Source organism: Billgrantia hypersalina (assembly GCF_052584175.1).
This window is the reverse complement of the sequence record NZ_JBMIQI010000003.1, coordinates 1-223,934: the sequence shown is the minus strand read 5'-3', so window position 1 is coordinate 223,934 and position 223,934 is coordinate 1. Positions and strand designations below refer to the sequence as shown.

The window sequence follows — 223,934 nt, the reverse complement described above, 5'->3', positions numbered from 1 at the left end:
CGGTAGGTAGGGCCGCGACCATCAAGGCAGGGTAGGGAGGTGCCAGGTCAGGATGGTGCACCTCCTCCACCTGCCCGCCCCAGAGCGTCAGCAGGTGTTTCAGCGCATGTCGGGTCGGAGCATGCGGTTCGTAGAGCGCGACCCTGTCGCCGTCGAGGATGGTGTCGGGGGCGGTTTCGCCGTTACCGACGACGTCCAACGGCAGCGTGAAGGAGAAGTTAGAGCCGCGTGAGGGTTCGCTCTCCACGGTGATTTGCCCGCCCATCTGTTCGACAAGCTGGCGGCTGATGGCCAGGCCCAGCCCGGACCCCCCATACTGGCGAGAGTGGCTGGCCGCAGCCTGGCGGAAGGCTTGGAACAGGGTGTGTTGTTCCTGGGGCGTGAGGCCGATGCCGGTATCGCTGATACTGACGCGCAACAGCACGTGGCCCGGGTCGCGCTGTTCCTCGACCATCACGCGCACGATGACTTCGCCCTGCTCGGTGAACTTGAGGGCATTGTGGATCAGGTTGGTCAACACCTGCCGTATGCGCAGCGGATCGCCGCGCAGCGGTGAGGGCACATCGTCGTAAACGAGGCCCAGCAGCTCCAGCCCCTTCTGGTGGGCCAGTGGTGCCTGCAGGCCCAGCGCCTCGTCGACCAACGACACCATGTCCAGCTCGGCGCGGTCCAGCTCGAGCCGGCCGGCCTCCATCCGCGAGAAGTCGAGTACGTCGTTGACCAGGGCGAGCAGGTTATCGCAGGCGACGTGAACCTGGTCGAGCCACTCGCGTTGGCGGGGTTCCAGGCGGGAGCGCCCCAGCAGCCGGCAAAAGCCGACGATGCCGTTAAGCGGAGTACGGATCTCGTGGCTCATGCTGGCCAGGAATTCGGACTTGATGCGGTTGGCTTCCAGCGCCCTGCGGTGTGCCAGGTCGAGCTCGATGTTCTTGATCTCGATGGTTTCCATCGTCTCTTCCAGCTCGGCGGTCGTCTGCTCGATCTGGCGCTGCATGTTGTCGCGGGATTGCTGCAGCTCGTCGCCGAGGGCATTTACCTGCCGGGCCAGGCGGCGCAGTTCCGGCGCGCCTTCTTCCACCATTGGGGTGTCGAACTCACCGCTGCGTAGCCGCCGTAGCGCTTCGGCAGCACTGTTCAGGCTGGTATCCACTCGGCGGCCTAGCGCCGAGGCGATCACGAACAGCAGCAGGCCAAGGATCAGCAGGCCGAGTCCTGCGATGGCGAGGCGTCGATAGTAGTCAAGGGTAAGCGCGCGGCTGTCGATATCGAGCTCGAGCCAGGCTTGGGTGGTCATCGTGCCTTCGGCGTCGGCCGGCTCCAGGGGCATCAAAAGGCGCCACAGGTCGCCGTTGGTGTCCAGATACGCCTCTTGAGGCGGTGAAGTGGCCACTTGGGCACGGTTGCGGCCGAGCTCCAGCTGGATCATGCCCTGGTCGGTGTAGACGCCGACGCCACGTGCCTCCTCGATGTCGAGCAGGCGCCTGGCCATGCCATCCAATCGTGGCTGGGCGCCTTCGTACATCGCTTGGGCCATCTCCGGCGCCTGCTGTTCGGCGGCAGTGACCACGCGGTCCCGCAGGGCCGACTTGCGCCATTCGGTATCCTGGTGCAAGGTCACGACCGCCACGAGCAATAACACCAGCAGGGGCAGACACAATATCCAGAGTGTCAGGCGATTTCCGAGCGACATCGGCATTCCTTGGTCACGAGCCATCCTGTCAGTATGCCACATTGGCGGAGCATGCCTGTCCAGTGAATGGCGCCGCGGATATACTAAGTAAAAGACGTTACCCTAAGGACGGTTACATGCAGTTTCCCACCATCGAGGACGTCGTCGGGCATACGCCGCTGGTGCGGCTGAAGCGTATCGCGGCGGGCCGCAACAATACCTTGCTGGCCAAGTTGGAGGGCCACAACCCGGCCGGTTCGGTCAAGGATCGCCCGGCACTGTCGATGCTGGAGCAGGCCGAGGCCCGCGGCGATATTACCCCGGGGGATTCTCTGATCGAGGCCACTTCGGGCAATACCGGTATTGCATTGGCCATGGCCGCCGCCATCAAGGGCTACCGCATGGTCCTGATCATGCCGGAAAACGCCTCCAGCGAGCGCAAGCAGGCGATGGCCGCCTACGGGGCCAGGCTGGTGACGGTAAGCAAGGAGGGCGGCATGGAAGAAGCCCGCGACCTGGCTGACACGATGATCGCCCGTGGCGAGGGCAAGCGGCTCGACCAGTTTGCCAACCCCGACAATCCGCTGGCGCATTATCGCGGTACCGGCCCGGAGATCTGGGAGCAGACCGGTGGCACGGTCACGCACTTCATCAGCTCCATGGGTACCACGGGCACCATCATGGGGGTGTCGGCGTACCTCAAGGAGCGAAACCCGAAAGTCCAGATCGTGGGCCTGCAGCCGGAAGACGGCGCCAGCATTGCCGGCATACGCCGCTGGCCGAAAGAGTATTTGCCCAGCATCTTCGATGCCACACGCGTCGATCGCGTCATCGATATCGGCCAGCACGAAGCCGAGGAGCACATGCGTCGCCTGGCGCGCGAAGAAGGCATCCTCGCCGGCGTGTCGTCCGGGGGGGCCCTGGCCGGCGCACTGCGCGTTGCCGAGGAGGTCGAGAACGCGGTGATCGTGTTCATCGTCTGCGACCGGGGCGATCGCTATCTCTCGACTGGGCTGTTCGCCCCGGAGGCCTGAGGTGGCAATGCTTGGCAAGCGACGCCCGGCGCGCCAGCGCTCCGGCGGCTCAGGGCTGCACAAGCGTCCCGTCGAATCCCCCACTGCGCTGCCTCAGGCCGAAGACACGACCATCGTCGTCGAGCGCCTGGCTCACGACGGCAGGGGCGTGGCCCGCACTGGCAGCGGAAAGGCCCTGTTCATTGACGGAGCGCTGCCGGGGGAACGGGCCGAAGTGGCCGTGCACCGTACCCGCAAACGCTTCGACGAAGCCCATGTTCGAGAACTGCTCGAGCCGTCGGCCGAGCGGGTCGAGCCGCCCTGCATTCACTATGGCCAATGCGGCGGTTGCGATCTGCAGCATTTCTCCATTCAGGCCCAGCGCGAACACAAGCGCACGGTGCTTGCCGACCTGCTGGCGAGAGAGGGCATCGAGCTGGACGAGCCGCCTGGGCTGCTGGCGGGAGAGCCGCTCGGCTATCGTCGCCGTGCACGACTGGGCGTCAAGGTGGACGCGCAAGGGGGCGTTCATCTCGGCTTTCGCGCACGCCATGCGAACCGGCTGGTGGACCTGCAGGCCTGTGTCGTGCTCGTTCCCGAGCTATCGGCACTGATCGGGCCGCTCGAGGCGCTGCTGGCCGAGCTGGAGGCGCCGCGCCTGGTGGGCCATCTGGAACTGATCGCCTCCGATGAGGCCCCCGCGGTGGTGGTGCGCCAACTGCGCGAGAACCGCGCCGACCTGCAGCGCTGGCAAAGGTTCGGCCAAGCCAGCGGTGTGGCCGTGGCGCGCCTGCTGGGACGCGAGGAACCGATCCTCGAATGGCTGGGAGAGGCACCGACGCTCAGCTATCGGCTGCCGGTGAGGGGCCGTGCGATCGCGCTCGGCTTCGTGCCGGGCGACTTCGTGCAGGTCAACGAAGAGATCAATCGGTTGCTGGTGGCAACGGTACGGGAGTGGCTGTCGCCGGTCGAGGGGTGGCGCGTTCTGGACCTATTCGCCGGTATCGGCAATTTCAGCCTGCCGCTGGCAGCCGACGGGGCACGGGTCACGGCGGTGGAAGGCAACCCCGCCATGGTGGCGCGTCTCGAGGACAATGCCAGGGCCAATGCGCTCGACATCGAGGCGCAGCAGGCCGACCTCAGCGATCGTGAGGCCGTGGTGCAGTTGCTGGCGAGCCGGACGCCCGATGCGGTGGTGCTCGATCCGCCCCGCGACGGTGCCGATGCCGCCTGTCGTGCGCTGGTCGAACGTCCCGTCTCACGGCTGGTCTACATTGCCTGCGATCCTGCCACGCTGGCGCGCGATGCGGCACGACTCGTGCATGGGGGATATCGCATCGTCCAGGCGGCGGTGGCCGACATGTTCGCGCACACCTCGCACCTGGAGTCCCTGCTGCTGCTCGAACACGGTGCGGTACCGCCGTCATCGCAAGGAGTCTAGAAAGATGGTGAAAGTCCGAGACGACCAGCCTTTGACCGATAGTGGCGACGTCGATATCGGTCACTGGCTGGAGCGGCTGCAGGAAGACGTCAAGTTGCGCGATCCCGGCGAGATGCGCGAGGCCTGCGAGCTCACCAAGCGTCTCTCGCTGGAGGCCGATCGCCCCCACAAGGCCTGGCTGCCCAAGGACACTACCTACCGCATGGGCCTTGAGATGGCGGATATCCTGGCCCTGCTCAAGCTCGACCAGACGGCCCTCGAGGCAGCGGTGCTCTACCGTGCCGTACGCGAAGGGCTTATCTCGATAGAGGCCGTTGCCCGCCGCTTCGGCAAGGAAGTGGCGCACCTGATCGAGGGCGTGTTGCAGATGGCGGCCATCAGTAACGCACAGATTCCCAGTCAGGGCCTGGTGCAGCACGATCAGCAGGACAATCTGCGCAAGATGCTGGTCACCATGATCGACGACGTGCGCGTGGCACTGATCAAGATCGCCGAGCGCACCTGTGCCCTGCGACAGGTCAAGGACGCTCCCCGGGAGAAGCGTCTGCAGGTCGCCCGCGAAGTATTCGACATCTACGCACCGCTGGCCCATCGCCTGGGTATCGGCCAGGTCAAGTGGGAGCTCGAGGATCTCTCCTTCCGCTATCTGCACGAGGACGACTACAAGGCGATCGCCCGCCAGTTGGCCGAGAAGCGTCTCGACCGCGACCGCTACATCCACGACGTGGTGGAGGTGCTCAAGGGCATGCTCGAAGCCCAGGGCATCACTCAGTACGAGGTCAACGGCCGCGCCAAGCACATCTATTCCATCTGGCGCAAGATGAAGCGCAAGCGCATCGATTTTTCCCAGGTCAACGACGTGCGTGCGGTACGCATCCTGGTACCCGAGGTGACCGACTGCTACACCGTGCTGGGGCTGGTCCACTCGCGCTGGCACCACGTCCCCAATGAATTCGACGACTATATCGCCAACCCCAAGAAGAACGGCTACCAGTCGCTTCACACCGCCGTGCTGGGACCGGAGAACAAGGTCCTCGAGATTCAGATCCGCACCTTCGCCATGCACGACGAGGCCGAGCTGGGCGTCTGCGCCCATTGGCGCTACAAGGGTCACGACACCAGTGCCAAGAGCTCCAGCTACGAAGAGAAGATCGCCTGGCTGCGCCAAGTGCTCGAGTGGCAGGACGAGGTGGGGGACTTCGGCGATCTGCGCGAAGGGCTCTCCAGCGACGTGGCGCCGGATCGTATCTACGTCTTCACGCCGGATGGCCATGTCATCGATCTGCCGCGCATCGCCACGCCTATCGATTTCGCCTACCGGGTGCATACCGAAGTCGGCCACCGCTGTCGTGGGGCCAAGGTCGACGGTCGCATCGTGCCGCTCACCTACAAGCTCAAGACTGGCCAGCAGGTCGAGATCCTCACGGCCAGCAAGGGCGGGCCCAGCCGCGACTGGCTCAATCCCAGCCTCGGCTACGTGCGCACCTCGAGGGCACGGGCCAAGATCCAGTCGTGGTTCAAGCACCAGGCTCGCGAGCAGAACGTCGAGGAGGGCAGGTCGCTGTTCGAGCGCGAGATGCGGCGCCTCGATGTGGAGGACATGGACCTCGACACCTTGGCGCACAAGGTCAACTACCAGAGTCCCGACGACATGTACGCCGCGCTGGGAGCGGGCGACCTGCGAATCGGCCAGGTGCTCCATCAGGCCCAGCAACTGTTCGGCGAGACCGACGATCAGGAGCAGCTCGATCGCCTGCTGGCGAAGCCGCGGCGCGATCAGGGGAAGGGCACGGCAAGCGACATTACCGTGCTGGGTGTTGGCAATCTCAAGACCAGCATGGCCAACTGCTGCCACCCGGTGCCTGGTGAGCCGATCGTCGGTTTCATCACTCAGGGGCGTGGCGTCACGGTGCATCGCCAGGATTGCCCCAACATCCTGCAGCTGCGCATCGACGAGCCACAGCGCGTGATCGAGGTGGAGTGGGGCCAGCGCGCCCGCACCCAGTACCCGGTGGATATCGAGATTCAGGCCTGGGATCGCTCCGGACTGCTGCGCGACGTAACCGGCATTCTCGGTAATGAAAAGGTCAACGTGTTGTCGGTCAATACCCTGACCGATACCAGCGACGGTATCGCACGGATGCGCATTACCGTGGAAGTCGATGGGCTGGAGACGCTGGGCAGGCTCTTTTCACGCATCCAGCAACTGTCTAACGTGATCGAGGTCCAGCGCCTGCGAACGGGAGCCAAGGGGATGAAACGCAAGGGGAGCGGCACATGAGCGAGACCCGCTACGGCATCGACGACCTGCTCATGCTGATGGCAGTGCTGCGCGATCCCGGGCAGGGCTGCCCGTGGGATCTCAAGCAGGATTGGGACAGTATCGTGCCGCACACCCTGGAAGAGGCCTACGAAGTCGCCGACGCCATCGAGCGTCGCGCCTTCGGCGAGCTGCCCGGCGAACTCGGCGACCTGCTGTTCCAGGTGGTCTACTACAGCCAGTTTGCACGTGAGGAGGGGCGCTTCGACTTTCACGACGTGGTGGACACCCTGACCGCCAAGATGGTGCGCCGGCATCCGCATGTGTTTCCCGACGGCACCCTTGGCTCGCGTCGCCCGCCCGGCGTCAGTGCCGAGCAGGTCGAGACGCATCAGGTCAACAGCCGCTGGGAATCGCTCAAGGCCGAGGAGCGGGCGGAGCGTGCCGCCGAGCCGACCGGCACCTCGGTGCTCGATGATGTGCCACGCACCTTGCCGGCGCTCTCCCGGGCGGCCAAGCTCTCCAGGCGCGCCGCCCGGGTGGGCTTCGACTGGCCCGATACCACGGGGGTGATTGCCAAGATCCGCGAAGAGCTGGACGAGGTCGAGCAGGCGCTGGCAGAGAACGATCGCGACCACGCCGCTGCCGAAGTGGGCGACCTGCTGTTCGCCGTCACCAACCTGGCGCGCACGCTCAAGGCCGACCCAGAGCAGTGCCTGCGCGAGACCAACGCCAAGTTCGAACGTCGCTTCCGTCATGTCGAGGTGTCGCTGGCCGAGCGCGGCATGACGACCCGTGACGTCGACCTCGACACCATGGAAGCCTTTTGGCAGCAGGCCAAGCGGCTCGAGGCCGCGACCGAGACGCCAGCGGGACATTCCGAATCGATATCAGGAGGAGATCGGCCATGAGTGGCGATCTGCACGAATCCCTACGCGATAACGTACGCATCCTCGGCGACAGCCTCGGCCGCACCATTGCCGATGACCTGGGCAAGGGGTTCGTCGACCGCATCGAGACCATCCGCGGCCTGGCCAAGAGCGGCCGACAGGGAGAGGGGCAGAGCAGCCGTGAGCTGATCGAATACCTGCGCAAACTACCCGACCGCGACCTGTTGCCGGTAACGCGTGCTTTCAACCAGTTCCTCAATCTGGCCAACATCGCCGAACAGCACTACCGTGCGCGTTTTCGGCGCGTCGAGGACTACAAGCCCGGGTCGCAGCCGGTGCTCTCCGAGCTGCTGGAACGGGCCCGTCACGCCGGGCACGCGCCGCGCAAGCTGGTCGAGAGCCTGGCCGGCATGCGCGTCGAACTGGTGCTGACCGCGCATCCCACCGAAGTCATCCGGCGCACCTTGATCCAGAAGTACGACGCCATCGACGAATGCCTCACGGTCATCGAATCGTCGCTTGACTACCCCGAGCGGGCGAGCCGCGCCCGAGGTCGCCTCGAGGAGCTGATCAGCCAGGCCTGGCACACCGACGAAATTCGACACGAGCGCCCGACACCGATAGATGAAGCCAAATGGGGCTTCGCCGTGATCGAGAACTCGCTGTGGCAGGCGGTGCCGGCCTTCCATCGCGACCTCGACAGCTTGCTGCTGGAATCCGCCGGCGAGCGCCTGCCGCTGGATGCCGCGCCGATCGTGTTTGCCTCATGGATGGGGGGCGATCGCGACGGCAATCCCAATGTGACGTTCAAGGTAACCCGCGAGGTGCTGCTGCTGGGTCGGTGGATGGCAGCGGACCTCTACCTGCGCGACCTTGAGCAGCTCAAGGCCGAACTCTCGATGTGGAAGTGCAACAGCGCATTGCGGGCCGAGGTGGGCAACGTTGCCGAACCCTATCGGGAATTGCTCAAACGCCTGGTGCAGCGGGTCGAGGCCACCCGTGACTGGGCCAAGGCCCAGCTCGACGGAAGAAGCTACGAAGGGGGGCCGATCATCGAAAGCAGCGATCAGCTCTACGCGCCGCTTCTCACCTGCTACCGTTCGCTGTGCGACGTCGGCCTCGACACCATTGCCAACGGTGCGTTGCTCGACACCCTGCGCCGGGTCGCGGTATTCGGCGTGACCCTGACCAAGCTCGACATCCGCCAGGAGGCGAGTCGCCATGCCATGGTCATGGAGGAGCTCACCGATGCCCTCGAACTCGGTCACTATCGCGAATGGAGCGAGGAGCAGCGACAGGCCTTTCTGCTTGCCGAGCTCGAGTCGCGCCGGCCGCTGATTCCGCGCCGCTGGGAGTGTTCGGCCGAGACCCGCGAGGTGCTAGATACCTTTGCGGTCATCGCCAGCGAGCAGGCCGAGGCACTCGGGACCTACATCATCTCCATGGCGGCACAGCCCTCCGACGTGCTCACGGTCGCGCTGCTGATGAAAGAGGTGGGCGGCGCCGTCTCGCTGCCCATCGCCCCGCTGTTCGAAACCCTCGACGATCTCAACCGCGCCGGCGACGTAATCGATCGCCTGTTGGCCCTTCCGGGCTATCGGGCGCTGGCCGGTGAACGCCAGGAAGTGATGATCGGCTATTCCGATTCGGCCAAGGATGCCGGCCAGCTGGCAGCGGCCTGGGCGCAGTATCGCGCCCAGGAACGCCTGGTGGAGGTCTGTCGTCATCACGGTGTCGACCTGACCCTGTTCCATGGACGGGGTGGCGCCGTCGGTCGTGGCGGCGGACCTGCTTACGCAGCCATCCTGTCGCAGCCGCCGGGCTCGGTGAACGGGAGTCTGCGCGTCACCGAGCAGGGGGAGATGATCCGCTTCAAGTTCGGCCAGCCCGATATCGCCCTGCGCTCGATGGAGATTTACGCCTGTGCGGTACTCGAGGCCACCCTGCTGCCACCGCCAGCCCCCGAGCCCCATTGGCGTGAGGAGATGGATCGCCTGGCCGGGATCGCCCACCGTGCCTATGTCGGAGTCGTGCGCGAGGATCCCGATTTCGTGCCCTATTTCCGTGCGGTGACGCCTGAGGGCGTGCTGGGGCATCTGCCGCTGGGCTCGCGCCCGACCAAGCGACGCCAGGACGGCGGTGTCGAGACGCTGCGCGCCATTCCCTGGATTTTCGCCTGGACCCAGATCCGCTTGATGCTGCCGGCCTGGCTGGGCAGCGGCGAAGCGTTCTCCACGCGGATCGAAGAGGAGGGCGGCCTCGAGGTGCTGCGCGAGATGCGTGACCGCTGGCCCTTCTTCGGTACCTACCTCGATATGCTGGAGATGCTGTTGGCCAAGGCTGACGTGGGCATTGCCTCCTACTACGAGCAGCGCCTGATCGACGAGCCTGCCCTCAAGGAGCTGGGGGCCGAGCTGCGCCAACGCTTCACCCGGCTGCAATCGGTCGTGCTGACGATTCTCGACCAGCCGCAGCTGCTGGAGCAGACGCCGCTGATCCGTCAGGCCATCGAGGTTCGTAACCCCTACATCGACCCGTTGCATGGCCTGCAGGCTGAACTCCTGCAACGTAATCGCGACGCCGACGGCGCCATCAGTGGCGAGCTTTCGCGCGCCCTGATGGTGACCATGGCGGGGATCGCCGCAGGGCTGCGCAACACGGGCTAAAAAACAGAAGCAGACTTTTCGTGTGGCGACTCCCAGACAAGACCGCCCCGGCGATAAGCCGGGGCGGTCTTGTCACGTGAGCGCGTATGACGCTTACTGCGGCTGCTTCACCGTACGCAGGTAGGGCTTGAGCGTGGTGAAACCCTCCGGGTACTTCTTCTTGGCTTCCTCGTCGCTGACCGCGGGTGGGATGATCACGTCCTCGCCCGGGCGCCAGTTCACCGGCGTGGCCACGGTGTGCTTGGCATTGAGCTGGATCGAGTCGAGCAGGCGCAAGACCTCATTGAAGTCGCGCCCCGAGGTCATGGGGTAGACCAGCATGGCCTTGACTTTCTTGTCCGGCCCGATGATGAACACCGAACGTACCGTGGCGTTGTCCGCGGGCGTGCGTCCCTCGGCGCTGCCCGGCTCCTCGGCGGGAAGCATGTCGTAGAGCTTTGCGACCTCGAGCTTGTCGTCGCCGATCATCGGATAGTTGGGTGCGGTGCCCTGGGTCTCCTCGATGTCCTTGGACCAGGCGGCATGGTTGTCGACCGGATCCACCGAGAGGCCGATGATCTTGGTATTGCGCTTGTCGAATTCCGGCTTGAGCTTGGCCATGTAACCCAGCTCGGTGGTGCACACCGGCGTGAAGTCCTTGGGATGCGAGAAGAGGATGCACCAGCTGTCGCCGATCCATTCATGGAAGTTCAGCGTACCTTGGGTGGTTTGCGCCGTGAAATCGGGCGCGGTATCGCCGATTCTGAGACTCATCTTCGTGACTCCAGGAACAGGTTCAAGGGAGGAGGTCACGACAATGCGCGACCCGCCAGTTCACTATAGGCCATGATGCGTAAGAACATCCAGCTATGACAAGTTGGTGCCGGCCAATCGAAACGTTCTATGTCTCGTCACGCCAAAGAGGGGCCGTAACACGGCAGACTAGAAGGTGAAATGGAGCGAGGCAGTGACGAGATTCAGGTGCGACATGCTCGGCGCGTCGATTTCCTCGAACTCGAGTTGGCTCACTAGCCTGTCGTGCTGCAGGCGCGCGCCGAAGCCCTGAATTCTCGCGGTTCCCGTCGCAGCCTGGTACAGCGACTCGCTCTGTGTGACCGGGTCGCCTTCCCATTCGGCAAAGCCCGACTTCGCGTAGACGCCAAATCGGCCGAGGCGAATGCCGGCCAGCAGGCTGCCGCCCAGTGTCGTGGTATTGACCAGCAAGGCTTGCTCGTCGTGGCGGGTCGGGACCTCGTCGCTTTCTCGGTAGGTGAACTCGGCACCGAGGTCCAGATGCGGCAGGCTCACCGGTGAGAAGCCAGCGGTCAAACGAAAGCCGGAGGTATAGCCATCGGGCGTCTCGAATTCGCCGCCTTCCAGGACGAGGCCATTGTCGAGATACATCAAGTCGCTGGTTCTGTCAGCGTAGGAGGGGGTATCGAGGCGTGTCAGGCTCACGGCGGCCAGCAGATCGTGTGAGGCCTCGGTATAGGCTGTCGGCCGATCGTCTTCCAAGGGAAGGCTCTCTTCCGCCATGGCGGAAAATGGCGATAGCGTCAGGCCGGCGGCCAAGGTGATGGCAGTGCTGAAACACGTGTTCATGTCCCCTGCCCATTTTCCCTGTGCGATGCGTCTCGACAACGTGATTTTTTAAGGTTCGTATGACGTCGTTGCCTGGTAGGCGAGACGCAGCGATACCAGGCTCAATGTTGAGCATTGCGAACCATTACCAGAGATTAGCAGGCCGGTTGGGACATCGCCAGGCAGAGCCGTCAACGCTTGTGGCGGGCCAACTGCGACAGGGTTTCGTCGAGCTCGGCCAGTTGGGGAACAAGGAGACGATGCCGCCGGGCGGCACCGAGCAGGGGGCCGAGAATGGCGACACGTTCGATGGGCCTGCCTGCGATGACATCCTGCAGCATTGAAGCGCGATTGTTTGCCGTTCCCGCGATAACCTGCCATACCAGACCATGCCAACCCGCCGAGGGGGGCGGGACGCCTTCGGCCGCCATGACCGTCGCCACCTCGTCGACGATACGGTCCACCATCGGGCGGAAGGGGAGATCGCGGAGTTGGCCGTTACGGATGCGAAAAAGGGCCGTCAGCGGATTGATCGCCGCGTTGACGGCCAATTTGTGCCAGAGCCGAGTCTCGATGTCCTCGACCGCTTCGGCGGCAAGGCCCGACTCGGAGAGCAGCGCGGCGAGCTCGCGACAAAGCGTGACATGGCGATTGCCAAGATCGCCCACGAAAGTGATGCCGCGACCGGCGTGGGTCACGCTGCCATCGCCGGCCAGCCACGCCCCCTCGGTGGTGGAGGCGCACAGCACGGGTCCCGGATGAAGCCGGGTGAGTTCCGGCTGCACCTGGTAGCCGTTCTGCCACAGCACCAGCGTCGGCGTGCCGGCTAGCCGGGCCATGACGGCAGCATGGGCGGCCATGGCATCGTAGGCCTTGGTGGTGAGGTGCAGAAAGGCCGGCGTTGCCGATGGCAGTAAGCGGACCTCGGCGGTGGTGAGATGGCGGGTTTGGCGCCCCCCTTCCGGTATGGTCAGGGTCTGTTCGCGTGGCAACGCCCGTCGTCCGGCCAGCACGACGGGCATACTATCGGCCAGGTGCATGGCCAGTAGCCGGCCCAGCGCGCCGGGGCCGACGATCAGGTGGGTCGTGTCGTTCATGTCATGCCCTGATTGACGATCACGGCCAGCATACCGATACCCGGCATCCGAAGGCCAACGTCATGGGGTCAGGCACTGCTGCGTGTCCTGCGGCGTGTCCGGGCCGGAGCGGCTCGGCTGCGTCGACGTTTGTCGCCCGTTCCGCGTCGCTTCGATACGGCTGCTGCGGTTTCTCCCTCGGCCATGGCCATGGCCTGACGCAGGCGGCCAGCGTCGGCGCTGCCCAGCAGGCCGCGCAGGTCTTCCACCAGGGCGGCGAGGAACGGTGCCGGATCATCGCCCTGCTCGGCGATGGCCGTCAGGCGCTGCTCCCACAGCGCCGTACGTTCCGGCCGGGAAGCGGCTTCGGGCAGCGAGGCGATCAGGCCGCTGCCCAGGCGGGTGGCACGTAGCGTCTTCTTTTGCCGTACCAGGTAGCCGCGCTCGATCAGTGTTTCGATGATGCCGGCGCGGGTCGCCTCGGTTCCCAGCCCATCATGCTCGCGCAGGGTACGCTTGACCTCGGGATCCTCCACGTAGCGAGCGATGTTCATCATCGCCTTGATCAGGCTGGCGTCGGTGAAGGGCTCCGGCGGGCGTGTCTCGCGTGCCTCGACATCGCAGGCTTCCGCCCGGCATTTTTCGCCCTCCGTGAGCGGCGGTAGCGGCGGGGCTTCGTCGCGGGTGGTGAACAGCGGCTTCCAGCCGGGTTGCAGCCGCGCCTGGCCGCTGGCGCGGAAACGCTCCTCCAGGAGCGTGAATTCCGCCTTGACCTCGCGGGCGATCAGCGGCGGATAGAATTGTGCCAGCACATTGCGTGCGATCAGGCGGAACACATCGGCTTCGGCGCGCTCCAGTCGCTCGAGCTCGGCCGGCTTGCCGGTAGGAGCCAAGGCGTGGTGGGCTCCCACTTTCTTGTCATCCCACGCCTTGGAATGCAGGGTAAAGTCGGCGCCGGCCAGCCAGTCGCGCAGCGTCTCGTCCTTGCCGCAGGCGCTTGCCAGGGTGGCGGGCGCCTGGGCCAAGTGCTCCTCCGGCAGGTAGCGACAATCCGAGCGCGGATACGTGATCAACTTGTGACGTTCGTAGAGCCGCTGGCAGATGTCCAGCACCGCCTGGGCAGAAAGCCCGAAGCGTCGCGCGGCATCCACCTGCAGCGCCGAGAGCGAATAGGGCAGGGGGGCGGGCTGACGCTTCTGGCGGGTCTCCAGTGAGGTCAGCTTGCCCTCGGCGCCGGGTAGGCGCTTGGCCAATGCGTCTGCTGCGGAGCGCTCCAGCAGCCGCCCTTGATCGTCGAGCCGGTAGCCCTCGCCGGGCTGCCACCAGGCCCGTAGCCTGCCGCTGGCGACTGCCAGGTCGGCCCATAGAACGAAAAAGGGGTAGGGACGGAAGTCGCGTATCTCGGCGTCGCGGCGCACCACCAGGCCGAGTACCGGCGTTTGCACCCGGCCCACCGAGAGCACGCCGTCTTGGCCGGCTTGACGCCCGGTCAGGGTCCAGGCACGCGTCAGGTTGATGCCGTACAGCCAGTCGGCGCGCGAGCGAGATTCGGCGGCGCGGTAGAGCGGCTGGTAACGGGCATTGTCTTCCAGCCGCGCCAGGGCACGCTGCACTGCCGGTCGGTTGAGGTCGCTGACCAGCAGGCGCGCCACCGGGCCTTTCCAGCCCAGATGCTCGATGACCTCTTGGACGAGCAATTGTCCCTCGCGATCCGGGTCACCGGCATGGACCACCTCGCGGGCCTGCTTGAGCAGCTTGCGGATCACGGCGAGCTGACCGCGGGCCTTGGGCCGCGGGGTCAGCTGCCAGCGTGCCGGCAGGATCGGCAGGTGGTCCAGCCGCCACTGCTTGTAGGCGGCATCGTAGGCATCGGGCGGGGCCTGCTCCAGCAAATGGCCCAGGCACCAGGTGACGACGGTATCGCCGGCATACAGGGCGCCATCCTCGCGGCGTATGCCGCCGGGGAGGGCATCGGCGATGGCCCGGGCAAGGCTGGGTTTTTCGGCAATGATAAGGCGCATGGCGTCATCCGGCCTCGTGAGATTCGTTTATGGATATTCTTACAGTAAAGGGCCGGCAAGACCAGACGTGAAACCTGCATGAGCGGTATGTTTGCCGTATCGTAGCGGGAACGCAGAGAGAGGGAATCGCATCATGCGGGAGCGAGGAAGAACGCGGCGCCTGCTGGGTCTCGGGGCCCGAACCGGGGGATCCCTGCTGCGCAATCGGCTGGGCGGTGAGACCGACTGGCGCGCGCTGGGCGAAGTCCTGTTCGAGGGCCTCTCCGAACTCAAGGGCCCGGCCATGAAGCTGGCCCAGATCATGGCCCAGTGGGACGACCTGCTTCCGCCTGACCTTGCCGACGAGCTGGCGCGCCTGCAGCGACAGGCCGAGCCGATGCCCTGGGAAGGGATACGCCGGACCCTGTTAGCGCAGTACGGTACGCTGGAGGCTCATTTCCGTGAGATCGAGCCACGTCCTTTTGCCAGCGCCTCCATGGGCCAGGTGCACCGCGCAGTGTCCCACGACGGCGAAACCCTGGTGCTCAAGGTGCAATACCCAGGCCTTGCCGAGGTGCTGGAGGACGATCTTGCCCAGCTCAGGAGTATCTTGCGCCTTGGACGCTGGCTCAAGGTCCCCCAGGCGCGCCTGGATGCGCTATTCGAGGAGCTCGCGGCGAGCCTGCGCAACGAACTGGACTATCAGGCCGAGGCCGGCGCGCTGGAACGCTACCGCCAGCGTTATGCGCACCTGAAGGGGCTGGCGATACCCGAACCGCTGCCGGCGCTCTCTGGGCCGCGGGTGCTGGCCATGCGCTATCTGCCTGGCACGCCGCTGCGTGACCTCGAGGGGGCGGACGATACCTTGCGCCAGCGTGTGGCCACCAGCCTCGCGGACTGGCTCACCGAGGAGCTCTTCACTTATGGCGAGTTGCACGCCGACCCCCACGCCGGCAATTTTGCCGTCGACGATGAAGGAAGGCTGGTCATTTACGATCTGGGTGCGGTGATCGAGGTACCCGAAGCGCACCTCAAGTCCATGCTGCAACTGCTCGACGCTACCCTGGCGGGAGATCCCATGGCCATGGACGACGCCCTGCAGCGGCTGGGCGGGCGACAGGGGCAGGGGGCGCCGCTGGCGCTGTATCGCGAAGCCGCCGAAGCGGTGGCACCGCTGTTCGAGCCCGGAGCGCAGGATTTCTCCGACATACGGGTCCACCGACGCCTGCGCGACCTCACGCCCAAGGTGTGGGCAGCGATGGACCGCCTGCAACCACCGGCAGACGTACTGCTGCTTTCGCGCACTCTGAACGGACACTACTGGAACCTGGTTCGACTGGGGGCGCGCCTCGACATGCACGCTCGAACGCGCCCACTGCTGGCCTGGGCGCGCAGGTAATAGCGCTCAGGCATTCGCGCCTTGCGCACAACACCAAGCCACGCTTCCCTGTTACTATATGCGCCTTTTGAACTGGCGGAGAGAGTCGATGCTGGCAGTATGGGTCGAACAGCTGCTGGGCTTTGCTTCGGGTGCCTTGGCAGCCATCCGTGAAGAGGAGCGCTACCCCGCGTTCATGGCCTGGGCCCGTGAAGAGGGTGCCGAGCTGATGGGTGGCGACCTCGCCATGGCTCAGGCCCTGGCCCCCATCCTATGGAGCCAGACCCCGCTGGAGCGTGCCGGCTTTACCTGCGAATCCCTGGCACGTCCCGGCCGCAACGAACTCTGCTGGTGTGACTCGGGGCGCAAGACCAAGCACTGCTGCGGCGCTGTCGCGATGCCCGCCGAAGTACCCGACCATTTGATGTGGATGCTCTCGCTGCGCGATTGGAAGGGCCCCACGCTCAAGGCCGCTCTCGAGAGCGGCAATGCCCCGGCCCAGGCGTTGCTCGAGGCCGGTCTGATCGCCGCCGAGACAGGTCAGCGCGGCCGTGCGCAGCAGATTCTCGAGTCGCTGTTCCAGCGTGCCGACTGGTCGCGCCTGCCGACCCAGGCCGAACCCGCCTTCGAGCTGCTGATCGATATCTACCAGGAGCGCGGCTTTACCCGCAAGCGGGCCGAACTCCTTGACGAGGTGCTCGACCGCGGCCCGCTGTTCCTGCGCGGCGTGGCGCTTGAACGGCTATGCCTGATGCACCTGGACAGCGACGACCTGGACAGTGCCAGGGCCGCCTTCGTCCGTGCCCAGCAGGCGCTGCCCGACTCGCCGACCCTGGCCTATATCGAGGCCATGCTGCTCCTGCACGAAGGTCATGAGAAGGAAGCTGCGGAGCGGGCCCGCTTCTGGTTCCGTCGCCTGGCCCGCAAGGGCGAGCTGGAGCCCGACCAGTTACAGTTCCTGGCGGAACTTGCGGAGAATCCCGGCGCCACCCTGGCCGACCAGCTGCTCAATGCCGAGGAGGACCTGGCGGAGCCGCTGGCCTCGCTGCAGGCTCTGCTGGCGCAACTTCCCACTGCGCCAGGCTTGCGCGTGAGCTGCACGCAAGACGGCGAACTGGAGTATCACAGCAGTGCCCGCGAGGACACGCTATCCGCCGCCTGGCAGAAAGTCTTCCAGGTGGAGGTGGATGACGAAAGTGCGCTGGGCCTCAAGGGCGACCCCTGGACTCAGGCCGGCGACTGGCTGCGCGAACTTTGCGCGCATCCCGAATGGCTCGATTCGCCGCGCGTGGTGCAGTCGCTCACTCTGGCGCTGACGAGCCGATTCGGCAGCCTGCCGTGGATGTCGCCGAGCCTGTTCGAGCCTTTGGCCGATCGTCTCGAACGCTGGCTCGAACGCATCCGCGGCGAAGGCGAGGGACCCTTCCTGTGGGACAGCGCCGACAATGCCGTGCTGCTGCGTACCGGCCTGGCGCTGGTGGTGGGCATGGAGCGGGGCGCCCGGGAGCGCTCGCGACGGCTGGCCGAACGACTGCTGTCGCTCGACGATCAGGACAGCCTGGGCCTGCAGGAACTGGTGCTCGACCAGCTCCTGCGTGAAGGGCGCGACCACGATGCCTTGGCCGTGACTGAAACCCGGCGCGACGATACGCCGGTGCTCGGCCTGCTCATGGGCAGGGCGCTGGCGCTGTTTCGTCTGGAACGCATCGACGAAGCCAACGAAGCGCTGCGCGAGGTGCGTCGACACAATCCGCATGCACTGCCCATGCTATGCGCCGAACAGCCCCGTCCCGTGCAGCTGGGGCCGGACAGCGTCGCCGAGCCGGGCACACGCGCCGAGGCATGGCAGTATCGCACCCTCATGCGCGACCAGTGGCGAGCCACTCCGGGGGCCTTGGCCTGGCTGCAGGAACAGATCGATGCCTGACCTGGCTCGTCAGGTCGTCCTGGGTGTCGGCTGCGGTACCAGTTCCTTGTCGCGACTGATCCAGATGGCCAGCGCAATGGCCGGCAGCCCAAGCGCCGTGGCAATGATGAAAAAAGCCGCATAGCCCTGCGCCTCCACCACCAGGCCGCCGAAGCCGCTCAGGAACTTGCCCGGGAGCGTCATCAATGACGAGAACAATGCGTACTGGGTCGCGGTATAGGCACGCGAGGTCAGGCTCGACAGGAAGGCGATGAAGACCGCACTGGCCAAGCCGTTCGCCAGATTGTCGCCGACGATGGCCATTACCAGCATCGGCAGGCTCTGGCCGGCCAGCGCCAACGCCGCGAACAGCAGGTTGGTCAAGGTGGCGGCCGCCGCGCCCAGCACCAGGATCGGGCCGATGCCGTAGCGTGCCACCAGCAGTCCGCCGAGAATGCCGCCGCCGATGCTCATGGCGATGCCGAAGACATTGGTGACATTGGCTATGGTGGCCAGCGAGAAGCCCAGGTCGATGTAGAGGGGATTGGCCATCGAGGCCATGGCCAGGTCACTGATGCGAAAAACGGCCACGAACACCAGCAGCCATAGCGCCTTGAGCCGATGGCGGCTGATGAAATCGGTGAAGGGACAGACCACCGCACCGATCAGCCACGCGCCCAGGCGTCGCAGCAAACGCGGCTTGCCGCGGCTGGCCCGGATGAAGGCTCGCACGCGGGGTTCGTGGATCAGCTGCGTGGTCAGGGAGAGACGCTTGGGTTCGGGACGCAGCAGTACCGTGATCACGCCTACGCCGACCAACAGCGCCATGGTCAGGTAGGCAGCCTGCCAGGAGAGCCAGGAAGCCACGTAGAGCGCGCCGGCACCGGCAGCCAGCAGCCCGCCGCGATAGCCGATGATATAGGTCGAGGCCATGGCCGCCTGCATGTCATCCGGCGCCGACTCGATGCGGAAGGCGTCGATGGCGATGTCCTGGGTGGCCGAGCCGAAGGCCACCAGCAAGGCGAAGGCGGCCACCAGTGTCAGGTTCTGCTGTGGCTCGAGGCTAGCCAGACCCACCAGGCCGCCGATTATCATGGCCTGGGCCACCAGCATCCAGCCGCGTCGCTGGCCAAAAGCGCGGGTCAGCCCCGGCAGAGCCAGGCGGTCCACCACCGGTGCCCAGAAGAACTTGATCGAATAGAGCATACCGATCCAGGAAAAGAAGCCGATGGCGGCGACCTGGACGCCGTCGCTCCGCAGCCAGGCCGAGAGGGTCGAGAACACCAACAGAAAAGGCAAGCCGGCCGAGAAGCCCAGAAATAGCATGGTAATCACGGGGGCTCGCAGATAAATGGCCAGGGAAGCTCCCCAACTGCGCTGAGCGGTAGGGATGGTCATGCGTCACGAAACTCCTCGATGGTCGTTGGCCGGGGGGCGGCCCGATGCCGGCAACGGTGGTAGAATGGCCACCGCTCGGCGGGGCTGGCGGTCCAGGAGGACCCATCGTCCGGCCGCACGATTGTTGCAGAGCCCCGGCAGCGATGCCAGCAGGATATGCCCCGATAAGGAGGTCATCATGAGCCACAGCGAACGTCAGCCGATCGATGACGAGAACGATAGCCTGCCGCGCTGGTACGTCGTTCAGTGCAAGGGGGGCGAATCCTTCCGCGCTGCGGAGCATCTGGCCAACCAGGGCTACGAACTGTTCCATCCCATTCTGCAGGTTCAGAAGAAACGTGGCGGCAAGCTGGTATGGCTGGACGAGCCGTTGTTTCCTCATTATCTGTTCATTCGGCTCGATCGCGTCGCCAGCAACTGGCGGCCGATTCGCTCTACGCGTGGCGTGCTCAGGATCGTTACCTTCGGCAATCGCCCCTTGCCGGTCGATGACGAGTTGATCGCCATGCTGCGCGAGCACGGTGCGCAGGGTGAAACGAGTGTGGCCAACGTCTATTTTCGCGCCGGCGAGAAGGTGGAGATCACCGAGGGGCCGTTCAAGGACTTGCAGGCGGTGTTTGCCAGCCACAAGGGCGACGAACGGGCGATCGTGCTGCTCAACCTGCTCAACCGGCAGCAACAGCTGGAGATGCCCGTCGCCAGTCTGCGCCCGCAGACGTGACGCCGGCTCGCCAATCGACACAAGGAGACCGCCATGAACATCGCCCCGCAGCGGGTCGTGACCTTGCACTACGTGCTCACCGACGCGCAGGACCACGTGCTCGACGACTCGCGGGCGCGCGCCAAGCCTCTCGAATACCTGCATGGTCATGCCAACATCATGGCCGGCCTCGAGCGGGCCCTGACGGGCCACGAAACCGGCGACAGATTGAGCGTAACGCTGGCGCCGCATGAAGCCTATGGGGAGCGCAACGACGACCTGATTCAGGAAGTCGGTCGCGGTGCCTTCCCCCAGGATGATCTGGCGCCCGGCATGCGTTTCCAGACCCCCGGCGACGACGGTCCCCAGATCGTCACGGTGCTCGAGGTGGGCGATGCATCGGTGGTGATCGACACCAACCATCCCTTGGCCGGGTACACCCTGAACTACGCACTGCAAGTGCTCGACGTGCGCGAGGCGAATCGCGCCGAACTGGCCAAGGGCCATCCGCTCCCCGCCAGCGTCGAACCGTCCCAGGTCGAGGACCGCAAGGTGCCCTGACCCCGTCCGAAGCGCTCGTATCCCCTGAAAAAACTGACCTGCATCAATTCGCTGCGCGGCATTCCAGGCGTCCGAGGCGAAATTTGATGCAGGTCAGTTTTCCATTGCGAACAAGCGGCTAGAGTGGACTCATCACATCGGGTGACGGGGAGAAACCACCATGTACTGGGATGACGCAGTAGTTTTCGGGCTGGTAACCGTCGCGATGATGGTCGCTTTCATGGCAGGTTGGATCGGCTTCGTGATTCGCGACCACCGTCGCAAGGGCAAGCACTGAGCCAGCCTGTTGAGCAAGTCGTCAGGGGAGGGGGGAGTTTTCCCCCCAGTAGCCGGCCCAATTGGGCCGGCATTTTTTTGGGGTACGCTCATCCCGCCTCAGCGCGCGAACCACCAGTTTTCGTTCCAGGCGCGCATAACTCGCTCAGGATACCCGGTCTGGCCCAGGCTGCCGTTGTAACGCGCCAGTGCACGGGTGAGATCGCCGCGCTCAACGGCCAGATAGTGCGCGAGGATGGTGCAGCCATAGCGCAGGTTGAGCCACGGTTCCATCAGGTCGTCGGCACTGCGTCCCAGCTCACGGATCCAGAACGGCATGATCTGCATCAGCCCCACGGCGCCGGCCGACGATACGGCATCGGGTTGGAAGGCGCTCTCCACCTGAATGACCGACAGGATGATCTCGGGAGCCAATCCGGCCAGGCGTGCCTCATGGTAGATGCGGGTGAGCATCTCGCCGCGCAGGGCCTCATCGTGAACGAAGCGCGCGAGCCTGGGTTCCATCTGGTTCATCCACTGGCGGGCCGCCCACACCTGGTCCGGAGGGGGCGGGGTGCTGACCAGGGTATCGAGGGTCTGGCGCAGCGAAGGCGGGACGTCGGGTTCCACCCGCACACGCCGGGCAGGCGAAGTAGGCAAGGCAACGGGAAGGGCGTCGACGAAACCCGCTTCCGCGCTGTCGCGAACTTCACCGAGTGCCTCGCCAGCAGCCGGAAATGCGCCGAGCAGGCTGGCCGCGACCAGTAGCGCCGCGGCCAGCCGTCGCTCAGGCGCCGACTCGTTCGCGCAGGAACTCGACGATGCTCTCGGCCGGCACCATGGTCGCTTCACTGTCACGCCGCCCCTTGTACTCCAGTTCGCCGTTGTCCAGTCCGCGGTCGCCGACCACCAGCCGATGGGGAATGCCAATCAGCTCCTGGTCGGCGAATTTCACGCCGGGACGCAGGTCGCGGTCGTCAAGCAGCACATCGATGCCCGCCGCGGTGAGCGCCTGGTAGAGTCGCTCGGACTCCTCGCGCACGCGCTGCGACTTGTGCGCATTCATCGGCACCAGGGCGACCTGGAAGGGAGCGATGGCGTTGGGCCAGATGATGCCGGCCTCGTCGTGGTTCTGTTCGATGGCGGCGGCCACCACGCGGGTCACGCCGATGCCGTAGCAGCCCATCCAGGGGTGGGCTGCCTTGCCATTGTCATCGAGCACCGTGGCATTCATCGCCTCGGAGTACTTCTTGCCCAGCTGGAACACGTGCCCGACCTCGATGCCGCGCTTGATGGCGAGTGACCCCTTACCGTCCGGCGAGGGGTCGCCCTCGACCACGTTACGTAGGTCGGCCACCTTGGGCAGCGCCACGTCGCGCTCCCAGTTGATGCCGAAGTAGTGCTTACCGTCCACATTGGCACCGGCGCCGAAGTCGCTCATTAGCGCCACGCTGCGGTCGATGATGATCGGCATGTCGAGATTCACGGGTCCCAGCGAGCCGGGGCCGGCGCCTACTGCGGCACGGATCTCCTCTTCCGTGGCCATGCACAGCGGTGCGGCCACTTCAGGCAGGTTCTCGGCCTTGATTTCGTTGAGTTCGTGATCGCCACGCACCAGCAGAGCAATCAGGCCGCCCTCGGTGGCGCGCACCATCAGCGTCTTGATGGTCTTCTCGATGGGCAAGCCATGCTGTTCCACCAGGGTGGCGATGGTCTTGGCATTCGGCGTATCGACCAGGCGCAGCTCCTCGCTGGGGGCGGCGCGCTCGGAACTGCTGCCGAGCAGCGCAGGCAATGCCTCGGCCTTCTCGATGTTGGCAGCGTAGTCCGACTCGGTGGAGAACACGATGGCGTCTTCGCCAGAATCGGCCAGTACGTGGAATTCGTGGGAGCCGGTGCCGCCGATGGCGCCGTTGTCGGCCAGTACCGGGCGGAAGCCCAGGCCCAAGCGGGTAAAGATTCGCATATAGGCGTCGTACATCGCCTGATAGGTCTCCTTGAGGGAGTCCTGATCGAGGTGGAAGGAGTAGGCGTCCTTCATGATGAACTCACGCGAGCGCATTACACCGAAGCGGGGGCGTATCTCGTCGCGGAACTTGGTCTGGATCTGGTAGAAGTTGGCCGGCAACTGCTTGTAGCTGGAAAGCTCGCGGCGCATCAGGTCGGTGATCACCTCCTCGTGGGTGGGGCCGACGCAGTAGTCGCGCTCATGACGATCCTTCAGGCGCAGAAGCTCGGGCCCGTACTGCTCCCAGCGGCCGGACTCCTGCCACAGCTCGGCGGGCTGCACCGCCGGCATCAGCACCTCCTGGGCCCCGGCGCGATCCATCTCCTCGCGCACGATCCGCTCCACCTTGCGCAGGGTACGCAGGCCGACCGGCAGCCAGGTGTACAGGCCCGAGGTGAGACGACGGATCATGCCGGCGCGCAGCATCAGCTGGTGGCTGATGACCTCGGCGTCGGCGGGCGTTTCCTTGAGGGTGGCGATCAACAGTTGAGTGGCGCGCATGGGTCCGGCATTTCCTTCCAGCATGGGCTGACATGAGTCGACGTGCCGCGGCGGGCGGCGTTCGGAGCATTGTACGGCCAACGGTCTACGGCGGCAAAAGCGTTGCTCAACCTGGTATGGCCCCGAGGCTGTTCCGTCGATAGGGTCTCATCCCAACGACTTCAGCCAGAACACCATCGGCTTGTCGGTCTCCTCCGGCTCGCCGATGTCCTTCCAGCGGAAGGTGGTGGCAAGCGCCGGATGGCGCTCGTAGCCCCGCGAGCGCCAGAAACCGTGCAGCGGCACGTAGCCTTCCGGTTTCAGTGGATGGTCGTCGGGGCGCTCCACGGCGCAGAACGCGACGGTAGAAAAGCCTTGGCTGGCCGCGTGACGCTCGCGCTCGGCGAGAAACGCCTTGCCGACGCCGCGGCCGCGGTAGCGCGGCAGCAGCACGGATTCGCCATAGTAGAACACGCTGTCGATATCGAAGCCGGCCTGTTCGAAGGGGGCGCGAAACTCCTCCACGTCCTCGGCCAGCGGCATGCCGGTGGCGGCACCCACCAGGGCGTCGCCATCCTCGGCCAGCACGAACAGGCTTTGCGGGCACTCGGCATAGCGGCGCAGGTAGTTGGCCTCGTATTCGAAGTTCCCGTCGTAGAGATAGGGGAAATCACGGAACACCGAGATGCGCAGGTGCGCCAGCGCCTCCAGCCTCGGTGCGATGGCGCTGCCCTGGCAGGTGTGCAGTGCGATTTCGCTCATGACCCCTCCGTGAAAGATGTAAACGATCGTATTAGTTGGTGCTGTGGTACTCTGCCGCCATTCTCGCTTGCGGCGCCTGAGGCGGCAATCGCCTGGCGTCGATACACCGATCTGCTACGGAGCATCCCTCCCATGAGGACTCGATTCCGTCGTGCCCTGGCTAGCCTGGTGCTTGGCGCAACCATCACCGCCCTGGTGGGCTGCGGTACCGTCTTCCACCCCGAGCGCAAGGGTCAGATGAGTGGGCGCATCGATCCCGTGGTAGCCATTGCCAACGGCGTGGGTCTGCTGTTCTTCATCGTCCCGGGGGTCATCGCCTATGCCGTGGACTTCTCCAACGGCACCATCTACCTGCCCGGTACCCAGGATAGCGCCAGCGTCGATATCCTGCAGATGGATGAAACCATGGACATCCAGACGCTCGAGCGGCTGCTCTCCGAGAAGAGCGGCAAAACGGTCAGCCTGGATAGCGAACTGGTGCGGGTCGAAGAGGTGGAAAGCCTCGACGAAGCCCTGGCCCTGGTGCGCATGGCGGGAACGAATGACCAGGAGCGCCTGGCCACGATGTAGATGGCTCGCGCGGTTAGGCTATCGCCCCCTCGAGCCGTTCCAGTTCGAGGGGGCGATATTTCTCCAACAGGGCCCAGAGCAGGGCGGCGGTCTCGGCGTCAGGCCGTCCACGGTGATCGGCGGGGCGAAAACGCATCTGGAAGGCACGCAGCACTGCGCGAGTCTCCCCGTCAAGCTCTCCGCTGACGTCGAGCGAATAGCCCCAGGCCCTGAGTGCTTCCTGCAAGGTGGCAAGCGGGGGTGGCGTGGTTTCGAAGCGTGCCTGCCAGCGTGCGGTATCGGCGTCGTCGGGCCACACGCCAATGCCCGCCTCATGAAGTTCACGCCAGGGGAACTGCGCGCCGGGGTCGACCTTGCGCGTCGGTGCGACGTCCGAATGCGCCACCACGTCGGTGGGGTGGATGTCGTGGCGCTCGATGATATCTCCCGCCAAGGCGATCAGCGCATCGATCTGCTCCTTGGGGTAGGGTGCCCAATCGATTTCCTTGGTGGCCTCGGGGCTGCGATCCAGTTGTCGCTCCACCTCGGCGTAGGGGCGGTCGGGCCCGGTGTTGACGATCTCGATGCCGATCGACGTGTCGTTGATATTGGTGCGGCCTTTCCAGGCGCTGGCACCGGCATGCCAGGCGCGGCGCTCCTCGGCGACCAGTTGGTACACCAGCGGTTGCCCTCGGTGATCCTGTGCCGGCAATGGCAGCACGTAGTGGGCGCTGACATGAGGCCCGGTGAGCGCTGCCAGCGATTCGGCCTCGTCGACATCGGTATAGTGCATCACCAGGTGCCGGATCCGGCTGGTATGCGACGGTGAAACATGCGTGCGATCCACCACGTAGCCGTTGCGCCGCTCGAGATGGGCCGGCGTGGTGCAGCCGGCCAGCCAGACGCTGACCATCATCGCCATGCCCTGCACTATGGCCCGGTGCTGTCGCATGTTCAGCCCTCCACCACGAGCCGTATCAACAGGCCGAGCACCATGGCGGTCGAGACACTGAGCAGGGTGCCCATGAGGACATATTCGGTCAGCTTGCGGTCCTGAGCGCCGCGGAGTTCACCGAAGCGCAGCACCGACTTGGCCGCAAGCAGGAAACCGATGGCGGTCAACTGGTCGAGCAGCACCAAGGTCATTACCAGCACGCGTTCTGCCATCCCGATGCGCGCCCCGGCGGCGATGAGCGTGCCTGGATTGTCGATTTCCGCGCTCCAGCGGCGAATGATCAGGGCGATGACGATCGACAACGGACGCGTGACGATAAGGTACGCGACCAGGATGCCGAGTACCGGGGGGGTGAACAACCACTGCCAGAAGGCAAGTAACGGTTGCCAGCTGCCAAGCCAGGCCAACCAGACACCCAACAGCACCAGCAGGTGAAGCGTTTGGTCGAGCATGAACCAGCGTAACCTGTCCGGTGGCAGATAGGCTTTGCCAAGGTCGATCAGGTTATGGCTCACACCGACGGCAACCGCTCCTCCCGCCACCATGGACCAGGAAGCGCCATGCGCGTGGGTGAGGGTGGCTGCGCCCAGGACGGCCAAGGCCAGACCACCGTGTACTGCCGCGTGCTTGTAGAGTTGGGGCGAGCGCACCTTGCGCAAGTAGCGGGCCTCGACCCAGCGTCTCGGCTGCAAGGCGAAGTCGCCGAGAAGATGTACCAGCACCAACCCCAGCAACAGCGAGAGGTCTGCGTTCATCGTGGGTCGTCCTTGAAACGGTGGCGGAGATGGCCGAGGTAATCGTCCAGCAGGGACCAGCGAGCTGCGCGTAGCCGCTTGTGCACGCTGGGCTGGCTGATGCCGAGCCGCCTGGCGAGCGCCTGCTGGGATTCCTCGTGCCACAGGCTCAGGTAGACGACCTCGGCGGCGTAGCGCGACCAGCCGTCGATCAGATCGTCGACGAAGCGGGTCAACAGTGCCAGGCACTCACTCTCGATATCCCCACTCAGGCTTAGGCAGAGGTGGGCAGCGCCATCGCTCATGGCGTCCAGGGTCTGCCCCGAGCGCACGAATACCTCACCGCTGGCTTCCGTGACGCGCTGTTCGGGCTGCCAGCGATCCTCGCCGATAGCGACAGCGATTCGCGCGTCCCAGCGCTGCTGCTTCTCCGAATGGCGAATCAACGCCGCACGTAACAGCACCGCAGCGGGCAGGGCTGCCGTCGGGTCGGGCAGGGCGATTTGAAAGCCATCGCCACGGTATCTCTCCCCCTGGCCATCGTAGCGCTCGGTGATCGCCTCGATGGCACTGTCGAGCACCTGGAAGAGCCGCTTCGGGTCGCTGGCCTTGCGGGAATCGACAAGATCGCCCGTGAGGACGGCAATGCGCTGCACCATAAGTTTGTTCTGCGTGAAATGATGAGAAAATGATAGCCCTTAAGGGTTATTTTTCAAGTTAATAACCAAAAAAGGCTATAGCAGATCACTCCGCTATCGGGCTTATCCCGCACCAGACGAACGAGATGCCCGTCATCAATAAACTGTATTGATATACAGTATAGGGAGCAGTCCGAAGAGGGGCAAGAACCTCAACGCGCCAGTTCACGCATGGCGGTTTCCAGCCCTTCCATCGTCATCGGATACATCCTGTCGTCGATCAGTTGCCGAATCAGCTGAGTAGAATGAGTGTATTCCCAGGCGCGCGGCGGCATGGGATTGAGCCAGGCCAGGCGTGGGAACTTGTCGACCAGTCGCTTGAGCCATACCGCGCCGGCCTCGTCGTTGAAGTGCTCGACGCTGCCGCCGGGGTGGGTCACTTCGTAAGGTGACATGGCGGCGTCGCCGACAATCACCACTTGGTAGTCGTTGCCGTACGTATGCAGCACGTCCATGGTGGGGATTCGCTCGCTGGTGCGGCGATAATTGTTGCGCCAGACGCCCTCGTACAGGCAATTGTGGAAGTAGTAGTGCTCCAAGTGCTTGAACTCCGAGCGGGCGGCGGAGAACAGCTCTTCGCAGACGCGGATGTGATCGTCCATGGAGCCGCCCACATCGAGAAACAGCAACACCTTCACCGTATTGTGGCGCTCCGGGCGCATGCGCACGTTGAGCAGGCCAGCGTCGCGGGCGGTGTCGCGAATGGTGGCGTCGAGGTCCAATTCCTCCGCCGCGCCCTGGCGGGCGAACTTGCGTAGCCGGCGGAGCGCCATCTTGATGTTGCGGGTGCCCAGCTCGAGTGAGTCGTCGTAGTCGCGGAAGCGGCGCTCGTCCCACACCTTGATGGCCCGCCGGTGGCGAGACCCCTCCTGGCCGATACGGATACCTTCCGGGTTGTAGCCGTAGGCGCCGTAAGGGCTGGTACCGCCGGTGCCGATCCACTTGTTGCCGCCGGCGTGGCGCTCCTTCTGCTCCTCAAGACGCTTCTTGAAGGTCTCGATCAGTTTCTCGAGCCCGCCCAACGACTCGATCTGCGCTTTTTCCTCTTCGGAGAGCTGCTTCTCGAATTCATGGCGCAGCCAGTCGTCGGGAATCAGTGCCTCGATGGCGGCATCGAGGTTCTCGAGGCCGTCGAACCAGGCGGCGAAGGCGCGGTCGAAGCGGTCGAAGTGACGCTCGTCCTTGACCAGCACGGTGCGTGCTACCTGGTAGAACGCCTCCATGTCGGCGAACACCACGCCGCGCTCGACCACGGCGTGCAGGTCAAGCAGTTCGCGCAGCGACACCGGCACGCCGGCGCGCTTCAGGGTCTCGAACAGACCGATGAACATGGCTCAGCGCCTCTGGTTGCCTTGGCGACGCATCATGAAGGCCAGCCGTTCGAGCAGTTGGGTGTCCTGCTCATTTTTCACCAGTGCGCCCGCCAGCGGCGGGATGGCCTTCACCGGGTCGCGGTGGTAGAGCGCCTCACGGGCCAGCTCGTCGCTCATCAGGAGCTTGAGCCAGTCAACCAGCTCCGAGGTGGAAGGCTTCTTCTTCAGCCCCGGCGCCTGGCGCAAGTCGAAGAACACTTCCAGTGCCTGGCTGACCAGCTTCGGCGCGATGTCGGGGAAGTGCACGTCGACGATCGCCTGCATGGTTTCGCGGTCGGGAAACTCGATGTAGTGGAAGAAGCAGCGGCGCAGGAAGGCGTCGGGCAGCTCTTTCTCGTTGTTCGAGGTGATCACGATAATGGGTCGGTGGCGGGCGGTGATGGTTTCCCCCGTCTCGTAGACGTGGAATTCCATGCGATCCAGCTCCTGGAGCAGGTCGTTGGGAAACTCGATGTCGGCCTTGTCGATTTCGTCGATCAGCAGCACCACGCGCTCGTCGGCGGTAAAGGCCTCCCACAGCTTGCCGGGCCTGATGTAGTTGGCAACGTTCTCCACGCCTTCGACGCCGAGCTGGGAGTCCCGCAGACGGCTTACCGCATCATACTCGTACAGGCCCTGGGCCGCCTTGGTGCTGGACTTGATGTGCCAGGTGATCAGCCGCGTGTTGAGCGAGGCCGCCAGTTCTTCGGCCAGCAGCGTCTTGCCGGTGCCCGGCTCGCCCTTGATCAGCAACGGTCGTTCCAGGGTAACGGCGGCGTTCACTGCCTGCTTCAAGGCCTCGGTGGCCACATAGGTAGAGGTCGAATCGAAAGCCATGGTCGTGCCTCGGCGGTTAGCAACGGGGAGTCAAACAAGTGTACGGAAGGGTGAAGCAGGGGACAAATGAAGCGAGCCCTGGCTCACTCCGCATAAATCATTCTCCTGGTCATGCCGCCATCCACCACGAAGTTCTGCCCCGTGACGAAACCCGACTCGTCGGAGAGCAGGTAGGCGGCCATGGCGGCAATGTCTTCGGGCCTGCCCACACGTCCCGCCGGATGCTGGTCGCGGTCGATGGCACGGTGCTCCACCGGCTGCTGACGTGCCCGCTTCTGCCAGTCGCCCACTTCGATCCAGCCGGGGCTGATCGCGTTGACGCGGATATCCGGCCCCAGGCTTACCGCCAGCGCATGGGCGAGCGCTGCGATGCCTCCCTTGCTGGCGGCGTAGGCTTCGGTGTGCGGTTCCGACTGGAGGGCACGGGTCGAGCCCATCAGGACGAGGCTACCGTGCGTCCGACGCAGGTGAGGCGCGGCGTGCTTGGCGCAGAGAAAGCCACCGGTGAGATTCGTGTCGAGATACGCCTGCCAGGTCGCGAGCGGAAGCGTTTCCACCGACGCCTGGAAAGGGTCGGCAAGCCCCGCATTGTGGATGGCGCCGTCGAGCCGACCGAAGTGCGCCACCGTACGCTTCAGGCTCTCGGCCACCTGGGCTTCGTCACTCGCATCCGACACCATGGCCAGCAGCCGTTCGGGCTGGCCCAGGCGTTCGCGGCACTCGTCGACGGCCTCGGCGTCGATGTCCGTCAGTGCCACGCGGTAACCTCGGGCAAGAAAATAGTCCGCCATGCCCAGGCCGATGCCTTGGGCGCCGCCGGTGATGTAGGTCACTTGGGCTTCATCCATATCGAGTCTCCTGTCACTTCCTGCCTGTCACCTGTGCGAACGGTAGGCCTCCACCAGCGTCGCCGGGTCATGCTCGGCGTGACCGTGGCCGGCGTGGGCGCGCATCAACTGCGCCGCCAAGCCGCTCATGGGCGTTGCAGTGCCGGCGCGCTGGCTCTGGGCGATCGCCATGTCGAGATCCTTGAGCAGCGTGCGCAGGTGCCAGGACGGGTTGACGTACTCACTTGCCGCCATGCGCGGTGTGAGGATCTGGAACGGCTTGGAGTCGGCGAAGCCGCCGGCCAACGCCTCGGTCAGGCGGCTGGCATCCACCCCGCTGGCCTCGGCCAGGGCCACCATCTCGGCAATGACAGCCGTCTGGCAGCCGACGATCATCTGGTTGCATACCTTGGTGACCTGGCCCGCGCCCACCGGGCCCATGTGCGTCATGCGTGCCGAGAGCGGGGCGAGCAGAGGGCGTACGGCTTCGACATCCTCCGGTTCACCGCTGCACATGATGGCGAGGCTACCTGCCGCGGCCCCCGCCACGCCGCCGGACACCGGTGCGTCGACCCAACGCATGCTGCAGGCCTGCACCAGGCGCCGGGAAAAGTCACGGGTTGCGGCCGGATCGCTGCTGGATAGATCCACCAGTCGTTGACCCGCGCGGCCATGCGCCGCCACGCCACCTTCGCCGAACACCACGCTCTCCACCACGTCCGTGTTGGCCAGGCACAGCATGACCACGTCCACATGTTCCACCAGCGCGCCAATGGTATCTGCGACCTGGGCGCCCGCCTCGCGCAGCGGCTCGGCTTTGTCCGCGGTGCGGTTCCATACGGTCACACTGAAGCCGGCAGCCAGTAGGCGGCGCGTCATGGGGTCGCCCATCAGGCCGATGCCGATGAAGCCGAGGCGAGGTTGCGTCATGAGGTGTCTCCGTGAGAGGGCAGCAAGTTAGCGCCTAGAGTGCGTGAAGGAGGGATGCCGCCACAACTCTGCCGCCCGCGCCACTCGAAACCGGTGGCGCCACCTTGTAGCCCGGCCGGGCGGAATCCTAACCCGGCGCGTCCACGCGCCGATACACGGCTTCCAGCACGCTATAGAGCCCGAATGCGAGCAGCCCCAGGGCGACGAAGGCCAGCAACCAGCGACCGAAGGCCTGGCTACGCAGCGTACTGAAGACTTCGGTCAGTCCTCCCGCCTCGTCGGGATCCAACTGATAAGCGGCGAGCAAGAAGAACGCGCCGATGATCAGGAACACCAGCCCGCGGATCACCAGCCCGAAGCGACACACGGGGTAGGCCCAGTGCTGGGTGCTTGGCGGCATGTCGAAGTAGCGGTGGAATTTCGTCTTCCAGCCCTTGATACCATGCGCAACCCCCGCGCCGATGATGGCCACGCCAACGGCACCCACCAGCCAACGCCCGTAGGGTTGCTGCATCAGCCAGCCGGCCAGGCTCTCCGAGCCGCCGTCGGAGTCGCCGGAACTACCGCCCAAGGTAACGATCAGGCTGGCGGCAAAGAACGCCAGCAGCACATGCGTGCCCGCACTGACCAGCAGGCCTGTCCGAATGGCCAAGCCCTTGGCGTCGTTGCCGTGATGGTCGACATCCTTTATCGATTGAATGCAGCGCCAGATGGCATACCCCACGAGGCCCACGCTGATGGCGCCGAGCAATACGTTGCCCCACGGGGCATTCATCAGACGTTCAAGCGCGCCACGGCTATCCGTGGTTTCGCCGCCTTGCCCCAGGGCCGCCAGAGCGGCCAGACCTCCCACCAACAGATAGACAATACCTCGAGCCGCGTAGCCCCAGCGCGCGAGCAGAGCGAGTGCGTCCCCTCCATCGGGCGTGGTCGTGCCGTTCGTCATGAGCTCCTCCTGGCTGAGCATGGCTTCCGTACGTTACCCAACGTCCACTCTAGCAGTTCGGGCGTTGCGCTCGAGCAGGCGACGTTCGGCAGGGACGCAAGGCGCGATTTGATCAGTAAGCGGCCGAACGCGCATGGCGTCGGTTAGCGAAGAAACCCCAGGCGCCTTGACGTAACCGGCACCTGGGTGAAGCGAAGATAATGCTATCAGCCTGTCATGCGGCCGCTGAGCTTGTCACGCAAGCGGTCGACCATGCCCACGCCAGGCCCTACGGTCTTGTGGAACAATTCCGAATGGGGCGCGCTGGGATGAGGGCGGGTCGGGGCCAGCTTCTTGGCGTTCTCGACCTTCTTGCCAAGCTCGACGAGTTCCTCACCGGGAATACGTTCACGCAACTTGGGAAACTGATCGGCTTCCTCGTCCTTGGCGTGGTGGCGCAGCAATTTGTCGAGCTTGTAAACCCGATCCATGAAAGCCGGTTCGGCGGCGTCCAGGTCTTCCAGCTGTTTCATCACCTGCACGATCTCGTCGTGCTCATCCTTGTCATGCTCGGCTTCCTCGGCACCCTGGGGGATGCGCTTCTCCATGGTCGGATAGACGTACATTTCCTCGGCGACCGCATGACGCATGACCTCGGCTATGAGCGTGTCGGTCAGGTCGCGGCGTTCGGTGGCATCGGGAGAGCGCTCGATCCGGTCGAGCAAGTCCTCCATCTCGCGATGGTCCAGAGTGAGGATGTCGACCACGTCTAGGGCGGATACGCTGTTCGGCTCTTTCATGAGACTCCTCCATTGAGTCGTTGCACCTGTTCAACAGGCTCTTTCAACATAGTCGTGCGCGGCGTGCACAGCCAAGCCTGGCGGAGCCCCGCGTTGCCCGCTTATGCCGAGACAGGCGATGCGCTCGGCGCACCAGCCGGTGCGGAATGCAAGGAGAATGGCCATTTGCCGGGTTGCCGATATTCCATGTGCCGGACAATCGTGAATACACCGGCAGTGGGGAAGGTACGCTGCCCGGCACCATCGCTGGCGCCGGGCTCGAGCTATGCCCGATCAGTTGAACACGTGGAAGCTAGCGGCATTGAGCCATAGGTGGGCCAGGATACTGGCGACGTAGCCCAGGGCGATTACCGGAGCCCAGCGCAGGTGCCCGGCGAAGGTGTAGTAGCCCCGAGCCTGGCCCATCAGCGCGACACCGGCAGCAGAGCCGATGGAAAGCAAGCTGCCCCCGACGCCTGCCGTGAGCGTGATCAGGAGCCAGTCGCCATGGGACATTTCCGGCTGCATGGTCAATACGGCGAACATCACCGGAATGTTATCCACCACGGCAGATACCAGGCCCAGCGCGACGTTGGCCCAGGTCGGGTTCCAGCCGTAGAGCAGCTCGGAAACCAGACTCAGGTAACCGAGGAAGCCCAGGCCACCGACACACATCACCACGCCGTAGAAAAACAGCAGGGTGTCCCACTCGGCTCGTGCCACACGATTGAACACGTCGAACGGAACCACGCTGCCGAGCTGGGCCAGCCGACGTTCGTCGCCTGTTTGTGTGTAGCGCTCACGCTTGCGTTCCAGTGAGCGGGGTAGGGTACGACGCAGGTAGAATCCGAAGAACTGCAGGTAGCCAAGGCCGGTCATCATGCCCAGCACAGGCGGCAGGTGCAGCAGAGTGTGGCAAGCCACGGCGGTGCCCACCGTGAGCAGGAACAGGAGAATGATGCGCCGCGCGCCGCGCTTGAGATCCACTTCCTCCTCGATTCCCTCCGGCGTACGGTTGCCGATGAACAGGCTCATGGCGACTGCCGGCACCAGGAAGTTGACCAGCGAAGGCACCAACAAGGCAAAGAACTCATAGAACTTGAGTATGCCTGCCTGCCAGACCATCAGCGTGGTGATGTCGCCGAACGGACTGAAGGCACCGCCGGCGTTGGCGGCTACCACGATGTTGATACAAGCCAGGTTGATGAAGCGCTTGTCGCCTTCGGCCACCTTGATGACCACGGCGCACATCAACATGGCGGTAGTCAGGTTGTCGGCCACCGGCGAAATCACAAAGGCCAGCCCACCGGTGAGCCAGAACAGCTGACGGTAGCTGAAGCCCCGGCGCACCATCCAGGCGCGAAGTGCATCGAACACGCGGCGCTCTTCCATGGCATTGATGTAGGTCATCGCCACCAGCAGGAACAACATCAGCTCAGCGAACTCGAGCAATGTCTCGCGGAAGGCGTGCTCGGCTTCGTTCGGCATACCGGCCTGCACGTAGACCCAGCCGATCAGGAACCAGATGAGGCCGGCGGCCACCAGTACCGGCTTCGATTTGCGCATGTGAATCTTCTCTTCTGCCATTACCAGGGCATAAGCAAGGACGAACAGCGCAACGGCGATGAAACCGACCACAGAGTTAGTCAGCACGAGCGGCCCGGTGGCGGCGTGCGCCAAAGGACTGGCAAGAGCAAGCACGGCAACGAGCAATAGCGTTGCCAGGCCACGGGGGTTCCGGGGCCTGGCGGAGAGTGGGCAGCCGAAGGGCATGGAGTAGTTTCCTGAGGAAGGGAGCGGAAGAACTCAGCGCCTATATATCACGGCTTGCTGCGTTGCGGTACGGCCTCGATGAAGCTTTCCCATGCCAGTTTGGCATGGGCCGGGAAGCCCATGCCCAATGGGCTTTACACCCAGACACCATCGGGTGTGATAGCGTATAAATCGGTGCGTGATGAAGGCGGCAGTCCGTTCACATACGAGAGAACCGTATGCATATCGCCATATTGTTACTAAAGGTTTCACTGCCTGGCTGCACGTCGTTGAAGGAGAAGCGGCAACGCATGCGCGGCATGCACGAACGCTTTGGGCGAAACCCGTCGGTAGCGGTGTGCGAGAGCGCCGATCACGACCGGTTGGAGTCGAGTGAGTGGAGCTTCGTAGTGGCCGCAAACGAGCGGCACAGGGTGGAGTCGCTGTGTAGCGAGATCGAGGACAAGGTGCAACGAACGGTCGATGGTCGCGTGATGGATGTGTCGCGAGAGCTGCTATAGCCATGCATCGAAATGCGGCATGGAGCTCCTGACGTGGGCCTCGCTGGTGCAAGGCAAGGGCATCGGGCGCATACAGACAAAGCCTGCGTGGCTATTTTTCTTGCAGGCTATTGTTTTAAAAGATTTTCTATATTTATTGGCGCAGTACTCGCATTGTTCTTTGTGAGTGTAACCACTGACGGAACAACGCTGCAGGAAGGTTGACTTGTCTCCTTCCTCGGCAACGTCGCCCCGGCCGAGCCACCGCAGGCGATATACCGATGTGAGCTGGCGTGCTCCACCTGACCCCCTTCGGGGGGTCTTTTTTATTTTCGCTAGGTTGTGCGTTAGGCATCAGGACCACAACTCGACATTAGTCGTGCATGGAGGTCCCCTGCGCTACTCTTGCACAGGGAAACTGTTACGGCTGCGAATCGCAGGGAGGTGGTATGCAGGAACGGATTCTGCTTGTGCTCAATGGAGGTGGGGCGCTGGGCGCCTACCAGTATGGCGTGTACCGGGCCCTGGTGCGCCAACTCGATGCCGAGGCGCGGCGCCGAATGGTCGTGGTTGGCGCTTCGATCGGCGCAGTGAACGGGTATCTCATCGCAGCGCATCATGACGATGCGGATGCCGGACTCGAGAAGCTGGAACGATTCTGGCATGAGGTTTCGCAGCCTTCCGTGCCTTTCGTCCCTTGGTTCGACCACAAGAGCGTGCGTTTCAGTGCCACCCTCACCGGGCTGGCCTTTGGCAATCCCCGCGTTTTTTCCGCCGTTCCCGGCGGGTTCCTCGCCGGCTTGCGCTATTATCCCGCCATCGCGGGTTACAGTAACAAGGGCCTGGTCGACACCGTGGCACGCTACGCCGAAAGCTACGCGACGAGTACGGAGGATGGGCCGCGCCTCATGCTACGAGCCATCGATATCGAAGCGGCGGCACCGGTCTGGTTCGACAGCGGCGAGCAGCCCATCGTACCCAGCATGATCGGAGCCAGCAGCGCGATCCCGCTAATGTTCAAGCCGGGCTGGCACGACGGTCGTGCGTTTTGGGACGGCGATGTCTGGCACCGAGGACTCCTACAGCCCGCACTTGCACGCCTCGAGCGGGAAGCGCCGGGTCAGCAGTGGCATGCCATTACGGCAGAACTATTCAAGCGCACGCCGGGCACGCCTAACGGCCTCGATGAGAGCCTCGATCATTTTCGGCGGCTTTTCCTCGGGGCTCGCAGTGACGACGAAGCAGAAGAGGTGAAGCACCTCTACCCGACGCTGCGTCTGACGCGCATTCGCCGTGAGCCGCATCGTGATGAAAACGCTTCGCTATGGTTGACCGACTGGGCGCCGGACCGACTAGCGTACTTGGCGGAACAGGGTGAGGCGGATGCCGAGCGTGCGTTGACGCAGGCCTGAACCGAAAAAAACTGCCGGGGGCGAGCCCCGGCAGCCGATCTGGCTTTCTTCCGTGTTCGGTACCGCTCGGGGGAACGCCTGTCCCCATCCTCTTCCCTGAGCCACGAGCGGACTTGGCCCCGTCGTTAACGGCCTTGGTTCTTGCCGCCCTTGCGGCCGGCCTCGGAGGCCTTCTGCGGATCATTGGCGAAGTTACCGCCGCTGTGCTGGCCGCCTTTCTGGCCGGCATCGGAAGCACGCTGCGGATCGTTGGCGAAGTTGCCACCGCTTTCCTGGCCGCCTTTCTGGCCGGCCTCGGAGGCGCGCTGCGGATCGTTGGCGAAATTGCCACCGCTTTCCTGGCCGCCCTTGTGGCCGGCCTCGGAGGCGCGCTGCGGATCGTTGGCAAAATTGCCACCGCTCATCTGGCCGCCCTTGTGGCCGGCCTCAGAGGCACGCTGCGGATCGTTGGCAAAGTTGCCACCACTCTCCTGGCCGCCTTTCTGGCCGGCTTCGGAGGCCTTCTGCGGATCATTGGCAAAATTGCCACCGCTGTGCTGGCCACCTTTCTGGCCAGCTTCAGAGGCCTTCTTCGGATCGTTGGCAAAGTTACCTGGATTCTCGTTGCGCTGTGCCATGTCAGAACTCCTTCCTCGTTTGCCTGTAGAACTACACAAGCGAAATCGTACTTCCGTTTACCGGCTTTCCGGCACTGCTGGCGTCTGCCATCACGGTTAAACGTAGGAACGTCATAGATAGGCATCAAGGCAAAACGGGTTTCCCATTGAAAAGAAAAGTTGGCATTTCTAACCGAAGATAGCTCACAGCGGCAGTTCGCTTTACGGATAGAGACTTTCTTGACGAAGGGGCGAACATGACGGGTTGAAGCACCTTTCCATGGTCTAGGGTAACGACAGCAATCCATTCGAGAGGCAAGGGAAGCGGCATGTCGACGTTCATTGCGCTAAGCGGTTTTTTTCTGGTGGGGCTGGTAATTTACGATGCTGTCCGGACGACGCTGGCAGCGTCGGGATCGGGTCCTTTGACCGGCTGGCTGGGGCGGTTCACTTGGCTCATGGCGCTGCAAGCGCACAGGCGGCTTTCGCTTAACGGCCTGCTGCGGGCCGTCGGCCCCTGGATCACCGTCGGCTTGATAACGATATGGGTGGGTCTGGTCTGGCTGGGGTGGTGGCTGGTCTTCAACAGCCACGAAACGGCAGTGTTTCATCCTGACTCGGGTACCTACGCTGCTCCTCTGGAGCGGTTCTATTTCATCGGCTACACCATCACCACGCTGGGCTATGGCGACTTCGTGCCCGGCATGGGAAAGTGGCAGGTTCTGGCGGTGCTGGCAGCGGCAAACGGCTTCTTCCTGCTGACGCTTGCTGTGACCTATATCCTGTCGGTCATGTCTGCCGTGGTGGAAAAGCGCCAGCTAGCGGTCTCGATTCACGCCCTTGGCGTGACACCGGCCGATATCGTGGAAAAGCTGGCTGGAGAGGGCGATTTCAGCGAGTTGGGCGATCAAGCCGACGACCTGAAATCGACCATTATCAGCGTGGGTCAGCAGCACCTCGCCTATCCGATCTTGCACTACTACCACCAGGGGCACGCTGAGCGAGCCCTGCCGGTCGCCCTGTTTCGGCTCTACCAGGCGATTGTCATCGTCTGCCATGGCAGTACCTCGTTGCCCCCTTCGGTACGCTTCAAGCTACAAGCGACCCTCCATGCGCTAGAGAGTTTCCTGTCAGTGCTGAGACATGACTTCGTTCATCCCGCCTCGCACACGCCCGAGATCGATATTGCATGGCTGCCTGCTACTCGAGCCCTCGACCTATCTGCCGAGGCGCTTCGCGAGCACCTCGTTCAACGGGAGAGCCAGCGCATGTGGCTGGCCTACATACGCAAGGATGGCTGGGACTGGAGCGCGCTGTGGACGCGATAGGTTGATGCAGATCAACAAGTCGGGAGAAGACGACAATCGATAGTCTTACGGCCTCTGGCGCGGCAGGCAGGCTTGGGGCTTCATGGCTGGCTTAACGACTGCGAAACAATTCCAACAATTGTCCACTCACAGCGAAAACGGCTATGTCATGAAAACGTACTCATGCAAGGTAGGCAGACTTGCCAGTCTCAAGCGGCGGCTGGCACCCAATTTGCAGAACAAGATTCTGCTGCTCGTCCTGGTTCCACTGATTATCTCCTCTTCATGCTTACTGGTTCTTGAAGGGCTTGAGCGAATCGACGCCAACCGTACCCAACTGGAGCAACAGCGTGAGTTGATGCTTGAATCCAGGCGCCACGGGGTCGAGAGCATCGTCGGCATGGCCAAGACCCTGGTCGAGAGCGTGGCAGGGAATGACGATGGCACCGAGGTGACCCGGCAGGTAGCCCTGGAGCTGCTGCGTGACCTGCGTTTCGAGGAGGATAACTACGTCTTCGTCTTCGATTTCGAGGGTACCATGCTGGTCCAGCCGGCGGTGCCCGAGCAAGAGGGACGCAGCATGCTGGGCGCCCAGGATACTGACGGTAAATTCTTGATACGTGACATGATCGACATCGCACGTAACGGGGGCGGGTCCTATGAGTACGCATGGCCCAACCCGGCGACCGGCGAGGTGGAACCCAAGTATTCCTATGTCGTGCCCATACCCGAGTGGAATTGGGTGATCGGCGCCGGCGTATACGCCACGGGTGTGGATGCCGCCATGGCCATGATCGAGCAGACTGCACGACAGAACCTGGTCGAGACCCTGGTTCGGCTCTGGTTCATTGCGTCGGTCATCAACCTGAGTATTACCTTCTTCTCGATCTGGATCACCCGCCGCACGGTGCGCCAGATACGCCGCACCGCCAGCGACATGAACGAGATCGCCCAAGGCGTGGCCGAGGGGCGCGGTGACCTGACACGACGCCTGACAGTTACCAGCAGCGATGAGATTGGCGAGCTGGCGCGTCAATTCAATGGCTTCCTCTCCCGCGTTCAGGGGACACTGCGCGAAGTGAAGGAGAGCGCTGAAGGGGTTTATACGGCTTCCTTGAACATTGCCCGGAGCAGCGACGAGCTGGCGTCGCGAACCGATCAAGCGGCCGCCAGCCTGCAACAGACCTCGTCGGCCATGGAGCAGATCACCTCCACGGTGCAGAACAACGCCGAGCATACCCAACAGGCTGACCAACTGGTGCGCAGCAGCGGTGAAGTGGCCAGGCAGGGCAAGGAATCGATGCAGCGGGTCGAGGAGACGATGAAGCAGATCAATGCATCGTCGTCCCAGATCGGCGACATTGTCTCGCTCATCGACGGCATCGCCTTTCAGACCAATATCCTGGCACTGAACGCCTCCGTCGAGGCTGCCAGGGCTGGCGAGCATGGGCGAGGCTTTGCCGTGGTGGCCCAGGAGGTGCGCTCTCTGGCACAGCGTTCGGCCGATGCCGCCCGCGAAATCAAAGTATTGATCGATGAATCGATGACACGCACCCGGCAGGGCTCCGACATCGTTCATCAGGCGGGTCTTACCATGCAGGAGATCTTTGCCAGTATTGCCCAGGTGAACGACGTCATTGCCGAGATCAGTGCCGGCTCGCGGGAGCAGAGCCTCGGCATCCACGAAGTCAATACGGCGGTCAGCCAGATGGATGCCATGACACAGCAGAATGCGGCCATGGTCGGCCACAATACCGAGACCGCTGAAGCCATGCGTCGCCAGGCGGAGAAACTGACGCGACTGATCAATACCTTCGTGTTGGGCGAAGAACAGACGGCAGCGCAAGCCGCAGATACGGGCGCCATACACGCGTCGGTATCGACCGAGGCCCTGGCCAAATCGCTCCCGGCGCCCAGCAAGCGAGTCGAAGAAACCGAAAGGGCGACTTCGTAAGATTCGCGCAGGCTTGCCCGGGAGCGGCAGAGAGGCGACGATGAGGCAGCGCGTATAGGGAGCTTTGCCTTGGTTGAAACCATATCGTCCTCGCCACCGGTTCCGGTGGGCATCAGTGCCTGCCTGATGGGCGAGCCGGTGCGCTACAACGGCGGCCACAAGCGCTCCCGCTACTGCCTGGAAGTGCTGCAGGAGTGCTTTGCCTTCGAACCGTTCTGCCCCGAGCTCGAGGCGGGCCTCGGCGTGCCGCGAGCGCCGATCCGCCTGGTCGGTTCCCCCGGCGAGGCGTCGCGGGTGAAGGGCACGGTCGACCCGAGTCTCGACGTCACCGAGCGGCTGCGTGAGGTCGGCGAGACGTTCGTCGCTCGACACCGGCATCTGCGCGGCTTCATCCTGATGAAGGGCTCACCGAGCTGCGGACTCGAGCGGGTCAAGGTCTACCACGACAACGGCATGCCCAGCCACACGGACTCGGGGCTCTTCGTACGGGTCTTGCGCGAGCACTTTCCCGAGCTGCCACTGGAGGAGGAAGCGCGCCTGAACGATGCCGTGCTGCGCGAGAACTTCATCACCCGCGTGTTCGCGTTCGACGACTGGAAGCGCCACGTCGAGGAAGCGCAGGGTTTCCATGCCCTGATCCAGTTTCATAGCCGCCAGAAGTACCTGCTGATGGCACACCACGTGGAGGCCTACCGGGAACTGGGCCGCTACCTCGGCAGCGAGGCCCATGGGTTGTCGCTTGGCGAGGTAAAGCAGCACTACCTGCAGCGCTTCATGGCCGCCCTGTCGCGCCCGGCGACGCGAAAGTCCCACACCAATGCGCTGATGCATGTGCTGGGCTACCTGAAGCGGACGGTAGACAGCGAGGTCAAACAGGACCTGCTACAGGCGGTGGAGGAGTACCGCCTCGGCCATGTGCCTCTTGCCGTGCCGCTGCGGCTGCTGAATCATTATGTGAAGCGCCACGGCTCGGACTACATACGCCGTCAGACCTATCTCGATCCGCATCCGTACGAACTTGGTCTACGCAATACCCTGTAAGCCTCCTGGCTGCGCCTGTTCACGCTTCCGCCCTGTGCCGGCCGAACTGCAGCTCCGCCAAGTGGCGGTAGAGCGGGCTCCGTTCGAGCAGCTCGGCGTGGCGGCCGGCGGCCACCAGCCTTCCCTCGTCGAATACCAGCAGGCGATCGGCGGCGGTCACGGTGGCCAGGCGATGGGCGATCACCAGGCTGGTGCGTCCCGCCATCAGTCGGTCCAGGGCCTGCTGTACCAGCCGCTCGCTCTCGGCATCGAGCGCACTGGTGGCCTCGTCGAGTAGCAGCACACGGGGATTCTTGAGCAGGGCCCGGGCGATGGCCAGGCGCTGACGTTGGCCGCCGGAAAGCTGCACGCCGCCGGGACCGAGCGAAGTGTCGAAGCCGCGGGGCAGGGCCTCGACGAAGCCCAGGGCGTTGGCGTCGCGAGCGGCATCGCGGAGTTCGTCCAGCGTGGCATCAGGCTTGCCGTAGCGCAGGTTGTCGGCCACCGTACCGGTGAACAACACCGGCTCCTGAGCCACCAGGCCCATGCCGGCACGCAACTGGCGCGAATCGAGTTCGCGCAGGTCGATACCGTCCAGCGTCAGGTGCCCCCGGTCGGGGTCGTGGAAGCGCAACAGCAGCCCGAGCAGGGTACTCTTGCCGGCGCCCGAGGGGCCCACCAGGGCGACGCGTTCGCCGGGCCGAATCCATAGCTCGAGCGAATCGAGGGCGGGTATCTCGCGCCCCGGGTAGGCAAAGCTCACGTTCTCCAAGCGTATTTCGCCACGCAGCGGCGAGGGCAGCGGCGTCGGCGTTGCCGGTGGGCGAATGCCCGGCTCGGCGTCGAGCAGCTCGAGCAGTCGTTCGGCGGCGCCAGCGGCACGCTGCACGTCGCCGGCCACCTCGGCGAGGGTTGCAACCGCACCCGCCGCCAGCACGGCATAGAAGAGAAAGGCGGATAGCTCTCCCGCGCTCATTTCGCCAGCCAGGACCGCCTGGCCGCCTTGCCACAGCATCAGGCCCACCGCGGCGAACACCGCCAGCATGGCCGCACCCGTCAGCCAGGCGCGCTGGCGAGTGCGAGTTACGGCAACGGAGAAGGCCTGCTCGACACGTTCGCCATAATCGTGGCGGTCGATGGCTTCATGGGTGAAGGCCTGTACGGTGCGAATGCCGTCCAGGGTCTCGTTGGCGTAGCGACCGAGCTCGGCCACCCGGTCCTGGCTGTGGCGTGAGAGGCGGCGCACCCGGCGACCGAACCACAAGATAGGCATCACCGTGGCGGGTATGCCGATCAATACCAGCGCCGAAAGCCAGGGCTGGGTCACTAGCATCAGTGCCACCGCACCCAGCAGCATGACCAGGTTGCGCAGCGCCAGCGAAATCGATGAGCCGAACAGCGTCTGCAGCACGCTGGTGTCGGTGGTCAGGCGTGAGGCGATCTCGGCGGGCCCGCGGTCGCGGTGGGCGGCGCTCTCGAAAAAGGCCGGTTCCAGCTCGAGCAGGTGGTCGAAGACCTTGCGCCGCAGATCCGCCGCCAGCCGCTCGCCGATCCAGCTCACGAGGTAGTAGCGTAGCGCCGAGGCGCCGGCCAGCAGACTGACCACGCCTAGCATCAATACCAGGGTCTGGTTGAGGCGGGAAGCGTTCTCGGCGAGAAAGCCCTGGTCGATCACCAGGCGCAGCCCTTGGCCCAGCAGCAGCACGCTGGAGGAGGCCACCAGCAGCGCCAGGGCGGCGATGGCCAACCGGATGCGATAGGGGGCCAGCAACGCCAGCAGGCGCAGCAGGATCCGGGGGTCGGGGCGTGAGGTCATGTGAGGCTTTCGCTCGTGGAGGATGGCGTCACGATACCAGGGTGAGGGGTGGGCATGAAGGCGCCCGGAATGCCTCGGCAAAGACATTCCGGGCAGGGGGTCAATGCAATAGACGGCTCCAACGGCCGTACTCGCCGCGGATCGGCCCGCGGCGCAGGCTCAGCGCAATGACGACAGCGCCGCAAAGCAGGCTGTTGACCGTTGCGGCCATGTCGGCGCCATGCAGGAACGGGGTGAAGAACAGCATGGCGGCGAGCGGGATCAGCAGCCAGCGCACCGGCCGGGCCGATTCGGCCATGGACACCACACCCACGGTGATGATCAGCGAGCCGACCAGGTGGTCCCAGTTGGCCAGGGTGGCCTCGGTGCCGAAGGTGACGCGGGTCAGCATCAGCCAGGCACCGATCACGATACACAGGGCCAGGTTCCACGGCAGGCTGACGCCGGTGCCGAGCGCATCGCCCATGATGGCGGCCGGCTTTCGCTGGAAGTCCTCTTCCGTCGGCTCGTTGGGGCCTTCGTCGGTGTCGCCGGTAAAGAAGATCTTGAGTACGGGCGCGCCGGCCTTGTGACGCCGCTTCAGGAACTCACCCGTGGCGACGAATTCGTTGAAGGCGTAGGCGATCTGCAGCAGCATCGCGCCGGCCTGGATCAAGCACAGGGTGCACCAGGTGCCGATCAGGATCGGCTGGATGATGATGAAGGTCACCGAGACCACGCCCAGCGGCACGATCAGCACGCCGAAGGAGGCGACGATCCAGGGCATGGTGCGCCAGCGGTTGGTCGCGCCGATGAAGCCGAGCAGGATCTCCAGCATGTAGACGATGCCGCCAAGGCCGGCATCGGGTACCGGCCACGCTTCGGAGGCCGACGAGGTGATGATGTCCTCGGTGCCGTTGAGCCCGCCGCGCGTGCCGTCGAAGAACGGATCCCACACCGCATCGATGTGGCCGAGCTGGTAGGCGGCGAGGTAGCGCGAGACGAAGAAACCGACACACGCCAGAATGATGATCGGCATGCGCTGGAACCAGCTCGAGGGGTTGTTGTTCCAGCCGGGCGGCGTGGTGGGGCCGGTCATCGCCGCTGCGGGGGACAGGCCCGGTGTCGGACGCACCAGGGCCGAGAAGCCGATGGCCAGGGTACCGACGATCGTCCCATTGAGGTAGGCCGCTGCACTATCGCTCCAGAACACCAGCGGGGCGAACAGCACCCACAGCCCGATGGCCGCGCATGCCCAGCGTGCCCAGCTCATCTTCAGCGACAGCGATAGCGCACCGAACAGCGCCAATAGCAGCCCGGCGGCCATGTCGCTATAGGCCATGCCACCACCGTAGCCGAGCGTGGCGGGGGAAGTTACCAGCCAGGCCCCCAGGCCGATATTGAAGAAGTGCGCCCACAGGAAACGGTGGTGCTCTTGCTTGGTGCGGGCCTGGTAATCCTCCAGTACGCGCTCCGGATTGACACCCTTCTCCTCAGCCTCCTCGACCCAATCGGGGGGCGTGATGCCGTTGGCCTCGTACCAGCCGTGGGGGTCGGCGAGCAGATTGTCGACCATGGCCTCGAGCGTGTCGAATACCTCGTGACGAGGCTCCCAGCCCAGCTGCTCCCGGGCGCGACTGATGTCGAGCTCGTAGTGATCGTCTGCCATGTCGATCATGAAAGGCCTGATGAAGGGTTTCTCGCCCTTGTCGAAGTCGTCCGGCACCAGCGGCTCGCTCTTCTCCTCGAGCAGCGCGCCGGTCTTGGCCAGCGGCTTGGGCATCACTACCGTCTTCCACTGCTTCTTGCCGTGAATCAGCTCGCCCAGACGGTTCTGCAAGGCTTCATAGCTGACGGCATGCTCCTCGCCGATCAGGATTTCGTTGTGCTCGGGCAGCTCACGGCGGCGGTCGATGGTGCGGCGGAAGGCGTCGATCATGTCTTCCTTGTGCACGCAGGCCTGGCCGGCATTGGTGTTGCCCGAATAGAAATGGCTCTTGAAGGTATGCTCGTAGATGCGTGCGATCTGGTGCGACAGCGTGGGTACGCTGGTCTTCTCGTCGTACATGCCGGCCAGCCGAAGCAGCGTATAGGGCATGGTGGCATTTTCGCGGATGACCGCTTCGGTCTTGGCCTTCGACTGGGGATAGGGCCAGGTGGGGGCGAGCGGCGTGTCTTCCGTGATCCTGTGGCCCGGCACCTGGGGCTCATGGACCAGCATGGTGCTGGAATAGATGAAGCGCTCGACGTTCAAGGCTTCCAGCGCTTCGAGCAGGTTCTTCGTGCCCTGCTCGTTGACCTTTTCGTAAAGCGGCGACGCCTCACCGGTAAAGTCGAAGTAGGCGGCGAGATGCACGAGCGCGGCGATGTTCCTGCCATGCCGCTCGGCAATTTCGTCGAACGCCTTCTTGATCGAATCCACATCTGTCAGGTCGAAGGTGTAGCTCTCGTCCGCCTCTTCCGCTTCGCCCCTGTCCAGGGCGAGGATGCGGTAATCCTCCTTCAGGCTCTGGGTCAACGCCGTGCCGACACCGCCCGACGCTCCCGTAATGATCACCAGCGGTTTCCCTTGGGCTGCCGCTTCCTTGTCTTGCATGGCCAAGGCTCCCTTTCCAATCCATAGACGGCATTGCGTGCTGCACACTCAAGCTAGTCGGGTTTATGCCGGTACGGCAAACGCGACTTTTGACCTCGCGCCAGGCTCCATTGACTATGCTGCGAGGGGGTTTCGCTTGAGGCCATACTGCCAGGAGAGGAAAAGGAGCTTCTTAGCATGAAGAGTGCCGTTGCCATTCGCCACGTCGCCTTTGAGGATCTGGGTATCTTCGAGCCGATTCTCGAGGAGTTCGGCTATCGCATCCGCTATCTCGACCCGGGCCTGCTGGGACCGGATGCCCTCGAGGCGCTGGATGTCGATAGCCCCGAGCTGATGGTGGTCCTGGGGGCGCCGTTAGGTGCCAATGACGATGCGCTCTACCCCTTCCTCGGCGCAGAACTGGATACCATTCGCCATCGGCTGGATACGGGACGTCCGCTGCTCGGCATCTGCCTGGGAGCGCAGCTGATTGCGCGTGCGATGGGGGGAAGAGTCTTTCCCATGCCCGAGCGGGAGATCGGGTTTGCCGATGTCTGCCTGACCCGCGAGGGCCAGGAAGGGCCGCTGCGCCATATCGGCAACCCCGATGTGGTCCTGCACTGGCACGGCGACATGTTCGAGACGCCTCCCGGTGCCACACGGCTCGCCTACAGCCATGCCTGTTCCCATCAGGCCTTCGCCGTGGGCGACCAGGTGCTGGGGCTGCAGTTCCACCTCGAGGTGGATCCGGCCAGGATCGAGCCCTGGCTGATCGGCCATGCCGCCGAGCTGGCGATAGCAGAGGTCGACCCGGTCGAACTTCGCGAGCAGGCTTTGCGCTATGGCACGAGTCTGAAGCAGCGAGGCCAGCAGGTGCTGCGCGAATGGCTGGCCAATGCGGAGGCGGCCCACGGCATCGAGTAGCGCAACGTCATCATCACGGCTTGCGCTGCTTGAGCTGCTCCTTCAACTGCTTGGGGACCTGCTTGATGATCAGCCGGTCCTGGTTCTCGTCGTACTCGATGCTGGAGCCGAGCAGATGGGAATCGAAGCTGATCGACACGCCGCTGGCACGCCCGGTGAATCGGCGAAACTGCCTGAGGGTGCGCTTGTCCGGCGGAATCTCCGGCGAGAGGCCGTAATCGGCGTTGCGGATGTGGTCGTAGAAGGCTTTGGGCTGCTGCTCGTCGAGCAATTCGGAGAGTGCTTCCAGGGTGATCGGCTCGCCGCGGCTGGCCTGCTCGCTGGCGTAGTCCATCAGCGTTTCGGTCTTTTCCCGACTCTGCTCCTCTGGCATGTCCGCATGCTCCACATAATCGCTGAACGCCTTGAGAAGGGTGCGGGTCTCGCCCGTGGCATCGATGCCTTCGGTGGCGCCCAGCAGGGCGGCCAGGTCCTCCGAGACCTTCCTGCCGCCGCGATCGTGTATCCACGAAAGGTAATGCCGCGACGCGGCGCCATCGCGCCACTGGGTAAGGTTGATGCGCAGGCCCAGGCTCATGCGCGACAGGTTGAGCTGTGACGAAGGCACCACCTGCAGGGAAGCGTCGACACCAAAGCCGTCCCGCTGGTGCATCAATGCCAGGCTCAGGTAATGGGTTTCGCCCTGGCGATAATCGATGCACAGCAGGTGGCCCGAAGCGGAAAGGTGGGCATCGACCAGGGGCAGCAGTCTCTCCGCGACGGTGCGACTTAAATCGACGAAGTGGCTGCTACCTTCCAGGTAGCCGGCCAACAGGCTGGTGAAGGGTGTTGCCGAGCCTGATTCGTCCGTGCTTGCGTCAATAAAGTGACCCCAGGCCTTGGTCTTGGCGTGGTAGGCATCGTGGAAGCCGGCCAGCAGATCTTCCAGAAGCGCTGTGGGCGCCAACTCCGCATTGGCCGGTCGCAGCTTGGCGGGTTGTTCGCTTCCGGCCTTGTCGATGTCGTGTACGATGCAGTGCAGTATCGGCATGCCATCTCCGCCGTGATGGGCGCTGTAACAGCGCTGGGTGGGCCTTGGGCAGGAAGGCGAATCATACCGGGCCCGCAGCCGAGTTCAAGCAGCCGGGGGGTCACGCTTGCACCGCGATAGCGGATGGGGCCTCTCCGGCCACGACCACGCAGTTACGACCGCGCGACTTGCCGGAGTAGAGCGCGGCATCGGCCCGCTGGAGCGCCGGCTCCAGGCTCGATTCGCCGGCGGTCACCTGGCTGATACCCACCGTGACCGAGAGACGCTGCCCTGCGTCCAGCATGGGCAGTTGTAGTGTGCTGACCTTGTGGCGCAGGCGCTCGGCGATGGTGGTGGCGGTTTCGAGATCGGCCTGGGGCAGGGCGAGGACGAACTCCTCGCCGCCATAGCGGCCGATGATGTCCGTCTCGCGCAGCACCGAGGCACAGCAGGAGGCAACGGTCGTCAGGACGAGGTCTCCCACCGCATGACCGTGATGGTCGTTGAGCGTCTTGAACAGATCGATATCGACCATGCAGATTGCAAGCGGCGTCGCTTCTCGATGGGCCCGGTTGAACTCGCGCTCCGCCAGTTCGAAGAAGTGGCGCCGGTTGGGAATGCCGGTCAGCGGATCGGTACTGGCCATGTGGCGCAGTCGGGCTTCGAGCATCTGGCGTTCGTCGATCTCGCTCTGCAGCCTGCGGTTGATCTCTCGCTCCTCCACCAGCAGGGCGAACTGCTTGCGCTGCAGGCGGTTGATGCGGCCCAGGGTCAGCCAGCCCATCAGGTTGGCGAAGGCCAGTATCAGCACACTGCTGGCGAGCAGGCCGGCGGGGAGTGGTTTCCACATTAGGGCCCCCATGATGAAGCCGCAGCACAGGTAGGTATTCCAGAGAAGGATCCAGGGCAAACGATTGGGGACGAGCAGATAGATGGTGAGGCAGGCCACCACGACGCTGGAGATATGCAGGCCAATGCTTCCCGGGGGGAGAAGAATCGTCAGCAGCAGGCCGGTGATGGCGACCCAGTATATAAGGTTAAGGGGCAGCGGTCGGTGAGCCTGGGCCGGGCGAACGGCGATGAAGCGAGCCAGGATCAGGCAGCATAGGGCGACGGTGGCTCGAATGACCGCCAGGGCGAGGAACAGGGCGCCGGCGCCGAGCAGCAAGTAGTCCACCACGATGAAGAGCAGAAAAATGGCAGCGATGAGCCATAGCGCATGGCAAAGCTGCTGAGCGTCCTGCCGCTGCATCGTGCGTCGATACAGCGCTTCCAGCGCCGAATCCCGGAACTCGTCGCACCAATCGAGCGAAGCCCCCTCCGTAGCCTCGTTCTTCCCTGCCATCTTTGTCGTTCCCATGAGATGAGTCGAAGGCGCGCCTGGGCGCACGCATGCTTGTGTTTTGAGTTCTAGTTACCTGCTCATCCAGACGGTGCCTGCAGGGTAATACGTATGCCTATTCGTGTGCATTATGTAGCAAACGCGTAACCATTCCGAAGCATGGCCAAGAAACTCAATATGCGCCAGTCGCGACTGTGCCCATACGCTAAACGATGTGAACCGGCCGAGCCGGCGCCCCGGCCTTGCGCTCAGGGCTTGAGGCGGTAGCCGGTGCGGAAGATCCCGCTTATCACCGCCAGGGCCACGCCGAGGAACAGCGTGATGATGCCCAGGCTGGCCCAGATGCTGACGTCGCCCGTGCCGTAGAAGCTCCAGCGAAAACCGCTGACCAGGTAGACCACCGGATTGAGCAGGGTGACGGCCTGCCAGAAGGGCGGCAGCATGTCGATGGAGTAGAAGGTACCACCGAGAAAAGTCAGCGGTGTGACGATCAGTAGCGGTACCAGCTGCAGCTTCTCGAAGCCGTCGGCCCAGATACCGATGATGAAGCCGAGCAGGCTGAAGGTCAGCGCGGTCAGGATCAGGAACAGCAGCATGATCAGCGGATGCTGGATCGAGAAGGGCACGAACAGGCGTGCCGTGCCGAGCACGATCAACCCCAGGATGACCGACTTGGTGGCCGCCGCACCGACGTACCCCAGCACGACCTCGAAGTAGGAGATCGGCGCCGAAAGGATCTCGTAGATGGTGCCCGAGAAACGCGGGAAGAAAATGCCGAACGAAGCGGTCGAGACACTCTGGGTCAGCAGCATCAGCATGATCAGCCCAGGCACGATGAAGGCGCCGTAGCTCACGCCATCCACTTCGCTGATGCGCGAGCCGATAGCGGCACCGAACACCACGAAATAGAGCGAGGTGGACACCACCGGCGAGACGATGCTTTGCAGCACGGTGCGCAGGCTGCGAGCCATCTCGGCCAGGTAGATGGTCTTGACCGACTGCAGGTTCATGCGTTCTCCCTGACCAGGTTGACGAAGATTTCCTCCAGCGAACTCTGCCGGGTGTGCAGGTCCTTGACACGAATGCCGGTGGCCTCGAGGTCGGCCAGCAGTCCGGCGATGCCGGTACCCTCGTCGAGGCGGGTGACGTCGTAGGTATAGATCAGCGCCTGACCCTCTTCAGCCAGCACAAGATCGTGGCCGGCCAGGGCGGCAGGCACGGTTTCCAGCGGGGAAGCGAGATGCAGCGTCAGTTCCTTGCGTCCCAGTTGCTCCATCAGCGCGGTCTTCTCCTCCACCAGGACCAGCTCGCCGCGGCGGATCACGCCGATGCGGTCGGCCATCTCCTCGGCTTCCTCAATGTAATGGGTGGTGAGGATGATGGTCACGCCCTGGTCGCGCAGGCCGCGTACCACCTCCCACATTTCGCGCCTGAGTTCCACGTCGACACCGGCCGTGGGTTCGTCGAGAAACAATACCTGCGGCTTGTGTGAAAGTGCCTTGGCAATCAGCACTCGCCGCTTCATGCCACCCGAGAGTTCCAGTAGGCGGTTGTCACGCTTGCCCCATAGGGTCAAGGCGCGCAACACGTTCTCGATATGCGCCGGGTCCTTGGGCTTGCCGAACAACCCGCGGCTGAAGCTCACCGTATCCCATACCGTGGTAAAGGCCTCGTTGGTGAGCTCCTGGGGCACCAGTCCGATACGCTCGCGAGCCTCGCGATATTGGGTCACATTGTCGAAGCCATCCACCTTGACGCTGCCGCTGCTGGCATTGACCAGCCCGCAGATCACGCTGATCAGCGTGGTCTTGCCTGCTCCATTGGGGCCAAGCAGGGCAAAGATCTCGCCGCGGCGAATGGTCAGGTCGACCTCCTTGAGCGCCTGGAAGCCGTCTCCATAGGTCTTCGAAAGCCTTTCGACATGGATCATCGGCGTGCCGGCCTCGCCACCGGCGGTACTCCCCGTTTCCGGCATGGTCAACGGCGCGGGGTTGGCTGAGAGCGTCATGCGGCGTCCCTGTTGGCAAAGAGCTAGATGATTGCCCCTATCCTAACGCGTGGCAACGCTGACGCCGAATGCGGCGAGATGCCCGACGCCGGCACGGCCTGGCGCTCAGCCATTCAGCAGGCCCGCCATGTTCAGCAGATAGAGGACGGCGAAGCCGAGATAGAAGACGCCGGCGATGGCCATCGTCGCGGTCGCTGCGAGCCCCGGCCGGAGCGCCTTTGGCAGGCGCGTGCGGTTGACGTAGAGCGCGGCCAGGGCGATGAAGGGCGTATGGGCTGCCGCAATGATGCCTGAAACGGACATCACCTGCACCGGATCGCTGAAAGCCAGCAGGATGAGCAGTGGCACGATGCCAGTCACGCTGACGATATAGGTGCGCTTGAGCCAGCGACGCTCGTACATGGGCCACGGTAAATGCCGGTCGAGGGCATCCAGGCTCTTCAGCAGCAGCCCTCCGTTCCCGGCTTCACGGCGGGTGCGAGTGACGATCAGGGTCATGTCGGCAAAGCTGCGTCCCCAGCCGTCCTGGTTGGCCAGGATGCTGCCGCCCAGGGCGATCACGATCGCAGCCAGCAGCACATAGCGGCCGACCTCGCCCCAAACGTCCGAGAAGATGCGGGTCAGGTCCACGGCCACTTCCGGGCCTTCCGGCATGATTCCCTCGGGGGCCAGCAGCTCGGCGCCGAGCACCAGGAACGAGAAGATCACCACCAGCCCCCCGACGACACCGAGCGCCGCAGTCACGCTCATGGTACGGATCCATTCCTTGGCATGAGCAGTTCGCGTCTCGGCAGGCTTGACGCCGGTCCTGCCCATTTCCTTGCGTGAATCCTCGGGCACCTCGTCGTCCGGCTCGTGCCCTTGCAGGCCGCCGCCGAAGCCCCGGGTGGCGGTCCAGTAGCCGAACCAGACGATGCCCATGGAGCCGGCAAGAATGGTGCCCACCCAAGGCAGGATAATGTAGAGGTCGGGGTCGTCCGGCCAGTTGAAGGTCAGCCCTTCGGCGATGGGCGCCAGCCCGGGGAAGACGATCACTGCCGTGACGATCGCCATGAGCATCAGCGCCAGGGCCATCACGCGGCTGAAGGTCTCGATCAGCGAGTAGCGTCCGGTGGCGGTAAACAGGGTGGAGGCCACTATCATTGCCATGGCATACAGCGTGTTGGCGCCCGGCAGGAACTCGCCGATGGCACTGCCGACGACGGCAGCGAGCCCGGCGATGCCGATCGCCGCCGCCAGGAGTTGTGGTATGAAGATCACCCACACGGCCCAGTTACTTGGCCCCTTGAGGGTGTGCATGCCCTCCAGCATGGTCTGGCCGGTGACAATGGAATAGCGGGCCATTTCGCGGATCATGACCCACATGAACAGCACGACGATAAGCAACACCCACAGCAACTGGTACTCGTAGGCGGAGGCTACCCGCGGAGTGAAGAGGATCGAGCCGGTACCCACGGCGGAGAGCATCCACAGCAGGCCGGGGCCGTACCACTTGATGCGGCCTTTCCCCTTGGGCGGATCGGGGACTCTGTCGCGAAAATGAGCGTCCTGCTCCGGTTGCATCCTTGCCACTGCAAACTCCTTGTTGCTCGCTTGAATGCATTAAGGTAGCAGGCCTGGCTGTGATCAAGCCAAGGCGGACGTGCAGGCCGTGAAACGCAAAGCCGCCGTGAAAACACGGCGGCTTTGGGAGGGGACCAGGCAAGAAGGCCCCGGCCGACCTGGCATCAGCTGCGGCTGGTGATTTCCAGCAGATGATAACCGAACTGTGTCTTCACCGGGCCGTGAACCTTGTTGAGTTCGCCGGAGAACACCACCTGGTCGAATTCACGCACCATCTGGCCAGGGCCGAAGCTGCCCAGGTCGCCGCCCTGGCGGCCGGAGGGGCAGGTGGAGTGCTCGCGGGCCACTTCGGCGAAGTCGCGTCCGCCTTCGATCTCGGCCTTGAGGGCCTCACACTTCGCTTCGTCGTCTACCAGAATATGCCGCGCTGTTGCACTGGCCATACCGTGCTCCTGTCATGTCGTGGGTCGAGCCGCGTATCGGCCCGCGCCGAGTAAAGTGGCGCAGCATAGCACGTGAGTCCCGCAGCGCCGAACGCTAGCCTTCGTAAGCGGCCAGCTCGACTTGCGCGGCCGCATCACGCAGCGGAATCAGCGCCTGGTAGTCAGGCGAGGCATACCATTGCTCCACCGCATGCATGTCGGGAAACCGCAGCACCACGACGTTGGGATGGCGGCCTGGCTGCCCGGCCAGCGTGGTCGTGCGCTGTCCGCGCATGACCACCTCTCCGCCCCAGCCGATGAGCGTCTCGGGTAGACGCTCGACGTATTCGAGCCAGCGCTCGGGATCGTTGACGGTCACCTGACCGACCACATAAGCATGGTTCATGGAACTCTCCTCGTCTCTTACCCGCCCACGCCGAACCTTAATCGCAGGGCCTGCAAGCCGTCGAGTTCCATGCGGACTTCGTCGGAGAACAGCGGGTGACCCTGGAGGCGAATAGACACCGTGGCATCGGCGCCGCGGTAGCTGACATCGGCCTGGATCGTCGCCTGCCGGCTGACCGGTGCCAACGGGCCGTACGCGATGCCTTCGATTTCCAGTGCAGTGAGCCCTCGCGCCTCGAGCTGCTCGTCGATGGTTTGCCTGACGACATGACCGTAGTAGAGATAGAGACCGCCATAGGCCAGGGCGGCAATGAAAACCAGTGAGATGAGTCGACCCAAATCAGGCTCCTTTGCGTTCGTCACGTGTCGATGCCAACAGCACCCGGTCCATGCCTCGCGAGGAGAGCAAGCGCTTGAGCAAGCCGAATAGATGGGTGGGCAGGGTAACAGCATAGCGCGCCTTGGGTCGCCGGCTCTCCAAGGCGTGTATCAGCCTATCGACCACGGCGTCTGGGCCCAGGGTGAAGGGACCGCCGGAGGACCCCTTGTTGCCCGCCAGCCGGGCTTCCACCGCGCGGTAGGTCTCGCGATGGTAGCTGTTAGCCGTGTCGATATTGGCCTTGAAAGCGCGGTAGGCGTTCTCCCGGAAGCGGCTGGCGATGGGGCCTGGCTCGATCAGGCTGACATGGATGCCGCTGCCGTACAGCTCCTGGCGCAGGGTATCGGTCAGGCCCTCCAGGGCGAACTTGGAACAGACATAGGCGCCGCGATAGGGCAGGGCGGCGAACCCCAGCACTGAGCTGTTCTGTACGATGCGCCCGCTTCCCTGGGCTCGCATGACCGGAATGATCCTGGCGGTGAGCTCGTGAGTGCCGAGCAGGTTGGCTTCCAGCTGGGCGCGCAGTACCTCCCGGGAGAGATCCTCCACCGCCCCCGGCTGGCCGTAGGCGGCATTGTTGAACAGGGCGTCGAGCCGTCCGCCTGTTGCCGACAATACGCCTTCGACGCAGGAGACGATGGAATCGCTCGAAGCCAGCTCCAGGGGGAGGGCTTCCAATCCCTCTCGTTCGAGTCGCTCGACCTCCTCCTGGCGGCGCGCGGTAGCGAAAACCCGCCAGCCGCGTTTCGCCAGGGCCTGCGCTGCAGCATGACCGATGCCGCTCGAGCAGCCGGTGACCAGAATGCTGCGCGTCGCTGCGCCTGTCGGTGAACGACGACTCATGGCAGGGGAATCTCGTTGACCCGCTTCGGCATGTGGTAGCCGCGCTGCACTGCCGGGCGGGCAGCGATTTCGGTATACCAGCGCTTTACGCCGGGATAGTCGGCGAGATCGATGCGCTGCCACTCGTAGCGCGATACCCAGGGCCAACAGGCCATGTCGGCTATGGTGTACTCGTCTCCGGCCAAGTAGGTGTTGGCGGCCAGTCGGGTCTCCAGCACGCGATAAAGACGCTGGGCTTCGCCGTGGAAACGCTCCTCGGCATAGGGTGCCTTGCCGGCATTGAACTGCAGGAAGTGGTGAGCCTGGCCGAGCATGGGACCCAGGCCGCCCATCTGCCACATCAGCCACTCCAGGGTGCGATAGCGTCTTTCCGGCTCGGCAGGCAGGAACCGACCGGTTTTCTCGGCCAGGTAGACAAGAATCGCACCCGACTCCATCAGCGCCGTGCCTGTGTCGTTGTCGCGAATGGCGGGGATCTTGTTATTGGGGCTGACCTCGAGGAATGCCGGCTCGAACTGCTCGCCCTGGGTAATGTCCACCGCGTGGGTGCGATAGGGCAGGCCGAGTTCCTCGAGCAGGATGGAAACCTTGCGCCCGTTGGGAGTACTCCAGGTCCAGAAGTCGATCATCGTGTTGTCCTTCGGCATTGACTGCCAAGACCATACCACCGGCCGGCCTGCGACGTAACGACTGAGCCGCCGCCCGGCTTGCCGGCAACCTTGAGCCGCGCCATCCTAGCCATGAATCCCCTCGAGTACGGAGCAAGCCACATGGACGACAGCCTTATCCTGGGCTGCCCAAGTTGCAGCGGCATGAATCGGGTCCAGGCGACCCGTCTCGGTGAAGCCCCCCGGTGCGGTAAATGCCGGCAGCCGCTATTCACCGGTGAACCCGTCGAGCTCACTTCGGCCAACTACCATGCCCTGGTCGAGCGCAGCGAACTGCCGGTCGTGGTCGACTTCTGGGCCAGCTGGTGTGGGCCATGCAAGATGATGGCGCCCATCTTCGCCGAGGCCGCCCGGGAACTGGAGCCGCGCATGCGCTTCGCCAAGCTGGATACCGAAGCGGAGCCGGCGCTGGCGGGGCGCTTCAACATTCGCAGCATTCCCACCCTGATGGTCTTTCGCCGAGGGCGTGAAATCGCGCGTCAGTCGGGGTTGCTGCAGGGCCCGCAACTGCGCCAGTGGCTAAGTCCGCACCTGGTCCAGTGAGGGTGTCAGGCGGCGCTGCCATCCCCATGCCTTGGCCGAGCGGCTACGCTTAGCAAAAGCTTCAATGCCAGAGCGTCACTAAGGAGGTCATCGTGCGACTACAAGGTTCCTGCCACTGCGGCTCGGTGACGTTCGAGCTCGAGTCGGCGCATCCCTATCCCTACCAGCGCTGCTATTGCTCAATTTGTCGCAAGACCGCAGGAGGCGGAGGCTATGCCATCAACCTGGGCGGGGATTATGCCACCCTGCGGGTCGAGGGCGAATCGAATGTCTCCCTCTACCATGCCGTCATTGACGGGGAGGCGAGCCCCGGCGAGCGGCATTTTTGCTCGCGTTGCGGCAGTGCCTTGTGGGTCTACGACCCTCGTTGGCCGGAGCTGGTGCATCCTTTCGCTTCGGCCATCGACACGCCGCTGCCGGTGCCGCCGGAGCGGGTTCATCTTCTGCTGGACAGCAAGGCCAACTGGGTGGAGCCTGACATCAGGCCCGACGATCAGCGTTTCGACCACTACCCGGAGGAGAGCCTGGCGGAGTGGCACGAGCGTAGAGGGCTTGTCTGCTAGTCGAGCGCCCGGGAGAATGGCGGCCGAAGCGGCTCTCGCGGGGCGTAGCGACGGAAGGGGGGATCATGTGGGGCAAAGCAATGCGGTTGTCATGGCCGCTGGGGCTAATGCTGGCGCTACCGGCCATGGCCAACCCGCCGGAGGAGCCTGAAACCATCGGCACCATGTCGGGGCTTTTGAACGGGGACGAGCGCGAATGGGTCATCCTGCGGCAAGGTAACGACGCCAATGCCACCTTCACCGATACCGGCGAGCGGGTGGTGATCGACCTCATCGGTTTCGCCGAGCCGGAGATGGGACAGTTTCGCGACTCGCTTTCGCTCAGCATCACACTGGTGGAAGGCGAAGTCATCCACTTCGATCTCCTGCATCCCATCGGTGCGGCGAGCATGCCACCCGTCTTCACCTCAGAAAATGCCGATGTGCGCCTGAACCTGGAGACCTTCGAGGTGGAAGGCAGCCAGGCCCACGTGGCGGGCCGGGTCGAGGGCATACTGGCGCTGCAGCAGTCACTGGATGAACCGCCCACCCTGGAAGAGGGCATCGGAATATCGGTGGGATTCGATGCGCAGGCATCCCGCATCGAATACTGAGCCGCGTTTTTCCCGCCTGACGTCGCTTCTCGCCGCATGGCAGCCTTACTGGCGACCGGCGCCGTTCATGTACCGGCGCGTGCCATGGCGTGATGCCTCCCCCGAGCTTGCCGACCTGCTGCTCGGCCTGAGCGATGCCCAGGTGGCCCGCCTGCAGGCCGACCCCTGGCAAGATTCGCCGCTTGGTGACTGGCTGCCGGTCGGCGAGCTGGCCGAGCTGGCGCACCTGGCACCGCTCGAAGCCGAGGCCGTGACGTTGCCTCAAGCCTGGGGGCGGCATGTGGGCGGGCGCAAGTGGCAACAGATCGAGGCTTTCGTTCGGCATCTACCGGCAACGCCGGAGGAGAGCCTGCTTGAATGGTGTGCCGGCAAGGGCCATCTCGCCCGGGCGCTTGCCCGCAGCCGCGGCAATGCCGTCAATGCGCTGGAGTGGCAGGCATCGCTGTGTCGGGAGGGGGAGCGCCTGGCGGCGGAGCAGCAGGCGGCAGTCACACTTTTCCAGCAGGACGTGATGGGGGGCGATGCCGGCCGATTCCTGACTTCCAATACCCATGTCATCGCGCTGCATGCCTGCGGTGACCTGCATCTGCGGTTGCTCGACCTGGCGGCGGCGTCGGGCAGCGCCGTGACCGTGGCGCCCTGCTGCTATCACCGTACCCGGGAAGCCGAATACCGTCCCGTGTCGCAGCGGGGGCGCCAGCTCTGCCATGCATATCAGCTGAAACTCGAACGCAACGACCTGACGCTGGCTGTGCAGGAAACCGTCACGGCGCCACGTGGGGTGCGCCGCCGCCGCGAGCTGGCGAATGCCTGGCGCCTGGGGTTCGATGAACTGCAACGGGAACTGCGCGGGGAGGACAGCTACCTACCGGTTCCCAGTCTCGCCTATGGCCAACTTCCCGAACGCTTCGACGATTTCTGCCGCTGGGCAGCGGAGCGAAAGGGACTGGTGCTGCCCAGCTCGCTCGATCCGGCCCCTTTCGAGCGCGCCGGTTGGCAGCGGCTTGCCGAGGTGAAACGTCTGGAGCTGGTGCGCCATGTATTCCGCCGCCCGTTGGAGGTATGGCTGACGATGGATCGCATGGCGCGCATGGAAGAGGCCGGCTTCCGCGTGGAGGTCGGCACGTTCTGTGCGCCTCAGCTGACGCCTCGGAATCTGTTGATTCGAGCGAGAAAGACTTGATCTTCTGCGGTGACGATGAAGCGATCTGTCGTGCCAAGGCCCCTAGGGCGAAACCGGGGTGCGTGGCAGCACGGACCGTGGTCAGCGGTTCAATTCCCGCGATCTCGCTTTCCTGCGGTGAGCCGGCCACCTATCTTGAGCAGTGACGGCACAGAGACTCCAGGGAAGGGGGAAACATGGGAAACGGTCGACGATGACGCGCAGGCACTTGCTGCTGGGGGCAGGGCTGGCGGCCATCCTGCTCGTTGCCTTGGTGACACTGGCGGGAGGATACGGGCTGATGCTGCACATGCCGGGTACCTCGTTTCGCGGCGATCCACCGCCGCTGGAAGCCGATGGCGAGATGCTGCGGGAGCGGCTCCACGGCCATGTCCGAGCCTTGTCGGAGCAGATAGGCGAGCGCCACTACTGGCGATCCGAGGCGTTGGAGGCAGCCGAACGCTACATCGTACAGGCCCTGCAGGAAATCGGGCATGAGCCTCGACGCCAGGCCGTGCCGACCGGAAGCCGAACGTTCCACAATATCGAGGTGATCCTGCCTGGCGGGCAGCTTGCGGAGGAGATACTCGTGGTGGGCGCGCACTACGATACGGTTCGTGACAGCCCTGGCGCCGACGACAATGCTTCTGGTGTTGCCGTACTGATCGAGCTGGCGCGTCTCCTGCAGCAGGCCGAACTCGACCGTTCGTTACGCCTGGTGGCGTTCGTCAACGAAGAGATGCCGTTCTTCGGTAGCGATGCCATGGGCAGCCTGCGATATGCGCGGCGAGCGAGAGCCGAAGGGTGGAACGTAATGGGCATGCTCTCGCTAGAGATGCTCGGTTACTATCGTACCGAGCCCGGCAGCCAGGCCTACCCCTTCCCGCTGGACCGCTTCTACCCTAACACGGGCGATTTCGTTGCCTTCGTCGGCAACCTGGAGTCGCGACGCCTGGTCCGGCAAACCCTCGGTTCGTTCCGGCGTCATGCACAGGTTCCTTCCGAGGGGCTGGCGGCGCCACCTCAACTCGGCGACATACGCCGTTCCGACCACTGGGCCTTCTGGGAAAATGACTTTCCTGCCATGATGCTCACGGACACCGCCAATTTCCGCAATCCGGACTATCACGGCCCCAGCGACACTCACGACCGGCTCGATTACGCTACCATGGCCAGGCTGACCCAGGGATTGGCTGCCGCGCTCGAGGCCCTGGCTCGACGCTAGGGGAAAGTCAGCATGCGTACGGGTTTCGCCCCGAGTAAGGCCGGACACCGTGAGGGCCGGCCCAGGAAGGTGGCGGGGGAAGCGGATCATATCGCGAGGGAACCGCCCATGACCATGCTCACCCAGCGGCCCCAGTTGCCGTCGCTGCCGGCGAGGGTGGAAGCCATCGACCTGGCCCGAGGCGTGGCCATTGCCTTGATGATCCTGAGCCACGCGGTCAGCGGGTTGCTGGGCATTCGCGACGTGCCCGAGTGGGGCATGGTGCCCGTTCATCTCATCACCAAGTTCTCCTCCTCGCTGTTCATCCTGGTGTTCGGCATCGCCCTGGCGGTGGCCTTCCTGCCCAAGGTCGGCACGCCCGACTGGACCCGGCGTCGACAGAGGCTGATGTTGCGGGGGCTTGAAGTGATGTTCTGGTACAAGGCGCTGACCGTCATCGAGATGCTGCCGCTCTTCACCCCGCAGGACATCATCGATGCGCTGCTTTACCGGCGCTTCGCCATCTGGGTAGAGATCCTCGGGTTTTATGCCCTGGCGCTGTTGTGGCTGCCCTGGGTGCTGCCGCTGTGGCGCCGCATGCCGCTATGGTCACGCCTGCTGGCCCCGGTGGCGGTAGGTGTGCTCTCGGTTGCGCTCGAGCGTCATTTTCACTTCTGGGACAACGAGATCCTCAAGGCACTGCTGGTCGAGGACGCCGACCACTACACCTGGGGGCAGCTGGCGCGACTGCCCCTGGTGATGGTGGGCCTGCTGATCGGCGAGGCGATCCTGCGCTGGTACGGCGAGCCTGGCACACGTCGTCGCCTTGTGGCGTGCCTGGCCGGGCTGGGGGTGGCCTTGCTTGCCGGTTTCGTCGTCGTGGCACTGCCTGAGTGGTACGACGCCCTGATGGCCGTGGCCTGGAATGTCGGCAAGCATCCCCCCGAGGTGCCTTTCATGCTGTTCAGCACCGGTGGCGCGCTTATGATCCTGGCGTTGTGCTTGCTGGGCGGCCGGCGCGCGGCGACCTGGCTCAGGCCCATCACGGTAATCGGCAGCGATGCCCTGCGCGCGTTCATCTTTCATATCGTGGCCATTTTCCTGATCCTGCGCTTGCTGCTCGGCGCCTGGCAGGTGTACAGCTATCCGCAGGTGCTGGGGATCGGCCTGGCACTGATTCTCCTCACGGCAGGGTGGATCGCCCTGATGCGCTGGTTCCGGGAGCGGAGTCGATGAAGATGCGAAGTCTCTTGCGATCAGTCTTGTTGTTGGCCTTGGCGCTGCCCTCCCTGGCCGTGGCCCAGCCCGGCTGGGCGGAGCAGGTTGAAGCCTCGATAAAGCCGCCCTGGGCCGAGCGCCTGGAGGCGAGGCTGGCGCTGCTTGAAGCCGGTTTCTCCGGTGAGCTGGGGGTTCATGTGCAGGATCTCGAAACGGGAGCTCGCCTGGGCTGGCGCGACGATGAAACCTGGTACCTGGCCTCGCTGGTCAAGGTACCCGTTGCCGTCGAGCTGATGAGCCGGGTAGAACACGGCGAGATGTCGCTGCAGGAGCGGCTGACGCTGGTTCGCAGCGACTATGTCGACGGTGCGGGCTCCACCAACTGGCAGGCGCCGGGTAGCGCCTTGCCGCTAGGCCAACTGCTCGAGTCGATGCTGGTGGTCAGTGACAACACGGCGAGCGACATGTTGATGCGCCACCTGGGGCTGGCTAGCGTCAATGACCGGGCGCGGCAGCTCACGTTGACCGGCGGACTGGGGCCGATCACGAGCCTGGTCGACGTTCGCCGACACGCTTATTCCCATCTGCACCCGGACGCCTTCGACCTGAGCGGGCTGGACTTCATCGAACTGCGCAAGCGAAGCGGTGAAGCCGCGCGCATGGCGTGGCTGCGCCAGCGCCTCGATCTGGCGCCGCAGGAGCTGTTGCTACCCAGCATCGACGAAGCCTTTCGTCTCTACTACGCCTCCGGCCTCAACAGCGGACGGCTCGACGCCTTCGGCGAAATGCTCGCCGAGCTGGCCCAGGGCAGGGCGCTGGGACCACAGGCCACCGCCGACCTCTTGGCGGTCATGGCGCGCACCAGCAGCGGCGATCGCCGGCTCAAGGCCGGCTTGGGCCGCGATATTCGCCTGGTCCACAAGACCGGTACCCAGCATCGGCGGGCCTGTGATGCCGGCATCGCCTCGCAGGGGCAGGGCAGCGATGCCCGGCGCCTGGTCATCGTGGCTTGCGTGCGTGGCGTACTCAACCTGGCCCGGAACGAGCAAATGCTGGCGGCGGTGGGACGTGCCGTGAGGGAGTCTGGGTTATTCGAGGGGTGAGCTGAAGGCTTGCTACCAACGTCTATGACGGCAAAGGCGGGATTGTCGTTGACAGTACCTGGGTGACTGTCTAGCCTTCAAGGCATCGGATGTTACCGGTAACAACCGCGGACATTCGACGCCCCGAAACCGTTATGCGGCGGGGCGACGCCATGATGTGCCAACTCACAACGATAATCGACTGGAGTCAGCCATGACCATTTTCTGGCGCAACACCCTCACGTTAGCCGGTGCTGCTACCCTGTCCCTGAGCGTTGCTTATGCCCAGAGCCCCGAGCTTTCCGATCCACCCGCTATCGAGGGCGACACGGTAGGCGACCACGGCAGCCTTACCCTGCGCATGGGCATTGGCCTGGCCGAAAGTTCGCCGCAGTATCTCTCCGTGCAGTACTTCGCCGACATCCTTGACGAGCGCAGTGAAGGTCGCATCAGTGTCGATATCTTCCCCAACAGCCAGTTGGGTGACGATGTGCAGATGATGGAGATGCTGCAGACCGGTTCGCTGGACATGACTTATCCCTCCTCGTCCCCGGCGACCACCTATGTGGAGGAGCTGGCGGTATTCGACCTGCCGTTCCTGCTGCCGACTCGCGATGCGGCCGTGGCCGTCATGCAGAGCGATACCGCACAGCGAATGCTCGACGGTTTCGAAGGCAGCGGCATCAAGGCCCTGGCTTTCTCCGAGAACGGTTATCGTCAGCTTTCCAACAGTGCGCGCCCGGTCGAGACGCCCGAGGATGTGGCCGGTCTCGATGTGAGTGGTTTGACCATTCGTACCATGGAGAACCCGGTCCACCTGTCGATCTGGGAGACGCTCGGCGCCAACCCCACACCGATGGCCTTCGGCGAGCTGTTCTCGGCCATGGAGCAGGGCGTGGTGGACGGCCAGGAGAATCCCTGGAGCACCATCCTGACCTCCAACTTCTACGAAGTGCAGGATTACGGCTCCGAGACACGTCACGTCTACACGCCGTTCATCCTGATGATCTCCGAGCGTACCTGGGAGCGCATGGATCCCGAGTATCAGGAGCTGGTGCAGGAAGCGGCGCGTCAATCCGCCGAGTACGAGATCCAATTGGCCACCGAGTACGACGACTGGTCGCGCGAGCAGCTCGAAGAGCGCGGCATGGAGATTACCCGGCTCAACGATGAGCAGATTGCCGCCTTCCAGGAAGCTGTGCAGCCGGTCTACGACGAGTGGGGTCCGAGAATCGGTGAAGACCTGATCGCTGAGATTCAGGAAATCGTCGAGTCCAACCAGTAATTTTTCCATCCGTCTGACTGGCAGGGCAGGGGGTTACCCCTGCCCTCACGGAGCGCTGCATGACCTCGCCCTCTCAACCACCCGCCGACCCCGGCGCCTATCTGGACGACCCCCGGCGCAGACCGCTCGAACTCGATACCGAAGAGCATCGCGGTCCGGCCGTCTTCCGTTGGTTGACTCATATCATGGAGCACCTGATCGCAGCGATTCTGGTGGCGCTGATCGTTTCGGTGTCGGCCAATGTGATTGGTCGCTCTCTGCTCAACCGCTCGCTACCCTGGGCCGATGAGTTGGCGCGCATGCTGTTCATCTGGTTGATTTTCGTGGGTGCCGCAGCGGCATTTGCTCGCTACGAGCATATCGCGGTGGACTTCCTGGTGCGCCGCCTCAAGCCGCGGGCCGCCTACCTGCTGTACCTGTTGCAGCACCTCGTCATCACCACGCTGATGAGCATCATGGTGTGGGGCGGCTACCTCGTGATGTCCCGTTCTACCGGACGCACTGCCATCCTCGGCGTGCCCTGGAATCTGATCAACGTCTCGCTGGTGATCTGCTCGCTATTCATCGTGGCAGTATCGCTGTGGCGGGCCTGGCAATGCGTGCGCCTGATACGCGATCCGGCGCTCGGCAACCGCACGGCAGGAGACTGAGCCATGCTGTGGATCTTCCTTGGTATCCTGTTCGCTTCCATCATCATAGGGCTTCCCATCGCCTTTGGTCTCGGCGTGGCCGCCGTGGTCATGGCGGTACTCTCCGACATTCCCCTGTCGATCCTGATCGAGCAATCGATTCGCGGCGTCAACAATTTCCCGCTGCTGGCCATCCCGTTCTTCATCCTGGTGGGGGAGGTAATGAGCAGCGGCGGTATCGCCCGTCGCCTGATGGAGCTTGCCGGGGCACTGGTCGGCTTCGTGAGAGGGGGCCTCGGCCAGGTAGCCATCACCGGTTCGATGTTCTTTGGCGGCATCAGCGGCTCGGCGGTAGCCGACACCGCCGCCACCGGTGCGATGATGATTCCGTCGATGAAACAGCAGGGCTATTCCGCTCCGCATGCCACGGCAATCAATACCGTCTCCTCGGTCATCGGCATCATCATTCCGCCCTCCATTCCGCTGATCCTGTTCGGTATCGTCACCGAGACTTCGATCAGCCGCTTGTTCATCGCCGGCATCGTGCCGGGTCTGATGATCGGCTTCGCGCTGATGGTGACCACCTTCATCATGGCCAGCATCGAACATGCCGGACAGACACGCCGCTTCGACCTCGGCCGCCTATGGCAGGCCTTCAAGGCAGCGTGGCTGGCGCTGGTGCTGCCGGTCATTGTGATCGGCGGCATCCTCGGCGGTGTGTTCACCGCGACCGAGGCGGCGGTGGCGGCGCTGCTCTACTCACTGTTCATCTCGCTCGTGTTCTACCGCGAGTTCCACCCCCGCGAGCTGTGGGGCATGCTCATCCGCACTGCGCGTTTGACCGGCATGGTGCTGCTGCTGCTGGCCTTTGCCACCGTCATTGCCTGGTTTTTGACCATCAACATGGTGCCGCAGACCCTGGTGCGCCAGGTGCAGGCGATCACCCAGGAGCCGTTCTGGCTGCTGATGATCGTGGCCGGCCTGCTGCTGCTGGTGGGCTTCGTGATGGACCTTACGCCGGCGATGGTGATCATGGCGCCCATGCTGACGCCGATCGTTACCTCGGTCGGGGTCGACCCGGTCTATTTCGGCGTGCTGATGGCCTTCGTCCTGGGCATCGGACTACTCACCCCACCAGTAGGCACCTGTCTCTATGTCGGCTGCGGCGTCGGCCGGGTCACCATGGAGCAACTGGTCAGGGCCATGCTGCCCTATTACGCCGCGTTGTTGGTGGTGCTGGTGGTGTTGATCGCTTTCCCCGGCCTCGTGACTTGGCTGCCTGACATGGCCGCCGTTCGCGGTAACTGATAACCGGAGGTCTCGTGAAGGATGGCACTTACCGCATCGTGGTGATGGGGGTGTCGGGGTCGGGCAAGTCGTGCATCGGCGAGTTGCTGGCCAGCCGCCTCGGGGTCGCTTTCATCGATGGCGACGATTACCATTCGCCGGCCAGCATCGACAAGATGGCCAACGGCATTCCGCTCGATGATGACGACCGCCGCGAGTGGCTGGAAACGCTGGCGGGGCTGATCGGCGACCATCGTCGGCGCAATGCTTCGCTGGTGCTTGCCTGCTCGGCACTCAAACGGCGCTATCGAGATCTCCTGCGGCGTGGCGATCCCGAGCTGCTGTTCCTGTTCCTGGAGGGAGAACGCGAGCAGCTACGCCAACGCCTGGCGGCACGAGAAGAGCATTTCTTCCGCGGCGAGGCGATGCTCGACAGCCAACTCCACGACCTGGAGGCACCCGACGAACAAGAGGCCGTGTCGTGCAATATCGCCGCCGCGCCCGAAGCCATCGTGGAAACCTTTCTGCAGGCTATGCCCGAGTGTCACCGATGAGGTGACTGATCGCTGCCAATGCGCTGTACGGCAGACCTGGTTCGAGGCTTTTCATCCTGGCGAGTGCCATCGGCACGTGCCGGAACCACCAGCTGCCAATGGGACACCGTGAAGAAGAAACGACCGACACTCCAGGACATTGCCGACCGGGTCGGGGCGACGAAAATGACCGTGAGTCGCTGCCTTCGCGACCCCTCGACCGTATCGGAAGGGTTGCGGGAACGTATCTTCCGCGTGGCGGAGCAGGTCGGCTACATTCCCAATCGGGCCCCCGACCTGCTGTCACGCGCGACCAGTCATTCCATCGGGGTACTGGTGCCGTCACTGACCAACCAGGTCTTTGCCGACGTACTGGTAGGCATTGAAGAAGTCACCGAGCCGCTGGGCTACCACCTGATGCTCTCCCATTACGGCTATAGCCAGGAGCTGGAGGAGCGCAGCCTGGCCTCGCTGCTTTCGTACAATGTCGACGGTGTGATCCTCTCCGACAGTCACCACACCGCGCGAACCTGCCGCATGCTCGAGACCGCGGGCATCCCCACCGTGGAGATCATGGATTCGCTGACCCCGCCGCTGCACCAGTCGATCGGTTTCGACAACGTTCGCGCCGCCTACGACATGGTCAGTGCCATGATCCGCCGCGGCCGGCGCCGAATCGTCTATCTGGCCGTGCGCCTCGACTCGCGCACTTTGCAGCGCGAGCAGGGCTATCGGCAGGCGATGGAAGAGCACGGCCTCAAGCCCCTCACCAAGCAGCGTAGCCAGCGCTCCTCCTACTCCGTAGGGGCCGCGCTGCTCAATGAAACCCTCGAGGAGCACCCCGACACCGATGGCCTGTTCTGCACCAATGACGACGTCGCGGTGGGGGCCTATTTCGCCTGTCTGCGGCGTGGCGTCGAAGTGCCTGGACAACTGGCTATCGCCGGCTTCCACGGCCACGACGTAAGCCAGGTGATGACGCCGCGGTTGGCCAGTGTGGTCACGCCGCGACAAGCGATCGGCAAGCGCGCTGCCACCGAGCTGCTGCGACGCATCCAAGGGGGTGATCCTGGCCAGCGGGTGATCGACATGGGCTACACCATTGAGCCTGGCATGACGCTATGAGGTAGACTCTCTCGCCTGGCACACCCACGGAACCACTGGTAGCGGAATTCATGGCGACAACGGCGGACCGGCCCATGGCCGGCATTCTGCTCAGGCTTCTGTCTGGCGTTCTCTTCACCGGCATGATGGTGAGCATCAAGGCGGTAGGGACGTCGGCGCCATTGGGGCAAATCGTCTTCTTCCGTTCGGCCTTTGCGCTACTGCCCATCGTGCTGTTCATGTGGCTGCGACGCGAGTTTCCTGCCGGTCTGGCCACGCGGCGTCCCGCCGGGCATCTGCTGCGCTCGGGGCTGGGGGCCGCGGCGATGTTCGCCTCCTTTGCCTCGCTGGCCCTGCTACCGGTGGCCGAAGCCACCTTGCTGATGCAATTGACGCCGGTGCTGATGGCTTGCGGTGGCGTCGTCCTGCTGGGCGAGCCTCTCACTTTCCAACGCGCGGGCGCATTGGTATTGGCCCTGGCCGGCGTGGCCGTGCTGGTGCTCCCTGCGCTTGGCTCGAACGCGGGAGGGGGCCACGCGGCGGGCTATGCACTCGGGTTGTTGGCGGCACTGCTCTCGGCAGGGGCACTGCTGACGGTCAGGCGTATCTCGCGCACGGAAAGCGCAGGGTCGATAGCCCTGTACTTCGTGCTGCTATCGACCCTGGTGGGGTTGGCCACACTGCCCATGGGCTGGGCGGCGCTCACGCCAAATCAGCTGGGGCTGTTGGTGCTTTCCGGTCTGTTCGGTGGGGCGGCACATATCGCCATGACCCTGGCACTGCGCTATGCGGAGGCGTCGCGCCTTGCGCCGTTCGAATATCTCGCGCTGATCTGGCCGATACTCGCTGACCTGCTGCTGTTCGGCCTGCCGCTGGCCAGCGGATTCCTGCTGGCGTTGCCCCTCATCCTGGGGGGCGCCGGTCTGGCGGCGCTGGAGGGGCGCGGGCTCAGACGCTCTCTTCGACAATGAGCTGGGGCAGGCCCTTGGAGCAGGGTTCGATGCGCGCTGCGACGCGGTAGACGCGGCGCAAAAGCTCGGGCGTTACCACATCGGCTGTCGTGCCGCAGGCGATTAGCCGTCCGTTCTCCAGCACCATCGCTTCATCGGTGAAGCGCAACGCATGCCCGAGGTCGTGCAGGGCCACCATGACCAGCATCCCGCGCTCCCGGGCGAGGCGGCGCAGAATGGCCAGCAGGCTGATCTGGCGGTTGAGGTCCAGCGCCGAGGTGGGTTCGTCGAGCAGCAGTATCTCCGGTTCCTGCACCAGAGCCTGGGCCGCGCTGACGAGCTGTCGCTGGCCGCCGCTGATGTCGCCGATGTCGCGCTCGCCCAGCGCCACGATACCCAGCTCACCCAGGGCCTGGTCGACTTTCGCCAGATCTTCCGGCCGTACCTTCAGGGCGCGACCCTGCATGCGTGCCAGCAGTACCGATTCGTACACTGTCAGAACGGCGTTGACGCCGGTGTCCTGTGGCATGTAGGCGACGGGCCGCGTCGAGGAAGCGCCCGTGATGCGAGCTTCGCCGTCGCCCTTGAGCAAACCGAATATGCGCCGAAAAAGCGTGGATTTGCCGGCGGCGTTGGGGCCGAGCAGCGCCACCACCCGGCCACCTTCGAAGGGCGGCGTGGAGATTTCCTCCAGAATCTGGCGGCGGCCGTAGCGAGCCGACAGGCGGTCGAGCTGTAGCGTTACCATGAGGCCTTCTTGTGATTGAGGATCAGGAACAGGAAGAAGGGGATGCCGACCAGCGAGGTGATGATGCCGATGGGAATGACGGTACCCGGCAGGATGACCTTCGATATCACCGAACCGATGGAGAGTATCAGAGCGCCGCACAGGGCCGAGCCCGGCAGGAAGAAGCGCTGGTCCTCACCCACCAGCATACGGGCAATATGCGGCCCGACCAGGCCGATGAAGCCGATGGTCCCGACGAACGCCACGGCAACGGCCGCCAGCAACGAGACCAGCACCAGCACCTCCAGGCGCAAGGCGCGCGGATTGACGCCCATGCTCTCGGCCTTGGTATCGCCCAGGCGCATGGCGGTCAGCGCCCAGCCGTGGCGGGCGAGCAGTGGCAGCACCACGACCAGCACGCCGAGGGAGATCCAGAACTTGGGCCAGGTGGCCTTGGTCAGGCTGCCCATGGTCCAGAACACCACGGCCGCCACGGCCTGCTGGCTGGAAAAGAACTGGATCAGCGCCATCAGCGAATTGAAGATGAACACCATGGCGATGCCCAGCAGCACGATGGTTTCGATCGTGACGCCACGCCTCAGGCTCATCGCATGGATCATGAAGGCCGTCACCATGGCCATGATGAAGGCATTTATCGGCACCACGTATTCTACAGCGGCGGGTATGATCGTGACGCCGAAAGCCAATGCCAGGGCGGCGCCGAAGCTGGCACCGGCCGAAATGCCCAGGGTGAAGGGGCTGGCCAACGGGTTGCTCAGGATGGTCTGCATCTGCGCGCCGGCGATCGACAGACTGGCACCGACCACCAACGCCATCAGCGCCACCGGCATGCGGATTTCCCACACGATGACGCGTATCTGCTGGCTCACGGCATTGGGTGCCAGCAGGGCATTGACCACCTCGGCGAGGGTGAAACGGGCCGGCCCGAGGGCCAGGTCCACGCATAGGCTCAGGAAAAGAGCGGCAACAAGCGCGGCGAGAATGAGCTGACGACGCAGCACGAGGGCGCGGTAGAAACCGCGCCCCTCGGCAGCCGAACCTGTCTGGGCGATCTCAATGCTCATCCAGGGAGACCCAGTAGCCGGGTTCGTAATCCACGGGCAGGAAGCGCTCGTGCAGTTCCTTCATCGTGGCCTCGGGGTCCAGGTCGGCGAACAGCTCCGGATGGAACCATTTGGCCAACTGCTGCACAGCGACGAAATAGTAGGGATTGTTGTAGAACTGATGCCAGATGGCATGGACGTCATCGTTCTCGACGGCATCGATGCCGGTCATGGCCGTACGATCTGTCAGTGCCGCGAGCTTGGCGCGTGCACTGTCAAGGTCGGCCCCCGGGCCCACGCCGACCCAGGCACCGCCGGGCACGTAGGCCTCCCAGTTACCGCCGGTCACGACGACATGCTCCGGATTGGCGGCAATGATCTGCTCGGGATTCAGCGTGCCGAAGGTCGTCGGAATGATGTCTCTGGCGATGTTTGCGCCTCCGGCCAGCTCGACGTACTCCCCGAAGTTGCCGGGGCCGAAGCTCATGCAGCAATCGTCGGAGTAGCCGCCGGCACGGTCAACGAAGACCCGCGGGCGTTCGTCGTCCTCGATCCCGGATTCGATCACTTGCGTGACGCGGGCCATCTGGGCCTCGGAGAACTCGACGAAGGCCTCGGCGTCCTCTTCCTCCCCAAGCAGCTGACCCAGGAGTCGCATGGAGGGGATGGTATGCCGGAGCGGATCTTCGCGGAAGTCCACGTAGACGATGGGAATACCGAGCTCGGCGAGCTTCTCGTCATAAGCGGCATCCTCGGTGGCTGCCCTGGCTTCCAGGTTCATCAGGATCACATCGGGGGTGAGAGAGGCCGCCTGCTCCACGTCGAAGGTGCCATCCTTGAAGCCACCGAAGGTAGGAAGCGCTTCGAGCTCGGGGAATTTGGCGGCGTAGCGTGCATAGCTGTCCGGATCGGCCTGCGAGAAGTCCTCGCGCCAGCCCACCACGCCGGCGAAGGGCGCTTCCGGCTGTAGAGCGCCAAGCAGGTAGACCTGGCGGCCCTCGCCGAGAATCATTCGCTTGACGGGAACTTCGAGAGTGACCTCGCGCCCGGCGATATCGGTCACGGTGATCTGTTCGGCCTGCACGGCAGTACAGGCAAGCGCCATAGCCGCGCAGGAAAGGACTTTCAGGACGGGGTGGGGCATGGTTGTCACTCTTGCGTCACTCTTCTGAGGGTGTCGTCGTGAATCGAGGCTGGCCGGGCAGATGCGTGGGTTTCGATCGCAGGACCAGGGCGCCGGGCCTGCTCGTCAATGGTACGCTTGGTTTCACGCAGTGCCTTGCTCCAGGTCAATAGTGAGAAAGCTCTTGCATATCATTCCTATCCGCAGGGCGGGCATAGTATGTTCGAAGCCTGGTAGGCTGTCGAGAGCGGAGAGGGATGGTGGCGCTAGTTGCCGTGCGATTCGTCGTGCTGTGCCTTACTGTCGATAGCTGGCGTGTCCGGCTGCCGGGCCATCAGCGTGATCTCGACATTGGCGCCGCCACTCAGGCGCGGCGATTCGGTGCAGGTGCGTGCCGGGTAGCTGTGGTTCTCGAAGAATTCCGCGTAGGCGGCATCCATGGTGTGAATGGTGTCCAGGTTGGTCAGGTGGATGTCCACGCGCACCACGTCGGCTATCGAGGCGCCGGCATACTCCAGCATGCGTGACAGCCGACGCATGACCCAGCGGGTTTCTTCGGCGATGTCGCCGAGCACGGCATCGCCGCCCTGAATATCGGTGACGGTCAGCCCGGAAACGAAAATGTAGTTATCATCCAGCACGATATGGCTACCGGGGAAGACCGGAATGGCAAGCGTCGGATCGTTGAGGAAGCGATGCATGTGGCTCGGCCTCGGTGGGTTGTCGTCCCATTCATTGTGACGTCTCACCACCGTGGCGCAAGCCACATGCACCGTCACCGAACGCGCTCGCGAACGGCTCAGGGACGGCAGACGAAGTAGTCGTTCTGGAAGTCGTGTTCCAGCTGATGAACTTCGATATCGCGGAATCCCGCCTCCTCCAGGTAGGCCAGCGCTCGTTCGCGGCCCCACATCGTACCCAACCCTTCGCCACCCTGGGCCAGGGACACCGTCATGCAGTGGCTCACCGACACCGCGTAAAGCATGGTGCCCAGCGGATGCTCCCGGTCGAGATGGTGATGGCTGGATGCGTGGATATCCTGCACCAGGTAGACGCCGTCCGGCGCCAGGGTGCGGTGAATGCCCCTCAGCAGACGGCGTGGCCGGGCCTGATCGTGAATGCCGTCGAAGGTCGTGACCAGATCGAAGGCATCGGGCTCGGCGGTGACGTCGAAATCACTCAGATCGCGCACTTCGAACGTCAGGTTCTTCAAGCCGGCCTTGCCGGTTTCCCGCCGCGCCCAGTCGATGGCTTCCTCCGAGAGGTCGTAGCCGACGAAGCGGCTGGCCGGGTAGCGCTCGGCCATGGCCATCAGCGCACGGCCTCGGCCGCAAGCGCAGTCGAGCACCTGAATGCCGCTCTCGAGACGTTCGGTCAGGCCTTCCGCCAGCGGCAGGATAGCGTCGAACAGGGCCGGCAGGACCGTTTGGCCACTGTCGCTGGCCATGACTTCATGAAAGCGCGGATAGCGTGAGTAGGGGACGCCGCCGCCTTCGTGAAAGCAGCGCACCACATCGTCCTCTACACTGCCCAGAAGGGCGACGAATTGCGAGTAGACGGCCAGGTTGGCCGGGCCCTGGTCCGTCAGCAGCAGAGCATGGGCCTCCGGCAACCAGTAGGTACCGGCGTGCGGATCGGTCTCGACCACGCCGCCAGCGACCATGCCGCCCAGCCATTCGCGAACGTAACGCTCGTCGAGGCCGGCGCGGGAGGCCAGGGCCGTACTGGTTTCCGGTGCCGCACCGGCCATGGCCGCCAGCAGGCCGGTGCGATGACCGAGGGAGAGCAGCAGCATCAAGCCGCTTTCGTTGAGCGCCTTGACCAGCCGTTCCTCAAAAGCTTCGGTCATGCTATTGGCGTCGGTGTCAGCTGCCTTGGTGTCGAGAGTAGGTACATCACACATGGTCGTTCTCCGTCGTTGTATCTCTTGTCGTCTCCGTTGCGGGTTACAACGGCATGAGCCAGGTTACGACCGGCGGCTCGACACTTCGCAAGAGCAATGCGACAGGATCGGGAGTTTTCTGTCATGAGCGGAATCGACGCTTCTCCTCCGTTGACCATGGCGCTGTTGGCCACCCCTGAGGCGACCGCCTCGACGCTGTACGGCATGTATGATCTCTTCGGTTCCGCCGGGCGGGATTGGAACTTCCTGATCCATGGGCGGATGGGGGAACCCCTGTTGCGGCCGCTGATCGTCTCGCGCAGCGGTGAAGGGTTCCGTGCCCCCAACGGCGCCTGGATCCAGCCCGACACCAACCTGGCGGAATGCCCTCCGCCAGCCGTGGCCTGCATTCCGGATCTGTTCATCGCGCCCGAGGAACCCCTGGCGGGGCGCTACGGGCCGGAGATCGCCTGGTTGAAAGCCTGTCATTCAGACGGGGCGTTGCTGGCGGCGGCCTGCACCGGCGCCATGCTGATGGCCGAAGCCGGCATGCTGGATGGCCACGAGGCGACCACCCACTGGGCTTACTGTGACGCCTTGGCGCGGCGCTACCGCCGTGTGCAAGTCCACCCCGACCGTATTCTTGTCGCCAGTGGGGAAGGGCAGCGCTTGATCATGGCCGGAGGCGGCACCAGCTGGTTCGACCTGACGCTTTATCTGGTGGCTCGGCTGTTGGATATCGACGAAGCCATGCGCCTGGCCCGCGTTCACCTCATCGACTGGCACCGGGACGGGCAGCAACCCTATGCCGTGCTGAGCAGCTCGCGCCAGGTCGAGGATGCTTGTATCGCGCGTTGCCAGGTGTGGGTTGCCCAGCACTACGATAGCCACTCGCCGGTAGCCGGCATGGTGAAGGTCAGCGGATTGAACGAGCGCTCTTTCAAGCGTCGCTTCAAGTCGGCCACCGGCATGACGCCAATGGACTACGTGCATACCTTGCGGTTGGAGGAGGCCAAGCAGCTGCTGGAGCAGGATGACGAGCCCGTCGAAGCGATCGCCGAGCAGCTCGGCTATGCCGACCCCAGCTTCTTCCGTCGCCTGTTCTGCCGCCGTGTGGGGCTGACACCCAGCCAGTACCGGCGCCGCTTTCGCGGGTTGCGGTTGCGCCTGTCGGGATGAGTCATGGCCTGTGCTACAGCGTCTGCCATGGCGCGGCGGGAGGGGCGGCGAGCAGCTCGGCCAGCGTATCGAGCGCCTGGGCCAGCGCTTGCCGCGAGGACGCGGCGCTGAGGCAGAGCCGCAAGGCCTGTGGCGCGGGTTCGCTGCCGACGCAGAACGGCTCGGCGCTGCTTACCCGAATTCCACGCTGCGCCAGGGCCTCCACGAAGACGGCACTGCGCAACCCTTCGGGAAGCGGCAGCCACAGGTTGTTGCCGTATCGGCGGCCGCTGACGGCGTAGCCGGCCAGCCGCTCCCGGGCCATGCGCTGACGCTCGCCCAGTTCCTCGATCAGCCAGGCGAGCAGGGCATCGCTCTCTTCGCTCGTCACCCAGCGGCATACCGCCTCGACCATCAAGGGCGGCACCATCCAGCTCTGGGCGCGAAGCGCCGTGCCCAGCCGTTCGCGCAGGGCCGGTGGAGCCAGCAGGGTGCCGATGCGCAAGCCACCGGCCAGCACCTTGGCGGTGCTGAAGATGAATAGCGTACGCTCCGGTGCCAGGCGATAGATCGGCGTGCCGCGCTCCGCCTCGGGGAGGTACTGTACGCCATCCTCGACGATCCAGAAGTCGTGACGGCGCGCCAGGGCCACCAGGCCTTCGCGCCGGGCTTCGCTCATCGGCGTACCGGTGGGGTTGTTCTGGTCCGGGGTGACGTAGACCAGCCGCGGCGTATGTTGTGAGCAGAGCCGGGCCAGGGCGTCCATGTCCATGCCTTGATCGTCCATCGGCACGCCCTGCAGCTTGAGATGCGCCTGGCTGGCGGCGGTGATCAAGCCCGGGTAGGTGAGCACGTCGGCGGCGATACGCTCGCCTGGCCGCGTCAGCGTCTGCAGCGCCAGGTTGATCCCGTGTTGCCCGCCCTGAGTGACAATCAGCGACTCGGGGTCGGCTGGCATGCCCAGGCGGGTCATCCATGCGGCCAATTGCTCGCGGTGGGCGGGTACGCCGCGATCCGGCTGGTACTCCACGGCGCGCTGCAGGATAGCGGTCTGCTCGGCTATCTCGTGCAGCACGCGCCCGAGGCTGGCGGCGCGCATCGGATGCGGCGGCGGCAGGCTCAGGCTGAGGTCAATGATGCCATCCTCGACGGGGCGGCTGGCCAGGAAATCCTGACCCGAAGGCGTTTCCTTGCCGCGCACGAAAGTCCCGCTGCCCACACGGGCCATGACCCATCCCCGGCGCTCGGCTTCGGCATAGGCACGGGTCACGGTCCCCACCGTGACCCCGAGGCGGTCGGCCAGTTGGCGCTGGGGTGGCAGCTTCTGCCCGGCGGAAAGTTCGCCGGCCTGAATGGCCAGGGCAATGGATTCGGCGATGGCGCGGTAGCGCACACCTTCGTCCGGAAGCTGAGGAGCCCACATTGTCATGGTGACAATAAAACCTTTGACGGCGTATCCAGACTCATTATGCTGACAATTGCATGCACTAGCCAATCAAATTGCATAATTGTATGGGCTCAATAACATGGAAGCACTGGCGTTCCTCGGGCCGGCGGCCCTCTACATGATCTCGATGACCATCACGCCCGGCCCCAACAACGTGATGCTCACGGCATCAGGGGCCAACTACGGCTTCATGAGGACGCTGCCTCATATCTTCGGCATCCTGGGCGGCTGCTTCCTGTTGTTCGCCGGTATTGCCCTGGGGCTGGGATTGATCTTCGAGCGTTACCCGGCCGTGCAGATGACCTTGCGCGTGCTCGGCAGCGCCTACCTCCTCTACCTGGCGTGGAATATCGCCACCGCGCCGCCACCTGACCTGCGCCTGCGTGGCGAGGGCAAGCCGTTGAGTTTCTGGCAGGCAGCGGCGTTCCAGTTCGCCAACCCCAAGGCTTGGGTCATGGGCCTAGCGTTAATGGCGGGCTTTTTGCCCGAGGCCGGGGACCCGGTAGTGAATGCGCTGCTGTTGTCCGCCTTCGCCGAGCTGGTGGGCTTGCCCTGCATTGCCCTGTGGGCCGGCTTCGGCGTGGCCATCGGTCAGTGGCTCGATACCCCACGTGCCTGGCGCATTTTCAACGGGACGATGGGCGGGCTCACTGCCGCCTGTGTCTACTTCATTCTGGCCTGATGGGCGGGGCGGACGCTGGAATTAGAGGTACGGTTCCAGCTCCTCCCGGCTTATGTTGCCACCGGTGATTACCACCACCACATCGCCTTCGGGCGGAATCGCAACGGCGTCTTCCAGCAGGGCAGCCACGCCCACCGCGGCCCCTGGCTCGGCCACCAGCTTGGCCTGGTAGATCAGATGGTGCATGGCGCGGGCGATCGCCTCGTCGTCGACCTGCACCAAGGCTCGTGTCGTTGCGCGGCACATCGGATACGTATGCTCGCCGACAATGGCGGCTCCCAGGCTCTTGGCGCAGGTTTCCACACTCTCCAGCCGTGAGGGCCCGCCCTGCGCCCAGGCGTGGGCCATGCTCGCGGCCCCGCTGGGCTCTACCCCGATCAGTGTCAGTTCCGGGCGCAGAGCCGCTGCGGCCGAGCCGATGCCGGCGATCAGCCCGCCACCGCCCACCGGGCAAATGATGGCCGAGGCCTCCGGCGCCTGCTCGAGAATCTCGAGGCCCACCGTGCCCTGGCCGGCAATGATGCGCTCGTCATCGTAGGGATGCACCAGGGTCAGACCGCGCTCTTGCACCAGCCGATGCATCAGCTCCCAGGCGGCATTGATGTCACCGTGGAGGATCACCTCGGCGCCCAGTTCACGGCTGCCTTCCACCTTGAACGGGCTGGCGTTGTCGGGCATCACGATCGTCACCGGCACGCCGGCCTGGCCTGCCGCCCAGGCAAGCCCCAGGGCGTGGTTGCCCGCCGAGACCGCCCCCAGACCACCGGCCAGTTCCTCGCGGCTGGCGGTACGCACCCAGTGCAGGCCGCCGCGGGGCTTGAACGACCCGGTGCGCTGAAGCAACTCCCCCTTGAGCCATACGCGCCGGCCAAGCCGGTCCGACAGGCCATGGTCAAGGTGCAAGGGAGTAGGCAAGAGGGCATCGGCGATGAGGCGCTGGGCCGATTGCAGGCGTTCGAGAGCGAGCATGGGCCCCTCCTACAGCAGGTTGTAAAAAATGACGAACAGGCTCGTGCCGGTAATGAGGAAGGCGAGGATCGACAGCAGCCCATCGCGCGCCATGATCGACAGGCCGAACAACGTCAGGGCCACGCCGGCGATGTTGACCGTCAGCGGTATCAGTTCCATGGGCGGCATGGCCAGCGCCAGCACGAAGCACGCCAGTGCGGTCAGGCGAATGCCCCGCTTGCCGGTCATGAACGAGATGCGTCGGTGCAGCAACCGGTCGATCCATTGGGCCGGCTTGTACATCCACTTGAGCCCCTTGTGGACCTTGTCGCTGGGTAGCGTGCGGTTGCGCAGCCAGGCGGGCAACCAGAAGGTGCGCCGGCCGATCAGTAGCTGTGCGCAGACCAGGAGCGTGAACAGGGCCATCAGGGTCGGCACGCCGGGGATGCCGCTGACGATGGGCATCAGGGTGACGAGCCCAGCCAGCAGCAGCAGCGGACCGAAGGCGCGCCGGCCGATGGCGTCGAGTACCTCGTCGAAGCGAATCCGCCCCGAGGGGGTATCGATGGACTCGATGGCTTGCATCAGTTCGACCAGGCTATGCGGCTCCGTAGTGGACTCATCCGATTCCGTGTCTCGTGAGGCCTGCATCCTTTCTCCCATGGGCTCATCCCTTTGCTTGGATCGGAGTTCCTTTTCGCTTCACACAGCATAGCGTCTATGAACGTGGCCGTGCTCGGGTTGGGAGGGTAGTGAGCTCAGCTTGGCTGGGGTCTCCTGGCGGGTCGCGTCAAGCGCGGCAAAGCCTCTCCCGGGGTGTGTCCCACGTCGTCGCCAAAAGTCTAACTTTTTGGGTCTCCTACCCTCAATTGGCGACCCGTCCTGCCGATGAAGAAGAGAAAGCAAAAAAAAAACCAAAAGAACCAGATCGCACCATGCAAGGGGCAACGATGAAAAACGTATCCATCAAGTGGAGCCTGACAGCGGCACTCGCAGTATTGGTGCTGATGATCGGCTTGATCAGTGGGCTGGGGTTCTACTCCAATGCCAAAGGCGAGGCCGCCCTGCACGAACTGGCGGAAACCAACATGAAGCTGGCCGACATGGCCAACCGGGCGCAGGTGAACGTACTGCGTGCGCAGACCTTCCTCGACCGCTATGCCAGCCTGAGTACCCAGGGCAACCCGGACAAAGGCCGGGAAAACCAGCAGCTGGCCGCAGCGGCAATCGAAACGGCGCAGCAACGCTTCGCCGAGTTTCGTGAGGTACCTCTCGATTCGGCCGACACGCGTACGCCACACGTCCTGGCTATCACCGAGGCCTACGAGGCGCTTGTCAACGAGGGGCTGGTGCCGCTGCTGGACGCCGCACCCTTCCAAGTCCAGCGTAGCCAGGAACAGTTGGCCGAGCTGGGCGCGGAGCTCGATCAGGTCATGGAAGCCTTCATAGACTATATCGAGCAGCGCGCCATGGACGACATCGAAATGGTCGAGACGCTGGATCGTCGCGTGGCAATCATTGCCGTCACGCTGCTGATCGTGGCACTCGTGGCGGCCTTCCTGATTCGCCTGGCCCTGTTGCGCGTGGTGGTTAACCCGCTGCGCGAGGCAATCGATCACTTCGAGCGCATCGCCGACGGCGACCTGACTGCTCGCATCGAGGATCGTGGCCGCAACGAGATCGGCCAGCTCTACAGCGCGCTCGGGCGCATGCAGGAGAAGCTCAAGGCACTGGTGGTCTCGCTGCGTGACAGCAGTGATAACGTGTTCACCGGTGCCGGCGAAATTGCCTCGGGCAGCCAGGACCTCTCCTCGCGTACCGAACAGCAGGCTTCGGCTCTGCAGGAAACCGCCTCCAGCATGGAGGAGATGGCGTCTACCGTCAGCAAGAACACCGACACGGCCATCGAAGCCGACCGCCTATCCGCTTCCGCTTCGCAGAACGCCGAGGCTGGCGGCCAGGAAGTGGAACGCACCGTGAAGCTGATGCGCGAGATCGCCGAGAGCGCCAAGCGCATCAATGACATCATCGGCGTGATCGACTCCATCGCCTTCCAGACCAACATTCTGGCGCTCAATGCCTCGGTAGAGGCGGCACGGGCCGGAGAGCAGGGCCGCGGTTTCGCCGTGGTGGCCAGTGAAGTTCGCTCCCTGGCCAGCCGGAGTGCGGAATCGGCCAAGGAGATCCGCGGTCTGATCGAAGACACCACGGCACGCATCAGCAGCGGTGCCGAGCAGGCCGAGCGCAGCGGCCAAACCATCAACGAGACCGTCGATTCGATCCGCCAGGTCAGCGCGCTGATGGCGGAGATATCCACTGCCACTCGGGAGCAGAATAGCGGTATCGAGCAGATCAACACTGCGCTGACCGAGATGGACTCGGTCACCCAGCAGAACGCTTCGCTCGTACAACAGACCAGCGCCGCCGCCGCCTCCCTGGAAGATCAGGCTAGCCGCCTGGCTGCCCTGATTGCCACCTTCCGCATTGACGAGCGGGCCGCTCCGGCATTAGCCAAGAAAGAAGATCGCCCTGCTTCAGCGCCGCGCCAGGAACGAGCCGACAGGCAGGAGAAAAAGACCGAAAGACATCAGTTGGTCCACCTGACCGACCCCAAGCCTGTCGGCACCCGCCAGCACAAGGCAGCCGAAGACGACTGGAGCGAGTTCTAGCACTAACCGATACTCCATTTGAGCCGCTTCATGCGGCTCTTTTTTTATGGATCGGTATCCGGCAAGTCGCGGTTGTCGCTGCCTCTTCGCCAAGTGCCGGCTGATGTCGAGCGCTCTCAGCGGCAAGCCGGCCCGGGGCAGAGCTTGCTTACATTCGTATTCAATCTTGTAGATTTTGGTGAAACAACGCCTTATGGGCACTCACGCGACTAGACTGCCTCAGGAAAGGCAATCAAAGGAGCGCGAGATGACTAAGGATTCGGTTCATGGCGTATTGCCCGCCGCAACGGTAGGCGAAACCCTGGCGGTAGTGGGAGATGTCCTTGCCCCCAACATTGCCAAGGGGGTGATCGTTCGTCGACCCAAGGTAGTGGCCATGGCGGAGAAGCTCGGCCTCGACAAGCGGGCTATCCGTCGCCTGCAGAAGCTCAACGAGAAGTACGGCCCCGGCCCATTGATGTTGAGCACGCCCCAAAGCAAGCCCATGGCGCTGGTACTCGATCCCGACCACGCCAATCGTGTGCTGAACGAGACACCCGAGCCGTTCGCGACCGCCCAGTGGGCGAAGCAGAAGGCGCTGGAACATTTCGAGCCCGAAATGGCACTGGTTTCCCACGGCGCCGAACGCGCCGAGCGCCGCCGCTTCCATGAAGAAGTATTGCAGACTGAATGCCCGGTACACGGGTTGGGCGCGCGTTTTGCCAACGTCGTGGAGCAGGAGGCCAGCGAGTTGCTGCATCACGTCGATCGCCACGGTGGCAAACTCGACTGGGAAACGTTCAACATGACCTGGAGCCGGGTGGTGCGCCGGGTCGTGCTGGGCGATACCGCCCGCGACGACCACGCCCTCTCCGATATGCTGACCAAGCTGCGTTCCGCCGGTAACTGGGCTTTCTTCCACCCGGGGCACGATCGCCTGCGGGATGCCTTCCACGAGCGGCTCTGCACCTACCTGCGGCGCGGTGAGGCGGGCAGCCTGGCCGGCGAGATTGGTCGCATGTCGCTGAATGATGTCATCCAGCCGGAACAACAGGTCCCGCAGTACCTGTTCGCCTTCGATCCGGCGGGCATGGCGACCTTTCGCACCCTGGCCCTTCTGGCCGCGCACCCCAACCACGCCGAGCGAGCCCAGGACGAGGTGGCCGGTAACGCGGAAACGCCAGCCCCAACGCTGGACTACCTCCGCGCCTGCGTGCTCGAATCGCTGCGTTTATGGCCCACCACACCCCTGGTGCTGCGCCAGAGCACCGAAGCCACGGAGTGGGAAAGCGGCATGATGCCGGCGGGGACCTCACTGCTCATGCTGGCGCCGTACTTTCACCGTGACGACCGCTACCTGAGCAATGCCAATCTGTTCGACCCCGATCTCTGGCTGCAGCCGGGCGAGGCGGGCAATTGGCCGATGATGCCATTCAGTGGCGGCCCGGGTATCTGCCCGGGGAGGCGCGTGGTGCTGCTGGTGACCAGCCTCATGCTGGCCAAGTTGCTGAAGGGGCGCGAGTATCAGCTCGACCCTCCGACTCGACTGCTCAGTAGCAAACCGATGCCTCCGCTGCTCAACAACTATGACCTGGCGTTCAAGGTCAGGGCGTATTGAGCGCTCGACGTCCCGGCTAGCCGATGGCTCGTTGTTTACGCCGCTGGCTCTTGTCGTCGTACATGCGTTCGTCGGCCAGTGCCAGTACTTCCTGGGCCGGAACGTCGGTCGAGCTGGCGCCGCCGAGGCTGACGCGTAGCTCGAGTGTCACCTGTGCCCCGTTGGCGGCGGTGATGAGGCAGCGCTGACCCTCGATGTGCGTCCGGATGAGGTCGGCCAGGCGATTCGCTGCCGACAGGTCCGCGGAGGGGAACAGCACGACGAACTCATCGCCGCCGTAGCGTGCCAGGATATCGCTAGCCCGGCAGTGCATTTGCAAACGCTCGGCCACTGAGGTGATGAGCTGATCGCCAGCTACGTGACCGTGCCGGTCATTCACTTCCTTAAGCCCGTCGACATCCATCATCAGCACGGCGAAGTCCAGGCTCGGTGACTGGCTCTTGCCCTGGATGCTCAGCTGGAGGGCTGATTCAAGGAAGCCGCGATTGTAGAGCCCGGTCAGCCCGTCGCGCTCAGCCGTCTCTTTCAGCGCCAGGTGCAGCAGCTTGTTTTCGGTAGCCGCCGCCAACTGATCGACGAAAAGCGTGAGCATTCGCTCCAATGCAGCATCCAGTCTTGGGGCTCGCACGATTAGCCATCCATCGTACATGCTCAAGCGTCCTGCCATGGGGGTGGCATAGAGCTGTTCGCCCTCGGCCTTCTTCCGAAGTTTGATCGTGTTTTCAGGGCGTTCGTGAAGCTTGGCCAGCAGGCTGGCCAGGCGTCGCTCGTCCTCGGCACCGAGGCGAAGCCCGGCAACGGCCGCGTAGCGCGTCACCTCAGGGCGCTGCCGCTCCTGAAGAAACACGGCGAACCCGTACTCGGGGAAGTCGGCATGCAGGTGTTTCAGGGAGTCGTCCAGCAGGGTATGGATGTTCGAGGCGCGATTGGCGACGACACCGAGCTCGAGCAAGGCGTGAAAGACCCGGTTCCTGAATTTGATCTCGCCCATACTGCGGCCTATCTGGCGGTTTTGACCGTACATGACATAGGCCATGGCAAGGAAGTAGATCACCGCGCCGATGCTTTGGTAGATATCCAGTCCAACGCTGACGTAGGGGCGGGGGTCGAAACCCGTCAGGGCGCCCCAGCCCAAGGCACCGCCGATGAAAAGGGAAGCCGAGAGCGCCAGCCGTCGAAGGCCACCCACGGCCACGTTGTTCATGAGGCAAGCAAGTCCAATCAGGAGGGTCGCCAGGGCGTAGTAATCCAACAGTGCGGACCAGATGCCGAACAGCAGGCAATCCATGTAGAGATTGTTGAACTCGGCTTGCTTCGAATCCTTCGCCAGGGCCGTATGGCCTAAGGCCACCGCAGGCCACAGCAGCAGGAGCAGGCCCGGCAAGATCAGCGACCAGCCATGACCTTCTTCCAGAGCCAGCCATAGCGTGGTCCCGAAAATTTGGCAAAAGGCATAAGTACGTGGGACCAGCGTCGCCATCGCGAGCCGATGGGGGCGCCCGAACGGGAGACTTCCCCGTGATAAGAGTGGAGAGCTAGATTTTTGCAAGGTAGTGGGTCTGTTCTGGCAGCTAGGAATCGCTTGCTCATCGGAGCGATCGGTCAATTCCGTTTTAAACGCATTTAGACCCAGCCTAACACTTGTGCGGAAAGCAAGCAGTATCAGCTTACCCTGGCCAGCTCCTGGAACACGTGCGCCATGCTGCGATAGAGAGGGTTTCTGAATTGCCCGAGCAGATCTCGCAAACGAACTGAGCCATCAGCGTATCTCCCCCACGGCTTTCTGAACGTCGGCCATGGTCTCGAATTCGCGTTCGGGGAATTCGTTCAGCACGTCGATAATCTCGTTTGACGCATCGTTGGCCTTGGCTTGTGCGAGCAGCGCCTTTCTGCCGCAGGGAAACTCCACGCCCTTGAGCGCCTGGGCAATGCCGGCCGCCGAAGCCGTCTTGCGGGCCGCCTTGCCGCCGCGCTCGCCGCCCTTGGAGCGGTCGCGCTTGGGCTCGAGGGTTTCCGCCTGCATTTGCGGCTCGGCAAGCTTCCCGGATTTCAGTGCCTCGGTGGGCCATTCCCGCTCGTTCAGCCCCAGGGTCTTGAACAGGTTCGCCTTGCCGCCGATCTCGACGCCTTCCTCGTTCAGATCGTCATGCGCGCCGATCATCAGTAGTTGGGCCTTTTCGTAGTCGAGCAGCCTGGCATCATCGATGTCGATCCAGCGCTTGTCAGCGAACTTCTTTTCCAACTCTTTGGGAAAACTCGGTTTGGCGTCGGGAAAGCCGGGGACATCGATGGCCGGGTTGCGCACCGATATGATGTAGCTTCCCTCGGCCAGGATGCCGAGCTCACGCTGCGCCTTGCCGGGCGTTTCCGGGCGGGTCAGGCGATAGGCCAGGCGCGAGCTGCTGTCGCGCTCGAATATCGCATAGCGCCCCTCTCCGGCGGGAATCGCCTCGCCCTGTTCCTGCTCGCCGCGTGTCTTGGTCGCGTATTCGAGCGGTGCCAGCGCCTTGCCGATCTCCTTCGGCTTGCCTGTCAGGTCGTTCATCATCCATTCCCGGGCGGTGGACTTCGGCTTGCCCTCGATGATCTCGGGCAGTCGCTTCTTGCCCACCAGGAACAATCTGACCGTCTGCCGGTCGTCCGGCGCCAGCACCACGTGAAATCGTTGCACGTCATCCAGGCTTTCAACCTTCTCCGCGTTGACCTTGGGCCGGTAGAAGAAATAGATTTCGCCTTGCTCCACGTAATTCGCCACTTGGCACCTCCCCTGCAGAAGCGCATCTCCTCAGGTAGGGATACGCTCCTTCTTGTTAGCAGAGCCTCGCCGGACCTTCAAAATGGGCAACGAGTGGCAGTGTGGCCAAGCGAGCGCTATCTTGATTCTCGGTTCACTCGGAAGCCTGCGATGCTCGCTACGACCAAGCCCCTGTTCTGGCGCGACCCGCGCATGCCCCACGTGGAACTGCGCAAGGTCGATGACGGCCGCAAGGTCTGCTACGCGCCTCACAGCCACACGCAGTGGTCGCTGGGTGCCATTACGGCGGGCGAGAGTACCTTCCAGTACCGCGAGGATCGCTATTCCATCCAGGCCGGTACGCTGGTGATGATGAATCCGGGCTGGGTACACGCTTGCAACCCGGTTGATGACCAGCCCTGGTCCTACCTGATGCTGTACGTCGACACCGCCTGGCTGACCCGCCTGCGCTTCGACGCCGGGTTGCTGGATGCGCCGCGCTGGCAGGATTTCGCCACCGCGGTGTTAAGCGAGCCGAAATGGTTTGATGGCTACTGCCGCATGGCGGCCTGCCTGATGGATGCGAGCCGCGACCTGTTGGATAAGCAGACCGCCGCCGTGGAGTATCTTACCGCCCTCATGCATGAACTCGCCGGCCAGCCCGCCCAGCCGCTGCCCAGTACGCCGGCTCTCCTGAGGGAACTGGCGGACTACCTGGACACGCATGCGGTAGAAGACATTTCGCTGGACGCGCTGTGCGAGCGCTCCGGTTACAGCCCCGGTCATCTCATTCGCGCGTTCAAGCAGCACTTCGGGCTCACGCCCCATGCTTACCTGGTCAACCGCCGCATCCAGCTCGGCCAACGCGAGCTGAAAGGCGGAAGGCCAATTGCCGAGGCGGCGCTGAACGCTGGCTTTGCCGACCAACCGCACTTCCAGCGCACCTTCAAGCGCTTGGTGGCAGCAACGCCGAACCAGTATCGGCAGCCCTCGCTGGCACCGTCATTCGAGCAAGAGATAGATGCAGCTACCGGCGAGCAGTAGGGCCAAGGTGCGATTGACCGTCACCAACACCGTTGGGCGGTGCACGTAGCGGCGCAGAAAGGCCCCGGCATAGACCCAGCTACCCAGCGACAGCCAGCAGATCGGCAGATAGAGCGCGGCGAACAGCAACACCTGGTTCAGGTCGCTGCCGTTGGTATAGGCCCCAATGCCCGAGGCCGACGCCAGCCACGCCTTGGGGTTGAGCCACTGCATCAACGCCCCCGTCATGAACCCTGGCGCCCGCCGGGCTTCGCCTTCAGGCAAGCGTCCATCATCGCGAAACAGCCGCCAGCTCAGGTAGAGCAAGAACGCCACTCCCGCCCAACGGAGAGCCTGGTTCAGGCCCGGCACCATCGTCAGCACCGAGTAGAGTCCCAATCCCACGGCGACGAACAGCACGATGAAACCCAAGGTCGCTCCGGTCACGAATATCAGCCCCTGCGAGAGGGGATAGCGCGTTCCGCTGCTCAGGCAAACCAGGTTCACCGGCCCCGGTGAAATCGAAGCCGCAAGGGCAAATGCCGACATCGGTAAAAGCGTGGCAAGGCTCATTGTCTTTCTCCTGACAGGTCATGACAGGAGAATGCGATGCCGTCGGGAAGCGGTATTGCACGAAATTGAGGTGCAGCGGGGAGGAGGGAAAGAGAAAGTCGAATGCTACCGGCCAGAAGCGGCCGGTAGCCGATGCGGTGTTTTACTGCCCCAGCGCCTCCAGCAGCAGCTTGGCAGTAGGCTCGGAAGAGGCAGGGTTCTGGCCGGTGATCAGTAGCCCGTCGCGACGGGTGTAGGGGGCGAAATCCTCGGCCTTGGAGTAGCGGGCCCCGCCTTCTTTCAGCGCTTCCTCTACCAGGTGCGGCACGACCTCGGTGAGTCCCACGGCCTCTTCCTCACCGTTGGTAAACCCGGTCACCTCGCGGCTCCGAATGATGGCTTGACCCTCCCGGTCGCGAGCATGGATCAGCGCGATAGGCGCGTGGCAAACGGCGGCGACCGGCTTCTTCTGCCCCCAGAAGGTTTCGATCAGGCGAATGGAGTCCTTGTCCTCCACCAGATCCCAAAGCGGGCCGTGGCCACCGGGATAGAACACGGCATCGAAATCGTCGGCACTGACCTCGCTCAGTCGGCGGGTGTTGGCCAGCGCTTGCTGGGCCTGGTCATCCTGTTGGAAACGACGGGTGGCTTCGGTCTGGCTCTCTTCGGCGTCGCTCTTGGGGTCCAGCGGCGGCTTGCCGCCCTTGGGCGAGGCCAACACCACCTCGGCGCCGGCATCCAGGCAGGCGTAATAGGGCGCTGCCAACTCCTCGAGCCAGAAGCCGGTGGGCTCGCCGGTGTCGCCGAGACGGTCATGCGAGGTCAGGACCATCAGTATGCGTTTGCTCATGTCGATCTCCTTTGGTGCTATGTGAGGATTCCTTCTCCTTGGCTCTATCAGGAGGGTAGCGTGTTGCCCACGGTATGCATCGCACTTTGGCGAAAGCGCACCTCAGCGTGCGCGCACGGGCTGCCTTGCGTATGCGCTCGCGCCTTACGTAGCATTGGGGCATGTCCGATACGAAACAACGCCGCGACCTCGGGGGCGGCATCGCCATAGGCATCGCGCTCGGTACCGCCGTCGGTCTGGCCTTCGACCAGCTGGTGCTGGGCATCGGCTTGGGTACGGCATTGAGCATTGTGCTGGGGCATGCCTTGTCGAACAGAAAGGCTCGAAAGAAATAGTTCGGCAAGGTGGTGGCCCTCTGCAGGAAAGGGAAACCGGCAATTCATTTACGCTTCAGGTTGTCGATGGGCTGCTTCCCGAGCAGCTTCAGCAGCCCGTTGCGGCATGCCCTGAGCAGTGGATAGAGTCGCGTGGTGCGCTCCCGGCTGGCGAACAGCCGATACATCAGCCGGTTGAAGGTACCGCTGCGGGTGCCGAGCAGGGTGAGGCGGTGCAGGGCTTCGCTGCCGTGGTACCAGCGCTCGCCGACCTGCAGGGCAAATCCTTCGTCCAGGTCTACCCCCATCTCAGTGAGTTCCCGCCGGGCTTCGCTTTGCTGCCTGGCATCGATCAGTTCGAGTTCGCCGACCTCACGACGCATGCGCTGCCAGCGCACGTAACGACGACACATCGGGCATTCGCCGTCGTACACCAGGCGCAAGCGGCGGCTCGGTCGCTCCTGCCCCTTTGCGTCGCTTGCCTTCATTTTCTTGCTTCCTTGAACTGCGTTGACAACGCTTCAAGCACAAGCATGGCTGCCGCGAAGCGGCGAGACCAGGCCGTCCTGGGCGATCCGACGGTCTTGTTCTGATGGGAGCACACGGACTGGGCGCGTTGAGCCAGGGGCGACTTTGGCCTATGCCTGTTAGAACGCCAATGCGCACCATGCACAACTCCAAATGAGGTGCGAGATGGAATTCTTGGGTCAAGTCGCCCTGGTCACAGGGGCCGGCACCGGTATCGGCGAGACGATTGTCGAGCGGCTCCATGCCGATGGGGCGTCGGTAGTTCTGTTGAGCCGTCGCCTCGAAACCGTGCAGGCGGTTTGCCAGCGCATCGATCCGCAAGGTGAACGGACGCTGGCGCTCGAGGCGGATGTGCGCGATCCGGAAGCAATGGAGCTAGCGGTGGCACAGGCCGTGAAGCGGTTCGGCAAGCTTGACCTGGCTGTCAACAACGCCGGGGTGGCCGGCCCGGCCGGCGTTTCGGTGCAGGACATCGAGCGCGAAACATGGCAGGAGGTGATCGAAACCGATCTCACCGGCGTCTTCTACTCGATGAAATACGAGATACCCGCCATGCTCGTGAACGGCTCCGGTGCGATCGTGAACCTATCCTCGGCCAACGGATTGGTTGGGCTTGCCGGTATGGCGGCCTACACCGCAGCGAAACATGGCATCATCGGTTTGACTCGCTCGGCGGCACTGGAACTCGCTGAGCGTAACGTTCGCGTATGTGCCATTGCGCCAGGTTACACCGCTACGCCGCGAATCATGGAATCGGGAAGTGAAGTCGCGGAGTGGATGGCCGGCCAGCATCCCATGAAGCGTCTCGCCAGCCGAGAGGAGGTGGCGGCACTGGTCGCCTTTCTGCTGAGTCAACGTGCCGCCTTCATGACCGGAAGCGTGCACTCGATCGATGGCGGCTATACCGCTCAATAGTGGGCGAACCCGTACCCAAGGAGACTCCTTGCAATGAGCTTCGGCAGAACGACCCCTATCCTGCGTATCTTCGATGAAGCCAAGGCGAGGGAGTTCTATGTCGAATTCCTCGGCTTCCAGGTCGATTGGGAGCACCGTTTCGAACCGGGTTTGCCGCTCTACATGCAAATCTCCAAGGATGGCTGCGTGTTGCATCTTTCCGAGCATCATGGCGACGCCAGCCCGGGGGCGGCCCTGCGTATCGAAACCGACGAGCTGGAAGCATTTCATCGGCAGCTGCATGCCGCCGAATACCGGTACGCCAAGCCTGTGCTGCAAGAGATGCCCTGGGGCAGCCAGGACATGACGGTAGCCGATCCGTTCGGTAATCGTTTGACCTTCACCAACGCAATCAGTACCTGAGCGCTTGTTTCTTGATACTGTGCCGACAGGAGCACTTCATGGACGAATCGACGAAACGCGAACTGATAGAGCAGTACATCACCGCCTATAACCATTTTGACATCGACGGCATGTTGGCGGTGCTTGCGCCTGACGTCAGCTTCGAGAATTACAAGGGCGACGAACTCACCGACTCGGCCAATGGCATCGAGGAATTTCGTCAACTCGCGCAACATGCCAAGCGCTTTTTTACCGAGCGCGTGCAGCGCGTTACCAGCTTGACCTTCAGCCAGGACGGTGCAGTTGCCGAGATCGACTACTACGGCCGCCTGGCGCAGGACATACCCGGCGGGCCGAAGGCAGGCAGCCTGCTTGAACTGAACGGCGAAACGGAATTCTCGTTTGGCAACGAGCGGATTACCAGAATCGTCGACCGTAGCTGACGGGCCGTTGGCCAACAGGTGGGCACATGTAAGTGGATTCTGGCTGGCACAGGAGATAGCGACATTGAAACCGATCCTGGTGATAACCGGCGGAAGCCGAGGAATCGGCGCTGCTACCGCGCGGCTGGGTGCCGCCAGCGGCTACGCCGTGTGCATCAACTACCATCACAACGAAGCCGCGGCGCTGGCCGTGGTCGATGAGATTCGCCACGGCGGCGGCGAGGCGATCGCCGTGGCAGGGGATGTCGGCAGCGAGGCTGACGTGGTGCGCCTGTTTGCCGAAGTCGACGAGAAGCTCGGCCCGGTCACGGCACTGGCCAACAACGCCGGCATCTTGGAAACGCAGATGCGCGTCGAGCAGATGGATGCAGCGCGCCTGTTCCGGGTGCTGACCACCAACGTGATCGGCAGCTTCCTCTGCGCCCGCGAGGCCATCCGGCGGATGTCTACCCGCCACGGCGGGCAGGGCGGGGCGATCGTCAATGTCTCCTCCATCGCCTCGCGGCTCGGCGCGCCGGACGAATACGTCGACTATGCCGCTGCCAAAGGCGCCATCGACTCGTTCACCATCGGCCTGGCCAAGGAGGTCGCCGCCGAGGGCATTCGCGTCAACGCCGTGCGACCGGGGGTGATCCATACCGAGATCCACGCCAGCGGCGGCGAGCCCGATCGCGTCGAACGCGTGAAGGCCGGCGTGCCCATGCAGCGCGGCGGCGAGGCGGAAGAGGTCGCCCGCGCCATCCTCTGGCTGCTCTCCGATCAAGCGTCCTACTCCACCGGGGCGATGCTGGATGTCACAGGCGGGCGGTAGCAGGTTACCAAAAGGCACAGGGCGGTGTGATAAACTCCGCGCCTCGGCCTGCGCCTGCAACACTTCCCCACCGGTAGCCCGTCATGGAAATCAAAGTCAACTTCCTCGAAAATCTCAGGCTTGAAGCCAAGTTTGACGATTTCACCGTCATCACCGACCAGCCCATTCGCTACAAGGGCGACGGCTCGGCGCCAAGCCCGTTCGACTACTTCCTGGCGTCCTCCGCGCTGTGTGCGGCCTACTTCGTGCGGGTGTACTGCAAGGCGCGCGACATTCCCACCGAGAACATCCGGCTCTCGCAGAACAACATCGTCGACCCGGAAAACCGCTACAACCAGATCTTCAAGATCCAGGTCGAGCTGCCGGAGGATATCTCCGAGAAGGACCGCGAAGGCATCCTGCGCTCCATCGACCGCTGTACAGTGAAGAAGGTGGTGCAGACCGGGCCGGAGTTTCAGATCGAGACCGTCGAGAACCTGGACGAGGACGCCCAGGCGCTGCTGATGGTCCAGCCTGACGAGGAGGCCTACACCTGGATCGAGGGCAAGGATCTGCCGCTGGAGCAGACCATCGCCAACATGTCCGGCATCCTCGCGGAGCTGGGCATGAAGATCGAGATCGCCTCCTGGCGCAACATCGTGCCGCACGTGTGGTCGCTGCATATCCGCGATGCCGCCTCGCCGATGTGCTTTACCAACGGCAAGGGCGCTACCAAGGAGAGCGCGCTGTGTTCGGCGCTGGGTGAGTTCATCGAGCGTCTGAGCTGCAACTTCTTCTACAACGACCAGTTCTTTGGTGAAGAGATCGCGAACAGCGCCTTAGTGCATTATCCCAACGAGGAGTGGTTCAAGCCCGGGCCGAACGACGAGCTGCCCGAAGGTATCCTCGACGCGTATACCCGTGAAATCTACGACCCAGAAGGGGAGCTTGCCGGCTCGAACCTGATCGACACCAACTCCGGCAAGACGGAGCGGGGCATCGTCGCCTTGCCCTTCGTGCGCCAGTCGGATGGCGAGACGGTCTACTTCCCCTCGAACCTGATCGAGAACCTCTACCTCAGCAACGGCATGAGCGCCGGCAACACGCTGGCCGAGGCGCAGGTGCAGTGCCTCTCGGAGATTTTCGAGCGGGCGGTGAAGCGGGAGATCCTCGAGCAGGAATTGGCGCTGCCGGACGTACCCACGGCAGTACTCGAACGCTACCCGGCGATTCTCGAAGGCATCCAGGCGCTGGAGGCCCAGGGCTTCCCGGTGCTGGTCAAGGACGCTTCGCTGGGCGGTCAGTTCCCCGTGATGTGCGTGACCCTGATGAACCCGCGCACCGGCGGCGTGTTCGCCTCCTTCGGCGCCCACCCCAGCTTTGAAGTGGCGCTGGAGCGCAGCCTCACCGAACTGCTGCAGGGCCGCAGCTTCGAGGGCCTGAACGACTTCCTGCCGCCGACCTTCAACTCCCAGGCCGTGTCCGAGCCGAACAACTTCGTCGAACACTTCATCGACTCCTCGGGGCTGGTCTCGTGGCGCTTCTTCAGTGCCAAGAGCGACGTCGAGTTCGCCGATTGGGATTTCTCCGGCACCAACGAAGAAGAGGCCGCCACCCTGTTCGGCATTCTCGAGGAGATGGGCAAGGAAGCGTACATCGCCGTGCACGAGGACCTGGGCGCGCCGGTGTGCCGCATCCTGGTGCCGGGCTACTCCGAGGTGTACCCGGTGGACGACCTGATTTGGGACAACACCAACATGGCGCTGGACTACCGCGAGGACATCCTCAATCTCCACGCCCTGAACGACGATCAACTCGCCGACCTGCTGGAGCGCCTGGAAGAGAGCCAGCTCGACGAGCACATGGACATCATCACCCTGATCGGGATTGAATTCGACGAGAATACGGTCTGGGGCCAACTGACCATCCTCGAGCTGAAGCTGCTGATCAACCTCGCCCTCGGCCAGCACGAAGAGGCCCTGGAACGGGTCGAGATGTTTCAGCAGTACAACGACAACACCGTGGAGCGTGGACTGTTCTATCAGGCCATGGCAGCGGTGCTGGAGATCGTGCTCGACGACGAGCTGGAGCTCGACGACTATCGCTATAACCTCACGCGCATGTTCGGTGAGCAGACCATGGCAGCCGTTGTCGGCTCGGTGAACGGTGAGGTGCGCTTCCACGGCCTCACCCCTACCAACATGCAGCTCGAAGGCCTGGAAAAGCACCAGCGCCTGATCGAAAGCTACAAGAAGCTGCACGCTCACCGCGCCAAGCGGGCAGGGGTAGCGGTGTAAGCCGCACACTCTCTTGCTTCACCAAAGCGCCCTGGGCCATTGCTGGCCCAGGGCGCTTGCGTTTGCTTTAATCCTTCTTGTACAAAAAAGAGTACCGGACAATGGTGAAAGTGGCGATATTCGTTGATGTGCAGAACATATACTACACGGTAAGGCAAGCCTATAAGCGCAACTTCGATTACAACAAGTTCTGGGCGAATGCGACTGCGGGCAGAGAGGTCGTGAAAGCCTTCGCCTATGCCATTGACAAAGGCGACCAAAAGCAGCGGGAGTTTCAAAATATCCTTCGCGCTATCGGCTTTGAGGTAAAGCTCAAGCCTTTCATTCAAAGAGCGGACGGTTCCGCAAAGGGCGACTGGGATGTTGGTATCACGCTCGATGCCATCGAATACGCTGAGCGGGCCGATGTCATCGTGCTGGTATCGGGTGATGGGGACTTCGACTTGCTGGTGAATAAAATCCGTCACGCGCACGGAAAGACGGTAGAGGTCTATGGCGTGCCTCAGTTAACGGCTAACTCACTGGTGAATGCCGCCAGTGAGTTCAAGCCGATAGGAAAGGAGCTTTTATTGGCTTGATGTTTTTTTGCCGCGAGGTCGGTCCGCGCTGGGCATCGCTGATTCATCTACTGGCGGCACCGGTGCGGTTCGGCCTTTTACCTTTTTTTTTGCGTCCTTTTGGAACGGGGTTCGTCTCCTGTAGTGAAGCTCTCGCACCAGCGAGGGCGATCGCCAGAAGGAAGCTCATCATGGCGAACCGATAACCAGCGCAGCCAGGGCTGAAAGGGGATGTCGAAATCCGTTCCTGTCATTCGACGACTCATCGTCTGTCATATTATTTCGGGGGTTCAGGATGAGTCAGTTACGCGTAGCCTGCTTCAGCCTCTCGCTTGACGGCTTCGCTGCCGGTCCCGAGCAGAGCCTGGAAAATCCGCTCGGTCTTGGTGGCCAGGAGATTCACGACTGGCAGTTCTCAACCGCGACGTTTCAGCGAAACGTGTTGGGCAAGGCGGGTGGTGAAACTGGGGTGGACGACGACTTCGTGGCTCGAGGCTTCGAAAATGTCGGCGCTTGGATCCTGGGCCGCAACATGTTTGGTCCCGTGCGCGGCCCCTGGCCGGACGAAAGCTGGCAGGGATGGTGGGGAGACCGCCCGCCGTTTCACGCGCCTGCCTTCGTTCTGACGCACCATGCGCGCGACCCCATCGAGATGGCAGGCGGCACGACGTTTTACTTCGTCACGCAGGGCATCCACGCAGCGTTGGAGTGTGCCAAGGAGGCTGCAGGAGGCAAGGATGTGCGTCTCGGTGGAGGTGTGGCTACGCTTCAGCAGTATCTGAGGGCGCAATGGGTCGACGAACTTCACCTCGCCATCACGCCTGTTCTGCTCGGCGCCGGGGAGCGCTTGTTCGCCGAGATCGATATGCGCGCTCTCGGCTACCGGTGCACGGAGAGGATGGCTACCGACAGGGCTACACATGTCGTCATCCAAAGGAGGCGTTGAATCGAACAGCGAAGTCCACGGTGAGCTGGAGTGTTTGGCTAACGCTTGTTCACCGGTTGGGTGAGGTTAGTCCGCCTCTAAGCGGGTCTGGACCTGACCAAAGCAATACCAGGATATAGGCAAGGAGGTACCATGGTCTTGTCATTCAAGCCACTAACCCCAGCAACTTGGCACGACTTCGATGCGCTGTTAGGCGCCTATGAGGGGTGCAAAGGGTGCTGGTGCATGCACTGGCGCCTGTCGTTTGCCGACTGGAAGAAGCAACAAGGTGAGGGCAATCGCCAGGCAATGAAGGCTTACGTGGATGCCGGAGACGTGCCGGGTATCCTCGCGTATGCCGATGAGCAACCTGTCGCTTGGTGCGGGTGTGGGCCGCGTGAATGGTTTCCACGTCTGAACAAGTCGCAAGTTGCCAAACCGGTAGACGATCAGAAAGTGCTATCGGTGAGTGAACTGTTTCTTCGTAGATCGACAAGCCCGAGGAAAGAATATTCAGCTCGAACTTCTTCGCGAAGTTATGCGTTTCGCTAAGCAACAAGGTTACAAAGTCGTTGAGGGTTATCCTGTCGAACCGGGGGAGCGGCGCCTCGATTCCTCCACCTCGCTTGTTGGCCTTGCGAAAGCTTTTGAAGAGGCCGGCTTTCATGAAGTGGCCCGCCGCAAGAAGGATCGGCCCATCATGCGTAAGGAAATTGAAACCTCATATGGCTGACCGATGGCGACGTCTCGATCTTCGAGAGCGGCGCGATCCTGCTGCATCTGGTCGAACGCAGCGACGTCCTGATGCCAACCGACCCGCGCCTGCGCAGCGAGGTCATGGAATGGCTGTTCGCCGCGCTCAACTCCGTCGAGATGGCGAGCCTGCCTTGGACTATCTTCATGTTTACCGGCGATACCGAAGAGACGCCGGGAAGAAAGGTGCTGGATAGCTTCCTGTCCTCCCGTCTCCAGCATATCGAATCGGTCCTCGCTGAGCGTCCATGGCTTGCCGGAGGGTACTCCATCGCCGATATCGCCATGGCGGATGTGCTGCGCCTCGTCGGCCGGTTCGATGGGCTCGCCCACTACCCGGCCTGTCGAGACTACGTAGCGCGTGCCACGGTCCGGCCGGCATTCGTGAAGGCGCATGCCGACCAGATGGCGCATTTCGCCGCGGCGGACTAAACGACAGGAAGCCAAGCGATGAAAACGACGATACGCAAAGCCAGAACGGGAGATGCCCCGAAGCTGGCCGAACTCATGAACATGGCAGGCGAGGGGATACCCGCTTATCTCTGGGAACGCTTGGCTGAACCAGGCGAGGATGTCATGTCATACGGCGCTCAGCGGGTGGCCAGGGCGGAAGGTGGCTTCAGTTATACGAATGCCTATGTCGCGGCGTGCGAAGGGGCTATCGCCGGCATGTTGCTCGGCTATCGGCTGGACGATCCCTACGAAACGGGGCCGATGGAGGAGATACCGGCCGTGGTACGGCCGCTCGTTGAGCTGGAGGCGTTGGCTCCCGGCTCCTGGTACGTGAATGCGGTGGCGACAGAGCCGGCCTATCGCGGCCAAGGGATTGGCCGGCTACTCATGGAGAAGGCAGAGCAACTTGCCGAGGACACGCATTCGAAGACGCTCAGCTTGATTGTGGCGGAGGAGAATGTAGCGGCCCGGCAGCTTTACGAAAAGCTCGGCTATCGTATCCAAGCGCGGCGGCCGATAGTTTCGTATCCTCACTGTCCCCATACGGGGGATTGGATTCTGATGACGGCCCCATTATGAAGTTGCATAGTAAAATTCCTGCTTTGTTTCCTCTCGTACTATGACGCAGTCGAATAAACAAGCTTTGAAACTGTATGAACGCGCATAGCCAGCCTAACTAAAGCCCCTCGGCCCGCATGCGCTTTTCAGAGGGTTGTATTTGAGAAGGCCAATATGGCCTGACGGTTTCGATTCCTTAAAGGTTGGGAGTGCGATGGGATACGAGCGAGTGATGGCGCGTCTTTTCAGAATGAGCGATCAGGCGTGGGCTCACCACGCAAATCCCTGGAGTGTGTGGACGCGCAATACAGCCCTCCCAATACTCGTGCTCGCAATCTGGAGTCGCGTGTGGGTGGGCTGGTGGGCGTTGGTACCGTTCGCTCTTGCACTGCTCTGGTTGTGGCTCAATCCGCGCCTATTTCCCGTTCCCGCCTCTACTAACAACTGGGCCTCAAGAGCCGTTCTCGGTGAGCGCGTGTGGCTGAACCGCGAGCAGGTGCCCATACCGGAACACCACAGCCATGCCGCGTACTTGTTAAGCGCTACCGCTGCCTTGGGCGTACCCTTCCTTGCGTGGGGGCTATACCATCTCGAGTTCTGGCCCACGCTGCTGGGTTCAGTACTGGTTTATGCAGGCAAGCTCTGGTTCCTGGATCGCATGGTATGGCTCTACCAGGACATGCTTGAACATCACCCCGAGTACAGTAGATGGCTCTACTGAATCGTTGGGAAGCAAAGTCACGTGCGCATTGTCGTACGTACCTGAAGGCGTACGCTTACTGTCTAGGTGGCTAACGCCAGAGGTGCGTCATGTCCGGAATTACCGCAACTGAAGCGCGCAGCAATCTCTATGATTGATTGATGAAACTGCCGAGTCTCGCTTGGTGGCGTGTTCGCGTGCCGAGCCCGAGACGGTAGCCAGTCCCGAAAACCTGCGTATCGAATCCTCGACCTTGACGCCATAGGACGCCTGTCCTACTCTTCGCTTTAACGCTAGGACGCCTGTCCTAAATGGTTTGAGCTATTCAAACAACGAGGTCGCGATGCAGGAAAACTCGACGCGCGAACAGATCATTGCTGCAGCAGACGATCTATTTTATCGGCAGGGGTTCGAGCAGACCTCCTTCGCGAACATAGCGCAAGCGGTAGGTATATCTCGCGGTAATTTTTATTACCACTTCAAGACGAAGGACGAGATTCTGGAATCCGTGATCCAACGGCGGCTTGCTAACACGCGCGATATGCTCGATCAGTGGGAAGCCAAGAGCATCGAGCCTGTAGAACGCATTCGCTGCTTCATTCGAATCCTGGTAGGCAACCGGGCTAAGATCATGCACCACGGCTGTCCGGTTGGCACGCTGTGCGCGGAGCTTGCCAAGCTCGAGCATCTTCAGCGCACCGCTGCGAATGAAGTCATGACGCTATTCCGGGAGTGGCTACGCAGGCAGTTCGTTGCCCTGGGGCGTGAAACCGATGCCGATGCGCTGGCGATGCACCTGCTCGCGCGCAGCCAGGGCATTGCCCAGGTGGCAAATGTCTACCAAGACTCGAACTTTGTCGACATCGAGGTCGAGCAACTGCTCGATTGGCTGGACGCCTGCGCGTCACAGCGCACTCTCTCTGAATAATCATAAGAAGGTGATTGATGATGCACCTGGTACTTTTGCGCTTCTCGGACAACAAGAGTGAGGCAGGCCGTTTCATGGAGGGCCACAAGCAATGGCTCGAGCGCGGCTTCGATGAAGGCGTGTTTCTCGTTTCGGGCAGCATACAGCCGAAGCTGGGTGGCGCCATACTGGCGCATGACGTTTCCTTGGAGGAACTTCAGCGGCGCGTCGATGAGGATCCGTTCGTCGCGGAGGGTGTGGTGAGTGCGGAAATCATCGAAGTGGCCCCCAACAAGGCCGATGAACGGCTAGCGTTTCTACTCTCCTGAGCTTTCCAGCACGTCTAAGGGACTGACAAATGACAAAACTAACACCCGGCCCCGATGGTCGCCAACGCTGCCGCTGGTGTAGCGCGGCTCCTGAGTTTCTTGCCTATCACGACTCGGAGTGGGGTTTTCCGGTGAGTGACGATAGACGTCTCTTTGAGAAGCTGTGTCTCGAGGGGTTCCAGTCAGGATTGAGCTGGCGCACGATCCTTGCCAAGCGAGAGAACTTTCGCGCCGCCTTCTATGATTTCGACTTTGAGCGTGTCGCCCCTTTCGATCACCGCGACGTCGACCGCCTGGTTATCGATCCCGGCATCGTGCGCCACCGCGGCAAGATAGAGGCGGTGGTCAACAATGCACGGCGTGCCGTTGAGATGGTCGAGCGAGAGGGATCTCTGGCGGCATTCTTCTGGCGCCATGAGCCGGCACCACACCAGGACGTCGAGCCACAGAGCGCCTCGACCTCGGCGGAGTCGGTTGCCTTGTCCAAGGAGCTCAAGCGGCGGGGCTGGAAGTTCGTTGGCCCCACAACGGTATACGCCTTCATGCAGGCCATGGGACTGATCAACGACCACGCGATTGGCTGCGTCGTGCGTGATGAAGTCGACCGTGCCCGTGTCAGCTTCGAGCGGCCTATTGCAGCGTAGCTATAGGCACAACGACGTGAGAGAGCCCCGAGCCAGCTTGCTGGCCCGGTGCCTTACTGTCGACCTTATAGCTTGCTCACGATCAGCGCCGCATTCACCCCGCCAAACCCGAAGCCGTTGCACAGCACATGCTTGGTGGCGTGTTCGCGTGCCGAGCCCGAGACGATATCCAGGTCGTGCAGATCCTCGTCGCGGTGCTCCAGGTTCAGGGTAGGGGGCAGGCGGCCATGCATTGCCGAGAGGGCGGAGAAGATGCTCTCCACGCCGCCGGCGGCACCCAGCAAGTGGCCGGTAGCCGACTTGGTCGCGGAAATCGGAATGCCGGCCAGGGTGTCGCCGAAGGCGTTGCGCAGCGATGCGATCTCGGCCCGGTCGCCGACCGGCGTCGAGGTAGCGTGGGCGTTGATATGGTCGATGTCTGCGGGGGAAAGCCCCGCCATCCGCAGTGCCGCCCGAATGGCCGCCGCGGCGCCCGCCCCGTCTTCGGGACCGGCGGTGATGTGGTGGGCATCGGCACTGGTGCCGTAACCGCTGAGGATGGCCAGCGGTGTTGCCCCGCGTGCCTCGGCGTGGGCCAGGGTTTCGATCACCAGCAGCCCCGCGCCTTCCCCCATGACGAAGCCGTTGCGCGCCTGGTCGAAGGGGCGCGACGCCTTGGCCGGGGCGTCCTGCTCAGTGGAGAGCGCCTTCATGGCGTGGAAGCTGGCGAGCGAGAGCGGGTCGATACAGGCCTCGGCGCCGCCTACTAGGGCCACGTCTGCCTCGCCGCTGCGGATCATGCGCATGCCGTCGCCGATGGCCTGCACGCCAGCCGCACAGGCCGTGACCGGGCAGCCGATCGGCCCACGCAGCCCATAGCGAATCGACACATTGCCCGCCGCCAGGTTGGCCAGGAAGGCCGGTACGGTGAACGGCGAGAGCCGACGGTGGCCGCGCGTGGAGAGGGTGTTCTGCGCCTGGGTGATAGTGGGAAAGCCGCCGATGCCGGAACCCACGATGGTGGCAGTAGCCAGCCGCTCCGCATCGCTTTCCGGGAACCAGTTGGCCTGGGTCAGCGCCTCTTCGGCGGCGGCCATGGCATAGAGGCTGAACAGCTCCAGCTTGCGACGCTCCTTGGCATCCAGCACACGGTCCGGGTCGAGGCCGGCCTCCGGGTCGTCGGCGATGTCGGGCACCGAACCCGCGACCTTGACCGGCAAGTCGCCGGTATCGAAGCGGGTGATCGAGGAGATGCCGGAGCGGCCGGCAAGCAGGCGCTCCCAGCTTGCCTTGACGCCGCAACCAAGCGGGCTGATCATGCCCATGCCGGTGATGACGAGCGGTGATTGCATGGTAGTTTCCTGAACAGCTTGGGGTTATGCCACGCTAACACCGGACTTGATATGATCAAGATAATATTCCGCGCAGGAGTGTGAGGTCGCCATGCCCGACTCGACGAATCGCAAGGCCAGATCGCGCGAGCGCATCCTCAAGTCCGCCATTGAGCTGTTCAGCCGCCAAGGCTTCGAGAAGGTCTCCATCGGCCAGATCATGAAGCTGGCCAAGATGACCCATGGCGCCTTCTATGCGCACTTCGCCTCGAAGGAAGCGCTCTACCACGCCTCGGTGCGCGAAACCCTGGAGAGCAGCCGCGCGGCCAGGCTGGTCAAGGGGCCGCTCTCGGTCAAGCATCTGACGGAGCTGGTCGCTAACTGCTGGAACCTTCAGGAGCTGGAGCGCAAGCACAAGCCGGGGCCCGAAACGGTGCTGTTCAACGAGATCGGCAACGAGAACGCCGAGATCCGCACGCTCTTCGAAGCCTCCTACCTGCGCATGAAGAAAATGTTGGAAACCCGGCTCATCGCCCTGAGCCGCCTCAAGAAACTCCCCTTCGAACCCGACCGTGAGGTCGTCGCCGATAAGTCCCGCGTCATCCTCGCCTCGCTGGTGGGTGCCGTGGCCATCGCCAAGAGCCTGCCGGGCGAGCAGGAGCGCCAGCACATCCTCAACGCCGCTCAGCGCAACATCCTGCAAACGCTCGGTGTCGAAGAGAGTGAGCTGGAAAGCATGCTGGACGACGTGAGGCAAGAGCAGAGTCCGGCGTAGCATGACCCTCCCGGCCTTGATGCAGCCTGCCAACCGATGGTCGAGCCTTGCAGGCCGCGAAACCTCTGTGGAGCCTCATGCATGCGTCTTTGGTCGTTACATCCCAAATACCTTGATCCCCAAGGCCTGGTTGCCCTGTGGAGGGAGGCTTTGCTAGCGCAAGCTGTCTTGCGCGGCGACACACGTGGCTATCGCAACCATCCGCAGTTGCACCGATTTAGAGACCATGCGACGCCGCTTGCTGCCATTTCACTATTTTTAAAAGATATTCATTTGGAGGCCATGGCGCGTGGCTATGCCTTCGACGTAAGCAAAATCAGACCGGCCACAGCATCGGTTTCTCTTGTCGTCACCGCTGGGCAAATGGAATACGAATGGAAGCATCTCTTGGCGAAACTCAAGGTACGTAACCCTGCGTTGTACCGGAAATGGCAGGTTATCGAACGGCCAGAGGCACATCCGATATTCAGTGTGTGTCCCGGCGAAGTTGAGTCATGGGAGCGTCAGTAAAGCTGCTACGCTTCGCGCTACTCAAGACCCTTTTTCCGGTTAATACCGAATGACGCTTCTTATCCCGTACGGAAGCCCCTGATGGAAAATCCTGTAACGCCCGACGGACGGTACATGGTGGTTCGCGGCCGCCTGTGGCGCGTCTCAAACCCGAACCTCCCGGCAGAGGAGCGCGAGGGACTTGTCCGAGACCTTATGGTCGCCCGTCGGGAGGTCAAAGCAGCAATGGCAGCGGATGATGCGGAGCGTTTGGCAGCAGCCCGCAGTTCGGTCAACGCCGCTAAGGTTGCACTCGGCGAGCGCGGGCCGGTGTGGTGGAGTGATGGTGCCAGGGACTTCAACCGCCATTTGATTAAAAACACGCCTTATCGGGAGTGGTATGAGCAGCTCAGGGGGCGGCAGACCTAACCATGGTGCAAGGGTGGGAGTTGTCAGGTCGTCCAGTGGACCGGTACGCGAGGATCGGGCTCGTAGGCGAAGTAGGTGCCGGTGCGTATCGTCCGCTCCAGGTGCTCGCCGAGGCTCGGATGATGAAACGTGATTCGCTTGAGGGCATAACGCAGCGAACGGGTGGCGCTGGTACGCGCGCGTTCCAGACCGTCGCCGACGGTTCGTGCCCGGCCGTTCAGGCCGACGCCGCGGCGTAGCTCGTCAATCAGAAACTGGCGGTCGGCACGTGCGAGCTCGGCGCGGTGCAAGTCGTTGGTTGATTCGGCCTCCGCAATGTCTTCTTCCGTCTCGGCGAGCCGTTGGCGGTATGCCTCTCGGGCCTTCGAGTCGAACACTTCCAACCCGGACTGGCCCAATCCGATATGGGTATCGAACCCAGAAATATCCGAAGGTCCACCGACAGGGATCGCGCCACGTTCCACTGCCACCAGGTCGAGCACGTGAAATTCCCGACCGGGCTCCGCCAACAGGCGCTCCAGGTAACGCATGCCCTTGAGATCTTTGAGGTGAACGGTGGCGCGGTTGAACGTCACCGTACGCATATCCCCCTCGCAACAAAAGACGCAATGCTCGGGTTCCGCATCTTGTCGCGACGCTGCGACCGGGAAGTGTGCGTGAGCCAGGTCCGCCCAGGGCTGGGCGTGAAGCGTCTCGAGCGCTCGGCATGCCGCGTCGAGCTCCTGCTTCGCCGTGTTGTCGTCGCCCCCCGCGCGGTGTGCTGCAGCGAGTTCGACACGCAGTTGCGCCGCTTCGAACGGCATTCGCAGCGAGACCCATTCGATGACGGCCTCGCTCAGTAGCCGTATCGCGTTGCTTACCTGCCCCTCGAACAGCGCCAAGCGACCCTTCGCGGCGAGCGCCGAGTTCTGCAACGTGCGGCTGCGGTACGTCTGGGCAATTTCGGCGAGATCGGCCGCGGCGGTGCGCGCCGTAACGACGTCTCCGGCCGCCAGCGCGATGACCACCTGGGCCTCGCGCAGGGGAGCCCGCTGCAGCCCCCCTGAAGGCGGGCGCTCCTTCGACGGGATATCGAAGGGATGGTCGAGTGCGCTGTTGATCATCGAAAAGGCTTCGTCGACCCGACCCTGGGCCAGTCTCAGCAATGCCAGCCCCGGCTGAGGGAGCCAGGCATTTTCATGTGCCGCCAGGAAGGCCTCTTCAGCCCCCGGGAAATCGCCCTTGCGCAGCCGCGCGTTGCCAAGCTCCGTCAGCGGCCAGCCGTACTCCCGCCGCATCCATGGGCGCAACTCTTCGCAGGCCAGCAACGCCTCCTGCTCGGCGGCGTCGCAAGGCCCGCGCAGCCGCATGATTTCCGCTCGGTGCACCCGGCAGCGACCGTTGAGGCCGCCGAACGCGGCCCCATGGCGCCAGCGTTCCATTGCCTCGGTCCATTCCTCGGCGCGGTCATGCTGGCCGATCCACTGCATTGCGCAGATGACCTCGCACCACATCTGCCCCGTGGTGAGAGGGTCGAGATTGCCGGAGCTCAGCTCAACGGCAACGTCGTCCAGTGCACTCAGCCCTTCATCCAGGTCGCCATCATGGATGCGGACCCTCGCCAGGGCCACCTGGCCAATGATCGAAGGTGCGGCCAGGCCATGCCTCTGTCCTCCGTCCATGGCACGCTGCGCCCACTGGGCCGTGCCTGGCATGTCACCGCACATCAGGCGCTCATAGGTACGCACCGCGGCGAGCCACACCCATACCGGGTTGTCGGGGGCGTCCTCCACCAAGCGCTCCGCCCGCGACAGCCAGGCGCGCACGGTGGCCATCAGGCCCGTATCCATCATCAGGTACATGCCGACCATGACGGCGGCGAAAGCTGCCTCGTGGAGGCGACGCTCTTCCAGGTGCAGGTGGTAGAGCTCCCCATAGGCGGTCAGCGTGCCTTCCAGATCGCCGGTCCCGTACGCCGCCTGGGCACGCAGCTCCAGCAGCTCGGCCGAAGGGGGCAGGGAAATCCCGGCGAGCAGTTGCTGTGCCCGGGCGAAGTCGCCGGTGTCGAGGGCGGTGCGAATCGACGACAGTTCAGCTTCCGTCATCGCTCAGTTGCCTTTGTTGCGGTTGTAACAAGGATTGTCACGCCCTTTAGGTAGGTACTCAGGTACCTGACCGTAACCGCATCCCATAGAGGAGCATGCCGACATGAACGCAACCCTATATGACAGACTCGGCGGTCGCGAAGGTATTGACAAGCTCTGCGACCGCATCGTCGAACTCCACCTTCAGAATGACGTCGCCGGCCCACGCTACCAAGCGCTCGACGACGAGGCGCTGACCCGGGCACGCGTCAAGGTGAAGGAGTTCATCGCGGCCGGTACCGGCGGACCTGTGGAGTATACCGGCCGCTCGATGCTCGAGACCCACACTGGAATGAACGTCAGCGCAGCCGAATACATGGCCGTGATGGACGACATCATGCAGGCGATGAACGAGATGGCGTATCCGCGCCCGGTCTGCGATGAAGTGCTGGGCATTGCCTATTCGCTCAAGGGCGAAATCATTCACCGTTGATTAAAGCCTTGCCGTGTCCGCCCGCGGGCTGGGTGCGTCTCTCCCTCATAAGCCGGTATCGACCCGCAGGCGCCGGTCGATACCGGCCTAAGCATCATCGCCATGACTGGCCAAGTCTTCGCCTAATCTGTAGCTGGTATGCTTGGCGACATAGAATGGGGCGGCGCCTGGCGTCACGCCAACTGCCTCTGTACAAGCTGACGAAGAGGGAAGCGGAGATGACTCGCGACAAGACCAAACCACCGTCGGAAGCGAAGCCGAAGCTCTTGTCGGGAGGCAACCCGCAGATCCCCAAGGGGGACGGCGACGCCCCGGTACAGGCCTATATCGATGCCATGCCGGAGTGGAAGCAGGACATCGGGCGGCGGCTCGATTCACTCATCGTGCGTACAGTGCCCGAGGTGCGCAAGGCCGTGAGGTGGAACTCGTCCTTCTACGGCATCGAGGGCGAGGGGTGGTTCCTTACGTTTCATTGCTTCACGAAGTACATCAAGGTGGCATTTCTCAACGGCGCCTCGCTCGAGCCACCGCCGCCTGTCGCCTCCAAGGACCCCAACACGCGCTACCTGCACATCCACCATGATGAGCCGATCGACGAAGCCCAACTGGAAGAGTGGGTTCGCCAGGCATCTCGGCTGCCCGGCGAGCGTATGTTCCAGTGAATGGAAGAGCCCAACACCCATGAAATGCCTCGTGATTGCAGCGCATCCGCTGGCGCAAAGCCTGTGTGGATCCCTTACCCAGCGTGCTGTCGATGCGCTCGAGGCGCTGGGGCATAGCGTTGAGGTGGAGAATCTCTATGCCGAGAAATTCGACGCGGCGTTGACGGAGGTTGAGCGGCGCAGCTACTACGACGGGCCGTACGCTGCACGGCAGGTAGAAGCACAGATCGAACGGCTACTCGCGGTAGAGGCCGTCGTGCTCGTCTTTCCCACCTGGTGGTTCGGCTTTCCCGCCATTCTCAAGGGCTGGTTCGATCGGGTATGGGCCCCGGGCGTGGCCTACGACCACGCCGATCGCTACGGCCCCATCAAGCCCAGGCTCACGCAACTGCGCCACATGCTGGCAATAACGTCGCTTGGCTCGCCGTGGTGGGTCGATCGGTTTGTGCTGAGGCAGCCGGTCAAGCGTGTGCTCAAGACCGCCATCGTTGGCACCTGTGCCCCGCAGTGTCGGCTGAACATGCTGTCGCTGTACCAGAGCGAGCGACTATCGCCGCAGCAGGTCGAGCGATTCGGTCGGCGGATCGAGCGTGCCCTCCAGCGATGGCCAGCTACCGTGCTTGATCGCGGCTGACTGTGCCCACTCATAGCCTGTCCCTATCGAGGCGAAAGCCTCCCTTCGCCTTGACGGCTTCGTTCCGGAATCCTTCACTGTAATCGATGGCTTATGGGTCTTTCACACCTTCTGAATGGCCGGAAGGTGTTTCCACGAATCCGAGGCGATGCTGACGTGTTGGCTCGATTGCCCTGTAGGCCTCCATCCAGTCGAGGAGAAGACCGTGACCGATCAAAAGCCTACACGCCCGGAGTGGGCTGCGCGTACCACGCCCCGTCTGCAGGGCAACGAACACTGGTGGCCCGACCAGCTCACCCTCAACGTGCTGCACCAGAAGCACCCCGACGCCAGCCCGTTCGGGGCCGATTTCCGCTACGGCGAGGCGTTCTCGCAGCTCGATGTCGACGCGCTGACCGCCGATGTCGATGCGCTGATGACCGACTCGCAGGATTGGTGGCCCGCCGACTGGGGCCACTACGGGCCGTTCTTCATTCGCATGTCATGGCACGCGGCCGGCACCTACCGGGCAATCGACGGCCGTGGCGGCGGCGGCACCGGCGCGCAGCGCTTCGCCCCGCTCAACAGCTGGCCCGACAACGGCAATCTGGACAAGGCGCGCCGCCTGCTCTGGCCGATCAAGAAGAAGTACGGCGAAAAGATCTCCTGGGCCGACCTGTTGGTCTTCGCCGGCAACCGCGCGCTCGAAACCATGGGCTTCCGTACCTTCGGCTTCGGCTTTGGCCGCTCCGACATCTGGGCGCCCGAGGACGACATCTACTGGGGCCCCGAGACCGAGTGGCTCTCCACCAACGACGAGCGCTACACCGGCAGTTGGGAAGACGGCAGCCGCGTACTCGATAACCCGCTCGCTGCGGTGCAGATGGGCCTGATCTACGTGAACCCCGAAGGCCCCAACGGCATTCCCGATGCGATGAAGTCCGCCCAGGACGTGCGCGAGACCTTCGCCCGCATGGGCATGAACGACCGCGAGACTGTCGCGCTGACCGTCGGCGGCCACACCTTCGGCAAGATGCACGGTAACGGTTCCCCCGACGCTGTCGGCGATGCGCCCGAGGCCGCGAGGATCCACGAGCAGGGCCTCGGCTGGGCCAACAAGCACGAGACAGGTCTCGGCGAGTACACGGTGACCTCCGGGCTCGAGGGCGCCTGGACCCCGACGCCGACCAAGTGGGACAACACCTACCTCAACACCATCTTTGCCCACCAGTGGGAGGTGAAGAAATCGCCCGCCGGCGCCAACCAGTGGGAGCCGGTCGAGGTGAAGGAGGGCTACTGGGTGCCCGATGCCCACGTGGAAGGCAAGAAGAACCCGCCGGTGATGAACACCGCCGACATGGCGATGATTACCGACCCCGCTTATCTTGAGATCGCCGACGAGTTCCACCGGAACCCGGACGTGCTCGCCGACGAGTTCGCCCGGGCCTGGTACAAGCTGCTGCATCGCGACATGGGGCCGCGCGCCCGCTACCTCGGCCCGCAGGTGCCGAACGAGGTGCTCGTCTGGCAGGACCCGGTACCCGAGCACGAGGGGCCGCTGGTCAACGAACAGCAGATCGCCACGCTCAAGCAGCAGATCGCCGATTCCGGCCTCACCGCCAAGCAGCTGGTGGGCACCGCCTGGGCCGCGGCCTGCACCTACCGCCAGACCGACCACCGCGGCGGCGTCAACGGCGCGCGCATTCGCCTTGAACCGCAGATCGGCTGGGATATCAATGTGCGCTCCGGTGTGCCCGAGGTGCTCGACCGGCTCCAGCAGCTCAAGGACGCCTCCGATGCCAACATCTCGCTGGCGGACATGATCGTGCTGGGCGGTAACGTCGGGGTCGAGATGGCGGCGAAGGCGGGCGGACACAACATCACCGTGCCGTTCACCCCCGGCCGTACCGACGCGAGCCAGGAGATGACCGAGGTGGACACCCACGCCTACCTGGAGCCGCGGCACGATGCCTTCCGCAACTACATGCAGCCCCAGGCGACCTCCATCCCGGCCGAGCACCTGATGGTCGACCGCGCTTTCATGCTCAACCTCAGCGTACCGCAGATGGCGGCGCTGCTTGGCGGCATGCGGGCCATCGGCGTCAACGTCGGCGACAACAAGGACGGCATGTTCACCGACCGCCCCGGCCAACTGACCAACGACTTCTTCGCCAACCTCATCGACATGGGCACCGTGTGGGAGCCGACCGATGAGAACGAGGAGAGCTTCGTCGGCCGCGACCGCAAGACGGGCGAGCAGAAGTGGACCGCCACCCGCGTCGACCTCATCTACGGCTCCAACTCCCAGCTGCGCGCCATCGCCGAGGAGTACGCCGCAGACGGCGGCGAGGAGCGCATGATCGACCGCTTCGTGAAAGGCTGGGTCAAGGTCATGGAGAACGACCGCTTCGACCTGCACCGCTGAACGACAGGTCCGCGATAGTAACGCGGACCTGGCGCCAAACCGACCCCGAAGGCTGAGCAATCAGCTTTCGGGGTTTTTATTTCCCCCTCATGCTTTCGTTGGCGTTGCCCTAAACGTAATGCTTGGTTACGGTACGTAAAAAGCCGCAGTAGACGGCTTACATGACTAATACGTACACAGGGATGCCGCACTAGGGGTGATGTAAATCATCATCCGTTCTGCCAGCAGGGCGGTAGCGTGCCCCGCCTCCCCATTTCCCCGCCTGACAAAACCATTCTTATCTAAAAATTCCAGCAACTTATTGGCTTCAAAGTTAATTCGGCCGCGCAGGAGAGAACACAATGCGGCAGCAAGGCAAGCTCACACAATGGAACGACGCCAAGGGCTTCGGCTTCATCACGCCGACCGCAGGCGGCCCTCGCGTGTTCGTCCACATCAGCGCCTTTCCGCGCGATGGGCGCCGCCCAATAGTCAACGAGCCGATTACCTACCACCTGGCAAACGACGGCCAGAACAGGCCGAGGGCGCAGAAGGCGCTCTACCTGAACGCAGCACACCATGGTTCCCTGCGCCCCAAAGGGCTGATGATGGCATGCAGCGTAGCCGCTGCCTTCTTCGCACTCCTGGCAGCCCTTAGCGTTCTGGGCCATGTGCCATGGCAGCTCATAGCGGCATACGCGCTGTTGAGCGTGATTACCTTCGCCATGTACGGCATCGACAAAGCCGCAGCAGGGAAGGGCAAAAGGCGCACGCCAGAAGCCACGCTGCTCCTCGCAGGCTTGATCGGTGGCTGGCCTGGTGCGCTGGTGGCACAGCGGCTATTTCGGCACAAAACCAGGAAGCAGCCGTTTCAGGCCATATTTTGGTGTGCGGTGGTGTTGAATTGTGTGGTGCTTGGGTGGCTTGTTTATACGGGGGAGGTGACGCGACTTTGGGCTGGTTTAGGGATCGGTTAACTGGTGCGGTGTGAAACGGTGGTTGCCTTCATTTCTATTAGTTTATTCGCATACAGTATATTGGAGCCGGCAAAGCGAGCATGCGCGCGAATTCTGCATAGGTGGCCGAGCTATACTTAGGTTTTCGAAGAATCAACGAGTTGGAAGAAAGGAAGCGCGTCAGATAATATTGTTGAACGCGCAGGATGTTCATTGAATATCAGGACGTGCAGTCCAATGACTGTTAGTCATGGAAACTAAACATGGGTGAAATAACCAAGAAATTCGCTTTTCCCGATGACTATAACGGAAAGCAGCGTATCGTTTGCCGAGAATGTAGTAGAGAAACACTGCATGCAATTGTCTGCTCATACGAAGAAAGTGGTAGCGAAGATTGTAGAGGCGGAAACTCCGTTGACTGGCACTGTAAAAACCAAATTATCCAATGTCTTGGTTGTGAAACAGTATCATTCCGGACCGTATCGACATTCTCCGAAGATGTGGAATACGATCATGATGGTCCATATCACCCAGAAACCGTCAAGTATTACCCTGGACGCTCGGAGGGCTTAAAGTCTATCGAGTCCTATCTGCTGCCGCACAAAATACAGGAAATTTATAAAGAAACAACATTATCAATCGAAAATGAGCAATATGTATTGGCAGGCATTGGCATTAGAGCAATAGTTGAAACTGTGTGCAAGGAACTTGATGCAAAAGGGAATAACCTATTTGAAAAAATCAACTCCTTAAAAAATAAATCAATAGTGACCCCCGAAGGCGCAGACACTCTCCACAAATTGAGAGTTCTAGGCAACGATGCTGCTCATGAGGTCAAAGCACATAATTCGCAGCAGCTAGAGCTTGCCATGAAAATTATCGAACACATGCTAGATGGCACATATATTATTCCAATCAAAGTTCAGCATGTTTTTCCAAAAAATGGCTAACAGTCGCATAAACTCGGACTACAAAAAGCTACGCTCCGCTTTTTGCGTCCGGTTATGCGTGGCGTTAGGAGAACGCATGAGTATGTTTGATGATAGTGAAATTGCCGTAACGCTTTATGTCGGAAAGGAAATTAAAATTCCTTATAAAAACGTAAAGAATCTTCAAGAATACTTTGGTGTGCATCCTATTGATGTTGGTGGCATGTCAATAGCTGGCTCCAAGAAAGAATACGTAAAAATAGAAACATTTGACGGAAAAACGTTTGAAATCCCGCGATCTTCAGGGAACGACACAGAAATTTTAAGCTTTTTACTTAGGTGGCAGCGTCGCTAACCCTTCTGTTAAGTGGGGCGCGCCAAAAGCCGCGCGCCTTACCTTTACGTTAGGAGATGAGTTGTGCTCTATAGCTTTGAGTTCGCAAAGAGGCTCATCGAGGCAGCAGAGTCGGTATTCCGTGACGGAGCCGAAAAGGATGAGACTGGTCGCACTGTTCTATATTTGAGTTGTTTGTCTTGTGAAATCAGCCTAAAAGCTCTTCTAGAACGCTCTGGCTACTCATCAAAGGAGTTGAAGAAGTTGTCTCACGACCTATCTAGGTTATTGTCTGAGGTCAGTTCTTGCACTGTTGCCTCAACTGGCGAAAGGGCTTCTCGCATCAGGTCGAAAATCGTGATTCCAGAGACCGCGAATGGCACAGTCGGGACGTTACTTGAGTCAGAGATGTCGGGCGGTTCCGTTTATCCAAACGAGATACGTTATGGAAGTGCAGTGCTGCATTATCCTCCAGAGGCAATGCTGAACTGTGCAAAAACAGTGATTGATTGGTGCCTTCAACATGACGGGAGTCTTGTCCGTGCGCAAATCTCCTAACAATTCGCAGCAGTTCGCGGCCTATGGCCGCCGGACGCCCCTGACGGGCCGCCGCTGTGCTCCGCGTTAAAAGCCCGAGTTACCCACTATCTTAAAGGTGAAGCTTGAACCATTACAAGAATAGATTGATATGTTTCTTAGATGTCCTGGGCTTTTCAGCCATGGTCGAAAAAGCGGGGATCGAAGAGATTTATAAGAAATATTCAGAGTTCGTCGATACTGCAAAAAACAAGGTCTTTTTTGGAGTTCCCGAGGACTACGAAGGGCCGAGCAACAATTTTGAGATATCTGAGATAGTTTCTGACTCAATACTTTTGGTTTCCTATGATATCGATAATGTGGCTTCTGTTAATAATTTCATAGGCTCCATTAATTTCTTTTTAGAGCTCGGCTTAAAGAGTGGCTTTATGTTTCGTGGGTGCATTAATCAGGGAGACATAATTTATGATGAGGAGCGGCGTATATTTCTGAGCAACGAGTTTAACGAGCTAGCAAAGTTTGAGCCGCAGATAAGTGCTCCCGTTTGCGTGATCTTTGAAAAGGCTAAAGCTACGGTCGTCTCCTCTTTGTTCGGAGACGAAATCTCCAGTCGTGGGGTGGCTCCCTCAAAGTCTTTGCCTGTAATTAAGTTTGATGTGCCTTTAAATGGTGGGAAAGAAGAATCATATTGGTGCATCAATTACACATACTTTTGCAATCAACGCCATCTAAAAGAAGCGATTGAGTATCTGGAAGGTGATTCCGTAAAGAAGAGCAGTTTTATTCGCTATATTGATTTCCTAGATGCGTTGCCAGAAGATAGGCTGATGCCTAGTGAGGTTAATATTTACGGGACTTTCGTAAAGGTTATGAAAAGCAGAAGCGGAATGAGAGTAGCAATCACGAATGGGGGTGGTGAAACCCTTCTGGCGGCTATTCACTGGGGGTTTCCTCAGATATTCATTAAACCGCCAGAAGAAATAGAAATGAAAATAGACCCAAAAACAGGGCAAGTTAGTTTCAATGCAAAAGGGCGGTGGTATTAGGTATCCTTTCCTGAGTTAGCCTAATAGCTTTTAACAAGGCGCTGTTGTCGGACCAATTTTCCGCTGCGCTACAAATTGGCCGCAAAGCGCGGCGTTATTCGCAGAAAATTCGAGAGTTGAATCTATGAAAATGACTTCTCTTGAGAAGTTGCACCACAGCATGAGGCAAATTGAAAGCGATATGCAGCAGTTCGTACTTTTGGCCTGTACCCGATGAGGATGGAGGTGATTTGGGGCTAAAGTTGTTACCAAGTATATGAAAGTGGAGAAATTTCTTGATCAGCTGAGAGATGAGCATCCAGACTTATATAACATGATCGAAGATAGCGCCAGAGCTCAGCTTGATAAGATGGAGACTACGTCCGTTCTGTCAGAAGATATCGACAGTGTATTTATAAGGGAAATTATTGAAAGTAATCAAGGTGACTTTAAAAAACACACTTCCTTGATGTGAGACTCAAATGTACAAACATTGTCATTTGGGTACCATTTCTAAATGGCTGGCTGAGTTTTATATGGATTTTTAAGATGAAAGCTAAAAGCGCTATTAAGACAAAAATTAGCCGAAGGTCTTTTCCTATAGCTATTGAAATGAGACCTCTCTGGCGAATCTCGCTGATTGTAATTGCTATAAAAATTGTTGGCGGCGATAAGCTTTACCTAGATACTAAAAAATTAAATATCTTAGTTTGGATGTTAATCACAAGTGTTAACTGGGATGACTATGAGGAATATCTTCAGGGCAGAGCTCTAGAAGCGGCTGGGCCTGAGTCAGGAGGCGCTGGCCGAGTACTGTTTCGATCGTCGCTTGTGCGTCTCCATAGCTTCCATCAAGCGGGCCGAGAGTGGCAAGGCGGTGCTGTATCGCACTGCTCGCCATCTGGACTAGATCTATGAGGTCGAGGTGTTGTCGGTGGAGGCCGATGAGTCGGCGCTGGCGAGCTGAGTCTTGCATTTAGGTGGTAGTCTGGCGGAAGGGGGCTCGGCGCTATTAGGGCTGCCGCGGGCTTACCGTGGGCTAGTTTAGGGTTCGGTTAACAGTAACCAGAGCTGTGGCACGTCATTGTCTTCTCTGTATCCCGTTCTATTAGTTTATACGCATACGGTATATTGGTGCCGGCAAAGCGCGCAAGCGCGCGAATTCTGCATAGGTGGCTGAGCTATACTTAGGTGACAAAAAAATCAAGGAGTTGGAAGAAATGAAGCACGTCAGTTTATATTGTTGAACGCGCACGCTTTTTTATCCAATACTAGGACGTGCAGTCCAATCACTGTTAGGTTTTTTGATGAAAGCTCATGCTAGTTTGATTAAAGCTCCCGCTATTCTTAATGATGTAAGAGAGCTGATTGCATCTCAAATAAGTGAGCGTACGGTATCCATTTCCGCCATAAAGGAGAGCGTTTCGGCTATCGAAGCCTTTATGAATGAACTAGGCGAATTGGGGTACGGATACGAGAGTCATGGTCATAAAAGTACGAATCCTACCCCGGAGGGTAGAATAGTTCTACTTGGAAAAAGCCTAAGACAAGCAGAGTCTGATAGAAAAAGCATCAAAGCCAAAGTTCAAATTGCGTATCAATCATTAACATCAAAAAAATTGGCTAAAGTAAATTCTCCTGCTTATCAAAGGTTCTCACTTGTCGTAGATATAAGAAATGAATTGGTGCACCCAAAAGCGTCAGTTCTAAAGTTTACAGATGAAGGAATTCTTCTCCCCAAAAATGAACAGAAAATAATTGTCAGACTTAAGTCTAATGGATTCTCTCCTGTAGAAGAAAATTATCATGATTGGAGTAGCATCGTAAGCAATCGAAAATTCGCTCTTTGGGCTTATCAAGCAATAGTTGATATTATGATCTTCCTATTTCAATTCTGGCCCCATAAACATGCAGTTGATAGTTACCACCAGATGTATGGTCTTAATCTTAGAGAGATATCAGCATGGGCCTAACAAGCCCGCTCAATAGTGACGCCGCAGGCGGCGCACATTAGCGGAGCGTTAGCCAACCATCCCCTCATGCCCCACCCACCCGGCAAAGGAAGCCACCAGTGATCCTCCCCCAAGACGGGCGCTTGCGTCTCGATCGTGAGCGCTTGAAGCAGCATCGCAAACGGCTGGGCCTGAGTCAGGAGGCGCTGGCCGAATACTGTTTTGACCGTCGCTTGTGCGTCTCCATCGCTTCCATCAAGCGGGCGGAGAGTGGCAAGGCGGTGCTTTATCGAACTGCACGCCACTTGGCTGAGATCTACGAGGTCGAGGTCGAGGCGCTGTCGGTAGATGCCGAGGAGGCCGCCGCCGTGTCCGCCGCCGATGTGGAGGAGATGGAGAGCGCCCGTGTGCTGATCCAGCTGCATACCGTGGCGGCCGATTCGTCGGCCCTGGCGAGCTGGGTCGAGCATTTCGGCGGTAGCTTGGCGGAAGGGGGCACGGCGCTATTCGGGTTGCCCCGGGCGTACCGCAGCGATGCGCAGCGTGGTCTGCTGTGCGCCGCCACCCTCGTGGAGCAGGGCGTTACCCGTAGCGTTTATCTTCAGGCCGGCCACTGGCCCTCCGATACGGCCCCCGCGATAGCGGAGGGGCAGAGTGGCGTTCGGGTCGAGCGCGGGGTGGCGGTGCAGTTGGCGGAGCGCTTCGTTTTCGATGATGAAGGCGGGGAGTGGCTGCGCTATCGCCAGCCCCGGGACGAGGCGCATGAGGCCCGCTTCGATCTGGTGGGACGTCGGGTGGAGCTGGGGCAGCTGCAAGCCATCCTGGAGAGTACCCGGGCCTACCAGGCCGGCCATCTGGTCTATATCCGCGGCGTGGCGGGCATCGGCAAGACGCGCCTCAGCGCCGAGTTTGCCGAGATGGCCGCGACCCATGCCGATCATCACCAGGCCGAGGTGCTGGACTTCGGTACGCGTGCCGATGAAGGTCCACTGATGCAGCTCACACGTTCGCTGCTGCAAACTTTCGGCGAGGCGCAGGGTGAGGTAAAGGAGCAGGCGCAGGGGGAGGGGAAGGTTCAAACCATAGACGAGACACATCTGCTCGCTCGCCTTTCGGCGCTGCGCCTGCCCGTGGATCACGCCATGCTGCTGCGCCCGCTGTTGGGATTAGCTCAGCCGGAGGAGGCGCAGCGTCTCTATGCGGCCATGATCCCCGCGATCCGCAGCCAGCGCTTGATACAGGCACTGCGCGACGTGCTCCTGGCGCGCTCTATCCATCGCCCCCAACTGATGGTGGTGGAGGATCTGCACTGGGCCGACGAGGCGCTGCTGGCCACCCTCACCGGTCTGCTGCAGGAGACCCAGGATGCGCCGGTGATCTGGCTGTTCACCTCGCGCCTGGAGCAGGACCCGCTGGAGAGCCGCCTGCGCCCGCAACTGCCTGACCTGCCGCTCACGCTGATCGAGCTGCCGCCGCTGCGCGCCCAGGAAGCCGAGGCCCTGGTGGCCAGCTTCGGTACGGTGCCCGCAGAACATGCCGCCCGCTGCGTGAGCCAGGCCCAGGGCAACCCGCTGTTCCTCACCCAACTGTTGCTGTTCCACCCCCACCGCAGCCTGCCGGCCAGCCTCGCCAACCTGGTACAGACCAAGCTGGACCAGCTAACCGACCTGGATCGCCGGGCCATGTGCATTGCCGCCGTGATGGGACAGCGCTTCTCCCTGGCGCTGCTGCAGGAAGTGCTGGGGCAGGCCGACTATCGGCCCGAGCTTCCCCAGCGCTACAGCCTGGTACGTCCGCTGGAAGAGGGTAGTTACCGCTTCGTGCACGACCTGATCCTGCAGGGGATCTACGAAGGGATTCCCAAGATCCAGCGCGACCGTTTGCACCTGCGCCTGGCCGCGCTGTATGGCGAGGCGGAACCGGGGCTGCGGGCGCGACACCTTCACCGGGCGCGCTCGCTGGAGGCGCCGGAGGCGTTCCTGCAGGCGGTGGCGGCGGAAATGGCCCGCTACCGGCACGAGGAAGCCCTGGCGCTGCTGAAGCAGTGCCGCTCCATCGATTATGCGCCGAAGGACGAGTACCGGCTGATGCTGCTGCAGGGCCAGGTGGCGATGGCCACCGGGCGGATCCAGGCGGCGCGGGAGCACTTCGAGGCGTCGCGTGCGTTCGCCCGGGAAGAGTGTCAACGCATCAGCGCCGACCTGTGGCTGGCCCGGGTGCTGAACATGCTCGATGCCCTGGAGGCGGAGGAGGCGATACTCGATGGCCTCCTGCCCCTGGCCGAGGCGCTGGAAGACCCCTTGCCCCTGGCCGAGGCGCTCTACCTCAAGGGCAACCTCTATTTTCCCCGGGGCGATTTCGCCACCAGCCGGGCCTATCACACCCGGGCCCTGGAGCAGGCCCGCCGCGGCGGCGACGTGCGCACCGAGATCCAGGCCCTGAGCGGGCTGGGCGATGCTCACTATGCCGAGGGGCAGATGCGCAGCACCCTCGAGCTGTTCGACCACTGTGTCGCGCTCTGCCGTACGCATGGCCATGCCGATCTCGAAGCTTCCAATCTCTTTATGCTGGGTACGGCCCGTATCTACGCCAACCAGACCGAGGCGGCGCTGGCCGACTGTTTCGATGCCGCCGAGCTGGGCAAACGGGTCGGCAACCGGCGGGCCGAGGTGGTGGCGCGGCTCACGGCGGGCTGGATTCTCATCTCACAAGGAGAGCCCCAGGCGGCCAACGAGCAGCTCGAACAGGCGCTGGAAGTGGCGCGCACCCTGGGTTCGTGGCGCTTCGAGGCCTTTCTGCTGGAGAGCCGCGCCCGGGTCGAGCTGATTACCGGCGAGCTGGACGAGGCGCGAGCCAGTATTGAGCGCGCCTGGCAGTTGGTGGAGCAGCATGGGATGCAGGCCTTTATTGGCCCTTGGGTGCTGGGCACCCGGGCGCTGCTGGAAGAGGAGCCCGAAACGCGCTTGGCGACGCTTGCGCAGGGCGAAGCGCTGCTGGACGCCGGCTGCGTGGGGCACAACGGCTACCGCTTCCTGATCACAGCGGCGGAGGTAAGCCTGCTCGACAACCGCGCCGACGCGGCCCGCCACTATGCCCAGCGCCTGACCCAACTGATGGGGGCGGAACCCTGCGCCTGGGGCGAGCACCACCGGGCGCTGATCGAGATCCACGCCGATTGGCTGGAGAACGGTCAGAGCGACGACGAGCGCGCCCTGGAATCCTTACGGGCTTGCTGGCGCCGGGGCGAAGCCGCCGGACTTCGGATGACGCTGCCCCGCCTGGCTGCCACTCGCCGCTAGTCGTAGCGGGTCCTTCCGCCGCTCCGGTGTCGCCAGCAACAGCTCGACGAGATGCGCCGACTGCTCCAGGCACTGCTCCTGCAGGCCGGCACCGCGCGTCCAGCCGCCGGCAAACAGCAGCGGGCACACGTCTTGTTGGCCCTCCAGGCGCCGCCGGGCGGTGATCTGGTTGTAGCGCTCAATATCGGCTTGCGCCTCGAGGCACTCGGCATCCAGCACGTTGTGCTTGAATAGGGTCCAGGCCTTGGTTTCCAGCGTGGGGTCCAGGGGCGGCAGTCGGTCACGATAGCCTGCCTCGCTGGGTGCGGCGTTCGCCAGCGCCTCGGGGGCGTCCAGGGGTGAGTGGCGCCGTTCGAGCATCTCGCTGCGGGGGATGCAGTTGAGATCATCCACCAGGGAGACGAAGTACTGCGGCAGCCCGGCCTGGTTGTAGGCGGGATTCTCGGCATCGTTCTGGTGGCGATTGGCCACGTAGTCGATGCGGTAGGGGAAGAAGGTGTCCTCGGGGTTGCGCACCTCGATATTGTAAGTGCGCCACAGGTTGCGATCGGGTGGCAGGTGGGCGGCGGCGGTATGACACACGCCGAAGCTACGGGTATAGCGCACCTTGCCGAGAATATGCTGCAGCTCGCGCTGGGTGTCGCTCAGGCCGGAGCCGAAGGTCAGCAGCGGCAGGGCATCTTCGGCATGGGTGGCCATGATCAGCATGTCCGCCTCCCAGCGGCGCTCGCCGGGCGCACGCTCCGTCAGCGTCACGCCCTGCGGCGAGAGGCTGGCTTCCACCTCGATGCTGCGCAGGATCTCGACTCGGGCGCCCGGCGTCAGCGGGTGGGTGATATGCGCGGCCAGGGCCTCCAGCCAGTGCTGGGCGCCGTGCTCGAAGTAGCGGCGGTCCGGGGGCGAGCCGCCCTCCTGAATGCGGTAGTACTCGAAGGGCGCCTGGAGCGGCATGCCGCCCGGGCCGCGATCGTCGGCGAAATACATGGCTGAGATGCGCGGATAGTAGATGGTGTGGCGGATACGCTCCAGCCGGGCCGGCAGCGCTGGGTCCTGCCAGTCGATGGTGACATGCAGCTTATCCGCCGCCGCGTCCAGCATCTCCGCGGGCACGGCGACACAGGCGTCGAAGAAGTCGTCCACCGTGTAGCGCGGGGTAATGCGTCGGCTCTCCACCAGATCGATGGCGCTACGGTGTACCACGGCGATCAGCATCGCCAGCCGGCCGCCTTCAAGCTGGTTCATATCGTGGGCCGGGTCGCTCACGCCGCGGAACAGGTCCCTGTCGTCGGTCAGGGCGATACGCCCGTCGCGGCTGAAATAGCTCTCGGTGTTCTCAAGGGGCTTCATGCGCTCCAGCTCGCCGATCTCGCCGAGTATCGCGCGCAGGCGGTGATAGGTCGCCAGGTTGACGTCATTCACCCCCAGGTCGGCCCAGCGGCGATAGGGCGAATCGGGCATACCCGGATAACGCCGGTTGCCCAGGTCGACCCACACCGTCTCGGCGTTACCGCCCAGGGTGGCCTTGCGCTCGAAGAGGGTGACTTCGAGCGGCCGTGCCGCCTCGCCGCCGGGCTCGTGCCTGCCGAGTTTTTGTAAGTAGTAGGCCAGCGACAGGCCGGAAACCCCGCCGCCGAAGATGGCGACCCGTAGCGGTGCATGGTCCATGATGAAGCTCCCCCGATGACGATTTCCGCAAGCATCCACCAAGAGCACGTCGCCACCAAGGGCCTGAGAGGTGTTGATACCGAAGTGATCCGTTGCGCTGCCTGAGGCGGTTTCAGCGCATGTGCTGATACCGAGGTGATGCGGTCGGCTCTATCACAATACCGTTAGGCTGTGCCAGCCTAGCAACCGGCGAAGCGAGCTCCTGTCAGGGCACACAGCATAGGCTGAGTGTCATATTCTTGGCGGGAAACCTGCGCCCGTTGCGACAGAACGTGGGCGCGTCACGAAGGGAACCAACATGGCTTTCCTGTCACCTGACCCGAAACTGCGAGCGGTAGAACGGCGGAACGCCCGCCTGCGCGCCAAGAGCTTCGCCACGTTTTTCGGCGTCCTGTGGCGTGGGATGGTACGCGGCGTCCTGTTCCTGCTGCGGCATCGCCCGCGCCGCCCAGAGAACTCTGGCCAAGCAGCGCAAGGCAATCAGTGCGACAAGGGGACGAAGTAATCGCCTTGTGATCCCTTTTGACCCAGCTCAGTGTGTTGGAAAGGGGCTCGGTGGTACGAAAGCCTAATGAGCCTGTTTGAGGCACAGTCATAAGCCCCGGAGCCAAATGCTTGGCTCCGGGGTTTTTTGTTTCGGGGGAAGGCAGCCTGGGCTGCTCAGTCTCCTTTGTGGTCAATTTCCTACAATTCTACCGGCGAAGCGCCACAGAAACCCGACCCTGCGATTGTTACGATTTTCGCGCGAGAAACCCGCGAACATTCCAACGATCAATAAATGGACTTCCAGCCGCAGGGAGGCGAAATGGCCCAGGCCACCGGATTGCAATTCACGCTGTCCTTGTCCGGAACCGAGGACCTGGCGGTCATCGCGTTCACCCACCGCGAGCGCCTCTCCGCCCCCTTTGAGCTCACGGTGCGTTTCGCCAGCCGCGACGGTAGCCTCGGCGCTGCCGACGTTCTCGACCGCGAGGCCACCCTGACGATCTGGCAGGAAGGCGAGGTGCTGCGCCGTGTCCACGGTATCGTCAGCGAGTTCGCCCGCGGCGACCGCGGCCACCGCCGCACCTTCTACCGGATCGAGATCCGTCCCGCGCTGTGGCGCCTCGGCCTGCGACACAACTCGCGTATCTTCCAGGAGGTCTCGCCGCTCACCGTGCTCAACACCCTGTGCGATGAGCATGGCCTGACCGACATCGCCTTCGTCGCCACCCGCGAACCCGAGCCGCGGGAATACTGCGTTCAGTACCGTGAGACCGACCTGGCCTTCGTCGAGCGCCTCGCCGCCGAAGAGGGGTTGTTCTACTTTCATGAGTTCTTTGAGGTCGGTGGGGAAGCAGGAGCGCGAGCCGCTCACCGCCTGGTCTTCGCCGACGCGCCCCAGGTTCTTACTCACCTGGGCAGCCGCACCTACCATAGCTGCGCTGGCGGCACGCCGCCGACCCGCCACGTGCGCAAGCTCGAGCAGTTCGCCCGCATCGCCCCGGCCTCCACCACGCTCAAGGACTACTCGTTCAAGCGCCCGGCCTACGGGCAACGGCACGACCACGCCGCACGCGATCTCGAAGCCCACGGGCAGAGGGCCGTCGTAGAAAAAGGGTACGAGCACTACGACTTCCCCGGCCGCTACAAGCACGACGCCTCCGGCGAGGCCTTTACCCGCATACGCCTCGAAGCGTTGCGCCAGGAGGCCAGCACCGCCGACGCCGAGAGCGACCTGCCCGAACTCGCCCCCGGTGTGCACTTCACTCTGACCGACCACGACCTCGACGAGCTCAATCAGGATTGGCAGGTCATCCAGGTCGTCCACCACGGTAGCCAGCCCCAGGCCCTGGAAGAGGACAGTTTCCTTCAGAGCATCGGCCAAGGCCAAGGAGAGGGAGTTGACGGCACGGAAGGCGGCATGACTCGCTACCACAACGAACTGGTGCTGATGCCCGCCGACCTGACCTGGCGCCCCGAGCCCGCCCCCCGGCCCCGGGTCGACGGCCCGCAGGTCGCCTTCGTCGTCGGGCCCGAAGGCGAAGAGATTTACTGCGACGCGCACGGCCGGGTCAAGGTTCAGTTCCCCTGGGACCGCTACGCCGAGCCCAACGAAACCGCCAGTGCTTGGCTCAGGGTGAGCCAGGACTGGGCCGGTGGCGGCTACGGCAGCCTCGCCATCCCCCGCATTGGTCATGAAGTGATCGTCAGCTACCTCGAGGGCGATCCCGACCAGCCGTTGATCACCGGGCGCGTCTACAACGCCGTCAATACGCCGCCCTACGCACTCCCGGCCCACAAGACCCGCACCGTCATCCGCACCCAGAGCCACCAGGGCGAGGGGTTCAACGAACTGCGCCTGGAGGACGAAGCGGGCCAGGAACAGATCTGGCTGCACGCCCAGAAAGACCTGGAGCTGCTGACGAATCACAACCGCACCGAAGAGATCGGCAACGACAGCCACCTCACGGTTTGCCGCCATCGCCTCGGTGAGATCCACGCCGACGACCACCTCAGCGTGCATGGCCAGCGCCACACCCAGGTCGACGGCGACGACCACCTCATCGTCGGCGCCACCCGCCACGAAAAGACCGCTCGCGCCCTGCTCGTCGAAGCCGGGCGGGAGATTCACCACAAGGCCGGCAGCAGAACGGTGATCGACGCCGGCGCCGAGATCACCCTTCAAGCCGGGGGCAGCTTCCTCAAGCTCGACCCCAGCGGCATCACCATCGTCGGCGCCCAGGTCAAGATCAACTCCGGCGGCAGTCCCGGTTCGGGGAGCGGGCAGGGGGCCCAGCCCCCGGAGCTGCCACGGCACGCTGAGGGAGAAGAACACTCGCAGGCCACCTTCTCCGGCCAAGGGCCGAGCCAACGGGCGCCGCTGGTCGAGGCAGAAGGCCTGGGTGAACGGGAGTTGCTCGTCGACGTCACCAGCGGTAGCCGGGATGGTCAGCAGGTGCGTCTGCGCAAGGGGCGGGCCCGGACGAATGGAGAGCAGAACGGATGAGCGAAGGCGATCTCAAGGAACTGCAGGATGAGGAAGTCGCCCTGGGCGTGCGGCGGCGTACCGAATACGATGACGTGGAAGACGGCACCCTGGCGCTGGTGATTCCCAAGCGTGAAGGCAGCGGCGAGATCGAGATACCGCTGGTGGAGCATGCCAGAACCGTTTTCGAGCGCACCGATGGCAACCTTCAGGACAACACCCTGTTGGCCGTACGCCCCCTGGCGGAAATCGGGCGCAACCGGCCCGTTCAGCGGAGTGGGGTAACGATCCATACCGGTATCGCCACTGCCATGTTGCGCCCGGGTTATCTCTACGTCTTCTTCGACAACCGCCTCTGGCGCGAACTCGAGGTCGGCCCCGATGGCAAGCTCAGCGACGTGGACCTGGAACACTATCGTGAGCAGGCCGAGCGGGGCGAGACGCCCAACGAGCGCGGTAGCGAAGGCGAATGGCTCGATGACATCCTGCTACCGGCGATGCTGCAGGGGCAGGCTACCCTGCATCGCGTGCGCCTCGCCTACAGCGAGATTGCCTGGAGCTGGCCCTATATCACCTGGCTCGAAGCGAATCCTGGCCGACTCGAGGCGCGCACCACATCCGTAGGGCATGCCCATGCCGCGATCCTTGACATGGAAGGCTGGCTCTCCATGCAGACCGGTTTCCCCGCCGGTCGCGTGGCCGAGCAGCCGGTACTACGCGAACGCGACCTCGGTGTCGAGCTGATGCTCCAAGCACCGGAGTCTTTTACTCCCGACTTTACCGCGCCGGCAGACGATGAACTGTGCGCCAAGCTCAAGGCCTTATGGGAGCAGGCCGGGGAAACCGATCGTGCTGCCACCCTGGCGCTGGAGTGCGAGGCGGGCACCGATTTGCTGGATGCCATCCGCGATAACCCAGGCATCGTCGCCGTGGCACTACCGGACCCCCTGTTCACGCTGCGCCATGCCCTGGCCCAAATCCACCTCGCCGAACACTACCTGGATGGCCTCGACAGCCGGCTGGCCGACAATCCCTTGGGGCATTCGGCCAAGCTCATTCGTCAGGCCCTCTTTACCGCGCCGAGCAGTGGCGAAGCGAATCCGCTTGCCGAGTTTCAGGGCGCCATCGACCCGGCCAAGCTCGATGCCACCCTGGAGCAGGCCGAACGCAACGCCGCGCTTGATGTCGTGCGCGCTCAGCTCGACGCGCTCCAGCAACTGGCCAGCCAGGGCCAGCTCACCGCCGTGCTACGCGATTCTACCAGCCACGATGAGCTGGGCATCTGCGAAGGCTACGCCCTGTGTGGCGACCTCTACGGCGTGCTGCAACAGCTTCCCGGTGTGCTCCACGACCAGGGCGACACCCACCAGGAAGCCCGTACCCGGCAACTGCTCAAGACGCTGTTGACCGACCGGGAGCTGCAAACGCTCTGGAGTGCCGAGGAGAACGAGGCCGCTGAAGCAGCGGCTGATGACGACAACAACGACGGCAGCGGCAACTTCCGGCCTGCCTTCCTGCGCCGGCTTGCCCAGGACGACCGCGACATCGACGAAGCCCTGGCCGCGAGCCTGGGGCTGGAGACCCTGGGGTTGATCGCCCAAAACCTGACCGAGCAGGAACAAGCCCAGCAGGCCGGTGTGCTCAGTGTGGCCAACGCCGGCAAGGTTGGCGGCTTGGTCAATACGGTGGTGGGGCAATGGAGCCAGGCCGTGCTGCGGGCAGCGGAGCGGGTCGGCGACGATGTAGACGTGATCCACATGCGCCGTGTGTTCACCGCCGTGGGTACCCATGCCAACCTGGTCGATGGCTCCCTGAGGGGCGAGCTGCAAGTCATGCATCGCAGCGATGTCGACTTGAGCCGCTACGTCATCGTCGGTGTGCATGGCGACGGCATCGAGTGGGGCCTGACCGAGCGCGACCGTACCAGTGGCATCCTCCAGACCCAGCGAGACTACCTCTACGCCGAGCAGGTTGACCCTAGGGGCAAAGTGCAAACCTCGACCAGCCCGAAACGCATGTCGTCGGAAGTCGACGACGCTATCCGCCAAGTCGCCGGTCATGTCCTGGTGTACGTACTCCCCGCCGGCCACCCCGAAGCCGCGAAGGTCGCGCAACTGCGCCTGGCCAAGCTTGCGGGGCAAGTAAAAGTGGTGATAGATGGCCCAGCAGTATCGAGATTGTTGGTGGGGTTTGCGATATATAACCTTGGGCGAGAAATTTCAATTGCAGTTGAAGCACGTAATGATGGTGAACTGACGGGGCTTCAGTTTTCTAAGGTGATGACTAGCGCAGTAGATCTGGGCGCCGCAATAATGAAATTGCATGCTGCTCTACATCCAGAGCCAACCTCAATGGCGGGTCGCATTATTCAAAGACCTTTGTTTGATGTTAAGAACTGGCCTATTGTTGGGAAAAGATTGGCTAAGGTGGGGGCGGGTACATTAGTTCGTACCATTGGTCTGGTTAACTTTTTCGCTGGTGTGATGGTGGTTGGAGTCAGCAGCTGGGAGCTGCGTAATAGCTTACAGCAGGGGGATCGTGATGCGGCTCTCGGCCATGGTGTTGCGATTGCCGGCGGTGTGCTATTCCTGGCTGCCCCCCTGATGGCGGGACTGATCATGATTCCTGGCTGGGGATGGGCGCTGCTGGGCCTGGGGCTGGCCATAGGCGGGTCCAGCTATGCCGCGATGAACCAGGATATCCCTTTCGAGCAACTGCTCAAGCAGGGGCCCTTGGGGACCCATCCCGATAGCGCCATGGCATCAGCTGACGATACCGGTTATTACCCTCAGCTGTTGACGCTGCTGAGCCCGGCGCAGATCGAGGTGACACGCTACGGTAGCTTGGGTACCGAAGAGCGCCAGGCGTTGCTGGAAAGCGTATGGGAATCCACGACAGATACCCCTAGCAATCGCGACTATGTAGTCACCATCAATACGCCGCTGATCAGCCGCTACAAGATTGGAGAAACTCTGAGCCTTGCGGTTCAAGAGCTGGAGCAGACCGATACCGGCACCATTACACCCCTTGGTACTTATGAGCGGCTCTCGTATATCACTCGTACACCGGAGCCATTCGAGATCGGTAAGCGCCAGTTGCTGCCGCAGCAAAGTGCGGTACGCTTTCTTGTCAAGCGTAAAGTGGCGGAGGAGAGCTTCCAGATGGCTGGCACCAACGTGTCTTCCACGGCACGCCTGCGCATCGCCCTGCAGGCGAGAATCGAGTGGGAGCTGGGCGAGATGGTGCTACCCACCCCATTGTTGAGCGAGTACGAGCCATTTGTGGAAGGACAGCACGATGCATTGCCGGCCCGGTCGTATCGTACGGTGAACAATCCGATCGCTGATTTCATCAGATCCTTCACGGGGCGCTCCCAGGATCTACGTTACTGGTACATCAAGGAGTTTCAGGTATGAAAGGGGAAAACTCCTGCCATTATGGCGCCGATGCTTACCGTGCTGGTTCCATTCCCGCGATGCCTGTACCGCCAAAGAAGCGCGAGCGTATCGGTGAGGAGCTACTGCCCTTTGGCGATTACGCCGGTATCGATCCCTACCAACAGCTCTGTGAGGATGCTGAGTTCGTTCAGCATCAGGATCATCAGGACAAGTCATTCTATGAGACGGATGACTGGTGGTGGGATCACCAAAGGATACGCTTCCTTAGGCATAATTTAGGAATGTCTGTTTTTCTTGTTGCAATTCCATATTTTATTTTTACCGTATTAGGCATTCTCTTGATGTATGTTAGTACGAAATTGACCTTTTATTTGGATTTTGCAATTGGTGTGCTATCCATTTTTTTAGGACTGCTTTTTTTTGCAGTAGGATTTATTTCTCTGATTGTTACTGTACCTTATATTAACCAGTTTTCTATAAATTTTGTCGTTTTGGCAACGTCGCCTCTTCACAAATATTTTTCCCGCCAGGGTCGGCGCTACATGGACAACCGCTGCAGCGAATTCAACCGCCAAACCGGAATGGTGAGCTTCGCCCAAGGCAAGAAGAAGCCGCCGCTGAAGGCGCCTTTCGTCGAGTTCGATGGCTATGTTGAGCGAGTGGTGCAGCGTGGCGGTATCTTCTATCGGCTGATGTTCGTGCACCGCTACACCGGCAAGCAGTTCAGCCAGACCACACTTAGCGCCATCGTCGACCATAAGCACGAGGTGCACGCCACATGGGACATGCTGCAGCGCTACATGGACGTGAGCCAGCCCATGCCCGACGTGCCACGCCTGGAGCCTTTCCGCCATCTCGACCCCACCACCGCAGAGCACGACCGGCAAACCGGACGTAACCCGCGCTACTGGCGCGACCTGGATCTGGAAGCCTGGAAGAAGGGCGAGGGCGCCGCTCTCCTCAAGGCCCAGATCGACTACCCCTGGTCCCGCCAGCGCTGCCAGCTCACTCCACAGCTTGGCAAAGTGGAGATGGCTTCCTACCGCGAACGGCAGGAGGCCGCGCTTGCATGAGTGAAGCAAACTCCTATCACTAAGGCCCCGGTGCCTACCGTGCCGATGGCCAGGCCTGCGTAAGCCAGGGGATTTAGAAGATCCCCTCCGTAATGGGACCTACCTTCATCCTCCCTGATGAAGGCTTGTCCATTAGCGGCAACGTGTCAGGATGCTGTCCGGGTAGCCACCACTTGCAGATACTGAGCCTTGACTCGAGTACTACCGTCAGTGGCTTCGTTATGACGGTTCCAGTGAGCCTCGAGATCGCGACGCAGTGACTCACGCTCGTCTTCTGCGAGCCTGGCCCAGGCGCGTTCGATGGGGCCGAAGAAGATTCTGTGGAATTCGACCACTTCGGGCACAGAAAAGGGATACTGGAAGATGACAGTCACCGGTTTAGTGTTCAGCTCGCTGACCCCCTCACGCAGGCGCTGGCGTACCGTGGCGGGGTCCCCCCAGAGCGCGGGCGAAGGCACCCCTTCAGGGGGCGGAGCGTGCTGGCCGACGAGCTTGAACATATCGCCGATGAAGCTATCCGGCATCCAGTTGGCCATGGCGATAGTGCCGCCGGGGCGGCATACACGCACCATTTCAGCGGCAGCACGCTCGGGTCGTGGAGCGAACATGGCCCCGTACATGCTCACTACCACGTCGAACGCAGCATCGGGTTGGGCCAGACGCTCGGCATCGTCAACCTCGAAGTGAATGTCCAGGCCTTCGGTGCGTGCTCGAGTACGGGCCTGTTCGATCAGGTTGTCGGCGATATCGATTCCCGTGACCGATGCCCCGGCGCGGGCCGCTGGAATCGCCAGGTTGCCTGTACCGCAGGCGACATCGAGCAGTCGGATCCCGGGCGTGATGTTCAAATCGGAAATGAAGTCGTCGGCATGGTGCTGGATGTATTTGGCGATTTCACCGAAATCGCCGGCCATCCAGGTCTTACGCATGCCCTCCTTGATGGTCTGGATATCAGGAGCATTGCCGGCCATATGGCCCCCTCGCATGGTTTGCCCATGCATTGTCATTGTGGGTTGGAATGCTCTATCCAGTGTAGATGCCGCCGCAGCAAAACATGGCGTAAGAATCAAAAGCCCCCGAGTCATCCGCATGACTCGGGGGCTTTGCGTTACTGTCACCTAATTACTTCGCCGCCAGCGCCACGCCTACCTTCGACCGATTCGGCCGGCCGATGGTCTGGGTGATCCAGGTGCCGGTATCGGCGAGCTTGTCGAGGTCGATGCCGGTCTCGATGCCGAGGCCGTTGAGCAGGTAGACGACGTCTTCACTGGCTACGTTGCCGGAGGCGCCCTTGGCGTAGGGGCAGCCGCCGAGGCCGGCGACGGAGCTGTCCACCACGCTGATGCCTTCTTCCAGCACGGCGTAGAGGTTGGCCAGTGCCTGCCCGTACGTATCATGGAAGTGGGCGGCGAGCTTTTCCATGGGGATGTCGCGGCTCACGGCTTCGATCATGCGCTTGGCGGCGAGTGGGGTGCCCGTGCCGATGGTGTCGCCGAGCGAGACTTCGTAGCAGCCCATGTCATAGAGTGCCTTTGAAACTTCGGCCACCTTGGCCGGGGCGATCTCGCCTTCGTAGGGGCAGCCGAGCACGCAGGAGACGTAGCCACGCACGCGCACGTTGGCCGCTTTCGCTCGTTCCAGTACCGGGGCGAAGCGCTCCAGGGATTCGGCGACGGAGCAGTTGATGTTCTTCTGCGAGAAGGCTTCACTCGCGGCGCCGAATACCGCCACTTCTTCCACGCCGCACTCCAGCGCCGCTTCCAGCCCCTTGAGGTTGGGGGTGAGGGCGGCGTAGGTGATGCCTTGGCGGCGCTTGAGGCCGGTCATCACTTCGCGGTGATCGGCCATTTGCGGCACCCACTTGGGCGAGACGAAGCTGGCGGCTTCGATATAGCCGATGCCGGCAGCACCCAGGCGGTCGATCAGTTCCAGCTTGGTGGCCGTATCGATCGGGTTGGGTTCGTTCTGCAGCCCGTCGCGAGGGCCGACCTCGACCAGGCGCACGCGCTTGGGAAATGCCATGTTCTACACTCCTTCCTGTTCACGGCCGAGGTTATGAACCGCGGCTGATCCGGCGCCAAGCCTTCGCGGAGGCGCTGTGAATCCTTCCTTGGCTATGCCTGAAAACTGGCTGCGCTCGGTCATACTGCGTTAGAAAACGGCTCAAAGTGCTCATTTACAAACACGTAAACTCCGTCTTTTCGCCGTTTTCTGCCTTGTCTGACCTTCGCTCGCCGACTTTTCAAGCCTTAGCCAGGGCGCTACATTTGCCTCGCACTGCATCCTGGCCCCGGCGCCGCTCACCTTGGCGCTCTCGGCTCCGTAGTCAGCTCACTCTGCGGGAGCGAATTCCAGCAACACATCGCCCTGGCCAACCGTATCGCCGGCATTGAAGTGGAAGCTTTCCACGTGGCCGTCGGCGGGGGCGGTCATGGTGTGTTCCATCTTCATGGCCTCCATGACCATCAGCGGCATGCCTTTCTCCACCTTCTGACCCGCTTCCACCAGCAGCGCGACCACGGTGCCGTGCATCGGCGCGGTGAGGGTCGATTCGGCTTCATGGTGGCCATGATCGATGGCGTCGATGCGGCGCCAGAACAGGCGGGTTTCGCCACGCGGGTCGACCATCACGACGACGTTGCCGTCGCGGCGTGCCTGCAGGCGGCGGCGGTGCCCGTTGAGGGTGACGGCCACGGCGTCGCCTTCCAGGTGCTGAAGGCGGGCGGTGAGGGTCTCGCCGCCGATGGTCAGATCCCACGGGTCGGCATCGCTTTCCCGGGTGCCTTCCACGACCACCACGTGTTCCGACCTTTCGTCCTCCTGCACGTGGGCCGGGTCGCACAGGGCGATGCGGATGGTGTGCGGGGCGTTGAGGCGGAAGCCGTCGTGGCGGTCCCACGGCGAATCGCTCTCGCACTCACGGGCGAGCTGGTTCAGGCCGATCAGCGCGGCGCCGGCGTACTCCTCGATGCCGTACTGCTTGGGCGCGAAGAGGGTGGCTTCGTTCTTCTCGATGAAGCGGGTGTCCAGCTCCGCGTTGCGAAAGGCAGGGTGCGTGGCCAACCGCTGCAGGAAGGCGCGGTTGGTCACCACCCCCTGTACGTCCAGTGCCGCCAGGGCCCGGTTCAAGGTGGAGAGTGCCTGGTTGCGGTCGTCGCCGTGAACGATCAGCTTGGCCAGCATGGGGTCGTAGTGCATGGAAACGGCGTCGCCGGTTTCCACGCCACTGTCCAGGCGCACCTGGCGCGGGTCGAGGCCGGCGCCCTTGAGGTCCATGGCGAAGCGCTCGAGGCGGCCGGTGGCGGGCAAGAAGTCCTGCTCCGGGTCTTCGGCGTAGAGACGTGCCTCGAAGCTGTGGCCGGTAATGGTCAGCTCTTCCTGCGACAGCGGCAGCGCTTCGCCCATGGCCACGCGCAGCTGCCACTCGACCAGGTCCTGGCCGGTGATCATCTCGGTGACGGGGTGCTCCACCTGCAGGCGGGTGTTCATCTCCATGAAGTAGAACGAGCCGTCCTTGTCGAGCAGGAACTCGACGGTGCCGGCGCCCACGTAGCCGATCTCCTTGGCGGCGCGCACGGCGGCTTCGCCCATCTCGCGGCGCAGCTCGGGCGTCATGCCGGGGGCGGGGGCTTCCTCGAGCACTTTCTGGTGGCGGCGCTGCACGGAGCAGTCGCGCTCGAACAGGTAGACACCGTTGCCGTGGCTGTCGCAGAACACCTGAACCTCGACGTGGCGCGGCTGGGTCAGGTACTTCTCGATCAGCATGCGGGTGTCGCCGAAGGCGGCCTGGGACTCGCGGCGACAGCCGTCCAGCGCGGCCTGGAAGTTCTCGCCGCTCTCCACCACGCGCATGCCCTTGCCACCACCGCCAGCGCTGGCCTTGAGCAGCACCGGGTAGCCGATCTCATCGGCTTCGCGCCGCAGCAGGGCGTCGTCCTGGTCGTCGCCGTGATAACCCGGCACCAGCGGCACGCCGGCGTTGGCCATGCGCGCCTTGGCGGCGGACTTGTCGCCCATGGCGGCAATGGCGGAGGCGGGGGGGCCGACGAAGGTGATGCCGGCGGCGTCCAGCGCCTGGACGAAGGCGCCGTTCTCGGAGAGGAAGCCGTAGCCGGGGTGAATGGCACCGGCACCGGTGCGCTTGGCGGCTTCCACCACCGCTTCTACCTTCAGGTAGCTCTCGCGGGCGGCGGCCGGGCCCAGGCGCACGGCTTCGTCGGCTTCGCGCACGTGGCGGGCGTTGGCGTCGGCGTCGGAGTAAACGGCCACGGTGCGCAGGCCCATGGCGCGGGCGGTGCGCATCACGCGGCAGGCGATCTCGCCGCGGTTGGCCACCAGCAGGGTGTCGAATGGGGTGGTGCGGGAATCGGTCTGGCTCATGAGCGGCGCTCCGAGGAATTCGTAGTGTCGTCGGCCCAGGCGGGGCGGCGCTTCTCGAAGAAGCTGGTCAGGCCTTCCTGACCTTCGGCGCTCACGCGCAGCTCGCTGATCACGCGGCAGGTGTGCTCGCGGGTGGCCTTGCTGTCGGCGTCGCGGGCCACTTCGGCCAGCAGCGCCTTGGTGGCGCGCTGGGCCTGGGGCGAGCCGGCCAGCAGCGTCTCGATCATCTCGCTGACGGCATCGTCGATGTGGTCGTGGCCGACGATCTGGTGGGCCAGGCCCAGTTCCAGCGCCTTGTCGGCGTCGATGACTTCGGCGGTGAGCGCGTAGCGGCGCATCTGGCGCGAGCCCAGGACGCGCTGCACGTAAGGGCTGATTACCGCGGGCGAGAGGCCGATCTTCACCTCGGAGAGGCAGAACTTGGCCTTTTCGCTGGCGATCACCACGTCACAGCAGGCGGCCAGGCCCACGGCGCCGCCGAAGGCTGCTCCCTGAACACGGCAAATGGTGGGGCAGGGCAGGCTGTCCAGGCCGTGCATCAACTGGGAGAGTTTGCGCGAGTCGGCCAGGTTGCCCTCGAAGTCGTACTCGACCATGCGCTTCATCCAGTTCAGGTCGGCACCGGCGGAGAAGCTCTTGCCCTCGGAGCCCAGCACCACCACGCGCACCTCACCGTGGCGGGCGTCGTCGTGGAGCTTGTGAAGATGCTCGTTGAGTTCGGCGATCAGGTTGTCGTCGAAGGCGTTGTGCACGTCGGGGCGATTCAGTGTCAGCCGGGCCACGCCGCGGTCGTCAATGTTCAGGTTCGAGTATGTCTGTGTCATGGCGACCTCACATCCGGAATACGCCGAACTTGGTGGATTCCACTTCCGCGTTCATCGCAGCGGCAAGCGACAGCCCCAGCACGTCGCGGGTCTGGGCCGGGTCGATCACGCCGTCGTCCCACAGCCGGGCGCTGGCGTAGTAGGGGTGACCCTGGCGCTCGTACTGTTCGCGGGTGGGTTGCTTGAAGGCTTCTTCGTCTTCCTTGCTCCACTCGCGGCCTTCACGTTCGTACTGCTCGCGCTTGACCTGGGCCAGCACGCCGGCAGCCTGTTCGCCGCCCATCACCGAGATGCGCGCGTTGGGCCACATGAAGAGGAGATTGGGATCGTAGGCGCGGCCGCACATGCCGTAGTTGCCGGCGCCGAAACTGCCACCGATCAGCACGGTGAACTTGGGCACCTTGGCGCAGGCCACCGCGGTGACGAGCTTGGCGCCGTGCTTGGCGATGCCTTCGTGCTCGTACTTGGAGCCGACCATGAAGCCGGTGATGTTCTGCAGGAACACCAGCGGGATCTTGCGCTGGGCGCACAGCTCGATGAAGTGCGCGCCCTTCACGGCGGATTCGGAGAACAGCACGCCGTTGTTGGCGACGATGCCCACCGGGTAGCCGTGGATATGGGCGAAGCCGGTGACCAGGGTGTCGCCGTAGTAGCGCTTGAACTCGTCGAAGTCGGAGTCGTCGACGATGCGGCCGATCACCTCGCGCACGTCGAACGGCTTCTTGAGATCGGTGCCGACGATGCCGTAGAGCTCGCTGGGGTCGAGACGCGGGGGCCTGGGCTCCTGCATCTTGAGCTGGCCGCGCTTCTGCCAGTTCAGCCGCGACACACAGGCGCGGGCGAGCTGCAGGGCGTGGGCGTCGTTCTCGGCGTAGTGGTCGGCGACGCCGCTCTTCTTGGCGTGCACGTCGGCACCGCCCAGGTCCTCGGCGCTGATGCTCTCGCCGGTGGCGGCTTTTACCAGTGGCGGGCCGCCGAGGAAGATGGTGCCCTGTTCCTTGACGATGATCGACTCGTCGGCCATGGCCGGCACGTAGGCGCCGCCGGCGGTACAGGAGCCCATCACCACGGCGATCTGCGGGATGCCTTCGGCGGAGAGGGTGGCCTGGTTGTAGAAGATGCGGCCGAAGTGATCGCGGTCGGGGAACACTTCGTCCTGGCGGGGCAGGAAGGCGCCGCCGGAGTCGACCAGGTAGATGCAGGGCAGGCGGTGCTTGCGGGCGATCTCCTGGGCGCGAATGTGTTTTTTCACCGTGAGGGGGTAGTACGTGCCGCCCTTGACGGTGGCGTCGTTGGCGACGATCACGCACTCCACGCCGGAAACGCGGCCGATACCCGTCACCACGCCCGCGGCGGGCACGTCGCTCTCGTAGACCTCATGCGCGGCCAGCGCCGAGAACTCGAGGAACGGCGAGCCCTCGTCGATGAGGTGGTCGATGCGGTCGCGCACGAACAGCTTGCCGCGGGATTCGTGCCGCGTGCGTGCTTTCTCGCCGCCGCCCTGGCTGATGGCCGCGGTCAGCTCGCGCAGCTTCATCACCTCGTGGCGCATGGCCTTTTCGTTGGCCTGGAAGCCGTCGCTGCGCGGATTGACTTGGGTGTTCAGGATCGCCATCGGGGTTCCCCTTACTTGGACTCGTTGAACAACTCGCGACCGATCAGCATGCGGCGAATCTCGCTGGTGCCGGCACCGATCTCGTAGAGCTTGGCGTCGCGCAGCAGGCGCCCGGTGGGGTACTCGTTGATGTAGCCGTTGCCGCCAAGCAGCTGGATGGCGTCCAGCGCCACCTGGGTGGCTTTCTCGGCGCAGTAGAGGATCACGCCGGCGGCATCCTTGCGCGACGTCTGGCCGCGGTCGCAGGCGGCCGCCACGGTGTAGAGGTACGCGCGGCAGGCGTTCAGCGTGGTGTACATGTCGGCGATCTTGCCTTGCACCAGCTGGAACTCACCGATGGACTGATCGAACTGCTTGCGCTCGTGGACATAGGGCACCACGACATCCATGGCGGCCTGCATGATGCCGATGGGGCCGGCGGCGAGCACGGTGCGCTCGTAGTCCAGGCCGCTCATCAGTACGCGCACGCCTTTGCCTTCCTCGCCCAGGATGTTCTCGGCCGGCACTTCGCAATCCTGGAACACGAGTTCGCAGGTGTTGGAGCCGCGCATGCCCAGCTTGTCGAGCTTCTGGGCGGTGGAGAAGCCGGCAAAGCCCTTCTCGATGATGAAGGCGGTAATGCCCTTGGAGCCGGCGTCCGGGTCGGTCTTGGCGTAGACCACCAGCACATCGGCATCGGGGCCGTTGGTGATCCACATCTTGTTGCCGTTGAGAATGTACTTGTCGCCGTCCTTGCGGGCGCGCAGCTTCATCGAGACCACATCGGAACCGGCACCCGGCTCGGACATGGCCAGTGCGCCGACGTGCTCGCCGCTGATCAGCCTGGGCAGGTACTTGGCCTTCTGCTCGGCACTGGCGTTGATCTTGAGCTGGTTCACGCACAGGTTGGAGTGTGCACCGTAGGAGAGGCCTACCGAGGCGCTGGCGCGGGAGATTTCCTCCATGGCGATGCAGTGCGCCAGGTAACCCATGCCGCTGCCACCGTCCTCTTCCGGCACGGTAATGCCGAGCAGGCCCATGTCGCCGAACTTCCGCCACAGCTCGTTGGGAAACTCGTTCTTCTCGTCGATCTCGGCGGCGCGCGGGGCGATCTCGTCGCGAGCGAAGGCATTCACGTGGTCGCGCAGCATGTTGAGTTCGTCATCGAGGCCGAAGTCGAGGGGCTTGTAGGACGTGAACATGGCGGCGGAACTCCCTTGTGTCAGTGGTAGACCAGCGGTTGGCTAGCAGTGCGGACGCAACAGCGGCTCGCAGTGTATTCAGGATGGTACAAGACTAGGCGAGGTTGACGTTAACGTAAAGTGCAGCCTCGGGACGTGCGACGAATGTCGAAGAAAGATGCCACCGGCCCTGGGCCGGTGGCTTGGACTGGCTCAGCTCATGAGCAGAGTGAGCTTGTGGTAGAGAGGAATCCCAATCAACACGTTCAGAGGAAAAGTGAAGCCGAGGGAGGCCAGCATGGCCAGGCCGATGTTGGCTTGGGGAATGGCGGTGCGCATGGCGGCCGGCGCGGCGATGTACGACGCACTGGCGGCGAGTGCCGTGAGAATCATCAGCGAGCCGGTGGGCAGTCCCAACAGCAGGCCGACCGACAGGCCGGCCATCGCCAGGCAGAACGGCGCCACCAGGGCGAAGGTGAGAAGACGCCAGTGGAACCAGGGAATGGGGCGCAGGGTTTCCGCCGCGGTCAGGCCCATTTGGAGCAGGAACAGGGCCAGCACGGCGTGGAAGGCGCCCATCAGCAGGTCGGTGACGTCGGCACCTTCCGCCGGACCGTACATGGCACCGATCACCGCCCCGCCTGCCAGCAGGATCACGCCGCGGTTGGTCAGCGTCTCGTGCCAGATGCCCTGCATCGCTTCGCCGGAGCCCTTGCCGGCATGGCGACGGTAAAGCGCAATGGCGACCATGATCGCCGGCAGTTCCATCATCACCAGGTAGAGCGTGACCTCGGCGCCGATGGGCAAGGCGCGGCTCTCGGCAAAGGCCAGCGCCACGGCAAAGGTGCCGGCGCTCACCGAGCCGTAGTGAGCGGCTACGCTGGCGCTGTCGGCGGGTGAGAGCCGTACCAGGCGGCGCAGCACTGGCATCAGGACCAGCGGGATCAACCCCCCCAGTGCTGCCACGGCGAGCAGTTCCGGTATCAGGGACCAGTGGAGATTGCCGTACAGCGACATGCCGCCCTTGAGGCCGATGGTCAGCATCAGCAGCAGGCTCAGGGTGTCGTAGGCGGCCTTGGGAATGGTCAGGTCGGACTTCACGATGCCGGCAAGCAGGCCGAGCAGAAAGAACATCACAACGATGTCGGGCATGAGACTCCCTTCTTCTAATGATGCAATGGCAGGGTAGTCGCGGATTGTGAAGATTGCGTGGTATGGATTCCAATTGAATCTAAGCCTTCCTACAATAGGCGATTCTCTATGTCGACTGCCTCGGAGCCACCAATGAACGTGCGCCACCTGACGTTTCGCTTGCTGCAAGTGTATGTCGCCGTGGTACGCAGTGGGTCGGTCAGCGAGGCCGCACGCCAGCTCCACCTGACCCAGCCGACCGTCTCCCAGCAGCTCAAGCGCTTGAGCGAAGCGGTAGGTGAGCCGCTGCTGACCGTGCGCCAGGGGCGGCTGGTCTTGACGGAGGCGGGGCGGGAGCTCTACCGGGCCAGTCGCGAGGTGCTGGGCCGGTTCGACGATTTTCAGGATTACCTCGCGGCGCTGCGAGGCGGTGAGCGGGGGCGCTTCAGCATTGCCCTGGTCAATACCGCACAGTATGTTCTGCCGCGGCTGCTCGGGCCCTTCAGCCAGGCCTTTCCCGAAGTCGACGTGACCCTGCACATCGGCAACCGCCGCCAGATGCTCACGCGCTTCGAGCGCCAGGATGATGACCTGTATGTCTTCAGTCATCCGCCGTCGCTGGTACATGCCCTGGCGGGCCGTTTCCTGCGTAACCCCTTGGTGGTCGTGGCGCCCCAGGCCCATCCCCTGGCGCATCGCGAGCGCATCGCCATGAGCGAACTGATGGGCGAGCGCTTCCTGCTGCGCGAGCCGGGCTCCGCGACGCGCATGATGTTCGAGGGCTGGCTGCAGGAGCACGGCCTGTCGCTGGGTCCGACCCTGCAAATGGCCAGCAACGAGGCGATTCGCGTTGGCGTGGGGGCCGGCATGGGGCTGGCGGTGCTCTCCGAGCACGTGCTGCCGCCCGAGCACCCTGACATCGCCATCCTGCCGGTGGTCGATTTCCCTATCGAGAGCCACTGGCAGTTCATCGTGCGCCGCGACCGCCGCTTGCCTCACGCCGCGCAGGGTTTCCTCGGCTTTGCCGCGGGGCACCTCGACGAATGCGTGGAGCCGCGGTTCGTGGCCAATGAACTACGTACCTTGCTGGAGCGGCTGGAGGCTTCGCCACTGGAGGTCTAGCCTCGTCCGTCCGTCCACCTGCCACGCCCCCGTTCGGGCACCAGGCGGCCGAAATAGAGCAGCCCGAAGGCCAGCCAGGCCACGGTGAGCACGAGGGTCAACCCGAGCACGGTGACGGCGCCGAACTCGGCGATCAGCGGGACCGAGGCGGCGGTGAACAGGCCGCCGCCGACCACGGGCTCGAACATCAGCTGCTTGTAGCCGAAGCTCTCGAAGGCGCCGGAGCGATTTTTCGGGTCGGCCATGCGCATCAGCAGCAGGCCGGTGACCGTCACCCCCATCGACTGGCCGAAGTCGCCGATGCCGCGTTCGAACCAGTTTTCGGGAATCACTCGGGGCGCGATCACGATCAGCACGAACAGGCACCAGGCGATGCCGGCCACTGCCAGCAGCAGGAACGGTACGAGGTATTCGCCCAGCGCGGTGAGCGAAAGCGTGGCCAGCGCCGCCACGATGGTGAAGTCGAGTGCGGTACCGGCGATGCGCGACATGGTGCGGCTCGAGACGTGCGGCTCGAGGCCGAAACGAGTCACGCAGAGCTGCACGATCACGCCGCCGATCATGGCGATGGGAAACAGGGGGACGTGGGCCAGGACCTCGAGCCCGTCATCCTGGGCCCAGGTCTGCTGTTCGATCCATTGCAGGGCGCTGAGGATCAGCCAGCCGATGACGATGGCAATGCCGACCAGTCCGATGTGCAAACTCAGCGGATCGGCCGTTTCCTCCTCTTGGGCGAGCTGCTTCTTGAACTCGCTGTAGTCCTCGGTGGAGGGGCGTTCGTTCTGCTCGGCCTCCTCCTGTTCCCGGCCATTTGTCGCCTTGCTTTTCTCTTCCAGCGTGACGACGCCGCGCCGCGCGGCCACGTTGATCATCAGGGTGCCGATCAGCACGCCCGAGACGATGCCTATGGTGGCCAGGCCCAACGCCAGATCGGCGCCTTCCTCGAAGCCCAGCTCGGCGAAGGTATCCGCCATGCCGGCTGCCGTACCGTGGCCCCCTTCGAAGCCGATCTCGATCAGGGCGCCGGCCATGGGGTTCATGCCGAAGACGGGGGCGAGCACCAGCAGCGCCAGCGAGAGCCCGACCACATACTGGCCCCAGGCCATGGTCTGGCCGACCACGACCTGTGGGCCGGCACGCAGCCAGATGGTGCGCAACCCAGGAATGGGGCGGCCGATGAACAGCGCTGCGAACACGACGTTGATCAGCAAGCCGGGAAGGGCGGCCCAGCTTTCGTGGATGAAGACAGGGAACATGCCGGCCGGTTCGGCGTAGGGCAGGTTCACGACCTGGCCGAGTGCGTCGGGTCCGAGCAGCAGCAGGATCAGGCCGGCAATGACGGAGCTGGGCAGAAACAAGCGCCGCAGCATGGCGGAATGGAAAAGAATGGCATTGCTTGCCAGCAGTGCCAATGCGAGCAGCATCAGCGCGACGAAAAGTTCACCTACCGTGAGCGACATGACCGGCTCCCTCCCTGGGCTGTCTGGCTTCCGTTTCACTCGTTTCAGCGTAGACGAATCCCGCCTCTGGCCCGTGCTGTGCGGCCAGACCCGCCGCGTCGCCACGGCAGGGCCTGGGAAAGATGCGCCGCATGGCCGGCGCGTGCCAGTATGTGCGGGATCGAATAGTCAGGATGCGCTTCATGACCCGTTTGTTCAGGAAACACTACCATCCGGCTGGCACGGCGCCAGGCACCCTGCGTGAGCTGTCGCTGGAACAGGCGGGCCTGCTCGGCCCCGCCACGTTCAACCTGGCCCGCCGCGAGTCGGGGCGTTGGGGCGGGATGCAGGAGATACCGGTAGAAGAGATCCCCCAGGCGGCCGCGGAGGGCCCGCTGTGCTGGCTGCACGTGCAGGGGCTGCCTCACGCCGAGGAACTCGAACTGCTCGGCGAGCGGGTGGGCCTGCATCCGCTCGCCCAGGAGGACATCCTCAACGGCGGCCAGCGGCCCAAGGTCGAGCGTTTCGACGACGCACTGGTGGTCATCCTCGGCATTCCCGAGCTCGACGCAGAGGGCGACCTCCACCTTTACCAGCTCTCGCTGTTCATGGGAGCCAATATCGTCGTCAGCGTGATGGGCGAGACCCTGGATCCCTTCGTGGTTTTCCGGCGCCGCCTCAAGGAGAGCGGAGGGCGCGCCCTGGGCGAGCCCGATGACCTGCTTTACGGCATGCTCGATGCCGCCGTCGACCATGCCTTTCCGGTACTCGACAGCGTCGGCGAGCGCATCGAGGAGCTGGAGAACGAGATCCTCGATCGTCCTGACAGCTCGACGCTGGAACGCCTGCATGGGCTGAAGCGCGAGCTGATCATGCTGCGCCGCTACCTCTGGCCCACCCGTGAGGTCATCAACCAGCTGCTGCGCGACCATAACGACCTGTTCACGCCCGATACCCGGTTGTGGATGCGCGATGTCTACGACCACACCGTTCAGGTGATCGACCTGGTGGAGAGTTACCGCGACATGACGGCGAGCCTGCTCGATGTCTATCTTTCCAGCATGAGCCACCGGCTCAACGAGAGCATGCGTACCCTGACCCTCATTGCCACCATCTTTATGCCGCTGACCTTCATCGCCGGCGTGTACGGCAAGAACTTCGAGAATCCCGACAGCCCCTTCGCCATGCCCGAGCTCGGCTGGTACTGGGGCTATCCCATGGTATGGGGCGTGATGATCTTGATGGCCATCGGAATGGTGGTGTGGTTCAAGCGCAAGCGCTGGTTCTAGGTGCCTTAGGAGTGCGCCGCCATGAATTACCCCCTCGTCGAGGTGCGTGATTATCCCGACCGCGTCTTGACCGACCGCCGCGACTTTCACCAGCTGTTGCTGGGTCTCGACGGTGCACTGGAGCTCGAGTCGGCCGGCCGGCTGGTGCATGTGACCCGTGGCGTCCTGACGCCGGTGACCAGTGGCGAGACTCATCACTATCTGGCGCCGTGTGACAACCGCGTGCTGGTGCTCGACCTGCCCGAGTCATGGTGTGAAGCGCTGGCCTTCGAGGGGCTGTTCGACGGGCAGGCGCGGCGTCTGCCCGAGCCATTGATCGCTTGCGTGCCGAAACTGGCGGCAGAGACGCTGGAAAGAGAGGAGCGGGACGGCGCGGGACTGCTGTTGGCTAGCTGGTTGCAAAGAGCGCTAGCCTCAGGCGGTCGACGTGCCCGGTCGCCTCGGCTGAGGTTGCTCGAGCTTTTGCCGGCCATGCGCGCTGACCTGGCGCATCCCTGGCGCGTTACCGAGATGGCCCGGCGTTGCCACTTGGCCGACGCCGTCTTTGCGCGGCAATTCCGCGCCCTGACCGGTCTTTCCCCGCACGAATGGCTCGTGCGCGAGCGGTTGGTGCGCGCCCGGGATTGGCTGCAGGCAGGCAACGCCCCGCTGACGGAAATCGCCCACGCCTGCGGTTTCGCCGATAGCGCCCATTTCTCGCGCAGCTTTCGGTGCAGGCACGGTGTCTCACCGAGCGAATGGCGCCGGGCGTCGGCGGGCAGCCAGTCACAAAGACGTCAGGATTCGACAAGCTCCGCCGTTCAATGATGCGCATGCTGCGGGCTCGACATCGCTGACGAGGCCACCACATGTCCGCCCTGACCCGAAACCAGGCGACCATCATCGGCGCCACCACCGTGCTCAACTGGTCGCTGCTCGCCACCTTGACCCAGCTCTCCGGTCCGGTGCCACCGTTCCTGCTTACCGGGCTGGCCTTCGGACTCGCCTTCCTGTGCTTTCTTGCCTGGAGCTTCGTCCGTCGGGAGTCGCTCCTCGCCCCGCTGCGCCAGACGCCTTCCGTATGGGCGCTGGGTGTCGGCGGGTTGTTCGGCTATCACGCGCTTTACTTCGTCGCCCAGCAGAACGCACCGCCGGCCAACGCGGGTTTGATCAGCTATCTCTGGCCGCTGCTCATCGTGCTGTTTGTTGGCTTGCTGCCGGGAGAGCGGGTGTTACCTCAGCATGTCGTCGGCGGGCTGCTGGGCTTCGGCGGTGCGGCGCTGCTGATTGGCGGCGATCTGGGGAGTGGTGGCGGCGTGTTGGGCTATGGGGCGGCCTTCGCCTGTGCCCTGGTCTGGAGCGGCTATTCGGTGCTTTCGCGAGCCAATAAGGCGGTGCCGACCTCAGCCGTGGGAGGATTTTGCCTGGTGACGGCGCTGCTGGCCTTCGCTTGTCATGCCCTGTTCGAAAAGTCGAGCTGGCCCCAGGGGAGCCAGTGGCTGGGCGTGGTAGGCCTCGGCCTGGGGCCGGTGGGTAGCGCCTTCTTCACCTGGGATGTCGGCGTCAAGCACGGCGACCTGCAGCTGCTCGGGCTGCTGGCCTATGCCACGCCGCTGGTCTCCACCGTGGTGCTGGTAGTGGCCGGCTATGCCGAGGCCACGCCGCTGCTGGCTTTGGCGGCTGGCGTGATCACCCTCGGCATGCTGGTCGGCAGTGGCGCCTTCACCCAACGCACGCCTGCCCCCGCGTGACGCTCAAGACTCGCCCCCGCCGTGCTTCTTCGGAGCGCGGCGTCCCGGGGTGGCGGCGAGCGGGCGGAATTCTTCGCCGAACACGGCATTGAGGTCGAAAGTGGAGTGCTTGCCGATGGCATCGAGGTTTTGCTCGAGCCACTGATCTGCCCAGCCGCGCCCTTGGCGATAGAGTCGCGAGACGAAGTCCCACTGCGCATTGAGCTTGCTCGAGGCGGAGAGCTGCTCCACCTCCTGCTCGGCGTGGATCAGGTGCAGGCGCATGGAACGGTAGCGCTCCACCTCGAGGCCCTCGGCATCGATCAACTGCTGCAACAGCTGGATACTGCGCAGCTCCTTGATCAGGCTCGAATTGAACGTAATCTCGTTGATGCGATTGACGATATCGCGGGCACTGTCGGGCAGTCGGCGTCGCTCCAGCGGGTTGACCTGGACCACCACCAGGTCCTGGCAATCGAGATTGTCGACCAATGGGAATAGCGCCGGGTTGCCGCTGTAGCCGCCGTCCCAGTAGGCCTCGCCGTCGATCTCGACTGCCGGGAACATGAACGGCAGGCAGGCCGAGGCCATGACCGTGTCCACCGTGATATCCGGTTGCTGGAAGATCTTGGCGCGTCCGGTGCGTACGTTGGTGGCGGTCACGTACACCTGGGTCCTGCGGCAGGCGTTGACCCGATCGAAGTCGACCAGCTTGCAGACAAGGTCGCGCAGGGGGTTGAAGCCCATGGGGTTGAGCTTGGCCGGCGCGATGAGCTGGGTCAGGCTCTCGAACATCAGGTAGCTGGGCGAGTAATCGAGACTGCCGGTACCGGTCAGCCAATCCCAGGGCGTGGGCTGGATGGGCGAGAAGCGCGCCGCATCACTGACCTCACGCCAGAAATGGTGAAGCGCCTCGCGGGCGCCTTCGCGGCCACCGCGGTGAAGGCCATCCGCCAGGACCACGGCATTCATTGCTCCGGCGCTGGTGCCACTGACGCCGTCGATCTCCAGCCCTTCCTCTTTCAACAGCCGATCGAGCACGCCCCAGGTCAGCGCGCCGTGAGAGCCGCCGCCCTGAAGTGCGAGGTCGATGTGCTTGCAATCTTCCTTGGGCATGCCAACTCCTGCGTCTTGGATATTGCATTGCAGTGTAGGAGGCACAAGCGGCCCTCGCCTACTTCGGATGCCAGGTGGCCTTGTGCTGCGTTGGCATCTAAGGGCCTTGTACTAAAGTCTAAGAGTGTGGATAATATGAAAAATGCTTCCACAAACGTACCGGAGGCGGTCTCTCAAGGAGCCGTAACGAGCCATGACCACACTGCGTTTCTCCACCATCTGGGATCTTCCGCTGGTTATCCGCCGCGAGGCTGAGGCGACCCCGGCCGCACCGGCTGCCGAACGCTTCCTGACCATCTGGGACAGCCCGCGTCCGCGTCGCAGCAAGTCTGCCGAAGGCAAGCGCGCCTCACGCAAGCTGAGCAAGTTCTATATCTGATCCTGGCGTGCCCGCCAGTAGCGCAACGGACGCAAGATAGCCAAGCGCCCATGCCGGGAAACCGGCATGGGCGCACTTGCTTCTGGTGGCCTGAAGGGTTCAGTCCGTCAGCACAGCCGGGAACCGAGCAGCAGCAGGGAGGCGTCGGCGTTCTGCCAGCCCCACCAGGCCAAAGCCAAGGCGCCGCCCAGCGCCAGCAGGGCGGCGAGTTTACATGTTGGGATTCGGCTCATGTCGGGGTTCCCTGAACCGCGTGGCGCTCGATCGGCGCCTCGCTGATGAACCAGTGAAGCAGGGCCGCCGCCACCGAAAGCAGGATGGCGAGTTTCCACACCACATCGTAGTCGCCGTGCAGGTCGTAGAGCATGCCTCCCAGCCACACCCCGGTGAACGAGCCGAGCTGGTGGAAGAGGAAGACGATGCCCCCGAGCATGGAGAGGTGGCGAACGCCGAACACCGCGGCCACGATGCCGTTGGTCAGCGGTACCGTGGAGAGCCACAGCAGGCCGATGGCGATACCGAACAGGTAGGCGCTGGCGGGGCTCAGCGGCAGGAACACGAAAGCTGCGATCACCGCTCCGCGCGCAAGGTAGAGCCAGCTGAGTAGGCGCGGCTTGGAGTAGAGCCCGCCCAGCCAGCCGGCAGCATAAGTGCCGAAGATGTTGAACAGGCCCACCAGGGCCAGGGTGGTACTGCCCACCTGCACGGCCAGGCCGTTATCGAACAGGTAACCGGGCAGGTGTACGCCGATGAATACCACCTGGAAGCCGCAGACGAAGAAGCCCAGGCACAGCAGCCAGAAGCCGCGATGACCGGCGGCCTCGTCCAGCGCACCGCGCAGCGAAAGTTCCGTCGCCTGGCGCGCCGAGGGTCGATCCTTCAGCATGGCGCCGAGCGGTACCATCATAGCGGCCAGGGCGCCCATCGCCAGCAGTGCGGCGGACCAGCCAAGCCAGCCGAGCAGGCCCAGGGTGCCCGGCAGCATGGCGAACTGGCCGAACGAGCCCGCCGCGCTGACGATGCCCATGGCCATGCTGCGTTTTTCGGGCGCTACCGCGCGGCCCACGGCACCGAGAATCACCGAGAAAGTCGTGCCCGAAAGCCCCAGGCCGATCAGCAGCCCGGCGGAGAGCGACATGCCCAGCGCCGATTCGGAAAGCCCCATAAAGAGGAGGCCGAGAGCATAGAGGGCGCCACCGGCGGTCACCACGCGGGCCGCACCAAAGCGATCGGCCAGGGCACCGGTGAAAGGCTGCGAGAGGCCCCAGATGAGATTCTGCAACGCCAGGGCGAAGGCGAATACTTCGCGCCCCCAGCCCAGTTCGCTGCTCATCGGCTCGAGAAACAGGCCGAAACCGTGGCGTAGCCCCATGGCCAGCGAAATGACCAGGCTGCCAAGCAGGATCAGCAGCAGCGAATGGCGACGAAGGGCGTCCATGATACGTTCCAGTTTGCAGCCTAATGAACCCGCAATATCGCGCTTTACCGCGCTCTCGGCAATGTCGCCGTTCAGCGACTCGCCTGTAGCCGTCACGCCACAGGTGTAAAGTGGCTGAACTTCGCTATCATGAACAGTGTTCGACTACATGGAGATACGTCATGTCACGACGTCTGTTGTTACCGTTACTCATCCTCCTGTCTGCCATTCTGGTGGCGGGGTGCAGCTACCAGCCGGCACGCATCAAGTCGGAGCCGCTGGTGGTCATCGACGATGGGCGTGGCGGCCACCACGGCGGGGGCTTCTGTCCTCCTGGCCAGGCGAAGAAAGGCCGCTGCTGAGAGCAAGCGACATCATCGAGGTACGCTAGACGAAGAAAAGGGCCGTAGCGGCAACGACGCCGCATGGGAAACGAAAGGAGCGTCACGACACCGCCCTGCGAGGTATACGCCATGAGAATGTCCCTGCGATTGGTCACCCTGGCTTTCCTGCCTGTCATGCTGATGGTCTCCGGCTGCAGCTATTCACCGGCGCGCGTTACGCCCGAGCCCTTGGTCGTGGTGGATGGCAGCCATCGGCATTATCACGAAGGCAAGCACCGCCATCGTCACTATGACGATCATTATCATGATCGCCGCCGCTACGACGGCTACCGGTACCATGACCGTCGTCATGCCGACCGGCGACGCGGACGCTTCTGTCCGCCGGGGCATGCCATGAAAGGCAACTGCTGATACGAACACCTGCAGCGGGCCGTGACGGTTTCGTCTTGGCTGATGTCGGAGTAGGGTAGAGGGTATCCCTGACTGAACGGACCCCAAGAAACCGTCATGGCTCTTCTCGACCTGCGCACCTCCAACCTGGGGCAGGAGCACGTCGCACATGCGCATTCGCACCATCAGCTGATACTGGCGACCTGCGGCACCACCGAACTCACCATCGAAGGTATCGGCGACCGTGTCACCGGAGGTCGCGGTTGCCTGATCCCGTGCGCGCATCATCACGAATACCAGGGCGACGGGCGCAACCGGACGCTCGTGCTTGACGTCTCGCTCGCGGCCCTGGGCGACCTGCACGATGGCGATGGCCTGCAACGGCTGTTCGATCGCCCGCGTTTCTTTCCCGTATCGAGCCGCCTCAATCACCTTGCCGTCACGTTGATGTCGCAGCTCGAGCAGTTCCCGGCGCTACATAGCGAGATCGCCGCCTTGCTGCTGCGAGCGCTCTATCTCCAGCTCGAGGATGAGCTGCCAGGCCCGCCATCCGCTTTTTCCCATGGCCGTCGCGCTAGCGAGCGCATCGATCTCGAGCGTCTCGATGCCTGGATCGACCGTCACCTGGCCGACGAGATCCGGGTCGACCAACTGGCGGCGCGTTGTGCACTGAGCCCGGGCCATTTCCATGCCCTGTTCCGCGACCTGACCGGTGTCACGCCACTGGCCCATGTCCAGCGGCGCCGGCTGGAACATGCGCGGGCGCTGGTTCGCCACAGCGGCCTGAGCCTGGGGCACATCGCCACGCTGGTCGGTTTCCGCGACCAGGGAAGTTTCAGCCGCGCCTACCGGCGCCAGTTCGAGATGTCTCCCTCCACCGAGCGTCGCGATTACTGAGCCTGGGGCAAGAAGACGCGAGTCAGGGGCAAGCGCTGTACCAGCCAGCGTTCTAGGCTAACCGGGAGGAACCCACAAAAGCACAATCATAACGAGGTGGATCATGACTCCGAAGCCGCTGACCCGTCTGGCAGCGCTTGCCGCATTGCCGTTGGCCGTCGCCAGTGCCAACGTTCAGGCCCAATCCCACGAAATGGCCATCGCCACCCTCTTGCCCGAAGACATGGGCAACAACGAGGTCTATCCCGCCCTGGTGCACTTCAAGAATCTGGTCGAGACACGCACGGACGGCGAGGTGGAGGTGGTGATCTTCGCCGGCGGCCAGCTCGGCTCCGAGGTGGAGACGGCCTCGGAAGTACAGGGCGGGCGAACGCTGCAATCGACGATCATCACCACGGGGGCGATGTCCTCCTTCTACGACGACTACCAGCTTATGACCGCGCCGTTCCTGTTCGACAACTGGCGCCAGGCCTGGACCTTCTTCGATAGCGAGTGGTTCGCCGACTTCATGTCCGGCACCATCGAGGAAGCCAACATGCGCTACCTGGGTACCTTCGACGACGGCGGCGGCTTCGTGGCATTCACCAACAACGAGCGACTGATCGAGACGGTCGAGGACCTGGAAGGCCTCAACATCCGCACCGAGGAGAACCCGGGGCACGTCGCGATCATGAAGGCGCTGGGCGCCTCGGCCACGCCGCTGCCCTGGGGCGAGCTGATCACGGCGCTGGAGACCGGCCTGGCCGACGGCCAGTTCAATGCGCCGGTGCTCAACGTCACCTTCAATTTCGATGAAGTGACCGACTACACCACGCTCACCGGCCACGTCTACAACAGCGCCGCCTGGCTGATCAGCGAGGATTGGTTCCAGGAGCTGAGCGAGGAGCATCAGGCCGCCATCGTCACCTCGGCGCGCGAAGCCATCGAGCTCTCCCACGGCATGTCGGGGGCGCTGGCCACCGCCAGCTGGGAGGAGTCCTGCGAGCGTTTCGAGGCGTGCTACATCATGCCTTCCGAGGAGCGCGAGCGCATGGCGGAGATCGCTCGCCCGGCGTGGAAGGAGTGGATCGTCGACGACTTCGGCATCGAAGCCGAGCAAGTGGATGCGTTTCTCGAGGAGGTCGCCCGGGTGGGCGAGGAAGTGGCCGAGACGGACGTGTCGGTCTACGGCCGGTAACGTACGGTTCGCTTGCATGCTCAACGTCACCCCTCGGCCGGCACGGCCGACCGAGGGTCCCTTCGAGGCTATCCGATGCAACTCCTCCGGCCCCTGCGCCGCCTGAGCGACACGGTCAACCAGGCGGCGATCGTGATGTGCGTGGCCTGCGTGCTGATCATGCTGGGCATCTCCTTCACGGCGTTTCTCTACAAGCTGGCCACCGGCAGCTCGCTGAGCTGGACCTATTCGCTGGCGCGGCTCTTTCTGCCCTGGATCGGCTTTCTCTCCATGACCATCTCGCTGCGCTACGGTGAGCACGTGGCCATGACGCTGCTGGTGCGCAGCCTGCCGCGGGCACTGTTGCAGCTAGCCGCCGGCCTGTGTCTGGCCGTGATCGGCCTGTTCGGTGCGCTGCTGCTCTGGTACGGCTGGGATTATTTCCTCGGCGCCACCCAGGTGTACATGGTGTCGGATCGTATCCAGATCCCCGGCAAGTTCACCGCCATCGTGATGCCCCTCAGCGGTGCCATCATCCTGCTCCACCTGGTGCAGGGTTTCGCCTTGCTCGAACACTTCATCGACGACGAGTCGGCCATCGACGAGCTGATCGAGACCCTCGATACCGAGACTGCCGAAGCGGAGGAGCGCGCATGACGCCTGCCATCGTCACCTTCGTCGTCCTGCTGCTGATCGGTGCGCCCGTCGCGGTGGTGATGGCGCTTTCCGGCCTGGCCGGCGGCTACGCCATGGGCGGCGAACGCATGCTCGGGATCATTGCCGACCGCATGTTCTCCGGCGTTTCGGGCTTCCTGCTGATCGCCGTTCCTTATTTCATCTTCACCGCCGAACTGATGAACCAGGGCGGGTTGACCCACAAGCTGATCGCCTTCAACAACGCCCTGTTCGGGCGCGTTCGTGGGGCGCTCTCCCACGTCAACGTCTCGGTGTCGGTGTTCTTCGCCGGCCTGACCGGCGCGGCGATCACCGACACCGTGGCCATAGGCAAGATCATGATCCCCGAGATGAAGCGTCAGGGCTACGACGCCGAGTACGCGGCGGCGATCACCGCCTGTTCGTCGATCATCGGGCCCATCATTCCGCCCAGCGTGGTGATGGTGGTCTATGCCACGCTGCTGCGCGACATCTCGGTGATCGACCTGTTCGCCGGCGGCATCGTGCCGGGGCTGCTGATGGCGCTGGCGCTGCTCGGGGTCAGTTTCACCCTGGCCTGGAAGCGCGGGTACCCCAAGCAGACGCCGACGCCTTTCAAGGTGGCCTTGCTGTCGTTTCTGGCAGCCCTGCCGGCGATGATCGTGCCGCTGATCATCCTGGGCGGCATTCTCTCGGGCCTGACCACCATCACCGAAGCGTCCGGCTTCGCCGCGGTCTACGCTATTGCCATCGGCGTGCTGTTCTACCGCAACCTCAGCTGGCGAAAGATCTGGCACTCGCTGGTGGTGACGGTGCGCTTCTCCGGGGTGGTGTTCTTCCTGCTCGCCACCTCGGCGGTGCTGGGCTGGTTCGTGACGCGCTCGGGCATTGCCCGCGACGCTGCGGGGCTGATCACTTCCTTCAGCGATTCGGCTTTCCTGCAGCTGATGATGGTTTGCCTGCTGCTGATCCTGATCGGTACCGTGATGGACGTGCTGCCGGCGCTGGTGGTCGTGGCACCGGTGCTGGTGCCGGCGATGATCCAGCTTGGCTTCGACCCGCTACATTTTGCCATCCTGATGATCGTGGTGCTCAATATCTCCAATGTGACGCCACCGGTGGGCATGACCCTGATGACGGCGGCCCGCATCGCCAACGTGCCCTATGAGCGGGCGATCCTCGCCTCGCTGCCGTTCTACGTGGCCTTCCTGGCGGTGATCGTGCTGCTCGCGGCCTTCCCGGCACTTTCAACCTGGATCCCCTCACTGCTCGACTGAGGAAAGTGAATGCAAGGACCGACACGATGAAGCTCTTCTATCATCCCGACCAGGGGTACCATGCGCCTGGCTCCTTCCTGGTGCGTGGTCAGCTGACTTCCTCGCCCGAGGGACCGGTGCGCGCCGAGCTGCTGGCCGAGGGCCTGGCCGCGGCAGGCCTTGCCCTGCGCGAGCCCGAGTCGGTCGACACCCCGTTACTGCGCAGCCGGCTGGCCCGGATCCACACGCCGCGCTACCTGAGCTTTCTCGAGACCATCCATGCCCGCTGGCGCGAATTACCGGGGGCTTCCGAGCTGGTGATGCCCAACATCCATCCTTGCGGCGGCGGGCACCACTACCCCCGCCATCCGGTGGGGCAGGCCGGCTGGCACCTGCACGACATGGCATGCCCCATCGGCGCGGACAGTTTCCGCGGCATCCTGGCAAGCGCCGCCACGGCCCAGGCGGCGGCCGAGGCGCTGCTCGGCGGCCATGGCACCACTTATGCGCTGTGCCGGCCGCCGGGTCACCATGCCGGACCGGACCGGGCGGGAGGCTTCTGCTTCCTCAACAACTCGGCGCTGGCGGCCACGGTGCTGCGCGAGCAGTTCTCGCGGGTTGCGATCCTCGACGTCGACCTCCACCACGGCAACGGCACCCAGGATATCTTCTACTACCGGGGCGATGTCTTGACCGGTTCGCTGCACGTGGACCCGAGCGACTTCTATCCCTTCTTCTGGGGCGGTGCCAACGAGGAGGGCATGGGCGAGGGGCTCGGTGCCAACGTCAACCTGCCGCTGCCATTGGGCAGCGACGGTGCCGCCTTCCTCGAGGCGCTGGAGATACTCATCGCCCGCATGGAGGCGTTTCGGCCCGAGGCGGTCGTGATCGCCCTGGGGCTGGATGCCCACCGCGACGACCCGCTGGCGGGCATGACCCTCGAAACCGCAGACTTCGAGGCGGTGGGGCGCCGGCTGGGACGCCTGGCCCAACCGGCCGTGCTGGTGCAGGAGGGCGGTTACCCTACCGAGCATCTGGGCGATAACCTCGCCGCCTTCATGCATGGCTTTACCGGCGGCTGACGCCACACGCCTGCCATGCGCGTTTCGCCGGTTTCACTTACCTCTTCAACGAGAGAGAACGACATGATCGACATGACCATCAAGTACCATGAAAGCAATGCCCGCATGAGCCAGATCGCCGTACATAACGGCACCGTCTACCTGGCCGGCCAGGTGCCGAGCGACGCTACCGCCGACATGCGTGGACAGACCGAGCAGGTGCTGGCGCGCATCGACGAATTGCTGGCCCAGGCCGGTACCTCGAAGGGCAACCTGTTGTCGGCCCAGGTCTGGGTAACCGACATGGCGGAGTTCGACGAGATGAACGCAGCCTGGGAGGCCTGGATCGTGCCCGGTCGCCCGCCGGTGCGCGCCGCTCTCGAGGCCAAGCTGGCCAAGCCCGAATGGAAGGTCGAGATCATGGTGGTCGCGGCCCTGCCGGAGGCCTGAGATGCGTATCGTCACCGCCGAGGAAGTCGCCGGCGCACTGCCCTGGCCGGCGCTGGTCGAGCGCCTGGCCATGACGTTCCGCGAGGGCGTGGAATCGCCGCCGCGCCACCACCACGCCATGCATCGTCCCGATGGTGAGGCCACCATGCTGCTGATGCCGGCCTGGGAGCGAGCCGGCTACATCGGCGTGAAGATGGTCAACGTCTTCCCGCAGAACGCCGACCACGGCCTGCCGGCCATTTCCGGCCTCTACCTGCTCAGCGAGGGCGCCCACGGGCGTCCATTGGCTTGCCTCGATGGCAGCGAACTGACGCGACGGCGCACCGCGGCGGCGTCGGCCCTGGCGGCCCGCGAGCTGGCCAGGGACGACGCCGAGACCCTGCTGGTGGTGGGAACCGGCAAGCTGGCGCCCATGGTGATCGAGGCGCATGCCGCGGTTCGCCCGATCAAACGCGTGCGTGTCTGGGGGCGTAATCTTGAAAAGGCACGCCAGGTAGCCGCCGGCTATGCCGGCCGCTTCGACTGCGAGGCGGTAGCGTCGCTGGAAGCGGCCGCGCGCGAAGCCGATGTGATCAGCTGCGTGACGCTCTCCACCGAGCCATTGATACGCGGCGAGTGGCTCGCGCCCGGCACCCATCTCGACCTGATCGGCGCGTTTCGTCCCACGATGCGCGAGAGCGACGCCGAATGCCTACGGCGTGGCGAAGTGTTCGTCGATACCTATGCCGGCGCACGTGGCGAAGCGGGTGACATTCACCAGGCCATCGATGAGGGAGCGTTCGACTTCGACGACATCGCCGCCGAACTGGCGGAGCTGGTGCGCGGCGACAACCCCGGACGCACTTCGGCCGAGGCGATCACTGTGTTCAAGTCGGTGGGTGCTTCGCTCGAGGACCTGGCGGCGGCCATCGAGGTATGGGAGCAGCTGGAGGCGCGTTCATGAGGGAGAGTGGCGGGACCGGTTTCTTCTGGCATGAGCGCTGCTTCTGGCACGACCCCGGCGCCATCGGCGTGTTTTCGGGGCCCGGGGAATTCCTGCAGCCCCAGCCCGCCTCGGAAAGTCCGGAGAGCAAGCGGCGGCTCAAGAACCTGCTGGAGGTGTCCGGGCTGATCGATGAGCTCGACGTGCGCAAGGCGCCGCCGGCCAGCCGCGAGGATCTGGCACGCTTTCACACCGGCAGCTACCTCGATGGGCTCGAGGAGGGCGACCGTGCCCAGGGCGGCGACGCCGGTGAATGCGCTCCCTACCGGCCGGGCAGCCTGGCCGCCGCGCGCCAATCGGCGGGGCTCGCGCTCGCTGCGGTAGAAGCGGTGGCCAGCGGCGATCTGCACAACGCCTACGCCCTGTGTCGTCCGCCGGGGCATCATGCCGAAGCCGACCGGGGCCGCGGCTTCTGCCTGCTGGGCAACATTCCGGTGGCGGTGATGCGGGCCCGGGCGCTGAGGCAAGTCAAGCGTGTGGCGATCCTCGACTGGGACGTGCACCACGGTAATGGCCAGCAAACGGCCTTCTACGACGACCCGGAAGTGTTTACCGTTTCGATTCACCAGGCCGGTAACTATCCGCTGGACAGCGGTGAATTCGACGAGCTGGGCGAGGGAGCGGGCTTGGGGGCCAACCTCAACCTGCCGCTGCCGCCCGGCAGCGGTATCGGTGCCTATCGCTACGCCATGCAGGAACTGGTACTGCCCGCCCTCGGCGGCTTCGCTCCGGACCTGATCGTGGTGGCTTGCGGCTATGATGCGTGCGGCAAGGATCCGCTGGGCAAGATGATGCTCAACAGTGCGGCCTTCGCCGCCATGACGCAGCAGCTCAAGGCACTCGCCGAGCGCATCAGCGACGGCAAGCTGGTCATGATCCACGAGGGCGGCTACTCGGAGGGTTACGTACCGCTGTGCGGCCATGCCGTGATCCAGGCCTTGGCGGGTAGCGCTATCCAGGTGCCCGACCCGCAGAACGACGAGATCGCCGCCTGGGCCTACCAATCGCTGCAGCCCCATCAGCGCGCCTTGATCGACGGCTGGCGCGACGAGTGGCTGCGTGTTGCTCCCCTTTGATCGACGAGGATCCCATGACTCCGCTCTACGCTAGAGATGGTCGGATATGGCGTGATGGCGAGTGGTTGCCCTGGCGCGAGGCGCAAATCCATCTGCTGACTCACACCCTGCACTACGGCATGGGCTGCTTCGAGGGCGTGCGTGCCTATGCCGGCCCGCGGGGAACGCACCTGTTCCGTGTGGCCGAGCATACCCGGCGCCTGCTCGACAGCGCCCACGCCCTGGACATGCCGGTTGATTTCGATGCCGCTCAGCTGATCGAGGCCCAACGCCAGTGCCTGGTGCGTAACGAACTGAGCAACGCCTACCTCAAGCCGACGGTCTTCTTCGGTGCCGAAGGGCTTGGCCTGCGCGCGAAGGGGCTCACCGTGCATGCGATGATCGCCGCCTGGGATCTGGGCGACTACATCTCGCCGGAGGCCGCTTCCATCGGCCTGCGGGCCTTGACCTCCTCCTGGGCGCGGCACCACGTCAACATCAGCCTGTGCCGGGCCAAGACCAACGGCCACTACGTCAACTCCATCCTGGCGCTCAATACCGCGGTGAAGGCGGGCTTCGACGAGGCGATCATGCTCGATCCCGAGGGCTACGTGGCCGAGGCTTCGGCGGCGAACGTCTTCCTGCTGCGTGATGGCGTATTGCACACGCCGGAGGTGACCTCGTGCCTGCAGGGCATCACCCGCGACAGCGTGATCCACCTGGCCCGGGAGGTGCTCGGCATCGAGGTACGCGAGCGGCGCATCACCCGCGATGAGCTCTACACCGCCGACGAGGCGTTCGTGACCGGTACCGCTGCCGAGATACTGCCGCTGCGCGAGCTCGACGGGCGCCACATCGGGGCACGGGCCGGCGCGCCCCGCCCGGGGCAACCGATCGACGAAGACTCCGTGACGGCGCGGCTACAGCGGCTTTATCGCCAGGTGACACGAGGGGAGCTGGAAGGCGACCTGGCCGCATTTGGAGGATGGCTGACTCCCGCTTGACGGTAGACCCTGAGCCCGGCTCCTGGGCATCCGGATGCGCAAGGCCGTGGTGGGGCTGTTACCATGGCCGCACCTCGGACGAAGTGGATTGAGATGGCTCAGGTAATCGCAGGTTTCGTCGTTAGCACCGCCCTGGCCCTGACCATGGCGTGGGGAGCCGCCGCGCTGTGGTTTCGGCTGCCCGGCTCAAGGCCCAAGCGACGGCTGGTCGTCGCCGGCTGGCTGGTGCTCGCCGTGGTGCTGTCCCTGCTGGGTACGCAGGGGTGGTGGCTGGCGAACGTGGGGCAGTTACTGCTGCTGGTTGCGCTCTTTATCTGGTGGTTTCGGTTGCAGCCGACCCACGACCGGCCCTGGTCGGACGACGTGGCCTACCTGGCCACCGGCGAGGTCCGAGGCAACAGGTTGACGCTGCATCACGTGCGCGATTTCGACTGGCGGACCCGCGACGATGCCGAAGTGCACTGGCAAGCACGCAGCTACGATCTTGATCGGCTCGACTCGGTCGACATGGTCGTCTCCAGCTGGGGGCGGCCGGGCGTCGCCCACGTGATGATTTCGTTCGGCTTCGAGGGCGAGCGCTTCGTGGTCTTCTCGGTGGAGGTAAGGCGCCTCAAGGGCGAGCGCTTCTCCGAAGTGGGCGGCTTCTTCCGTCAGTACGAGTTGGCCATCGTGGCGGCCGAAGAGCGCGATGCGATAGGCCTGCGAACACAGGTTCGCGGTGAGCGGGTCTCGCTGTTCCGGCTGAACATGCCGCTTAGTGCCATGCGCTCCCTGCTGCTGGCCTATGTCGACGAGGCCAATGCGCTATCCGAGTCGCCACGCTTCTACAACACCATCACGGCCAACTGCACCACGCTGATCTTCGCCATGGCGCGCGGTATCGGGGCCCGCTTGCCCTTCGACTACCGCCTGCTGGTGACCGACCGGATGCCGGGTTATGCGTTCAAGGTCGGTGGGCTATGGCCCGGCTACACACTGCCCGAGCTTGAGGAAAGCGGACGCATCGACGAGCGGGCGCGCGAGGCCCACGCCGACCCGGCTTTCTCGCAACGTATCCGCCAGGGCGTGCCGGGCTGGGAGTCGCTGCCCGATCCGCGTCCCGCAAAATAAAGAGCGCCACGGGCGATTGCCTCGTGGCGCAGGTCTCCCTGGGGTGTTCCTCCACACCGCCTTCCCGCACGGGCTTCCTGCCCGTTCGCATCCGTGTCGCAGCTCGACAGTATCCCTTGTCTTTTCCCCGTCGGGGCAGAACCGTTATCGCATTGTCAGGTGACATTGTCATGACGGCGCAGTGAAGCGCGGTCGGTCCGCCTAGTCGCGGGTGGCCGATTCTTCCAGCGAACGCAGCAGGCCCCGCAGCAGCGAGAGCTCCTTGCGGCTGGGTCGCGCTCGGGCGAAAAGGGACTGCAGTTGGGACTCGGTGCGTGCGTGAGGCTGGGTCAGGAAGCCGCTGGCCTGCATCACCCGGCTCAGGTGCTCATGGAAATGTGCGAGCTGCTCGCGGGTCGGCTGGCGCTCCTCGGTGGGGCGCGGCTGGCGAAAGTCGCTCTCGGGGCGCTGGCGCCACGCCTTGAAGGTTTCGTAGGCGAGGACCTGCACCGCCTGGGAGAGATTGAGGATGCCGTAATCCGGGTTGGCCGGAATGCTGACCTGATGGCTACAGCAGCGGATCTCGTCGTTGGTCAGCCCGTAGCGCTCGCGGCCGAATACCAGCGCCACCGGGTCGTCCACGGCATTGGCGATCAGCTCGCGGGCCATTGCCTCGGGCTCGTCGAAGTGGGGTAGGGGCAGGCTGCGCAGACGGGCACTGGCACCCACCACCTGCACGCAGTCTGACACCGCCTCTTCCAGCGATTCGACCACGCGGGCGCCGTCGATCACATCCTCGGCGCCTGCTGCCAGGCGCGAGGCCTCGCTATCGGGAAAGCGGCGGGGGTTGACCAGCACCAGGTCGGTCAGGCCCATGGTCTTCATGGCTCGCGCCGAGGCGCCGATATTGCCGGGGTGATAGGTCTGGACGAGAACGATACGAATATTGGCGAGCATGGGTTGGCTTGCTTGTCGGGAAAAGGGTGATGGTAGCCCAAAAAGCACAAGCCCCGCACGATGGCGGGGCTTGCTCGTTTCTACAGGCCGTAAGGCCTAAGGGTGGGGCTGCTTACATCATGCCGCCCATGCCACCCATTCCGCCCATGCCGCCCATGTCCGGGCCGCCTTCCTTCTCTTCCGGATCGTCGGCGATCATGCACTCGGTGGTGATCATGAGGCCAGCCACGGAACCGGCGGACTGCAGCGCAGAACGGGTCACCTTGGCCGGGTCCAGCACACCCATTTCGAACAGGTCACCGAACTCGCCGGTCTGGGCGTTGTAGCCGAAGTTGCCTTCGCCTGCCTTGACCTCGTTGAGGATCACGGAGGCTTCCTGACCCGCGTTGGTCACGATCTGGCGCAGCGGAGACTCCATGGCACGCAGGGCGATGGCGATGCCGTGGGTCTGGTCCTCGTTATCGCCCTTGAGGTCCTTGATCTTGGTCAGCACACGCACCAGGGCGGTACCGCCACCAGGCACCACGCCTTCCTCGACGGCGGCACGAGTGGAGTGCAGGGCGTCCTCGACGCGAGCCTTCTTCTCCTTCATCTCCACTTCGGTGGCGGCACCGACGCGGATGACGGCAACACCGCCGGCCAGCTTGGCGACGCGCTCCTGCAGCTTCTCGCGGTCGTAGTCGGAGGAAGTTTCCTCGATCTGCGCGCGGATCTGGTTGACGCGGGCCTCGATGTCGCCTTCGTTACCGGCGCCGTCGATGATGGTGGTGTTCTCCTTGGACATGGTGATGCGCTTGGCGCTGCCCAGGTGATCCAGGTTGGCCTGCTCCAGGGTCAGACCCACTTCCTCGGAGATCACGGTGCCGTTGGTCAGGATGGCGATATCCTGCAGCATGGCCTTGCGACGGTCGCCGAAGCCCGGGGCCTTGGCAGCCGCGACCTTGACGATGCCGCGCATGTTGTTGACCACCAGGGTGGCCAGCGCTTCGCCTTCGATGTCCTCGGCGATGATCGCCAGCGGCTTGCCGGACTTGGCAACGGCTTCCAGCACCGGCAGCAGTTCGCGGATGTTGGAGATCTTCTTGTCGACCAGCAGCAGGTAGGGGTCTTCCAGCTCGACCGCCATGGTGTCCTGGTTGGTCACGAAGTAGGGCGACAGGTAGCCGCGATCGAACTGCATGCCTTCCACGACTTCCAGCTCGTCCTCGAAGCCACGGCCTTCGTCGACGGTGATGACGCCTTCCTTGCCCACCTTCTCCATGGCCTCGGCGATGATCTCGCCAATGCGCTTGTCACCGTTGGCCGAGATGGTGCCGACCTGGGCGATGGCCTTGGAATCGGTGCAGGGCACGGCCAGGGCCTCGATTTCCTTAACGGCGGCGATGACGGCCTGGTCGATGCCGCGCTTGAGATCCATCGGGTTCATGCCCGCGGTCACGCCCTTCATGCCCTCGGTCACGATGGACTGGGCCAGCACAGTGGCGGTGGTGGTGCCGTCACCGGCGACGTCGGAAGTCTTGGAGGCGACTTCCTTGACCATCTGGGCACCCATGTTCTCGAACTTGTCCTTCAGTTCGATCTCCTTGGCCACGGAGACGCCGTCCTTGGTGACGGTGGGAGCGCCGAAGGATTTCTCCAGAACCACGTTGCGGCCCTTCGGACCCAGGGTGGCCTTTACGGCATTGGCCAGAACGTCAACGCCACGGGCCATGCGCTTACGGGCGTCATCGGAGAACTTGACTTGTTTCGCTGCCATTTTTCGTTACTTCCTGTGAGTTCGTGAACGTATGGGAACGGAGTAAATGCGTGGCGTGTTTAGCCTTCGACCACGGCGAGAATGTCGGACTCGCTCATGATCAGGACTTCCTCGCCATCGATCTTCTGCTTCTCGACGCCAAAGCCTTCCTTGAAAATCACGGTGTCGCCGACCTTGACGTCCAGCGGGCGCACGTCACCGTTGTCGAGAATCCGGCCGTTACCGACGGCGAGCACTTCGCCACGAGTCGGCTTTTCCTGGGCGTTGCCCGGAAGCACGATGCCGCCAGCGGTTTTCTGCTCTTCTTCAACGCGACGGACGACGACGCGATCGTGCAAGGGACGGATGTTCATTGCTCACGTTCTCCTGATGGTCAGTGGTGCCATGCTCCAGCATGGCGGTTCATCACTTCCTTCCAGTCGACCCGGAAGGTGGAGGGCGAGGACGCCTTCCTTGTTGAAGATGCCGAGCTTCGCTCGACATCGTAGCCTGGTGCTGACCGTGAAATGGGGCCGGGCAAATCCCTTTCAAGGGCCAGCGGCAAAAAATTTTCACGCAACGACGCCAGATGAGCTACGCCTACCTCCGCGGCTCGTCGCGGCTGATGAAATCGCCCTCGAGCGGGCGTTCTTCGTTTCCGTCTCGCTGCTGGCCTGTCTCGTGTGAATCGGCCTCGTACGCGTGCTTCCCGTTCGGCCTGGCCTGCTGCCAGTCGTCAGGTTGTCCCGACGGGCCGTGGCGCGGACTACCTTGCAGACGCAGGTTGAGCCGGGCCAAGCCCCTGGCCACCCAGCGGCGGGCGGTGGGAACGATGCATAGCAGGCCCAGTGCATCGGAGAGGAAGCCGGGCGCGAGCAACAGGGCGCCCCCGAAGATCAGCGCGGCACCCGTCAGCAGCTCGTCGGAGGGTAGCTCTCCCTGCGCCAGGCGCTGTTGTGCCCGGGCCAAAGTGGCGGTGCCCTCCCGGCGAATCAGGTGGAGCCCGATGAAGCCGGTGGCCAGTACCAGCAGCAGTGTGGCGAGCAGGCCGATCTGACTGCCGATGGAGAACAGGACGACGAAGTCGAGAAGGGTGAACAGGGAGATGAGCAAGAGCAGGGGCATGTGAACTCCGTACGCGGCGGTTCCTCGTGAAATTGGGGCGGATCGAGATAGTTCAAGCGCCCCGATGCCTGGCCACTCGGCTCGGCCTGCGGTATGGTGCGATGCACAAAATTGTATACGGCACTCAAGATCCGCCGTCCTTGGCCGAAAAACTAGAAACTTGTGCGTTGCGGCACACCCTCTTTGTTTGGCTCGCCGCCGTAGGGGCGATACCACGTTGAGAGACAGGGGACTCCGATGAAACTGGACAATACCGTGGTTGCGATTACCGGTGGCGCTCGTGGCCTTGGCTTTGCGATGGCCCGCCGGCTGGGACGTCAGGGGGCGACCCCGGCGCTGCTGGACATGGATAGCGATGCGCTCGACAAGGCCGTATCCACACTGCATGCGGAGGGCATCGAGGCCAGCGCATTCCGCGTCAACGTTGCGGAAGAGGACTCGGTGAAGCGCGCCTTCGGCGATATTGCCGCCTCGCTCGGCCCCGTGGGTGGCTTGGTCAACAATGCCGGGATCCTGCGCGATGCGCTGCTGGTGAAGGCGAAGGACGGCAAGGTGGAAAAGACCATGTCGCTGGCGCAGTGGCAGGCCGTCATCGACGTCAACCTGACCGGCGTGTTCCTGTGTGGGCGCGAGGCCGCCAGTCAGATGGTCGAGGCGGGGCATGGCGGGGTTATCGTGAATATCTCGAGCATTTCGCGTGCCGGCAACATGGGGCAGAGCAACTACGCTGCCGCCAAGGCTGCTGTGGTATCGCTGACGACCACCTGGGCCAAGGAGCTGGCGCGCTACGATATCCGCGTGGGTGCGGTAGCGCCAGGCTTCATCGAGACCGACATGACCGCTTCGATGCGTGAAGACATGCTCGAGAAGCTGACGGCCGGCGTGCCGCTCAAGCGGCTCGGCGAACCGGATCACATCGCCCGGAGCGTGGCGTTCATCTTCGAGAACGACTATTTCACCGGTCGTGTGATCGAATGCGACGGTGGCCTGCGCCTGTAAGGCAAGCGCCTGACCGGAACGACAGCGAGGCCGGCTTGATGCCGGCCTCGCTGCGTTTTGCTCCCATTTCGCCTGGAAGGCTGAGCCGGTCTTTAAAACTCAACCTGATCGCGGAAAGCGTCCACCGTGGCCGGACCGATGCCGCTGACGCGGGTCAGGTCGTCGGCGGATTCGAAGTTTCCGTTGGCTTCGCGCTCGTCGATGATGGCCTGCGCACGGCTTGGACCGACGCCGGGCAGCTCGGAAAGCAGTTCCACATCGGCGGTGTTGACGTTGATCGGCGCTACTTCCTGGGCCATGGCCAGCGAGGTGAAGCTCAGGGCGAGAGCCATCAGGACGACTTGAAGCATCCCTTTCATCGGATTTTCCTTCTTTTAGGGTGGGTGTTACGACACGGTAACGTGTCGCGTTCCAACCTAATCGAGCCCGTCGTGTAGGCGGGAACGTATTTCACTCTTTGCTACGTAAGAAATTTCCGATTTAGCCTTGCGACATCTGCCCTTTCGCTTGTCAGCCCCCGAACGCAATTCGCCCGATGCCAAGGGGCACCGGGCGAAGGGGTAGCCGGTCAGCGGGACGTTCAGCTCTCGTCGGCGACCCGGTCGGTGCGTGCGGCGAGAATGAAGTCGTTCTTGTGCAGTCCCTTCATTTCATGCGACCACCAGGTCACGGTGACCTTGCCCCACTCCGTCAGCAGGGCCGGGTGGTGGCCCGCTTCCTCGGCGATTTCACCGACGCGGTTGGTAAAGGCCAGGGCCTGCTTGAAATTGCGGAACTTGAACACGCGCTCGAGCTGCTTGATGCCGTTACGCTCCACCACGCTCCATTCGGGAATGTCCCGCTTGAGCTCGTCGATCTCGGCGTCGCTGACATGGGGGGCATCCCAGCTGCACGCTTCACACTGCTGTTCGGAAAGTTCGCTCATGTTGGCTCCTCGTTGCGGTGTTGTTGGTCTCGGTCAATTGGGTTGGGTCAGGGGGGACAGGGCACTCAGGCCTTGGCCTTGGCGCTCTTGGGAGCCGGTTCGAAGCGCGGTTCGTGCAAACCCAGCGCCATGGCCTGGTGCACCATGGCCATGATGTCCTGCCGGGAAAGTTCGTGCAGGGTCGAAAGATCGTCAAGCACGTAATAGAGCGGCTGCAGGATGTCGATGCGGTAGGGCGTGCGCAGCGCCTCGACCGGGTCGAACGGCAAGTGTTCCGGTACCTCGGAGAGCGCGTGCAGGGTCTCCTTGGGCGAGGAGATGATGCCGCCTCCATAGATGCGCCGTCCGGCGGGTGTATCCACCAGGCCGAACTCCACCGTCATCCAGTATAGGCGGGCCAGATAGACCCGCTCCTTGGGTTCGGCCGCAAGACCGAGGCGACCGTAGGTGGCGGTGAACTCGGCAAAGGCCGGATTGGTGAGCATCGGGCAGTGGCCGAAGATCTCGTGGAAGATGTCCGGCTCCTTGAGATAGTCGAGCTCTTCCGGGGTGCGAATGAAGGTGGCGACAGGAAAGCGTCGGTTCGCCAGCAGCTGAAAGAAAGTGTCGAACGGTATCAGTGCCGGTACCTGGGCGGTCTGCCAGCCGGTGGCGGCCTGGAGCACGCGGTCGATGTCGCCAAGCTGGGGAACTCGATCCTCGGGCAGGGCGAGCCGCTCCAGGCCGTCGAGGTACTCCTGGCAGACGCGTCCTTCGAGCATACCCAGCTGGCGCTGCATCAGGGTCTGCCAGGTGGCGTTGTCCTGTTCGGGCCAGGCGATGAAACCGTTATCGTCAGGCAGACGAGCTCGATAGCCGGTCTTGCTGGCGACATCGCTGAGATAGGCATTGGCTGACGTCATGGGGACTCCGGTCGGCTGATCTTGTGTGTTGTGTGCGAACCTTTGTCCGAGTCTAGGGCCGAGAAGACCCGGCTTGGTGCGTATCTCGCGTTCCACCGAACATCGGTGGCGGCTTGCAGCGTAAAGAAAACCTGACGGTTCTCTGGCGGCTGGAGGCTATCTTCTTCAAGCCGAGTGCCACCCGAGTTTGAGCCGGAAGAGGTGTCACGTTATCTTTACAGCAGAGTCACGTCGCCTTGACGTTCTTTTCGGCCCGCCTGGCCTGCCGATTCACTGCTCCCGAGGCCCCGTCAATGAGATTGAGGTTCCACTGCCAGAACCGTATCGGCATCCTGCGCGATATCGTCTCGCACTTCGTCGACTACGGCCTCAACGTGGCGCGCGGGGAGGTCGGCGGCGAGCATGGCAACGCGATCTATCTCCACGTACCCAACCTGCTCAATGCCCAACTGGCGACGCTGAAGCCGGAGTTGGAAGCGGTGCCGGGCGTATTCGGCGTGCGCCGGGTCAGCCTGATGCCCAGCGAACGGCGGCATCTCGAACTCGACGCACTGCTGTCGTCGCTTTCGGACCCGGTAATGTCGATCGACATGGAAGGGCATATTGTGGCCGCCAACCGCGCCGCCGGGCAGTTGCTCGGGGTGCGCATCGACGAGGTGCCGGGACTTTCGCTCGACCGCTACCTGCCCGACCTCGATCTGCCGGCGCTCATCCGGCGCAACAATGCGCGGGTCAACGGCCTGCGCATCAAGCTGCGCGATGCTACCTTCCTCGCCGACATCGCCCCGTTGCACCGCGAGCATCATGACGACGTGGGCTCGCTTGCCGGAGCCGTGGTCACCCTGCACAGTGCCGATCGTATCGGAGAGCGCATCTATCAGGTGCAACGCCAGGAGCTGCGTGGCTTCGATGCGCTGTTCCAGGCCAGCCCCAGGCTTGCCGCCTTGATCCGCGAGGCGCGGCGGATGGCGCCGCTGGATGCGCCGCTGCTGATCCATGGCGAAACCGGAACCGGCAAGGAGCTGCTGGCGCGGGCCTGCCACCTTGCCAGCGCGCGCGGACAATCGCCGTTCATGGCGCTCAACTGCGCCGGCTTGCCCGAGTCGATGGCCGAGACGGAGCTGTTCGGCTATGCGCCCGGCGCCTTCGAGGGGGCTCGCCCCGAGGGCAAGCTCGGCTTGCTGGAGATGACCGCAGGCGGCACCATTTTCCTCGACGAGGTGGGGGAGATGAGCCCGCGCTTGCAGGTCAAGCTGCTGCGCTTCCTGCAGGATGGCGGGTTTCGCCGGGTGGGCAGCGATGAGGAGACCTATCTCGACGTCCGCGTGATCTGCGCCACTCAGCAGGACCTGCCGAAGCTGTGTGCCGATGGCCTGTTCCGCCACGATCTCTACCATCGGCTCAACGTGCTGTCGTTGACGGTGCCGCCGCTGCGCGACTGCCTCGACGGCATCGAGGCCATGGCGCTGCACTTCATCGATCGGGCCGCGCGCCAGATCGGCTGCCGCATGCCGGCGCTGTCACCGGCGGCGCTGGCGCGGCTATCCAGCTACCATTGGCCGGGCAACGTGCGCCAGCTCGAGAACGTGCTGTTCCAGGCCGTGTCGCTGTGCGAGGGCGACACCATCGAGCCGGCCCATCTGCGCCTGCCGGACGTGGGTGAGGCGCCGGGACTGTCGGGCATCGACATGGATGGCAGCCTGGCCGACATCATGAGCGACGTGGAGCGGCGCGTGCTTGCGGCGCTCTATCCGAAGTATCCCTCCAGCCGCCAGTTGGCCAAGCGCCTCGGCGTGTCGCACACCACCGTGGCCAACAAGCTGCGTCATTACGGTATCGGTGCTACCGACGCCTGACGGCTGACTAGCGTCGTACGGGTGGCGCATTCGCGCACCTCTCCGTAGCGGTAGGCCTCAAGCGCCCCGAAGCCAGCCAGCTTGCGCGCCTTGAGGCGGGTGAGCAGGGGGCCGGTCAACCCGCACAGGAAGCGCGCCACCAAGTCGGGCGTGACAGGGTGGTCCTCGGCGCTGGCGGACACCTGCCCGACGAAATCCCCGGCGAGCCGTTCCAGCGTGGCACTTTCCAGCGGTGCGAGTGGCTCGGGGTCGGGTAGGCGAGCCACCTGCCCGCGGCAGGCCGAGCAGTGTCCGCAAGCTGGGGGCGCGCGCTCGTCGCCGAACCATTCGGCAAGGCGACGGCTCAGGCACGCTTCGCTCTCGAACAGCGCCAGCATGGCGTGCAGGCGCTCGATCTCGGCCCGCTCCTTGGTGCGGAAATAGGCGTACAGTTCTTCGGTCAGGCTTGCGGGGTCGATGTCCCCGCGAAGCACATCAAAGACCTCGGTCATCTGCTTGCTTTCGAGCGCCATCCAGCCCTGGGCGACGAAGTAGTCCAGGGCGGCGATGACCCGGGCGCGCTCGACGTTGAGTCCGCGTTCGCCGCCCAGACGTTCGAGAGCCTCGAAATCCAGCGTGGACCAGGTGCGGGCGCGCTGCGAGGCATCGAGGATCGCCTGGACAAAAGCGCCGCGTTCGCCCGCAAAGCGGGCCACCAGTGCCTCGGGCGTTTCGTGAAGGCGGTAGCGATACTCGGCGAAGTAGCTGTAGCGTGGCGCGATGATGCCGTGAAGTTCGAGCTGCACTAGCAGCGTCTTGAGCGGCAGCGGGCGGATGTTGCTGTGCTGAGAGAGCGCATTGAGCACCAGCTCCCATTGGCGCGTGACGCGGGCTGCGTCGATCAACTCGTCGATGACGCGGCGGATGCCGTGAGGCTCCGGGGTGTCGCCGTAGACGAAGTTCTCCAGCACGTTGACGTTGTCGCGCCCAGCCAGCATCAGGCAGTCGGAGGACTTTCCGTCGCGGCCGGCGCGGCCGATCTCCTGGCTATAGTTCTCGATCGACTTGGGCAGGTCGAAATGCACCACGTTGCGGATGTCTGCCTTGTCGATGCCCATGCCGAAGGCGATGGTAGCGACGATGCAGGGCGTCCGGCCTGCCATGAAATCGCCCTGAATACGTTCCCGTGCCTCGCCGTCGAGCCCGGCGTGGTAGGCGGTGGCCTGAAAACCCGCCTTGCTCAGGTACGCGGCCAGGCGCTCGGCGGTTTGCTGCAGGGTGACGTAGACGATGGTGGGCTGGGGCGGTTGGATACCCAGCCTGGGCCTGAGCCATTCGGCCAACTGACGCGTACGCGCTTCGGCCGGCACCGGCGCCACTTCCAGGTTCAGGTTGGGGCGGTAGAAGCCGGTAGCGGTCACGTCGCTTGCGGCGATATCGAAGCGTTCGCGCATGTCGGCAATGACCTGGGGCGTGGCCGTGGCGGTCAGCAGCAGTACCTGGGGGATGTCGAATTCACGGCGATACTGGGGCAGCTTGAGGTAGTCGGGGCGGAAATTGTGGCCCCACTCGGAGATGCAGTGGGCCTCGTCGACCACCAGCAGCGAGATCGGCACGCGGCGGATGAAGGCGCGAAAGCGTTCGTTCTTGAGCCGCTCCACCGAGATCATCAGGATACGGATCTCGCCACGCTTGACGCCTTCCATGACCGCAGACGCTTCCTCGCGGCTCTGGCTCGAGTCGATGCTGGCGGCGGCGATGCCGTGACGCGCGAGAAAGGCGAGCTGATCCTGCATCAGTGCCAGCAGCGGCGAGATGACCAGCGTCAGGTGGGGCAGGTGCAGGGCGGGCAGCTGATAGCACAGCGACTTGCCCGAGCCGGTGGGAAAGATGGCTGCCGCCGAGCGTCCCGCCGTGATCGCTTCGATGACCGGGCGCTGTCCCGGACGAAAGTCGTCATAGCCGAAGACCTGCTGTAACGTCTGCTCGATCATGCAGCACTCCCTGCTCAATTCTTGTGTCTGGAGGCGAGGCAGTGGCGACCCCGCATCGGCAGCGCACATTCTCGCACATCGTCGGCTTCGACGATTGTCCATTCCCGCGCGGTCTTCGCGGCGACGTGCCCATCGTCGGCACGGTGTTCTCGGGGCTGCGCCTGGAGGGCGTGCTCTCGGGCAAGGTGCGCCGGGACGGCATCAACAGTACCCGCGAGCTGATACGCCTGGCTGGCAGCTCGCGCTTTGCGGCGCACCTGCAGCTGGTCATGCTGCAAGGCGTCGCCCTGGCCGGTTTCAACGTCATCGACGTGCCGCGCCTGAATGCCGAGCTGGGCCTGCCGGTGCTGGTGGTGGCGCGGCGCGCGCCACGTCAGGGTGCCATGCGCCGTGCCCTTCACGAGCGCATTCCCGGCGGGGCACGCAAGTGGGCACTGGTCGAGCGCCTGGGCGAGATGGAACCGCTGGAAGGCGTTTACGTACAGCGAATGGGGCTGAGCTTGGTGGAAGCGGCAACGGCGATCCGCGCCACTACGCCTCACGGCAACGTGCCCGAGCCGCTGCGTGTGGCGCACCTGATCGCCGGCGGCGTGACGCTGGGTGAAAGCCGGGGGCGTGTCTAGCAGCCAATCGGTGATCTGCGTGTAAAAACCCTCTGTGTTGGTGCCATGACCCGAAAGGCTGAGCTTGGCATAATGCCCCTCTTTTCTTCTCCCTCAGGGATGTGCCATGACAGCCTGGAGCAAGCTGCTGATCGCCACGACGCGGCTGATCGACCTGCACGATAGCGCCCATGAGCCCGGCTCGCCTTTCGTACAGGTCAGCCAGGAGCAGCGGCGCGGCCTGCGCGACGGTTACTGGCTCGACCTCGGCTGCCTGTTACTCGACTACCTGCTCGACGAGGACTTTGCCACCAACAGTGCCTTCGTCTCGCAAAGCCGCTGCCTCAATCACCTGCGTGAGGTTTACCCGCAGCTACCGCACGACGACCTGAGCTTCGTCATCAACCTGCTCTCGACGCCGAGCGAGATTCACTTTCGCCAAGTGGCCCCGTCGCCGGATGCAAGCGAGACAGGGGATAACCGCGCCCGACGCAGTACCAAGCGTACTGCACTGATCGAGAAGCAGGGGCAGACCGGCCAGGTGCGCCTCACGCCGAGCGGCCGCCAGGCGGTGACGCTGGCCAGCCAGGTCGAGGACCTGCTCTATTCCGAGTACGACGCGGCCAAGATACTGGCGGCGCTGGCCCGCGGCGATTTCGCTCGCATTCCCGACATCACCAACCAGATCCTGCTGGCGATCCGTGCGCTGACCCAGGAGCTGCGGCGGGTGCGCGAGAATCCCACCCGTGAGGGCAAGCTTGCCGCGCTGCTGGATAACGAGCGCCACTATCACAATGCCTTGACCAATATCCAGCAGACGCTGCTCGATGCCCGCGCCCAGCTCGCTACGCCGCGCCTGATGGAACGCTTCGAGAGCTGGCGTGAAACGCAGGAGGAGGAGTGGGACCTGCGCGTGCTCTCCAGCGCCCTCGGACGGGTGCTCAACGCCATCGAGAACCTCTCGCGGCGGCTCTCTGAACTTCTCGCCGATATCGCCGAGGGGCGAATCCAGGCCATGGGGGTGATGGATTTCCAGGCCATGGCGCGCCAGTTGCTCGAGGCGCCGCCGGCGGCGGCGCTGCGAGACGCCGTGGTGGCGCGCATGATGCCACTCCATGTGCAGGCCGCCTTTCCACGCCTGGCGCCGCTGGTGCCGCTGCTCGAAAGCCGCCGTGCCGAAGCCAGCGCCACGGCGCTGGTGTTCGACGAGGCCAGCGATGCAGCGCCGCAAGATCCCTTGTTGGCGCGCTTCCTCGAGGCACGCGGCCCAGCGCTGCGCCAGCGTATTCGGCGCGCGCCGCTGTCGCTGCCCGAAGCGCTGGCCGAAGGCTGGCACCGCTTCGAGGAGGGCGACTGCCTGGCGCAGCTGCTCAATACCTTCGTCGACACCGAGTTGCTCGACCCGGGCCTCACGGTGGGTATCGACGCCACGCCGTTCGAACTCAAGCTCGATGACGGTCGCCGTATCGAAGGGGCGGTAACGCCGTCTCTCGGTTTTTTTAAGGAAGAGCTCGCATGAACATGACCGAGATGGGCGAGGTGGTCGCCTACCTGCTGCGCTATCGCAGCGCCGAACGCACCCCGGGCGGTGGCCGCAAGCGTCGTGCCGCCCGCGAGGGCCAGCTCTCCGAGCGTGACGTCTGCGCGCTGATCGACGACGCCAGCGAGGCCGAGCGCGAAGCGCTACGCGACTTCCTGGCCGGCCAGGGCCTGCGGCTCAAGGCCTTCGAGGCCGGCGACTATCCCGGTATCGCGCCGGGCTCGCGCTATTACGCGCTGCTGCCCGACCCGGAGCTGGAACAGCCGCCGCTGTATACCCGCGAGCCGGTATTCGAGGCGCTCAAGCTGCGCCAGGAGAGCCGTGCCGAGCTGGCCCAGTGGTATCTGCAGCTGTGGCTGCTGATGCATACCCTGCTTTACACCCGTTACAACCGCGCGCTCTCCGATGTCAGCCGCTACCAGGAGGCCACCTTTGCCGGGGCTGAACTCGCCGAACTGATGCGCGACCAGCTCGAGTCGCTGCGTAGCCTGGGCGAGGAAGCCCCCGAAGCCAGCCGCTTGCTACTCGAGGAGCGTGGCGAGGATATCAGCCGACGCGTGCGCGCCTTCATCGATCTCCAGGTGCGCGCCGGACTGCTGGAGAGCCTGCGCGATGCCGAGCCTGTTACGGCCACCGAGGAGGGGGGCGGAGAGGTCTGGCAGCAGACCCTGCTCGGGGCGCTGGAGAGCGAGCAGATTGGCATTCACCAGCTGGGGCACTTGCAGGCCCTGGCCCAGGGGCGCGTGGCCAACCGGCATGCGGACGACGTACCGCAAGCGCCCATCGATGAGCATGAGGAGTCCCAGGCATGAGCGTGATCAACCGCATCGAGGTCGCCAACCTCCTCAACAAGCACGGCGACGTGACCTCTCCCTGGGATGCCAAGATGCGTCACCTGCTGCTCGACCTGCGCGGACAGTCGAGCGCCATCAGCATGGAGAACGGCTTCGGCAAGACCACGCTTGCCGAGGCGCTGATCGGCTTGTTGTCGCGCGACCGTACGCTGCTCTCGCGCACGCGGCGCAAATGTTCGCCCTCGACGGTGAGCGGGGAAGGCCGCAGCTGGAGCCACCTGCGGGTGGAGTTCCGCTCGCGCAGCGGGCTCGAGCGCCAGGACGACATGCTGGCGGTCGCCGGCGAGGAAGTGGCCGGTGAAACCTTCGTCTTCGGCTTCTACGGCTACAGCGACGGCAGCGGGCTCTCCTTCTATCACTACGCCGGTCGTCTCGAAGACGTGCCGGTGCATCATCTCACCCTGGACGGCAAGCTGGCGCTCTATGCCAACCGCGACGTCAAGGCGACCATGGCCGAGCGTGGCGTACGCCTGACCCATAACCGCGAGGAGTGGCTGGAGGCGGTGGGTGCCCATGTGTCGCGGCGCGAGCTGGCCCAGCTCGCGGCCTTCCAGAAGGAGGGCGGCGCCGACAAGAGCCAGATCTTCAACGCCATCAAGCCGCGCGCCGGCGAGAAGGCCGACCAGGCATTCTTTTTCGAGGTGCTGGCCCCCGAAATTCTTTCCGGCGCTACCCGTGGCGAGACCGACGAGAGCGAGGAGCTGATCGAGGAGGTGATCCTCAACTCCGGCACCAATATCACGGAACTGCGCCATCGCCTGGAGGAGGCCGAGAGCGACCAGCGCCGTGCCAGCGACAAGGTGGTGCGGCTGGCCGAGCTGCGCGAGCAGGGTGAGTCGCTGCGCGACGCCCGCGCCCGCCTGATGGAACTCGACCAGGGCCTGGCGGCCAGCGAGGCCCTGCTGGGCGGCCAGGCGCTGCTGGGCCTGCCCGGGCTGCCGCGCGCGAGCGCTGAGGACGAATCCGAAGGGAGCGATACCGCGCTGATGGAGGGTTTCGCCTGGACCGCCGGCGATACCACGCGCCCGCGGGTGTCCACGGCGCTGCTGGCGACGCTCTCCGGCCTTTCCGAGCGCGCGGTGCGCCAGGCGCTCTCCGAACGCGGCGCCCGGGTCGATGTGCACCGTCGCCTGCTTCACCTCCCCCAGGCGCAGTGGCCGCTCAACCGCGACGTGGGGCATGTGAGCTTCAAGGCCGCTCGCGAGTGGCTGGCCGAGAGCCACGCCCTGGCCGACGATGCGGCCCGTGACCGGGCCCTTGCCGCATTGGATGAGGGCGCCGACGCCTTCGAGGCCGCCGATGGCAACCGCTTTCGCGAGGAAGTGATCGGCGATGGGGTCTACCTCGAGGAATTGACGCGCGACCTGACCGTCCTGGACGAGCGTCGCGACGGGCTGGAACAGGAGCGCGACCGACTCGAATCTCAGCAGCGCGAGTTCGTCGACAACCAAAGTTTCTACACCCAGGCGCTCGCCGAGCGACTGTTCAGCGAAGCCGAGCTGGAAACCCCCGAGGCCAGCGCCGAGGCGGCCAAGGCCGAGGCGGCGAGCGCCCGCGCCGCGCTCAACGCGCACCTGGGACGCATCGGCGAACTCAAGCAGGTTGCTGCCTGGCATGCAGCGTTCCGCCGCGAATGCCCCGATACCGCGCCGGCCGAACGGCTGGAGGAGAAGCTCGACCGCGAGGCCGAGCTGGCCGACGCGCTCGACGAGCTGACGCGGCAGCGCGACGAGGTCGGTGCCGCTTTTGAAGCCGCCCGCAGCGAGCGCGAGCGCCTCAATGGCGAGCGCGAAAGACTGACCGGTGAGCAGGGCCTGCTGGCTCGAGGCCAGGCGCCCTGGCGCGCTTTCATCGAAGGCTGGCCTGGAGAGGAGGTCAGCGGCTTCTGGTCGCGGCGCAAGACGGAACTAGCCGAGCTGGAGACGAATTGTCGCGAGGCAGAGCAGCGCCGCCAGGAGGCCGAGCGCACCCTGGCGCGGCTGGCGCCGCTGGCCGAAGCCGCCCGCCGCTATGGTGAGTTGCACGGTGACGACGAGCCGGTGCACTTGCGTTCGCGACTGCGCGAGCGCGAACGCGAACTGGCCGACGAGCGCCAGCGGCTGACGGAGGAGGAGAGCCGCCTGCGCACGCTGCACCGGGCGAGGCTCGATTTCGCCGAGCGCAGCGAGCTCGCCCCGGACAAGTGGCTGGCCGACGCTCGGCGTCGCTACCCGCGCCTGCTGCGCGAAGCCGAGGTGCTTGAAGCCGACATCGTCGCGCGAGAAGGCTACCTGGAGAGCCTTGCCGGCGACCCGCTGGAGCGGCGCGTGGTGGAGGCCGAGGCGCACCGTCGCCTGGACGAAGCCGGCATCGCCTGGAAGCCGCTGCATGCCGTCCTCAACCGTGACGGCCTCGAGCCGGAACGGCGCCGCGAGTGGCTGGTGCAGGCGGCCGGTGTGCTTTTCGCCCCGGTCATCGAAGGTCGCGAGGCCGCCGAGTCGGCTGCCGCTGCGCTGATCGAGGCCGGCCTGGCCGTGCCGGTGTTCGAATCCGGAGCCCTGGCCGAACTGCTGGACCGGGGCGAGGCACCGCTGGGTGCCGTGACCGGCGTGGAAACCCTGGCGGTGAAGGCCGCCCTAGACCCCAGCTACCTGGAAGCCTTGCGTGAGGCCACCGAGACGCGGCTTGCCGCCGATCGCGAACGCCGCAAGGCGCTTGCCGCGGAATGCGAGCGGCTCGACCCCCACGGAGAGACGTTCGCCCTGGCGCTGCGCGCCCGCGAGGCCGACGACGCTGACGTCGAGGTGGCATTGGAGACGCTGTCAGAACGACAAGCGGCGCTGGCCGAGCGAGAGGCCGCGCTGGCTCCGAGGCTGAGCGATTCCGCGCTGGCCTGTATCGACGACTATCAGCGCTACCTGCAGGAGGGCGGCGAGATCGCCCAGCAAGAAGCCGCCGAGGCACGGCTCGAGGCCGAGACAGCCCTTGCCGAACTCGCGCCGCTGCGCGAAACGGCGGCCCGCGAGCTGGAGGCGCACGGGCCGACCTGGCTCGCCGCCGAGCAGTTCAGCGATGCCGGCGGCGTCGAGCGTTTGCAGGCACTGGAAGCACGCCTGGGCGAACTCGAACGGCACCTTACCGAGGCTGCGGCTAGGCTGGCCGGCGCCGAGGAAGAGAAAGACGCGCTGGCGCACCGGGTCCGGGAAACCGAGGCCCAGTTGCGCGGCGTATTTGCCGATGGCGAACGCGACCGGCTGCGTGCCCTGGCCGCCTTCGAGGCCGAAGGCGGCGTCGCCTTCATGGCCAAGGCCGCCGAGGTGCAGGCCGAGCTTGAAGCGGCGCAGGCGCGTGCGACGCGGCGTGCCGACTTCGACTTCACCCGCGTCCGCGCCTACCTGGAAGTGCGCGACGCTGGCGGTGGCAGCCAGAAGCTCGAGCGCGAGATCGCCCGGGTCAAGCGCGAGCTTGGAGAGCTCCGCGACAAGCGCAAGGCGCTCTCCGCGGAGCGCGATACCCTGGAGGCGCGCCTGGCCGAGCAGCGTCGGGCGCTGGCTTGCGTCGACCAGCTGGCGCTGGAGTGGCTGCGAGTCCTGCGCGAGCTGCCCGAAGGGTGGCCGCGACGCCTGGCAGCGCTGGCCGATCTCGATGAAGCCAGCCGTTGGCCCGGCGATACGGCTGGACGCGAGGCACGCAACGAGGCGCTTGCCGCCTGGAACGCCCTGGCAGGGGACAAGGAGGCGCAAATCGAGCTCGATATCGAGGCGTTGGAAACTCACCAGCAAACCCTGATCGATGCGCTGGGCGAGCTCAACCTGGGCGAACGGGCGCGCAACCGCGAACGCCAGGCCAGGCAAGTCGAGAACGGCGAGCGCAAGCTGGCCGAGGCCCTGGCCGAGGCGGCCCACAGCCGGCTATTCAGCGATACCGAGCGGGCGCGACTGGCTGGCCTGACGCACGCCAGTGCCGAGGCGCTTGACGATCTCGCGCGCCTGCATGAACAGCTGGCCGGCCAGCTCGACGAGCATCGCGTGCGGGTCGAACGCCTGCATGCCTCGCGTGAGCAGATCGAGGGCACCCTGGTGGAGCGGCTCAGCTCGATCATTTCGGACGCTGCCGGCAACCTCGACATCCTCAAGCGCGTGGCCAAGAGCAGCGGCGAGGGCGGCGCCTTCTTCGAGGTCAAGGCCTCGCTGATCGGCCCCGACCAGCTGCGCGATCTCATCGCCACGCTTCTCGCCGACATCGACGAGCACCAGGCGGCGATGCGCCGCCGTGCCGAGCGCGACGGCGGCATGGTCGACGGCGAGGCGCGGCGGCGCGACGACGACCTGCTGCGCCAGATCCGTCGGCGCATCTACCGCGGGCTGTTCCACGACGTGGCAATTCGCCTCAAGCACGACGCCATTCGCCCGCATGGGCGGCTGTTCTCGCTTAACGAAGAGATGTCGGAGGGCCAGCGCGAGGCGGTGTCGCTGATGTGGCTGGTCAAGCTCTCGGAATTCGCCATCGAGCGCGAGCTGCGCGAGCTGCCGGGGCATCACCGCCGCCGTGCGCGTACCAGCCGCGAGAGCGTGATCCTGCTCGACGGGCTATTCTCCAAACTCTCGCATCGCCGCCTGATCCAGGACTCGCTGGAGTCGCTCCGCAACACCCGCGGTCGCTTCCAGATGATCGGCCTGATCCACAACCCCAACTACGAGAACGACCCCGACATCTTCCCCACCTACCTGGTGGGCAGCGTGATCGGCGGCGTCCAGGGGCAGGGCGGCCACGTGATGGTACGCGACGGGCGGATCACGCCGCCGGAAACGCTGGGCCGCAGCCAGGGAGAAGCCAGTCTGTTCGGCATTCACGTCAGCGAGCCGGTGACCCAGGAGTAAGCGATGCGAGATCCGGCTCTGATGCTGAAGAAGGCGGCCAGGGCGGCCCTGGTCCAGCTCGAAGGGGAGTGGCAACGTGCCTATTCACGAACAGGAAAAGGGAAAGGGTGGCGCTCATTCTCCTTGATCACGATGTTCCAGCAGAAGGGAATCTGCCAAACCGAGCTACACGCTTGGGAGGTGCTGGAGGAGTTGGGACGAGCTGACCTCATCGATCTTCCGCCGGGTGTCCTGCTCTCGCCTCACGTGAAGTTGCCGGTGAGAGTCGAGTTGGCAGCTGCACGCAGGGAAGCCCTGATAACAGTGTCTCCAGCTTTGGACCCCCGGCTGGAGTTGGAACCTAGGCAGCAGTCGGCGTGGCGGCGGGCACAGGAAGGGCCGCTCGGTGGATGGAGTATCGAGGACCAATTGGCACTGGTCGAAAGCCTCAGGCGGTTGGCCAATGATCTACCGGGTGCCTACCAACTGAGCCCCTACGTGGCCAGCGCGCGCTACCTGTTGGGAAGCAGCAAGCTGCTCGAGACTCTGCCCACCGAGCTGGTGCGCGCGTTCGGTATCGAGCCGGACAGCTTCCAGGCGGCCGAGACCTGGCTACTGGCCAGCGTGCCCGAGCAGCCGGAAGGACTCTTGCTGATTGAGAACGCGCAGAGTTTCAGCCAGGCTTGCCGCGTGGGGTGTGACAAGCGCCTGGCGCTGATGTGCACGTTCGGCTACGGCCTCTCTCTAGCCAATGCCTTGGAACATGGAGATAGAGTGCGGCTGGTCGGCCAGGGCACGGCCGGTGTTACCCTGGCTGACCTGCTGCACTTACCTTCCCCCACCTACTGGGGCGATCTCGACCCCGAAGGACTGCGCATCTATCAGAATCTTCGCCGCTCCCTGCCTGACTTGGCGCTTTCCGCCCTGTTCGGGCCCATGCTCGCTGCCCTGGAAGAGGGGACTTGTCATACCCTCGATGCTTTGACTGGAAAGGCTGGGCAGCGAGCTGCCGGAGATTGGCAACGTGGGCTCGATCAGGAGTGGCTCGCTGATGACCAGGTTCAGGCATTGGCGGGCAAAGCGCTTGCACCATCCGTGCAGAACGAACTTATGGAGTGCATCTCACAGTAAACCGATGGCATCCATTGCACCTTCTGGCAACAATATTGTCCGGACTCCTCTTAGGCCTGACTGTGCCTTGGAGGTGGCAACGCGGCAAATCATCTGGAGTGACGCACCTTTGACCTGACGTCCATTACCGACCGGCTGAGCCTTGAACGCAAGCGGCCAACACGAAGGGGGTAGCATCGGCCGGCAGTTCGTCTGTATAGGCATTTTGCCGTATACTCAAGGCATATTGCCGAAACGGGAGGGCTGACCATGCAGACGCGGACTAAAGAACGTGAACACGAGCGCGACATTGAAGAGGACGTCTTGGAACTCCTTGGAGGGCACGAAGGTGACACTCTGGACGCGCTGATCCGGTCTGGCATCCCTCTGTCGGTTCTGGACAAGCTTGCCCAACATGGCATCGATGCTGGCCGGCTGGGCATCATCAACCCTCGTACCCTGCGTCACCGCCGGCAGAAGTCTGAACCATTGAACAGCGATGAAGGCGATCGGCTTTATCGCGTGAGCCGCATCGTCGTGCTGGCTGAGGATGTTTTCGGTAACCAGGACAAAGCGGCCACCTGGCTGAACAAGCCGCGTAGAGCCCTGGGCGGGCGAAATGCTCTCGAGGCCGTCAAGACGACCCCTGGCTACCTGGCAGTAGAGGAGCTACTGGAGCAGCTGCGTCATGGGTACGTCGCATGACCAAGGACAGTCTCTGGCGGATTTCACAGTTTCAGGATCTCTCGGGCATTGGCGGTACCAAGGTGGCTGGGCGTTGGCACAACAAGGGCAGACCCATCGTCTACCTCGGCGATTGCCCGGCCATCTGTCTGTTGGAAATCCTGGTGCATATGGAAGGGGAGCCAGACGAACTTCCCGAGGCATTCACCCTGCTGCGAGTGGAGCTTCCTTCCGGGGCCGTGAGTCGCGCGCCCACGGTCGACCTGGATGCGACATGGCGTGATGACCTGAACATCACACGGCGCCTTGGGGACGATTGGCTTGAAGCGGGAGAGTCGCTGCTGTTGCGAGTGCCTTCCGCCATCGTTCCTCACAATATGAACTTTCTCCTCAACCCTCTTCATCCAGATGCAAGCAAGGCAGCATTGACCAGCGAGTCATTCCCGGCTGACCGACGGCTTTATCCTCAGGTTTGACGGAGAAGGTCAGTCCAGGTCAGACAACAAGACTTCGCCTAGAAGCTGGATCAATACCGAAGCGAACGATTTGCGGACTTCGCCCAGATGCGCCCCCTGTCGATTAGCGTGTCCTGCGTTATCATGGAATGTCGTTTTGTCTGATGCTGTCGAAGGGGGCTAACCATCCATGCACGTCATTATCGATCTCTGCGTGGTCCCGCTGGGGGTGGGCGTGTCGGTTTCGCCGCAGATCGCTGCTTGCCAGCGGGTGATCGAGGCTTCGGGGCTCACGCACCACATGCACGTCTACGGCACCAACATCGAGGGGCCGTGGGACGAGGTGATGGCGGTGGTCAAGCGCTGCCACGAGGTGGTGCACGAGATGGGCGCGCCGCGTATCACCACGACCATCAAGCTCGGCACCCGTACCGACCGCGAGCAGTCCATGGCCGACAAGGTGTCGAGCGTCGAGACCAAGCTGCGCGATTCCTAGCCGTTACGCTTGCGGCGGCGTCAGCCAGGCATCCCCCAGCCGCAGCAGGTGGTCGGTGAGGGCGTCGAGGATGCGGCCGCCCTGGCGCCAGTGATGCCAGTAGAGCGGCACGTCGATCACATAACCCGGTGAGAGATCGACCAGGCGGCCGTCAGCCAGGTAGGGACCGGGGTCGATCTCCTGCAGGCGTCCTTCGCTCAGTTCGCGCTCGGCCTGACGCTCGGGCACCATGCCGTAGCCGAGTCCGGCCAGGGCCAGGCCGACGAAGCCCTCCGACGAGGGGCACAGATGATGGGGGAAGGGCGGTTCGACGCCGTGCATGGCCAGGTAGCGATGCTGCAGCCGGTCGTCCGGGCCGAACACGATGGCCGGCGCCTGTTTCAAGGCCTCGGGCGTCACGCCCTCGGCGAAATGGCGTGCCACGAAGGCGGGGCTGGCCAGGGCGCGATAGCGCATGCTGCCCAGCGCGTGGCTGCGCGCCCCTTGCACCGGAGTGGGCGAATCGCAGATGCAACCGGCCACGTCACCGTCGCGCATGCGCTTGAGTGCCACTTCCTGATCCTCCACTACCAGATCGAACAGCACCCGGTAGCGTTCGCTGAAGCGCCCGATGGCGTCCGGCCACCAGGTGGCCAGGCTGTCGGCGTTGATCGCCAGGCGCAGGCGATGCTCGCCGCTGCCGAGCGCTGGCATCTCACCCAGCAGGTCGCTTTCCAGCAAGCGTACCTGCTGGGCGTGATTGAGCAGGCGTCGACCCAGCGGCGTCGGCGCGAGCCTGGGGCTTCTCACCAGCACCGGCTGGCCCAGGCGTGCCTCGAGCAGCTTGATGCGCTGGGAGACCGCCGACTGGGTCAGGCCCAGGTGGCGGGCGCCGCGCTCGAAGCCGCCCTGATCGATGACCGCAACCAGCGCGTCGAGCAGCTTGTAGTCAAGCATCAGTTTGGCTTATCCCTCAGTTGCTTTATTCATTTCTTTAATTGGTTCGGCGAGCTTAGTCTTGGCGGCGTCGACTTGCCAGGAGAAAGCATTCATGTGGATGTCATGGCTCAACGGGCTGCTGGTGTGTGCCGGCTTGATCGTCGCAATTGGCGCCCAGAACGCCTTCGTGCTTCAGCAGGGGCTGCGTCGCCAGAATGCCTGGCTGGTGGCTGGCGTCTGCGCGCTTTGTGACTGGCTGCTGGTGGGGCTGGGCGTACTGGGGCTGGGCGTGTTGATTGCCGAGCAGGAAGCACTAATGGAAGTGGCGCGTTGGGCCGGCGCTGCCTTTTTGGCCTGGCAGTCCTGGTTGGCCCTGCGGCGGGTTTTCGCTGGCCAGGCGCTGGCGACGGCAGGGGGCGGCGTGCAGTCCTGGCAGGCCGCCCTGGCGGCGACGCTAGCCGTGACGCTGCTCAACCCCCAGGTCTATCTCGAAACCGTGGTGCTGCTTGGGGCCATCGGCGCGGTGCAGCCAAGCCCGCTGGGTTTCTTCGTCGGTTCTGCGATGGCCTCGTTCGGCTGGTTCTTCGGCCTGGCGGCCGCCGCCGGCTGGCTGGCTCCACGACTGGCGAGCCCGCAAGTTTGGCGTGCCATCGACCTGGCGATCGGCATTATCCTGGCATGGGTGTCCTGGCGGTTGGCCAGTGGAGCGCTGACACCCTAGGTATCGCATCCTGCTGTAAATCCTTCTTTACGCCTTGTCAGGCGCATGCACCACCTGACAGGCGAGGCCGTGGGCGCAATTTCGGCTGTAAGAGATTCCTTACAGAAGTCGCGGGCAAAGGCTCATCCAAGGCCTGGTCGGAGCCAGCGGGGGGCGTTCCGGCGGGAAGGTGTGCGCACTAGTCTGGAGGCACTGAATTGGCACGAAAGAAGCGTCGGGACAAGCACCGACGGCGAACCGGCGCCTACTACAGCACGATACAACAATGCCTAGACCCCTGGAGGTAACAATGAACGCACCTGCCAAGACCGTATCTCCCATCACTCAGGACAACCCCATCGGCACCGACGGCTTCGAATTCGTCGAGTACAGCGCGCCGACGGCCGAAGGCATCGAGGCGCTGCGTGCGCTGTTCAACCGCATGGGCTTCACCGAGACGCGTAAGCACCGCTCCAAGCAGGTGTTCCTGTTCCAGCAAGAGAACGTCAACTTCGTGCTCAATGCCGAGCCCGACAGCCACGCCTCGAAGTTTGCCGAAGTGCACGGCCCCTGCGCCTGCGCCATGGCCTGGAAGGTGGCCGATGCCAGGCAGGCCTTCGACTACGCCGTGGCCCACGGCGCCGAGCCGGTGGAGAACCCGGTCGGACCCGGCGAGGTGGGCATTCCCGCGGTGCGCGGTATCGGCGGTTCGCTGCTCTATTTTGTCGACAACAAGGTCGACAGCGAAGGGCGCACCATATACGACATCGACTTCGAGCCCATTCCCGGTCGTTCGCGCAATGACAATAGCGTGGGCCTGAAGGTACTGGACCACCTGACCCACAACGTCGACCGCGGCCAGATGGACAAGTGGGCCGATTTCTATACCGACATCGCCAACTTCCGCGAGAACCGCTACTTCGACATCAAGGGCAAGAAGACCGGCCTGCACTCGCGCGCCATGACCGCCCCCTGCGGCAAGATGCATATTCCGATCAACGAGTCGGCCGACGACAACTCGCAGATAGCCGAATTCCTGCGGGAATACAACGGCGAGGGCATCCAGCACCTGGCGATGGCCACCGACGACATCTACGCCACGGTGCGCGCCCTGCGCGACAACGGCGTGACATTCCTCTCCACGCCGGACACCTACTACGAGAAGGTCGACCAGCGCGTGCCCAACCATGAGGAGAACGTCGAGGACCTGCGCGAGCTGAGCCTGCTGATCGATGGCGGCGAAGGCGAGGGCGTCCTGCTGCAGATCTTCACCGAAACCGTGATCGGCCCGATCTTCTTCGAGATCATCCAGCGCAAGGGCAACGACGGCTTCGGCGAGGGCAACTTCAAGGCCCTGTTCGAATCGATCGAAGAGGATCAGATCCGTCGCGGTGTGCTGAAGGACGACTGATGTCGGGCGGCCCCACCGGCAGGTGGGGCCGTTTTGCATGACCTAGGATCATAAACCTGTTCCCCTCGACTATTACAATAAATTGTCGTTGCAATGACGGCTTCGTGCCGGGCATATTGCTGCGTCAGTTGATAACAACGACTCCCTGGTGACGTGATGACGACCGAGCAACAACCCCGTGCACAGTGGCTAGGCCGCTGGGGCTTCGTGCTGGCGGCAACGGGTTCCGCCGTTGGCCTGGGCAATATCTGGAAATTCCCCTACATGACCGGCGAACACGGCGGCGGCGCCTTCGTGCTGGTCTACCTGGTCTGCATCCTGGCGGTGGGCGTACCGGTGATGATGACCGAAATCGCCTTCGGCCGGCGCGGGCGCGGCAGCCCTATCGACGCGGTGCGCCGCGTGGTGACGGAATCCGGTCGTTCTCCGCTCTGGTCACTGCTGGGCTGGATGGCCATGCTGGCCGGCTTCATGATCCTGTCGTTCTACGTGGTGGTGGCCGGCTGGTCCTTCGCCTACCTGTGGAAGATGCTGAGCGGCGGCCTGGCCGGCAGCAGCGTCGACGACATGGCGGCGATCTTCGTGGCCAACAACGAGAATCCGTTCAACCTGGGTTTCTGGAGTACCCTGGTTACGCTTGCCACCATGCTGATCGTGGGCAAGGGCGTTCAGGCGGGTATCGAGCGTAGCGTCAGCTGGATGATGCCGGGCATGGTGATCATGCTGCTGATCCTGATCGGCTATGGTGTGTTCTCCGGCGGCTTCGGCGAGGCGTGGCACTTCCTCTTCTCGTTCAATACCGGCAGCCTGTCGAGCGAAGGCATGCTGGCCGCGCTGGGCCACGCCTTCTTCACCTTGTCGCTCGCTTCCGGGGCGATTCTGACCTATGGCAGCTACCTGCCGGCGGGTGCCTCGATCGCGCGAACTACCTTTAGCGTAGCGGTGGCCGATACCCTGGTGGCGCTGATGGCGGGGCTGGCGATCTTTCCCATCATCTTCGCCAACGGCATGAGCCCCGCCGGCGGGCCTGGATTGTTGTTCATGAGCCTGCCGCTGGCCTTCCAGGCCATGCCGCTGGGTACGCTGTTCGGCATTCTGTTATTCGTCATGCTCTCGATGGCGGCGCTGACCTCGTCGATCTCCATGGTCGAGGCCACCGTCTCCTGGCTGGTGGACAACAAGGGCATCACCCGCCGCACCGCGGCCTGGGGCACCGGCATCGTGCTGTGGCTGGTGAGCACCCTGGCGATGCTGTCGTTCAATGTCGGCGCCGACTGGACGCTGGCCGGTCGGCACTTCTTCGACTGGCTCGACTACCTGACCTCGCGCTGGATGATGCCGCTGGGCGGCCTGGGCATGGTGCTGCTGGCAGGCTTCGTACTGAAGAGCGAGAGCTTCCGCGAAGAGCTGGGCCTGGCAGCGCACTGGCATGCGCTGTGGCTGTTCATGGTGCGCTACGTGAGCCCGTTGGGGATCCTGGTGATCTTTGTCGATGCGCTGGGCATCGCGCGGCTGGAGTTCGGCGCGCATTGGCCGTGGCTGCTTGCGGTACTGGCGCTTGTCACCCTGATCGGCGAGATGCTGAGCCCCCGGCTGCGGCGCACCCTGGCGGGTTGAGCCGCTCCAGGAACCGGTACCGCCATCGATTCGCCTCGTTCCCGCTTCGACGGGAGCGAGGCGTTTTCGTTGGCGGGTGCCTAACGCAGTGCCGGCACCTCGCGCTGGAACTCGCGGCGCCAGCGCGCCAGCAGCGCATCGCGCTTGAGCCGGTCAAGCGTGGCGAGCAGGCCGGGACCGAGCGAGATCGGGCGCAGGGCGTCGCCCACCTCGCCGCGCAGGGCGTCGGCGGTGCCCGGGCCGGAGAGGGCCGGGTGCATCGCGCCCAGGGAAGTGCGCTCGGCGAGTATCCGCTGGCCTTCCTCGCTGAGCAGGAAATTTAGAAACAGCGAACCAGCCTCGGGATGGGGGGCGTGCCGGGCAACGAAAGCGAGGCGATGGGTGACCAGGGCGTAATCCTCGGGCACTACTACCGTGAGATCGGGGTGTTCCTGTACTTCATCACGGGCATAGCTGCCCAGCAGATTGTAGCCCAGCAGGTAGCGTCCCTCCTCGAGGCCCTGGAGCATTTCGCCGGTGGTGTCGGCCAGTGCCGTACGGGCCTTGCCCATGGCACTGACCAGATCCCAATACCGCGGGGAGAGCCGCGACTCTTCGATGGCATAGGTATAACCCGCGCCGCTGCGCACCGGGTCGTAGGTCACGATGCGTCCTGCCAGCGCGTCGGTGTGCTCGTCGAGCAGCGCCAGCAGGTCGCCGTGGGAGCGCACCTCGCCGAAACGGTCGGTCAGGTCGCGGTGCACCACCATCACGATCGGCTCGAAAGTGAAGGCGAACAGTTCGCCACGCCACTGGGCCCATTCGGGCCACTGCCGTACCGCCTCGCCGTCGAGCGGCTGGGCATGCCCCTCATTGGCGAGGTGGTACTGCCAGGGCATGGCGGAGGAGAGCACCACATCGGCGGCATCGGGCGCATCGAGGAACCGCTGGTGAAGGGCCAGTGTGGTCAGGTTGCGGTAGGTCAACTCGATACGCGGATAGCGGCGGTGGAACGCCTCCAGCAGCGGTTGCGCCTGGGGCAGGTCCAGCGCAGCGTGGATCACCAGCGGCGTGGCCGGTTCGGTATCGGCGGGGTAGTGAAGCGTCTCTTCCGCCGCGGTGGCGAGGCTCCATAGCAGCAGCGGCAAGGCCAGCCAGCGAATCATGACGTTGCCTCCCTGAAGTCCAGGCGCACGACGAGCCCTTGACCGTCGGGACCTGCCGACAACGCCAGTCGCGCGCCGTGGGCGCGGGCGATACTGTCGACGATGGCCAGGCCCAGGCCGGAGCCTTCGCTGCCCTCCTCGCCGCGATGAAAGGGCCGCAGCACCAGCAGGCGGCGCCCTTCGGGGATGCCGGGGCCATCGTCCTCGATCTCTAGCCTCGCCGGCTGCAGGCGGGTCCGGAGCGTGACGCGGTGTGCACCGTAGCGGCAGGCGTTATCGATCAGGTTGCCCAGCGCTTCCTGCAGTTGCCAGTCGATGCCTGGGACAATGACCGGCGCCTCGGCGCATTCGACGCCCAGATCGATGCCACGGCGATGGCAGCCGGCCCAGTGGTCGCGTACCGCCTGGCGGACGATGTCGTTGAGGTCCAGCGGCGTCAGTTCGGGGCGGTATTCGGGGTTGTCGAGCCGGGTCAGGGAAAGCAGCTGCATGGCGAGCCGCGCGGTGCGGGCGCTGGTGGCCTGCATGGCCTGCAGTGCCTCGCGCCAGCGCTCGGGGTCGTCGTGGCGAAGCGCCAGTTCGGCGCGGGCCGAGAGGCCCGCCAGCGGCGTGCGCAATTGGTGCGAAGCGTCGCCGATGAAGCGCTCCTGGTTGGCCCGCACTCGGCGCATGCGCGCCAGCAGCTCATTGAGGGTTTCGCGCAGTTCGGCCAGCTCACGTGGCAGGGACAGGTCGAGCGGCTCCAGGGTGCGGGGGTCCCGAGCGCGTATGGCGCGCCTCAGGCGGGTCAGCGGTCCCAGTGCAGAGCGGATCGCTACCAGCAGGACCACGACGGCCAGCAGCGCCATGGCCAAGATATAGGCGAGATTGGCACGCAGCAACTCCGCCATGAGCGCGTCACGGCCCTCGCGGCTGTGGGCAACGCGAATCTCGAAGCGCTCGCGAAGGCGCCAGTCTTCCAGGCGCGAGCGGCGCACGCCCTGACGCAGGGTCATGCCTTGCCATTCAACGTTGCGGTAGAGCAGGGTGTCGCCGCTGTCGCTGTCACCGCGCTCGTCCCCGGGCAGTTCGGCGTTGCCGGTCACGAAACGTCCGTCGCGATCCACGAGGCTGTAGAAGACGCGCTCCTCGGCATCGGTGGCAAGCATCTCCAGGGCAGCCGGGGGCAGGTCGAGCCAGAGGCGATCGTCCTGCCACTGCACCTGCTCGGCAATCGCCAGGCTGGCCGCCTCGAGCAGCCGGTCGAAGGCGCGGTCGGCGGTCTGGCGTGCATCCAGCCAGGCCTGGAATACCATCAGGCCGCCCAGCGCCAGCAGCGGGATCAATAACCAGGCCAGTAGGCGCCGATAGAGGCTGTCGCCACGCTTCACGTCGATTCCAGCAAGTAGCCCAGACCGCGAACCGTGCGCAGGGCGACGTCGCTGTCGTCGAGGCGCTTGCGCAGCCGATGGACGTAGACCTCGATGGCGTTGTCTCCCATGGGTTCGCCCTGGAAGGCCTCCTCAGCGAGACATGCCTTGTCGACGGGTTCGCCGGCGTGTCGCATCAGGCAGCCCAGCAGACGCTGCTCACGGGGCGGCAAGGCCAGGGGCTGGCCGGCTAGCGTGAAGCGCTGTGCAAGCCCATCAAAGCGCAGCGAACCGACACGCAGCTCCTGGCCGCGGCCCCGACGGCGCAGGAGGGCGCGAACGCGGGCTTCGAGTTCTTCAAGCGAGAAGGGCTTGGCCAGGTAGTCGTCGGCACCGAGATCGAGGCCGTGTACGCGGTCCTCCACCGCCCCGCGAGCGGTGAGGATCAGCACCGGGGTATCGCGATCATGGCGACGCAGCGTCTCCAGTACCTCGAGACCGCTGGCGCCGGGCAGGTTGAGGTCGAGGAGGATCAACGCCTGGCCGTGGTCCGCCGAAGCGAGCCGCTCGCGGGCGAGGTCGCCGTCGGCCAAGTGCGTGACAGCGTAGCCCTCGATGGCCAGGGCGTCCTGGAGTGTCTCGGCGAGCAGTCGGTCATCCTCCACCAGCAGCAGGTTCATGTCTCCACCTCCTCGGCGCGGGAGGTCTCGAGCTCGGCCAGGATCGCCTTCAGCTCGGCCTCGCAGCGATGGTCGAGCCGTCCGGCTGGCCCCGAAAGGGAGAGCCAGCGCCGGGGTTCACCCGCTACGCGGGGAAGCCGCAGGGCGACCATCAAGCCGCCGGGCAGGGGCGGCCGCGGGTCGTCGTCCTCGGCCAATGGCCATTGACTGCCGGGGCGCAGGTCATGACGCAACGGCGAGGCGGGCAGGGCGGCCAGCCGGCATTCGACCTGGCGCTCGTGGCTTTCCAGCAGGGCCGCCGTCTCGCCGGTGCGTTCGGCCAGCCGGTCCAGCAGCGGCTGGATGCGCCGCGTCAGCTGGCGATCGAGAGGATGGCGACGTGCCAGGCGCAGCGGGGCGTGGCCCAGCTGCCAATGCCCGTGGCCGTTGCGCTGGACGTAGTCGAAGCGGGCCAGCGAGCCGAGCAGGCGAAGCAGGGTGCTCTTGTAGTAGCCGGTGGCGTCGGCGAGTTCGGCGAGGGAGAAGCTCTCCTGGTCGGTATCGAACGCTTCCAGCACGGTCAGCGCGCGCTCGACGGCTTCCACTCGGTCCTGGGCCATGACGGATACTCCCTGCCTGGCGCATTGGACTTTGGTCGCAATTGCGCCTCATGCCATTGACGCTGCCTCTCGGCACGCCTAGCTTTCTACCCTGAAGAATGACGTTCTACCTTACAGAATTGTAAGGTAGCCAACGAAGCACTGCAAGTCGCTTTTTACCCAACACGCCAATCCGGAGGGACAATAACAATGTCCACCAAAACGCCGCTCAAACTCATCGCCGTCGCCGCTTTCACCCTGGGCGCCAGCAGCGCCTTCGCCTTCGAGCCGCAGGGTAAGGTGGAGTGTCTCGCCCCGGCCGATCCCGGTGGCGGCTGGGACTTCACCTGCCGCAGTGTAGGGAACGTGATGGAGGAGCTGGACCTGGTACCTCGCAGTGTGCAGACCGTCAACATGGCGGGTGCCGGCGGTGGCGTTGCCTTCGCCCATACCGTGTCCAAGCGCGCCGGTGACGAACAGCTGCTGGTGGCCGCTTCCACCGCCACCACGACCCGCCTGGCCCAGGGCCAGTTCCCGGGCATGACGGCCGATATGGTCAACTGGATCGGGGCGCTGGGCGCTGACTACGGCGTCATTGCCGTGGCCGCCGATTCCGAGTACGACGACCTGACCGAACTGATGGAGGCCATCCAGGAAGATCCGCGCAGCGTCAAGTTTGCCGGCGGTAGCGCCAAGGGCGGCTGGGACCACCTCAAGGTGCTGATCGCGGCGGACGCTGCCGGCGTCGATGAGCTGCCGCGCATTCCTTATCTCTCGTACAACAACGGCGGCGAGGCCATGACCCAGGTCGTGGGTGGGCACGTGGACGCCTTTACCGGTGACATCAGCGAGGCGCAGGGCTTCATGGAGTCCGGCGACCTGCGCGTGCTGGCAGTGCTGTCCGACGAGCGCCTGCCGGGTGAGTTCAGCGAGATCCCCACCGCCATGGAGCAAGGTATCGACGCGGTGGGTCCCAACTGGCGCGGCTTCTACATGCCGGCGGATATTTCCGATGAGGCCAAGCAGTATTGGGTCGACGCCATGGATACCATCTACGAGAGCCAGGAGTGGCAGGACATCATGGCAAGTAACGGCCTGATGCCGTTCCACATGAGCGCCGGTGAGTTCGAGTCGTTCGTCAAGGAGCAGATCGAAGACATCGAGACGCTCTCCAAGGATATCGGGCTGATCCAGTAATGACATTCAACGACCGCATCTTCGGTGTGCTGCTGCTCGTCCTGGCCGTCGCGTACGGCTGGGGCGCCAGCCAGTTTCCCGAACCGTTCGGTGGGTCCGAGGCGATCGGACCCGAAACCTTTCCCCACTTGCTTGCCGTCGTGTTGGGGCTATCGAGCCTCTATCTGATCGTGCGACCCGACCCGGACAATGCCTGGCCCTGGAGCCGTACCGGCATCGAGCTGGTCATTGCCGTGGTCGTGCTGGTGCTCTACGCCATGTTCCTGCAGCCGCTGGGCTTCATCGTCAGCACCACGCTGGCCGTCGGCACCCTGTGCTGGCGCATGGGGGCGAGACCGCTCAATGCCTACCTGGTCGGGGCGGTATCGGGCGTGGTGGTCTTCCTGCTGTTCAATTTTGCCCTTGACCTGTCCTTGCCGTTGGGGCTGCTCTCGTTCCTGGAGGTGAGCTGATGGAAACCCTCGGCTTTCTGATCGATGGCTTCGGGGTGGCACTCGCGCCTCATAACTTGATGTTCGCCCTGATGGGGGCCTTCCTCGGCACCTTGATCGGCGCGCTGCCCGGCCTCGGGCCGGCGAACGGCGTGGCCATCCTGATTCCGCTGGCCTTTTCCCTGGGGCTCGCCCCGGAGACGGCGCTGATCATGCTCACGGCGGTCTACGCCGGGGCCATGTACGGCGGACGGATCTCGTCCATCCTGCTCAATATCCCCGGCGACGAGCCGGCGATGATGACCTGCCTCGACGGCTATCCCATGGCCCAGAAGGGCAAGGCCGCCGAGGCGCTGGCGATCTCCGCCATCGCCTCCTTCATCGGCAGCCTGATCGCTACCGTGGGCCTGATTCTGCTGGCCCCGGTGCTGGCAAAATTCGCCCTGACCTTCGGGCCAGCCGAGTACTTCGCACTGTTCCTGCTCGCCTTTGCCACCTTGGGTGGCATCACCGGCAAGAACCCGATGAAGACCGTGGTGGCGGCCTGCCTGGGGCTGATGGTGTCGACCGTGGGCATCGACTCCACCGGTGTGCAGCGCTACACCTTCGGCACCATGGAACTCTACGAGGGGCTCGACTTCATCATTGCCATCGTCGGCCTGTTCGCGATTTCGGAGCTGCTCTTCTTCATCGAGGAGCGTGCCGGCGGCGGCAAGGAGAAGATGTTCGTCAACAAGCTCAAGCTGAGCTGGGCCGACATACGGGGCATCCTGCCGTCGAGCGTGCGTGGCGGTATCCTCGGTTTCATCGCCGGCGTGCTGCCGGGGGCCGGGGCGTCGCTTGGCAGTTTCATCGGCTACACCCTCGAGAAGAAGGTGGTGGGCAAGAAGGGCTTCTTCGGGCAGGGCGACCCGCGCGGCGTGGCCGGCCCCGAGGCGGGCAACAATGGCGCCTCGAGCGGTGCCCTGGTGCCCATGCTGACACTCGGCGTACCGGGCAGCGGCACCACGGCGGTGCTGCTGGCGCTGCTGATCTCGCTCAACATCACCCCCGGCCCGCTGATGTTCACTCAGAACGCGGACATCGTGTGGGGCGTGATCGCCGCGCTGCTGATCGGCAACTTCCTGCTGTTGCTGCTCAACATCCCGCTGGTGGGGATCTTCGTCAAGCTGCTCTCGGTACCGCCGATGTACTTGCTGCCGAGCGTGACGATGATCGCTTTCGTCGGCATCTACTCGATCAGCAACACCACCTTCGATCTCTACTTCATGGTGGCCTTCGGCGTCGCCGGCTATGTGCTGCGCAAGCTGGAGATCCCATTGGTCCCGATCATCCTGGGCTTGTTGCTGGGGCCGGAGATGGAGAAGAACCTGCGTCATGCCATGGACATCTCCGATGGCGACTGGACCATCCTGTGGCACAGCGGCCTGGCCGTCGGGCTTTGGGTGTTCGCGATCCTGGGGTTGGTCCTGCCTTATATTGTCGGGCCCATCCTGCGCCGCCGGATGAGAGTGGCGCAGGAGGCGACAGCCGGCAGTCCGGAAAGCGACTGAAGCAGGATTCCTGTCGAACAGCGGGGGCGTCGAGCGATCGACGCCCCCGTTGCGTTGTGGCCTCGTCAAACCGGTGCATGCCATGCACCAAGCTCTCGTTGGCGGGTGCGTCGGGCACGCTGGCCTGCACCCGACTGGTGCGTCAGGCACATGAGTCGTCGCTTCTTGCTAAAGGCAACCCCTGGTCTATCAAGTAATTTTTACCGCTTGGCGCATCATGGCGTGGACCTTGCTAAGTCTGGTGGCATCGCGCATCGCTGCCAAGCAGCACCTGCCATCACAACGAGTCCCTCCCCCAGGAGGGCGCAAGGAGATTCATGTGAAAGCTTCCCGCATCATGCCTTTCCCGCTTCGTCCCGCGGCCACCGCGTTGGTGTCGGCGCTCGCCTTCGGTGCCGCTGGCCAGGCGCTGGCCCAGGAGGAGCCCATCAAGGTGGGTATCCTTCACTCGCTGTCCGGCACCATGGCGATCAGCGAATCGACATTGAAGGACACTGTCGAAATGCTGATCGAGCAGCAGAACGCGCAGGGCGGCCTGCTCGGTCGTCAGCTTGAGGCGGTGGTGGTCGACCCGGCCTCCAACTGGCCGTTGTTTGCCGAGCGCGCCCGCGAACTGCTCGAGCAGCATGAGGTGGACGTCGTATTCGGCAACTGGACTTCGGTATCGCGGAAGGCGGTGTTGCCGGTGTTCGAGGAGCTCAACGGCCTGCTTTTCTACCCGGTGCAGTACGAGGGCGAGGAGTCGTCCGAGAACGTCTTCTACACCGGTGCGGCACCCAACCAGCAGGCGATCCCGGCGGTCGAGTACCTGATCAACGAAGTGGGTGTGGAGCGCTTCGCGCTGCTCGGCACCGATTACGTTTACCCGCGCACCACCAATCGCATCCTCGAAGCCTTCCTCAAGGAGGAGCACGGCATTGCCGACGAGGACATCATGATCAACTACACGCCGTTCGGTCACTCCGACTGGCAGAACATCGTCTCCGAGGTGCGCCGATTTGGCAGCGAGGGCAAGAAGACGGCGGTGGTCTCGACCATCAACGGCGATGCCAACGTGCCGTTCTACCGCGAGTTGGCCAACCAGGGCATCGACGCGGCGGATATCCCGGTCATTGCCTTCTCGGTGGGCGAGCAGGAACTCTCCGGCATCGACACCGACCCGCTGGTGGGTCACCTGGCGGCATGGAACTACTTCATGAGCGTGGACAGCGATGCCAACTACGACTTCATCGATGCCTGGATCGACTATGCCGGCGACGAGGAGGCGGTGACCAACGACCCCATGGAAGCTCACTACATCGGCTTCAACATGTGGGCCGAGGCGGTGCGCAAGGCGGGTACCACCGACGTCGACGCGGTCAAGGACGCCATCATCGGCGTGACCGTGCCCAATCTCTCCGGGGGCTATGCGGCGATGATGCCCAACCACCACATCACCAAGCCGGTGCTGATCGGGGAAGTGCAGGACAACGGTCAGTTCGACATCGTTTGGCAGACGCCCTCCACCGTGGCCGGTGATGCCTGGTCCGACTACCTGCCCGGCTCCCGCGACCTGATAGCCGATTGGCGCAAGCCCATGGAGTGCGGCAACTTCAACGTGGCCAACGGTCGCTGCGGTGGCAGCACGGCCGCCGAAGAGGCCGAAGCGGCACTGGCCGAGTAAGCCCGCATCCCCCGCTGCAAAGCAGCGGGGGAGCACGCCTGGTTAACGATTCCGAGGAACGCTCCGATGAGATACCCCCCCATGCCCGGGCCAACGGCGGCCGGGGCGAGGGCCGGCAGCGGCGATCGCGCGCCCGTGACGATGGGCCCGTGGCTGCGGGTTCTCGCGCTGGCACTGACGCTTGCGCTCGGCCTGACCCTTGCCACGTCCGCCAAAGCGCAGGCCGCGCCGGATGCGAGCGATGCCGTGGCCATCGAACTGCTGGAGGCACTTGATGTGTCGTCCTTTCCGGCCAAGGGCGAAGGCATCGAGGCCATCGTTCGCAGCGACGATCCCCGTGCCCGCGACTGGCTGCAGGCGCTGCTCGACGGCCGCCTCCAGCGCACCGAGGACGGTCGCTTCGTGGTGGTGCTCGACAACACCGGACGCGAATGGCCGGTAGAGGACGCCCTGACCGGCGAGGCGCTTGGCGAGATGTCGCGTCGCGAGCTGGATCGCATCGGCATCAACAATGCGCTGCGCAACCAGTTGCGCAGCGCGATCGCCGTGGTCGATCTCTACGCCGCCGATACCGGCTTGCGCCGCGCTTCCGCAGAGCGACTGCTGGGCGAGGTTGACAGCGACCTGGCCGAACCGCTGGCCGAGGTGATCGAGGACGAGGAGGATGCCGAGGTGCGTGATCGCCTGGTTCAGGCCCTGGCTATCCATCGTCTGGAACAGGGCGAGGTCGAAGCGGTCCAGGATCTTCGCGGTAGTCTGCATCCACGGGTGCGGGTGGCACTCAATCGAGCCGCCAATGGCGATGATCCCGTCGTGGCCGATGCCGCACGCGCCGCCCTGGCCGACATCGAGCAGGTGCTCAAGGTGAATCGCGCGGTCGAGACGCTCTATTTCGGCCTCTCGCTCGGCTCGGTGCTGGTGCTGGCGGCCATCGGGCTGGCCATTACCTTCGGCGTGATGGGCGTGATCAACATGGCCCACGGCGAGCTGATCATGCTCGGTGCCTATACCACCTGGGCGATGCAGAAACTGCTGCCCGGCCAGCCGGGGCTGGCCTTGATCCTGGCGATTCCCGCCGGCTTCCTCGTGGCGGCGCTGGCCGGCATCGCCATCGAGCGAGGCGTCATCCAGTTCCTCAAGGGGCGGCCGCTCGAAACCCTGCTGGCGACCTTCGGTATCAGCCTGATTCTTCAGCAACTGGTGCGTACCGTCATCTCGCCGCTCAACCGCACCGTGGTCACACCGGAGTGGATGAGCGGTTCCATTGCCATCAACGACGCCTTGTCGTTGACGCTCAATCGCTTGTACGTGCTGGGCTTCGCCCTGGTGGTGTTTGCCGCCTTGATGCTGATCATGCGCCGTACCCGGCTGGGCCTGGAGGTGCGGGCGGTGACACAGAACCGGACCATGGCACGCTCGATGGGCATCCGCGCCACGCGAGTCGACATTCTCACCTTCGCCCTGGGTTCCGGCGTGGCGGGGCTGGCCGGCGTGGCGCTCAGCCAGCTCACCAACGTGGGCCCCAACCTGGGCCAGAACTACATCATCGACTCCTTCATGGTGGTGGTGTTCGGCGGCGTGGGCAATCTCTGGGGCACGCTGGTGGCGGGACTGTCGCTGGGCGTTATCAACCAGGTACTGGAACCCTGGGCCGGCGCCGTGATGGCCAAGATCATCGTGCTCGTGTTCATCATCCTGTTCATTCAGAAGCGCCCGCGCGGACTCTTTCCGCAGAAGGGCCGGGCAGCGGAGGGCTGACAATGCAATCGCGATTCTGGCTATTGAGGCCGTTCGGCGAACGCTCGACGCTGATCTTTCTCGGTGTACTGCTGGCGGTGATGACGCTGGTGACGGTGCTGCACGTGGTCGTGCCGGCAGGTCATCCGCTTCATGTCAGTGCTTATACCGTTAACTTGTTCGGCAAATACCTAAGCTACGCGCTGCTGGCGGTGGCGGTGGACCTGGTGTGGGGCTATCTGGGGATCCTCAGCCTGGGTCATGGCGCCTTCTTCGCCCTGGGCGGCTACGCCATGGGCATGTACCTGATGCGCCAGATCGGTGACCGAGGCGTCTATGGCCATCCCGTACTGCCCGACTTCATGGTGTTCCTCAACTGGGACAGCCTGCCCTGGTACTGGCACGGCTTCGACATGGCCGGGTTCGCCTTTCTCATGGTGCTGCTGGTGCCTGGAGCGCTGGCGCTGGTGTTCGGTTTCCTGGCGTTCCGCTCGCGTGTCACCGGCGTCTACCTGTCGATCATCACCCAGGCGCTGACCTTCGCCCTGATGCTGGCCTTCTTTCGCAACGAGATGGGCTTCGGCGGCAACAACGGGTTGACCGATTTCCGCGAGATCCTGGGCTTCAACCTGCGCAGCAGCGACACCCGGCTGGGGCTGTTCCTGGCCACCGGCACGGCGCTGGCGCTGGGCTACCTGCTGTGTCGGGCGATCGTGACGAGCAAGCTGGGCCGGGTCTGCGTGGCCACCCGCGACGCCGAGGCGCGCACGCGTTTCCTCGGCTACCGAGTCGAGCGTTTCCAGCTGTTCGTGTTCGTGGTCTCGGCCATGCTGGCCGGCCTGGCCGGCGCGCTCTACGTGCCACAGGTGGGCATCATAAATCCCAGCGAGTTCTCGCCGCTGTTCTCCATCGAAATCGTGCTGTGGGTGGCGCTGGGCGGCCGCGCCACGCTCTACGGGGCGGTGATCGGGGCGATACTGGTCAACTACGCCAAGACCGTCTTCACTGGCGTGATGCCCGATGCCTGGCTGTTTGCCCTCGGCGGGCTGTTCGTACTGGTCACGGTTTTCCTGCCGCGTGGCGTGGCCGGGTTGCTGGCGTTGAAGCTTGGGCGCCGCCGAGAAGGTGGCGGTTCGTTAACTGGCAGGGAGGTGTCGGCATGAGCTTTCTCGGTTCACTGGCCGATCGCGATCGAGTCTTCGACTTCCTGGTGCCGGTTCCCTCGCCCGTTGACGTACGCCATGGCCCAATTCTCTATCTCGAAGACGTCACGGTCAGCTTCGACGGTTTCAAGGCGATCAATGGTCTCAACCTGACGATCGACGATGGTGAGTTGCGCTGCATCATCGGTCCCAACGGGGCCGGCAAGACCACCATGATGGACATCATTACCGGCAAGACACGACCCGATACCGGCCAGGTATGGTTCGGCAGCCGCCACGATCTGCTGACGAAGAATGAGCCACAGATCGCTGGCCTCGGCATCGGCCGCAAGTTCCAGAAACCCACGGTGTTCGAGGCGTTGACCGTCTTCGAGAACCTCGAGCTCGCCATGGCGGCGGACAAACGCATCCTGCCTACGCTCACTGCACGCATGAGCGGCGAGATTCGTGATCGCATCGATGAGGTACTGGCTACCATTGGCCTGTCGGAACTGCGCGAGCGGCAGGCAGGCATACTTTCGCACGGCCAGAAGCAGTGGCTGGAGATCGGCATGCTGCTGATGCAGCGGCCGCGACTGCTGCTGGTGGACGAACCGGTGGCCGGCATGACCGAGCAGGAGATGGAGCGAACCGCCGAATTGCTCACCGGGCTTGCCGGCAAGCAGTCAGTGGTCGTGGTGGAGCACGACATGGGCTTCGTGCGCTCCATTGCGCGCAAGGTGACGGTGCTGCACCAGGGCAGCGTTCTGGCCGAGGGCAGCATGGACCAGGTGTCGAGCGATCCCCGGGTGGTGGAAGTCTACCTGGGTGCCGAAGCCGAAGAGGGGGTGGCCTGATGCTCGAGATCGACAAGCTCAACCAATTCTATGGCGAGAGCCACACGCTGTGGGACCTCGACCTCAGCGTGCCGGCGGGGCAGTGCACCTGCGTGATGGGCCGTAACGGGGTAGGCAAGACCACGCTGATGAAGGCGATCATGGGCGAGGTGTCGGTGGCTTCCGGCAGCATTCGCTACGCCGACGACGTGGAACTGACCCAGCGTCGGGTGGAGGATCGCTCGCGCCTGGGGATCGGCTACGTACCCCAGGGGCGACAGATATTCCCCCTGCTGACCGTGGAGGAGAACCTGCGTACGGGACTTGCGGCCCGCGGTGATGGCCGGCGCACCATTCCGGCGCGCATCTATGAACTCTTCCCCGTCCTCGAGGAGATGCGGCAGCGCCGCGGCGGCGATCTTTCCGGCGGCCAGCAGCAGCAGCTCGCCATCGGCCGAGCGCTGGTGCTCGAACCGCGCCTGCTGATCCTCGACGAGCCGGGGGAGGGCATCCAGCCCAATGTCGTCACGCTGATCGGCGAGGTGATCCGCAAGTTGATCGCCGAAGATGGGTTGAGCGTGCTGCTGGTGGAGCAGAAGCTGCCTTTCGCCCGCAAGTACGCCGACCGCTTCGCCATCATGGATCGCGGCCGGCCGGTGGCCAAGGGTGAAATCGGCGAGCTGACCGATACGCTGATCAAGGAGCACCTGACGGTGTAGCGCTCGTTGGCGTTGCAGGACTATGCACTGGTGCACCAGTTTGATGTGCTTGGAAGACTCGCTGCACTTCCAAGGTGCGCGGATGGTTCCCGGCTGCACCGAAAGGAAACGGCAGGCCTCTCATGCGGCCTGCCGTATTCCATTTAAGACATTGATGCCTAAGGATCTATCAGGCCATTCCCCTTTATGGTACGGGGCTTGCTGAAAGCTGGTCATATTCGCCAAGCCCGGACTCTTCATGACCGCTTTCGAACCCTCAGCCATTGTCATGCCGCCGACGGATTCCGGCCATCGCTTCGATGCCGGCCGACATTGGGCGGCGTCGCTCGCGCTAGGCTTCGAGGCTCGCCAGGGTGTCACCCGCCTGGCGAGGGCGCGCCATCATGGGCCACTGCGGGTACAGCGGCCGTTCTATCCCGAAGGCCGGGACGGCGCCTGCCACGTCTACCTGTTGCATCCCCCCGGGGGGTTGGTCAGCGGCGATTCGCTGACGATAACGGCCCGGGTCGAGTCCGGCGCCCACGCCTTGTTGACCACGCCGGCGGCCAACAAGCTCTACCGCGCCGACAGCCACGGCGTGGCCTGGATGCAGCGCACCGCACTGTCGGTGGCGCCGGGTGGGCTGCTCGAGTGGTTACCCCAGGAGACCATCGCCTTCGATGGCTCACGGGGCGAGCAGTCTACCGAGATAGCGCTGTCCGGCGACGCGCGCTGCCTGGGTTGGGAAGTGCTGGCCCTGGGACGGCCGGCCAGCCGGCTGCCCTACGCTTCAGGTCGCATCGACCAGCGCTTTCGCCTTAGCCGTGATGGCCAGCCGCTGTGGTGGGAACGACAGCCGCTCGATCCCGCTCACCCGCGCTTCGCGGGCCGCTGGGGGCAGGGCGGAGCCAGCGTGCAGGCCACGCTCTGGGCCGTGGGCCTTGCCGACCAACCCGCCGCCATCGAGCGACTGCGCGACGTCATGACAGCGAGCCCGCGCTGGGCGGTGACGGTACGCCATGGCGTGCTGCTGCTGCGCTACCTGGGGCACGAACGCAACGAGGCCTGGGAAATCTGTCGGCAGGCCTGGGATTGCCTGCGGCCGCTGTTGGCCGGGTTGCCTTCCCATTCTCCCCGTATCTGGTTCACCTGACTTGCCAGGAGACACGCATGGAACTGACCCCGAGAGACAAGGACAAGCTGTTGCTATTCTCTGCCGCCCAGCTGGCCGAGCGGCGCCGGGCCCGAGGACTCAAGCTCAACTACCCCGAAGCGGTGGCTCTGATCAGCTTCGAGATCATGGAGGGCGCACGCGACGGTCGCAGCGTCGCCGAGCTGATGAGCTACGGCCGCGAGATCCTGGGCCGCGACGAGGTCATGGAAGGGGTTCCGGAGATGGTCGACGAGGTACAGGTTGAGGCGACCTTTCCGGACGGAACGAAACTCGTGACGGTGCATTCTCCCATTGTGTAAGGAGCTCGCGATGATTCCCGGTGAGTATCAGTTGAAAGACGGCGAGATCGAGCTCTGCGCGGGGCGTGAGCGGATCTGCGTCGAGGTCGCCAACACCGGCGACCGTCCTATCCAGGTTGGTTCGCACTATCACTTTGCCGAGGCCAACCCGGCGCTGCGATTCGACCGTGCCAAGGCCCGGGGCCACCGCCTCGATGTGGCGGCTGGCACGGCGATCCGCTTCGAGCCGGGCCAGATGCGCGAGGTCACACTGATACCCTTCGCCGGCGAGCGCCGGATCTACGGCTTCCGTGGCGACGTGATGGGCAGCCTCGATCAATCCAGCGGGGGAGGCAAGTCATGACCTCAACCAACAAGATCGGTCGCCAGGCCTATGCCGACATGTATGGCCCCACGGTGGGAGATCGGGTTCGCCTGGGCGACACCGAGCTGTGGATCGAGGTCGAACGTGACGCCACCCACTACGGTGACGAAGTGAAATTCGGCGGCGGCAAGGTGATCCGCGACGGCATGGGCCAGAGCCAACGCGTCGACAAAACGGTGATGGACACCGTGATCACCAACGCCCTGATTCTCGACTGGTGGGGCATCGTCAAGGCGGACGTGGGCCTCCAAGGCGGGCGAATCGCGGCCATCGGCAAGGCCGGCAACCCGGATACCCAGCCGGACGTGGAGATCGTCATCGGCCCCGGTACCGAGGTGATCGCCGGCGAGGGGAAGATTCTCACGGCGGGTGGCATCGATGCCCACATTCACTTCATCTGCCCCCAGCAGGTGGAAGAGGCCTTGATGAGCGGCATTACCACCATGCTGGGTGGTGGTACGGGGCCGGCTACCGGTACCAACGCCACGACCTGCACGCCCGGGGCCTGGCATATCGGCAAGATGCTGCAGGCGGTCGACGAGCTGCCGATGAACATCGGTTTCCTGGGCAAGGGCAATGCGAGCCTTCCCGAGGCGCTCGAGGCGCAGCTCGAGGCAGGCGCCATGGGCCTCAAGCTGCACGAGGACTGGGGCACCACGCCGGCGGCCATCGACAACTGCCTGAGCGTAGCCGAGCGCTACGACGTGCAGATCGCCATTCACACCGACACCCTCAACGAGTCGGGCTTCGTCGAGGATACCCTGGCCGCGTTCAAGGAGCGCGGGATCCACACCTACCACACCGAGGGAGCCGGGGGCGGCCATGCGCCGGACATCCTCACCGCCTGCTCCAAGCCCTACGTGCTGCCGTCGTCGACCAATCCGACGCGTCCCTACACGGTGAACACCATCGACGAACACCTCGACATGCTGATGGTGTGCCACCATCTCGACCCCAACATTCCCGAGGACGTGGCCTTCGCTGACTCGCGCATCCGTCGCGAGACCATCGCGGCCGAGGACATCCTGCAGGACCTGGGCGTGATCTCGATGATCGCCTCGGATTCCCAGGCCATGGGTCGTGTCGGGGAGGTGGTGTGCCGCACCTGGCAGACCGCCCACAAGATGAAGGTCCAGCGCGGCCTGCTGCCCGAGGACGAGGCGCTCGGCGCCGACAACTTCCGTGCACGATGCTACATCGCCAAGTACACCATCAACCCGGCGATTACCCATGGCATCGCCCACGAGGTAGGTTCCATCGAGGTGGGCAAGCTGGCCGACCTGGTGCTGTGGAGCCCGGCCTTCTTTGGTGCCAAGCCGGCGCTGATCCTCAAGGCGGGCATGATCGCGGCGGCGCCCATGGGCGACCCCAACGCCTCGATTCCCACACCGCAGCCGGTGCATTACCGACCCATGTTCGGGGCGTTCGGCCGGGCGGCGAGCGCCACGCGGCTGACCTTCGTCAGCCAGGCGGCGCTGGACGCCGGCATCAAGGAGCGGCTGGGTCTCGCGAGCCCGCTGGCAGCGTGCAAGAACGTGCGTGGCGTGCGCAAGGGCGACATGAAGCTCAACGACGCCTGCCCCGAGCTCAGCGTTGACCCGCAGACCTACGAGGTACGTTGCGACGGCGAGCTGTTGACCTGCGAGCCGGCCACCGAGCTGCCGTTGGCGCAGCGCTACCATCTGTTTTGAAGCCTTTGGGGATGGCGCCATGCTCGCAACCCTGCGCTCACCACGCCACGCGTCCGAAACCCTGGCATTCCGGTCGGACTCCTGCGGTCGGAAAGACGGCACCTCCCTGTGCCGGCTTTCCTCGATCTTCATCCATGAAGATCGCCCGTATCGTCTCGCCCGGACTGCCAGCGGTCGCGCGAGGTGGTTCGGCAGGGTGCGGCCTGGCGCCGGCCTGGCCCAGGTCCTGAATTCAACGAGGCAATAGCGATGCTGAAACTGATAGAACGCCTGGGGCCCATCGCGGCGGACCAGGCCACCGACAGCCTGACGCTGACCTACGAGCTGCGCATCCGCGGCAGGCTTAAAACGGTGAGTGATACCGGCTGTGAGCTTGGCCTGTTTCTCGAGCGTGGCCCGGTGCTGCGCGACGGCGAGGGGCTGCGTGCCGAGAGCGGCGAGACCGTGAGGATCAGGGCCGCTGCCGAGCCGGTGGTGACCGCCCGAATCGAGGCCGGCCTGCCGCTGGCGCGGCTCGCCTACCATCTCGGCAACCGACACGTCCAGCTTGCGTTGGGTGAGGACGAGCGGGGCGGCTACGTGCGTTTCCCGCCCGACCACGTGCTGGAAGAGCTGGCCGAACGGCTGGGAGCCAGCCTCGAGCGGCACGAGGCCCCCTTCGACCCCGAACCGGGCGCCTATCACCAGGTGGGCCACTCTCACGCTCACGGGCATCATCACGAGCCAGCGCATGAACATGAGCACACGCATGGACATGGCCACTCCCATGCGCACTGAGCCGGTCGGGCAGGGCACCGACCTGGCCCTCCTGGGGCTGCTGCAACTGGTCAGCCCGGCGCTGCCGATCGGCGCTTTCGCCTTTTCGCAGGGGCTCGAAAGCGCTTTCGAGCTGGGCTGGGTGCGTGACGAGGAGAGCCTCGGTGAGTGGCTGGGCGGTGTCCTCGAGGATGGCCTGACCCGCTGCGAGCTGCCCGTGCTGGCGCGCCTGCAGCGGGCCTGGGCGAAGGAAGAGGGCGAGGCGGTAGTCAAGTGGGATCGCTGGCTTGCCGCCAACCGCGAAACCGCCGAACTCGCCGCCGAGGACTCGCGGCTGGGGGCGTCGCTTAAGCGCCTGCTCGGCAGCCTCGAACTATTGCCTGGAAGCAAGCCGGGCGAGGTGCCGGCGATGCCGGGAGATGCCGGCTACGTGACCGTCTTCGCCTGGGCCGCCCAGGTGCGTGGGGTGCCGGTTCGCCAGGCCATGCTGGGCTTTGCCTGGGCCTGGCTCGAGAACCAGCTGGCGGTGGCCTGCAAGGCGTTGCCGTTGGGCCATACCGCCGCCCAGCGTTTGGTCGAGCGGTTGCGCCCGTCGCTGGTGGCCGCGGTGGAAGAGGCGTTGACGCTCGAAGATGATGCACTCGGCCCGGCGCTGCCCGGCCTGGCGTTGGCCAGTGCCCTGCATGAAACGCAGTACTCAAGGCTGTTCAGAAGCTAAGGCAAGACAGTAGGCGGGGCGATGACTGGCGAATCCACCTCGCGTGACCGCTGGTTTTTTGGATGAGACGACGTGGTCGATCTTCAGGGAAGAAGTTCGAGGAAAGCCGGCACAGGGATGTGCCGTCTTTCCGACCGCGGGAGGCCGTCCGAAGAACCAGGGTTTCGGTCGTGTGGCGTGGTGAGGCCAGTGGATCGCCCAGGCCGGAAGTGAATGATGAAGCCTATACAAGGAGAGCGAAGATGACCCATTGCCTACGCATCGGCGTTGGCGGCCCGGTGGGCTCCGGCAAGACGGCCCTGCTCAAGCAGCTGTGCCTGGCACTACGCGACCACTACGACATCGCCGTGGTCACCAACGATATCTACACCCGAGAGGATGCCGACTTCCTGCTCAAGCACGAGGCACTGCCGGCCGATCGCATCCTCGGTGTTGAGACCGGCGGCTGCCCGCATACGGCCATTCGCGAGGATGCCTCGATGAACCTGGCTGCCATCGACGAGCTGCACGCGCGCCATCCCAACCTCGAGCTGGTGCTGGTGGAATCCGGCGGCGACAACCTCTCGGCGACCTTCAGTCCCGAGCTCTCCGACCTCACGCTCTATGTGATCGATGTTTCCGCCGGCGACAAGATCCCGCGCAAGGGCGGGCCCGGCATCACCAAGTCGGACCTCTTGATCATCAACAAGATCGACATTGCCGAGCAGGTGCACGCCTCGCTCGAGGTGATGGATCGCGACTCACGAAAGATGCGCGGCGAGCGCCCGTTCGTCTTTACCAATCTCTACGACGGTGTGGGGCTGGAGGATATCATCCGGTTCATCCTCGACCGCGGCATGCTGCCGCAGCGCCGTCCCCAGACACAGCCGGCCAGTGCCTGACTTCGTGACCACTTCGCTAACGGCAAGGAGATCGCCCTCATGAATCATCGTTTTGCTTCCGCCTCGCATCTGGCCCTGGCCGCCGCACCCGTATTGCTGCTTACCGCCGGCCTGGCCTTGGCCCATCCCGGGCACGAGGTCAGTGGCAGCGGGTTCGCCGCCGGCCTGACCCATCCGCTGCTGGGCCTGGATCACTTGCTCGCCATGCTGGCCGTGGGACTGTGGAGCTTGCGCCAGAGCCGCGCTTTCAGTACCGCTGCCCCGTGGCTTGCCGCCGCCGGCATGCTGCTGGGGGCGGGGGCGGCCTGGGCCGGCCTGGCGCCGCCTGGCGTGGAGTTCGGCGTCGCCGTGTCGGTCCTGCTGGCGGGCGTGTTGATTGCCGCACTGGTCAAGGTGCCGGCCCTGGTCGGTGCCGGCATGGTGGTGCTGTTCATGCTGTTTCACGGTCATGCCCACGGCAGCGAGATGCCCCACGGGGCCTCGATGCTGGCGTACCTGGCCGGCTTCACCCTGGCCACGCTGGCCATCACCTACGCAGGCCGCCTCGTTGGGGGGTTCCTCATGACGCGCGAACATCGCCTCGTGCGGCTACTTGGCGCTGCGATCGCGACGACAGGGGTCTTGTTCGCCTTCGGTTGAGTGAGGCGGGAGCAGGTTCACGCCCGGCTTCGGCCGGGCGTCTCGTATTAGCAGAAGTTGACAAAGCCCATGCCTCAGCCCAGCTTGAAAGGAGCAGATTCGCAAGGAAAGCGCATGGACAAGCTAATGCTGGTCGTCAAGATCCTGATTACGTTACTGGTCCTCATTCTCTTCGTGCAGAACATCGTCCTGGTCGAAGTCCACTTTCTTGTCTGGAGCGCCCGTCTTCCCCTGGCACTGCTGCTGCTGGTCATCTATGTACTGGGCATGGTGAGCGGCAGGTCGCTGTTTGCGCTCATGCGTCGGTTGCGGGCCGGCAGGCCACGCAACCGGCGAGAGTGAGGGGATAGTTTGCGTCATCTTTCCGCTATCGCCCTCCATCGGCTAGCCTCGCTGCTCGCCTTCCTGCTGTTGATCGCCTTGGCGCTACAGGCCGGTCGGGTGCAGCAGGCCCTGCTCGATGCCAACGATGCCGTCGATGACGGCCTGGAATTGATCTCCGCGATACAGGATCTTCAACTCTCCTTGCTCGACGTGGAAACCGGTGAGCGTGGCTTCGTCATCACCGGCCGCAGCGACTATCTGATTCCTTACCGACAAGCGCGCGAGCGCCTCGATGCCGAGCGTAACTACCTGCTCGAACAGCTGACTTCCAAGGGAAGCTTGCCCAGCAGCGAAATCACCGCTTTGGAGGAATTGATCGCGCGGCGGGTGCAGATTGCCGAGAGCAACATTGCCGTACGCGAGAGCGATGGCTTGGAGGCGGCAGCTCTGCGCCTCCTGGCAGCGGGAGGGCGGCAGACCATGGTCCGGATTCGCGACATCCTCGACCCTCTCAAAAACACCCAGCGTGAGTTGTTGGCCATGCAGAGCAAGCGCGCCTCGCAACAGGCTGCCCGTGCTCGCCAGGTGGGCGTCGCCGGAATACTGCTCGTAGCGGCGCTATTCATCGCGGCCTATGGCGCCTTGAATCGCGTCCTGACCATTCGGCGTAGGCTACTGAACGATGCCGAGCAGCGTGAAGCACGATTGCAGGCGCTGCTTCATAGCGTACCTGACGAGCTCTTTCTCATCGACGACAGCCAGCGCTGTCATCGGCTCGTGGGGAAGTCTCCGGTAGCTGAACCCTTCGCGCACGAGTTGAGCCGACGCCTATCCGAACGGGGGGCGGAAGGTTTGCAAAGCTTCATCTGGCACGACCCCAACGGCACCGAGTTCGAGGTTCGCATGCTGCCGACCCGTGACGATGAGTATCTGGTGATTGCACGCGACATCACCGAGCGTCGCGAGATCGAGCGCATGAAGGCCGAGTTCATCGCTACCGTAAGCCATGAATTGCGAACACCACTCACCGCCGTGAGGGGCGCCCTAGGCATGCTGCGCCAGGGTTATGGTGGCAACTTGCCCGAGGATGCCCAGCCGCTGGTCGGGGTTGCCGACAAGAACTGCGAACGCTTGGTTCATCTGATCGATGACATTCTCGACATCGAGAAGCTGGAGGCTGGACAGTTGGAGTTCCGCCTGCAGCGGGTCGAGCTGGTGCCCCTCGTAAAGCAGGCCCTGGGCGACAATGCGCCCTATGCCGAGAGCTTCGGTATCGGGCTTTGCTTGGTGAGTGCTTCCGATACCGGCGATGTGGAACTCGACCCACAGCGATTTGCCCAGGTGATGGCGAATCTGATTTCCAATGCCTGCAAGCATTCACCCAGCGGAGCGAGCGTCGAGGTGAGTGTTGCCCCGCTGCTGCGTGACGAGCGCCAATGGTGGGAAGTTGCCGTGCGCGACCGGGGAGAGGGCATCCCGCTGGAGTTCCAGCCGCGTGTATTCGAGCGCTTCGCCCAGGCGGACAGCTCGGATCGACGCCGCATCGGCGGAACCGGCCTGGGACTATCCATCACCCGTAGCTTGGTGCTCGCGATGAAGGGGGAGATCGACTTCACATCGGTTCCCGGCGAGGGCAGCGAGTTTCGAGTACGTTTCCCGGCGCTGACAGGTGCAGGAAGTCACGCGAGACAAGAGGAGGGTCATCCATGACGGTGAACGAAGGCAAGCCCCGAATCCTGATGGTGGAGGATGAGGAGGACATCGCTTTTTTGATCCGCTTCATGCTCGAGCGCCAGGGCTTCGAGGTCGAACATGCAGCCGACGGTCGCCGGGCCATGCAGCTTCTGGCCGAGATCGCCCCGGTCGAGTTGGCGCTGCTGGACATCATGCTGCCTTATCATGATGGACTCGAGGTACTCGAGCGTCTACGCGGGCTTCCTGCCTGGAAGGACGTCCCCGTGATCATGCTGACGGCCAAGGCGCGGGAGTCCGACGTGGTGCGTGCGCTTGAGCTGGGTGCCGACGACTACGTGACCAAGCCCTTTCAGCCGGATGAGCTCCTGGCACGGCTGCGTCGCTTCATGAGGAGGCGCTGATGTCAGCGAGGGGCGATGCGAAAAGCACGGCCAGACGAGTGCTCGTGCTGGGGTCGGTTTTGGCGTTGTGTGCTTATCCGTTCACGGCGGTGTCGCAGGAGCGACGAACGGAAGCCGAGGTATCGCAGCGCTACGATACGCTCGACAACGGCTATGACGACTGGCTGGCCCAACGGCTCGAACTGCAGTCGGCTCGTCCAGGGGCGGCGGGCTGGTACGGTGAGTTCCTGCGCGAACGTCGTTATCGAACCTGGGACGAAGGGTTTCTTGCCGGCTTGGCCATTCCGCTGGGAGAAGAATGGGTCGTTCAGCCGGAGTTCGGGCGTAATTTCTCCGCTGACTTCCTGCCCGACTGGCACGTCGACCTGCGTGTGCAACGCGCCTTCATCGATGGCTATGTCGGCAGTGTCAGCGTGCGTCGAACCCGGTACGAGGCGTCCCAGGTGGATAGGCTGGCCTTGGGCCTGGAACGCTACTGGGGTAACTGGCGCGGCGCCTACACCCTGAACGCCAGCAAGGTGGCATCGGGCGGCACGCCGGTGGGACATGCCCTGGCCCTCGATTACTACTATGGGGAGCGCAGCGTCGTGGGTATGCGCGCCGCCATTGGCCGCGAAGAGGAGGGCCTGCCCGACGGTCGTGTCGTCACTACCGAAGTTGAATCGCTCGCCCTGCGTGGCCGTCACTGGTTCCAACCCGAGTGGGCCGTCACCTGGGAGGTAGGGGCGTTGAGCCAAGGGGAGCTCTACGACCGCTATGGCATCCAGCTGGGCCTGCGACATGCCTTTTGAAACCGAGGCTCTTCGACAGTTGCCCCAGCAGGCAGCGCAAGTCTTGACGACCCTGCCTGACGACCCTGTGCTGCGGGCCGCGGTTTACAGCGCGATGGCCCTGGCGGTGCTGACGCTGTTGATCATGCTGCAGGTTCTCGTCTTGACCGAGCTAGCCAGCCGCCGCGAGCGCCGTCGCCAAGCTTTTCATGCCGACTGGCGTCCGCGCCTGGCGTCATGGAGCATCGAACATGGAGACACGCTGCCCTGGCCGCCGCGTGGTCGGCGAGAGGAGGTCTGGTTCATGCTGCTGTGGATGCGCCTGCAGCAGCCTATGCGCGGCAGTGCGCGCCAGCGCCTCAATGCGCTGTTTACGGGCATTGGGATGGATAGCCGGGTATTGCGTCTATTGCACGGCCGCGGCACCCACCGCCGTCTGCTGGCGCTGAGCTGCCTGCAATACCTGGCCGACGAGAATCACTGGCCGGCAGTGACACCCTTGGTCGACACGACGCATCCGGTCGTGGCCCTGACGGCTGCCCGAACCCTAGTTTCGATGAATCCGAGACGGGCCATGCAGCGAGTGATTCCCCAGGTCGAGCTGCGTCGCGACTGGGCTATCCCGCGCCTCGAGGCATTATGTCGTCAGGCAGGGCCGGAGGCGGTCAGTGACCCGCTGCTGGCACGCCTGAGCGAAAGTCGAGACCCGCCGGCGCGCCTTGTCGCGTTGCTGGCTTGGGCCGAGCCGGCCCGGGTGGCACCGTGGGCGCGACGCTTCCTGGCAGGTCAGGTGGAGGATCAAGAGGGAGCGGAGGCTGCCCTTTGTGCGGCACTGAACTGCCTGGGCAAGCAGCGCGATCCGCGCGACAAGCCTCTGATGTTGCGCTGGCTGGTCGCCGTCTCGCCGCAGGTCCGGCTGGCGGCAGTGGGCGCGGTGCGTCGTCAGGCTGGACAGGACGACGCTGACTGGCTGCTGGAGCGTCTGGCCGACAGCAGTTGGTGGGTGCGTCAAGCGGCGGCGGATGCATTGGTGGCGCTGCCGGGCACTACCGCGGAGCGTATCGATGCCTGGCGGCATCAGGTGTCGGATCGCTATGGTCTCGATGCGCTGACCCGTGCCGCCGCCGAGAGGTCGCGCTGAGGAGACGTATGGCAATCAATTGGCTGTGGTGGGGACAGGCGGGATTCATCGGCTACTTCGTGCTGCTCAATGGCGGCTACCTTCTGCTTAACCTGCTCTCCATGATCAGTTTGCGCCGCTACATGCGCCAGCGGGCGGAACTGGGAGAGCAACCCCCCTATTTAGGCCTGGAGCCTGCCGTATCGTTATTGGTTCCGGCTTATAACGAAGCGGCGACGATACGCACCTCGATCCTCTCGCTGCTGCAACTGCAGTATCCCGAGTTCGAGCTGGTAGTGGTCAACGACGGTTCCCGGGACGAGACACTGCAGGTACTGATCGATGCTTTCGAGCTCGAGGTGCACCCGGAGCCGCTTCGACGCAGCGTACCGCACCAGGAAGTACGCAACATCTATCGCTCGCGTCGTCATGCCAACCTCAAGGTCATCGACAAGGCCAACGGCGGCAAGGCCGATGCCCTGAACGCCGGTATCAATGCGGCTCGTCACGGCCTGTTCTGTGCCGTGGATGCCGATTCGATCCTACAGCGTGACAGTTTGCTGCGGGTTGTGCAGCCCTTTATGGAGGATGAGCGCACCGTGGCAGCGGGCGGCACGGTGCGTATTGCCAACGGGTCGCGGGTCAGCGGCGGTTATCTGCTCGAGGCGGGCATCCCCCGTAACCTCTTGGCGCGCTTCCAGATCGTCGAATATCTGCGAGCCTTTCTCTTCGGACGGCTGGGCTGGTCCCCGATCAATGCCGTGTTGATCATCTCCGGCGCCTTCGGCCTGTTCGACCGTGAACGCGTGGCGGCCGTAGGCGGCTACAGCACCTCCACCGTAGGCGAGGACATGGAGCTCGTGGTACGCCTGCATCGCTACCACCGTGCGAATCGCTTGCCCTATCGCATTCACTACCTGCCCGATCCGATCTGCTGGACCGAAGCGCCGGAGGACCTGGGCACGCTGGGACGACAGCGCAGCCGCTGGCAGCGAGGCTTGGCCGAGAGTCTTAGCCGGCATGCTCGTCTGGCTCTAAGCCGCCGTGGCGGTGCACCGGGTTACTTGGCCTGGCCTTTCATGGCCCTGTTCGAATGGCTCGGGCCCTTGGTCGAGGTGGCTGGCTACGTCTTCATGATTGGCGGATTTGCCCTGGGGTCGATTTCACCGGTGGCGCTCACGGTCTTCCTGCTGGTGGCCATCGGCATGGGCGTTCTGCTGTCGGTCAATGGGCTGTTGCTGGAAACCCTTTCGTTTCGCGTCTATCAGCGGCGCAGGGATATGCTGCGGCTATTCCTCGTGGCGGTGTTGGAGAATTTCGGCTATCGCCAGCTCAATACGCTGTGGCGCTGTCGTGGGTTATGGCAATGGTTCTCTCGCCGCAAGCATCAGTGGGGGGTGATGAAGCGCAGTGGTCAGTGGGGGCAATGATAAAGCGCTAGTCCACATGGGTCACCGGCACTCGCCTCGGGTCGACGTACCATGGCAGGCCGCGGCGGGCATTGTGTTCAAGCTCCGCGATCACCTGGGCGCCGAGCAGCACGATCATGGCACCGACCTCCAGGGTCAGAAGCACCACGACGATCGTGGCAAGTGAGCCGTAGACCACGTTGACCAACGAGACGTTGAGGAAATAGAACATCAGCAGGAAGCGAACCCCCTCCCACAGCAGTGCCGCAATGAAGCCGCCCACCAAGGCTCTCTTCAGTGCGATCTTGACCACCGGCAGGATCTTGTAGATGGCGCTGAAGAGCAGGAAGACGCCAATGAAGCTGAACAGGTTCAGCAGCGGGTCGGAGAGTCCCGAAAAAGGGACATCGCGCCCCAGGACGGTCCGCCAGAGGGTTCCGATCGCTTCGGCCAGGGTCACCATCAGGGTGAGCGCCGCCAGGCCGGCACCCAGCACCAGCATGAACAGGTAGGGCAACAGTACCGAGACCCAGACGCTACGCTTGGGATGAGCCTCGGGAGTGTGGAAGATGATGGCGAGGGCATCCTCCAGCATGCGAAAGACGAAGGAGCTGAAGATCAGCAACGTCAGTATGCCGAAAAGACCGATCACGTCTCGCGATTCGAGCAGGGTTCGCACGGCTTCCATCAGACCCTCGGCATGGGCGGGAGCCAGGTGGGCCAGCTGTACGCCGAAGACGTCGAGCAACACGTTCTCGTCCACGATCCGCGTCAGCAGCACGGCGAGCAGGGCGAAGAGCGGCACGATAGAGAGCAGGATGTTGTAGCCGACGCCGCCGGCCAGCAGGATGCCGCGATTGCGCAGGAACGCCTTCAGTACGCGCCACAGAAAGGCAGCCGTGCGGGGCAACAGCACGAACATGACGCGCCGCGACTTGCGTACCTCGGACATGGCAGCGCCGCTCCTTGTGCCGGTTTCGGGATCCTGCCTCGTAAGGTATTCCTCCTCGACGGTAGCCACAAGCCGGCCGCTTCACTGGCCGGATCTCTCAGGTTCGCTACACTGGTGCTGAAGGCGGCCAATAGGTGCCTTCTCAGCCATTTCTCACGTCAGCAAGGAGAGCTGCATGCGTAATATCATCTACATCATCGGTCTTATCGTGGTGGTGCTGTTTATTCTGTCCATGCTGGGCTTGCGCTAGAAACAGCGTTCTCGCCTACGCGGGCGAAGCGGTCCCCCATCGATGTAACCCTCAGGACGCTGAGCATGGTGCATCGGTGGGGCCTGCTGAGCCGGTTGGGGACCGTGCTGATCGTGCTGCACTTGGTCGGTTGCACCGCTCGTGTGCTGCCGCCAGATCCGCCGACCCTCACGGAGCCGGTCGACGTGTTCCTGATCGATCATGGCCGTCATTCCAGCCTGGTATTGCCCTATGAGGGCGGCGGTTACGTGCGCTACAGCTATGGCGACTGGCGTTGGTACGTCGAGGGTCGTCGCCACTTGGCCGCAGGAGCCGCGGCGATGTTTTGGCCCACGCATGCCGGGTTGGGGCGCGGTACATACCCCCAGGGGATATCGCGCGAAACTCTCCGGCGGCTCGCCCCGGAAGGGTTGGAGGCCGTCTATCCCTTGAAGGCCGAGGCGTCGCGGGTCAGAGCGTTACGCAGACGTCTGGACGGGCATTTCGAGAGGGCCGACAGTGAGCCCATTGCAAGCGAGGAGTACGGGCTGGAATTCGTTCCCCATTCGCGCCGCTATTCCGCCCTTCACCAGTCGAACCTCGTCGTCGCGGGCTGGCTGCGCGAGCTGGGTTTCGACGTGCGCGGCGCGTCCTGGCTCTCCCGCTGGCGAGTCGATCCGCCTCCCGTTCGGTGACGGGAGCATGTTGCGTGACTTCCTTTCGCGTTTAGGTATCGCTATGTATGCTGAGGTAGGAACCGTAAGCGACCGTTGCCTCTCCGCAACGGTTTGAATGGACCATCAGGAGGGTCTTGCCCATGTCGGAAACACCCGAGAGCCCACTCTACAAGGACAAACGCGTCGTGGCATTGGCCGTGGTGGCCGTGCTTGCCATCATATGGGCGATCATTGCCCATAACAGCGGCAATGAACAGCGTGAACGCAGCGCTGCGCTGGAAGATCAGCTCACGGCACTCGAAGGCGAGAATCAGCAGCTGGTGGCGGAACTCAATGAACGCAACCAGGCCGGTGAGGATATCGAATCCCAGCAGACGCAGCTGGCTGAGTTGCAGGAAGAGCGCCAGTCTGTAGAAGCGGCGATGCAAGAAGAGCAGCAGGCCGTTCGTGGCGAGATCGAGCAGCTCGAAGCCGACGCCGCCGAGGCTGCGGCCCGCGTTGCCGAGCTGCAGGATGAGCAGGCTGAGCTGGAGCGGGATCTCGAGACGCGACGGGGCGAGCAAGCCGAGATGGAGGAGCGCCTGACGGGCATGCGTGACGACTACCAGGCAATGGACCAGCAGCGTGACGAAGCCGAGGCAGCGCTTCAAGAGGCCGAGGAGGGTCTACAGCAAGCCCAGGAAGCCCGGCAGCAAGCCGATGAGGAGCGTGAGCAGGCCGAAGCCGAGCGCGAGCAGGTCGCCAACGAACTGGGCCAGTTGCGTGATGATCTCGAAACTGCCGAGGAGCGTCTCGATACACTCAACCAGGCCATCGACGAGCGCCAGCAGACCATCGAAGCGCTGGAAAGCGACATAGAAGCCCTGGAAGCCTGGCGCAGCGAGGTCGATGGTGAGGTAGGCGACCTTCGTGACGAGCGTGACAACGCCTTGACTGAACTGGAATCAGCGCGTCAGGAACACGAGCAGCTGACCAGCGAACTTGAATCGGGACGCAGCGAACTCGAGCAAGTCGAGGCCCGCGTCGAGCGCCGCCGTGAACAGCTGCAGCAGATTGAAGCACAACTGGCTCAATGGCGTGATGCGCTGTCGGAACTGAATCTGCAGAGCGGGTCGTCTCAGCAGGGCGAGCAAAGCCAGCAGCAGAGCCAGCAGCAGAGCGAGCAAAGCCAGCAGGGCGAGCAGAATCAGCAGAACCAGCAGCAGGGCGAGCAAAGCCAGCAGCAGGGCGAGCAAAGCCAGCAGGGCGAGCAGAATCAGCAGAACCAGCAGCAGGGCGAGCAGAGCCAGCAGCAGGGCGAGCAGAGCCAGCAGCAGGGCGAGCAGGACGAGCCGGAAAGCGATGAGGAAGAGGCCGAGCAGGCAGAGGCCGAGGAGGCAGAGGCCGAGGACGAACGCGGCTGAACCATGACGCCAGACAGCGCTGCGGCGGGTTGAAGCCCGTCGCAGCGCTGTTTCTTTGGGGTCGCGGCGGGAAACGTTCACCTTGCTCAGGCACGTTATACTCTCGTCAAGCAAGGCATGGGCATATACGCCGACGAAGTAACACAAGGAGTCCATCGTGATCGAAGGGGTCAAGCATATCGTGGCCGTGGCATCTGGTAAGGGTGGGGTGGGAAAGTCCACCGTCACCGTCAACCTGGCGCTGGCCATGGTAGCCGAGGGGTATCGGGTCGGAATCCTCGATGCCGATATCCACGGCCCGAGCCAGGCTCAAATGCTGGGCGTTCCGGAAGGGGTACGGCCCCAACAGGCGGGAGAGAACAAGTTCAGGCCACTTGAAATGCATGGTGTACAGGCCATGTCGATGGCGTTCATGGTCGACACGCGCGAGCCCATGGTATGGCGTGGCCCCATGGTGGCGGGGGCTTTTCAGCAGCTGTTGACCCAGACCGCCTGGAAGGACATCGACGTACTGTTCATCGACATGCCGCCGGGAACTGGCGACATTCAATTGACTCTGGCGCAGAAAGTGCCGGTGGACGGCGCCGTCATCGTCACGACACCGCAGGACATCGCACTGCTCGATGCCCGCAAGGGAATCGAGATGTTCCGCAAGGTGAATGTGCCGGTACTGGGCGTGGTGGAGAACATGAGCCTGCATGTCTGCTCCCAGTGCGGCCATGCCGAACCCATCTTCGGTGAAGGGGGTGGCGAGCGCATCGCCGGCGAGTACGAGACTCGCGTACTGGGCAGACTGCCGTTGGCGCTGTCGATCCGGGAACAGGTGGATGGTGGTCGCCCGACGGTCGTCGCTGAACCGGAGGGAGAAGTGGCCGGTACCTTCCGCGACATGGCGCGGCAGATCGCCAATGAGTTGAGTGGCAAGGCGCCCGACGAGGGCCCGAGCATCTCGTTCAGCGAGTGAGCGCCAGCCGCCTCGGCCCGTTTGTCGCGGACCGTGACGCCTGCTTTCAGGGCCGCTATGATAGCGGCCCTACTTCATCATCCGGCACAACTTCTCTCAGGACGTCTCATGAGCATCAAGCCCGACAGTTGGATCCGCCGCATGGCCGAGCGGGAAGGCATGATCGAACCCTTCGAAGCCGACCAGGTGCGTTACGTGAACGATCAGCGGGTGATCTCCTACGGGACCTCCAGCTACGGCTACGATGTTCGCTGTGCCGACGAGTTCAAGGTGTTCACCAATATCCACTCGGCGGTCGTCGACCCCAAGGCCTTCGACGAGAAGAGCTTCGTCGACATCAAGGGCGACGTCTGCATCATTCCCCCCAACTCCTTCGCCCTGGCGCGCACGGTGGAATATTTCCGTATACCGCGCAGCGTGCTGACCATCTGCCTGGGCAAGTCGACCTATGCCCGCTGCGGCATCATCGTCAACGTCACGCCGCTGGAGCCGGAGTGGGAAGGGCACGTGACCCTGGAGTTTTCCAATACCACCAACCTGCCGGCCAAGATCTACGCCAACGAAGGCGTGGCGCAGATGCTGTTCCTGGAATCGGACGAGGAATGTGAAATCTCCTACAAGGATCGCGGCGGAAAGTACATGGGGCAAAGGGGGGTGACGTTACCCCGAACCTGACACCCTACTCTTCGTCCAGCTCCTCGGCGGCGTCGGCGTGGGAAAGGCGCAGCCCCTCGGGGGGGAGCGGCATGCCGTCGAGCACGGCGGCGTCGCCATCGAGGCGCAGGCGCCCTTCGAGGAACCACTTCACCGCGATGGGATAGATCAGGTGCTCGCGGGCATGCACCTTCTCCTTCAGGCTGGCCTCGGTTTCACCCTCGCTGACGTTGACCACGGCCTGGATCGCCACCGGTCCGCCGTCGAGCTCCTCGGTGACGAAGTGCACGCTGCAGCCATGTTCTGCCACGCCGTCGGCCAGCGCCTTGGCGTGCGTGTTCAGGCCGCGGTAGGCAGGCAGCAGGGAAGGGTGGATGTTGAGCATGCGCCCGTGGAAGCGCTGCACGAAACGGGAGCTGAGGATGCGCATGAAACCGGCCAGTACCACCAGGTCGGGTTCATGCCGTTCGATGACCTTGATCAGGGCACCGTCGTAGGCCTCGCGGCTATCGTACTCGCCGTGCGGCAGCACCACGGCGTCGATGCCGGCGTCGCGGGCGCGCTGCAGTCCATAGGCATCCGTGACGTTGGAGATGACGGCGACGATCTCACCGCCCAGCCGATCGTGAGTTTGTTCGTCGATCAAGGCCTGCAGGTTGCTGCCGTTGCCGGAGATCAGCACCACGATCCGGCGCGCGCCGGTGGGCTCTGGGGTCATGTCGTTAAGCGTGTCACTGGCGTAGGTCTCGCTCATGCCTCGAGATTCTCCAGCTGCACCGCAACCGCATTCTCGTTCCGCGCGATGATCTCACCGATGCGGTAGGCGGTTTCACCCTGGGCCTGCAGGTGCGCGCGGGCCCGGTCGGCCTGGTCGGCAGGAACGACGACGACCATGCCAATGCCGCAATTGAGGACCCGATACATCTCGTCCTCCGCTACGTTGCCCTGTTCCTGAAGCCAGTCGAAAAGCGCGGGGCGAGCCCAGCTCTTGACGTCGATGCGCGCTGCCAGCGCTTCCGGCAGAACACGTGGGATGTTCTCCAACAACCCGCCGCCGGTAATGTGAGAAAGCGCGTGCACGGCCACGCCGCTCTCCTTGATCAGCGACAGCAGCGGCTTGACGTAGATGCGGGTAGGCGCGAGCAGGGCATCGCCGAGCGGCTGTCCGTCGATGGCGGTGTCCAGCGATGCGCCGCTGACGTCGAGGATCTTGCGGATCAGCGAATAGCCGTTGGAGTGTGCCCCGCTGGAGGCGATGCCCAGCAGCACGTCACCTTCGCCGACCTTGCTGCCGTCGAGTATCTCGGACTTTTCCACTACCCCGACGCAGAAACCGGCCAAGTCGTAGTCGCTGCCTTCGTACATGCCGGGCATCTCGGCGGTCTCGCCGCCCACCAATGCGCAGCCGGCGCGCTCGCAGCCCTCGCCGATGCCGGCCACCACGTCGGCGGCGATGTCCACATCGAGCTTGCCCGTGGCATAGTAGTCGAGGAAAAACAGTGGCTCGGCGCCGGCCACCACCAGGTCGTTGACGCACATGGCGACCAGGTCGATGCCGATGGAATCGTGACGGCCCAGGTCCATGGCCAGGCGCAGCTTGGTGCCAACGCCATCGGTGCCCGAGACCAGCACCGGCTCGCGGTAGCCGGCAGGGAGTTCGCACAGGGCGCCGAAGCCACCCAGCCCGCCCATCACCTCGGGGCGCATGGTGCGCTTCGCGACGCCCTTGATACGGTCGACCAGGGCATTGCCGGCATCGATGTCGACGCCGGCATCCTTGTAGCTCAGCGATGCCTTGTCGGGATGGGGAGAGGTGGAGTCGGTCATGGCCTGTCCTGTACGAAGAAACGCGGTGGATGGTCCGTTGGCCGCCATGAGGCGCTATGCTCTCGTCGGCCGAAGCAGTGGGCAAGATCGGGCCGGAATTGTAGCATCACGACGCACGGCTCGCATCGCCGTGGATGACGAACGCAGGGGGGAGTGATGCGCAAAGAGTGGTGGTTGCTGGCGGGGGCGGTCGCGGTGGTATGGCTGCTCTTTCGCCTCGAAGCGATATTGATGCCGTTCATCGCCGGCATGATCCTGGCATATCTCGCCGATCCCCTGGCCGACCGCCTGGAGCGTTTGGGCCTGTCGCGCCTGCTTGCGGTATGCGGGGTCTTCCTGATATTGACCTTGTTCCTGGTGCTGGCGCTGCTGGTGCTGATTCCCTTGCTGCTGCAGCAGGTTCGCCAATTCGACCAGATGATTCCCGGCATCTTCGCCTGGGTCGAGCTGACGCTTGCGCCGCAAATACGCGGCTGGACAGGGCTGGACATGACCGCCGACATCGATGCCATGCAACAGGCGCTGGCCCAGCATTGGCAGGATGCCGGCGGTTATCTGGCTCAGTTCCTGGGCAAGGTGGGACGCTCAAGCGCCGTCTTCCTGGCTTGGGTGACCTACGTGGCGCTGATTCCCGTGGTGGGCTTCTACCTGCTGCTTGACTGGGATCGCATGCTGGCCAACCTGCGCGAGATGCTCCCGCGTCGCTGGGAGCCGGATGCGGTGCGCCTCAGCCGACGCTGCGACGAAGTACTTTCGGCCTTCCTGCGCGGTCAATTGCTGGTGATGCTCTCGCTGGGCGTGATCTATGCCGTCGGGTTGACGCTCGTCGGCGTGCGCTTCGGGCTGCTGATCGGCCTGGTTGCCGGGTTGGCCAGCATCGTGCCGTTCCTGGGGTTCATCGTCGGTATCAGCGTGGCGCTGCTGGTGGCGTTCTTCCAGTTCGGGACCTGGCTTGCATTGGTAGGCGTGGTGGCCGTGTTCGCTACCGGGCAGGCCCTCGAAAGCATCGTACTGCAGCCCAAGCTGCTGGGGGATCGCATCGGCCTGCACCCCGTAACGGTCATCTTCGCCGTACTCGCCGGCGGCAACCTGTTCGGCTTCACCGGGGTGCTGCTGGCGCTGCCGGTGGCCGCGGTGATCATGGTACTCTTGCGGGAGCTTCACGAACGCTACAAGCGCAGCAGCCTGTACGATGCCGGCGTACGACAGCACCGCGACGAGGACATGCCATGAGCCGAGCACCGGCGCAGTTGCCCCTTGGGGTGGGCCTGCGTGACGATGCCACCTTCGACAGTTTCCTGCCGGCAGCCAATGCCGGCCTTGTCGATCGCCTGTCGCGTCAGTTCGACGATGACGGGGAACCGTTCATCTACCTGTGGGGAGCCCCCGGCAGCGGTCGCAGCCACCTTCTCCAGGCCGCCTGTCATGCGGCTTCCGATCGCGATCTACGCGCGCTCTATCTTCCCCTCGAGGATCTGGGACACTTCCCGCCGCTGATGCTGGAGGATGCCGAGCGGCTCGACCTCGTCGCCATCGACGATGTCGAAACCGTGATCGGACGGCGCCGGTGGGAAGAGGGGATCTTCCATGCCTTCAACCGCCTGCGCGATGCCGGCAAGCGGCTGATACTCTCTGCCGCCGTGGCCCCACGGCAGCTGCCGGTGAAGCTTCCGGACCTGGCTTCGCGCCTGACCTGGGGCGTGACCTTTCACCTGCAGTCGCTCGACGATGGCGAGCGGCTGCAGGCCCTGCAGTTGCGGGCCCGGATCCGCGGGATGCAGCTGCCCGAGGAGGTGGCGCGCTACATCCTCCACCGCGGGCCTCGGCGCCTCGACGAGCTGTTCGAGGAGCTCGCCGTGCTCGACCGAGCATCGCTCTCCGCTCAGCGCAAGCTGACCATCCCCTTCGTCAAGCAGGCGCTGGGCTGGTAACCACTGCCTTTACCGGCTCAGGTTGACGTCGATGCGCTGACCGTTGCGTAGCGTGACCTGGCGCAGCAGGACCTGGCGCTGCCCGTTGGCAGGGTTGACCATGCTTCCCGAGACATAGAACTCCCCGGCCGGAAGGCCTTGCAACGAGAATTGACCATTTCCGTCGGTACGGGTCGTGTGGGTGTACTCGCGAGCGCGCGGATCGGCCGGCTCGACGGCCCGGCCGGCGAGGGCGTGTTCGGCGGCTTCGGCCGAATAGGTGGTGACGGGAGCCACGGAAACGGTCTCCCCTGCGCCGGGGCTGCCGTTCAGGCTCAGCCTGCCGGAAATGGCGGCGCTACCGGACTTCGGCAGTTCGGCATACTCGCCAGCGGGAAAGGCTACCTGGCGAGCGACGCGATCTGTCGGTGCCGCGCGGCGGTCCGTGCCGGGGCGTTCCCTGTCGGGGCGCTGCGGTTCGCCGGCTTCGATGACTTCGATGCGCTCAGGGGGTGGTCCCGGTTCCATCATCTGGCAGCCGGCAAGGGTCAATCCCAGCAAAACTAGGGGTATCCAGGCTTTCATTCGCTTGCGTCCTCAATGTCATGCCCCTGCATAACGAGCATAAACGTGAAGGAAGGCTGATGTCAGGCCGAAAAAGAAAAGGCCCGCCGAAACGTGTTCAGCGGGCCTTGCGCAGACGGTAGCGTCGTCGCGTTACGCCTTCGCAGCTTGCCCGGAGGAAGCCTGCTGTGCCTGCTTCAGGCTGCTCTCGGCGAGTTTCTGACTCTGCTTGAAGAAGTCCTGGTGCAGCGAGACGACTTTCTCGGCATCACCCTTGAGGCGCTCGGTTACGTCCTTGGCGAATTGCTGCTGGCCTTCGACATAGCTGCGCAGGCCGTCGGCATCGCGCACGTCAAGCAGAACCCGGGCCTGGGCCAGGCTGGTGTCGACGTAAGTCTTGGCGGATTCCAGCTGGGCGCCGAGGAGCTTTTCGGTGTAATCGATGCTCAGGGCTGCGTAGGCGCGAGCGGGGCTGAGCAGCATGGCCTCAAAGGGTTGGGTGTCGAAGCTGAATGCCTTCATCATGAGGGTAACCTCCGGGTTTCACAGTATGATGACGAACGGGAAACCCGTTCTGCTGCAGCGCAACGTAGCAGAGTTGTTTTTGCACTGCAACATGGTTTTGGTAAGCCTGCGTAGCGTCACTAGGCAATTAATTCGATACGATTCCTGCCGTTGCGCTTGGCCTGCAGCAGCAGGGCATCGGCGCGATGGATCAGGTCGACGACGAAACCGTCGTCCGGTCCCAGGCCGGCGATGCCGACGCTGATGGTCAAGGCGTTCGTCTGGCGCAGGGTCTGGCTCAGGCGTTCGGCGAACTCCAGCGCGCCGCTGGACGTGGTTTCGGGCATCAGAACGAGGAACTCGTCCCCGCCGTAGCGGCCCACCAGGTCGCACTCCCGCACGGTGGCCAGCATCGTCCGTGCAACGCAGCGCAGGATATCGTCGCCCGTGAGGTGTCCTTGGGAGTCGTTGATCGTCTTGAAGTGGTCGATATCGATCATCAACAGCGTCAACGGCTGGTTGTAGCGAAGGGCACGCCGGAGTTCCAGTTCGGCCAGTTCCATTAGGTAGCGACGATTGTAGGTGCCCGTCAGGTGGTCATGTGTGGCCAGGTAGGTCAGCTCTTCGTTGGCTGCGACCAGCTCCGCCGTTCGCTCATGCACGCGTCGCTCGAGTTCACGGCTGTCCGGGTGGGCCGCGGCATGCCGTTCGGGCAGCATGGCCAGGTCGCGAGATACACCGAACAGGTGGGTTATGTCGCCTTCCTGGTTGCTGATCGGGACCAGCAGCGTCTGCCAATGTTCGCGTTGTCGAACCCCGTCGCGGTCGATATGACCGCTGCTTTCCTCATAGCGAATGGGAGTCTTCGTCTCCACGCAGCGGCTAAGGTTGGCAATCACGGCCTGGCATATGGGTTGTGGCAGCAGTTGCTCGATGGGCTTGCCGATCACCGAAGTCGACGCCTTGAACATGACCTGTCGGGTGGAATTCATGGCTTCGACCACGAACTTGCCCGGCCCATCGACACGAATGATGAACATCTGCTCGGGGCAGTATTCCCACAGGTTGCGTATCAATAGCATGCTTGCGTTGGCATTGAGGCGGCTGAGTACGTCCGACATCATCCAAGACGTCTGTTGCATGGCTTGGCTCCCTTCAGCGGTGCCCTCCCTGTGCCGGGAGGTGCATCCAACGGCGATGCAGCATTAACACTAGGTGGATGTAATTTTTTGTGCAGCATGATTTTCGTCATGAGTCCGTTGGCCCGCCCCGTGCCAGTGCCCTGAACGAAGAATGATGCAACTCAAACTGCGCCGTCGTGGCGGACTCCTATACTGGCTGGTGTGGGCCAGGAGAGGAGGGACGCACTATGTCGAGCCACGGGAAGGACGTGCTTGGCGGCGTAAGCGGGGCATCCGGCTGCCTGTCTTGCTACTTGAATGCGCTGTGCCTCCCTCAAGGCCTGCCGCCCGAGGAAGTGGCGCTGCTCGACGATATCGTTCACCCTCCCGTACGACTGGAAAAGGGCGAGTTGCTCTGCTCCCAGGAGGCGCCATTCGTGGCCCTGTATGCCGTGCGCACCGGCAGCCTCAAGCAGGAGACGGCGGTCGAAGGCGCCGAAACCCTGCTGACGGCGATCTGGCTCCCTGGGGATCTCATCGGCTGCGATGCCATCGGCCTGGGCCGTTATGCCGGCAGCGTTACCGCGCTGGAAACCGCGACACTGTGTCTGCTTCCCTTCGATCGGCTCGAGGCGCTCGGCCACAAAATGCCCAAGCTGCGCTGGCGCCTGCAATGTTGTATCAGCCGCACCATGCACGAGGAGCGATTGAACCTGCACCAATTGCTGGGTCGTACGGCCGAGGCGCGCCTGGCGCGCTTCCTGCTTGCCGTATCGGATTGCTTCCGTCGTCGGGGTTATTCGCCGCGGCACTTTCGTCTTCCCCTGTCACGTAGCGATATCGGCAGTTATCTGGGCCTGACCCAGGAAACCGTCGGCAGGACCTTGGCGGCCTATCAGGCCCAGCGGTTGCTTCGCGTCTCCGGCCGGGAGTACCAGCTGATCGATATTGGCCGTCTCGAACGACTGGCCTCTTCTACCGGCAGGCGGCAGAAGAGTCAGTGACCGGGCGGCTCGATCAGGCCTGCCGAGCCAACCCTTGTGTGCGTTGCTGTTCCCAGAACTCGAGCAACACACGGCATTCCCCATCCTTCTCGCGGACGAAGTTCACCAACGGCCGGTGCAGTTCCGGGGTGGCGTTGGTATTCAGCAACCACTCGAAATAGTGCTTCGATTCCACTGCTGCGCGTATGGACTGCTCGATCACTTGGTCTCCCATGGTGTCGTCAATGATGAAGAAATGGCCGTGGAGGCTATGCAGACTCGCTGTATCCCTCGGCGATGCTGCCACGCAGGCCTCCAGATCGAGTTGCCGAGCGACTTCGTTAATCGTTGCCAGGCGCTTCTCGCTCTGCAAGCCCAGCGTGGCCATCAGCCGGCTCGTATGCGGCGCTTTCGGCAGGAAGCTGAGCGTCAGCCGGCGATAGCGCTGGAGTTCGGCCGCTTCGTGCGCATTGGCGAGTGTCAGTTGCTCCTGTGGCAGAAGCAGCAGGGAATGGGTCAAGTCCATGAAATGTTTCTTCCGCATTGTTTCATCCGCATTGTTCTGCCCGGGCTGGGCCCTTGTTGTATCGCCCCGAGTGGGTAGGCGAGGCGATCTTAGGGAATCGGGTTTTCAGGCCGCAACGACAGTTATCACATTGCGCCTCGATAAGGGCGGATATAGGAAGAACTTGATAGTTGTCATCAACATGAGCGTGAGTGCGTCATGCCAAAGGGGTGTCCGCTTGCACGGCCTGACATAAGCCACCATGGTGATGGAAGGATCATCAAACGAGGGAGTGACATGAGCGACCATCGTATCGAGCGCGACAGCATGGGCGAGCTGCAGGTGCCGGCTGAGGCACGCTATGGTGCCCAGACCCAGCGGGCCGTGGAGAACTTTCCTGTGTCGGGGCAGGCAATGCCGATGGCCTTCATCCATGCCATCGCCCGCATCAAGCTCGCCGCAGCCAAGGTCAATCGCGACCTTGATCTGCTCGACGCCGAGCGTGCAGAGGCCATCGTGGCGGCCGCCCGGGAGATTGTCGACGGCAAGCACGACGACCAATTCCCCGTGGATGTATTCCAGACCGGCTCGGGAACCTCGAGCAACATGAACGTCAACGAGGTCATTGCCCATCTGGCCAGCCGTGGCGAGCCCAAGGTGGGGCCCAACGACCACGTCAACATGGGGCAATCGAGCAACGATGTGATTCCCACCGCCATTCATCTGTCCGCGGCGCTGGAAGTCACTGCGCAATTGCGTCCGGCACTGGTGCAGCTGCGTGCGACCATCGATGAGCGGGCTCTCGAGCTGGATCGGGTGGTGAAGACCGGGCGCACGCACTTGATGGATGCCATGCCGCTGCGCCTGGGGCAGGAGCTGGGCGGCTGGTCGAGTCAGGTCGGACAGGCGATCGAGCGCATCGACAGCGCCATGGTACGGCTGTCGCGCCTGGCTCAGGGCGGTACGGCGGTAGGTACCGGGATCAATGCGCATCCTGAATTTGCCGAGCGTATGGCACGGGAGCTGAGCGAGCAGACCGGCCTTTCCCTGACCCCCAACGACAGCTTCTTTGCCAGCCTGGGCTCGCAGGACGCCGCCGTGGAACTCTCGGGCCAGCTCAAGGGGCTCGCCTGCGTCATCATGAAAATCGCCAATGACCTGCGTTGGATGAATTCGGGTCCTCTGGCCGGGCTCGGCGAAATCGAGCTCGAGGCGCTCCAGCCGGGCAGTTCGATCATGCCGGGCAAGGTCAACCCGGTGATTCCCGAGTCGGCGGCGCAGGCCGCAGCCCAAGTGATCGGCCTGGACACGGCAATCACGGTGGCGGGGCAGAGCGGTAACTTTCAGCTCAACGTGATGCTGCCGTTGATTGCCAACAATCTGTTGACCTCGATCAAGCTGATGAGCAACACGGCACGGCTGCTGGGTGGGCGGGCCATTGCCACGTTCCGCGTGCGAGAGGATCGCTTGGCCGAGCCGCTGGCACGCAATCCGATCCTGGTGACGGCGCTGAATGGGGTGATCGGCTACGATGCGGCTGCAGCCATCGCCAAGCAGGCCTATCAGGCCGGTCAGCCGATCATCGAGGTGGCCGAGGAACAGACCGACTTGAGCCGCGAGGAACTCGAGCGCCTGCTCGATCCGGCCCAGCTGACCTACGGGGGCATCCCGGAATAAGGGGGGCCTTTACGGCGGCTGCTCCCTGGCGCGGGCTTCGTGGATGGTCTTGCGTGCCCAGGCCCGTTCGTCGCCATCGGCCTCGGGGTTGTCGTGTTCATCGCTGCGCGAAGGGCGAAAGCAGAGGGTCGCCAGAATCGGGAAGTGATCCGAGCCGAAGCCCGGCAGACGCTTCATTGCCTTCAAGGTGAAGTGCTCGCTGGTGAAGATATGGTCGAGAGGCCAGCGCAGCAATGGGTAACTTGCATGGAAAGTACTGTACATGCCTCGACCCCGTCGCGGGTCGAGCATCCCGCTGATCCGGCAGAACAGCCGCGTGGTACGCGACCAGGCCACGTCGTTGAGATCTCCGGCAACGATGGTGGGGGTGGGATGACGATGTATTTCCCTGCCGACCAGCAACAGTTCGGCATCGCGCCACAGGGTTTCTTCGCTCTCGTTGGGTGCGGGTGGCCGGGGATGCAGGGCGTGGAACGTCACGCTGTCGCCGCTGACGAGTCTCACGTCGGTGTGTATCGAGGGGATGTCGTGCTGGACCAACCACTCGACCCGGGTATTCTCCAATGGCAGCCGGGAATAGAGATGCATGCCGTAGAGGTTGTCCAGCGGGATCTTGACGCTGTGGGGCCAGGCCCTTTCGAGCGCCGGATCGAGCCGCTCTTGCCACCACTCGTCGGATTCGAGCGTCAACACGAGGTCGGGGTTCTGCTGCCGTATGATGTCGATGAGTTGGCGTGCCCGGCGATTGGGAGTCAGCACGTTGGCGATCAGCAGGGTGATGCAGCGTTCCTGCTGGCCGGGCTCTGCGGCTTGTACCTGCACGGGCCACAGACGGGTCCAGGGAAGGATGAAGCGAGCCTGAAGCACTACGACGAGCAGACTGGCGCCGAACAGGATCCAGCGCCACGGTGGTTCAAGAAACAGCGAGAGCAGGGCAGTGAGAAAGGCGGCGCAAGCCAGCTGCAAGCGAGGGAACTCACATGCCCTGATCCACCACCAGCGCAGCGGCAGCTTGGCGACGAGGGTGGCGGCTACCAGTAGGGATACCGCCAGGCCGAGCGTGGTTGAAGCGAGGGTCATAGGCTCCTGTCCGATGGAGAAGGGCTAAAAGGACACATCCCTCTCCGAGCCTAAGCGATCAACGCCTCATGCAGCCAGGCCCTGCCGACGATTTTCAGCATGCCGTTGCAGGGTCGTCACCTGGCGCGGCGTCAGGCGCAGGCCAAGCTTGGTACGCCGCCATAGGATGTCCTCGACGCTTGAGGCCCACTCATGGTCGATGAGGTAATCGACTTCGGCCGCGGTAAGGCCGGCGCCGAAGTGCTCGCCCAGGTCCGCTTCCTCCACGGCGCCCTTGAGAAAGCGCAGGCACAGGTTGCCGTAGCTGCGTGCGAAACGACGTGCTCGCGCTTCGCCCAGCCACGGATACTGCTGCAGCAAATGCGCCATGAAATCCTTCTGGTTGCCGATCTCGCCGCCTGGCAGTGCGGCATCGGCCGTCCAGCTCGGGCCCATGCCGGGCAGGGCTGGGGCCAATTGGTTCAAGGCGGCTTCCGCCAGCTTGCGGTAGGTGGTGATCTTGCCGCCGAACACCGACAGCAGCGGGGCGCCTTCATTGTCCAGCGACAGGGTGTAGTCGCGGGTCATGGCAGAGGGATCGGCGGATTCGTCATCGCACAGCGGGCGTACGCCCGCAAAGCTAGAGATCACGTCGCTGCGGTCGAGCTGTCGCCGGAAGTGCGAATTGACCACGCCGAGCAGATAGTCGATCTCCTCCTCGCTGACGACGACCTTGGCCGGATCGCCCTGATAGCGACGATCCGTGGTGCCGACCAGGCTGAAGTCGTCTTCATATGGCAGGACGAAGACGATGCGGCGATCGCTGTTCTGCAGGATGTAGGCTCGCTCGTCGGCGTTGAGTCTCGGCACGATCAGGTGACTGCCCTGGATCATGCGGATGCAATAGCGCGAGTCGCGTGCGGCCTGTTCGCGAACGACTCGTTCGACCCAGGGGCCGGCTGCATTGACGAGCGTCCGGGCCCGGCGCTCGAAGCGCTTGCCGCTACGTACGTCCTCCAGTTCGATGCGCCAGGTACCGTTTTCCTCCTTCGCCCCGACACAGCGGGTGCGCACCAGGATCTCTGCATCGCTCTCGCGCGCCTGGATCGCATTGAGCACGACCAGCCGCGCATCATCTACCCAGCAATCCGAATATTCGAAACCGCGCACCATTTCCTCTTTCAGTGGCGAATCAGAACCGAACCGAACGCTGCGTGAGCCGGGAAGTTCCTTGCGTTTACCCAGGTGATCGTAGAGGAACAGGCCGGTGCGAATCATCCAGGCCGGGCGCAGGTGCGAGCGGTGGGGCAGGATGAAACGCAGCGGCCAAATGATGTGCGGTGCCTTCTTCAGCAGGATCTCGCGTTCTCGCAGCGCCTCGCCGACGAGCCGAAATTCGCGATGTTCAAGGTAGCGCAGGCCGCCGTGTATGAGCTTGCTGCTGGCCGACGAGGTGGCACCGGCCAGGTCGCCCTGTTCGCAGAGGCCGACCTTGAGGCCGCGCCCTGCGGCATCGTTGGCGATGCCGGTGCCGTTGATGCCGCCGCCGATGATGTACATGTCGAGGAGCTGAAGAGACGTCTGCGCCATAGGGAGAGTGGCTCCGATCCGCCGACCAGCAGGGGCGCTGGTGCGTCAAACAAGGGATGTTTGAAAACGAACATAGAGCAATCGAAATCGAACATCAAGAGGCGTGAGGTAACGGTGCCGACTTTCGCAGTCGGCGTCATAGGCGGGTCGTTGGTTCAGGCGATATGCAGGGCGACCTCGTTGACCTGCATGAGATGGACGATGCGCTCGGGGGGCTGGCGGTCAGTGAAAAGTGCATTGAGTTGGGCGATGTTGCCTTGGCGCACGACGGGGTTGCGGTGAAACTTCGAGTGGTCGGCGGTGAGATAGACCTGACGGGAGTTGCGGATGATGGCCTGCGCCACGCGCGCCTCCTGATAATCGAACTCGAGCAACGAGCCGTCCTCGTCGATGCCGCTGATGCCGATGATGCCGTAGTCCACCTTGAATTGGTTGATGAAATCGATGGTCGCCTCGCCGATGATACCCCCGTCTCGCGAGCGGACCTGGCCTCCGGCGATAATGACGTTGAAGTCTTCCTTGTGCTGGAGGATCGCCGCCACGTTGAGGTTGTTCGTGATCACCTCGAGTCCCTGATGGTCGAGCAGCGCTTCCGCCACGACTTCGTTGCTGGTGCCGATGTTGATGAACAGCGAGGCGTGATCGGGGATGTGGCTGGCCACCAGGGTGGCGATGCGTCGCTTGGCCTCGAGGTTGAGGTTCTTGCGCGTGCTGTAGGCCGTGTTGACGGTGCTGGATTCCAGCCCCGCCCCGCCGTGCACACGTCGGATCATGCCTTCTTCCGCCAGGGCGTTGAGGTCGCGGCGGATGGTCTGAGGCGTAACGGAGAAATGTTCTGTCAGCTGCTCGATGCTGGCATAACCCTGGCGACGCACCAGGTCAACGATGGCATCTTGTCGTTGTTGCTGGTTCATGACGGCTCCCTTTCGATCACGCGAGTGTAAGCGATTCGGCCCGGCTGCGGCAGCTGATCGGCAATGCATTCTACGAAAGTCGTAAAGCATTGCGAACATTCTCAAGTACTCTTGATGATCATAAACGAACATACAACGACAGGAAGCATCATGGCCGATTACCTCCTTGCCATCGACCAGGGCACCACCAGCTCACGCACCATTCTTTTCGACCGTGGCGGCCATGTCATCCGTGTAGCGCAGCGGGAGTTCCCCCAGCATTTTCCTCGCGACGGCTGGATCGAGCACGACCCCCAGGACATCTGGGACACGGTGCTCGAGACGGCTCGGGAGGCACTGCAGCAACCTGGTGTGTCTCTCTCCGATATTGCCGGCGTAGGAATCACCAACCAGCGTGAAACGGCGCTTCTTTGGGACCGTGCGACGGGCCAGCCGGTCTACAACGCTATCGTCTGGCAGGATCGGCGAACCGCCGAGCTGTGTCGGAACCTACGCGACCAGGGCCACATCGAGCGGGTCAGGTCGCGAACGGGTCTACTGATCGACCCCTATTTCTCGGCGACCAAATTGGTATGGCTGCTGGATAACGTGGAAGGCGCTCGGGAGCGAGCCGAGCGCGGCGAGCTAGCCTTCGGCACGGTGGACAGCTTCCTGATATGGCGGCTGACCGGTGGGCGTGTCCACGCGACCGACGCCACCAACGCCTCACGCACTATGCTGTTCAACATACATACCCAGCAGTGGGACGACGAGCTGCTGGCGCTGCTTGACATCCCGCGCAGCCTGTTGCCGGAGGTGCGCGACAGCAGCGACGACTACGGTACCTGCGACGCCCAGTGGCTGGGCGGCGAATTACCCATCGGTGGTGTGGTGGGCGACCAGCAGGCCGCATTGGTGGGGCAGGCCTGCTTCGAACCGGGCATGGGCAAGAGCACCTACGGTACCGGCTGCTTCATGATCGTCAATACCGGCGACAAGCCGGCGGAATCGCGCAACCGCCTGCTGACCACCGTGGCCTACCGCTTGGATGGCAAGCCCACCTACGCCCTGGAAGGGAGTATCTTCGTGGCCGGCGCCGCCGTGCAGTGGCTACGCGACGGGCTCAAGCTGTTCAAGGAGGCAGCCGAGACCGAGGCGCTGGCCAGGCAGACCCGTGATGGACACAGCGTCTATCTGGTTCCAGCCTTCACCGGCCTGGGAGCCCCGCACTGGGACCCCAAGGCGAGAGGGGCGATCTTCGGCCTGACCCGCGATACCGGCATTGCAGAGATCGTGGCGGCCGGGTTGCAGGCGGTGTGCTACCAGACACGCGACCTGCAGGCATGCATGAGCGATGACATGGGTGTGCCGCCGGGGACGCTTCGGGTCGATGGCGGCATGGTGGCCAACAGCTGGCTGGTCCAGTTCCTGGCCGACATGCTGGGGGTTCAGGTCGACCGACCCACGGTGCTCGAGACGACGGCGCTGGGTGCGGCGTACATGGCGGGGCTGCGCTTCGGTTGGTACGGCGGCCTCGATGAAATCGCCGGTCTCTGGCGCTGTGAACGCAGCTTCATGCCCGGCATGCCGGAAACCGAGCGCGAGCGACTTTACCAAGGCTGGCTCGAGGCGGTGGAGCGGGTAAAAAGCGATGCTTGAAGCTTGCAAAAGGCAGCGATATCGGTAAGATATGCATCCGTTGCCGCAGCGCAGATTGGGTGGCAACGGCAATCTTTCAGCCTCTTCAGGGGCTGCAGAAAGCCGGAAGCAGGACCATAGCTCAGTTGGTTAGAGCGCCACGTTGACATCGTGGAGGTCGGCGGTTCAAATCCGCCTGGTCCTACCAGCTTTCCCCCTTTTCAGGACCATAGCTCAGTTGGTTAGAGCGCCACGTTGACATCGTGGAGGTCAGCGGTTCAAATCCGCTTGGTCCTACCAGAATGCCAGGAACGCCCCGCGGCCCAAGCGCCCCGGGGCGTTCTGCTTTGGCGCGTCAGTACCCTGCCAGGAAATCGGGCAGGTCGGTACGGTCAACGAAAACCCTGACGAGGGCCTCGATTCCGGCTTGATCGGCCGCGTCGAAGCGCTTGGGTTGGGGGCTATCCAGGTCCAGCACGCCCCATAGCTTGCCTTCCTTCAAGATCGGCACCACCAGCTCGGCATTCGAGGCAGCATCGCAGGCAATATGATCCGCGATGGCATGCACGTCGTCGATGCGCTGGGTCCGGCGATTCCGCGCGGCAGCACCACACACGCCCTTGTGGAACGGAATCGGGTTGCAGGCGGGCTTGCCCTGGAAGGGGCCTAGCGTGAGCCGCTCAGGCTGGCGCTGCAGGTAGAACCCCGCCCAGTTGAGCTCGGGCACCTGATGCATGATGAACGCGCACGTCTGGGCGCTGTTGATTAGCCAGTCGCGGTGGTCGAGCAGGGCCTCGAGCTGGCGGCAGAGCAGGGAATAGTCGGGATGAGGCGATGCCATGGTGACGTTTGAACTCACTTTTACTCGGCTTCGGTTTGAAGTATGGCCTGGGCGACACTAGGTTTCGGATAGGAACTCCCCTAGGTCGGTCAGGAGGATTGAGAATGCATGTGGTTGCCGATGTCAATGTGACGCCGATCGGTGCCGGCGCTTCGCTATCTTCGCACATCGCGGCTTGCGAGGAGGTGATCGAGGAGGCTGGGCTCAAGTATCGCCTGCACGCCCATGGTACCAATCTGGAAGGGGCTTGGGAGGACGTGATGCGGGTCGTCCAGCGCTGTCACGAGGTGCTGCACGAACGCGGCGCGCCGCGGGTGGACAGTGCGATCCGTATCGCGACGGCCACCGACAAGGACCAGAGCCTGGAAGGGCGGATCGACAAGGTCGAGCGCAAGATCGGCTGAGGCCGGTCGAACGCCAAACGAACGGGCCGACGCTTGTGAACTGACCCCCAATAGTTGGACGGTTCATTCAGCCGGTGCCCAAGGCCTGAGTCCTGTATTGTACGGGGCTCAGG

212 protein-coding genes and 2 tRNA genes (1 of these 214 running past the window's edge) are annotated in these 223,934 nt (G+C 63.7%); 131 read left to right on the top strand and 83 right to left on the bottom strand.

The window, feature by feature from the left end; translation table 11 throughout:
- Window positions 1-1,690, bottom strand: the 5' portion of a protein-coding gene (locus ACOJCM_RS01985; RefSeq protein ID WP_445210384.1) for an ATP-binding protein. 1,046 nt of this gene lie to the left of the window's left edge; the window shows 1,690 of its 2,736 coding nt (coding positions 1-1,690); the start codon lies at window positions 1,688-1,690; its stop codon lies off the left edge, out of view.
- A 116-nt stretch (window positions 1,691-1,806) separates the two neighbouring features.
- On the opposite strand from ACOJCM_RS01985, the gene cysM reads away from it, so the two are divergent.
- From cysM to ppc, 5 genes are read left to right on the top strand one after another with little or no spacing between them, the layout of a single operon-like run.
- Complete coding sequence (gene cysM, locus ACOJCM_RS01980; protein ID WP_445210383.1) at window positions 1,807-2,703, top strand: cysteine synthase CysM; 897 nt, start codon at window positions 1,807-1,809, stop codon at window positions 2,701-2,703.
- A gap of 1 nt (window position 2,704) precedes the next feature.
- A complete protein-coding gene (locus tag ACOJCM_RS01975) occupies window positions 2,705-4,123 on the top strand; it encodes a TRAM domain-containing protein (protein WP_445210382.1) in 1,419 nt (472 codons plus the stop codon).
- A 4-nt stretch (window positions 4,124-4,127) separates the two neighbouring features.
- The gene (gene relA / locus ACOJCM_RS01970; RefSeq protein ID WP_445210381.1) at window positions 4,128-6,404 is read left to right on the top strand and encodes a GTP diphosphokinase; all 2,277 of its coding nucleotides are present in this window, start codon (window positions 4,128-4,130) and stop codon (window positions 6,402-6,404) included.
- The gene (gene mazG / locus ACOJCM_RS01965; protein WP_445210380.1) at window positions 6,401-7,294 is read left to right on the top strand and encodes a nucleoside triphosphate pyrophosphohydrolase; all 894 of its coding nucleotides are present in this window, start codon (window positions 6,401-6,403) and stop codon (window positions 7,292-7,294) included. The genes relA and mazG overlap by 4 nt, the downstream gene beginning before the upstream one ends.
- Window positions 7,291-9,939 (top strand): phosphoenolpyruvate carboxylase, encoded by a 2,649-nt coding sequence (gene ppc, locus ACOJCM_RS01960; RefSeq protein ID WP_445210379.1) that lies wholly within the window; start codon window positions 7,291-7,293, stop codon window positions 9,937-9,939. The genes mazG and ppc overlap by 4 nt, the downstream gene beginning before the upstream one ends.
- Window positions 9,940-10,032: 93 nt before the next feature.
- On the opposite strand, the gene ACOJCM_RS01955 is transcribed toward ppc, so the two are convergent.
- From ACOJCM_RS01955 to ACOJCM_RS01940, 4 genes are all read right to left on the bottom strand, one after another.
- Window positions 10,033-10,692 carry a peroxiredoxin gene (locus ACOJCM_RS01955; protein WP_445210378.1) on the bottom strand — a complete coding sequence of 220 codons (660 nt, stop codon included), beginning with the start codon at window positions 10,690-10,692 and terminating at the stop codon, window positions 10,033-10,035.
- A 168-nt stretch (window positions 10,693-10,860) separates the two neighbouring features.
- Window positions 10,861-11,520 carry a hypothetical protein gene (locus tag ACOJCM_RS01950; protein ID WP_445210377.1) on the bottom strand — a complete coding sequence of 220 codons (660 nt, stop codon included), beginning with the start codon at window positions 11,518-11,520 and terminating at the stop codon, window positions 10,861-10,863.
- A gap of 170 nt (window positions 11,521-11,690) precedes the next feature.
- Window positions 11,691-12,596 carry a ketopantoate reductase family protein gene (locus tag ACOJCM_RS01945; RefSeq protein WP_445210376.1) on the bottom strand — a complete coding sequence of 302 codons (906 nt, stop codon included), beginning with the start codon at window positions 12,594-12,596 and terminating at the stop codon, window positions 11,691-11,693.
- 68 nt (window positions 12,597-12,664) lie between these two features.
- On the bottom strand, window positions 12,665-14,596 hold the full coding sequence (locus tag ACOJCM_RS01940) for a DNA topoisomerase III (RefSeq protein WP_445210375.1): 1,932 nt from the start codon (window positions 14,594-14,596) through the stop codon (window positions 12,665-12,667).
- A gap of 133 nt (window positions 14,597-14,729) precedes the next feature.
- Here ACOJCM_RS01940 and ACOJCM_RS01935 point away from each other — a divergent pair, with 133 nt between their 5' ends.
- Complete coding sequence (locus tag ACOJCM_RS01935; protein ID WP_445210374.1) at window positions 14,730-15,974, top strand: ABC1 kinase family protein; 1,245 nt, start codon at window positions 14,730-14,732, stop codon at window positions 15,972-15,974.
- Between the two features lie 88 nt (window positions 15,975-16,062).
- Window positions 16,063-17,880 carry an SEC-C metal-binding domain-containing protein gene (locus ACOJCM_RS01930; RefSeq protein ID WP_445210373.1) on the top strand — a complete coding sequence of 606 codons (1,818 nt, stop codon included), beginning with the start codon at window positions 16,063-16,065 and terminating at the stop codon, window positions 17,878-17,880.
- A 9-nt stretch (window positions 17,881-17,889) separates the two neighbouring features.
- On the opposite strand, the gene ACOJCM_RS01925 is transcribed toward ACOJCM_RS01930, so the two are convergent.
- Window positions 17,890-19,257, bottom strand: a complete 1,368-nt coding sequence (locus ACOJCM_RS01925; protein WP_445210372.1) for an AmpG family muropeptide MFS transporter — start codon at window positions 19,255-19,257, stop codon at window positions 17,890-17,892.
- 178 nt (window positions 19,258-19,435) lie between these two features.
- On the opposite strand from ACOJCM_RS01925, the gene rfaH reads away from it, so the two are divergent.
- The 3 genes from rfaH to ccoM all read left to right on the top strand — a co-directional run bounded on the left by rfaH (window position 19,436) and on the right by ccoM (window position 20,795).
- Window positions 19,436-19,978 carry a transcription/translation regulatory transformer protein RfaH gene (gene rfaH / locus ACOJCM_RS01920; RefSeq protein ID WP_445210371.1) on the top strand — a complete coding sequence of 181 codons (543 nt, stop codon included), beginning with the start codon at window positions 19,436-19,438 and terminating at the stop codon, window positions 19,976-19,978.
- Window positions 19,979-20,011: 33 nt separating this feature from the next.
- Window positions 20,012-20,518, top strand: coding sequence for an FKBP-type peptidyl-prolyl cis-trans isomerase (locus ACOJCM_RS01915; protein ID WP_445210370.1), 507 nt, complete (start codon window positions 20,012-20,014; stop codon window positions 20,516-20,518).
- A gap of 160 nt (window positions 20,519-20,678) precedes the next feature.
- The gene (ccoM, locus tag ACOJCM_RS01910) at window positions 20,679-20,795 is read left to right on the top strand and encodes a cytochrome c oxidase subunit CcoM (RefSeq protein WP_445210369.1); all 117 of its coding nucleotides are present in this window, start codon (window positions 20,679-20,681) and stop codon (window positions 20,793-20,795) included.
- Between the two features lie 98 nt (window positions 20,796-20,893).
- On the opposite strand, the gene ACOJCM_RS01905 is transcribed toward ccoM, so the two are convergent.
- From ACOJCM_RS01905 to ACOJCM_RS01895, 3 genes are all read right to left on the bottom strand, one after another.
- Window positions 20,894-21,403: a lytic transglycosylase domain-containing protein gene (locus ACOJCM_RS01905; protein WP_445210368.1), complete on the bottom strand. Its 510-nt coding sequence runs from the start codon at window positions 21,401-21,403 to the stop codon at window positions 20,894-20,896.
- 157 nt (window positions 21,404-21,560) lie between these two features.
- Window positions 21,561-23,282: a proline--tRNA ligase gene (locus ACOJCM_RS01900; RefSeq protein ID WP_445210367.1), complete on the bottom strand. Its 1,722-nt coding sequence runs from the start codon at window positions 23,280-23,282 to the stop codon at window positions 21,561-21,563.
- Between the two features lie 147 nt (window positions 23,283-23,429).
- A complete protein-coding gene (locus ACOJCM_RS01895; protein WP_445210366.1) occupies window positions 23,430-24,023 on the bottom strand; it encodes a GNAT family N-acetyltransferase in 594 nt (197 codons plus the stop codon).
- Window positions 24,024-24,155: 132 nt separating this feature from the next.
- Here ACOJCM_RS01895 and ACOJCM_RS01890 point away from each other — a divergent pair, with 132 nt between their 5' ends.
- The gene (locus tag ACOJCM_RS01890) at window positions 24,156-24,593 is read left to right on the top strand and encodes a hypothetical protein (protein ID WP_445210365.1); all 438 of its coding nucleotides are present in this window, start codon (window positions 24,156-24,158) and stop codon (window positions 24,591-24,593) included.
- 13 nt (window positions 24,594-24,606) lie between these two features.
- Here ACOJCM_RS01890 and ACOJCM_RS01885 read toward each other — a convergent pair whose 3' ends face one another.
- From ACOJCM_RS01885 to nhaD, 10 genes are all read right to left on the bottom strand, one after another.
- Complete coding sequence (locus ACOJCM_RS01885) at window positions 24,607-25,524, bottom strand: N-acetylmuramoyl-L-alanine amidase (protein ID WP_445210364.1); 918 nt, start codon at window positions 25,522-25,524, stop codon at window positions 24,607-24,609.
- 2 nt (window positions 25,525-25,526) lie between these two features.
- Window positions 25,527-26,282 (bottom strand): DUF3307 domain-containing protein, encoded by a 756-nt coding sequence (locus ACOJCM_RS01880; RefSeq protein WP_445210363.1) that lies wholly within the window; start codon window positions 26,280-26,282, stop codon window positions 25,527-25,529.
- The gene (locus ACOJCM_RS01875) at window positions 26,279-26,920 is read right to left on the bottom strand and encodes a hypothetical protein (RefSeq protein WP_445210362.1); all 642 of its coding nucleotides are present in this window, start codon (window positions 26,918-26,920) and stop codon (window positions 26,279-26,281) included. The genes ACOJCM_RS01880 and ACOJCM_RS01875 overlap by 4 nt, the downstream gene beginning before the upstream one ends.
- A 191-nt stretch (window positions 26,921-27,111) precedes the next feature.
- Window positions 27,112-28,290 carry a vWA domain-containing protein gene (locus ACOJCM_RS01870; RefSeq protein ID WP_445210361.1) on the bottom strand — a complete coding sequence of 393 codons (1,179 nt, stop codon included), beginning with the start codon at window positions 28,288-28,290 and terminating at the stop codon, window positions 27,112-27,114.
- A 3-nt stretch (window positions 28,291-28,293) separates the two neighbouring features.
- Window positions 28,294-29,148, bottom strand: a complete 855-nt coding sequence (locus ACOJCM_RS01865) for an AAA family ATPase (protein ID WP_445210360.1) — start codon at window positions 29,146-29,148, stop codon at window positions 28,294-28,296.
- 83 nt (window positions 29,149-29,231) lie between these two features.
- On the bottom strand, window positions 29,232-29,996 hold the full coding sequence (locus tag ACOJCM_RS01860; RefSeq protein WP_445210359.1) for an SDR family oxidoreductase: 765 nt from the start codon (window positions 29,994-29,996) through the stop codon (window positions 29,232-29,234).
- Between the two features lie 27 nt (window positions 29,997-30,023).
- Window positions 30,024-30,905 (bottom strand): NAD(P)-dependent oxidoreductase, encoded by an 882-nt coding sequence (locus ACOJCM_RS01855; protein ID WP_445210358.1) that lies wholly within the window; start codon window positions 30,903-30,905, stop codon window positions 30,024-30,026.
- Window positions 30,906-31,032: 127 nt separating this feature from the next.
- Complete coding sequence (locus ACOJCM_RS01850) at window positions 31,033-31,851, bottom strand: DUF1206 domain-containing protein (RefSeq protein WP_445210357.1); 819 nt, start codon at window positions 31,849-31,851, stop codon at window positions 31,033-31,035.
- Window positions 31,852-32,057: 206 nt separating this feature from the next.
- A complete protein-coding gene (locus ACOJCM_RS01845) occupies window positions 32,058-32,630 on the bottom strand; it encodes a hemerythrin domain-containing protein (RefSeq protein WP_445210356.1) in 573 nt (190 codons plus the stop codon).
- A 273-nt stretch (window positions 32,631-32,903) separates the two neighbouring features.
- Window positions 32,904-34,382, bottom strand: a complete 1,479-nt coding sequence (gene nhaD, locus ACOJCM_RS01840) for a sodium:proton antiporter NhaD (RefSeq protein WP_445210355.1) — start codon at window positions 34,380-34,382, stop codon at window positions 32,904-32,906.
- A 218-nt stretch (window positions 34,383-34,600) separates the two neighbouring features.
- Here nhaD and ACOJCM_RS01835 point away from each other — a divergent pair, with 218 nt between their 5' ends.
- Window positions 34,601-34,882, top strand: a complete 282-nt coding sequence (locus ACOJCM_RS01835) for a DUF503 domain-containing protein (RefSeq protein ID WP_445210354.1) — start codon at window positions 34,601-34,603, stop codon at window positions 34,880-34,882.
- Between the two features lie 428 nt (window positions 34,883-35,310).
- The gene (locus ACOJCM_RS01830; protein ID WP_445210353.1) at window positions 35,311-36,273 is read left to right on the top strand and encodes a patatin-like phospholipase family protein; all 963 of its coding nucleotides are present in this window, start codon (window positions 35,311-35,313) and stop codon (window positions 36,271-36,273) included.
- Between the two features lie 125 nt (window positions 36,274-36,398).
- Here the strand turns inward: ACOJCM_RS01830 and ACOJCM_RS01825 are convergent, their stop codons facing one another.
- Window positions 36,399-36,890 carry a general stress protein gene (locus ACOJCM_RS01825; RefSeq protein WP_445210352.1) on the bottom strand — a complete coding sequence of 164 codons (492 nt, stop codon included), beginning with the start codon at window positions 36,888-36,890 and terminating at the stop codon, window positions 36,399-36,401.
- Window positions 36,891-37,198: 308 nt separating this feature from the next.
- Here ACOJCM_RS01825 and ACOJCM_RS01820 point away from each other — a divergent pair, with 308 nt between their 5' ends.
- From ACOJCM_RS01820 to ACOJCM_RS01810, 3 genes are all read left to right on the top strand, one after another.
- Window positions 37,199-38,197 carry a potassium channel family protein gene (locus ACOJCM_RS01820; RefSeq protein WP_445210351.1) on the top strand — a complete coding sequence of 333 codons (999 nt, stop codon included), beginning with the start codon at window positions 37,199-37,201 and terminating at the stop codon, window positions 38,195-38,197.
- A 148-nt stretch (window positions 38,198-38,345) separates the two neighbouring features.
- The gene (locus ACOJCM_RS01815) at window positions 38,346-40,130 is read left to right on the top strand and encodes a methyl-accepting chemotaxis protein (protein ID WP_445210350.1); all 1,785 of its coding nucleotides are present in this window, start codon (window positions 38,346-38,348) and stop codon (window positions 40,128-40,130) included.
- A 69-nt stretch (window positions 40,131-40,199) separates the two neighbouring features.
- On the top strand, window positions 40,200-41,171 hold the full coding sequence (locus ACOJCM_RS01810) for a YbgA family protein (protein ID WP_445210349.1): 972 nt from the start codon (window positions 40,200-40,202) through the stop codon (window positions 41,169-41,171).
- A gap of 19 nt (window positions 41,172-41,190) precedes the next feature.
- On the opposite strand, the gene ACOJCM_RS01805 is transcribed toward ACOJCM_RS01810, so the two are convergent.
- On the bottom strand, window positions 41,191-42,966 hold the full coding sequence (locus tag ACOJCM_RS01805; protein WP_445210348.1) for an ABC transporter transmembrane domain-containing protein: 1,776 nt from the start codon (window positions 42,964-42,966) through the stop codon (window positions 41,191-41,193).
- A gap of 100 nt (window positions 42,967-43,066) precedes the next feature.
- Window positions 43,067-45,541 carry an NAD-dependent epimerase/dehydratase family protein gene (locus ACOJCM_RS01800; RefSeq protein WP_445210347.1) on the bottom strand — a complete coding sequence of 825 codons (2,475 nt, stop codon included), beginning with the start codon at window positions 45,539-45,541 and terminating at the stop codon, window positions 43,067-43,069.
- Between the two features lie 177 nt (window positions 45,542-45,718).
- Here ACOJCM_RS01800 and ACOJCM_RS01795 point away from each other — a divergent pair, with 177 nt between their 5' ends.
- Entirely contained in the window at window positions 45,719-46,444 is a 726-nt protein-coding gene (locus ACOJCM_RS01795; RefSeq protein WP_445210346.1) for a glutamine amidotransferase, read from the top strand.
- Between the two features lie 13 nt (window positions 46,445-46,457).
- Here the strand turns inward: ACOJCM_RS01795 and yejK are convergent, their stop codons facing one another.
- The 10 genes from yejK to ACOJCM_RS01745 form a co-directional block, all read right to left on the bottom strand.
- Window positions 46,458-47,474, bottom strand: coding sequence for a nucleoid-associated protein YejK (gene yejK, locus ACOJCM_RS01790; RefSeq protein ID WP_445210345.1), 1,017 nt, complete (start codon window positions 47,472-47,474; stop codon window positions 46,458-46,460).
- Window positions 47,475-47,574: 100 nt separating this feature from the next.
- Complete coding sequence (locus tag ACOJCM_RS01785; RefSeq protein WP_445210344.1) at window positions 47,575-48,798, bottom strand: GGDEF domain-containing protein; 1,224 nt, start codon at window positions 48,796-48,798, stop codon at window positions 47,575-47,577.
- A gap of 245 nt (window positions 48,799-49,043) precedes the next feature.
- Entirely contained in the window at window positions 49,044-49,805 is a 762-nt protein-coding gene (locus tag ACOJCM_RS01780) for an ABC transporter permease (protein ID WP_445210343.1), read from the bottom strand.
- Entirely contained in the window at window positions 49,802-50,770 is a 969-nt protein-coding gene (locus ACOJCM_RS01775; RefSeq protein ID WP_445210423.1) for an ABC transporter ATP-binding protein, read from the bottom strand. Before ACOJCM_RS01775 ends, ACOJCM_RS01780 begins: the two co-directional genes overlap by 4 nt.
- A 138-nt stretch (window positions 50,771-50,908) precedes the next feature.
- Complete coding sequence (locus ACOJCM_RS01770; protein ID WP_445210422.1) at window positions 50,909-52,366, bottom strand: Nramp family divalent metal transporter; 1,458 nt, start codon at window positions 52,364-52,366, stop codon at window positions 50,909-50,911.
- 164 nt (window positions 52,367-52,530) lie between these two features.
- The gene (locus ACOJCM_RS01765; RefSeq protein ID WP_445210342.1) at window positions 52,531-52,809 is read right to left on the bottom strand and encodes a peptidylprolyl isomerase; all 279 of its coding nucleotides are present in this window, start codon (window positions 52,807-52,809) and stop codon (window positions 52,531-52,533) included.
- 94 nt (window positions 52,810-52,903) lie between these two features.
- Complete coding sequence (locus tag ACOJCM_RS01760; RefSeq protein ID WP_445210341.1) at window positions 52,904-53,194, bottom strand: DUF1330 domain-containing protein; 291 nt, start codon at window positions 53,192-53,194, stop codon at window positions 52,904-52,906.
- A 17-nt stretch (window positions 53,195-53,211) separates the two neighbouring features.
- On the bottom strand, window positions 53,212-53,532 hold the full coding sequence (locus ACOJCM_RS01755) for a hypothetical protein (protein WP_445210340.1): 321 nt from the start codon (window positions 53,530-53,532) through the stop codon (window positions 53,212-53,214).
- A gap of 1 nt (window position 53,533) precedes the next feature.
- Window positions 53,534-54,415: an SDR family oxidoreductase gene (locus ACOJCM_RS01750; RefSeq protein WP_445210339.1), complete on the bottom strand. Its 882-nt coding sequence runs from the start codon at window positions 54,413-54,415 to the stop codon at window positions 53,534-53,536.
- Window positions 54,412-55,044: a glutathione S-transferase N-terminal domain-containing protein gene (locus tag ACOJCM_RS01745; RefSeq protein ID WP_445210338.1), complete on the bottom strand. Its 633-nt coding sequence runs from the start codon at window positions 55,042-55,044 to the stop codon at window positions 54,412-54,414. The genes ACOJCM_RS01750 and ACOJCM_RS01745 overlap by 4 nt, the downstream gene beginning before the upstream one ends.
- A 141-nt stretch (window positions 55,045-55,185) precedes the next feature.
- On the opposite strand from ACOJCM_RS01745, the gene trxC reads away from it, so the two are divergent.
- The 13 genes from trxC to ACOJCM_RS01680 all read left to right on the top strand — a co-directional run bounded on the left by trxC (window position 55,186) and on the right by ACOJCM_RS01680 (window position 67,257).
- The gene (trxC, locus tag ACOJCM_RS01740; protein WP_445210337.1) at window positions 55,186-55,626 is read left to right on the top strand and encodes a thioredoxin TrxC; all 441 of its coding nucleotides are present in this window, start codon (window positions 55,186-55,188) and stop codon (window positions 55,624-55,626) included.
- A 92-nt stretch (window positions 55,627-55,718) separates the two neighbouring features.
- Window positions 55,719-56,189 carry a GFA family protein gene (locus ACOJCM_RS01735; RefSeq protein ID WP_445210336.1) on the top strand — a complete coding sequence of 157 codons (471 nt, stop codon included), beginning with the start codon at window positions 55,719-55,721 and terminating at the stop codon, window positions 56,187-56,189.
- A 65-nt stretch (window positions 56,190-56,254) separates the two neighbouring features.
- Window positions 56,255-56,782, top strand: coding sequence for a hypothetical protein (locus ACOJCM_RS01730; RefSeq protein WP_445210335.1), 528 nt, complete (start codon window positions 56,255-56,257; stop codon window positions 56,780-56,782).
- Window positions 56,783-56,849: 67 nt separating this feature from the next.
- Window positions 56,850-57,965, top strand: coding sequence for a methyltransferase (locus tag ACOJCM_RS01725; RefSeq protein ID WP_445210334.1), 1,116 nt, complete (start codon window positions 56,850-56,852; stop codon window positions 57,963-57,965).
- Between the two features lie 193 nt (window positions 57,966-58,158).
- Window positions 58,159-59,169 carry a M28 family peptidase gene (locus tag ACOJCM_RS01720; RefSeq protein ID WP_445210333.1) on the top strand — a complete coding sequence of 337 codons (1,011 nt, stop codon included), beginning with the start codon at window positions 58,159-58,161 and terminating at the stop codon, window positions 59,167-59,169.
- A 108-nt stretch (window positions 59,170-59,277) separates the two neighbouring features.
- On the top strand, window positions 59,278-60,384 hold the full coding sequence (locus tag ACOJCM_RS01715) for a heparan-alpha-glucosaminide N-acetyltransferase domain-containing protein (protein ID WP_445210332.1): 1,107 nt from the start codon (window positions 59,278-59,280) through the stop codon (window positions 60,382-60,384).
- Between the two features lie 2 nt (window positions 60,385-60,386).
- Window positions 60,387-61,469, top strand: a complete 1,083-nt coding sequence (locus ACOJCM_RS01710) for a serine hydrolase (protein WP_445210331.1) — start codon at window positions 60,387-60,389, stop codon at window positions 61,467-61,469.
- Between the two features lie 193 nt (window positions 61,470-61,662).
- On the top strand, window positions 61,663-62,733 hold the full coding sequence (locus ACOJCM_RS01705) for a TRAP transporter substrate-binding protein (RefSeq protein WP_445210330.1): 1,071 nt from the start codon (window positions 61,663-61,665) through the stop codon (window positions 62,731-62,733).
- A gap of 59 nt (window positions 62,734-62,792) precedes the next feature.
- Window positions 62,793-63,383, top strand: coding sequence for a TRAP transporter small permease (locus tag ACOJCM_RS01700; RefSeq protein WP_445210329.1), 591 nt, complete (start codon window positions 62,793-62,795; stop codon window positions 63,381-63,383).
- A 3-nt stretch (window positions 63,384-63,386) separates the two neighbouring features.
- The gene (locus ACOJCM_RS01695) at window positions 63,387-64,670 is read left to right on the top strand and encodes a TRAP transporter large permease (protein ID WP_445210328.1); all 1,284 of its coding nucleotides are present in this window, start codon (window positions 63,387-63,389) and stop codon (window positions 64,668-64,670) included.
- Window positions 64,671-64,684: 14 nt separating this feature from the next.
- Window positions 64,685-65,203, top strand: coding sequence for a gluconokinase (locus ACOJCM_RS01690; RefSeq protein ID WP_445210327.1), 519 nt, complete (start codon window positions 64,685-64,687; stop codon window positions 65,201-65,203).
- 108 nt (window positions 65,204-65,311) lie between these two features.
- Window positions 65,312-66,307, top strand: a complete 996-nt coding sequence (locus ACOJCM_RS01685) for a substrate-binding domain-containing protein (RefSeq protein ID WP_445210326.1) — start codon at window positions 65,312-65,314, stop codon at window positions 66,305-66,307.
- 50 nt (window positions 66,308-66,357) lie between these two features.
- Entirely contained in the window at window positions 66,358-67,257 is a 900-nt protein-coding gene (locus ACOJCM_RS01680) for a DMT family transporter (RefSeq protein WP_445210325.1), read from the top strand.
- On the opposite strand, the gene ACOJCM_RS01675 is transcribed toward ACOJCM_RS01680, so the two are convergent.
- From ACOJCM_RS01675 to ACOJCM_RS01655, 5 genes are all read right to left on the bottom strand, one after another.
- Complete coding sequence (locus ACOJCM_RS01675) at window positions 67,235-67,984, bottom strand: ABC transporter ATP-binding protein (RefSeq protein WP_445210324.1); 750 nt, start codon at window positions 67,982-67,984, stop codon at window positions 67,235-67,237. The genes ACOJCM_RS01680 and ACOJCM_RS01675 overlap by 23 nt on opposite strands.
- The gene (locus tag ACOJCM_RS01670) at window positions 67,978-69,048 is read right to left on the bottom strand and encodes a FecCD family ABC transporter permease (protein ID WP_445210323.1); all 1,071 of its coding nucleotides are present in this window, start codon (window positions 69,046-69,048) and stop codon (window positions 67,978-67,980) included. Before ACOJCM_RS01670 ends, ACOJCM_RS01675 begins: the two co-directional genes overlap by 7 nt.
- Complete coding sequence (locus ACOJCM_RS01665) at window positions 69,038-70,171, bottom strand: ABC transporter substrate-binding protein (RefSeq protein ID WP_445210322.1); 1,134 nt, start codon at window positions 70,169-70,171, stop codon at window positions 69,038-69,040. Before ACOJCM_RS01665 ends, ACOJCM_RS01670 begins: the two co-directional genes overlap by 11 nt.
- A gap of 245 nt (window positions 70,172-70,416) precedes the next feature.
- Entirely contained in the window at window positions 70,417-70,851 is a 435-nt protein-coding gene (locus ACOJCM_RS01660; protein ID WP_445210321.1) for a RidA family protein, read from the bottom strand.
- A gap of 98 nt (window positions 70,852-70,949) precedes the next feature.
- Window positions 70,950-72,053: a class I SAM-dependent methyltransferase gene (locus tag ACOJCM_RS01655; RefSeq protein ID WP_445210320.1), complete on the bottom strand. Its 1,104-nt coding sequence runs from the start codon at window positions 72,051-72,053 to the stop codon at window positions 70,950-70,952.
- 123 nt (window positions 72,054-72,176) lie between these two features.
- Here ACOJCM_RS01655 and ACOJCM_RS01650 point away from each other — a divergent pair, with 123 nt between their 5' ends.
- The gene (locus ACOJCM_RS01650) at window positions 72,177-73,211 is read left to right on the top strand and encodes a GlxA family transcriptional regulator (RefSeq protein ID WP_445210319.1); all 1,035 of its coding nucleotides are present in this window, start codon (window positions 72,177-72,179) and stop codon (window positions 73,209-73,211) included.
- Between the two features lie 13 nt (window positions 73,212-73,224).
- Here ACOJCM_RS01650 and ACOJCM_RS01645 read toward each other — a convergent pair whose 3' ends face one another.
- Window positions 73,225-74,619, bottom strand: coding sequence for an aminotransferase-like domain-containing protein (locus ACOJCM_RS01645; protein ID WP_445210318.1), 1,395 nt, complete (start codon window positions 74,617-74,619; stop codon window positions 73,225-73,227).
- Window positions 74,620-74,716: 97 nt separating this feature from the next.
- Here ACOJCM_RS01645 and ACOJCM_RS01640 point away from each other — a divergent pair, with 97 nt between their 5' ends.
- Window positions 74,717-75,319, top strand: coding sequence for a LysE family translocator (locus ACOJCM_RS01640; RefSeq protein ID WP_445210317.1), 603 nt, complete (start codon window positions 74,717-74,719; stop codon window positions 75,317-75,319).
- Between the two features lie 21 nt (window positions 75,320-75,340).
- On the opposite strand, the gene ACOJCM_RS01635 is transcribed toward ACOJCM_RS01640, so the two are convergent.
- Together ACOJCM_RS01635 and ACOJCM_RS01630 are read right to left on the bottom strand one after the other, a co-directional pair.
- Window positions 75,341-76,288 carry a threonine ammonia-lyase gene (locus ACOJCM_RS01635; RefSeq protein WP_445210316.1) on the bottom strand — a complete coding sequence of 316 codons (948 nt, stop codon included), beginning with the start codon at window positions 76,286-76,288 and terminating at the stop codon, window positions 75,341-75,343.
- 9 nt (window positions 76,289-76,297) lie between these two features.
- Window positions 76,298-76,918, bottom strand: coding sequence for an exopolysaccharide biosynthesis protein (locus tag ACOJCM_RS01630; RefSeq protein ID WP_445210315.1), 621 nt, complete (start codon window positions 76,916-76,918; stop codon window positions 76,298-76,300).
- 299 nt (window positions 76,919-77,217) lie between these two features.
- Here ACOJCM_RS01630 and ACOJCM_RS01625 point away from each other — a divergent pair, with 299 nt between their 5' ends.
- Both ACOJCM_RS01625 and ACOJCM_RS01620 read left to right on the top strand, forming a co-directional pair.
- On the top strand, window positions 77,218-78,936 hold the full coding sequence (locus ACOJCM_RS01625) for a methyl-accepting chemotaxis protein (protein WP_445210314.1): 1,719 nt from the start codon (window positions 77,218-77,220) through the stop codon (window positions 78,934-78,936).
- 247 nt (window positions 78,937-79,183) lie between these two features.
- Window positions 79,184-80,533: a cytochrome P450 gene (locus ACOJCM_RS01620; protein WP_445210313.1), complete on the top strand. Its 1,350-nt coding sequence runs from the start codon at window positions 79,184-79,186 to the stop codon at window positions 80,531-80,533.
- Window positions 80,534-80,549: 16 nt separating this feature from the next.
- On the opposite strand, the gene ACOJCM_RS01615 is transcribed toward ACOJCM_RS01620, so the two are convergent.
- Window positions 80,550-82,139, bottom strand: a complete 1,590-nt coding sequence (locus ACOJCM_RS01615) for a GGDEF domain-containing protein (RefSeq protein WP_445210312.1) — start codon at window positions 82,137-82,139, stop codon at window positions 80,550-80,552.
- A gap of 153 nt (window positions 82,140-82,292) precedes the next feature.
- Window positions 82,293-83,288 (bottom strand): DUF2795 domain-containing protein, encoded by a 996-nt coding sequence (locus ACOJCM_RS01610; protein ID WP_445210311.1) that lies wholly within the window; start codon window positions 83,286-83,288, stop codon window positions 82,293-82,295.
- Between the two features lie 150 nt (window positions 83,289-83,438).
- Here ACOJCM_RS01610 and ACOJCM_RS01605 point away from each other — a divergent pair, with 150 nt between their 5' ends.
- The gene (locus ACOJCM_RS01605; protein WP_445210310.1) at window positions 83,439-84,311 is read left to right on the top strand and encodes a helix-turn-helix domain-containing protein; all 873 of its coding nucleotides are present in this window, start codon (window positions 83,439-83,441) and stop codon (window positions 84,309-84,311) included.
- On the opposite strand, the gene ACOJCM_RS01600 is transcribed toward ACOJCM_RS01605, so the two are convergent.
- Window positions 84,270-84,863, bottom strand: a complete 594-nt coding sequence (locus ACOJCM_RS01600; RefSeq protein WP_445210309.1) for a LysE family translocator — start codon at window positions 84,861-84,863, stop codon at window positions 84,270-84,272. The genes ACOJCM_RS01605 and ACOJCM_RS01600 overlap by 42 nt on opposite strands.
- Before the next feature lie 142 nt (window positions 84,864-85,005).
- Window positions 85,006-85,692, bottom strand: coding sequence for a type 1 glutamine amidotransferase domain-containing protein (locus ACOJCM_RS01595; protein WP_445210308.1), 687 nt, complete (start codon window positions 85,690-85,692; stop codon window positions 85,006-85,008).
- 161 nt (window positions 85,693-85,853) lie between these two features.
- Here ACOJCM_RS01595 and ACOJCM_RS01590 point away from each other — a divergent pair, with 161 nt between their 5' ends.
- On the top strand, window positions 85,854-86,027 hold the full coding sequence (locus ACOJCM_RS01590) for a hypothetical protein (RefSeq protein ID WP_445210307.1): 174 nt from the start codon (window positions 85,854-85,856) through the stop codon (window positions 86,025-86,027).
- Between the two features lie 44 nt (window positions 86,028-86,071).
- On the opposite strand, the gene ACOJCM_RS01585 is transcribed toward ACOJCM_RS01590, so the two are convergent.
- Window positions 86,072-86,494, bottom strand: coding sequence for a DCC1-like thiol-disulfide oxidoreductase family protein (locus ACOJCM_RS01585; RefSeq protein ID WP_445210306.1), 423 nt, complete (start codon window positions 86,492-86,494; stop codon window positions 86,072-86,074).
- A 205-nt stretch (window positions 86,495-86,699) separates the two neighbouring features.
- Here ACOJCM_RS01585 and ACOJCM_RS01580 point away from each other — a divergent pair, with 205 nt between their 5' ends.
- The 14 genes from ACOJCM_RS01580 (at window position 86,700) to ACOJCM_RS01515 (ending at window position 97,186) form a co-directional block, all read left to right on the top strand.
- A complete protein-coding gene (locus tag ACOJCM_RS01580; protein WP_445210305.1) occupies window positions 86,700-87,449 on the top strand; it encodes an SDR family NAD(P)-dependent oxidoreductase in 750 nt (249 codons plus the stop codon).
- A 33-nt stretch (window positions 87,450-87,482) separates the two neighbouring features.
- The gene (locus tag ACOJCM_RS01575; RefSeq protein ID WP_445210304.1) at window positions 87,483-87,851 is read left to right on the top strand and encodes a glyoxalase superfamily protein; all 369 of its coding nucleotides are present in this window, start codon (window positions 87,483-87,485) and stop codon (window positions 87,849-87,851) included.
- 38 nt (window positions 87,852-87,889) lie between these two features.
- Window positions 87,890-88,273, top strand: a complete 384-nt coding sequence (locus ACOJCM_RS01570) for a nuclear transport factor 2 family protein (RefSeq protein WP_445210303.1) — start codon at window positions 87,890-87,892, stop codon at window positions 88,271-88,273.
- Between the two features lie 64 nt (window positions 88,274-88,337).
- Complete coding sequence (locus ACOJCM_RS01565; protein ID WP_445210302.1) at window positions 88,338-89,084, top strand: SDR family oxidoreductase; 747 nt, start codon at window positions 88,338-88,340, stop codon at window positions 89,082-89,084.
- An 83-nt stretch (window positions 89,085-89,167) separates the two neighbouring features.
- Window positions 89,168-91,360, top strand: a complete 2,193-nt coding sequence (locus ACOJCM_RS01560) for an OsmC domain/YcaO domain-containing protein (protein ID WP_445210301.1) — start codon at window positions 89,168-89,170, stop codon at window positions 91,358-91,360.
- A gap of 101 nt (window positions 91,361-91,461) precedes the next feature.
- Window positions 91,462-91,938 (top strand): NYN domain-containing protein, encoded by a 477-nt coding sequence (locus ACOJCM_RS01555; RefSeq protein ID WP_445210300.1) that lies wholly within the window; start codon window positions 91,462-91,464, stop codon window positions 91,936-91,938.
- Window positions 91,939-92,212: 274 nt separating this feature from the next.
- A complete protein-coding gene (locus ACOJCM_RS01550) occupies window positions 92,213-92,863 on the top strand; it encodes a dihydrofolate reductase family protein (RefSeq protein ID WP_445210299.1) in 651 nt (216 codons plus the stop codon).
- Between the two features lie 448 nt (window positions 92,864-93,311).
- Window positions 93,312-93,575, top strand: coding sequence for a hypothetical protein (locus ACOJCM_RS01545; RefSeq protein WP_445210298.1), 264 nt, complete (start codon window positions 93,312-93,314; stop codon window positions 93,573-93,575).
- A 71-nt stretch (window positions 93,576-93,646) separates the two neighbouring features.
- On the top strand, window positions 93,647-94,027 hold the full coding sequence (locus ACOJCM_RS01540) for a hypothetical protein (protein WP_445210297.1): 381 nt from the start codon (window positions 93,647-93,649) through the stop codon (window positions 94,025-94,027).
- Window positions 94,028-94,045: 18 nt separating this feature from the next.
- Entirely contained in the window at window positions 94,046-94,627 is a 582-nt protein-coding gene (locus tag ACOJCM_RS01535; protein ID WP_445210296.1) for a GNAT family N-acetyltransferase, read from the top strand.
- Between the two features lie 193 nt (window positions 94,628-94,820).
- Window positions 94,821-95,327: a DUF6653 family protein gene (locus ACOJCM_RS01530; protein WP_445210295.1), complete on the top strand. Its 507-nt coding sequence runs from the start codon at window positions 94,821-94,823 to the stop codon at window positions 95,325-95,327.
- 322 nt (window positions 95,328-95,649) lie between these two features.
- Window positions 95,650-96,234, top strand: coding sequence for a TetR/AcrR family transcriptional regulator (locus ACOJCM_RS01525; RefSeq protein WP_445210294.1), 585 nt, complete (start codon window positions 95,650-95,652; stop codon window positions 96,232-96,234).
- A 20-nt stretch (window positions 96,235-96,254) separates the two neighbouring features.
- Window positions 96,255-96,542 carry a YciI family protein gene (locus ACOJCM_RS01520; RefSeq protein ID WP_445210293.1) on the top strand — a complete coding sequence of 96 codons (288 nt, stop codon included), beginning with the start codon at window positions 96,255-96,257 and terminating at the stop codon, window positions 96,540-96,542.
- 29 nt (window positions 96,543-96,571) lie between these two features.
- Window positions 96,572-97,186, top strand: coding sequence for a DNA-3-methyladenine glycosylase I (locus tag ACOJCM_RS01515; protein WP_445210292.1), 615 nt, complete (start codon window positions 96,572-96,574; stop codon window positions 97,184-97,186).
- 65 nt (window positions 97,187-97,251) lie between these two features.
- On the opposite strand, the gene fabF is transcribed toward ACOJCM_RS01515, so the two are convergent.
- Complete coding sequence (gene fabF / locus ACOJCM_RS01510; RefSeq protein WP_445210291.1) at window positions 97,252-98,517, bottom strand: beta-ketoacyl-ACP synthase II; 1,266 nt, start codon at window positions 98,515-98,517, stop codon at window positions 97,252-97,254.
- A 91-nt stretch (window positions 98,518-98,608) separates the two neighbouring features.
- Here fabF and ACOJCM_RS01505 point away from each other — a divergent pair, with 91 nt between their 5' ends.
- The 3 genes from ACOJCM_RS01505 to ACOJCM_RS01495 all read left to right on the top strand — a co-directional run bounded on the left by ACOJCM_RS01505 (window position 98,609) and on the right by ACOJCM_RS01495 (window position 100,189).
- Window positions 98,609-99,271 (top strand): TetR/AcrR family transcriptional regulator, encoded by a 663-nt coding sequence (locus tag ACOJCM_RS01505; RefSeq protein ID WP_445210290.1) that lies wholly within the window; start codon window positions 98,609-98,611, stop codon window positions 99,269-99,271.
- Between the two features lie 81 nt (window positions 99,272-99,352).
- Complete coding sequence (locus ACOJCM_RS01500) at window positions 99,353-99,781, top strand: pyrimidine dimer DNA glycosylase/endonuclease V (RefSeq protein WP_445210289.1); 429 nt, start codon at window positions 99,353-99,355, stop codon at window positions 99,779-99,781.
- Window positions 99,782-99,862: 81 nt separating this feature from the next.
- Window positions 99,863-100,189, top strand: coding sequence for a hypothetical protein (locus ACOJCM_RS01495; RefSeq protein ID WP_445210288.1), 327 nt, complete (start codon window positions 99,863-99,865; stop codon window positions 100,187-100,189).
- 23 nt (window positions 100,190-100,212) lie between these two features.
- Here the strand turns inward: ACOJCM_RS01495 and ACOJCM_RS01490 are convergent, their stop codons facing one another.
- On the bottom strand, window positions 100,213-102,273 hold the full coding sequence (locus ACOJCM_RS01490) for a hypothetical protein (protein WP_445210287.1): 2,061 nt from the start codon (window positions 102,271-102,273) through the stop codon (window positions 100,213-100,215).
- 103 nt (window positions 102,274-102,376) lie between these two features.
- Here ACOJCM_RS01490 and ACOJCM_RS01485 point away from each other — a divergent pair, with 103 nt between their 5' ends.
- From ACOJCM_RS01485 to ACOJCM_RS01435, 11 genes are all read left to right on the top strand, one after another.
- Window positions 102,377-102,745: a truncated hemoglobin gene (locus ACOJCM_RS01485; RefSeq protein ID WP_445210286.1), complete on the top strand. Its 369-nt coding sequence runs from the start codon at window positions 102,377-102,379 to the stop codon at window positions 102,743-102,745.
- 218 nt (window positions 102,746-102,963) lie between these two features.
- A complete protein-coding gene (locus ACOJCM_RS01480; RefSeq protein ID WP_445210285.1) occupies window positions 102,964-103,407 on the top strand; it encodes a DUF1801 domain-containing protein in 444 nt (147 codons plus the stop codon).
- Between the two features lie 19 nt (window positions 103,408-103,426).
- A complete protein-coding gene (locus tag ACOJCM_RS01475) occupies window positions 103,427-104,041 on the top strand; it encodes an NAD(P)H-dependent oxidoreductase (RefSeq protein WP_445210284.1) in 615 nt (204 codons plus the stop codon).
- 205 nt (window positions 104,042-104,246) lie between these two features.
- Window positions 104,247-106,445: a catalase/peroxidase HPI gene (katG, locus tag ACOJCM_RS01470; RefSeq protein WP_445210283.1), complete on the top strand. Its 2,199-nt coding sequence runs from the start codon at window positions 104,247-104,249 to the stop codon at window positions 106,443-106,445.
- A 341-nt stretch (window positions 106,446-106,786) separates the two neighbouring features.
- A complete protein-coding gene (locus tag ACOJCM_RS01465) occupies window positions 106,787-107,401 on the top strand; it encodes a DUF1294 domain-containing protein (RefSeq protein ID WP_445210282.1) in 615 nt (204 codons plus the stop codon).
- Between the two features lie 242 nt (window positions 107,402-107,643).
- Window positions 107,644-108,330, top strand: a complete 687-nt coding sequence (locus ACOJCM_RS01460) for a DUF4145 domain-containing protein (protein WP_445210281.1) — start codon at window positions 107,644-107,646, stop codon at window positions 108,328-108,330.
- Between the two features lie 76 nt (window positions 108,331-108,406).
- A complete protein-coding gene (locus tag ACOJCM_RS01455; protein ID WP_445210280.1) occupies window positions 108,407-108,664 on the top strand; it encodes a hypothetical protein in 258 nt (85 codons plus the stop codon).
- 641 nt (window positions 108,665-109,305) lie between these two features.
- Window positions 109,306-110,226: a hypothetical protein gene (locus tag ACOJCM_RS01450; protein WP_445210279.1), complete on the top strand. Its 921-nt coding sequence runs from the start codon at window positions 109,306-109,308 to the stop codon at window positions 110,224-110,226.
- A 528-nt stretch (window positions 110,227-110,754) separates the two neighbouring features.
- The gene (locus tag ACOJCM_RS01445) at window positions 110,755-111,123 is read left to right on the top strand and encodes a hypothetical protein (protein WP_445210278.1); all 369 of its coding nucleotides are present in this window, start codon (window positions 110,755-110,757) and stop codon (window positions 111,121-111,123) included.
- A 389-nt stretch (window positions 111,124-111,512) separates the two neighbouring features.
- Complete coding sequence (locus tag ACOJCM_RS01440; RefSeq protein ID WP_445210277.1) at window positions 111,513-112,178, top strand: hypothetical protein; 666 nt, start codon at window positions 111,513-111,515, stop codon at window positions 112,176-112,178.
- A gap of 98 nt (window positions 112,179-112,276) precedes the next feature.
- On the top strand, window positions 112,277-115,456 hold the full coding sequence (locus ACOJCM_RS01435; protein WP_445210276.1) for an ATP-binding protein: 3,180 nt from the start codon (window positions 112,277-112,279) through the stop codon (window positions 115,454-115,456).
- On the opposite strand, the gene ACOJCM_RS01430 is transcribed toward ACOJCM_RS01435, so the two are convergent.
- Window positions 115,379-117,121 carry an NAD(P)-binding protein gene (locus ACOJCM_RS01430; protein ID WP_445210275.1) on the bottom strand — a complete coding sequence of 581 codons (1,743 nt, stop codon included), beginning with the start codon at window positions 117,119-117,121 and terminating at the stop codon, window positions 115,379-115,381. The two genes, ACOJCM_RS01435 and ACOJCM_RS01430, sit on opposite strands and share 78 nt — an antisense overlap.
- An 805-nt stretch (window positions 117,122-117,926) precedes the next feature.
- Between ACOJCM_RS01430 and ACOJCM_RS01425 the strand changes: the two genes are divergently transcribed.
- From ACOJCM_RS01425 to ACOJCM_RS01415, 3 genes are read left to right on the top strand one after another with little or no spacing between them, the layout of a single operon-like run.
- Entirely contained in the window at window positions 117,927-120,110 is a 2,184-nt protein-coding gene (locus tag ACOJCM_RS01425) for a type VI secretion system Vgr family protein (RefSeq protein WP_445210274.1), read from the top strand.
- Window positions 120,107-123,505: a toxin VasX gene (locus ACOJCM_RS01420; protein WP_445210273.1), complete on the top strand. Its 3,399-nt coding sequence runs from the start codon at window positions 120,107-120,109 to the stop codon at window positions 123,503-123,505. Before ACOJCM_RS01425 ends, ACOJCM_RS01420 begins: the two co-directional genes overlap by 4 nt.
- The gene (locus ACOJCM_RS01415) at window positions 123,502-124,560 is read left to right on the top strand and encodes a hypothetical protein (RefSeq protein ID WP_445210272.1); all 1,059 of its coding nucleotides are present in this window, start codon (window positions 123,502-123,504) and stop codon (window positions 124,558-124,560) included. Before ACOJCM_RS01420 ends, ACOJCM_RS01415 begins: the two co-directional genes overlap by 4 nt.
- A gap of 146 nt (window positions 124,561-124,706) precedes the next feature.
- Here the strand turns inward: ACOJCM_RS01415 and ACOJCM_RS01410 are convergent, their stop codons facing one another.
- The 7 genes from ACOJCM_RS01410 to ACOJCM_RS01380 all read right to left on the bottom strand — a co-directional run bounded on the left by ACOJCM_RS01410 (window position 124,707) and on the right by ACOJCM_RS01380 (window position 133,691).
- Window positions 124,707-125,531, bottom strand: a complete 825-nt coding sequence (locus ACOJCM_RS01410; RefSeq protein WP_445210271.1) for a class I SAM-dependent methyltransferase — start codon at window positions 125,529-125,531, stop codon at window positions 124,707-124,709.
- 151 nt (window positions 125,532-125,682) lie between these two features.
- Entirely contained in the window at window positions 125,683-126,582 is a 900-nt protein-coding gene (locus ACOJCM_RS01405; protein ID WP_445210270.1) for a hydroxymethylglutaryl-CoA lyase, read from the bottom strand.
- A gap of 309 nt (window positions 126,583-126,891) precedes the next feature.
- Window positions 126,892-128,940, bottom strand: coding sequence for an acetyl/propionyl/methylcrotonyl-CoA carboxylase subunit alpha (locus tag ACOJCM_RS01400; protein ID WP_445210269.1), 2,049 nt, complete (start codon window positions 128,938-128,940; stop codon window positions 126,892-126,894).
- A complete protein-coding gene (locus tag ACOJCM_RS01395; RefSeq protein ID WP_445210268.1) occupies window positions 128,937-129,764 on the bottom strand; it encodes an enoyl-CoA hydratase/isomerase family protein in 828 nt (275 codons plus the stop codon). The genes ACOJCM_RS01400 and ACOJCM_RS01395 overlap by 4 nt, the downstream gene beginning before the upstream one ends.
- 7 nt (window positions 129,765-129,771) lie before the next feature.
- Window positions 129,772-131,379, bottom strand: coding sequence for a carboxyl transferase domain-containing protein (locus tag ACOJCM_RS01390; protein ID WP_445210267.1), 1,608 nt, complete (start codon window positions 131,377-131,379; stop codon window positions 129,772-129,774).
- 11 nt (window positions 131,380-131,390) lie between these two features.
- Window positions 131,391-132,560 (bottom strand): isovaleryl-CoA dehydrogenase, encoded by a 1,170-nt coding sequence (locus ACOJCM_RS01385; protein WP_445210266.1) that lies wholly within the window; start codon window positions 132,558-132,560, stop codon window positions 131,391-131,393.
- A 192-nt stretch (window positions 132,561-132,752) separates the two neighbouring features.
- Entirely contained in the window at window positions 132,753-133,691 is a 939-nt protein-coding gene (locus tag ACOJCM_RS01380; RefSeq protein WP_445210265.1) for a sodium-dependent bicarbonate transport family permease, read from the bottom strand.
- Window positions 133,692-133,823: 132 nt separating this feature from the next.
- On the opposite strand from ACOJCM_RS01380, the gene ACOJCM_RS01375 reads away from it, so the two are divergent.
- On the top strand, window positions 133,824-134,792 hold the full coding sequence (locus ACOJCM_RS01375) for a LysR family transcriptional regulator (protein WP_445210264.1): 969 nt from the start codon (window positions 133,824-133,826) through the stop codon (window positions 134,790-134,792).
- Here the strand turns inward: ACOJCM_RS01375 and ACOJCM_RS01370 are convergent.
- Window positions 134,789-136,252 (bottom strand): sodium/glutamate symporter, encoded by a 1,464-nt coding sequence (locus ACOJCM_RS01370; protein WP_445210263.1) that lies wholly within the window; start codon window positions 136,250-136,252, stop codon window positions 134,789-134,791. The two genes, ACOJCM_RS01375 and ACOJCM_RS01370, sit on opposite strands and share 4 nt — an antisense overlap.
- A gap of 182 nt (window positions 136,253-136,434) precedes the next feature.
- Here ACOJCM_RS01370 and corA point away from each other — a divergent pair, with 182 nt between their 5' ends.
- From corA to yddG, 3 genes are read left to right on the top strand one after another with little or no spacing between them, the layout of a single operon-like run.
- Window positions 136,435-137,520, top strand: a complete 1,086-nt coding sequence (gene corA, locus ACOJCM_RS01365; protein ID WP_445210262.1) for a magnesium/cobalt transporter CorA — start codon at window positions 136,435-136,437, stop codon at window positions 137,518-137,520.
- A 21-nt stretch (window positions 137,521-137,541) separates the two neighbouring features.
- On the top strand, window positions 137,542-138,327 hold the full coding sequence (locus ACOJCM_RS01360; RefSeq protein ID WP_445210261.1) for a helix-turn-helix domain-containing protein: 786 nt from the start codon (window positions 137,542-137,544) through the stop codon (window positions 138,325-138,327).
- Window positions 138,328-138,368: 41 nt separating this feature from the next.
- A complete protein-coding gene (yddG, locus tag ACOJCM_RS01355) occupies window positions 138,369-139,250 on the top strand; it encodes an aromatic amino acid exporter YddG (protein WP_445210260.1) in 882 nt (293 codons plus the stop codon).
- A 3-nt stretch (window positions 139,251-139,253) separates the two neighbouring features.
- On the opposite strand, the gene ACOJCM_RS01350 is transcribed toward yddG, so the two are convergent.
- Window positions 139,254-140,345: a patatin-like phospholipase family protein gene (locus ACOJCM_RS01350; protein ID WP_445210259.1), complete on the bottom strand. Its 1,092-nt coding sequence runs from the start codon at window positions 140,343-140,345 to the stop codon at window positions 139,254-139,256.
- Between the two features lie 193 nt (window positions 140,346-140,538).
- Between ACOJCM_RS01350 and ACOJCM_RS01345 the strand changes: the two genes are divergently transcribed.
- Complete coding sequence (locus ACOJCM_RS01345) at window positions 140,539-140,724, top strand: hypothetical protein (protein WP_445210258.1); 186 nt, start codon at window positions 140,539-140,541, stop codon at window positions 140,722-140,724.
- Window positions 140,725-140,831: 107 nt separating this feature from the next.
- Here the strand turns inward: ACOJCM_RS01345 and ACOJCM_RS01340 are convergent, their stop codons facing one another.
- The gene (locus ACOJCM_RS01340) at window positions 140,832-140,957 is read right to left on the bottom strand and encodes a hypothetical protein (protein WP_445210257.1); all 126 of its coding nucleotides are present in this window, start codon (window positions 140,955-140,957) and stop codon (window positions 140,832-140,834) included.
- On the bottom strand, window positions 140,954-142,162 hold the full coding sequence (locus ACOJCM_RS01335; protein WP_445210256.1) for an MFS transporter: 1,209 nt from the start codon (window positions 142,160-142,162) through the stop codon (window positions 140,954-140,956). Before ACOJCM_RS01335 ends, ACOJCM_RS01340 begins: the two co-directional genes overlap by 4 nt.
- Window positions 142,163-142,323: 161 nt before the next feature.
- Between ACOJCM_RS01335 and ACOJCM_RS01330 the strand changes: the two genes are divergently transcribed.
- The 12 genes from ACOJCM_RS01330 to ACOJCM_RS01275 all read left to right on the top strand — a co-directional run bounded on the left by ACOJCM_RS01330 (window position 142,324) and on the right by ACOJCM_RS01275 (window position 152,500).
- Complete coding sequence (locus ACOJCM_RS01330) at window positions 142,324-142,503, top strand: hypothetical protein (protein WP_445210255.1); 180 nt, start codon at window positions 142,324-142,326, stop codon at window positions 142,501-142,503.
- A gap of 111 nt (window positions 142,504-142,614) precedes the next feature.
- Window positions 142,615-142,896, top strand: a complete 282-nt coding sequence (locus tag ACOJCM_RS01325; RefSeq protein WP_445210254.1) for a hypothetical protein — start codon at window positions 142,615-142,617, stop codon at window positions 142,894-142,896.
- 96 nt (window positions 142,897-142,992) lie between these two features.
- Window positions 142,993-143,772, top strand: a complete 780-nt coding sequence (locus tag ACOJCM_RS01320; RefSeq protein ID WP_445210253.1) for a helix-turn-helix domain-containing protein — start codon at window positions 142,993-142,995, stop codon at window positions 143,770-143,772.
- A 103-nt stretch (window positions 143,773-143,875) separates the two neighbouring features.
- Window positions 143,876-144,949, top strand: coding sequence for a TRAP transporter substrate-binding protein DctP (gene dctP, locus ACOJCM_RS01315; protein WP_445210252.1), 1,074 nt, complete (start codon window positions 143,876-143,878; stop codon window positions 144,947-144,949).
- Window positions 144,950-145,024: 75 nt separating this feature from the next.
- The gene (locus ACOJCM_RS01310) at window positions 145,025-145,585 is read left to right on the top strand and encodes a TRAP transporter small permease (RefSeq protein WP_445210251.1); all 561 of its coding nucleotides are present in this window, start codon (window positions 145,025-145,027) and stop codon (window positions 145,583-145,585) included.
- Window positions 145,582-146,859 carry a TRAP transporter large permease gene (locus tag ACOJCM_RS01305; protein ID WP_445210250.1) on the top strand — a complete coding sequence of 426 codons (1,278 nt, stop codon included), beginning with the start codon at window positions 145,582-145,584 and terminating at the stop codon, window positions 146,857-146,859. Before ACOJCM_RS01310 ends, ACOJCM_RS01305 begins: the two co-directional genes overlap by 4 nt.
- 26 nt (window positions 146,860-146,885) lie before the next feature.
- Window positions 146,886-147,920, top strand: a complete 1,035-nt coding sequence (locus ACOJCM_RS01300) for a histone deacetylase family protein (protein WP_445210249.1) — start codon at window positions 146,886-146,888, stop codon at window positions 147,918-147,920.
- A 72-nt stretch (window positions 147,921-147,992) separates the two neighbouring features.
- On the top strand, window positions 147,993-148,349 hold the full coding sequence (locus ACOJCM_RS01295) for a RidA family protein (protein ID WP_445210421.1): 357 nt from the start codon (window positions 147,993-147,995) through the stop codon (window positions 148,347-148,349).
- A gap of 1 nt (window position 148,350) precedes the next feature.
- Entirely contained in the window at window positions 148,351-149,292 is a 942-nt protein-coding gene (gene lhpI / locus ACOJCM_RS01290) for a bifunctional Delta(1)-pyrroline-2-carboxylate/Delta(1)-piperideine-2-carboxylate reductase (protein WP_445210248.1), read from the top strand.
- Entirely contained in the window at window positions 149,289-150,407 is a 1,119-nt protein-coding gene (locus ACOJCM_RS01285) for a class II histone deacetylase (RefSeq protein WP_445210247.1), read from the top strand. The genes lhpI and ACOJCM_RS01285 overlap by 4 nt, the downstream gene beginning before the upstream one ends.
- Before the next feature lie 14 nt (window positions 150,408-150,421).
- Window positions 150,422-151,390 (top strand): branched-chain amino acid transaminase, encoded by a 969-nt coding sequence (locus tag ACOJCM_RS01280; RefSeq protein ID WP_445210246.1) that lies wholly within the window; start codon window positions 150,422-150,424, stop codon window positions 151,388-151,390.
- Between the two features lie 93 nt (window positions 151,391-151,483).
- Complete coding sequence (locus ACOJCM_RS01275; RefSeq protein ID WP_445210245.1) at window positions 151,484-152,500, top strand: Lnb N-terminal periplasmic domain-containing protein; 1,017 nt, start codon at window positions 151,484-151,486, stop codon at window positions 152,498-152,500.
- A gap of 201 nt (window positions 152,501-152,701) precedes the next feature.
- Here the strand turns inward: ACOJCM_RS01275 and ACOJCM_RS01270 are convergent, their stop codons facing one another.
- The 4 genes from ACOJCM_RS01270 to ACOJCM_RS01255 all read right to left on the bottom strand — a co-directional run bounded on the left by ACOJCM_RS01270 (window position 152,702) and on the right by ACOJCM_RS01255 (window position 156,296).
- Entirely contained in the window at window positions 152,702-153,436 is a 735-nt protein-coding gene (locus tag ACOJCM_RS01270) for an RNA methyltransferase (protein WP_445210244.1), read from the bottom strand.
- A gap of 112 nt (window positions 153,437-153,548) precedes the next feature.
- On the bottom strand, window positions 153,549-155,192 hold the full coding sequence (gene groL / locus ACOJCM_RS01265; RefSeq protein ID WP_445210243.1) for a chaperonin GroEL: 1,644 nt from the start codon (window positions 155,190-155,192) through the stop codon (window positions 153,549-153,551).
- 59 nt (window positions 155,193-155,251) lie between these two features.
- Window positions 155,252-155,545, bottom strand: a complete 294-nt coding sequence (locus tag ACOJCM_RS01260) for a co-chaperone GroES (protein ID WP_104204123.1) — start codon at window positions 155,543-155,545, stop codon at window positions 155,252-155,254.
- A gap of 226 nt (window positions 155,546-155,771) precedes the next feature.
- Window positions 155,772-156,296: an FxsA family protein gene (locus ACOJCM_RS01255; RefSeq protein WP_445210242.1), complete on the bottom strand. Its 525-nt coding sequence runs from the start codon at window positions 156,294-156,296 to the stop codon at window positions 155,772-155,774.
- Between the two features lie 237 nt (window positions 156,297-156,533).
- On the opposite strand from ACOJCM_RS01255, the gene ACOJCM_RS01250 reads away from it, so the two are divergent.
- Window positions 156,534-157,295 (top strand): SDR family oxidoreductase, encoded by a 762-nt coding sequence (locus ACOJCM_RS01250; RefSeq protein WP_445210241.1) that lies wholly within the window; start codon window positions 156,534-156,536, stop codon window positions 157,293-157,295.
- A gap of 92 nt (window positions 157,296-157,387) precedes the next feature.
- On the opposite strand, the gene ACOJCM_RS01245 is transcribed toward ACOJCM_RS01250, so the two are convergent.
- The 3 genes from ACOJCM_RS01245 to phhA all read right to left on the bottom strand — a co-directional run bounded on the left by ACOJCM_RS01245 (window position 157,388) and on the right by phhA (window position 159,122).
- Window positions 157,388-157,654, bottom strand: a complete 267-nt coding sequence (locus tag ACOJCM_RS01245; RefSeq protein ID WP_445210240.1) for a ComEA family DNA-binding protein — start codon at window positions 157,652-157,654, stop codon at window positions 157,388-157,390.
- A 221-nt stretch (window positions 157,655-157,875) separates the two neighbouring features.
- Window positions 157,876-158,220, bottom strand: coding sequence for a 4a-hydroxytetrahydrobiopterin dehydratase (locus ACOJCM_RS01240; RefSeq protein WP_445210239.1), 345 nt, complete (start codon window positions 158,218-158,220; stop codon window positions 157,876-157,878).
- A 65-nt stretch (window positions 158,221-158,285) separates the two neighbouring features.
- Window positions 158,286-159,122 carry a phenylalanine 4-monooxygenase gene (gene phhA, locus ACOJCM_RS01235; RefSeq protein WP_445210238.1) on the bottom strand — a complete coding sequence of 279 codons (837 nt, stop codon included), beginning with the start codon at window positions 159,120-159,122 and terminating at the stop codon, window positions 158,286-158,288.
- A 293-nt stretch (window positions 159,123-159,415) separates the two neighbouring features.
- Between phhA and ACOJCM_RS01230 the strand changes: the two genes are divergently transcribed.
- Window positions 159,416-160,978, top strand: coding sequence for a sigma-54-dependent transcriptional regulator (locus ACOJCM_RS01230; protein WP_445210237.1), 1,563 nt, complete (start codon window positions 159,416-159,418; stop codon window positions 160,976-160,978).
- On the opposite strand, the gene ACOJCM_RS01225 is transcribed toward ACOJCM_RS01230, so the two are convergent.
- The gene (locus tag ACOJCM_RS01225; RefSeq protein ID WP_445210236.1) at window positions 160,951-162,951 is read right to left on the bottom strand and encodes a RecQ family ATP-dependent DNA helicase; all 2,001 of its coding nucleotides are present in this window, start codon (window positions 162,949-162,951) and stop codon (window positions 160,951-160,953) included. The two genes, ACOJCM_RS01230 and ACOJCM_RS01225, sit on opposite strands and share 28 nt — an antisense overlap.
- Before the next feature lie 41 nt (window positions 162,952-162,992).
- Here ACOJCM_RS01225 and ACOJCM_RS01220 point away from each other — a divergent pair, with 41 nt between their 5' ends.
- The 8 genes from ACOJCM_RS01220 to ACOJCM_RS01185 all read left to right on the top strand — a co-directional run bounded on the left by ACOJCM_RS01220 (window position 162,993) and on the right by ACOJCM_RS01185 (window position 173,530).
- Entirely contained in the window at window positions 162,993-163,574 is a 582-nt protein-coding gene (locus ACOJCM_RS01220) for an endonuclease dU (protein ID WP_445210235.1), read from the top strand.
- A gap of 106 nt (window positions 163,575-163,680) precedes the next feature.
- Window positions 163,681-165,072: a hypothetical protein gene (locus ACOJCM_RS01215; protein WP_445210234.1), complete on the top strand. Its 1,392-nt coding sequence runs from the start codon at window positions 163,681-163,683 to the stop codon at window positions 165,070-165,072.
- Complete coding sequence (locus ACOJCM_RS01210; protein ID WP_445210233.1) at window positions 165,069-165,905, top strand: hypothetical protein; 837 nt, start codon at window positions 165,069-165,071, stop codon at window positions 165,903-165,905. Before ACOJCM_RS01215 ends, ACOJCM_RS01210 begins: the two co-directional genes overlap by 4 nt.
- A complete protein-coding gene (locus tag ACOJCM_RS01205; protein ID WP_445210232.1) occupies window positions 165,902-170,806 on the top strand; it encodes a hypothetical protein in 4,905 nt (1,634 codons plus the stop codon). Before ACOJCM_RS01210 ends, ACOJCM_RS01205 begins: the two co-directional genes overlap by 4 nt.
- 3 nt (window positions 170,807-170,809) lie before the next feature.
- Window positions 170,810-171,916 carry a Wadjet anti-phage system protein JetD domain-containing protein gene (locus ACOJCM_RS01200; protein WP_445210231.1) on the top strand — a complete coding sequence of 369 codons (1,107 nt, stop codon included), beginning with the start codon at window positions 170,810-170,812 and terminating at the stop codon, window positions 171,914-171,916.
- A gap of 249 nt (window positions 171,917-172,165) precedes the next feature.
- On the top strand, window positions 172,166-172,600 hold the full coding sequence (locus ACOJCM_RS01195; protein WP_445210230.1) for an antitoxin Xre/MbcA/ParS toxin-binding domain-containing protein: 435 nt from the start codon (window positions 172,166-172,168) through the stop codon (window positions 172,598-172,600).
- On the top strand, window positions 172,597-173,055 hold the full coding sequence (locus ACOJCM_RS01190) for an RES family NAD+ phosphorylase (RefSeq protein ID WP_445210229.1): 459 nt from the start codon (window positions 172,597-172,599) through the stop codon (window positions 173,053-173,055). The genes ACOJCM_RS01195 and ACOJCM_RS01190 overlap by 4 nt, the downstream gene beginning before the upstream one ends.
- Before the next feature lie 169 nt (window positions 173,056-173,224).
- Window positions 173,225-173,530, top strand: a complete 306-nt coding sequence (locus ACOJCM_RS01185; RefSeq protein WP_445210228.1) for an MTH1187 family thiamine-binding protein — start codon at window positions 173,225-173,227, stop codon at window positions 173,528-173,530.
- A gap of 3 nt (window positions 173,531-173,533) precedes the next feature.
- On the opposite strand, the gene ACOJCM_RS01180 is transcribed toward ACOJCM_RS01185, so the two are convergent.
- On the bottom strand, window positions 173,534-174,466 hold the full coding sequence (locus ACOJCM_RS01180; RefSeq protein ID WP_445210227.1) for a LysR family transcriptional regulator ArgP: 933 nt from the start codon (window positions 174,464-174,466) through the stop codon (window positions 173,534-173,536).
- 94 nt (window positions 174,467-174,560) lie between these two features.
- Here ACOJCM_RS01180 and ACOJCM_RS01175 point away from each other — a divergent pair, with 94 nt between their 5' ends.
- The 3 genes from ACOJCM_RS01175 to ACOJCM_RS01165 all read left to right on the top strand — a co-directional run bounded on the left by ACOJCM_RS01175 (window position 174,561) and on the right by ACOJCM_RS01165 (window position 178,176).
- Window positions 174,561-175,169, top strand: coding sequence for a LysE/ArgO family amino acid transporter (locus ACOJCM_RS01175; RefSeq protein WP_445210226.1), 609 nt, complete (start codon window positions 174,561-174,563; stop codon window positions 175,167-175,169).
- 289 nt (window positions 175,170-175,458) lie between these two features.
- Window positions 175,459-176,559 carry a 4-hydroxyphenylpyruvate dioxygenase gene (gene hppD / locus ACOJCM_RS01170; RefSeq protein WP_445210225.1) on the top strand — a complete coding sequence of 367 codons (1,101 nt, stop codon included), beginning with the start codon at window positions 175,459-175,461 and terminating at the stop codon, window positions 176,557-176,559.
- Between the two features lie 156 nt (window positions 176,560-176,715).
- The gene (locus tag ACOJCM_RS01165) at window positions 176,716-178,176 is read left to right on the top strand and encodes a sodium-dependent transporter (protein ID WP_445210224.1); all 1,461 of its coding nucleotides are present in this window, start codon (window positions 176,716-176,718) and stop codon (window positions 178,174-178,176) included.
- Window positions 178,177-178,256: 80 nt separating this feature from the next.
- Here ACOJCM_RS01165 and ACOJCM_RS01160 read toward each other — a convergent pair whose 3' ends face one another.
- Genes ACOJCM_RS01160 through ACOJCM_RS01145 form a run of 4 tightly spaced genes read right to left on the bottom strand, consistent with a single transcriptional unit; the run spans window position 178,257 to window position 181,949 of the window.
- The gene (locus ACOJCM_RS01160; RefSeq protein WP_445210223.1) at window positions 178,257-179,321 is read right to left on the bottom strand and encodes an ABC transporter substrate-binding protein; all 1,065 of its coding nucleotides are present in this window, start codon (window positions 179,319-179,321) and stop codon (window positions 178,257-178,259) included.
- On the bottom strand, window positions 179,318-180,691 hold the full coding sequence (locus tag ACOJCM_RS01155) for a sensor histidine kinase (RefSeq protein WP_445210222.1): 1,374 nt from the start codon (window positions 180,689-180,691) through the stop codon (window positions 179,318-179,320). Before ACOJCM_RS01155 ends, ACOJCM_RS01160 begins: the two co-directional genes overlap by 4 nt.
- Window positions 180,688-181,350 (bottom strand): response regulator transcription factor, encoded by a 663-nt coding sequence (locus ACOJCM_RS01150; protein ID WP_445210221.1) that lies wholly within the window; start codon window positions 181,348-181,350, stop codon window positions 180,688-180,690. Before ACOJCM_RS01150 ends, ACOJCM_RS01155 begins: the two co-directional genes overlap by 4 nt.
- Window positions 181,347-181,949 (bottom strand): helix-turn-helix domain-containing protein, encoded by a 603-nt coding sequence (locus ACOJCM_RS01145; protein ID WP_445210220.1) that lies wholly within the window; start codon window positions 181,947-181,949, stop codon window positions 181,347-181,349. The genes ACOJCM_RS01150 and ACOJCM_RS01145 overlap by 4 nt, the downstream gene beginning before the upstream one ends.
- 189 nt (window positions 181,950-182,138) lie before the next feature.
- Between ACOJCM_RS01145 and ACOJCM_RS01140 the strand changes: the two genes are divergently transcribed.
- From ACOJCM_RS01140 to ACOJCM_RS01035, 22 genes are all read left to right on the top strand, one after another.
- Window positions 182,139-183,125, top strand: a complete 987-nt coding sequence (locus ACOJCM_RS01140) for a Bug family tripartite tricarboxylate transporter substrate binding protein (RefSeq protein ID WP_445210219.1) — start codon at window positions 182,139-182,141, stop codon at window positions 183,123-183,125.
- Entirely contained in the window at window positions 183,125-183,577 is a 453-nt protein-coding gene (locus tag ACOJCM_RS01135; protein WP_445210218.1) for a tripartite tricarboxylate transporter TctB family protein, read from the top strand. Before ACOJCM_RS01140 ends, ACOJCM_RS01135 begins: the two co-directional genes overlap by 1 nt.
- Window positions 183,577-185,109 (top strand): tripartite tricarboxylate transporter permease, encoded by a 1,533-nt coding sequence (locus ACOJCM_RS01130; protein WP_445210217.1) that lies wholly within the window; start codon window positions 183,577-183,579, stop codon window positions 185,107-185,109. The genes ACOJCM_RS01135 and ACOJCM_RS01130 overlap by 1 nt, the downstream gene beginning before the upstream one ends.
- A 337-nt stretch (window positions 185,110-185,446) precedes the next feature.
- Entirely contained in the window at window positions 185,447-186,772 is a 1,326-nt protein-coding gene (urtA, locus tag ACOJCM_RS01125; RefSeq protein WP_445210420.1) for an urea ABC transporter substrate-binding protein, read from the top strand.
- A gap of 141 nt (window positions 186,773-186,913) precedes the next feature.
- Window positions 186,914-188,530: an urea ABC transporter permease subunit UrtB gene (gene urtB / locus ACOJCM_RS01120; protein ID WP_445210419.1), complete on the top strand. Its 1,617-nt coding sequence runs from the start codon at window positions 186,914-186,916 to the stop codon at window positions 188,528-188,530.
- Between the two features lie 2 nt (window positions 188,531-188,532).
- Window positions 188,533-189,672 carry an urea ABC transporter permease subunit UrtC gene (gene urtC / locus ACOJCM_RS01115; protein WP_445210216.1) on the top strand — a complete coding sequence of 380 codons (1,140 nt, stop codon included), beginning with the start codon at window positions 188,533-188,535 and terminating at the stop codon, window positions 189,670-189,672.
- On the top strand, window positions 189,669-190,508 hold the full coding sequence (gene urtD / locus ACOJCM_RS01110; protein WP_445210215.1) for an urea ABC transporter ATP-binding protein UrtD: 840 nt from the start codon (window positions 189,669-189,671) through the stop codon (window positions 190,506-190,508). The genes urtC and urtD overlap by 4 nt, the downstream gene beginning before the upstream one ends.
- Window positions 190,508-191,206, top strand: coding sequence for an urea ABC transporter ATP-binding subunit UrtE (gene urtE / locus ACOJCM_RS01105; protein ID WP_445210214.1), 699 nt, complete (start codon window positions 190,508-190,510; stop codon window positions 191,204-191,206). Before urtD ends, urtE begins: the two co-directional genes overlap by 1 nt.
- 238 nt (window positions 191,207-191,444) lie before the next feature.
- A complete protein-coding gene (locus ACOJCM_RS01100; RefSeq protein WP_445210213.1) occupies window positions 191,445-192,338 on the top strand; it encodes an urease accessory protein UreD in 894 nt (297 codons plus the stop codon).
- 17 nt (window positions 192,339-192,355) lie between these two features.
- Window positions 192,356-192,658: an urease subunit gamma gene (locus ACOJCM_RS01095; protein WP_445210212.1), complete on the top strand. Its 303-nt coding sequence runs from the start codon at window positions 192,356-192,358 to the stop codon at window positions 192,656-192,658.
- A gap of 10 nt (window positions 192,659-192,668) precedes the next feature.
- The gene (locus ACOJCM_RS01090; protein ID WP_445210211.1) at window positions 192,669-193,001 is read left to right on the top strand and encodes an urease subunit beta; all 333 of its coding nucleotides are present in this window, start codon (window positions 192,669-192,671) and stop codon (window positions 192,999-193,001) included.
- Window positions 192,998-194,713, top strand: coding sequence for an urease subunit alpha (ureC, locus tag ACOJCM_RS01085; protein ID WP_445210210.1), 1,716 nt, complete (start codon window positions 192,998-193,000; stop codon window positions 194,711-194,713). Before ACOJCM_RS01090 ends, ureC begins: the two co-directional genes overlap by 4 nt.
- Window positions 194,714-194,962: 249 nt before the next feature.
- Window positions 194,963-195,490 carry an urease accessory protein UreE gene (gene ureE / locus ACOJCM_RS01080; protein ID WP_445210209.1) on the top strand — a complete coding sequence of 176 codons (528 nt, stop codon included), beginning with the start codon at window positions 194,963-194,965 and terminating at the stop codon, window positions 195,488-195,490.
- Window positions 195,480-196,187 (top strand): urease accessory protein UreF, encoded by a 708-nt coding sequence (locus ACOJCM_RS01075; RefSeq protein ID WP_445210418.1) that lies wholly within the window; start codon window positions 195,480-195,482, stop codon window positions 196,185-196,187. The genes ureE and ACOJCM_RS01075 overlap by 11 nt, the downstream gene beginning before the upstream one ends.
- Before the next feature lie 242 nt (window positions 196,188-196,429).
- On the top strand, window positions 196,430-197,068 hold the full coding sequence (gene ureG / locus ACOJCM_RS01070) for an urease accessory protein UreG (protein ID WP_445210208.1): 639 nt from the start codon (window positions 196,430-196,432) through the stop codon (window positions 197,066-197,068).
- A 39-nt stretch (window positions 197,069-197,107) separates the two neighbouring features.
- Window positions 197,108-197,707, top strand: a complete 600-nt coding sequence (locus tag ACOJCM_RS01065) for a HupE/UreJ family protein (protein WP_445210207.1) — start codon at window positions 197,108-197,110, stop codon at window positions 197,705-197,707.
- Window positions 197,708-197,821: 114 nt separating this feature from the next.
- On the top strand, window positions 197,822-198,049 hold the full coding sequence (locus ACOJCM_RS01060) for a lipopolysaccharide assembly protein LapA domain-containing protein (RefSeq protein WP_445210206.1): 228 nt from the start codon (window positions 197,822-197,824) through the stop codon (window positions 198,047-198,049).
- Between the two features lie 9 nt (window positions 198,050-198,058).
- Entirely contained in the window at window positions 198,059-199,741 is a 1,683-nt protein-coding gene (locus tag ACOJCM_RS01055; RefSeq protein WP_445210205.1) for a sensor histidine kinase, read from the top strand.
- Window positions 199,738-200,127 carry a response regulator gene (locus ACOJCM_RS01050; RefSeq protein ID WP_445210204.1) on the top strand — a complete coding sequence of 130 codons (390 nt, stop codon included), beginning with the start codon at window positions 199,738-199,740 and terminating at the stop codon, window positions 200,125-200,127. The genes ACOJCM_RS01055 and ACOJCM_RS01050 overlap by 4 nt, the downstream gene beginning before the upstream one ends.
- Window positions 200,127-200,918 carry a YaiO family outer membrane beta-barrel protein gene (locus ACOJCM_RS01045; RefSeq protein WP_445210203.1) on the top strand — a complete coding sequence of 264 codons (792 nt, stop codon included), beginning with the start codon at window positions 200,127-200,129 and terminating at the stop codon, window positions 200,916-200,918. The genes ACOJCM_RS01050 and ACOJCM_RS01045 overlap by 1 nt, the downstream gene beginning before the upstream one ends.
- Complete coding sequence (locus tag ACOJCM_RS01040) at window positions 200,908-202,038, top strand: HEAT repeat domain-containing protein (RefSeq protein ID WP_445210202.1); 1,131 nt, start codon at window positions 200,908-200,910, stop codon at window positions 202,036-202,038. Before ACOJCM_RS01045 ends, ACOJCM_RS01040 begins: the two co-directional genes overlap by 11 nt.
- A gap of 8 nt (window positions 202,039-202,046) precedes the next feature.
- Window positions 202,047-203,447, top strand: a complete 1,401-nt coding sequence (locus ACOJCM_RS01035; RefSeq protein WP_445210201.1) for a glycosyltransferase family 2 protein — start codon at window positions 202,047-202,049, stop codon at window positions 203,445-203,447.
- 7 nt (window positions 203,448-203,454) lie between these two features.
- On the opposite strand, the gene ACOJCM_RS01030 is transcribed toward ACOJCM_RS01035, so the two are convergent.
- Window positions 203,455-204,378, bottom strand: coding sequence for a YihY/virulence factor BrkB family protein (locus ACOJCM_RS01030; RefSeq protein ID WP_445210200.1), 924 nt, complete (start codon window positions 204,376-204,378; stop codon window positions 203,455-203,457).
- Between the two features lie 315 nt (window positions 204,379-204,693).
- On the opposite strand from ACOJCM_RS01030, the gene ACOJCM_RS01025 reads away from it, so the two are divergent.
- The 4 genes from ACOJCM_RS01025 (at window position 204,694) to dcd (ending at window position 208,326) form a co-directional block, all read left to right on the top strand.
- Entirely contained in the window at window positions 204,694-205,302 is a 609-nt protein-coding gene (locus ACOJCM_RS01025) for a hypothetical protein (RefSeq protein ID WP_445210199.1), read from the top strand.
- A gap of 122 nt (window positions 205,303-205,424) precedes the next feature.
- Window positions 205,425-206,687, top strand: a complete 1,263-nt coding sequence (locus ACOJCM_RS01020) for a hypothetical protein (RefSeq protein WP_445210198.1) — start codon at window positions 205,425-205,427, stop codon at window positions 206,685-206,687.
- Window positions 206,688-206,847: 160 nt separating this feature from the next.
- Entirely contained in the window at window positions 206,848-207,651 is an 804-nt protein-coding gene (apbC, locus tag ACOJCM_RS01015; protein WP_445210417.1) for an iron-sulfur cluster carrier protein ApbC, read from the top strand.
- Window positions 207,652-207,759: 108 nt separating this feature from the next.
- On the top strand, window positions 207,760-208,326 hold the full coding sequence (gene dcd / locus ACOJCM_RS01010; RefSeq protein ID WP_445210197.1) for a dCTP deaminase: 567 nt from the start codon (window positions 207,760-207,762) through the stop codon (window positions 208,324-208,326).
- A 4-nt stretch (window positions 208,327-208,330) separates the two neighbouring features.
- On the opposite strand, the gene purN is transcribed toward dcd, so the two are convergent.
- Together purN and purM are read right to left on the bottom strand one after the other, a co-directional pair.
- Window positions 208,331-209,059: a phosphoribosylglycinamide formyltransferase gene (gene purN, locus ACOJCM_RS01005; RefSeq protein ID WP_445210196.1), complete on the bottom strand. Its 729-nt coding sequence runs from the start codon at window positions 209,057-209,059 to the stop codon at window positions 208,331-208,333.
- Window positions 209,056-210,132, bottom strand: coding sequence for a phosphoribosylformylglycinamidine cyclo-ligase (gene purM, locus ACOJCM_RS01000; protein ID WP_445210195.1), 1,077 nt, complete (start codon window positions 210,130-210,132; stop codon window positions 209,056-209,058). Before purM ends, purN begins: the two co-directional genes overlap by 4 nt.
- Before the next feature lie 156 nt (window positions 210,133-210,288).
- On the opposite strand from purM, the gene ACOJCM_RS00995 reads away from it, so the two are divergent.
- A complete protein-coding gene (locus ACOJCM_RS00995; protein WP_445210194.1) occupies window positions 210,289-211,365 on the top strand; it encodes an AI-2E family transporter in 1,077 nt (358 codons plus the stop codon).
- On the top strand, window positions 211,362-212,063 hold the full coding sequence (gene hda, locus ACOJCM_RS00990; protein ID WP_445210193.1) for a DnaA regulatory inactivator Hda: 702 nt from the start codon (window positions 211,362-211,364) through the stop codon (window positions 212,061-212,063). Before ACOJCM_RS00995 ends, hda begins: the two co-directional genes overlap by 4 nt.
- Before the next feature lie 9 nt (window positions 212,064-212,072).
- Here hda and ACOJCM_RS00985 read toward each other — a convergent pair whose 3' ends face one another.
- From ACOJCM_RS00985 to ACOJCM_RS00975, 3 genes are all read right to left on the bottom strand, one after another.
- Window positions 212,073-212,627 carry a carboxypeptidase-like regulatory domain-containing protein gene (locus ACOJCM_RS00985; protein ID WP_445210192.1) on the bottom strand — a complete coding sequence of 185 codons (555 nt, stop codon included), beginning with the start codon at window positions 212,625-212,627 and terminating at the stop codon, window positions 212,073-212,075.
- A gap of 132 nt (window positions 212,628-212,759) precedes the next feature.
- Window positions 212,760-213,131: a phasin family protein gene (locus ACOJCM_RS00980; RefSeq protein WP_445210191.1), complete on the bottom strand. Its 372-nt coding sequence runs from the start codon at window positions 213,129-213,131 to the stop codon at window positions 212,760-212,762.
- A gap of 119 nt (window positions 213,132-213,250) precedes the next feature.
- Window positions 213,251-214,252: a diguanylate cyclase gene (locus ACOJCM_RS00975; RefSeq protein WP_445210190.1), complete on the bottom strand. Its 1,002-nt coding sequence runs from the start codon at window positions 214,250-214,252 to the stop codon at window positions 213,251-213,253.
- 227 nt (window positions 214,253-214,479) lie between these two features.
- Between ACOJCM_RS00975 and ACOJCM_RS00970 the strand changes: the two genes are divergently transcribed.
- Window positions 214,480-215,235, top strand: coding sequence for a helix-turn-helix domain-containing protein (locus ACOJCM_RS00970; RefSeq protein ID WP_445210189.1), 756 nt, complete (start codon window positions 214,480-214,482; stop codon window positions 215,233-215,235).
- Between the two features lie 13 nt (window positions 215,236-215,248).
- Here ACOJCM_RS00970 and ACOJCM_RS00965 read toward each other — a convergent pair whose 3' ends face one another.
- On the bottom strand, window positions 215,249-215,740 hold the full coding sequence (locus tag ACOJCM_RS00965; RefSeq protein WP_445210188.1) for a hypothetical protein: 492 nt from the start codon (window positions 215,738-215,740) through the stop codon (window positions 215,249-215,251).
- A gap of 276 nt (window positions 215,741-216,016) precedes the next feature.
- Between ACOJCM_RS00965 and ACOJCM_RS00960 the strand changes: the two genes are divergently transcribed.
- Window positions 216,017-217,396 (top strand): class II fumarate hydratase, encoded by a 1,380-nt coding sequence (locus tag ACOJCM_RS00960; protein WP_445210187.1) that lies wholly within the window; start codon window positions 216,017-216,019, stop codon window positions 217,394-217,396.
- Window positions 217,397-217,405: 9 nt separating this feature from the next.
- Here ACOJCM_RS00960 and ACOJCM_RS00955 read toward each other — a convergent pair whose 3' ends face one another.
- The 3 genes from ACOJCM_RS00955 to ACOJCM_RS00945 all read right to left on the bottom strand — a co-directional run bounded on the left by ACOJCM_RS00955 (window position 217,406) and on the right by ACOJCM_RS00945 (window position 220,959).
- Window positions 217,406-218,476: an endonuclease/exonuclease/phosphatase family protein gene (locus tag ACOJCM_RS00955; protein ID WP_445210186.1), complete on the bottom strand. Its 1,071-nt coding sequence runs from the start codon at window positions 218,474-218,476 to the stop codon at window positions 217,406-217,408.
- A 66-nt stretch (window positions 218,477-218,542) separates the two neighbouring features.
- Window positions 218,543-220,045: a glycerol-3-phosphate dehydrogenase gene (gene glpD / locus ACOJCM_RS00950; RefSeq protein ID WP_445210185.1), complete on the bottom strand. Its 1,503-nt coding sequence runs from the start codon at window positions 220,043-220,045 to the stop codon at window positions 218,543-218,545.
- A 155-nt stretch (window positions 220,046-220,200) separates the two neighbouring features.
- Window positions 220,201-220,959 carry a DeoR/GlpR family transcriptional regulator gene (locus tag ACOJCM_RS00945; protein ID WP_445210184.1) on the bottom strand — a complete coding sequence of 253 codons (759 nt, stop codon included), beginning with the start codon at window positions 220,957-220,959 and terminating at the stop codon, window positions 220,201-220,203.
- A 150-nt stretch (window positions 220,960-221,109) separates the two neighbouring features.
- Here ACOJCM_RS00945 and glpK point away from each other — a divergent pair, with 150 nt between their 5' ends.
- The 3 genes from glpK (at window position 221,110) to ACOJCM_RS00930 (ending at window position 222,876) form a co-directional block, all read left to right on the top strand.
- Entirely contained in the window at window positions 221,110-222,597 is a 1,488-nt protein-coding gene (gene glpK / locus ACOJCM_RS00940; RefSeq protein WP_445210183.1) for a glycerol kinase GlpK, read from the top strand.
- A 110-nt stretch (window positions 222,598-222,707) separates the two neighbouring features.
- Window positions 222,708-222,784: transfer RNA gene (locus ACOJCM_RS00935), tRNA-Val, on the top strand.
- A 15-nt stretch (window positions 222,785-222,799) separates the two neighbouring features.
- Window positions 222,800-222,876, top strand: a tRNA-Val gene (locus ACOJCM_RS00930).
- A gap of 55 nt (window positions 222,877-222,931) precedes the next feature.
- Here the strand turns inward: ACOJCM_RS00930 and ACOJCM_RS00925 are convergent.
- On the bottom strand, window positions 222,932-223,417 hold the full coding sequence (locus ACOJCM_RS00925) for a GAF domain-containing protein (RefSeq protein ID WP_445210416.1): 486 nt from the start codon (window positions 223,415-223,417) through the stop codon (window positions 222,932-222,934).
- Window positions 223,418-223,521: 104 nt separating this feature from the next.
- Here ACOJCM_RS00925 and ACOJCM_RS00920 point away from each other — a divergent pair, with 104 nt between their 5' ends.
- Window positions 223,522-223,821 carry an MTH1187 family thiamine-binding protein gene (locus tag ACOJCM_RS00920; protein WP_445210182.1) on the top strand — a complete coding sequence of 100 codons (300 nt, stop codon included), beginning with the start codon at window positions 223,522-223,524 and terminating at the stop codon, window positions 223,819-223,821.
- Window positions 223,822-223,934 lie beyond the last annotated feature (113 nt).

Coding starts and splice junctions, on each gene's coding strand:
- ACOJCM_RS01455 (WP_445210280.1), top strand. CDS start 108,407: ATGAGTATGTTTGATGATAGTGAAATTGCCGTAACGCTTTATGTCGGA.
- phhA (WP_445210238.1), bottom strand. CDS start 159,122: ATGACGTCAGCCAATGCCTATCTCAGCGATGTCGCCAGCAAGACCGGC.
- ACOJCM_RS01310 (WP_445210251.1), top strand. CDS start 145,025: ATGCAACTCCTCCGGCCCCTGCGCCGCCTGAGCGACACGGTCAACCAG.
- ACOJCM_RS00980 (WP_445210191.1), bottom strand. CDS start 213,131: ATGATGAAGGCATTCAGCTTCGACACCCAACCCTTTGAGGCCATGCTG.
- yejK (WP_445210345.1), bottom strand. CDS start 47,474: ATGCCGATACTGCACTGCATCGTACACGACATCGACAAGGCCGGAAGC.
- ACOJCM_RS01715 (WP_445210332.1), top strand. CDS start 59,278: ATGACCATGCTCACCCAGCGGCCCCAGTTGCCGTCGCTGCCGGCGAGG.
- ACOJCM_RS01855 (WP_445210358.1), bottom strand. CDS start 30,905: ATGACGCAACCTCGCCTCGGCTTCATCGGCATCGGCCTGATGGGCGAC.
- ACOJCM_RS01035 (WP_445210201.1), top strand. CDS start 202,047: ATGGCAATCAATTGGCTGTGGTGGGGACAGGCGGGATTCATCGGCTAC.
- ACOJCM_RS01135 (WP_445210218.1), top strand. CDS start 183,125: ATGACATTCAACGACCGCATCTTCGGTGTGCTGCTGCTCGTCCTGGCC.
- ACOJCM_RS00955 (WP_445210186.1), bottom strand. CDS start 218,476: ATGACCCTCGCTTCAACCACGCTCGGCCTGGCGGTATCCCTACTGGTA.
- ACOJCM_RS01935 (WP_445210374.1), top strand. CDS start 14,730: ATGCGGGAGCGAGGAAGAACGCGGCGCCTGCTGGGTCTCGGGGCCCGA.
- ACOJCM_RS01635 (WP_445210316.1), bottom strand. CDS start 76,288: ATGCTCGCTCTCGAACGCCTGCAATCGGCCCAGCGCCTCATCGCCGAT.
- ACOJCM_RS01300 (WP_445210249.1), top strand. CDS start 146,886: ATGAAGCTCTTCTATCATCCCGACCAGGGGTACCATGCGCCTGGCTCC.
- ACOJCM_RS01750 (WP_445210339.1), bottom strand. CDS start 54,415: ATGAGTCGTCGTTCACCGACAGGCGCAGCGACGCGCAGCATTCTGGTC.
- ACOJCM_RS01375 (WP_445210264.1), top strand. CDS start 133,824: ATGAACGTGCGCCACCTGACGTTTCGCTTGCTGCAAGTGTATGTCGCC.
- ACOJCM_RS01785 (WP_445210344.1), bottom strand. CDS start 48,798: ATGGCAGGGAAGAACGAGGCTACGGAGGGGGCTTCGCTCGATTGGTGC.
- ACOJCM_RS01345 (WP_445210258.1), top strand. CDS start 140,539: ATGACCACACTGCGTTTCTCCACCATCTGGGATCTTCCGCTGGTTATC.
- ACOJCM_RS01370 (WP_445210263.1), bottom strand. CDS start 136,252: ATGTCGCTCACGGTAGGTGAACTTTTCGTCGCGCTGATGCTGCTCGCA.
- hppD (WP_445210225.1), top strand. CDS start 175,459: ATGAACGCACCTGCCAAGACCGTATCTCCCATCACTCAGGACAACCCC.
- ACOJCM_RS01870 (WP_445210361.1), bottom strand. CDS start 28,290: ATGTTCATCGGTCTGTTCGAGACCCTGAAGCGCGCCGGCGTGCCGGTG.
- ACOJCM_RS01480 (WP_445210285.1), top strand. CDS start 102,964: ATGACTCGCGACAAGACCAAACCACCGTCGGAAGCGAAGCCGAAGCTC.
- ACOJCM_RS01385 (WP_445210266.1), bottom strand. CDS start 132,560: ATGTTCACGTCCTACAAGCCCCTCGACTTCGGCCTCGATGACGAACTC.
- ACOJCM_RS01730 (WP_445210335.1), top strand. CDS start 56,255: ATGTGGGGCAAAGCAATGCGGTTGTCATGGCCGCTGGGGCTAATGCTG.
- urtB (WP_445210419.1), top strand. CDS start 186,914: ATGGGCCCGTGGCTGCGGGTTCTCGCGCTGGCACTGACGCTTGCGCTC.
- ACOJCM_RS01830 (WP_445210353.1), top strand. CDS start 35,311: ATGCAGGAACGGATTCTGCTTGTGCTCAATGGAGGTGGGGCGCTGGGC.
- ACOJCM_RS01040 (WP_445210202.1), top strand. CDS start 200,908: ATGCCTTTTGAAACCGAGGCTCTTCGACAGTTGCCCCAGCAGGCAGCG.
- ACOJCM_RS01050 (WP_445210204.1), top strand. CDS start 199,738: ATGACGGTGAACGAAGGCAAGCCCCGAATCCTGATGGTGGAGGATGAG.
- ACOJCM_RS01250 (WP_445210241.1), top strand. CDS start 156,534: ATGAAACTGGACAATACCGTGGTTGCGATTACCGGTGGCGCTCGTGGC.
- ACOJCM_RS01925 (WP_445210372.1), bottom strand. CDS start 19,257: ATGACCATCCCTACCGCTCAGCGCAGTTGGGGAGCTTCCCTGGCCATT.
- ACOJCM_RS01320 (WP_445210253.1), top strand. CDS start 142,993: ATGGCTCTTCTCGACCTGCGCACCTCCAACCTGGGGCAGGAGCACGTC.
- ACOJCM_RS01180 (WP_445210227.1), bottom strand. CDS start 174,466: ATGCTTGACTACAAGCTGCTCGACGCGCTGGTTGCGGTCATCGATCAG.
- glpK (WP_445210183.1), top strand. CDS start 221,110: ATGGCCGATTACCTCCTTGCCATCGACCAGGGCACCACCAGCTCACGC.
- hda (WP_445210193.1), top strand. CDS start 211,362: ATGAGCCGAGCACCGGCGCAGTTGCCCCTTGGGGTGGGCCTGCGTGAC.
- ACOJCM_RS01130 (WP_445210217.1), top strand. CDS start 183,577: ATGGAAACCCTCGGCTTTCTGATCGATGGCTTCGGGGTGGCACTCGCG.
- ACOJCM_RS01440 (WP_445210277.1), top strand. CDS start 111,513: ATGAAAGCTCATGCTAGTTTGATTAAAGCTCCCGCTATTCTTAATGAT.
- cysM (WP_445210383.1), top strand. CDS start 1,807: ATGCAGTTTCCCACCATCGAGGACGTCGTCGGGCATACGCCGCTGGTG.
- ACOJCM_RS01805 (WP_445210348.1), bottom strand. CDS start 42,966: ATGACCTCACGCCCCGACCCCCGGATCCTGCTGCGCCTGCTGGCGTTG.
- ACOJCM_RS01390 (WP_445210267.1), bottom strand. CDS start 131,379: ATGGCGATCCTGAACACCCAAGTCAATCCGCGCAGCGACGGCTTCCAG.
- ACOJCM_RS01325 (WP_445210254.1), top strand. CDS start 142,615: ATGAGAATGTCCCTGCGATTGGTCACCCTGGCTTTCCTGCCTGTCATG.
- ACOJCM_RS01330 (WP_445210255.1), top strand. CDS start 142,324: ATGTCACGACGTCTGTTGTTACCGTTACTCATCCTCCTGTCTGCCATT.
- ACOJCM_RS01175 (WP_445210226.1), top strand. CDS start 174,561: ATGTGGATGTCATGGCTCAACGGGCTGCTGGTGTGTGCCGGCTTGATC.
- ACOJCM_RS01675 (WP_445210324.1), bottom strand. CDS start 67,984: ATGGTAACGCTACAGCTCGACCGCCTGTCGGCTCGCTACGGCCGCCGC.
- ACOJCM_RS01475 (WP_445210284.1), top strand. CDS start 103,427: ATGAAATGCCTCGTGATTGCAGCGCATCCGCTGGCGCAAAGCCTGTGT.
- ACOJCM_RS01465 (WP_445210282.1), top strand. CDS start 106,787: ATGCGGCAGCAAGGCAAGCTCACACAATGGAACGACGCCAAGGGCTTC.
- ACOJCM_RS01780 (WP_445210343.1), bottom strand. CDS start 49,805: ATGAACCTGCAGTCGGTCAAGACCATCTACCTGGCCGAGATGGCTCGC.
- ACOJCM_RS00925 (WP_445210416.1), bottom strand. CDS start 223,417: ATGGCATCGCCTCATCCCGACTATTCCCTGCTCTGCCGCCAGCTCGAG.
- ACOJCM_RS01280 (WP_445210246.1), top strand. CDS start 150,422: ATGACTCCGCTCTACGCTAGAGATGGTCGGATATGGCGTGATGGCGAG.
- ACOJCM_RS00995 (WP_445210194.1), top strand. CDS start 210,289: ATGCGCAAAGAGTGGTGGTTGCTGGCGGGGGCGGTCGCGGTGGTATGG.
- ACOJCM_RS01550 (WP_445210299.1), top strand. CDS start 92,213: ATGAGTCAGTTACGCGTAGCCTGCTTCAGCCTCTCGCTTGACGGCTTC.
- ACOJCM_RS01190 (WP_445210229.1), top strand. CDS start 172,597: ATGACCAAGGACAGTCTCTGGCGGATTTCACAGTTTCAGGATCTCTCG.
- ACOJCM_RS01570 (WP_445210303.1), top strand. CDS start 87,890: ATGGACGAATCGACGAAACGCGAACTGATAGAGCAGTACATCACCGCC.
- ACOJCM_RS01195 (WP_445210230.1), top strand. CDS start 172,166: ATGCAGACGCGGACTAAAGAACGTGAACACGAGCGCGACATTGAAGAG.
- ACOJCM_RS01875 (WP_445210362.1), bottom strand. CDS start 26,920: ATGGTGCAGCGCATTGCCGTCCTCACGGGCGATCTTGTCGATTCCCGC.
- purN (WP_445210196.1), bottom strand. CDS start 209,059: ATGAGCGAGACCTACGCCAGTGACACGCTTAACGACATGACCCCAGAG.
- ACOJCM_RS01895 (WP_445210366.1), bottom strand. CDS start 24,023: ATGAGCGAAATCGCACTGCACACCTGCCAGGGCAGCGCCATCGCACCG.
- ACOJCM_RS00985 (WP_445210192.1), bottom strand. CDS start 212,627: ATGAAAGCCTGGATACCCCTAGTTTTGCTGGGATTGACCCTTGCCGGC.
- ACOJCM_RS01695 (WP_445210328.1), top strand. CDS start 63,387: ATGCTGTGGATCTTCCTTGGTATCCTGTTCGCTTCCATCATCATAGGG.
- ACOJCM_RS01775 (WP_445210423.1), bottom strand. CDS start 50,770: ATGCCGGAAACGGGGAGTACCGCCGGTGGCGAGGCCGGCACGCCGATG.
- ACOJCM_RS01660 (WP_445210321.1), bottom strand. CDS start 70,851: ATGCATCGCTTCCTCAACGATCCGACGCTTGCCATTCCGGTCTTCCCC.
- ACOJCM_RS01100 (WP_445210213.1), top strand. CDS start 191,445: ATGACCGCTTTCGAACCCTCAGCCATTGTCATGCCGCCGACGGATTCC.
- ACOJCM_RS01240 (WP_445210239.1), bottom strand. CDS start 158,220: ATGAGCGAACTTTCCGAACAGCAGTGTGAAGCGTGCAGCTGGGATGCC.
- ACOJCM_RS01745 (WP_445210338.1), bottom strand. CDS start 55,044: ATGATCGACTTCTGGACCTGGAGTACTCCCAACGGGCGCAAGGTTTCC.
- ACOJCM_RS01815 (WP_445210350.1), top strand. CDS start 38,346: ATGAAAACGTACTCATGCAAGGTAGGCAGACTTGCCAGTCTCAAGCGG.
- ureG (WP_445210208.1), top strand. CDS start 196,430: ATGACCCATTGCCTACGCATCGGCGTTGGCGGCCCGGTGGGCTCCGGC.
- nhaD (WP_445210355.1), bottom strand. CDS start 34,382: ATGCCCTTCGGCTGCCCACTCTCCGCCAGGCCCCGGAACCCCCGTGGC.
- ACOJCM_RS01630 (WP_445210315.1), bottom strand. CDS start 76,918: ATGCAGGCCTCACGAGACACGGAATCGGATGAGTCCACTACGGAGCCG.
- urtA (WP_445210420.1), top strand. CDS start 185,447: ATGCCTTTCCCGCTTCGTCCCGCGGCCACCGCGTTGGTGTCGGCGCTC.
- ACOJCM_RS01060 (WP_445210206.1), top strand. CDS start 197,822: ATGGACAAGCTAATGCTGGTCGTCAAGATCCTGATTACGTTACTGGTC.
- ACOJCM_RS01585 (WP_445210306.1), bottom strand. CDS start 86,494: ATGAAGGCAAGCGACGCAAAGGGGCAGGAGCGACCGAGCCGCCGCTTG.
- ACOJCM_RS01760 (WP_445210341.1), bottom strand. CDS start 53,194: ATGAACCATGCTTATGTGGTCGGTCAGGTGACCGTCAACGATCCCGAG.
- ACOJCM_RS01850 (WP_445210357.1), bottom strand. CDS start 31,851: ATGACGAACGGCACGACCACGCCCGATGGAGGGGACGCACTCGCTCTG.
- ACOJCM_RS01835 (WP_445210354.1), top strand. CDS start 34,601: ATGCATATCGCCATATTGTTACTAAAGGTTTCACTGCCTGGCTGCACG.
- ACOJCM_RS01890 (WP_445210365.1), top strand. CDS start 24,156: ATGAGGACTCGATTCCGTCGTGCCCTGGCTAGCCTGGTGCTTGGCGCA.
- urtD (WP_445210215.1), top strand. CDS start 189,669: ATGAGCTTTCTCGGTTCACTGGCCGATCGCGATCGAGTCTTCGACTTC.
- ACOJCM_RS01495 (WP_445210288.1), top strand. CDS start 99,863: ATGGAAAATCCTGTAACGCCCGACGGACGGTACATGGTGGTTCGCGGC.
- ACOJCM_RS01795 (WP_445210346.1), top strand. CDS start 45,719: ATGAAGAGTGCCGTTGCCATTCGCCACGTCGCCTTTGAGGATCTGGGT.
- ACOJCM_RS01605 (WP_445210310.1), top strand. CDS start 83,439: ATGCTCGCTACGACCAAGCCCCTGTTCTGGCGCGACCCGCGCATGCCC.
- ACOJCM_RS01680 (WP_445210325.1), top strand. CDS start 66,358: ATGGCGACAACGGCGGACCGGCCCATGGCCGGCATTCTGCTCAGGCTT.
- ACOJCM_RS01245 (WP_445210240.1), bottom strand. CDS start 157,654: ATGAAAGGGATGCTTCAAGTCGTCCTGATGGCTCTCGCCCTGAGCTTC.
- ACOJCM_RS01185 (WP_445210228.1), top strand. CDS start 173,225: ATGCACGTCATTATCGATCTCTGCGTGGTCCCGCTGGGGGTGGGCGTG.
- ACOJCM_RS01500 (WP_445210289.1), top strand. CDS start 99,353: ATGCGTCTTTGGTCGTTACATCCCAAATACCTTGATCCCCAAGGCCTG.
- ACOJCM_RS01430 (WP_445210275.1), bottom strand. CDS start 117,121: ATGGACCATGCACCGCTACGGGTCGCCATCTTCGGCGGCGGGGTTTCC.
- ACOJCM_RS01860 (WP_445210359.1), bottom strand. CDS start 29,996: ATGGATGAAGCCCAAGTGACCTACATCACCGGCGGCGCCCAAGGCATC.
- dcd (WP_445210197.1), top strand. CDS start 207,760: ATGAGCATCAAGCCCGACAGTTGGATCCGCCGCATGGCCGAGCGGGAA.
- ACOJCM_RS01710 (WP_445210331.1), top strand. CDS start 60,387: ATGCGAAGTCTCTTGCGATCAGTCTTGTTGTTGGCCTTGGCGCTGCCC.
- ppc (WP_445210379.1), top strand. CDS start 7,291: ATGAGTGGCGATCTGCACGAATCCCTACGCGATAACGTACGCATCCTC.
- ACOJCM_RS01540 (WP_445210297.1), top strand. CDS start 93,647: ATGCCAACCGACCCGCGCCTGCGCAGCGAGGTCATGGAATGGCTGTTC.
- ACOJCM_RS01095 (WP_445210212.1), top strand. CDS start 192,356: ATGGAACTGACCCCGAGAGACAAGGACAAGCTGTTGCTATTCTCTGCC.
- ACOJCM_RS01560 (WP_445210301.1), top strand. CDS start 89,168: ATGGAAATCAAAGTCAACTTCCTCGAAAATCTCAGGCTTGAAGCCAAG.
- ACOJCM_RS01930 (WP_445210373.1), top strand. CDS start 16,063: ATGCTGGCAGTATGGGTCGAACAGCTGCTGGGCTTTGCTTCGGGTGCC.
- ACOJCM_RS01900 (WP_445210367.1), bottom strand. CDS start 23,282: ATGCGCGCCACTCAACTGTTGATCGCCACCCTCAAGGAAACGCCCGCC.
- ACOJCM_RS01160 (WP_445210223.1), bottom strand. CDS start 179,321: ATGATTCGCTGGCTGGCCTTGCCGCTGCTGCTATGGAGCCTCGCCACC.
- relA (WP_445210381.1), top strand. CDS start 4,128: ATGGTGAAAGTCCGAGACGACCAGCCTTTGACCGATAGTGGCGACGTC.
- ACOJCM_RS01600 (WP_445210309.1), bottom strand. CDS start 84,863: ATGAGCCTTGCCACGCTTTTACCGATGTCGGCATTTGCCCTTGCGGCT.
- lhpI (WP_445210248.1), top strand. CDS start 148,351: ATGCGTATCGTCACCGCCGAGGAAGTCGCCGGCGCACTGCCCTGGCCG.
- ACOJCM_RS01725 (WP_445210334.1), top strand. CDS start 56,850: ATGTACCGGCGCGTGCCATGGCGTGATGCCTCCCCCGAGCTTGCCGAC.
- ACOJCM_RS01865 (WP_445210360.1), bottom strand. CDS start 29,148: ATGGCTTTCGATTCGACCTCTACCTATGTGGCCACCGAGGCCTTGAAG.
- ACOJCM_RS01420 (WP_445210273.1), top strand. CDS start 120,107: ATGAGCGAAGGCGATCTCAAGGAACTGCAGGATGAGGAAGTCGCCCTG.
- corA (WP_445210262.1), top strand. CDS start 136,435: ATGACCCGTTTGTTCAGGAAACACTACCATCCGGCTGGCACGGCGCCA.
- ACOJCM_RS01490 (WP_445210287.1), bottom strand. CDS start 102,273: ATGACGGAAGCTGAACTGTCGTCGATTCGCACCGCCCTCGACACCGGC.
- ACOJCM_RS01260 (WP_104204123.1), bottom strand. CDS start 155,545: ATGAACATCCGTCCCTTGCACGATCGCGTCGTCGTCCGTCGCGTTGAA.
- ACOJCM_RS01165 (WP_445210224.1), top strand. CDS start 176,716: ATGACGACCGAGCAACAACCCCGTGCACAGTGGCTAGGCCGCTGGGGC.
- ACOJCM_RS01460 (WP_445210281.1), top strand. CDS start 107,644: ATGGGTGAAATAACCAAGAAATTCGCTTTTCCCGATGACTATAACGGA.
- ACOJCM_RS01205 (WP_445210232.1), top strand. CDS start 165,902: ATGAGCGTGATCAACCGCATCGAGGTCGCCAACCTCCTCAACAAGCAC.
- ACOJCM_RS01030 (WP_445210200.1), bottom strand. CDS start 204,378: ATGTCCGAGGTACGCAAGTCGCGGCGCGTCATGTTCGTGCTGTTGCCC.
- ACOJCM_RS01360 (WP_445210261.1), top strand. CDS start 137,542: ATGAATTACCCCCTCGTCGAGGTGCGTGATTATCCCGACCGCGTCTTG.
- ACOJCM_RS01705 (WP_445210330.1), top strand. CDS start 61,663: ATGACCATTTTCTGGCGCAACACCCTCACGTTAGCCGGTGCTGCTACC.
- ACOJCM_RS01425 (WP_445210274.1), top strand. CDS start 117,927: ATGGCCCAGGCCACCGGATTGCAATTCACGCTGTCCTTGTCCGGAACC.
- groL (WP_445210243.1), bottom strand. CDS start 155,192: ATGGCAGCGAAACAAGTCAAGTTCTCCGATGACGCCCGTAAGCGCATG.
- ACOJCM_RS00945 (WP_445210184.1), bottom strand. CDS start 220,959: ATGAACCAGCAACAACGACAAGATGCCATCGTTGACCTGGTGCGTCGC.
- ACOJCM_RS01530 (WP_445210295.1), top strand. CDS start 94,821: ATGGGATACGAGCGAGTGATGGCGCGTCTTTTCAGAATGAGCGATCAG.
- ACOJCM_RS01275 (WP_445210245.1), top strand. CDS start 151,484: ATGGCTCAGGTAATCGCAGGTTTCGTCGTTAGCACCGCCCTGGCCCTG.
- ACOJCM_RS01820 (WP_445210351.1), top strand. CDS start 37,199: ATGTCGACGTTCATTGCGCTAAGCGGTTTTTTTCTGGTGGGGCTGGTA.
- ACOJCM_RS01950 (WP_445210377.1), bottom strand. CDS start 11,520: ATGAACACGTGTTTCAGCACTGCCATCACCTTGGCCGCCGGCCTGACG.
- ACOJCM_RS01485 (WP_445210286.1), top strand. CDS start 102,377: ATGAACGCAACCCTATATGACAGACTCGGCGGTCGCGAAGGTATTGAC.
- ACOJCM_RS01270 (WP_445210244.1), bottom strand. CDS start 153,436: ATGCTCGCCAATATTCGTATCGTTCTCGTCCAGACCTATCACCCCGGC.
- ACOJCM_RS01150 (WP_445210221.1), bottom strand. CDS start 181,350: ATGAACCTGCTGCTGGTGGAGGATGACCGACTGCTCGCCGAGACACTC.
- ACOJCM_RS01640 (WP_445210317.1), top strand. CDS start 74,717: ATGGAAGCACTGGCGTTCCTCGGGCCGGCGGCCCTCTACATGATCTCG.
- fabF (WP_445210291.1), bottom strand. CDS start 98,517: ATGCAATCACCGCTCGTCATCACCGGCATGGGCATGATCAGCCCGCTT.
- ACOJCM_RS01200 (WP_445210231.1), top strand. CDS start 170,810: ATGCGAGATCCGGCTCTGATGCTGAAGAAGGCGGCCAGGGCGGCCCTG.
- ACOJCM_RS01295 (WP_445210421.1), top strand. CDS start 147,993: ATGACCATCAAGTACCATGAAAGCAATGCCCGCATGAGCCAGATCGCC.
- ACOJCM_RS01670 (WP_445210323.1), bottom strand. CDS start 69,048: ATGAGCATTGAGATCGCCCAGACAGGTTCGGCTGCCGAGGGGCGCGGT.
- ACOJCM_RS01555 (WP_445210300.1), top strand. CDS start 91,462: ATGGTGAAAGTGGCGATATTCGTTGATGTGCAGAACATATACTACACG.
- purM (WP_445210195.1), bottom strand. CDS start 210,132: ATGACCGACTCCACCTCTCCCCATCCCGACAAGGCATCGCTGAGCTAC.
- ACOJCM_RS01580 (WP_445210305.1), top strand. CDS start 86,700: ATGGAATTCTTGGGTCAAGTCGCCCTGGTCACAGGGGCCGGCACCGGT.
- ACOJCM_RS01940 (WP_445210375.1), bottom strand. CDS start 14,596: ATGCGCCTTATCATTGCCGAAAAACCCAGCCTTGCCCGGGCCATCGCC.
- ACOJCM_RS01340 (WP_445210257.1), bottom strand. CDS start 140,957: ATGAGCCGAATCCCAACATGTAAACTCGCCGCCCTGCTGGCGCTGGGC.
- ACOJCM_RS01665 (WP_445210322.1), bottom strand. CDS start 70,171: ATGCCCCACCCCGTCCTGAAAGTCCTTTCCTGCGCGGCTATGGCGCTT.
- rfaH (WP_445210371.1), top strand. CDS start 19,436: ATGAGCCACAGCGAACGTCAGCCGATCGATGACGAGAACGATAGCCTG.
- trxC (WP_445210337.1), top strand. CDS start 55,186: ATGGACGACAGCCTTATCCTGGGCTGCCCAAGTTGCAGCGGCATGAAT.
- glpD (WP_445210185.1), bottom strand. CDS start 220,045: ATGGCGCAGACGTCTCTTCAGCTCCTCGACATGTACATCATCGGCGGC.
- ACOJCM_RS01210 (WP_445210233.1), top strand. CDS start 165,069: ATGAACATGACCGAGATGGGCGAGGTGGTCGCCTACCTGCTGCGCTAT.
- yddG (WP_445210260.1), top strand. CDS start 138,369: ATGTCCGCCCTGACCCGAAACCAGGCGACCATCATCGGCGCCACCACC.
- ACOJCM_RS01880 (WP_445210363.1), bottom strand. CDS start 26,282: ATGAACGCAGACCTCTCGCTGTTGCTGGGGTTGGTGCTGGTACATCTT.
- ACOJCM_RS01140 (WP_445210219.1), top strand. CDS start 182,139: ATGTCCACCAAAACGCCGCTCAAACTCATCGCCGTCGCCGCTTTCACC.
- ACOJCM_RS00975 (WP_445210190.1), bottom strand. CDS start 214,252: ATGCAACAGACGTCTTGGATGATGTCGGACGTACTCAGCCGCCTCAAT.
- ACOJCM_RS01285 (WP_445210247.1), top strand. CDS start 149,289: ATGAGGGAGAGTGGCGGGACCGGTTTCTTCTGGCATGAGCGCTGCTTC.
- ACOJCM_RS01915 (WP_445210370.1), top strand. CDS start 20,012: ATGAACATCGCCCCGCAGCGGGTCGTGACCTTGCACTACGTGCTCACC.
- ACOJCM_RS01770 (WP_445210422.1), bottom strand. CDS start 52,366: ATGCAACCGGAGCAGGACGCTCATTTTCGCGACAGAGTCCCCGATCCG.
- ACOJCM_RS01765 (WP_445210342.1), bottom strand. CDS start 52,809: ATGGCCAGTGCAACAGCGCGGCATATTCTGGTAGACGACGAAGCGAAG.
- ACOJCM_RS01145 (WP_445210220.1), bottom strand. CDS start 181,949: ATGGCCCAGGACCGAGTGGAAGCCGTCGAGCGCGCGCTGACCGTGCTG.
- ccoM (WP_445210369.1), top strand. CDS start 20,679: ATGTACTGGGATGACGCAGTAGTTTTCGGGCTGGTAACCGTCGCGATG.
- ACOJCM_RS00970 (WP_445210189.1), top strand. CDS start 214,480: ATGTCGAGCCACGGGAAGGACGTGCTTGGCGGCGTAAGCGGGGCATCC.
- ACOJCM_RS01515 (WP_445210292.1), top strand. CDS start 96,572: ATGACAAAACTAACACCCGGCCCCGATGGTCGCCAACGCTGCCGCTGG.
- ACOJCM_RS01445 (WP_445210278.1), top strand. CDS start 110,755: ATGAAAGCTAAAAGCGCTATTAAGACAAAAATTAGCCGAAGGTCTTTT.
- ACOJCM_RS01215 (WP_445210234.1), top strand. CDS start 163,681: ATGACAGCCTGGAGCAAGCTGCTGATCGCCACGACGCGGCTGATCGAC.
- ACOJCM_RS01395 (WP_445210268.1), bottom strand. CDS start 129,764: ATGACACAGACATACTCGAACCTGAACATTGACGACCGCGGCGTGGCC.
- ACOJCM_RS01380 (WP_445210265.1), bottom strand. CDS start 133,691: ATGCCCGACATCGTTGTGATGTTCTTTCTGCTCGGCCTGCTTGCCGGC.
- ACOJCM_RS01945 (WP_445210376.1), bottom strand. CDS start 12,596: ATGAACGACACGACCCACCTGATCGTCGGCCCCGGCGCGCTGGGCCGG.
- ACOJCM_RS01405 (WP_445210270.1), bottom strand. CDS start 126,582: ATGGCATTTCCCAAGCGCGTGCGCCTGGTCGAGGTCGGCCCTCGCGAC.
- urtE (WP_445210214.1), top strand. CDS start 190,508: ATGCTCGAGATCGACAAGCTCAACCAATTCTATGGCGAGAGCCACACG.
- ACOJCM_RS01620 (WP_445210313.1), top strand. CDS start 79,184: ATGACTAAGGATTCGGTTCATGGCGTATTGCCCGCCGCAACGGTAGGC.
- ACOJCM_RS01595 (WP_445210308.1), bottom strand. CDS start 85,692: ATGAGCAAACGCATACTGATGGTCCTGACCTCGCATGACCGTCTCGGC.
- ACOJCM_RS00965 (WP_445210188.1), bottom strand. CDS start 215,740: ATGGACTTGACCCATTCCCTGCTGCTTCTGCCACAGGAGCAACTGACA.
- mazG (WP_445210380.1), top strand. CDS start 6,401: ATGAGCGAGACCCGCTACGGCATCGACGACCTGCTCATGCTGATGGCA.
- ACOJCM_RS01090 (WP_445210211.1), top strand. CDS start 192,669: ATGATTCCCGGTGAGTATCAGTTGAAAGACGGCGAGATCGAGCTCTGC.
- ACOJCM_RS01505 (WP_445210290.1), top strand. CDS start 98,609: ATGCCCGACTCGACGAATCGCAAGGCCAGATCGCGCGAGCGCATCCTC.
- ACOJCM_RS00960 (WP_445210187.1), top strand. CDS start 216,017: ATGAGCGACCATCGTATCGAGCGCGACAGCATGGGCGAGCTGCAGGTG.
- ACOJCM_RS01230 (WP_445210237.1), top strand. CDS start 159,416: ATGAGATTGAGGTTCCACTGCCAGAACCGTATCGGCATCCTGCGCGAT.
- ACOJCM_RS01650 (WP_445210319.1), top strand. CDS start 72,177: ATGAGCGGAATCGACGCTTCTCCTCCGTTGACCATGGCGCTGTTGGCC.
- ACOJCM_RS01350 (WP_445210259.1), bottom strand. CDS start 140,345: ATGCCCAAGGAAGATTGCAAGCACATCGACCTCGCACTTCAGGGCGGC.
- ACOJCM_RS01955 (WP_445210378.1), bottom strand. CDS start 10,692: ATGAGTCTCAGAATCGGCGATACCGCGCCCGATTTCACGGCGCAAACC.
- ACOJCM_RS01045 (WP_445210203.1), top strand. CDS start 200,127: ATGTCAGCGAGGGGCGATGCGAAAAGCACGGCCAGACGAGTGCTCGTG.
- ACOJCM_RS01025 (WP_445210199.1), top strand. CDS start 204,694: ATGGTGCATCGGTGGGGCCTGCTGAGCCGGTTGGGGACCGTGCTGATC.
- ACOJCM_RS01225 (WP_445210236.1), bottom strand. CDS start 162,951: ATGATCGAGCAGACGTTACAGCAGGTCTTCGGCTATGACGACTTTCGT.
- ACOJCM_RS01575 (WP_445210304.1), top strand. CDS start 87,483: ATGAGCTTCGGCAGAACGACCCCTATCCTGCGTATCTTCGATGAAGCC.
- ureC (WP_445210210.1), top strand. CDS start 192,998: ATGACCTCAACCAACAAGATCGGTCGCCAGGCCTATGCCGACATGTAT.
- ACOJCM_RS01625 (WP_445210314.1), top strand. CDS start 77,218: ATGAAAAACGTATCCATCAAGTGGAGCCTGACAGCGGCACTCGCAGTA.
- ACOJCM_RS01655 (WP_445210320.1), bottom strand. CDS start 72,053: ATGTGTGATGTACCTACTCTCGACACCAAGGCAGCTGACACCGACGCC.
- ACOJCM_RS01845 (WP_445210356.1), bottom strand. CDS start 32,630: ATGAAAGAGCCGAACAGCGTATCCGCCCTAGACGTGGTCGACATCCTC.
- ACOJCM_RS01305 (WP_445210250.1), top strand. CDS start 145,582: ATGACGCCTGCCATCGTCACCTTCGTCGTCCTGCTGCTGATCGGTGCG.
- ACOJCM_RS01415 (WP_445210272.1), top strand. CDS start 123,502: ATGAAAGGGGAAAACTCCTGCCATTATGGCGCCGATGCTTACCGTGCT.
- ACOJCM_RS01525 (WP_445210294.1), top strand. CDS start 95,650: ATGCAGGAAAACTCGACGCGCGAACAGATCATTGCTGCAGCAGACGAT.
- ACOJCM_RS01535 (WP_445210296.1), top strand. CDS start 94,046: ATGAAAACGACGATACGCAAAGCCAGAACGGGAGATGCCCCGAAGCTG.
- ACOJCM_RS01520 (WP_445210293.1), top strand. CDS start 96,255: ATGCACCTGGTACTTTTGCGCTTCTCGGACAACAAGAGTGAGGCAGGC.
- ACOJCM_RS01800 (WP_445210347.1), bottom strand. CDS start 45,541: ATGCAAGACAAGGAAGCGGCAGCCCAAGGGAAACCGCTGGTGATCATT.
- ACOJCM_RS01885 (WP_445210364.1), bottom strand. CDS start 25,524: ATGCGACAGCACCGGGCCATAGTGCAGGGCATGGCGATGATGGTCAGC.
- ACOJCM_RS01645 (WP_445210318.1), bottom strand. CDS start 74,619: ATGACAATGTGGGCTCCTCAGCTTCCGGACGAAGGTGTGCGCTACCGC.
- dctP (WP_445210252.1), top strand. CDS start 143,876: ATGACTCCGAAGCCGCTGACCCGTCTGGCAGCGCTTGCCGCATTGCCG.
- ACOJCM_RS01590 (WP_445210307.1), top strand. CDS start 85,854: ATGTCCGATACGAAACAACGCCGCGACCTCGGGGGCGGCATCGCCATA.
- ACOJCM_RS01410 (WP_445210271.1), bottom strand. CDS start 125,531: ATGGCCGGCAATGCTCCTGATATCCAGACCATCAAGGAGGGCATGCGT.
- urtC (WP_445210216.1), top strand. CDS start 188,533: ATGCAATCGCGATTCTGGCTATTGAGGCCGTTCGGCGAACGCTCGACG.
- ACOJCM_RS01720 (WP_445210333.1), top strand. CDS start 58,159: ATGACGCGCAGGCACTTGCTGCTGGGGGCAGGGCTGGCGGCCATCCTG.
- ACOJCM_RS01065 (WP_445210207.1), top strand. CDS start 197,108: ATGAATCATCGTTTTGCTTCCGCCTCGCATCTGGCCCTGGCCGCCGCA.
- ACOJCM_RS01400 (WP_445210269.1), bottom strand. CDS start 128,940: ATGAGCCAGACCGATTCCCGCACCACCCCATTCGACACCCTGCTGGTG.
- ACOJCM_RS01700 (WP_445210329.1), top strand. CDS start 62,793: ATGACCTCGCCCTCTCAACCACCCGCCGACCCCGGCGCCTATCTGGAC.
- ACOJCM_RS01335 (WP_445210256.1), bottom strand. CDS start 142,162: ATGGACGCCCTTCGTCGCCATTCGCTGCTGCTGATCCTGCTTGGCAGC.
- ACOJCM_RS01020 (WP_445210198.1), top strand. CDS start 205,425: ATGTCGGAAACACCCGAGAGCCCACTCTACAAGGACAAACGCGTCGTG.
- ACOJCM_RS01255 (WP_445210242.1), bottom strand. CDS start 156,296: ATGCCCCTGCTCTTGCTCATCTCCCTGTTCACCCTTCTCGACTTCGTC.
- ACOJCM_RS01825 (WP_445210352.1), bottom strand. CDS start 36,890: ATGGCACAGCGCAACGAGAATCCAGGTAACTTTGCCAACGATCCGAAG.
- ACOJCM_RS00920 (WP_445210182.1), top strand. CDS start 223,522: ATGCATGTGGTTGCCGATGTCAATGTGACGCCGATCGGTGCCGGCGCT.
- ACOJCM_RS01075 (WP_445210418.1), top strand. CDS start 195,480: ATGCGCACTGAGCCGGTCGGGCAGGGCACCGACCTGGCCCTCCTGGGG.
- ureE (WP_445210209.1), top strand. CDS start 194,963: ATGCTGAAACTGATAGAACGCCTGGGGCCCATCGCGGCGGACCAGGCC.